General features: G+C 59.0%; 227 protein-coding genes and 3 tRNA genes (2 of these 230 only partly in view). 117 read left to right on the forward strand and 113 right to left on the reverse strand.

The features are described 5' to 3' along the window. Both ACIQWS_RS12575 and ACIQWS_RS12580 read right to left on the reverse strand, forming a co-directional pair. Positions 1 to 216, reverse strand: the beginning of a protein-coding gene (locus tag ACIQWS_RS12575) for an efflux RND transporter permease subunit (protein WP_403179469.1). The gene continues 2,922 nt to the left of window position 1, outside the view; only the first 216 of its 3,138 coding nucleotides appear in the window; its start codon is at positions 214 to 216; the stop codon falls past the left edge of the window. 8 nt (positions 217 to 224) lie between these two features. Then, positions 225 to 1,394, reverse strand: coding sequence for an efflux RND transporter periplasmic adaptor subunit (locus ACIQWS_RS12580; protein WP_403179474.1), 1,170 nt, complete (start codon positions 1,392 to 1,394; stop codon positions 225 to 227). Between the two features lie 279 nt (positions 1,395 to 1,673). On the opposite strand from ACIQWS_RS12580, the gene pncB reads away from it, so the two are divergent. Then, the gene (gene pncB / locus ACIQWS_RS12585) at positions 1,674 to 2,981 is read left to right on the forward strand and encodes a nicotinate phosphoribosyltransferase (protein WP_288193704.1); all 1,308 of its coding nucleotides are present in this window, start codon (positions 1,674 to 1,676) and stop codon (positions 2,979 to 2,981) included. Between the two features lie 206 nt (positions 2,982 to 3,187). On the opposite strand, the gene ACIQWS_RS12590 is transcribed toward pncB, so the two are convergent. Further along, the gene (locus ACIQWS_RS12590; protein WP_105734008.1) at positions 3,188 to 3,457 is read right to left on the reverse strand and encodes a DUF1150 family protein; all 270 of its coding nucleotides are present in this window, start codon (positions 3,455 to 3,457) and stop codon (positions 3,188 to 3,190) included. Positions 3,458 to 3,501: 44 nt separating this feature from the next. Then, positions 3,502 to 3,924, reverse strand: a complete 423-nt coding sequence (locus ACIQWS_RS12595) for an Hsp20 family protein (RefSeq protein ID WP_223614066.1) — start codon at positions 3,922 to 3,924, stop codon at positions 3,502 to 3,504. Positions 3,925 to 4,036: 112 nt separating this feature from the next. On the opposite strand from ACIQWS_RS12595, the gene ACIQWS_RS12600 reads away from it, so the two are divergent. Continuing rightward, the gene (locus ACIQWS_RS12600) at positions 4,037 to 4,975 is read left to right on the forward strand and encodes a nucleoside hydrolase (protein WP_346306162.1); all 939 of its coding nucleotides are present in this window, start codon (positions 4,037 to 4,039) and stop codon (positions 4,973 to 4,975) included. Positions 4,976 to 5,131: 156 nt separating this feature from the next. Then, positions 5,132 to 5,692, forward strand: a complete 561-nt coding sequence (locus ACIQWS_RS12605; RefSeq protein WP_403179482.1) for a L,D-transpeptidase — start codon at positions 5,132 to 5,134, stop codon at positions 5,690 to 5,692. Positions 5,693 to 5,695: 3 nt separating this feature from the next. Here ACIQWS_RS12605 and ACIQWS_RS12610 read toward each other — a convergent pair whose 3' ends face one another. From ACIQWS_RS12610 to ACIQWS_RS12640, 7 genes are all read right to left on the reverse strand, one after another. Next, on the reverse strand, positions 5,696 to 6,229 hold the full coding sequence (locus ACIQWS_RS12610; RefSeq protein WP_403180966.1) for a DUF934 domain-containing protein: 534 nt from the start codon (positions 6,227 to 6,229) through the stop codon (positions 5,696 to 5,698). Between the two features lie 5 nt (positions 6,230 to 6,234). Then, positions 6,235 to 6,987: a phosphoadenylyl-sulfate reductase gene (locus tag ACIQWS_RS12615; protein ID WP_403180969.1), complete on the reverse strand. Its 753-nt coding sequence runs from the start codon at positions 6,985 to 6,987 to the stop codon at positions 6,235 to 6,237. Continuing rightward, on the reverse strand, positions 6,980 to 8,650 hold the full coding sequence (locus tag ACIQWS_RS12620; RefSeq protein WP_403179488.1) for a nitrite/sulfite reductase: 1,671 nt from the start codon (positions 8,648 to 8,650) through the stop codon (positions 6,980 to 6,982). Before ACIQWS_RS12620 ends, ACIQWS_RS12615 begins: the two co-directional genes overlap by 8 nt. Positions 8,651 to 8,673: 23 nt before the next feature. Beyond that, complete coding sequence (locus ACIQWS_RS12625; protein WP_223614062.1) at positions 8,674 to 8,988, reverse strand: DUF2849 domain-containing protein; 315 nt, start codon at positions 8,986 to 8,988, stop codon at positions 8,674 to 8,676. A gap of 18 nt (positions 8,989 to 9,006) precedes the next feature. Beyond that, a complete protein-coding gene (gene cysG, locus ACIQWS_RS12630; RefSeq protein ID WP_403179493.1) occupies positions 9,007 to 10,461 on the reverse strand; it encodes a siroheme synthase CysG in 1,455 nt (484 codons plus the stop codon). Positions 10,462 to 10,755: 294 nt separating this feature from the next. Beyond that, positions 10,756 to 11,451: a methyltransferase family protein gene (locus ACIQWS_RS12635; RefSeq protein WP_403179496.1), complete on the reverse strand. Its 696-nt coding sequence runs from the start codon at positions 11,449 to 11,451 to the stop codon at positions 10,756 to 10,758. Between the two features lie 122 nt (positions 11,452 to 11,573). Next, positions 11,574 to 11,972: a chlorophyllide reductase gene (locus ACIQWS_RS12640; protein ID WP_403179500.1), complete on the reverse strand. Its 399-nt coding sequence runs from the start codon at positions 11,970 to 11,972 to the stop codon at positions 11,574 to 11,576. Between the two features lie 105 nt (positions 11,973 to 12,077). On the opposite strand from ACIQWS_RS12640, the gene ACIQWS_RS12645 reads away from it, so the two are divergent. Together ACIQWS_RS12645 and ACIQWS_RS12650 are read left to right on the forward strand one after the other, a co-directional pair. Continuing rightward, positions 12,078 to 12,659, forward strand: coding sequence for a DUF2975 domain-containing protein (locus tag ACIQWS_RS12645; RefSeq protein ID WP_403179502.1), 582 nt, complete (start codon positions 12,078 to 12,080; stop codon positions 12,657 to 12,659). Between the two features lie 10 nt (positions 12,660 to 12,669). Next, a complete protein-coding gene (locus ACIQWS_RS12650) occupies positions 12,670 to 12,882 on the forward strand; it encodes a helix-turn-helix transcriptional regulator (RefSeq protein ID WP_105734015.1) in 213 nt (70 codons plus the stop codon). Here the strand turns inward: ACIQWS_RS12650 and ACIQWS_RS12655 are convergent. The 6 genes from ACIQWS_RS12655 to rph are packed head-to-tail and all read right to left on the reverse strand — an operon-like array spanning position 12,879 to position 17,099. After that, on the reverse strand, positions 12,879 to 13,244 hold the full coding sequence (locus ACIQWS_RS12655; protein ID WP_403179507.1) for a YraN family protein: 366 nt from the start codon (positions 13,242 to 13,244) through the stop codon (positions 12,879 to 12,881). The two genes, ACIQWS_RS12650 and ACIQWS_RS12655, sit on opposite strands and share 4 nt — an antisense overlap. Continuing rightward, entirely contained in the window at positions 13,241 to 14,140 is a 900-nt protein-coding gene (rsmI, locus tag ACIQWS_RS12660; RefSeq protein WP_346306154.1) for a 16S rRNA (cytidine(1402)-2'-O)-methyltransferase, read from the reverse strand. Before rsmI ends, ACIQWS_RS12655 begins: the two co-directional genes overlap by 4 nt. 9 nt (positions 14,141 to 14,149) lie before the next feature. Next, on the reverse strand, positions 14,150 to 15,322 hold the full coding sequence (gene hemW / locus ACIQWS_RS12665; protein WP_403179512.1) for a radical SAM family heme chaperone HemW: 1,173 nt from the start codon (positions 15,320 to 15,322) through the stop codon (positions 14,150 to 14,152). Continuing rightward, complete coding sequence (gene rdgB, locus ACIQWS_RS12670) at positions 15,322 to 15,966, reverse strand: RdgB/HAM1 family non-canonical purine NTP pyrophosphatase (RefSeq protein WP_346306152.1); 645 nt, start codon at positions 15,964 to 15,966, stop codon at positions 15,322 to 15,324. Before rdgB ends, hemW begins: the two co-directional genes overlap by 1 nt. Beyond that, entirely contained in the window at positions 15,963 to 16,370 is a 408-nt protein-coding gene (locus tag ACIQWS_RS12675; RefSeq protein WP_223614053.1) for a VOC family protein, read from the reverse strand. Before ACIQWS_RS12675 ends, rdgB begins: the two co-directional genes overlap by 4 nt. A 12-nt stretch (positions 16,371 to 16,382) precedes the next feature. Beyond that, positions 16,383 to 17,099 (reverse strand): ribonuclease PH, encoded by a 717-nt coding sequence (gene rph / locus ACIQWS_RS12680; RefSeq protein ID WP_223614052.1) that lies wholly within the window; start codon positions 17,097 to 17,099, stop codon positions 16,383 to 16,385. Between the two features lie 137 nt (positions 17,100 to 17,236). Here rph and hrcA point away from each other — a divergent pair, with 137 nt between their 5' ends. The 3 genes from hrcA to ACIQWS_RS12695 all read left to right on the forward strand — a co-directional run bounded on the left by hrcA (position 17,237) and on the right by ACIQWS_RS12695 (position 19,920). Beyond that, the gene (gene hrcA, locus ACIQWS_RS12685) at positions 17,237 to 18,307 is read left to right on the forward strand and encodes a heat-inducible transcriptional repressor HrcA (protein WP_403179521.1); all 1,071 of its coding nucleotides are present in this window, start codon (positions 17,237 to 17,239) and stop codon (positions 18,305 to 18,307) included. Between the two features lie 126 nt (positions 18,308 to 18,433). Next, positions 18,434 to 19,147, forward strand: a complete 714-nt coding sequence (gene grpE / locus ACIQWS_RS12690) for a nucleotide exchange factor GrpE (protein ID WP_223614050.1) — start codon at positions 18,434 to 18,436, stop codon at positions 19,145 to 19,147. A 119-nt stretch (positions 19,148 to 19,266) separates the two neighbouring features. Then, complete coding sequence (locus ACIQWS_RS12695) at positions 19,267 to 19,920, forward strand: trimeric intracellular cation channel family protein (protein WP_403179524.1); 654 nt, start codon at positions 19,267 to 19,269, stop codon at positions 19,918 to 19,920. Here the strand turns inward: ACIQWS_RS12695 and ACIQWS_RS12700 are convergent. Beyond that, positions 19,912 to 20,904 carry an adenosine kinase gene (locus tag ACIQWS_RS12700; RefSeq protein WP_346306149.1) on the reverse strand — a complete coding sequence of 331 codons (993 nt, stop codon included), beginning with the start codon at positions 20,902 to 20,904 and terminating at the stop codon, positions 19,912 to 19,914. The two genes, ACIQWS_RS12695 and ACIQWS_RS12700, sit on opposite strands and share 9 nt — an antisense overlap. Positions 20,905 to 21,069: 165 nt before the next feature. Between ACIQWS_RS12700 and ACIQWS_RS12705 the strand changes: the two genes are divergently transcribed. Beyond that, positions 21,070 to 21,786 carry a sulfate transporter family protein gene (locus ACIQWS_RS12705; protein ID WP_346306148.1) on the forward strand — a complete coding sequence of 239 codons (717 nt, stop codon included), beginning with the start codon at positions 21,070 to 21,072 and terminating at the stop codon, positions 21,784 to 21,786. On the opposite strand, the gene nth is transcribed toward ACIQWS_RS12705, so the two are convergent. Beyond that, complete coding sequence (gene nth, locus ACIQWS_RS12710; RefSeq protein ID WP_346306147.1) at positions 21,783 to 22,550, reverse strand: endonuclease III; 768 nt, start codon at positions 22,548 to 22,550, stop codon at positions 21,783 to 21,785. The two genes, ACIQWS_RS12705 and nth, sit on opposite strands and share 4 nt — an antisense overlap. Before the next feature lie 34 nt (positions 22,551 to 22,584). Between nth and ACIQWS_RS12715 the strand changes: the two genes are divergently transcribed. Both ACIQWS_RS12715 and ACIQWS_RS12720 read left to right on the forward strand, forming a co-directional pair. Beyond that, on the forward strand, positions 22,585 to 23,079 hold the full coding sequence (locus ACIQWS_RS12715) for a DUF2244 domain-containing protein (RefSeq protein ID WP_403179529.1): 495 nt from the start codon (positions 22,585 to 22,587) through the stop codon (positions 23,077 to 23,079). A gap of 131 nt (positions 23,080 to 23,210) precedes the next feature. Continuing rightward, entirely contained in the window at positions 23,211 to 24,116 is a 906-nt protein-coding gene (locus ACIQWS_RS12720) for a methylated-DNA--[protein]-cysteine S-methyltransferase (protein ID WP_403179532.1), read from the forward strand. Positions 24,117 to 24,168: 52 nt separating this feature from the next. Here ACIQWS_RS12720 and hisC read toward each other — a convergent pair whose 3' ends face one another. Further along, positions 24,169 to 25,239, reverse strand: coding sequence for a histidinol-phosphate transaminase (hisC, locus tag ACIQWS_RS12725; protein WP_403179534.1), 1,071 nt, complete (start codon positions 25,237 to 25,239; stop codon positions 24,169 to 24,171). Positions 25,240 to 25,452: 213 nt separating this feature from the next. Here hisC and ACIQWS_RS12730 point away from each other — a divergent pair, with 213 nt between their 5' ends. Together ACIQWS_RS12730 and cueR are read left to right on the forward strand one after the other, a co-directional pair. Continuing rightward, positions 25,453 to 27,963: a heavy metal translocating P-type ATPase gene (locus tag ACIQWS_RS12730; protein ID WP_403179537.1), complete on the forward strand. Its 2,511-nt coding sequence runs from the start codon at positions 25,453 to 25,455 to the stop codon at positions 27,961 to 27,963. A 7-nt stretch (positions 27,964 to 27,970) separates the two neighbouring features. Beyond that, positions 27,971 to 28,366: a Cu(I)-responsive transcriptional regulator gene (cueR, locus tag ACIQWS_RS12735; protein WP_223614041.1), complete on the forward strand. Its 396-nt coding sequence runs from the start codon at positions 27,971 to 27,973 to the stop codon at positions 28,364 to 28,366. Here the strand turns inward: cueR and ACIQWS_RS12740 are convergent. After that, complete coding sequence (locus ACIQWS_RS12740; RefSeq protein WP_223614040.1) at positions 28,363 to 28,656, reverse strand: Dabb family protein; 294 nt, start codon at positions 28,654 to 28,656, stop codon at positions 28,363 to 28,365. The genes cueR and ACIQWS_RS12740 overlap by 4 nt on opposite strands. 236 nt (positions 28,657 to 28,892) lie before the next feature. Between ACIQWS_RS12740 and ACIQWS_RS12745 the strand changes: the two genes are divergently transcribed. From ACIQWS_RS12745 to ACIQWS_RS12770, 6 genes are all read left to right on the forward strand, one after another. After that, entirely contained in the window at positions 28,893 to 31,589 is a 2,697-nt protein-coding gene (locus ACIQWS_RS12745; RefSeq protein ID WP_346306141.1) for a sensor histidine kinase KdpD, read from the forward strand. After that, positions 31,586 to 32,272, forward strand: a complete 687-nt coding sequence (locus tag ACIQWS_RS12750) for a response regulator transcription factor (RefSeq protein ID WP_346306140.1) — start codon at positions 31,586 to 31,588, stop codon at positions 32,270 to 32,272. The genes ACIQWS_RS12745 and ACIQWS_RS12750 overlap by 4 nt, the downstream gene beginning before the upstream one ends. Before the next feature lie 89 nt (positions 32,273 to 32,361). Then, complete coding sequence (locus tag ACIQWS_RS12755) at positions 32,362 to 32,823, forward strand: OsmC family protein (RefSeq protein WP_403179546.1); 462 nt, start codon at positions 32,362 to 32,364, stop codon at positions 32,821 to 32,823. A 12-nt stretch (positions 32,824 to 32,835) separates the two neighbouring features. After that, positions 32,836 to 33,042, forward strand: a complete 207-nt coding sequence (locus ACIQWS_RS12760) for a glutathione S-transferase (protein WP_346306138.1) — start codon at positions 32,836 to 32,838, stop codon at positions 33,040 to 33,042. Between the two features lie 4 nt (positions 33,043 to 33,046). Further along, positions 33,047 to 33,379 carry an ArsR/SmtB family transcription factor gene (locus ACIQWS_RS12765; protein ID WP_403179550.1) on the forward strand — a complete coding sequence of 111 codons (333 nt, stop codon included), beginning with the start codon at positions 33,047 to 33,049 and terminating at the stop codon, positions 33,377 to 33,379. A gap of 13 nt (positions 33,380 to 33,392) precedes the next feature. Then, positions 33,393 to 33,866, forward strand: coding sequence for an SRPBCC family protein (locus ACIQWS_RS12770; RefSeq protein WP_346306136.1), 474 nt, complete (start codon positions 33,393 to 33,395; stop codon positions 33,864 to 33,866). A gap of 16 nt (positions 33,867 to 33,882) precedes the next feature. Here ACIQWS_RS12770 and ACIQWS_RS12775 read toward each other — a convergent pair whose 3' ends face one another. Continuing rightward, on the reverse strand, positions 33,883 to 34,836 hold the full coding sequence (locus ACIQWS_RS12775) for a DMT family transporter (protein WP_346306135.1): 954 nt from the start codon (positions 34,834 to 34,836) through the stop codon (positions 33,883 to 33,885). A 216-nt stretch (positions 34,837 to 35,052) separates the two neighbouring features. On the opposite strand from ACIQWS_RS12775, the gene ACIQWS_RS12780 reads away from it, so the two are divergent. Next, entirely contained in the window at positions 35,053 to 35,424 is a 372-nt protein-coding gene (locus ACIQWS_RS12780) for a hypothetical protein (RefSeq protein ID WP_403179556.1), read from the forward strand. 22 nt (positions 35,425 to 35,446) lie between these two features. Here ACIQWS_RS12780 and ACIQWS_RS12785 read toward each other — a convergent pair whose 3' ends face one another. Continuing rightward, entirely contained in the window at positions 35,447 to 36,052 is a 606-nt protein-coding gene (locus ACIQWS_RS12785; protein WP_403179560.1) for a TetR/AcrR family transcriptional regulator, read from the reverse strand. A gap of 164 nt (positions 36,053 to 36,216) precedes the next feature. Between ACIQWS_RS12785 and ACIQWS_RS12790 the strand changes: the two genes are divergently transcribed. Beyond that, positions 36,217 to 36,933 carry an NIPSNAP family protein gene (locus tag ACIQWS_RS12790; protein ID WP_403179564.1) on the forward strand — a complete coding sequence of 239 codons (717 nt, stop codon included), beginning with the start codon at positions 36,217 to 36,219 and terminating at the stop codon, positions 36,931 to 36,933. Between the two features lie 47 nt (positions 36,934 to 36,980). Here the strand turns inward: ACIQWS_RS12790 and ACIQWS_RS12795 are convergent. Both ACIQWS_RS12795 and ACIQWS_RS12800 read right to left on the reverse strand, forming a co-directional pair. Beyond that, positions 36,981 to 37,056: transfer RNA gene (locus ACIQWS_RS12795), tRNA-Ala, on the reverse strand. 164 nt (positions 37,057 to 37,220) lie between these two features. Beyond that, complete coding sequence (locus ACIQWS_RS12800) at positions 37,221 to 37,610, reverse strand: TIGR02300 family protein (RefSeq protein ID WP_346306132.1); 390 nt, start codon at positions 37,608 to 37,610, stop codon at positions 37,221 to 37,223. Positions 37,611 to 37,862: 252 nt separating this feature from the next. Here ACIQWS_RS12800 and aroA point away from each other — a divergent pair, with 252 nt between their 5' ends. From aroA to rpsA, 4 genes are all read left to right on the forward strand, one after another. Further along, entirely contained in the window at positions 37,863 to 39,218 is a 1,356-nt protein-coding gene (gene aroA, locus ACIQWS_RS12805) for a 3-phosphoshikimate 1-carboxyvinyltransferase (RefSeq protein ID WP_403179569.1), read from the forward strand. Between the two features lie 5 nt (positions 39,219 to 39,223). Beyond that, entirely contained in the window at positions 39,224 to 39,580 is a 357-nt protein-coding gene (locus ACIQWS_RS12810; protein WP_346306130.1) for a hypothetical protein, read from the forward strand. A 385-nt stretch (positions 39,581 to 39,965) separates the two neighbouring features. Then, entirely contained in the window at positions 39,966 to 40,622 is a 657-nt protein-coding gene (gene cmk / locus ACIQWS_RS12815) for a (d)CMP kinase (RefSeq protein WP_346306167.1), read from the forward strand. Positions 40,623 to 40,748: 126 nt separating this feature from the next. After that, positions 40,749 to 42,449: a 30S ribosomal protein S1 gene (gene rpsA, locus ACIQWS_RS12820; RefSeq protein ID WP_091879198.1), complete on the forward strand. Its 1,701-nt coding sequence runs from the start codon at positions 40,749 to 40,751 to the stop codon at positions 42,447 to 42,449. A 70-nt stretch (positions 42,450 to 42,519) separates the two neighbouring features. Here the strand turns inward: rpsA and ACIQWS_RS12825 are convergent, their stop codons facing one another. From ACIQWS_RS12825 to ACIQWS_RS12835, 3 genes are all read right to left on the reverse strand, one after another. Continuing rightward, complete coding sequence (locus ACIQWS_RS12825) at positions 42,520 to 43,107, reverse strand: hypothetical protein (protein ID WP_346306129.1); 588 nt, start codon at positions 43,105 to 43,107, stop codon at positions 42,520 to 42,522. 85 nt (positions 43,108 to 43,192) lie between these two features. Then, positions 43,193 to 44,191, reverse strand: coding sequence for a zinc-dependent alcohol dehydrogenase family protein (locus ACIQWS_RS12830; protein WP_403179574.1), 999 nt, complete (start codon positions 44,189 to 44,191; stop codon positions 43,193 to 43,195). An 83-nt stretch (positions 44,192 to 44,274) separates the two neighbouring features. After that, positions 44,275 to 45,558 (reverse strand): sugar ABC transporter substrate-binding protein, encoded by a 1,284-nt coding sequence (locus tag ACIQWS_RS12835; RefSeq protein WP_346306166.1) that lies wholly within the window; start codon positions 45,556 to 45,558, stop codon positions 44,275 to 44,277. Between the two features lie 433 nt (positions 45,559 to 45,991). Here ACIQWS_RS12835 and ACIQWS_RS12840 point away from each other — a divergent pair, with 433 nt between their 5' ends. The 4 genes from ACIQWS_RS12840 (at position 45,992) to ACIQWS_RS12855 (ending at position 50,512) form a co-directional block, all read left to right on the forward strand. Beyond that, positions 45,992 to 47,038, forward strand: a complete 1,047-nt coding sequence (locus ACIQWS_RS12840) for a LacI family DNA-binding transcriptional regulator (RefSeq protein WP_403179576.1) — start codon at positions 45,992 to 45,994, stop codon at positions 47,036 to 47,038. A gap of 113 nt (positions 47,039 to 47,151) precedes the next feature. Beyond that, on the forward strand, positions 47,152 to 48,138 hold the full coding sequence (locus ACIQWS_RS12845) for a sugar kinase (protein WP_403179579.1): 987 nt from the start codon (positions 47,152 to 47,154) through the stop codon (positions 48,136 to 48,138). 1 nt (position 48,139) lies between these two features. After that, the gene (locus ACIQWS_RS12850) at positions 48,140 to 49,408 is read left to right on the forward strand and encodes a D-tagatose-bisphosphate aldolase, class II, non-catalytic subunit (RefSeq protein ID WP_403179582.1); all 1,269 of its coding nucleotides are present in this window, start codon (positions 48,140 to 48,142) and stop codon (positions 49,406 to 49,408) included. Between the two features lie 135 nt (positions 49,409 to 49,543). Then, positions 49,544 to 50,512, forward strand: coding sequence for a complex I NDUFA9 subunit family protein (locus ACIQWS_RS12855; protein ID WP_403179585.1), 969 nt, complete (start codon positions 49,544 to 49,546; stop codon positions 50,510 to 50,512). A 57-nt stretch (positions 50,513 to 50,569) separates the two neighbouring features. On the opposite strand, the gene ACIQWS_RS12860 is transcribed toward ACIQWS_RS12855, so the two are convergent. Then, the gene (locus ACIQWS_RS12860) at positions 50,570 to 51,376 is read right to left on the reverse strand and encodes an undecaprenyl-diphosphate phosphatase (protein WP_223614023.1); all 807 of its coding nucleotides are present in this window, start codon (positions 51,374 to 51,376) and stop codon (positions 50,570 to 50,572) included. 161 nt (positions 51,377 to 51,537) lie between these two features. On the opposite strand from ACIQWS_RS12860, the gene ACIQWS_RS12865 reads away from it, so the two are divergent. From ACIQWS_RS12865 to ACIQWS_RS12875, 3 genes are read left to right on the forward strand one after another with little or no spacing between them, the layout of a single operon-like run. Further along, positions 51,538 to 52,230: a glutathione S-transferase family protein gene (locus tag ACIQWS_RS12865; RefSeq protein ID WP_223614022.1), complete on the forward strand. Its 693-nt coding sequence runs from the start codon at positions 51,538 to 51,540 to the stop codon at positions 52,228 to 52,230. Next, positions 52,230 to 53,408: a tRNA epoxyqueuosine(34) reductase QueG gene (queG, locus tag ACIQWS_RS12870; RefSeq protein ID WP_346306123.1), complete on the forward strand. Its 1,179-nt coding sequence runs from the start codon at positions 52,230 to 52,232 to the stop codon at positions 53,406 to 53,408. Before ACIQWS_RS12865 ends, queG begins: the two co-directional genes overlap by 1 nt. Next, the gene (locus ACIQWS_RS12875) at positions 53,408 to 54,277 is read left to right on the forward strand and encodes an SDR family oxidoreductase (RefSeq protein WP_403180975.1); all 870 of its coding nucleotides are present in this window, start codon (positions 53,408 to 53,410) and stop codon (positions 54,275 to 54,277) included. The genes queG and ACIQWS_RS12875 overlap by 1 nt, the downstream gene beginning before the upstream one ends. A 7-nt stretch (positions 54,278 to 54,284) precedes the next feature. Here ACIQWS_RS12875 and ACIQWS_RS12880 read toward each other — a convergent pair whose 3' ends face one another. Continuing rightward, a complete protein-coding gene (locus tag ACIQWS_RS12880; RefSeq protein WP_346306122.1) occupies positions 54,285 to 55,325 on the reverse strand; it encodes a zinc-dependent alcohol dehydrogenase family protein in 1,041 nt (346 codons plus the stop codon). Between the two features lie 157 nt (positions 55,326 to 55,482). Here ACIQWS_RS12880 and mepA point away from each other — a divergent pair, with 157 nt between their 5' ends. The 7 genes from mepA to ACIQWS_RS12915 all read left to right on the forward strand — a co-directional run bounded on the left by mepA (position 55,483) and on the right by ACIQWS_RS12915 (position 62,104). Further along, positions 55,483 to 56,472, forward strand: coding sequence for a penicillin-insensitive murein endopeptidase (mepA, locus tag ACIQWS_RS12885; RefSeq protein WP_403180977.1), 990 nt, complete (start codon positions 55,483 to 55,485; stop codon positions 56,470 to 56,472). Positions 56,473 to 56,894: 422 nt separating this feature from the next. After that, the gene (locus ACIQWS_RS12890) at positions 56,895 to 57,287 is read left to right on the forward strand and encodes a methylglyoxal synthase (protein WP_223614019.1); all 393 of its coding nucleotides are present in this window, start codon (positions 56,895 to 56,897) and stop codon (positions 57,285 to 57,287) included. A gap of 44 nt (positions 57,288 to 57,331) precedes the next feature. After that, entirely contained in the window at positions 57,332 to 58,360 is a 1,029-nt protein-coding gene (locus ACIQWS_RS12895; protein WP_105734066.1) for a glucokinase, read from the forward strand. Positions 58,361 to 58,525: 165 nt separating this feature from the next. After that, on the forward strand, positions 58,526 to 60,358 hold the full coding sequence (locus tag ACIQWS_RS12900; protein ID WP_346307866.1) for an ABC transporter ATP-binding protein: 1,833 nt from the start codon (positions 58,526 to 58,528) through the stop codon (positions 60,356 to 60,358). After that, complete coding sequence (gene dapB, locus ACIQWS_RS12905; protein ID WP_346307867.1) at positions 60,355 to 61,179, forward strand: 4-hydroxy-tetrahydrodipicolinate reductase; 825 nt, start codon at positions 60,355 to 60,357, stop codon at positions 61,177 to 61,179. Before ACIQWS_RS12900 ends, dapB begins: the two co-directional genes overlap by 4 nt. A gap of 27 nt (positions 61,180 to 61,206) precedes the next feature. Beyond that, positions 61,207 to 61,827, forward strand: a complete 621-nt coding sequence (locus ACIQWS_RS12910; RefSeq protein ID WP_403179603.1) for a 2,3-bisphosphoglycerate-dependent phosphoglycerate mutase — start codon at positions 61,207 to 61,209, stop codon at positions 61,825 to 61,827. A 192-nt stretch (positions 61,828 to 62,019) separates the two neighbouring features. Then, positions 62,020 to 62,104 (forward strand) — tRNA-Leu (locus ACIQWS_RS12915). Between the two features lie 496 nt (positions 62,105 to 62,600). On the opposite strand, the gene ACIQWS_RS12920 is transcribed toward ACIQWS_RS12915, so the two are convergent. After that, positions 62,601 to 64,124, reverse strand: coding sequence for a P-loop ATPase, Sll1717 family (locus ACIQWS_RS12920; RefSeq protein ID WP_403179605.1), 1,524 nt, complete (start codon positions 64,122 to 64,124; stop codon positions 62,601 to 62,603). Between the two features lie 148 nt (positions 64,125 to 64,272). Here ACIQWS_RS12920 and ACIQWS_RS12925 point away from each other — a divergent pair, with 148 nt between their 5' ends. Together ACIQWS_RS12925 and ACIQWS_RS12930 are read left to right on the forward strand one after the other, a co-directional pair. Then, on the forward strand, positions 64,273 to 64,452 hold the full coding sequence (locus tag ACIQWS_RS12925; RefSeq protein WP_288191847.1) for a hypothetical protein: 180 nt from the start codon (positions 64,273 to 64,275) through the stop codon (positions 64,450 to 64,452). An 82-nt stretch (positions 64,453 to 64,534) separates the two neighbouring features. Continuing rightward, a complete protein-coding gene (locus ACIQWS_RS12930; protein WP_346307869.1) occupies positions 64,535 to 66,061 on the forward strand; it encodes an altronate dehydratase family protein in 1,527 nt (508 codons plus the stop codon). Between the two features lie 46 nt (positions 66,062 to 66,107). On the opposite strand, the gene ACIQWS_RS12935 is transcribed toward ACIQWS_RS12930, so the two are convergent. From ACIQWS_RS12935 to uxaC, 6 genes are all read right to left on the reverse strand, one after another. Next, on the reverse strand, positions 66,108 to 66,953 hold the full coding sequence (locus tag ACIQWS_RS12935; RefSeq protein WP_223614012.1) for an ABC transporter permease: 846 nt from the start codon (positions 66,951 to 66,953) through the stop codon (positions 66,108 to 66,110). 2 nt (positions 66,954 to 66,955) lie between these two features. Continuing rightward, positions 66,956 to 67,858 carry an ABC transporter permease gene (locus ACIQWS_RS12940; protein ID WP_403179612.1) on the reverse strand — a complete coding sequence of 301 codons (903 nt, stop codon included), beginning with the start codon at positions 67,856 to 67,858 and terminating at the stop codon, positions 66,956 to 66,958. A gap of 8 nt (positions 67,859 to 67,866) precedes the next feature. Beyond that, positions 67,867 to 68,934, reverse strand: a complete 1,068-nt coding sequence (locus ACIQWS_RS12945) for an ABC transporter ATP-binding protein (protein ID WP_403179615.1) — start codon at positions 68,932 to 68,934, stop codon at positions 67,867 to 67,869. A gap of 61 nt (positions 68,935 to 68,995) precedes the next feature. Next, the gene (locus ACIQWS_RS12950; protein WP_403180980.1) at positions 68,996 to 70,174 is read right to left on the reverse strand and encodes an ABC transporter substrate-binding protein; all 1,179 of its coding nucleotides are present in this window, start codon (positions 70,172 to 70,174) and stop codon (positions 68,996 to 68,998) included. 91 nt (positions 70,175 to 70,265) lie between these two features. After that, a complete protein-coding gene (locus tag ACIQWS_RS12955) occupies positions 70,266 to 71,774 on the reverse strand; it encodes a mannitol dehydrogenase family protein (protein WP_403179618.1) in 1,509 nt (502 codons plus the stop codon). Positions 71,775 to 71,797: 23 nt separating this feature from the next. After that, positions 71,798 to 73,198 (reverse strand): glucuronate isomerase, encoded by a 1,401-nt coding sequence (uxaC, locus tag ACIQWS_RS12960; protein WP_403179623.1) that lies wholly within the window; start codon positions 73,196 to 73,198, stop codon positions 71,798 to 71,800. Positions 73,199 to 73,499: 301 nt separating this feature from the next. Here uxaC and ACIQWS_RS12965 point away from each other — a divergent pair, with 301 nt between their 5' ends. The 4 genes from ACIQWS_RS12965 (at position 73,500) to gshB (ending at position 77,386) form a co-directional block, all read left to right on the forward strand. Continuing rightward, positions 73,500 to 74,276, forward strand: coding sequence for a GntR family transcriptional regulator (locus tag ACIQWS_RS12965; protein ID WP_403179627.1), 777 nt, complete (start codon positions 73,500 to 73,502; stop codon positions 74,274 to 74,276). Positions 74,277 to 74,309: 33 nt separating this feature from the next. Continuing rightward, on the forward strand, positions 74,310 to 75,500 hold the full coding sequence (gene uxuA, locus ACIQWS_RS12970) for a mannonate dehydratase (RefSeq protein WP_403179630.1): 1,191 nt from the start codon (positions 74,310 to 74,312) through the stop codon (positions 75,498 to 75,500). 473 nt (positions 75,501 to 75,973) lie between these two features. Beyond that, a complete protein-coding gene (locus tag ACIQWS_RS12975) occupies positions 75,974 to 76,291 on the forward strand; it encodes a septal ring lytic transglycosylase RlpA family protein (protein WP_199537995.1) in 318 nt (105 codons plus the stop codon). 153 nt (positions 76,292 to 76,444) lie between these two features. Then, complete coding sequence (gene gshB / locus ACIQWS_RS12980) at positions 76,445 to 77,386, forward strand: glutathione synthase (protein ID WP_403179635.1); 942 nt, start codon at positions 76,445 to 76,447, stop codon at positions 77,384 to 77,386. Here the strand turns inward: gshB and ACIQWS_RS12985 are convergent. Further along, complete coding sequence (locus tag ACIQWS_RS12985) at positions 77,383 to 78,282, reverse strand: LysR family transcriptional regulator (protein WP_403179639.1); 900 nt, start codon at positions 78,280 to 78,282, stop codon at positions 77,383 to 77,385. The genes gshB and ACIQWS_RS12985 overlap by 4 nt on opposite strands. A gap of 146 nt (positions 78,283 to 78,428) precedes the next feature. On the opposite strand from ACIQWS_RS12985, the gene ACIQWS_RS12990 reads away from it, so the two are divergent. Together ACIQWS_RS12990 and ACIQWS_RS12995 are read left to right on the forward strand one after the other, a co-directional pair. Then, positions 78,429 to 79,310 carry an MBL fold metallo-hydrolase gene (locus ACIQWS_RS12990; protein WP_403180984.1) on the forward strand — a complete coding sequence of 294 codons (882 nt, stop codon included), beginning with the start codon at positions 78,429 to 78,431 and terminating at the stop codon, positions 79,308 to 79,310. Between the two features lie 150 nt (positions 79,311 to 79,460). Next, complete coding sequence (locus ACIQWS_RS12995) at positions 79,461 to 80,993, forward strand: YifB family Mg chelatase-like AAA ATPase (protein WP_403179641.1); 1,533 nt, start codon at positions 79,461 to 79,463, stop codon at positions 80,991 to 80,993. Between the two features lie 65 nt (positions 80,994 to 81,058). Here the strand turns inward: ACIQWS_RS12995 and ACIQWS_RS13000 are convergent, their stop codons facing one another. The 8 genes from ACIQWS_RS13000 to dnaK form a co-directional block, all read right to left on the reverse strand. Next, on the reverse strand, positions 81,059 to 81,682 hold the full coding sequence (locus tag ACIQWS_RS13000) for a transglutaminase-like cysteine peptidase (RefSeq protein WP_346307878.1): 624 nt from the start codon (positions 81,680 to 81,682) through the stop codon (positions 81,059 to 81,061). A 322-nt stretch (positions 81,683 to 82,004) separates the two neighbouring features. Continuing rightward, a complete protein-coding gene (locus ACIQWS_RS13005; protein WP_346307879.1) occupies positions 82,005 to 83,282 on the reverse strand; it encodes a polyhydroxyalkanoate depolymerase in 1,278 nt (425 codons plus the stop codon). Between the two features lie 193 nt (positions 83,283 to 83,475). Continuing rightward, entirely contained in the window at positions 83,476 to 83,763 is a 288-nt protein-coding gene (locus tag ACIQWS_RS13010; RefSeq protein ID WP_223614001.1) for a DUF1330 domain-containing protein, read from the reverse strand. 55 nt (positions 83,764 to 83,818) lie between these two features. Then, complete coding sequence (gene pyrF / locus ACIQWS_RS13015; RefSeq protein WP_403180988.1) at positions 83,819 to 84,514, reverse strand: orotidine-5'-phosphate decarboxylase; 696 nt, start codon at positions 84,512 to 84,514, stop codon at positions 83,819 to 83,821. A 97-nt stretch (positions 84,515 to 84,611) separates the two neighbouring features. Then, the gene (locus tag ACIQWS_RS13020) at positions 84,612 to 85,193 is read right to left on the reverse strand and encodes an NADPH-dependent FMN reductase (RefSeq protein WP_403179646.1); all 582 of its coding nucleotides are present in this window, start codon (positions 85,191 to 85,193) and stop codon (positions 84,612 to 84,614) included. Positions 85,194 to 85,229: 36 nt separating this feature from the next. Further along, a complete protein-coding gene (gene pmtA / locus ACIQWS_RS13025; protein WP_288191858.1) occupies positions 85,230 to 85,823 on the reverse strand; it encodes a phospholipid N-methyltransferase PmtA in 594 nt (197 codons plus the stop codon). 84 nt (positions 85,824 to 85,907) lie between these two features. After that, entirely contained in the window at positions 85,908 to 87,038 is a 1,131-nt protein-coding gene (dnaJ, locus tag ACIQWS_RS13030) for a molecular chaperone DnaJ (RefSeq protein WP_223613999.1), read from the reverse strand. A gap of 666 nt (positions 87,039 to 87,704) precedes the next feature. Then, positions 87,705 to 89,621: a molecular chaperone DnaK gene (gene dnaK, locus ACIQWS_RS13035; protein WP_403179652.1), complete on the reverse strand. Its 1,917-nt coding sequence runs from the start codon at positions 89,619 to 89,621 to the stop codon at positions 87,705 to 87,707. Between the two features lie 226 nt (positions 89,622 to 89,847). On the opposite strand from dnaK, the gene ACIQWS_RS13040 reads away from it, so the two are divergent. Continuing rightward, positions 89,848 to 91,008, forward strand: a complete 1,161-nt coding sequence (locus ACIQWS_RS13040) for a zinc metalloprotease HtpX (RefSeq protein ID WP_403179654.1) — start codon at positions 89,848 to 89,850, stop codon at positions 91,006 to 91,008. Between the two features lies 1 nt (position 91,009). Here ACIQWS_RS13040 and ACIQWS_RS13045 read toward each other — a convergent pair whose 3' ends face one another. Next, on the reverse strand, positions 91,010 to 91,999 hold the full coding sequence (locus tag ACIQWS_RS13045) for a Gfo/Idh/MocA family oxidoreductase (RefSeq protein WP_403179657.1): 990 nt from the start codon (positions 91,997 to 91,999) through the stop codon (positions 91,010 to 91,012). A 68-nt stretch (positions 92,000 to 92,067) separates the two neighbouring features. Further along, entirely contained in the window at positions 92,068 to 92,952 is an 885-nt protein-coding gene (locus ACIQWS_RS13050; protein WP_403179661.1) for a LysR family transcriptional regulator, read from the reverse strand. Positions 92,953 to 93,050: 98 nt separating this feature from the next. On the opposite strand from ACIQWS_RS13050, the gene ACIQWS_RS13055 reads away from it, so the two are divergent. Then, a complete protein-coding gene (locus ACIQWS_RS13055; protein ID WP_403179665.1) occupies positions 93,051 to 94,043 on the forward strand; it encodes an aldo/keto reductase in 993 nt (330 codons plus the stop codon). Between the two features lie 24 nt (positions 94,044 to 94,067). On the opposite strand, the gene ACIQWS_RS13060 is transcribed toward ACIQWS_RS13055, so the two are convergent. After that, positions 94,068 to 94,853 carry a helix-turn-helix domain-containing protein gene (locus ACIQWS_RS13060; protein ID WP_403179671.1) on the reverse strand — a complete coding sequence of 262 codons (786 nt, stop codon included), beginning with the start codon at positions 94,851 to 94,853 and terminating at the stop codon, positions 94,068 to 94,070. Positions 94,854 to 94,976: 123 nt separating this feature from the next. Between ACIQWS_RS13060 and ACIQWS_RS13065 the strand changes: the two genes are divergently transcribed. Then, positions 94,977 to 95,375, forward strand: coding sequence for a hypothetical protein (locus ACIQWS_RS13065; RefSeq protein ID WP_403179677.1), 399 nt, complete (start codon positions 94,977 to 94,979; stop codon positions 95,373 to 95,375). 203 nt (positions 95,376 to 95,578) lie between these two features. Beyond that, complete coding sequence (locus ACIQWS_RS13070) at positions 95,579 to 96,391, forward strand: aspartyl/asparaginyl beta-hydroxylase domain-containing protein (protein WP_223613991.1); 813 nt, start codon at positions 95,579 to 95,581, stop codon at positions 96,389 to 96,391. Positions 96,392 to 96,612: 221 nt separating this feature from the next. Here the strand turns inward: ACIQWS_RS13070 and pheT are convergent, their stop codons facing one another. The 6 genes from pheT to infC all read right to left on the reverse strand — a co-directional run bounded on the left by pheT (position 96,613) and on the right by infC (position 102,403). Beyond that, the gene (pheT, locus tag ACIQWS_RS13075) at positions 96,613 to 99,027 is read right to left on the reverse strand and encodes a phenylalanine--tRNA ligase subunit beta (protein ID WP_403179681.1); all 2,415 of its coding nucleotides are present in this window, start codon (positions 99,025 to 99,027) and stop codon (positions 96,613 to 96,615) included. Between the two features lie 95 nt (positions 99,028 to 99,122). Beyond that, entirely contained in the window at positions 99,123 to 100,205 is a 1,083-nt protein-coding gene (gene pheS / locus ACIQWS_RS13080; protein ID WP_403179687.1) for a phenylalanine--tRNA ligase subunit alpha, read from the reverse strand. Between the two features lie 135 nt (positions 100,206 to 100,340). Further along, the gene (gene rplT / locus ACIQWS_RS13085; RefSeq protein ID WP_091879294.1) at positions 100,341 to 100,742 is read right to left on the reverse strand and encodes a 50S ribosomal protein L20; all 402 of its coding nucleotides are present in this window, start codon (positions 100,740 to 100,742) and stop codon (positions 100,341 to 100,343) included. 31 nt (positions 100,743 to 100,773) lie between these two features. Continuing rightward, positions 100,774 to 100,974: a 50S ribosomal protein L35 gene (gene rpmI / locus ACIQWS_RS13090; protein WP_008127399.1), complete on the reverse strand. Its 201-nt coding sequence runs from the start codon at positions 100,972 to 100,974 to the stop codon at positions 100,774 to 100,776. A gap of 193 nt (positions 100,975 to 101,167) precedes the next feature. Beyond that, the gene (locus ACIQWS_RS13095) at positions 101,168 to 101,791 is read right to left on the reverse strand and encodes an isoprenylcysteine carboxylmethyltransferase family protein (protein WP_346306571.1); all 624 of its coding nucleotides are present in this window, start codon (positions 101,789 to 101,791) and stop codon (positions 101,168 to 101,170) included. A 75-nt stretch (positions 101,792 to 101,866) separates the two neighbouring features. Next, complete coding sequence (gene infC, locus ACIQWS_RS13100) at positions 101,867 to 102,403, reverse strand: translation initiation factor IF-3 (RefSeq protein ID WP_105734100.1); 537 nt, start codon at positions 102,401 to 102,403, stop codon at positions 101,867 to 101,869. Between the two features lie 225 nt (positions 102,404 to 102,628). Here infC and ACIQWS_RS13105 point away from each other — a divergent pair, with 225 nt between their 5' ends. The 10 genes from ACIQWS_RS13105 (at position 102,629) to ACIQWS_RS13150 (ending at position 111,834) form a co-directional block, all read left to right on the forward strand. After that, positions 102,629 to 103,420, forward strand: coding sequence for an alpha/beta hydrolase (locus tag ACIQWS_RS13105; RefSeq protein WP_403179697.1), 792 nt, complete (start codon positions 102,629 to 102,631; stop codon positions 103,418 to 103,420). 23 nt (positions 103,421 to 103,443) lie between these two features. Next, entirely contained in the window at positions 103,444 to 104,589 is a 1,146-nt protein-coding gene (locus ACIQWS_RS13110; protein WP_403179701.1) for a benzoate/H(+) symporter BenE family transporter, read from the forward strand. Between the two features lie 115 nt (positions 104,590 to 104,704). Beyond that, positions 104,705 to 105,145, forward strand: coding sequence for a DUF2852 domain-containing protein (locus ACIQWS_RS13115; RefSeq protein ID WP_403179704.1), 441 nt, complete (start codon positions 104,705 to 104,707; stop codon positions 105,143 to 105,145). 125 nt (positions 105,146 to 105,270) lie between these two features. Beyond that, positions 105,271 to 106,029, forward strand: coding sequence for a M48 family metallopeptidase (locus tag ACIQWS_RS13120; protein ID WP_403179707.1), 759 nt, complete (start codon positions 105,271 to 105,273; stop codon positions 106,027 to 106,029). Continuing rightward, entirely contained in the window at positions 106,029 to 106,670 is a 642-nt protein-coding gene (locus ACIQWS_RS13125; protein WP_403179711.1) for a YdcF family protein, read from the forward strand. Before ACIQWS_RS13120 ends, ACIQWS_RS13125 begins: the two co-directional genes overlap by 1 nt. A gap of 64 nt (positions 106,671 to 106,734) precedes the next feature. Continuing rightward, on the forward strand, positions 106,735 to 107,394 hold the full coding sequence (locus tag ACIQWS_RS13130) for a phosphoribosylanthranilate isomerase (RefSeq protein ID WP_403179713.1): 660 nt from the start codon (positions 106,735 to 106,737) through the stop codon (positions 107,392 to 107,394). Between the two features lie 17 nt (positions 107,395 to 107,411). Continuing rightward, entirely contained in the window at positions 107,412 to 108,662 is a 1,251-nt protein-coding gene (gene trpB, locus ACIQWS_RS13135; RefSeq protein ID WP_346306565.1) for a tryptophan synthase subunit beta, read from the forward strand. A 2-nt stretch (positions 108,663 to 108,664) separates the two neighbouring features. Next, positions 108,665 to 109,504: a tryptophan synthase subunit alpha gene (gene trpA, locus ACIQWS_RS13140; RefSeq protein WP_223613980.1), complete on the forward strand. Its 840-nt coding sequence runs from the start codon at positions 108,665 to 108,667 to the stop codon at positions 109,502 to 109,504. 41 nt (positions 109,505 to 109,545) lie between these two features. Next, the gene (gene accD, locus ACIQWS_RS13145) at positions 109,546 to 110,463 is read left to right on the forward strand and encodes an acetyl-CoA carboxylase, carboxyltransferase subunit beta (RefSeq protein WP_403179719.1); all 918 of its coding nucleotides are present in this window, start codon (positions 109,546 to 109,548) and stop codon (positions 110,461 to 110,463) included. A gap of 42 nt (positions 110,464 to 110,505) precedes the next feature. After that, positions 110,506 to 111,834 carry a bifunctional folylpolyglutamate synthase/dihydrofolate synthase gene (locus ACIQWS_RS13150; RefSeq protein WP_403180990.1) on the forward strand — a complete coding sequence of 443 codons (1,329 nt, stop codon included), beginning with the start codon at positions 110,506 to 110,508 and terminating at the stop codon, positions 111,832 to 111,834. Positions 111,835 to 111,881: 47 nt separating this feature from the next. Here the strand turns inward: ACIQWS_RS13150 and trxA (ACIQWS_RS13155) are convergent, their stop codons facing one another. The 13 genes from trxA (ACIQWS_RS13155) to ACIQWS_RS13215 form a co-directional block, all read right to left on the reverse strand. Then, positions 111,882 to 112,205, reverse strand: coding sequence for a thioredoxin (gene trxA / locus ACIQWS_RS13155; protein ID WP_105734109.1), 324 nt, complete (start codon positions 112,203 to 112,205; stop codon positions 111,882 to 111,884). A gap of 75 nt (positions 112,206 to 112,280) precedes the next feature. Continuing rightward, positions 112,281 to 115,784, reverse strand: coding sequence for a double-strand break repair helicase AddA (addA, locus tag ACIQWS_RS13160; protein WP_403179729.1), 3,504 nt, complete (start codon positions 115,782 to 115,784; stop codon positions 112,281 to 112,283). Next, complete coding sequence (gene addB / locus ACIQWS_RS13165; RefSeq protein ID WP_403179734.1) at positions 115,781 to 118,924, reverse strand: double-strand break repair protein AddB; 3,144 nt, start codon at positions 118,922 to 118,924, stop codon at positions 115,781 to 115,783. The genes addA and addB overlap by 4 nt, the downstream gene beginning before the upstream one ends. Next, positions 118,917 to 119,648 (reverse strand): nucleotidyltransferase family protein, encoded by a 732-nt coding sequence (locus ACIQWS_RS13170; protein ID WP_403179737.1) that lies wholly within the window; start codon positions 119,646 to 119,648, stop codon positions 118,917 to 118,919. The genes addB and ACIQWS_RS13170 overlap by 8 nt, the downstream gene beginning before the upstream one ends. Beyond that, positions 119,649 to 121,160: a tRNA (adenosine(37)-N6)-threonylcarbamoyltransferase complex ATPase subunit type 1 TsaE gene (gene tsaE / locus ACIQWS_RS13175; RefSeq protein ID WP_403179739.1), complete on the reverse strand. Its 1,512-nt coding sequence runs from the start codon at positions 121,158 to 121,160 to the stop codon at positions 119,649 to 119,651. A 7-nt stretch (positions 121,161 to 121,167) separates the two neighbouring features. Then, the gene (locus ACIQWS_RS13180) at positions 121,168 to 123,699 is read right to left on the reverse strand and encodes an ATP-binding protein (protein ID WP_403179744.1); all 2,532 of its coding nucleotides are present in this window, start codon (positions 123,697 to 123,699) and stop codon (positions 121,168 to 121,170) included. Positions 123,700 to 123,906: 207 nt separating this feature from the next. Continuing rightward, positions 123,907 to 125,307 (reverse strand): adenosylhomocysteinase, encoded by a 1,401-nt coding sequence (gene ahcY, locus ACIQWS_RS13185; RefSeq protein WP_223613974.1) that lies wholly within the window; start codon positions 125,305 to 125,307, stop codon positions 123,907 to 123,909. A 142-nt stretch (positions 125,308 to 125,449) separates the two neighbouring features. Next, positions 125,450 to 126,247, reverse strand: a complete 798-nt coding sequence (locus ACIQWS_RS13190; RefSeq protein ID WP_403179750.1) for a glutamate racemase — start codon at positions 126,245 to 126,247, stop codon at positions 125,450 to 125,452. 1 nt (position 126,248) lies between these two features. Further along, positions 126,249 to 126,563 (reverse strand): HPr family phosphocarrier protein, encoded by a 315-nt coding sequence (locus ACIQWS_RS13195; RefSeq protein ID WP_403179753.1) that lies wholly within the window; start codon positions 126,561 to 126,563, stop codon positions 126,249 to 126,251. A 13-nt stretch (positions 126,564 to 126,576) separates the two neighbouring features. Next, positions 126,577 to 126,978: a PTS sugar transporter subunit IIA gene (locus ACIQWS_RS13200; RefSeq protein ID WP_091879322.1), complete on the reverse strand. Its 402-nt coding sequence runs from the start codon at positions 126,976 to 126,978 to the stop codon at positions 126,577 to 126,579. A 184-nt stretch (positions 126,979 to 127,162) separates the two neighbouring features. Continuing rightward, a complete protein-coding gene (locus ACIQWS_RS13205) occupies positions 127,163 to 127,621 on the reverse strand; it encodes an HPr kinase/phosphatase C-terminal domain-containing protein (RefSeq protein WP_346306557.1) in 459 nt (152 codons plus the stop codon). Beyond that, positions 127,621 to 129,408 carry a stimulus-sensing domain-containing protein gene (locus ACIQWS_RS13210; protein ID WP_403179758.1) on the reverse strand — a complete coding sequence of 596 codons (1,788 nt, stop codon included), beginning with the start codon at positions 129,406 to 129,408 and terminating at the stop codon, positions 127,621 to 127,623. The genes ACIQWS_RS13205 and ACIQWS_RS13210 overlap by 1 nt, the downstream gene beginning before the upstream one ends. 147 nt (positions 129,409 to 129,555) lie before the next feature. After that, positions 129,556 to 130,275, reverse strand: a complete 720-nt coding sequence (locus ACIQWS_RS13215; protein WP_288191879.1) for a response regulator transcription factor — start codon at positions 130,273 to 130,275, stop codon at positions 129,556 to 129,558. A gap of 232 nt (positions 130,276 to 130,507) precedes the next feature. Here ACIQWS_RS13215 and ACIQWS_RS13220 point away from each other — a divergent pair, with 232 nt between their 5' ends. The 5 genes from ACIQWS_RS13220 to ACIQWS_RS13240 all read left to right on the forward strand — a co-directional run bounded on the left by ACIQWS_RS13220 (position 130,508) and on the right by ACIQWS_RS13240 (position 134,543). Next, on the forward strand, positions 130,508 to 130,900 hold the full coding sequence (locus tag ACIQWS_RS13220; protein WP_403179763.1) for a GFA family protein: 393 nt from the start codon (positions 130,508 to 130,510) through the stop codon (positions 130,898 to 130,900). Between the two features lie 223 nt (positions 130,901 to 131,123). Beyond that, the gene (locus tag ACIQWS_RS13225; RefSeq protein WP_403179766.1) at positions 131,124 to 132,737 is read left to right on the forward strand and encodes a phosphoenolpyruvate carboxykinase; all 1,614 of its coding nucleotides are present in this window, start codon (positions 131,124 to 131,126) and stop codon (positions 132,735 to 132,737) included. A gap of 111 nt (positions 132,738 to 132,848) precedes the next feature. Continuing rightward, on the forward strand, positions 132,849 to 133,286 hold the full coding sequence (gene arfB, locus ACIQWS_RS13230) for an alternative ribosome rescue aminoacyl-tRNA hydrolase ArfB (protein WP_392082891.1): 438 nt from the start codon (positions 132,849 to 132,851) through the stop codon (positions 133,284 to 133,286). A 109-nt stretch (positions 133,287 to 133,395) separates the two neighbouring features. Then, positions 133,396 to 133,854, forward strand: a complete 459-nt coding sequence (gene lysM, locus ACIQWS_RS13235; protein WP_346305553.1) for a peptidoglycan-binding protein LysM — start codon at positions 133,396 to 133,398, stop codon at positions 133,852 to 133,854. A gap of 74 nt (positions 133,855 to 133,928) precedes the next feature. Next, on the forward strand, positions 133,929 to 134,543 hold the full coding sequence (locus ACIQWS_RS13240; RefSeq protein ID WP_403179772.1) for an alpha-ketoglutarate-dependent dioxygenase AlkB family protein: 615 nt from the start codon (positions 133,929 to 133,931) through the stop codon (positions 134,541 to 134,543). Here ACIQWS_RS13240 and coaA read toward each other — a convergent pair. The 7 genes from coaA to hisB are packed head-to-tail and all read right to left on the reverse strand — an operon-like array spanning position 134,530 to position 139,175. After that, positions 134,530 to 135,486, reverse strand: a complete 957-nt coding sequence (gene coaA / locus ACIQWS_RS13245) for a type I pantothenate kinase (protein WP_105734125.1) — start codon at positions 135,484 to 135,486, stop codon at positions 134,530 to 134,532. The two genes, ACIQWS_RS13240 and coaA, sit on opposite strands and share 14 nt — an antisense overlap. Before the next feature lie 53 nt (positions 135,487 to 135,539). Beyond that, positions 135,540 to 135,863 carry a phosphoribosyl-ATP diphosphatase gene (locus ACIQWS_RS13250; RefSeq protein ID WP_223613964.1) on the reverse strand — a complete coding sequence of 108 codons (324 nt, stop codon included), beginning with the start codon at positions 135,861 to 135,863 and terminating at the stop codon, positions 135,540 to 135,542. Then, positions 135,863 to 136,666 carry an imidazole glycerol phosphate synthase subunit HisF gene (gene hisF / locus ACIQWS_RS13255; protein ID WP_346305555.1) on the reverse strand — a complete coding sequence of 268 codons (804 nt, stop codon included), beginning with the start codon at positions 136,664 to 136,666 and terminating at the stop codon, positions 135,863 to 135,865. The genes ACIQWS_RS13250 and hisF overlap by 1 nt, the downstream gene beginning before the upstream one ends. Further along, the gene (hisA, locus tag ACIQWS_RS13260; RefSeq protein ID WP_403179779.1) at positions 136,663 to 137,406 is read right to left on the reverse strand and encodes a 1-(5-phosphoribosyl)-5-[(5-phosphoribosylamino)methylideneamino]imidazole-4-carboxamide isomerase; all 744 of its coding nucleotides are present in this window, start codon (positions 137,404 to 137,406) and stop codon (positions 136,663 to 136,665) included. The genes hisF and hisA overlap by 4 nt, the downstream gene beginning before the upstream one ends. Continuing rightward, positions 137,403 to 138,053, reverse strand: a complete 651-nt coding sequence (hisH, locus tag ACIQWS_RS13265) for an imidazole glycerol phosphate synthase subunit HisH (protein WP_346305557.1) — start codon at positions 138,051 to 138,053, stop codon at positions 137,403 to 137,405. Before hisH ends, hisA begins: the two co-directional genes overlap by 4 nt. A 2-nt stretch (positions 138,054 to 138,055) precedes the next feature. Next, complete coding sequence (locus tag ACIQWS_RS13270; protein ID WP_403179785.1) at positions 138,056 to 138,550, reverse strand: DUF2628 domain-containing protein; 495 nt, start codon at positions 138,548 to 138,550, stop codon at positions 138,056 to 138,058. Between the two features lie 16 nt (positions 138,551 to 138,566). Beyond that, complete coding sequence (hisB, locus tag ACIQWS_RS13275; RefSeq protein ID WP_403179788.1) at positions 138,567 to 139,175, reverse strand: imidazoleglycerol-phosphate dehydratase HisB; 609 nt, start codon at positions 139,173 to 139,175, stop codon at positions 138,567 to 138,569. A 204-nt stretch (positions 139,176 to 139,379) separates the two neighbouring features. On the opposite strand from hisB, the gene hslV reads away from it, so the two are divergent. The 4 genes from hslV (at position 139,380) to ACIQWS_RS13295 (ending at position 142,890) form a co-directional block, all read left to right on the forward strand. Beyond that, positions 139,380 to 139,934 (forward strand): ATP-dependent protease subunit HslV, encoded by a 555-nt coding sequence (gene hslV, locus ACIQWS_RS13280; RefSeq protein WP_105734132.1) that lies wholly within the window; start codon positions 139,380 to 139,382, stop codon positions 139,932 to 139,934. Beyond that, positions 139,924 to 140,439: a GNAT family N-acetyltransferase gene (locus ACIQWS_RS13285; protein WP_403179794.1), complete on the forward strand. Its 516-nt coding sequence runs from the start codon at positions 139,924 to 139,926 to the stop codon at positions 140,437 to 140,439. Before hslV ends, ACIQWS_RS13285 begins: the two co-directional genes overlap by 11 nt. Beyond that, complete coding sequence (hslU, locus tag ACIQWS_RS13290) at positions 140,439 to 141,746, forward strand: ATP-dependent protease ATPase subunit HslU (RefSeq protein ID WP_403179798.1); 1,308 nt, start codon at positions 140,439 to 140,441, stop codon at positions 141,744 to 141,746. The genes ACIQWS_RS13285 and hslU overlap by 1 nt, the downstream gene beginning before the upstream one ends. A gap of 175 nt (positions 141,747 to 141,921) precedes the next feature. Further along, entirely contained in the window at positions 141,922 to 142,890 is a 969-nt protein-coding gene (locus ACIQWS_RS13295) for a DUF1402 family protein (RefSeq protein ID WP_346305562.1), read from the forward strand. 3 nt (positions 142,891 to 142,893) lie between these two features. Here ACIQWS_RS13295 and ACIQWS_RS13300 read toward each other — a convergent pair whose 3' ends face one another. Genes ACIQWS_RS13300 through ACIQWS_RS13315 form a run of 4 tightly spaced genes read right to left on the reverse strand, consistent with a single transcriptional unit; the run spans position 142,894 to position 145,642 of the window. Then, complete coding sequence (locus ACIQWS_RS13300) at positions 142,894 to 143,265, reverse strand: helix-turn-helix domain-containing protein (protein ID WP_288191891.1); 372 nt, start codon at positions 143,263 to 143,265, stop codon at positions 142,894 to 142,896. Then, the gene (locus ACIQWS_RS13305; RefSeq protein ID WP_403179803.1) at positions 143,262 to 143,819 is read right to left on the reverse strand and encodes a Smr/MutS family protein; all 558 of its coding nucleotides are present in this window, start codon (positions 143,817 to 143,819) and stop codon (positions 143,262 to 143,264) included. Before ACIQWS_RS13305 ends, ACIQWS_RS13300 begins: the two co-directional genes overlap by 4 nt. Beyond that, positions 143,816 to 144,916 carry a murein transglycosylase A gene (locus tag ACIQWS_RS13310; RefSeq protein WP_403179808.1) on the reverse strand — a complete coding sequence of 367 codons (1,101 nt, stop codon included), beginning with the start codon at positions 144,914 to 144,916 and terminating at the stop codon, positions 143,816 to 143,818. The genes ACIQWS_RS13305 and ACIQWS_RS13310 overlap by 4 nt, the downstream gene beginning before the upstream one ends. Before the next feature lie 24 nt (positions 144,917 to 144,940). Then, a complete protein-coding gene (locus ACIQWS_RS13315) occupies positions 144,941 to 145,642 on the reverse strand; it encodes a Tim44/TimA family putative adaptor protein (RefSeq protein ID WP_288191894.1) in 702 nt (233 codons plus the stop codon). A 188-nt stretch (positions 145,643 to 145,830) separates the two neighbouring features. Here ACIQWS_RS13315 and ACIQWS_RS13320 point away from each other — a divergent pair, with 188 nt between their 5' ends. Further along, on the forward strand, positions 145,831 to 146,310 hold the full coding sequence (locus ACIQWS_RS13320; RefSeq protein WP_403179812.1) for an FxsA family protein: 480 nt from the start codon (positions 145,831 to 145,833) through the stop codon (positions 146,308 to 146,310). 116 nt (positions 146,311 to 146,426) lie between these two features. Next, the gene (gene secB / locus ACIQWS_RS13325) at positions 146,427 to 146,933 is read left to right on the forward strand and encodes a protein-export chaperone SecB (RefSeq protein WP_223613951.1); all 507 of its coding nucleotides are present in this window, start codon (positions 146,427 to 146,429) and stop codon (positions 146,931 to 146,933) included. Positions 146,934 to 146,997: 64 nt separating this feature from the next. Here the strand turns inward: secB and dnaQ are convergent, their stop codons facing one another. The 5 genes from dnaQ to ACIQWS_RS13350 all read right to left on the reverse strand — a co-directional run bounded on the left by dnaQ (position 146,998) and on the right by ACIQWS_RS13350 (position 150,648). Continuing rightward, positions 146,998 to 147,705 (reverse strand): DNA polymerase III subunit epsilon, encoded by a 708-nt coding sequence (dnaQ, locus tag ACIQWS_RS13330; protein WP_403179816.1) that lies wholly within the window; start codon positions 147,703 to 147,705, stop codon positions 146,998 to 147,000. Between the two features lie 80 nt (positions 147,706 to 147,785). After that, positions 147,786 to 148,370: a dephospho-CoA kinase gene (gene coaE / locus ACIQWS_RS13335; RefSeq protein WP_403179819.1), complete on the reverse strand. Its 585-nt coding sequence runs from the start codon at positions 148,368 to 148,370 to the stop codon at positions 147,786 to 147,788. Then, positions 148,367 to 149,212 (reverse strand): shikimate dehydrogenase, encoded by an 846-nt coding sequence (locus ACIQWS_RS13340; protein WP_403179822.1) that lies wholly within the window; start codon positions 149,210 to 149,212, stop codon positions 148,367 to 148,369. Before ACIQWS_RS13340 ends, coaE begins: the two co-directional genes overlap by 4 nt. Then, entirely contained in the window at positions 149,205 to 149,798 is a 594-nt protein-coding gene (locus ACIQWS_RS13345) for a Maf-like protein (RefSeq protein ID WP_403179827.1), read from the reverse strand. The genes ACIQWS_RS13340 and ACIQWS_RS13345 overlap by 8 nt, the downstream gene beginning before the upstream one ends. A 28-nt stretch (positions 149,799 to 149,826) precedes the next feature. Continuing rightward, positions 149,827 to 150,648, reverse strand: a complete 822-nt coding sequence (locus ACIQWS_RS13350) for a pyruvate, water dikinase regulatory protein (RefSeq protein WP_223613946.1) — start codon at positions 150,646 to 150,648, stop codon at positions 149,827 to 149,829. A gap of 413 nt (positions 150,649 to 151,061) precedes the next feature. Here ACIQWS_RS13350 and hemE point away from each other — a divergent pair, with 413 nt between their 5' ends. The 3 genes from hemE (at position 151,062) to rho (ending at position 154,120) form a co-directional block, all read left to right on the forward strand. Further along, on the forward strand, positions 151,062 to 152,093 hold the full coding sequence (hemE, locus tag ACIQWS_RS13355) for a uroporphyrinogen decarboxylase (protein WP_346305571.1): 1,032 nt from the start codon (positions 151,062 to 151,064) through the stop codon (positions 152,091 to 152,093). A 72-nt stretch (positions 152,094 to 152,165) separates the two neighbouring features. After that, positions 152,166 to 152,657 (forward strand): protoporphyrinogen oxidase HemJ, encoded by a 492-nt coding sequence (hemJ, locus tag ACIQWS_RS13360; protein ID WP_403179832.1) that lies wholly within the window; start codon positions 152,166 to 152,168, stop codon positions 152,655 to 152,657. Positions 152,658 to 152,854: 197 nt separating this feature from the next. Beyond that, on the forward strand, positions 152,855 to 154,120 hold the full coding sequence (gene rho / locus ACIQWS_RS13365) for a transcription termination factor Rho (protein WP_091879370.1): 1,266 nt from the start codon (positions 152,855 to 152,857) through the stop codon (positions 154,118 to 154,120). 5 nt (positions 154,121 to 154,125) lie between these two features. Here rho and ACIQWS_RS13370 read toward each other — a convergent pair whose 3' ends face one another. Then, complete coding sequence (locus tag ACIQWS_RS13370) at positions 154,126 to 156,135, reverse strand: thioredoxin domain-containing protein (protein ID WP_403179834.1); 2,010 nt, start codon at positions 156,133 to 156,135, stop codon at positions 154,126 to 154,128. Positions 156,136 to 156,209: 74 nt separating this feature from the next. Here ACIQWS_RS13370 and mnmE point away from each other — a divergent pair, with 74 nt between their 5' ends. From mnmE to ACIQWS_RS13395, 5 genes are all read left to right on the forward strand, one after another. Continuing rightward, positions 156,210 to 157,544 (forward strand): tRNA uridine-5-carboxymethylaminomethyl(34) synthesis GTPase MnmE, encoded by a 1,335-nt coding sequence (mnmE, locus tag ACIQWS_RS13375; RefSeq protein WP_403179837.1) that lies wholly within the window; start codon positions 156,210 to 156,212, stop codon positions 157,542 to 157,544. 142 nt (positions 157,545 to 157,686) lie between these two features. After that, positions 157,687 to 159,555 carry a tRNA uridine-5-carboxymethylaminomethyl(34) synthesis enzyme MnmG gene (mnmG, locus tag ACIQWS_RS13380; RefSeq protein ID WP_403179842.1) on the forward strand — a complete coding sequence of 623 codons (1,869 nt, stop codon included), beginning with the start codon at positions 157,687 to 157,689 and terminating at the stop codon, positions 159,553 to 159,555. Continuing rightward, positions 159,552 to 160,196, forward strand: a complete 645-nt coding sequence (gene rsmG, locus ACIQWS_RS13385) for a 16S rRNA (guanine(527)-N(7))-methyltransferase RsmG (protein ID WP_403179846.1) — start codon at positions 159,552 to 159,554, stop codon at positions 160,194 to 160,196. Before mnmG ends, rsmG begins: the two co-directional genes overlap by 4 nt. Positions 160,197 to 160,247: 51 nt before the next feature. Continuing rightward, a complete protein-coding gene (locus ACIQWS_RS13390; protein ID WP_403179850.1) occupies positions 160,248 to 161,042 on the forward strand; it encodes a ParA family protein in 795 nt (264 codons plus the stop codon). Between the two features lie 38 nt (positions 161,043 to 161,080). Next, on the forward strand, positions 161,081 to 161,965 hold the full coding sequence (locus tag ACIQWS_RS13395; protein ID WP_346306704.1) for a ParB/RepB/Spo0J family partition protein: 885 nt from the start codon (positions 161,081 to 161,083) through the stop codon (positions 161,963 to 161,965). A gap of 78 nt (positions 161,966 to 162,043) precedes the next feature. Here ACIQWS_RS13395 and holA read toward each other — a convergent pair whose 3' ends face one another. Both holA and ACIQWS_RS13405 read right to left on the reverse strand, forming a co-directional pair. Further along, the gene (gene holA, locus ACIQWS_RS13400) at positions 162,044 to 163,093 is read right to left on the reverse strand and encodes a DNA polymerase III subunit delta (RefSeq protein WP_403179853.1); all 1,050 of its coding nucleotides are present in this window, start codon (positions 163,091 to 163,093) and stop codon (positions 162,044 to 162,046) included. A gap of 199 nt (positions 163,094 to 163,292) precedes the next feature. After that, positions 163,293 to 163,367 (reverse strand) — tRNA-Gly (locus ACIQWS_RS13405). Positions 163,368 to 163,602: 235 nt separating this feature from the next. Between ACIQWS_RS13405 and ACIQWS_RS13410 the strand changes: the two genes are divergently transcribed. The 6 genes from ACIQWS_RS13410 (at position 163,603) to ACIQWS_RS13435 (ending at position 167,237) form a co-directional block, all read left to right on the forward strand. Continuing rightward, a complete protein-coding gene (locus tag ACIQWS_RS13410; RefSeq protein ID WP_403180995.1) occupies positions 163,603 to 164,112 on the forward strand; it encodes a prolyl-tRNA synthetase associated domain-containing protein in 510 nt (169 codons plus the stop codon). A gap of 67 nt (positions 164,113 to 164,179) precedes the next feature. After that, a complete protein-coding gene (gene trxA, locus ACIQWS_RS13415; protein ID WP_403179858.1) occupies positions 164,180 to 165,160 on the forward strand; it encodes a thioredoxin in 981 nt (326 codons plus the stop codon). 61 nt (positions 165,161 to 165,221) lie between these two features. Then, positions 165,222 to 165,884 (forward strand): LON peptidase substrate-binding domain-containing protein, encoded by a 663-nt coding sequence (locus ACIQWS_RS13420; RefSeq protein ID WP_223613936.1) that lies wholly within the window; start codon positions 165,222 to 165,224, stop codon positions 165,882 to 165,884. An 18-nt stretch (positions 165,885 to 165,902) separates the two neighbouring features. Then, positions 165,903 to 166,097: a Trm112 family protein gene (locus tag ACIQWS_RS13425; protein ID WP_264481810.1), complete on the forward strand. Its 195-nt coding sequence runs from the start codon at positions 165,903 to 165,905 to the stop codon at positions 166,095 to 166,097. 76 nt (positions 166,098 to 166,173) lie between these two features. After that, entirely contained in the window at positions 166,174 to 166,746 is a 573-nt protein-coding gene (locus tag ACIQWS_RS13430) for a TetR/AcrR family transcriptional regulator (RefSeq protein ID WP_346306700.1), read from the forward strand. Between the two features lie 68 nt (positions 166,747 to 166,814). Further along, positions 166,815 to 167,237, forward strand: coding sequence for a metallopeptidase family protein (locus tag ACIQWS_RS13435; protein WP_223614138.1), 423 nt, complete (start codon positions 166,815 to 166,817; stop codon positions 167,235 to 167,237). Positions 167,238 to 167,387: 150 nt separating this feature from the next. Here ACIQWS_RS13435 and ACIQWS_RS13440 read toward each other — a convergent pair whose 3' ends face one another. Continuing rightward, positions 167,388 to 167,594 (reverse strand): DUF1737 domain-containing protein, encoded by a 207-nt coding sequence (locus tag ACIQWS_RS13440; RefSeq protein WP_403179866.1) that lies wholly within the window; start codon positions 167,592 to 167,594, stop codon positions 167,388 to 167,390. After that, positions 167,591 to 168,475 carry an HpcH/HpaI aldolase/citrate lyase family protein gene (locus tag ACIQWS_RS13445; RefSeq protein ID WP_403179869.1) on the reverse strand — a complete coding sequence of 295 codons (885 nt, stop codon included), beginning with the start codon at positions 168,473 to 168,475 and terminating at the stop codon, positions 167,591 to 167,593. Before ACIQWS_RS13445 ends, ACIQWS_RS13440 begins: the two co-directional genes overlap by 4 nt. 151 nt (positions 168,476 to 168,626) lie before the next feature. On the opposite strand from ACIQWS_RS13445, the gene leuD reads away from it, so the two are divergent. Then, positions 168,627 to 169,232 (forward strand): 3-isopropylmalate dehydratase small subunit, encoded by a 606-nt coding sequence (gene leuD / locus ACIQWS_RS13450; protein ID WP_105734158.1) that lies wholly within the window; start codon positions 168,627 to 168,629, stop codon positions 169,230 to 169,232. A gap of 77 nt (positions 169,233 to 169,309) precedes the next feature. Here the strand turns inward: leuD and ACIQWS_RS13455 are convergent, their stop codons facing one another. Then, the gene (locus ACIQWS_RS13455; protein ID WP_403179878.1) at positions 169,310 to 170,344 is read right to left on the reverse strand and encodes an aspartate-semialdehyde dehydrogenase; all 1,035 of its coding nucleotides are present in this window, start codon (positions 170,342 to 170,344) and stop codon (positions 169,310 to 169,312) included. A 562-nt stretch (positions 170,345 to 170,906) separates the two neighbouring features. Here ACIQWS_RS13455 and ACIQWS_RS13460 point away from each other — a divergent pair. After that, entirely contained in the window at positions 170,907 to 172,790 is a 1,884-nt protein-coding gene (locus ACIQWS_RS13460; protein WP_346306698.1) for an MFS transporter, read from the forward strand. Between the two features lie 68 nt (positions 172,791 to 172,858). Here the strand turns inward: ACIQWS_RS13460 and leuB are convergent, their stop codons facing one another. Next, the gene (gene leuB / locus ACIQWS_RS13465) at positions 172,859 to 173,971 is read right to left on the reverse strand and encodes a 3-isopropylmalate dehydrogenase (RefSeq protein ID WP_223613930.1); all 1,113 of its coding nucleotides are present in this window, start codon (positions 173,969 to 173,971) and stop codon (positions 172,859 to 172,861) included. Positions 173,972 to 174,185: 214 nt separating this feature from the next. Between leuB and ACIQWS_RS13470 the strand changes: the two genes are divergently transcribed. The 3 genes from ACIQWS_RS13470 (at position 174,186) to ACIQWS_RS13480 (ending at position 176,803) form a co-directional block, all read left to right on the forward strand. Beyond that, positions 174,186 to 174,578 (forward strand): hypothetical protein, encoded by a 393-nt coding sequence (locus tag ACIQWS_RS13470; RefSeq protein ID WP_346306697.1) that lies wholly within the window; start codon positions 174,186 to 174,188, stop codon positions 174,576 to 174,578. Between the two features lie 117 nt (positions 174,579 to 174,695). Continuing rightward, positions 174,696 to 175,370, forward strand: a complete 675-nt coding sequence (locus ACIQWS_RS13475; RefSeq protein ID WP_403179889.1) for a response regulator — start codon at positions 174,696 to 174,698, stop codon at positions 175,368 to 175,370. Beyond that, on the forward strand, positions 175,367 to 176,803 hold the full coding sequence (locus ACIQWS_RS13480) for a HAMP domain-containing sensor histidine kinase (protein WP_346306695.1): 1,437 nt from the start codon (positions 175,367 to 175,369) through the stop codon (positions 176,801 to 176,803). The genes ACIQWS_RS13475 and ACIQWS_RS13480 overlap by 4 nt, the downstream gene beginning before the upstream one ends. 16 nt (positions 176,804 to 176,819) lie before the next feature. Here the strand turns inward: ACIQWS_RS13480 and ACIQWS_RS13485 are convergent, their stop codons facing one another. Further along, a complete protein-coding gene (locus ACIQWS_RS13485; RefSeq protein WP_403179894.1) occupies positions 176,820 to 177,290 on the reverse strand; it encodes a MarR family winged helix-turn-helix transcriptional regulator in 471 nt (156 codons plus the stop codon). 160 nt (positions 177,291 to 177,450) lie between these two features. Here ACIQWS_RS13485 and ACIQWS_RS13490 point away from each other — a divergent pair, with 160 nt between their 5' ends. Further along, positions 177,451 to 177,873 (forward strand): organic hydroperoxide resistance protein, encoded by a 423-nt coding sequence (locus tag ACIQWS_RS13490; RefSeq protein WP_403179898.1) that lies wholly within the window; start codon positions 177,451 to 177,453, stop codon positions 177,871 to 177,873. Positions 177,874 to 178,055: 182 nt separating this feature from the next. After that, positions 178,056 to 178,877: an alpha/beta fold hydrolase gene (locus ACIQWS_RS13495; protein ID WP_403180998.1), complete on the forward strand. Its 822-nt coding sequence runs from the start codon at positions 178,056 to 178,058 to the stop codon at positions 178,875 to 178,877. A 54-nt stretch (positions 178,878 to 178,931) separates the two neighbouring features. Here the strand turns inward: ACIQWS_RS13495 and ACIQWS_RS13500 are convergent, their stop codons facing one another. From ACIQWS_RS13500 to tam, 5 genes are all read right to left on the reverse strand, one after another. After that, a complete protein-coding gene (locus tag ACIQWS_RS13500; protein WP_403179901.1) occupies positions 178,932 to 180,983 on the reverse strand; it encodes a M3 family metallopeptidase in 2,052 nt (683 codons plus the stop codon). A gap of 163 nt (positions 180,984 to 181,146) precedes the next feature. Next, a complete protein-coding gene (locus ACIQWS_RS13505) occupies positions 181,147 to 182,370 on the reverse strand; it encodes an argininosuccinate synthase (RefSeq protein WP_403179905.1) in 1,224 nt (407 codons plus the stop codon). Between the two features lie 118 nt (positions 182,371 to 182,488). Then, positions 182,489 to 184,189, reverse strand: coding sequence for an ArnT family glycosyltransferase (locus ACIQWS_RS13510; protein WP_403179910.1), 1,701 nt, complete (start codon positions 184,187 to 184,189; stop codon positions 182,489 to 182,491). 111 nt (positions 184,190 to 184,300) lie between these two features. Further along, positions 184,301 to 185,092 (reverse strand): phosphatase PAP2 family protein, encoded by a 792-nt coding sequence (locus ACIQWS_RS13515; protein WP_403179916.1) that lies wholly within the window; start codon positions 185,090 to 185,092, stop codon positions 184,301 to 184,303. Between the two features lie 206 nt (positions 185,093 to 185,298). Then, a complete protein-coding gene (gene tam, locus ACIQWS_RS13520; RefSeq protein ID WP_403179921.1) occupies positions 185,299 to 186,132 on the reverse strand; it encodes a trans-aconitate 2-methyltransferase in 834 nt (277 codons plus the stop codon). Between the two features lie 97 nt (positions 186,133 to 186,229). Between tam and ACIQWS_RS13525 the strand changes: the two genes are divergently transcribed. Together ACIQWS_RS13525 and ACIQWS_RS13530 are read left to right on the forward strand one after the other, a co-directional pair. Beyond that, positions 186,230 to 187,180 (forward strand): LysR family transcriptional regulator, encoded by a 951-nt coding sequence (locus tag ACIQWS_RS13525; protein ID WP_403179923.1) that lies wholly within the window; start codon positions 186,230 to 186,232, stop codon positions 187,178 to 187,180. 71 nt (positions 187,181 to 187,251) lie between these two features. Next, positions 187,252 to 187,893 (forward strand): LysE family translocator, encoded by a 642-nt coding sequence (locus tag ACIQWS_RS13530; RefSeq protein WP_346306687.1) that lies wholly within the window; start codon positions 187,252 to 187,254, stop codon positions 187,891 to 187,893. Positions 187,894 to 187,899: 6 nt separating this feature from the next. On the opposite strand, the gene ACIQWS_RS13535 is transcribed toward ACIQWS_RS13530, so the two are convergent. The 5 genes from ACIQWS_RS13535 to ACIQWS_RS13555 form a co-directional block, all read right to left on the reverse strand. Further along, complete coding sequence (locus ACIQWS_RS13535) at positions 187,900 to 188,337, reverse strand: hypothetical protein (protein ID WP_403179928.1); 438 nt, start codon at positions 188,335 to 188,337, stop codon at positions 187,900 to 187,902. After that, positions 188,334 to 189,515, reverse strand: a complete 1,182-nt coding sequence (gene rlmN, locus ACIQWS_RS13540; RefSeq protein WP_403181001.1) for a 23S rRNA (adenine(2503)-C(2))-methyltransferase RlmN — start codon at positions 189,513 to 189,515, stop codon at positions 188,334 to 188,336. Before rlmN ends, ACIQWS_RS13535 begins: the two co-directional genes overlap by 4 nt. Before the next feature lie 180 nt (positions 189,516 to 189,695). Then, positions 189,696 to 190,199 (reverse strand): invasion associated locus B family protein, encoded by a 504-nt coding sequence (locus tag ACIQWS_RS13545; RefSeq protein WP_223613917.1) that lies wholly within the window; start codon positions 190,197 to 190,199, stop codon positions 189,696 to 189,698. A 296-nt stretch (positions 190,200 to 190,495) separates the two neighbouring features. Next, positions 190,496 to 190,876 carry a YkvA family protein gene (locus tag ACIQWS_RS13550; RefSeq protein ID WP_346306686.1) on the reverse strand — a complete coding sequence of 127 codons (381 nt, stop codon included), beginning with the start codon at positions 190,874 to 190,876 and terminating at the stop codon, positions 190,496 to 190,498. A 78-nt stretch (positions 190,877 to 190,954) separates the two neighbouring features. After that, positions 190,955 to 191,251 carry a 4a-hydroxytetrahydrobiopterin dehydratase gene (locus tag ACIQWS_RS13555; RefSeq protein ID WP_346306685.1) on the reverse strand — a complete coding sequence of 99 codons (297 nt, stop codon included), beginning with the start codon at positions 191,249 to 191,251 and terminating at the stop codon, positions 190,955 to 190,957. 56 nt (positions 191,252 to 191,307) lie between these two features. Here ACIQWS_RS13555 and ACIQWS_RS13560 point away from each other — a divergent pair, with 56 nt between their 5' ends. Further along, complete coding sequence (locus tag ACIQWS_RS13560) at positions 191,308 to 191,778, forward strand: low molecular weight protein-tyrosine-phosphatase (RefSeq protein WP_403179935.1); 471 nt, start codon at positions 191,308 to 191,310, stop codon at positions 191,776 to 191,778. Here the strand turns inward: ACIQWS_RS13560 and thpR are convergent. Further along, positions 191,730 to 192,323 (reverse strand): RNA 2',3'-cyclic phosphodiesterase, encoded by a 594-nt coding sequence (gene thpR / locus ACIQWS_RS13565; RefSeq protein ID WP_105734179.1) that lies wholly within the window; start codon positions 192,321 to 192,323, stop codon positions 191,730 to 191,732. The genes ACIQWS_RS13560 and thpR overlap by 49 nt on opposite strands. Positions 192,324 to 192,543: 220 nt before the next feature. Next, complete coding sequence (locus ACIQWS_RS13570; protein WP_288191924.1) at positions 192,544 to 193,224, reverse strand: arylesterase; 681 nt, start codon at positions 193,222 to 193,224, stop codon at positions 192,544 to 192,546. A gap of 70 nt (positions 193,225 to 193,294) precedes the next feature. On the opposite strand from ACIQWS_RS13570, the gene ACIQWS_RS13575 reads away from it, so the two are divergent. From ACIQWS_RS13575 to ACIQWS_RS13590, 4 genes are all read left to right on the forward strand, one after another. After that, on the forward strand, positions 193,295 to 193,999 hold the full coding sequence (locus tag ACIQWS_RS13575) for an ABC transporter ATP-binding protein (RefSeq protein WP_403179944.1): 705 nt from the start codon (positions 193,295 to 193,297) through the stop codon (positions 193,997 to 193,999). Continuing rightward, positions 193,996 to 196,560 (forward strand): ABC transporter permease, encoded by a 2,565-nt coding sequence (locus ACIQWS_RS13580; protein WP_403179947.1) that lies wholly within the window; start codon positions 193,996 to 193,998, stop codon positions 196,558 to 196,560. Before ACIQWS_RS13575 ends, ACIQWS_RS13580 begins: the two co-directional genes overlap by 4 nt. A 191-nt stretch (positions 196,561 to 196,751) precedes the next feature. Next, on the forward strand, positions 196,752 to 197,528 hold the full coding sequence (locus ACIQWS_RS13585; RefSeq protein ID WP_403179952.1) for a Bax inhibitor-1/YccA family protein: 777 nt from the start codon (positions 196,752 to 196,754) through the stop codon (positions 197,526 to 197,528). A gap of 99 nt (positions 197,529 to 197,627) precedes the next feature. Continuing rightward, positions 197,628 to 198,176, forward strand: a complete 549-nt coding sequence (locus ACIQWS_RS13590; protein ID WP_403179957.1) for a GNAT family N-acetyltransferase — start codon at positions 197,628 to 197,630, stop codon at positions 198,174 to 198,176. A gap of 6 nt (positions 198,177 to 198,182) precedes the next feature. Here ACIQWS_RS13590 and ACIQWS_RS13595 read toward each other — a convergent pair whose 3' ends face one another. The 3 genes from ACIQWS_RS13595 to acnA form a co-directional block, all read right to left on the reverse strand. Then, the gene (locus tag ACIQWS_RS13595) at positions 198,183 to 198,554 is read right to left on the reverse strand and encodes a DUF2794 domain-containing protein (RefSeq protein ID WP_346307062.1); all 372 of its coding nucleotides are present in this window, start codon (positions 198,552 to 198,554) and stop codon (positions 198,183 to 198,185) included. 395 nt (positions 198,555 to 198,949) lie between these two features. Next, positions 198,950 to 199,720 (reverse strand): DUF1223 domain-containing protein, encoded by a 771-nt coding sequence (locus ACIQWS_RS13600; RefSeq protein WP_403179960.1) that lies wholly within the window; start codon positions 199,718 to 199,720, stop codon positions 198,950 to 198,952. Between the two features lie 207 nt (positions 199,721 to 199,927). Further along, positions 199,928 to 202,615, reverse strand: a complete 2,688-nt coding sequence (gene acnA / locus ACIQWS_RS13605) for an aconitate hydratase AcnA (protein ID WP_403179963.1) — start codon at positions 202,613 to 202,615, stop codon at positions 199,928 to 199,930. Positions 202,616 to 202,915: 300 nt separating this feature from the next. On the opposite strand from acnA, the gene ccmA reads away from it, so the two are divergent. From ccmA to ACIQWS_RS13630, 5 genes are all read left to right on the forward strand, one after another. After that, complete coding sequence (ccmA, locus tag ACIQWS_RS13610; protein ID WP_403179967.1) at positions 202,916 to 203,527, forward strand: heme ABC exporter ATP-binding protein CcmA; 612 nt, start codon at positions 202,916 to 202,918, stop codon at positions 203,525 to 203,527. Beyond that, on the forward strand, positions 203,527 to 204,192 hold the full coding sequence (ccmB, locus tag ACIQWS_RS13615; protein ID WP_346307066.1) for a heme exporter protein CcmB: 666 nt from the start codon (positions 203,527 to 203,529) through the stop codon (positions 204,190 to 204,192). Before ccmA ends, ccmB begins: the two co-directional genes overlap by 1 nt. A 91-nt stretch (positions 204,193 to 204,283) precedes the next feature. Further along, a complete protein-coding gene (locus ACIQWS_RS13620; protein WP_403179973.1) occupies positions 204,284 to 205,054 on the forward strand; it encodes a heme ABC transporter permease in 771 nt (256 codons plus the stop codon). Continuing rightward, positions 205,051 to 205,221, forward strand: coding sequence for a heme exporter protein CcmD (ccmD, locus tag ACIQWS_RS13625; RefSeq protein ID WP_130271284.1), 171 nt, complete (start codon positions 205,051 to 205,053; stop codon positions 205,219 to 205,221). The genes ACIQWS_RS13620 and ccmD overlap by 4 nt, the downstream gene beginning before the upstream one ends. Beyond that, positions 205,218 to 205,814 carry a DsbE family thiol:disulfide interchange protein gene (locus ACIQWS_RS13630; protein ID WP_403179978.1) on the forward strand — a complete coding sequence of 199 codons (597 nt, stop codon included), beginning with the start codon at positions 205,218 to 205,220 and terminating at the stop codon, positions 205,812 to 205,814. The genes ccmD and ACIQWS_RS13630 overlap by 4 nt, the downstream gene beginning before the upstream one ends. Positions 205,815 to 205,819: 5 nt before the next feature. On the opposite strand, the gene ACIQWS_RS13635 is transcribed toward ACIQWS_RS13630, so the two are convergent. The 6 genes from ACIQWS_RS13635 to ACIQWS_RS13660 all read right to left on the reverse strand — a co-directional run bounded on the left by ACIQWS_RS13635 (position 205,820) and on the right by ACIQWS_RS13660 (position 212,155). Continuing rightward, positions 205,820 to 206,488: a septation protein A gene (locus ACIQWS_RS13635; protein ID WP_346307069.1), complete on the reverse strand. Its 669-nt coding sequence runs from the start codon at positions 206,486 to 206,488 to the stop codon at positions 205,820 to 205,822. Beyond that, a complete protein-coding gene (gene ftsY / locus ACIQWS_RS13640) occupies positions 206,488 to 207,939 on the reverse strand; it encodes a signal recognition particle-docking protein FtsY (protein WP_403179983.1) in 1,452 nt (483 codons plus the stop codon). The genes ACIQWS_RS13635 and ftsY overlap by 1 nt, the downstream gene beginning before the upstream one ends. Positions 207,940 to 207,962: 23 nt before the next feature. Further along, positions 207,963 to 209,246: a tRNA (N(6)-L-threonylcarbamoyladenosine(37)-C(2))-methylthiotransferase MtaB gene (mtaB, locus tag ACIQWS_RS13645; RefSeq protein WP_403179986.1), complete on the reverse strand. Its 1,284-nt coding sequence runs from the start codon at positions 209,244 to 209,246 to the stop codon at positions 207,963 to 207,965. After that, a complete protein-coding gene (dapF, locus tag ACIQWS_RS13650) occupies positions 209,246 to 210,139 on the reverse strand; it encodes a diaminopimelate epimerase (protein ID WP_403181005.1) in 894 nt (297 codons plus the stop codon). Before dapF ends, mtaB begins: the two co-directional genes overlap by 1 nt. A 122-nt stretch (positions 210,140 to 210,261) precedes the next feature. Beyond that, the gene (locus ACIQWS_RS13655) at positions 210,262 to 211,278 is read right to left on the reverse strand and encodes an NADP-dependent oxidoreductase (RefSeq protein WP_403179989.1); all 1,017 of its coding nucleotides are present in this window, start codon (positions 211,276 to 211,278) and stop codon (positions 210,262 to 210,264) included. A 70-nt stretch (positions 211,279 to 211,348) separates the two neighbouring features. Beyond that, positions 211,349 to 212,155, reverse strand: coding sequence for a siderophore-interacting protein (locus ACIQWS_RS13660; protein ID WP_403179994.1), 807 nt, complete (start codon positions 212,153 to 212,155; stop codon positions 211,349 to 211,351). A gap of 336 nt (positions 212,156 to 212,491) precedes the next feature. Here ACIQWS_RS13660 and ACIQWS_RS13665 point away from each other — a divergent pair, with 336 nt between their 5' ends. From ACIQWS_RS13665 to lpdA, 12 genes are all read left to right on the forward strand, one after another. Further along, a complete protein-coding gene (locus ACIQWS_RS13665; protein ID WP_346307077.1) occupies positions 212,492 to 213,043 on the forward strand; it encodes a protease inhibitor Inh/omp19 family protein in 552 nt (183 codons plus the stop codon). 63 nt (positions 213,044 to 213,106) lie between these two features. After that, on the forward strand, positions 213,107 to 214,288 hold the full coding sequence (gene zapE / locus ACIQWS_RS13670) for a cell division protein ZapE (RefSeq protein ID WP_403179998.1): 1,182 nt from the start codon (positions 213,107 to 213,109) through the stop codon (positions 214,286 to 214,288). A 292-nt stretch (positions 214,289 to 214,580) separates the two neighbouring features. Continuing rightward, on the forward strand, positions 214,581 to 215,543 hold the full coding sequence (gene mdh / locus ACIQWS_RS13675) for a malate dehydrogenase (RefSeq protein WP_130271272.1): 963 nt from the start codon (positions 214,581 to 214,583) through the stop codon (positions 215,541 to 215,543). Positions 215,544 to 215,608: 65 nt separating this feature from the next. Further along, positions 215,609 to 216,802: an ADP-forming succinate--CoA ligase subunit beta gene (gene sucC, locus ACIQWS_RS13680; protein WP_223613895.1), complete on the forward strand. Its 1,194-nt coding sequence runs from the start codon at positions 215,609 to 215,611 to the stop codon at positions 216,800 to 216,802. Positions 216,803 to 216,813: 11 nt separating this feature from the next. Further along, entirely contained in the window at positions 216,814 to 217,299 is a 486-nt protein-coding gene (locus tag ACIQWS_RS13685) for a DUF1579 family protein (RefSeq protein ID WP_403180004.1), read from the forward strand. Positions 217,300 to 217,311: 12 nt separating this feature from the next. Continuing rightward, positions 217,312 to 218,226 carry a succinate--CoA ligase subunit alpha gene (gene sucD, locus ACIQWS_RS13690; protein ID WP_105734202.1) on the forward strand — a complete coding sequence of 305 codons (915 nt, stop codon included), beginning with the start codon at positions 217,312 to 217,314 and terminating at the stop codon, positions 218,224 to 218,226. A gap of 182 nt (positions 218,227 to 218,408) precedes the next feature. Further along, a complete protein-coding gene (locus ACIQWS_RS13695; RefSeq protein ID WP_403180008.1) occupies positions 218,409 to 221,411 on the forward strand; it encodes a 2-oxoglutarate dehydrogenase E1 component in 3,003 nt (1,000 codons plus the stop codon). A 47-nt stretch (positions 221,412 to 221,458) separates the two neighbouring features. Further along, positions 221,459 to 222,739, forward strand: coding sequence for a 2-oxoglutarate dehydrogenase complex dihydrolipoyllysine-residue succinyltransferase (odhB, locus tag ACIQWS_RS13700; RefSeq protein WP_346306098.1), 1,281 nt, complete (start codon positions 221,459 to 221,461; stop codon positions 222,737 to 222,739). Between the two features lie 119 nt (positions 222,740 to 222,858). After that, on the forward strand, positions 222,859 to 223,308 hold the full coding sequence (locus ACIQWS_RS13705; RefSeq protein ID WP_403180011.1) for a VOC family protein: 450 nt from the start codon (positions 222,859 to 222,861) through the stop codon (positions 223,306 to 223,308). A 2-nt stretch (positions 223,309 to 223,310) separates the two neighbouring features. Then, a complete protein-coding gene (locus tag ACIQWS_RS13710; protein WP_403180014.1) occupies positions 223,311 to 223,973 on the forward strand; it encodes a LysE family translocator in 663 nt (220 codons plus the stop codon). Between the two features lie 8 nt (positions 223,974 to 223,981). Then, positions 223,982 to 224,512, forward strand: coding sequence for a hypothetical protein (locus ACIQWS_RS13715; RefSeq protein WP_346306095.1), 531 nt, complete (start codon positions 223,982 to 223,984; stop codon positions 224,510 to 224,512). Between the two features lie 33 nt (positions 224,513 to 224,545). Further along, positions 224,546 to 224,803: the start of a dihydrolipoyl dehydrogenase gene (gene lpdA, locus ACIQWS_RS13720; RefSeq protein WP_403180017.1), read on the forward strand. The gene runs 1,149 nt beyond the window's last position; only the first 258 of its 1,407 coding nucleotides appear in the window; the start codon lies at positions 224,546 to 224,548; its stop codon lies off the right edge, out of view.

Consider the following 224,803-nt stretch of genomic DNA (forward strand, 5'->3'; position numbering starts at 1 on the left):
CAGCTCGCGGTCAACCGTCTCGGCGGCGGCGGCCTGGAATGTCGTCGTTACCGTCACCACGGGCCGGTCGACATCCGGCAGTTCGCGCACGTCGACACCATAGAAGGCGGCAAGCCCGGCGACGACGATCAGGGCGTTGAGCACCAGCGCCAGCACCGGGCGGCGGATGAAAAGGGCGGTGAAAGTGGAGCCGGACTGTCCGTGTGAATTGCTCACGCCGCACCTCAGCCCTTTTCGCCGACGGAAGCCAGCGGTCGTGCGCCGGAATCGGTCTGGTTGGCAGGCTGGCCCTTGATCTGGACGGCACCGCCCTGGCGAACGGCCTGCACCCCTTCCGCGACAATAAGGTCACCCGGTTTGATCTCGGCATTGACGAGAACATAGGCTGCATTGCGCTGCATGATGCGGACGGGCACACGCTGCGCCTTGTTGTCCGCAATCTTCCAGATATAGGCGCCGTCCGTGCCCCACTGGATCGCCAGCGGATCGACCGTCGGATAGGTCTCTCCGGCAAATCCCATGTTCACCTGAAAGGCCATGCCTTCGCGCAGGGCATCATTCGGATTGGTGATCCTCGCCTGCACCTGCAGGGTGCGGCTGTCCGGATCGATGCGATTGTCGATGGCGTTGATGGTGCCCTTGAACGTCTCGCCCGGGCGGGCAACGGAGGTGGCGGTGACGGCGGCGCCGACCTTGATGGCCGGGGCAAAGCGTTCCGGCACCCAGAAGTCTACCAGCACTTCGCTGCGATCGGCGATCGTCGCGATCTGCGTCGTCGTGGTGATGTAGTTGCCGGCACTCACGGGAAGAATGCCGACGATGCCGCCAATCGGCGCCTTGACCGCGCGGCGGTCCAGCGCGAGTTCGGCCTCGCGCACATCGAGACCGGCATTGTCGACCGCCAGTCCGGCATCGGAGACCTGCACGGCGGAAACGGTGTTGGTCGTGCTGAGGTTTTCCGCGCGCTTCAGCTTGGTCTGGGCGTCCTTCAGCATGGTGCGCGCCTTGTCGGCGGCGATGCTTTCCGCCTCGGAATCAAGCCGGGCAATCACGTCGCCGGCTTCAACCCTGGTGCCTGAGGTGACGAGGATTTCCGTCATGCGTCCGGCGGCGAACGGTGTGACGGAAACGGAGCTCTTTGCCTTGCCGGTGCCAATGGCCGACAGCTTGTCATTGATCTTGGCCGCATCGGCGGCCCGCACAACCACGATCGGAACGGCCTGTCCGCTCCGTCCCTGGCCGTTGGGCGCCGCTGGTTCCTTTGCTGTGGTCAGAACCTTGTCGACACCGGCTTTTTTCAGGAGATTGGACGCGCCCGGAAAGAAATACAGCCATCCCGCGCCGGCAACGGCGAGGATAACGACAACCAGTACAAGTTGTTTCCAGACTTTCATACGTCACTCCAAAAAGGCCGGTTCCGCTATCCGCGGAGCCAGCACCACCGTATTTTTGATTGTATCCCAATGCGCATCCCGGCGCGAAAGGTTGTTTACCGACAAGAATAAAGCGCTTTGATGTCGCCGTTAATGACAAAACTGTGAGGTTACAAAGATTTAATACAAATGCCCGCCTCCGTTTGACTGCAGAATTTAGCCGGTTATGCCCGGTTCTGCTTGATGGGCGGTTGCTGCCGTGCAACATGGCGGGCGGAAATTCCGGAAGGAGAGCATTCAATGGCGACGAAGACCGACATTGCACGCCGCGTGTTCAATCACACGTGGAAACTCGACCCCATTGTCCGCAGCCTGCTGGATACGGATTTTTATAAGTTGCTGATGCTGCAGATGATCTGGGGGGTCTATCCCAAGGTCGATGCAACCTTCACGCTGATCAACCGAACCACGCGTGTGCGGCTGGGCGACGAGATCGACGAGGAAGAGCTGCGCGCGCAATTGGACCATGCCCGCACCATCCGTTTTTCCAAGAAGGAAATGATCTGGCTTGGCGGTAACACCTTCTACGGCAAGAAGCAGATCTTTGAGCCGGACTTCCTCGAATGGCTGACGCATTTCCAGCTGCCGGAATACGAGCTGACCAAGCGCGACGGCCAGTACGAGCTGAATTTCCATGGCCCGTGGATGTACACGACCATGTGGGAAATCCCCGCGCTCGCCATCATCAATGAACTGCGCTCGCGGGCGGCGATGAAGAAGATGGGGCGTTTCGAACTCGACGTGCTCTATGCCCGTGCCAAGGCCAAGATGTGGACGAAGGTGGAGCGCCTGCGCTCCCTGCCCGATATCCGGATTTCCGATTTCGGCACGCGCCGCCGCCATTCGTTCCTGTGGCAGCGCTGGTGTGTGGAGGCCCTGAAGGAAGGCATCGGTGAAGCCTTTACCGGCACGAGCAATGTGCTGCTCGCCATGGACAATGATCTGGAAGCACTCGGCACCAATGCGCATGAGCTGCCGATGGTTCTGGCCGCTCTCAGCCGCACGGATGACGAACTGCTGAAATCACCCTACAAGGTGCTGCAGGACTGGAACCGCTACTACGGCGGCAATCTTCTTATCGTGCTGCCGGACGCTTTCGGCACCGCCGCCTTTCTGCGCGACGCACCCGACTGGGTTGCCGACTGGACAGGTTTCCGCCCGGACAGTGCACCGCCGATCGAGGGCGGGGAAAAAATCCTGTCCTGGTGGCGTTCCAGGGGCAAGGACCCGCGCGGCAAACTCCTGGTGTTTTCCGACGGGCTTGATGTCGAGACGATCGAAGAGGCCTATCATCACTTCAAGGGCAAGGTGCGCATGAGTTTTGGTTGGGGGACCAACCTGACCAATGATTTTGAGGATTGCGCGCCGCGTTTCAACGATCAGCTCAATGCCATTTCGCTGGTCTGCAAGGTCAGCGAAGCCAATGGCCGCCCGGCAGTCAAGCTTTCGGACAACCCGAAGAAGGCAACCGGCGACAAGGCCGAAATCAAGCGCTATCTGGATTTGTTCGGCGCGGAAGACCGGGTGGAACAGGCCGTGAAGGTTTAAGCAGAAGAAGCTGCATTGCCATCCCGCGTGGTTCGACAAGCTCACCATGAGGAGGGTGGTCTGGCTGCAATCCTCAACTCCCCTCATGGTGAGCTTGTCGAACCACGCACATTGCGGCTGCGATCTGTTTGAATCTGTTTGAAATGAACAAAACCCCGCCGGCAAGCCTGCGGGGTTTTGGAAATTCAGCGTCAACCGGACGGCTGTTACTGCAGCATGACTGTCTGCAGCTCGTGTTCCTGCGCGCCGACAAGGATATTGTCGCGTTCATCGGAAAGCACGATGGGATCGCCATTGGCCGCAAAGAGCGCCCAGAGTTCGACACCCGGCGTCATCGGCGGCAATGCTGGGAAACTGGTGGCGAGATCGTCGGTCTTCACCTTGCGCATATAGGCGACCTGTCCGGCGCCAAGACGCGAGAATTCCAGTTCACTCAAGAAATTCTTCGAAACAGTGTTTTGCATATCAGCCTCCATATTCGGACAGTCCTTCCAAAGGCCCTGTCCTGTTAGAGCCACGATCAGTCCTGAACTGCAATATTGATGCGTTTGACCAATCGTTCGGGTTCCGGACGGTCGAGATCGATCGACAGAAGCCCATTCTTCAATGTGGCAGCACTCACGCGCATTCCATCGGCAAGAACGAAAATGCGCTGGAACTGGCGCGCGGCAATGCCACGATGCAGATATTCCCGTTCGCTTTCATCGGCCTGCCTGCCGCGGATGACCAACTGATTGTCCTCAGTTGTCACTTCCAGATCGTCATTGGAAAAGCCGGCGACCGCGAGGGTGATACGAAGCTGTTCCCGGCCGTTATCGCCATGGATACGTTCGATATTGTAGGGCGGGTAGCCGTCACCGGATTTGGCGATACGCTCCAGCGTCTTTTCCATCGTGTCGAAACCAAGCAGCAAAGGGCTTGAAAACGGTGTCATTCGTGTCATCTGTGCAGTCCTCAGAAAAGCGACCGAAAAGAGAAACCCGGAGATGGCATTTCCCTTCTGTCCTTTGATATGGTCGATCCCGATGCAGACTTCAAGAGAATGAAAGCAAGAGATGACGCGGAAAATCATAATTGACACGGATCCGGGCCAGGACGATGCGCTGGCAATCCTTCTGGCATTGGCAAGCCCGGAACTGGATGTTCTGGGAATCACGGCGGTTGCCGGCAATGTTCCCCTGGACCTGACCAAAACCAATGCCCGAAAGATCTGCGAACTGGCTGGACGACCGGATGTGAAGGTCTTTGCCGGCGCAGACCGGCCCCTGATGCGGGCACTCGTCACCGCTGAAAACGTCCATGGCAAGACCGGCCTCGATGGTCCTGACCTGCCTGAACCCGCCATGCCCCTGCAGGAGCAGCATGCGGTCGATTTCATCATCGAAACCTTGCTGACGCAGGAAAGCGGCACTGTGACGCTGTGCCCGCTCGGCCCCCTCACCAATATTGCGCAGGCCCTGATCCGTGCCCCGCAGATCGCCACGCGCATCCGCGAAATCGTACTGATGGGCGGCGGCTTTTTCGAAGGCGGCAATATCACCCCGACCGCGGAATTCAACATCTATGTCGATCCGCAGGCGGCACACATCGTGCTGACATCGGGTGTGCCGATTGTGATGCTGCCGCTTGACGTGACACACAAGGCGCTGACGAGTGCCCGGCGGATCGAACGCTTCCGGGCCATGGGAACCCGATCCGGCGCTGCGTCCGCAGAGCTGCTCGAATTCTTCGAGCGGTTCGATGAAGAGAAGTATGGCAGCGATGGCGGCCCGCTGCATGATCCGAACGTCATTGCCTATCTCCTGAAGCCGGACCTTTACAAGGGGCGGCATTGCAATGTCGTCGTGGAAACGGCGTCGGACCTTACCCTCGGCATGACCGTCGTCGACTGGTGGGGCGTGACCGACAGGCCGAAAAACGCCTTTTATATACGCGATGTGAACGATGAGGGTTTCTTCGACCTGCTGATTGAACGCATCGCCCGCCTTCCCTGAGCCGAAACAGGTCCGGCAGCCCCACTGCCGGACCTATCTCCTTGTTTCATCACAAAAAGTTGAGTCGACGTAAACCTTCAGTCAGCAATTTCCGCGCATAATCCTCCCGTGACCGGAAGGCCCGCAAGGGCTGCGCTCAAGCCTATTGGAATCGATATGCTGACACGACGGACGTTCTTCTACGGATTGATGGTGACCGTTGCCGCGCCTCAGGCAGCTTCGGCAAAACCCAGAAAACCCTTTGTCCTCAATCCCGAATACATGCCGCAGATCGTTGACTACCCGACCTATGAAGAGGCCGGAACCGTCATCATCGATCCGCGCAACCGCTTTCTCTACCTCGTCGAGGATGAATATTCAGCCATCCGTTACGGCATCGGTGTCGGGCGGGCCGGACGGGCCTTCTCGGGAACGGCGGAAGTCGGCCGCAAAGCCAAATGGCCGCGCTGGCAGCCGACAGACAACATGATCAAACGCCAGCCGGAAAAATATGCCCGCTATGCGGACGGGGTTGCCGGCGGCGGGAGCAATCCGCTCGGGGCCCGCGCCCTCTACCTCTACCGCAATGGCCGCGACACCTATTACCGCATCCATGGCACCACCGAACCCTCGTCGATCGGCAAGGCCGTCTCCAACGGTTGCATCCGCATGATCAATGACCATGTGGTCGACCTTTACGACCGCGTTCCCCTGGGAACGCCCGTGATCGTCCTCTGATGCTCAGGAGCGCGTGTCGGGCACGCGGCGCCAGCTGTAGGTGCCCGCCTTGGTGTGGGAGCCGCGGCCAGGCTGATAATAAACCGGCGTATCGTGCAGGTTGTGGCCGGCGAGGCGTGTCAGCGTCACCGCGTGGGTGACCTTCAGCGTATCAAAGCCGGTGCGCAGCATGTAGGCAACCTGATCGATCAGCACATCGCCGACCGCACGCAGCTCGCCCTGAAACTGATGGCGATCCTTCAGAACCTCGGCCTTCGAATAGGAACGGCCATCATTGAAGGCCGGAAACTGCAGCGCAATCACCGGGATTGAACCGAGCAACGGCAGGAGCGGATCGATGCTTTCGCCGGGCGCGACGGAAACACCGATCCGCCGGTTGGTCGCATTGCGCACCCCCTCATCAAGCCCAAGCCAGGCGGCCAGCGGCAGGATGACCGCCGGGGCATCGCCTGCCTCCTCCAGCGTTTCAGCCGTGATATAGGGGTCCTCGCGGAAACCTTCGCGGCCCCACAGCTGGCTCTCGGGCTTTTCAGACATGTCATTCATAGATTCGAATCCGTCAGGGAAATATTGCTCAGCTGGTCGGTGAGGCCAGTCAGGTGGATACCGCATTCGGTTTTATCGGTGCCTGCCCAGCGGCCGGCGCGGTCATCTTCGCCTTCCTTCACCGGCGACGTGCAGGGCATGCAGCCGATGGAGCGGTAGCCTTCAGCGACGAGCGGGTGCGGCGGCAATTGGTTGGCGGCCATATAGGCCTTCAGGTCGGCAGACGTCCAGCGTGCCAGCGGATTGATGCGCACGCGCGCACCGACGGATTCGAACACCGGCAGCGCCGTGCGCGTCGAAGCCTGAAACTGCTTGCGGCCGGTCATCCAGGCGCGATAGGGCGCAACGGCCCTCGCCATCGGCTCCACCTTGCGGATGTAGCAGCAGCGGTCCTTGTTGGTCATGGACAGCGCCCCGAAAGGATCCTCGTCCTTCAGGCTCTGCTTGAGCGGGTGAATGTCCTGCACATCGGTCAGACCGAGATCGTGCACAAGCTGGTCGCGGTAGCGCAGCGTTGCCGGAAAATGCTTGCCTGTCTCGAGAAACAGCACCGGCAGGGTGCGATCCACCTGCGCGATCAGGTGCAGAAGCACCGAGGACTCCGCCCCGAACGAGGAAACCACGGCGATGTCCTGTTTGAAGAGCTGGCCGATCGCCAGTTCGATGATCTGCGCCGGGTCGAGATTGCCATAGCGGGCTTCAAGCGCCCGCGCTTCGTCCGCCACGGTGATCTCGTTGGTTTCAAGCAGCATTGGCAGCCTCGCCATAGAGCGCCTCCTTGAAGGGAGCAGCGCCCAGACGCCGGTAAGCCGCAAGGAAGGTTTCTTCCTTGTCCGTCCGGACTTCGAGATAGCGGTCGACAATGGTCTCGATCGCGTCGACGATTTCTTCGGAGGAGAAGCCGCGCCCGGTGATATCGCCGATGGTGCAGACCTCGTCGCCGGAGCCGCCGAGGGAAATCTGGTAGAGTTCCTCGCCCTTCTTCTCGACGCCGAGAATGCCGATATGACCGACATGATGATGCCCGCAGGCATTGATGCAGCCCGATATCTTCAGCTTGAGCTCGCCGATATCGGCCTGGCGCGCCGGATCGGCAAAGCGTTCCGATATGCGCTGGGCAACCGGGATCGAGCGGGCTGTCGCCAGTGCGCAATAATCCAGACCCGGGCAGGAGATGATATCGGTGATCAGCCCGGCATTGGCCGTGGCGAGACTGTCGGTCAAGAGCAGATCGTAAACGATGCGCAGATCGGCAATCGCCACATGCGGCAGAATGAGATTCTGCTCGTGGCTGACGCGGATTTCGTCCTGGGAGAACTGTTCGGCAATATCGGCAACCAGATCCATCTGGGCATCGGTGGCATCGCCCGGAATGCCGCCGATCGGCTTCAGGGAAATGGTCACGACGCCGTAATCCGGGTTCTTGTGCGGTGTCACGTTCTGGTCGACCCAGGCGGCAAAGGCATGATCCGCCTTGCGGGCACCGGCCAGTGCCGACCAGCCTTCCGGCCGCTGCGGCAGATGCGGCGGACGGAAGTAACTGTCGATGGCATCGACATCCGTCTGCGGCAGCTTCAGGTCGCTGTTCTTCAGCGCCAGCCATTCGGTTTCCACCTGGCGGGTCAGCTCTTCCGTCCCGGTTTCGTGCACGAGAATCTTGATGCGCGCCTTGTACTTGTTGTCACGGCGACCGTTCAGATTGTACACGCGCATGATCGCGGTCGTATAGGTCAGCAGATCCTCGACGGGCAGGAAGTCGCGGATCTTCTTGGCAACCATCGGCGTGCGGCCCTGACCGCCGCCGACATAAACGGCAAAACCGATCTCACCCGCTTCGTTCTTTTTCAGGTGCAGGCCGATATCGTGCACCTGGATCGCAGCGCGGTCCCGTTCGGCGCCGGTAACGGCGATCTTGAACTTGCGCGGCAGGTAGGAGAACTCCGGATGCATCGACGACCACTGGCGCAGGATTTCCGCGTAGGGGCGCGGGTCTGCAACCTCGTCGGCGGCTGCGCCGGCAAAGTGGTCGGCGGTCACATTGCGGATGCAGTTGCCTGAGGTCTGCATCGCATGCATTTCGACTTCGGCAAGTTCGTCGAGAACCTTCGGCATGTCCTTCAGCGCGGGCCAGTTGTACTGGAGGTTCTGGCGCGTGGTGAAGTGACCATAGCCACGGTCATAGGTGCGGGCGATGTGGGCAAGCTTGCGCATCTGGCGCGACGACAATGTGCCGTAGGGGATGGCAACGCGCAGCATATAGGCATGCAATTGCAGATAGACGCCGTTCATCAGCCGCAGCGGACGGAACTGGTCCTCGGTCAGTTCGCCAGCCAAACGGCGCTCGACCTGATCCTTGAACTGCTCAACGCGGGCGGAAACAAACGCGTGATCAAACTCATCGTAACGATACATTCTGCTGGGCCTTCGATTATCAGTTAAGCAGCGTTTGCCGCAGGTTTTTCCGCCTGCTTGCCAAGGTCGAGACGGACGGTCGGGCCGAGCTGGCGAATGCGCTCGCGCAGGCGGACCGGATAAAGATGCTCACCGCGCTCTTCCACGTCGATGACATTGACGTCGATGACAAGGTTGGACTTGATCGCCGCCTTGCCCGCTTCCTCCAGTGCCGCCGCCGCTTCGGCGTGGCGGGCCACGAGGGCGCCGTCAATGTGATCGAGCCATTCGCCATTGGCGCCAAGCCATACGGCTTCGCCATCGGTCAGACGGTTTGCAGTGAGAACTTTAACACTCATGATCATCATCCTTCGCAATCAAGCGGCATTGGATTGGAGATGGCGCGCAGCCACCGAAGAGGTTGGGGTACGGATAGCCAGCGGCTCGGCCTTGTCGATCGCAGCACCGGCCACGGCATCGCCGATGACCACCATGACGGGACCGTCAAGGTCGGGGCGCTGTTCCAACGCCGGCAAATCCTGCAGCGTGCCATGGAACATGCGGCGATCCGCACGTCCGGCATTTTCGATCACGGCCACGCCGGTATCGGCATGCAGGCCGGCGCTCATCAGCCGCTCGGCGACGGAGGCTGCCACGCTGCGGCCCATATAGACGGCGATTGTCGCCCCTGAAATGGCGAGGCGTGCCCAGTCGGGCAGCACTTCGCCAGCCATGTCATGACCCGTGGTGAACACAAGGGAGGATGCGACACCACGCAGGGTCAGAGGCAATTGCATATCGGCAGCCGCGGCAAAGGCCGAGGTGATGCCGGGGACGATCTCGAAAGGGATACCGGCAGACCGCAGCGCGGCCATTTCCTCACCGGCGCGGCCGTAAACCAGCGGATCACCGGATTTGAGGCGCACGACGCGCTTGCCTTCACGGCCGAGCGAAACCAGCAGGTCGTTGATTTCGCTCTGGCTTTTCGAATGGCAGCCCTTGCGCTTGCCGACGGAAAGCCGGGCTGCATCGCGGCGGCCCATGGAGACGACAGCCTCAGGCACCAGCGCGTCATAGACGATGACATCCGCTTCCATGAGAACGCGGTGCGCGCGCAGGGTCAGCAAGTCCTCGGCGCCAGGACCCGCACCGACCAGCCAGACATAACCTTTCGGCTCGTCCTGATTGTCGAGGAGCAGCCCGGCAGCCTGGCGGGCACCGTCGAGATCATTGTTGTAGACCTTGCCGGCCACATCGCCCGAGAAGAACGAGCGCCAGAACAGACGGCGCGGCAGGCCTTTCTTCACCAGCTTTTCGACAGCGGGACGATAGGCATTGGCGAGACGGGCAAGATCGCCCAGGCGCGGCGAGAACGCCGCATCGATACGGGCGCGAATGATCTGGCTGAGCACGGGACCCGTGCCTTCCGAACCAATGGCAATGGCAATCGGCGCACGGTTGACGATGGCGGGGGTGAAGAAATCGCAGAGTTCCGGACGGTCGACCACATTGACCGGGACATGCTGGCGGCGCGCTTCGGCGGCAATGGCGCTATCCTGTGCTTCATCGCCCGTGGCAACAAAAGCCAGCTTTGCGCCCGAGAGGTGCTTTGGAGAAAAGACTTCCGCGACATGCTCGTGACGGCCAGCGCGGATGAAATCAGCAAGTTCCTGTTCGGGGTCTGCAGCAACAACGCGGATCAGCGCATTCGTCTGCGCCAGAAGACGGGCCTTGTTCAATGCTTCTTCGCCTTCGCCGACAACCACAACCACTTCATTCCGCACGCGGAAGAAGGCAGGAAAGACAGAAAGCTGATTGGCATGGATAGACATGAGCAAGACAATCCCGGTGAATGCTGGGATTATCGTTGATCGGACCGCTCTTTATAAGGAACAGAAATGCGCCGAATCGAACGGCGGAGCATAGAATTTCTGAAAATCGCGGAACAAGCGGATTCCCTTTCCATGCATCACAAGAAAATGCCGCCCAGCCTTTGCCGGAAACGGCAAGACGGGACAGGCAACAGCAAACGGCACCGGTTCAAGGAACACCGATCCAATACACGACTACTTTTATCGTGTTAACGTGGAAATGCAAGCCCTTTCTGCATGTCGCGCAAAAGGCCATCACCACAGCGTCGGAATAAGACGGTAACGCACCTGCTGGCAATAGGCGGCGTAACCCGGCAAATTCGCCTTGAGATATTTTTCCTCATCGAGCAGACGGGCAACGATGACCAGGCTGAGCGCGATGGCAAAGGGCAGAGACCACAGTGACCCGAGCGCGAGGGATGACGCGACGAAGGCCAGCACGCAGCCGGAATACATGGGATGCCGTACGATGCCATAGGGTCCGGTTGCGATGACCCGCTGCCCCGATTTGACCTCGATAATGCTGGAGGCATGGCTGTTTTCCCGGAATGCCAGGAAGACAATCCAGGCCCCGGCGAGAAAAGCGGCATTGCCAAGGATGACCACCCAGACGGGCAAGGGCAGCCCGGTAAAGTGACGCTCGATCCCCGGCATGATGTAGGTCAGGAGGCCGACCACGGCCGCTACGGTCTGGATACGCTTCTGCGCCGGTTCACGCTCGGCGCCCGCCCCGGCCCTCAACCGGCTTGCGACAAGAGCGGGATCGTGTTTGAGAAAATAATAGGAAATGAAACTCGTGCTGACGCTGAAGACCAGCCAGAAAAGCCAGCCCTGCCAGAACGACAATGACCAGGCAGGCAGCATGAGCAGCACCAGAAGGATGACGATGCCCTTCGCCTGCCCCTCCCACGCCTTCCTGTGCAGGTCATGCGGCGAGAGATGCATGGACATGGTCAACCCTCCTTCGGTTAAGGCGCGAGACCGGGGATATCGGACACCTCGTCTGTTTTCGCCTTATCCGGTAGAATAGAGCCGAAACCCGATTGCCGGCAACCATAGGGGTGCCTGCCGTTTCAGTCGGCGAGCGCGCACCCCGCACGCTTGATCATATCACGCACGATCAGCGGTGTGGCTGCTATCTGCTGCCACCGGCCCTTTGGCTGCGCCTCCAGCGCGCGCCGCACCGCCTTGTCATCGAGAGCGATGCGGGTTTTGCAGGCCGCTAGCGGCGAGCCGTCCGCCTTTGCCGCAAGGTCGATGATGATGGCCGCGGTCTCGCCCACGCCAGCGAGATAGGCGGTCAGAACCTGGCCCGCCGTCGGATTGGACGACGCCTGGTCGAGCATTGCCATGACCTGCGTGACCGAAATCTGCCCCTTGGCGGTGGACGCCGCCGCCATTGAGGCGGTTGCCAATCCAAGGGCGAAAGCTATGGAAATGAAAGATGCGCTGGCCGTTCTAAGAAGGGGCATACCAAAATCTCCTGTGTTGGTTCGAAATTCGTATCTCGAAAATTTATTATTGTAAAACGATAATTTCTTGCTATTATTCTGGAAGAAAACTCACAGAGGTGCCCCATGAGCAATCTTTCTTCGCTTGATATGCCTACGACAGGAAACATGCCGGCTCACCGCGCGGAGCGTATCCGGCGTCTCAGTAAAATCATGTCGGGTCTGTATCTCGCCACATCGGTGATCTTGACCGCAGGAACGCTCTACTACTGGTTTGCGACGCCGCCGGCCGATATCCTGACAGCGGCCAAGCTACCGGTTACCGGGGTGGAAAATCTTGGTTTCCCGACCCGTCTTCTTGCTTTTCTCGTTTCGATGCTGCCACTGGCAGCGTTGATCTGGGGATTGAGGCAGGCCCAACGGTGCTTCAACGGCTTTGCCAAACAGCAGTTTTTCACGGCCGAAACCGTCGGCAGCCTGCGCGCTTTCGCAATGGCGGTCTTTGTATCGACGCTCCTTCAGCCCTTCGCCTATGCAGCCCTCTCGCTCATCCTAAGCTGGACCAACCCGGCCGGGCAACGCGCACTGTCCATCGGCATCAGTTCGGACATGTGGCTCGGATTGCTGTTTGCCGGAACCATCATCGTCATTGCCTGGGTGATGCGGGAAGCCATCGCGATAGCCGATGAAAATGCTCAATTCGTCTGAGGATAAGCCCATGCCCATCAAAGTCAGGCTCAATGTCATGCTGGCCGAACGCAACGTGAAATCCAAGGACCTGGCGGAGCATGTCGGAATAACGGAAGCCAATCTGTCCCTGCTGAAACAGGGCAAGGTGAAAGGCATCCGCTTCGAAACCCTGGAGCGCATCTGCGACTATCTCGACTGCCAGCCCGGCGACCTCATGCGCTACGACAAGGAGGAGAGCTAGGCGGTGAAAATGGCCGGCACGTGCACTGGCCAGCGCCATGGCACAATCGCCACGAGATCATAGCGCAATGACAGGTTCGCATAATCGGGCTGACGCACGAGCCAGAGATCGGCGGCCGCCTCAATGCGCCGCATGGCTGTCCAAGTCACCGCATCCATCGCCTGTTCAAGTGTCCGGCGTGCTTTCACTTCAACGATGAGAACAAGATCGCCGCGCCGGGCAATGAGGTCAATCTCCCCCTGTTTGGTGCGGTGGCGCCGCGCGACAATGCGAAAGCCTTTCAGCATCAGGGCAAGCGCAGCGAAATACTCGGCGGAGTGGCCGCGCCGGTAAGCCCTGTGTCGCTCGCCCGCGCCTGTCATTTCATTGCAAGCAACCGTTGGTAGAGTTCACCCTTCGGCCGGCCCGTCATGCGCGATGCTTCGCCCGCCGCCTTGGCCGGCGACATTTCAAGGACAAGTGCACGCAGCAATGCATCGACATCATCGTCGGTACGGGCAATGTTCTGATCGCCCTCGGGCGGCCCGACAACAAGAACCACCTCGCCGCGGATGCGGTCCTCGCCATCGAATTCCGCCGCCAGTTCCGCCAGCGGCAGGGTGACCACGGTCTCGTAGGTCTTGGTCAGTTCGCGGCACAGCGATGCCTGCCGTTTCGGGCCGAACACCTCGACCATGTCCATAAGCGTGGCGGCGGCACGATTGGGCGATTCAAAAAACACCAGCGCGGCATCCAGCGTCTTCAGCGATTCAAGTTTCGACCGGCGCTGCCCCTGTTTCGACGACAGAAATCCGGCGAAGTAAAAGCTGTCAGTAAACAGACCCGAGGCCGTCAGTGCCGCCAGAACCGACGACGCTCCAGGAATCGGCACCACGCGGATACCGGCGGCCTTGGCCTCCGGCACGAGGCGCCCGCCCGGGTCGGAGACCAGCGGGGTTCCTGCGTCGGAGACCAGTGCCACACTTTTCCCGGCAAGCAGGGCTTCGATCAGTTTGGGCCCGGCTTCGCCGGCATTGTGTTCATGATAGGCATAGGGACGGCGGGAAATACCGTATCTGTCGAGAAGAACACGGCTGACGCGTGTATCCTCGCAGGCGATCACATCGGCTGCCGCGAGCGTTTCGATGCCGCGCAGCGTCATATCGCCAAGATTACCGATGGGTGTGGCGACGATGTAAAGCGCCGGCTCAAGCGGCCGGGCGCGAAACGCCGTGTTGCCGATCTGGTAGTCCCGTTCCCTGGCTTCCCCGTCAGACACGTCGCACCCTCACGCTGCCAGATCGGCAATGACCGCATTCAGAACGATCGCGCCTTCGGGCGTCGTGCGGATGCGGCTGTTGCCGATATATTCGATCAGGCCCTGTTCGGCCAAGGAAATCACGCGCTTTTCCTTGACGCCATGGCCGGTCAACCGTTCATAGCGCGCAAGATCGATGCCTTCGACGAGCCGCAGGCCCATCAGCAGGAATTCATCGCCTTCCTGTTCCCCGCTCAGCAACTCTTCCTCGACAACGCCATGGCCATCGCTCTCGACCTTGCTGACCCAGGTTTCCGGGTGACGTTCCGTTATCGTGACCGCACGCTTGCCGTTCTCGATAAAGCGGCCGTGGGCGCCGGGTCCGACGCCAACATACTCGCCATACCGCCAGTAGACGAGATTATGCTGGGATTCGGCGCCGGGCGCCGCGTGGTTGGAAATCTCATAGGCCGGCAGACCGCGCCGGGTCGTGACATCCTGCGTTTCCGCATAAAGCGCTGCCGCGTGATCGCCATCGGGCGTTATCAGTTTGCCGGCTTTCCACAACTGGTAGAAGGGCGTGCCTTCCTCAATCGTCAATTGATAGAGCGACAGGTGATCGGCGGCGTAGGAGATGGCGCGGTTGAGCTCTTCACGCCATGCTTCGATGGTCTGGTCAGGCCGGGCATAGATCAGATCGAAGGACAGGCGCGGAAAAATATCGCGCGCCAGACCGATTGCCACCAGGGCTTCCTCGACATTGTGCATGCGCCCGAGCCGCCGCAGGTCAGGATCGTTCAATGCCTGCACACCCAGCGAGACGCGATTGACACCTGCCGCCCGGTAGCCGCGAAAACGGTTGGCTTCGACGCTGGTCGGATTGGCTTCCAGCGTGATCTCGATATTGTCAGGCACGGACCAGTTCCTGGCGATCTCATTGAGCACCGACCCGACAGTCTCCGGCTCCATCAAAGACGGCGTACCGCCGCCGAGAAAGATACTGGAAATCGTGCGCGAACCGGTGCGCTCGCGCATGGTCGCCATTTCACGGGCGAAGGCCGCGGTAAACCTCGGCTGGTCCACCGGCTGGTGACGGACATGCGAATTGAAATCACAATAGGGGCACTTGGCCATGCAGAAGGGCCAGTGGACGTAAACGCCAAAGCCCCCTTCGTTCTCCTGGCCGCGCAACAATGGGGTCATCAGGCCCCCAGACAATCGCGGGCAAAATGCTGGAAAGCCCGCGCACGGTGCGACAGCGCGTCGGCTTCGCCGGGCTTCCAGCCATGTTTCTGCTCGGCGGTCATCTCCCCGAATGTTGCGTCATAGCCCTGCGGCTTGAACACGGGGTCGAAGCCGAAACCGGCAGTGCCGCGCGGCGGCCAGACGATCTCGCCTTCCACTTCGCCGCGATAATAGTTGGCTTCACCGTCAGGCCAGGCGAGGCAGATTACCGAAACGAAACGTCCGCCGCGATCCCTAGCGTCAGTGATGCCCCGTTCCTGCAGCGCGGTTTCAACCTTTTGCATCCCATGGGCGAAATCCCGCTTGCCATCCGGCAGCTCCGCCCAGTTGGCGGTGTAAACGCCGGGGTCACCATCCAGCGCATCGACGCAAAGGCCGGAATCATCAGACAGCGCGACAAGGCCGGTCGCCTTGGCCGCCGCGAAAGCCTTGATGTAGGCGTTTTCTTCGAATGTGGTGCCGGTTTCATCCGGTTCCGGCAGACCGAGGTCGCCCGCCGACACCACTTCGAAACCGAAGGGGCCGAGCAGATCGATCATTTCCTGGATCTTGCCCTTGTTGTGACTGGCAACGAGCAGTTTGCCTTTTTCGAGTGTTCTCATGTCAGGTTCCATAAAGCCGGTTCGGCAAATTCAATCGAGTTTCCGGACGGATCGCGGAAATACAGGGAGCGGGCACCATTGGGCCAGTCAAATTCACTTTCGATGGCAATGCCATTGGCCTCAAGATGGGACTTCCAGCCGGAAATTTCATCCCGTGTTGCGCGAAAACAGACGTGGCCCGGCCCCTTGGCACCATGGGCCGGGATGGGAAGACCGCCCTTGGGCCTTTCCCTCAGCTTTTCCGCGTCGAACAGGATCAGGACACCCGCCCCACAACGGAAGAACACGGATTCATTGCCCGCCCGCAGGATGACGTCCAGTCCGAGTATATCGGCATAGAACCGTGCAGCCACGTCGATATCGGTCACATAGAGTGCTGTTTCCAGAATACCCGATGGCTGCATGGTGTTTTCCGCTTACGAGACCGCCATTTTCTGCAGCGAAACCAGCCGGGTGATGCCGTTGCGGGCAAGCCCCATCAAGGCCAGCAGCTCGTCCTGCGAGAATGGCTCGCCTTCCGCCGTTCCCTGCACTTCCACGATACCACCTTTGCCGGTCATGACGAAGTTGGCATCGGTCTGTGCCGTTGAATCCTCGGCATAATCGAGATCAATCACGGGCGTGCCGTCGGAGATGCCGCAGGAAATCGCCGCAACATGGTCCTTCAACACCTTTTCGACCTTGAGCATCTGGCGTGTTTCCATCCAGCGCAGGCATTCGTGCAAGGCGACCCAGCCGCCGGTGATGGCTGCCGTCCGGGTGCCGCCATCCGCCTGAATGACATCGCAGTCCACGGTGATCTGCACTTCGCCCAGCGCCTGCAGGTCCACGACGGCGCGCAGCGAACGGGCGATCAGCCGCTGGATTTCCAAAGTGCGGCCGCCCTGCTTGCCGGATGAAGCCTCGCGGCGCATGCGGTCGCCGGTCGAACGCGGCAGCATGCCGTATTCCGCCGTTACCCAGCCCTTGCCGGTATTGCGCATCCAGCCCGGCACCTTTTCCTCAAGGCTGGCGGTGCACAGGACGTGTGTATCGCCAAACTTGACCAGGCACGAGCCTTCAGCATGTTTGGAAACGCCGCGCTCGAAGGAAATGGCGCGCATTTCGTCTGGGGCTCGTTTGGAAGGACGCATGGAATGACCTCTTGAAAAATATGGTTGTCCGGCCTTTTAGAGCAACGGACGCTTAAATGGAACCATGAAGCAAAAGCTTTGATGATTGGACCGACAACGCCTATATTCCCTGGCAGAGAACAAGGGCGTCACACAGAATGAACAAGGCAGTTACTCCCGAACCATTGCAATCCCTCGACCAGCGGTCACGGGATATTTTCCGGCGCATCGTCGAGAGCTATCTCGGTGACGGCGAACCGGTGGGATCGCGCAACCTGTCGCGCATCCTGCCCGTGACGCTTTCCCCGGCGACCATCCGCAATGTCATGAGTGATCTCGAGCATCTCGGCCTTGTTTACGCGCCGCACGTGTCGGCGGGACGGCTGCCGACACAATTGGGCCTGCGGTTCTTTGTCGATGCCTTCATGGAGGTGGGCGACCTTTCCTCCGACGAGCGCAATTCCATCGAGGCGCAGGTGCGGGCGGGCGGCGACGCCCAGTCGAGCGAGAACATGCTGACGCAGGCCAGCCAGATCCTGTCGGGCATGTCGCGCGGCGCCGGACTTGTGCTTGCAACCAAAGCGGAAGGCGCACTCAAGCACATCGAGTTTGTGCGGCTGGAACCCACCAAGGCGCTGGCGGTGCTGGTGACCCAGAGCGGCGACATTGAAAACCGGGTGATCGACCTGCCGCCCGGCGTGACGCCATCGCAATTGATCGAAGCATCGAATTTCCTCAATGCGCATATTCAGGGCCGCACCATCACCGAAGCACGCGTGGAAATTGCCCGCTTGAAGGACGAAACCCAGCAGGCGCTCGATGTCCTGTCGCAACACCTGGTCGAGCAGGGACTTGCGGTCTGGGGCGGCACGGGTGGCGGCCAACCGCCGCGGCTCATCGTGCGGGGACGCGGGAACCTTCTGGATTCCATCAACGCCGAAGCGGATCTCGACCGGCTGCGCCATCTGTTCGATGATCTCGAGACCAAGGAAGGCACGATACAACTGCTCGATCTGGCGGAAGCCGGATCGGGCGTGCGCATTTTCATCGGCTCCGAGAACAAGCTGTTTTCACTTTCCGGCTCATCTCTGGTCATCGCGCCCTATCGCGATTCGGAACAGCGGGTCATCGGCGCCCTCGGCGTTATCGGCCCCACCCGGCTGAACTATGCGCGCATTGTTCCGATGGTGGACTATACGGCGCAGCTGGTCTCACGACTGTTGCGATAGAGCGCGGATACTGCACTGGCGCTGTGCCGCCACGCGAACTTCCCCCGCTTCGGGCATTTGCACTTGATTTTCATGGCCTAAACCTCGATATCCAGCGCACATTCGATTTATGAACGGACAGGATAGATGACTGAAGAAAAGAAACATCATGACGCACCCGATCTCGATCAGCGCGATCTGAAGAATCCGCGCGACCGTGATGCGCTGAAGCGTGCCGCCGATGATTTTCTGAAATCGCGCAAGGCAGAGGAATATGCCATGGCGCAGGAAGAGGAAGAACAGGCGGAAGCAGCCAACAGTGTTGAACTGGATGCATTGCGCGGCGAAAACGGCGATCTGCGCGATCAGCTGCTGCGTCTGGCCGCCGATATGGAAAACCTGCGCAAGCGCACCGCCCGTGACGTTCACGATGCGCGTTCCTATTCGGTCGCCAATTTCGCCCGCGACATGCTTTCGGTTTCCGACAATCTGAAGCGCGCGCTCGAAGCCATTCCGGCCGATGCCCTCGCCAATGGCGATGCAGGTTTCAAGGCACTGGCCGAAGGCGTGGAAATGACCGAGCGCTCGATGATGTCGGCGCTGGAACGCCACGGCGTCAAGAAGATCGAACCGCAGGGCCAGCGTTTCGACCCGAATTTCCATCAGGCCATGTACGAAATTCCCAACGCCGACGTGCCGCACAACACCGTGCTGCAGGTGGCGCAGGCCGGTTTCGTCATCGGCGACCGCATGCTGCGCCCGGCACTCGTCGGCGTTTCCAAGGGCGGTCCGAAGCAGGCTGCCGGCGAAGGCCAGGCAGAGCCGGGTCCGATCAACCCGCAGGCGGAAAAAGACGCATAACGATAGCGTCATCTCAACGACGAAGGCCAGATTCCGGCGACGGGATCTGGCCTTTTCAATTTAGCTGTTTACGCTCCGTATTGGCCATGTTCTACCTTTTATATGGAGGGGAACAGCCGATGACATCGATCCAGATATTCAATTATGCGGGCGTTTTCGTTTTCGCCGCGACAGGCGGCCTCGCCGCCTCGCGCCGCCAGCTTGATATTATCGCTTTCGTTTTTCTGGCTGCGGTAACGGGCATCGGCGGCGGCACCCTGCGCGACCTCATCCTCGGCGTTCCCGTCTTCTGGGTCCGCGAGCCCGGCTATATCCTCGTCTGTGCTGCTGCGGCAATCATCGTCTATTTCTCCGCCAATCTCCTGGAATCGCGCTACCGGCTTCTGCTGTGGCTCGATGCGCTGGGGCTTTCGGCCTACAGCGTCATGGGCGCTGCAAAGGCGCTGGCGCTCGGTTTCAGCCCGACCATTGCCGTTGTGACAGGCATTTTGACGGCAACATTCGGCGGCGTGCTGCGCGATATCGTTTCCGCGGAACCGTCGGTGCTGATGCGGCGCGAGATCTACGTCACCGCGGCGCTTGCCGGCTCGGTCGCCTACACGCTGCTGCGGGGGCTTTCGGCGGGGCCGGAGGTTTCGGCCCTGTTCGCCGCGCTGACCGCCTTTGCGGTTCGCGGCGGCGCGCTTTATTTCGGCTGGACCCTGCCGAACTACCACAAGGTGGGCCGCACGCCTGAAGAGCTCAAGCGTGACGGCATCGTTCGATCAGAGTAAACCGGCCTGCTGGGCAGCCACTTTCAGATTTTGCGCCGGACGCGGGCCGATCTGCTGGATCACGAGCCCGGCGGTCAACGAGCCGAGCCGCGCGCAATCGGTCAACGAGCGGCCATTGGTATAGCCGAACAGGAAGCCCGACGCATAGAGATCACCCGCACCCGTCGTATCGACAAGCTCGGCGATCTCGATCGCCGGAACGGCAACGGTTTCGTCCTTCGAGACAACCACCGAGCCCTTTTCCGAGCGGGTGATGGCGGCGAGCTTGCAATCCTTGCGGATGGCATCAAGTCCCTTCTCAAAGTCGTCGGTCTGGTACAGAGACTTCAGTTCCGCCTCGTTGGCGAAAACAATATCAACGGTGCCGGAACGCATCAGCTCAAGGAATTCCTCGCGATAGCGATCCACGCAGAACGGATCCGACAGCGTCATCGACACTTCGCGCTTGTGCTCATGCGCGATTTTCGCCGACAGGCGGATGGCTTCCTTCGCCCGGGGCGGGTCCCAGAGATAGCCTTCGAAATAGGTGACCTTGGCTTCCGATACCTTGGAGCTTTCCACGTCTTCCGGTCCAAGCTCGACGCAGGCCCCGAGATAGGTGTTCATGGAGCGCTCGCCATCGGGCGTAACGAAAATCATCGAGCGGGCCGTGGGCGGCGGCGCTTTCAACACGCGCGTATCGAAGGCAACGCCCTGCGCGCGGATATCATGGGTAAAGATGTGGCCGAGCGGATCGTCGGCAACCTTGCCGAAATAGGCGGCGCGGCCGCCAAGGCTGGCAACGCCAGCCGCCGTATTGCCAGCACTTCCGCCAGAAGCTTCGATGGCCGGTCCCATGCGCTCATACAGAAATTCCGCACGGTCGGCATCGATCAGGTTCATCGCATTCTTGATGATACCGTTCTTGACGATAAAATCGTCATCCGTGCGGGCGATGATATCGACAATGGCATTGCCGATGCAAAGCACGTCATAACTCGACATGAAAACTCCAGGATTGATTCAATTGCAGTTCTTGGCCTCTGGTTCGCCAAGTCCTAGCCGGAACAGCGGGCCTTGACTACCCCTAATGCGCGGGGCGCCTTGTCTGCACCGGACGCGCTCCTTATGTCCCAAACATTGGAAAGACCGGAAAGGAAGAACGGTACCATGATTTTTGACAGCGCCCAGGCCGCAGCAAGTCACCTGTTCCGGCCGGAATTCCGTTCTGTCCTGTGGAAGTCTCTCGGAATGACCGTGCTTCTGCTGATCGGTGCCTGGTTCGGGCTGCGGGAACTCTTTGCCTTGCTGGCATTGCCCTTTTTCGATCAATGGATGCCGGACCTGCCATCCTGGGCCGGGTGGCTTGGCTTTATCGCCGGTGTATTCGCCAGTATCGCCCTGGCGCTGGGGCTGGCACTGCTGATCGCGCCGGTTTCGGCCATCGTCGCCGGATTGTTTCTCGACGATGTGGCTGAAGTTGTGGAAAAGTCGGATTACCCGCTCGATCCGAAGGGCCGCCCGCTCCCGGTGCTGCGCTCCTTCGTGCTTTCGCTGAGATTCCTCGGCGTCGTTATCCTCGGCAATATCATCGCACTGCTGATGCTTCTCATTCCCGGCGTCAACATCATCGCGTTCTTCGTGGTCAACGGTTATCTGCTCGGTCGGGAATTCTTCGAATTCGCCGCCATGCGGTTCCGCCCGGAAATGGAAGCCAAGGCGCTGCGGTCGAAACATGCAACGACGGTTTTCCTGGCCGGTCTCGTCATTGCGGCCTTCATGGCCATTCCGATCCTCAACCTTTTGACCCCGCTGTTTGCGGCCGCCATGATGGTGCATCTGCACAAGGCTGTGGCTCAATCGGAACCACCCGCAGGGCTGCGCTAGAAAACCTGTGGGGGCAACGGCACCAGCGGCGCCGGCAGTTCCGATGTCTTTTCCGCCGCCTTGCAGATATCGGCAATGACGCAGGCCGTGCATTCGGGCTTGCGGGCCTTGCAGACATAGCGGCCGTGCAGGATCAGCCAGTGATGGGCGTGATAGAGATATTCCGCCGGAATGATCTTCATCAATTTGGCTTCCACCTGATCCGGTGTCTTGCCCGGCGCGAGACCCAGCCGGTTGCCGATCCGGAATATATGCGTGTCGACAGCCATCGTCGCTTGCCCGAACGCCATGCTGAGCACCACATTGGCGGTCTTGCGGCCGACACCGGGAAGCTTGACCAGCTCGTTGCGATCATCCGGCACCTCGCTGCCATAGTCGCGGATCAGGGCTTCCGACAGGGCAATGACGTTTTTGGCCTTATTGCGCCAGAGGCCGATGGTTCGGATGTATTCGCCGACAGCTGCCTCGCCGAGATCCCGCATCTTTTCTGGCGTATCGGCAACCTTGAATAGAGCGCGGGTTGCCTTGTTGACGCCGACATCCGTCGCTTGGGCCGAAAGCGCAACCGCGACCAAAAGGGTAAAAGCATTGACATGCTCGAGCTCGCCCTTGGGTTCCGGCCGCTGGATCGAGAACCGGCGAAAAATCTCGTGGATTTCAGCGGCGGTATAGCGCGTACCGGCGACAAGGCGCGGCCGCTTCACCGGCTTTTCGGCGATGTCACTCACGTCAATCTGATCAAATTTGCTCTTGGGATTTTCCATGACCCTTCTATACTCAAGCGTCATGAGCCAAACAATGAACCCAATTGACGCTGCTGCGCACAATGAGGAGGAAATTTTCCGTGCCCTTCTGGTGCCGCACCGGTCGCTTGGCCGCAAAGGCTTTCTCATTGTCATGGCCGCGATCGGCGGGAGCAGTTTTCTGACCGGTCTGTTCTTCCTGTCGCTGGGAGCATGGCCGGTGTTCGGCTTTTTCGGCCTTGATGTCCTCCTGATCTATCTTGCCTTCCGGATGAACTACACCGCAGCAAAAGCGCATGAGGAGGTCAGCGTTTCAAGGATCGCGCTGCAGATCAGGCAGGTGGCGCCGTCAGGCCGGACCAACTTGCACGAATTCAACCCGTTCTGGACCCGGTTCAATGTCGCGCGGCACGCGGAAATCGGCATCACCTCCATGCGCGTGGAGGGACAGGGCAAGGCGGTGACGATCGGCTCGTTTCTCAATCCCGATGACCGGGAAAGCTTTGCCATGGCATTCACCCGGGCCCTGGCCGCGGCCAAGGGCCGGTAGTTTTCATATCACGCAAGAATCGGGTGGCAGATCAGGCCCCTGCATGGTCATATGACACTCAACATGAATTGAAAGCCTGATCTGTCTTTGCGACGCAACGCATCGGATCATGCCGGAATGAGGTAACGACCATGAAACCGCATGCCATTCTTCAGAACGATATTACGCCTTCGGGCAATGACTACGCCATTGTCAGCCATATCATCGAGCGGATCAGTGAGGATTATCGCGACCAGCCATCGCTCGAGGTCCTGGCCAAGGAGGCAGGGCTTTCACCCACGGCCCTGCAGAAGCTTTTCACCCGCTGGGCAGGCCTGTCGCCCAAGGGCTTTCTGCAGGCCGTGACCATCGACCACGCCCGCCGCCTGCTCGACGAGGGCATGCCGCTGCTGGAGACGGCCCTGGAAACCGGCCTGTCCGGGCCAAGCCGCCTGCACGACCTGTTCGTCACCCATGAAGGCATGTCGCCGGGCGACTACAAGACCCGCGGCGCGGGCCTCGTCATCCGTTACGGCTTCCATATCTCGCCCTTCGGGCGTGCCCTGGTGATGGTGACGGATCGCGGGCTGGCGGGTCTTGCCTTTGCCGATCAGGGGCATGAACGCGAAACCATGGAAGACATGACATCCCGCTGGCCCAATGCCACCTATGTCGAAGACCTTGGCGCCACGTCGCCCTATGCGGCACGGGTGTTCAACCCGGCTGAATGGCGTTCGGACCGGCCGCTGAAAGTGGTGATGATCGGCACGGACTTCCAGCTGCGTGTCTGGGAAGCCCTGTTGAAGGTGCCGATGGGCAAGGCCTGCGCCTATTCGGACATCGCCCAGGAAATCGGCTCGCCCAAAGCCTCCCGCGCTGTCGGTGCTGCGGTGGGCGCCAACCCGATTTCCTTCGTGGTTCCCTGCCATCGCGCCGTCGGCAAATCCGGCGCCCTCACAGGCTATCACTGGGGTCTGACCCGCAAGCGCGCCATTCTCGGCTGGGAAGCCGGGCAGATGGGCGACGGCACGCAACTCGACATGGCCCGTTCCGGCTGATCGCCGCATCTTCCCGAGACACCCATCAAGGCCCGGCAGCAATGCCGGGCTTTTATCCTTTCAACGATGCGATCACATCGGCCAAGCCGGACAGAAGCGTCTCGCACTCTTCGTCCGTACCGATGCTGATGCGCAGATAGTCGTCTATGCGCGGTTTCGGGAAATGCCTGACCAGAATGGCCCTGTTTCTAAGCTCAGCAGCGACCTGCGCGCCGGGCAGCACGGCATGGCGTGCAAACAGAAAATTGGCCGCCGAGGGAAGAACCTCAAACTGCAGCGCGCGCAAGGCAGCGGACAGACTTTCCCTTGTGGCGATGACGCGGTCGCGCTTGTCCTCGAACCATTTCCTATCTTCCCAAGCGGCAACTGCTCCCGCGATGGCGAGACGGTCGAGGGGATAGGAGTTGAAGCTGTCCTTCACCCGTTGCAGCGCTTCAATCAGCGCAGGCTGCCCGACGGCAAAGCCAACGCGCAGGCCGGCCAGCCCGCGCGACTTTGAAAAGGTCTGTGTCACGAGCAGATTGGGGAAGCGTGCGACCAGGGGGATTGCACTCTGTGCACCAAAGTCCACATAGGCTTCATCGATCACCACGACCTGATTGGGGTGATCGGCAAGCAATACCTCGATTTCCGCCAGGGGCAAGGCCGTGCCGGTGGGGGCATTCGGATTGGGCAGGATGATTGCGCCGCATGCCTGCCGGTAGTCGGCAATGCGGACCGCCATCGTGTCATCGAGCGGAACAGCCCGAAAGTCTATTGCATAGAGACGGCAATAGGTCGGAAAGAAACTGTAGGTGACATCGGGAAACAGCAAGGGCTTGTCGTGTTTCAGCAATGCCTGGAACACGTGCGCCAGCACTTCGTCAGATCCGTTGCCGACAAAAACGTGATTGGCGTCAAGCCCATGGCTTTTGGCGATGGCTTCTCTCAGCCTGTACGCCGTTGGATCGGGATAAAGCCGCAACGCTTCCGTCGTCTCGGCTGCTATGGCCGCCAATGCGCGCGGTGACGGACCATATGGGTTTTCGTTGGTGTTCAACTTGATCAGATCGGGTAGCACCGGTTGCTCTCCCGCGACATACGGGGTCAATGTGTGCACGAGAGAACTCCAAAAACGGCTCATCTAAATGTCCAGTACTGCGTTGGCCGGGTGATCGCGATTCAAGCGAACAGTGCGTGTCGATTCCCGTACCATGGCAAAAACAGGCTTTTGCAACAATCGAAATCCCAGCCATTGCGCTGCATTGAAGAAACTTTCGGGCAGGCCTTGACCTTCCAGTTACTGGAAGAATTACCTTTGCATCACTATCTTCCCGTACATGTCGAAAGTTCCATCATGAAACATGACCATCACGACCACGATCACGCTCATAGCACCCATGGCCACAGCTGTTGCAGTACGCACGCGGCGCAGGCTGAGGTCGTGCGCGATCCGGTCTGCGGCATGCTGGTTGACCCTACGGCCGGCAAGCCGACGGCGGAGCATGCGGGCCGGGTGTTTCACTTCTGCTCGGCGGGCTGCCACAAGAAATTCACGGCCGACCCGGAGCCCTACCTGACGGCGATCGATCCGGTCTGCGGCATGACCGTCGACCGGGCAACGGCAAAACACTTCCTGCGGCACGACAATGAGAAATATTATTTCTGCTCGGCCAGCTGCATGGCGAAATTCGAAAAGGCGCCGCAGGATTATCTCGGCGACAGGCCGGCACCCAAGCCGATGCCGGCGGGAACCCAATATACCTGTCCGATGCATCCGGAAATCGTCAAGGACGGCCCGGGGTCATGCCCGCTGTGCGGCATGGCGCTCGAACCCATGGGCATTCCCACCGGGGATGAGGGCCCGAACCCTGAGCTTGTGGATTTCACCCGCCGGTTCTGGATCAGCGCGCTCTGTTCCATACCGCTGCTCTTCATCACCATGGGGCCCATGCTTGGCCTGCCTTTCCGCGACTGGATCGGGGAAAGCCGTGCGATCTGGCTGGAACTGGTCCTCGCCACCCCGGTTGTCCTCTGGGCGGCCATCCCCTTCTTCGAACGCGCCTGGGCATCCCTCGTCAACCGCAGCCCGAACATGTGGACGCTCATCGCCATCGGCGTCGGTGCGGCCTATGCCTTCAGTGTCGTGGCAACACTCGTCCCCGACATTTTCCCGCATGCCTTCCGCATGCATGGCGGCAGCGTGCCGGTTTATTTCGAGGCGGCGGCCGTTATCGTCACGCTTGTCTTCCTCGGACAGATTCTGGAGCTGAAGGCGCGCGAACGTACCGGATCCGCCATTCGCGCCCTGCTTGACCTTGCACCCAAAACCGCGCGCCGCGTGGCAGCGGACGGGACGGAAAACGATATCCCGCTGGACGAGGTCGTGGCCGGTGATCGGCTGCGGGTCCGTCCGGGTGACAGCGTGCCGGTGGATGGCATCGTGCTGGAAGGCCGCTCGTCGATCGACGAATCCATGCTGACTGGCGAACCGCTGCCGGTTGAAAAGACCGAGAATGATGCGGTGACCGGCGGTACGCTCAACCGCAACGGCACGCTGCTGATCAAGGCGGAAAAAGTGGGCGCCGATACGGTGCTGTCGCAGATTGTCGGCATGGTCGCGACGGCCCAACGCTCGCGCGCGCCGATTCAGGGTCTGGCGGACCGCGTCGCCAGCTATTTCGTGCCCGCGGTGGTTCTCGTCGCCATCGTCGCGTTCATCGCCTGGGCCTGGTTCGGACCGGAACCCGGCATGATCTACGGCCTTGTCGCCGCCGTTTCGGTGCTGATTATCGCCTGTCCCTGTGCGCTTGGTCTCGCAACGCCCATGTCGATCATGACGGCAACAGGGCGCGGCGCGCAAGCGGGTGTGCTGATCAAGGATGCGGAAGCGCTGGAACGTTTTGCCGGTGTCGATACTCTGATCGTGGACAAGACGGGCACTCTCACCGAGGGCAAGCCGAAACTCACCGATATCGTGACTGCTGGTGTGCTGACCGACGACCAGTTGCTGATTCTTGCCGCCAGCCTCGAAAAAGGTTCCGAGCACCCGCTTGCCGAAGCCATTGTCGAAGGTGCGAAAGCCCGCACTCTCACCCTGCTCAAGGCCGAAACGTTCGAAGCGGTCACCGGCAAGGGCGTTTCCGGCGGCATCGGCGGGCAGTCCGTTGCGCTCGGCAACAAAGCCATGATGCAGGACGTTGGTGCCGACATATCCGCCCTGAGCGAGAAGGCCGATGCACTGCGGACTGGCGGCAAGAGTGTCCTGTTCATGGCCGTCGACGGCAAGGCCGCCGGCATCATCGCGGTCGCCGACCCGATCAAGGCCACGACGGCCGAGGCAATCCGCCTGCTGCACAAGGCCGGCCTCACCATCATCATGGCGACCGGCGACAACAAGATCACCGCCCAGGCGGTCGCCGCCCGGCTCGGCATCGATGAAGTGCGCGCCGACATGATGCCCGAGAGCAAGAAGCGGCTGGTCGATGAGCTCCGGGCCAAGGGCGCAAAGATCGCCATGGCCGGTGACGGCGTCAACGATGCCCCGGCGCTTGCCGCGGCCGATGTCGGCATTGCCATGGGCACGGGTGCCGATGTCGCGATGGAAAGCGCGGGCATTACTCTGGTGAAGGGCGACCTCAACGGCATTGTCCGTGCCCGTCATCTTGCTGATGCAACCATCCGCAACATCAAGCAGAACCTGTTCTTCGCTTTTGTCTATAATGTGCTGGGCGTGCCGGTTGCGGCGGGCGTGCTCTATCCCGTCTTCGGCGCCATGCTTTCGCCCATGCTGGCGGCAGCGGCAATGAGCCTTTCCTCCGTATCGGTCATTGCCAATGCATTGCGGCTGCGGACACTGAAACTGTGAGGTTCCCATGAATATCGGCCATGCATCGGAAAAATCGGGCCTCCCGGCCAAGACCATCCGCTATTACGAGGATATCGGGCTGTTGAAGCCCGACCGGTCCGACAACGGCTATCGGGATTATTCGATGTCGGATGTGCACAAGCTGCGCTTCCTGCAACGCTCGCGCGGGCTTGGATTTTCAGTGGAGGAATGCCGCCAGCTCCTGGCGCTCTACGAAGACAAGGAGCGTGCGAGCTCCGATGTCAAAAGCATCGCCCGGACGAAACTGAAGGAAATCGAGCGCAAGATCACCGAACTGCGCGAACTGCAGCACACGTTGCAGCACCTGGTCGCCCATTGCCATGGCGACCAGCGGCCGGACTGCCCGATTCTGGAAAGTATTTCCGGTACGGCTGACGCTTAAGCCAGAGTAGAGACCACATCGGCCGAAATGCGCAATTCGCGCAAGGGGCGAACCACCGCTGTGGTTTCACTGTAGATCGGGTGCGCCTTGTAGGCGGCCAGCGCCTCGGCGCTGGCGAACTCGCCATAAACGACAATATCGATTTCACCCGAGATCGGATCGGTCTTGGTGTTCTTCATGACCTCGAACACGAGGGAGTGCGGAATTTCTCCAAGCCGCTTGAGACGCGTATGGATCGTGTCGACATCATCCGGATTGCGGGCGCTGAAGAATACAATATGGCGGATCACGGTCTTGTTCCTGCTTGATCGAACTGGCGCGGACTTTTAAAGCACCCGCCTTCGACGTCAATAGGTGTGCTGTCGCAGGCGGCCTCCATGACCGGCATTTTGCCGGTCCGGCACACAGTCTGCCCTGGTCGCTGCGAACACGCGGCATCCTGCCCTTGGCATTTCCACCAAGGGTGGGGTAAAGGTTCTGGCGCTCAACCGGCGCAAGCGACCTGAAAAAGCAAACTGAGGCGTATATGGCCGACCACGGTCAACAGACACGACCCGATCCTGACAAGCTGCTGGAGCTGGCCACACGCGAATCGCGCGGCAAGCTGACCGTTTTCCTCGGCGCTGCCCCCGGCGTGGGTAAAACCTATGCCATGCTGGTGCGGGCGCAACGTCTGAAGGAAGACGGCACCGACATCGTCATCGGCCTTGCCGAGACGCATGGGCGGGCGGAAACCGCCGAACTTCTTGACGGGCTGGACGTGCTGCCGCGCAAGCAGATCGGTTACAGGGGCCGCACGCTGGAAGAATTCGACCTGGACGCGGCCCTGGCACGCAAGCCGAAAGTGCTGGTCCTTGACGAGCTCGCCCATACCAACGCGCCCGGCAGCCGGCATCCCAAACGTCATCAGGACATTGAAGAGCTGATCTGGCAGGGCATCGATGTCTGGACCGCGATGAATGTCCAGCATCTGGAAAGCCTGTCCGACCTGGTGACAAAGATCACCGGAGTGACCGTTCGCGAGACCGTACCGGATGTGGTCCTCAAGCGCGCCGACGAGGTGCTGCTGGTCGATCTGCCGCCGGCGGAACTGATTGCACGACTGAAGGAGGGCAAGGTCTACCTGCCCGGCAATGCCGAACGGGCAGCGCGGGGTTTCTTCAAACCGGCCAACCTCACCGCCTTGCGCGAGCTTGCGCTGCGCCGTACCGCCGATCGCGTCGACGACCAGATGATCGACCTCTTGCGGCAAAACGCGATCGAGGGCCCGTGGGCCACCGGCGAGCGGCTTCTGGTCTGCGTCGGACCGGACAGCCTGTCCGAGAAGGTTGTCCGCACCGCAAGCCGCCTCGCCTCCGGCCTCAACGCCCGGTGGCTGGTGGTTTCACTGACCAAGACCAGCGATGCGGGCATGGACACGGCGGCAAACCAGCGGCTCGATGAAATCCTTGACCTGGCGGAAAGGCTCGGCGCGGAAACACGGCGCGTGATCGCCCGGGACTTTGTCGACGAGATTTTCCGCATTGCGCGGCGCGAGAATGTGACACAGGTCGTGCTCGGCCGCCCGAAAGGCAAGCGTTTCTCCAATCCGTTCCGGCGGTCGCTTCCCGACGAGATCGTCAAACGCTTCACCGATGTCGGCGTGCACATTGTTACCGGCGACGAGCAGGACAAGCCCTATGTGCCGCCGGCGCCGCAAAAGCGCTCGGCACGCGAACTCGCGATATCCATCGCCATTCCGATAGCGGCAACAGCCGTGACGACGCTTCTGGGGCTTGGCGCCAGTGAGATCGTCCACCCGCAGAACCTTTCCATGCTCTATCTCGTTGCCGTCATCCTGTCGGCGATGTCGAGCGGGCGTTTTGCCGCCATCATTGCCGCCGGCCTGTCGTTTGTTCTCTACAACTACTTTTTCATCGAGCCGGTCCACAACTTAAGCATAGCCAAGCCGCATCAGCTGTTTTCGCTGATCATCTTTCTTGGCGTGGCCCTGATGATCGGCGATCTCGCCGGGCGTTTGCGCGACCAGGTGGCGCGATCGCGCAATCAGGCAAAGAATACACAGGCGCTCTACGAATTCTCGCGCAAGCTATCGGGCACCGCCCGGCTGGACGATGTGCTTGTGGCTGCGGCCATGCACCTGCATTCAACGCTTGGAACGGGTGTGGTGATCCTGCTGCCGGAAGACGGCGACCTGTCGCTGCAGACCGCATGGCCGCCTGACATGACGCTCGACAATACGGACATGACCGCGGTGCGTTGGGCATTCGAGAAGAACGAACGGTCCGGGCATGACACGGGCACGCTGCCGCAGATCAGCTGGCAGTTTCTGCCGATCATGACATCGCATGGCGTTGCCGGCGTGCTCGGCCTTTCCATGACCGAGCACCCCGCCTCGCTGACGGAAAGCGAAGACCGCATGCTGGTCGCCATTCTTGATCAGACGGCGATCGCCATCGACCGCGCTCAGCTGGTGCGGGAAAATGCCAAGACGGCAGCATTGCAGGAAAGCGAAAAACTGCATGCAGCGCTGTTCTCCTCCCTGTCCCATGACCTGAAGACACCGCTGGCCTCGATCACGGGCGCCGTCACCACGCTGCGCGAGCTTGGCGGCCGCATCAAGCCGGAAAGCCACGACGATCTGCTGCTTTCCATCGAGGAGGAATCGGGGCGCCTGACCCGTTTTGTCTCCAATCTTTTCGACATGACCCGGATCGAAGCCGGCACACTGAAGGTCAAGCACAGCCCTGTCGATGCGGCGGATATTATCATTTCATCGGTCGAGCGCATGAAGCGGCTCAAACCGGGCGTCGCCATCGAGATCAGCATCGCTCCGGACCTTGCCACCGTCAGCGGGGATTCGTCCCTGCTCGGACAGGTGCTCTTCAACCTGCTCGACAATGCAGCGAAATATGGCGGCGACAGCCCGATCACCATCTACGCAAAGCAGGATGCGACGGAGGTGGCAATCAGCGTCACCGATCAGGGCAAGGGCATTCCGGCAAGGGACATCGACCGCATCTTCGAAAAGTTCTACCGGCGCGTCAAAGGCGATGGCCGGGCGGCGGGAACCGGCCTCGGCCTGTCGATCTGCCGTGGCTTTGTTGAGGCCATGGGCGGGACGATCAAGGCGGAAAGCCCGGCAATCCGCAAACGCGGCACGCGCTTTATTATCCGGCTACCTATTTTCGATGCAACCGACAGCGGAGATGCGACACCATGAACGAGAACCGCATTCTGGTTGTCGACGACGAGCCGCAGATCCAGCGTTTCCTGCATCCGGCATTGACGGCATCGGGCTATGACGTCATCTCCGCCGCCACGGGTGCGGATGCGGAACGGCTGATCGCCACCAGCGCGCCCGACCTTGTCATTCTCGACCTTGGCCTTCCCGACAAGGACGGCAAGGAGGTCATCAAGACCGTGCGCGCCTTTTCCGAAGTGCCCATCATCGTCCTGTCGGCGCGCGACCGGGAAGTCGAAAAGATCGCCGCGCTCGATCTCGGCGCCAATGATTACGTGGAAAAGCCCTTTGGCATCGGCGAACTGCTGGCGCGCGTGCGCACGGCGCTGCGTCAGAAAGTGGCGGGAACCAGCGTTCCCTCGCGCTTTGAAAGCAACGGCCTTGTGGTCGACATGGTCAAGCGGGCGGTGACGCTCAGGGGCGAAGCGGTGCATCTGACCCGCAAGGAATACCAACTGCTGGTCCACCTTGTCCTGCATCCCGGACTTGTCGTCACCCATCGCCATCTCCTGGCTTCGATCTGGGGAGCGGCCCACGTGGAAGACCTGCATTATCTCAGGGTTTTTGTCGGACAGTTGCGCGCCAAGATCGAGGAAGATCCCAACCATCCGCACTTCATCCGCACCGAGCCGGGGGTCGGTTACCGGTTCATCGCGGAATAGGGTTCGGCCGCGCCCCGAAGTCCCTATCGACAACGGTGCCAAGCTTTGACAAGCTTCGGTCAATTCAGCAACAGATTCGGGAAACGCCCATGACCTCCTTCAGCGCGACGGTTCTATGGAACCGTGCTCCAGATGCCGCATTTACCGACAACAAATACAGCCGCGCCCATGTCTGGCAGTTCGACGGCGGCGCTGAGGTGCCCGCTTCGTCATCGCCGCACATTGTCCGGCTGCCCTATTCCGCCGCGGAGAATGTCGATCCCGAGGAAGCATTCGTCGCCTCGCTTTCCAGTTGCCACATGCTGTTCTTCCTGGCGGGCGCGGCCAAGGGCGGCTTCGTCGTCGATGAATATCGCGACGCGGCAAGCGGAGAACTCGGCAAGAACGAACAGGGCAAGCTGTTTGTCAGCAAGGTCGTGCTGAAGCCGCATGTCCGCTATGCCGGCGCGGCGCCGGACCGGGCAACGGAAGAACACCTGCACTACGAGGCGCATGAGCAATGCTTTATCGCCAATTCCGTCCGCACCGATATCAGCGTCGACCTGGGTTAAGGGGAAAACATCATGTCAGACCTGAAAATCAGCGACGCTGTCAACACCACCTGCCCCTGGTCGGGCGATCCGATCAGCGAAGACAGCCTCACACTTTACAAGGGCGCGGTTGTCGGCTTCTGCAACCCCGGCTGCCGCGACAAGTTCGAGAAAGCCGTCAATCACTTCGAGGAAGCCCTGGCGCGCACGTTGACAAATCCGGCCATCGGTATTACTTAAGCATATGCTTAACCAACAAACCTCACTCGATCTTATGTTTCAGGCGCTGGCGGACCCGTCCCGGCGCGTCATGGTGGAACGGTTGAGTCGCGGCCCGGCCTCGGTCAGTGAACTGGCGAAGCCTCTGACCATGTCCCTGCCCGCCGTGGTGCAGCATCTGCAGGTTCTCGAGAACAGCGGCCTGATCCGCACGGAAAAGGTCGGCCGCGTGCGCACATGCCACATCGAATGGACCGCCATGCGAACGGCCGAACAATGGATGGATGAACGGCGCAAGTCATGGGAGCGCCGGCTCGACCGGCTGGGCGAGTTTCTCGCCGAAGACGGCAATCAATGACCGGAGCGAAAGCATGACGAAGAGATCTGTCAAACACGATACGTTCACCATCGAGCGCAGCTATGCGGCCGCCCCGGCACGCGTCTTCTTTGCGCTCAGCGACAAGACCGCCAAGAGCAAATGGTTTGCCGGCCCCGATGACTGGGGCGTCGCCCGGTTCGAGATGGATTTCCGGATCGGCGGCCGCGAGACCAACAGCGGCGGACCGAAAGGCGGACCGGTGCATAGGTTCGAGGCCATCTATCAGGACATCGTCCCGGACCAGCGCATCATTTACAGCTATGACATGTATCTCGATGACAAGCGTATTTCCGTCTCGCTGGCGACGATGGAGCTCAAGCCGGAGGGCACCGGGACAAAACTGATCTTCACCGAGCAGGGCGCCTTTCTCGACGGATATGACGAGCCGGGACAACGCCAGCGTGGCACGGAAGAGCTGCTCGACGCTCTCGGCGCATCGCTGAAAGGCGCGCCTGTCAACGCCTGACGGGGCGTCTCCGGCCTCAGACCGGATCGCCGGAACCGGTAACGATGGCTTCGGCCGGTTCCGCATTCATCCGCCCCTGCCGCTTCAGCTGCTGTTCGCGGAAGAAGATGAACAGGCCTGACGCCACGATAAAGCCTGAACCGATCAGCATGGGCAGGCGCGGCACGTCACCAAACACCAGCCAGCCGAACACGATGGCCCAGAACAGAAGCGTGTATTGCAGCGGCGCAACGGTTGCCGCATCGGCCATCTTGAGCGCACGGTTGACGAGCATGTGCGCCAGCATGGCGACAACACCGAGCACGGCGAGCATAACCAGATCTCTGGGGCTGACCGGCTTCCAGTCAAAATAAAGCGAGGCGGCGCCCGCAAGGCCGGCACCGACGATCTGCCAGAACACCAGCGTCGTATCGGGCGTGCCGCGCAGCGAACGGCCGAGCAGCAGCATGAGGGCGAAGGTCATGCTGCCCAGAATCGAAATGATGGCCTGTGGCGTGAGAGCCTGCGACGACGGCTCCAGGGCAATGACGACGCCGATGAAACCGACGATGATGGCGCTCCAGCGGCGCCAGCCGACGGGCTCCTTCAGCACGAACGGCGAGATCGCGGCGACATAGATCGGGGCGGCCAGCCAATAGGTCATGACATCGGCCAGCGGCAGATAGACGACGGCAAAGTAGAAGGCGAAAATCTCCGCGGTCGACGCGGCAACACGGGCAAGCTGCAGGACCGGGCGGTCCACCTGCAGGATTTTCTTCGGTCCCGAATACCAGAGGAATGGCGCGAGAATGATCAGGGCGGCGACACTGCGGACAAAGACGACCTGACCGACGGAATAGGTCGATACCAGCCATTTGCCCATCACATCGTTCAGGGCGAACATCAGCATGCCCAGCAGCATCAACAGGATGCCGGTGCGCGCGAGGGATGATTCGGGCGTTCCGGAAAGGGCAACCGGGCGGGCAGACATGGGAGCTTCCTCGATTCTGATCTTTTTCAGAATGGTTTGATCGATTTTCTCGCGCTAATCCAGTCGAAAACAGCAAACGCCGCGTCCGCTCGTGAAATAGTCTCCGGCGAGGACAACCTACCTATTTTTGCCAGGGGCGGTGCTCTGGCACAAATCCGAATTCGGGACTATAGATTTGCACAGACTGTCATGTCTGTTCAGAGAAAGAATGCGCTCATGCCACAGGTTTCGCAGCTGTTCTTCAAATCCGCGACGATCTTGTTTCTACTGGGTATCATCATGGGGCTGCAAATGGGGCTATCGGGCGATCATACCGCCTTTCCCGCCCACGCCCATCTCAATCTTCTCGGTTGGGTCAGCAGCGCGATATTCGGCACCTACTACGCGCTCAACCCGGCAAAGGCCGCCGGACGCCTGCCAATGCTTCAGTTCATCGTCTACACCGTAGGTATCGTTGTGATGATACCGCCGCTGTATTTCCTGTCACTTGGCAATGCCGCGATGGAACCGCTGGTCGGCATCGGCTCGATGATCGTGTTCGCCGGCGTGCTTTTGTTCACGGCGGTGGTTTTCTCACGGCAGACCTGACAAGCAGCCCAGGGTCTGGACCCTAAGGCAAAAGCTTTTCCAGCTGCACCGCGCAGTCACGAAGGGGCAGCGCGCTCTGGCTGGCCTTGGCCATCGCCATGGCGCCGGAATAGGCGGCAATCACCAGTGTGGCCAGCGCCCCGGCCTGTCGGGGTGCGAGTGCCGGATCGTCATCCTGGAATCTCTGTGCAAGCACCCCAACCCAACGCTCAAAGATGGCGTTGGACGCATGGCGAAAATCAGGATCAGCCAGCGAAAGCTCCATGGCGAGATTGTTGAGCGGGCATCCCGTCACCGCCTGATTACGCTCCAGTTCGCCTGCTACCGCGGAAAAAAACGCCAGGACGCCAGTCTTCGGCCGGTCTGCCCGCAGCACGGGCTCGATCGCGGTTGCGTTGACCTCGCGCGCCACCCGTTCTTCTATGACGGCCAGCCCCAGGGCCTTCTTGGTGGAGAAATGATGATGCAGGGCACCGCCCGTCGCCCCGGCCGCCTGAACGACATCCTGAACGCTCGTCGAATGATAGCCACGCCTTTGGAAAAGATCCGCTGCCACATCGAGGATGCGTGAACGCATTCCCTGCGGATCATTGACCCTCTTCGGCTTTCCGATCGAATCCTGTGCCATCTCAGCCCCTTCATGCCGCCGCAGACTAACAAGTTGACAAAAACAGGACAACCGGTTTTATTAAAAACAGGATGACCGGTCTGTTTTATGGGGAAGGATTGAACGAAATGCTCGAATTGGAGCAACCAAAGGCTGTTCGGCGGACCGAGACGGCGGGGAGGCATTTGAGTTCCATCGTCGAGCTCAGGCGCTATACGCTGCATCCCGGCCGCCGTGACGACCTCATCGACCTGTTCGACACCCATTTTCTGGAAAGCCAGGAAGCCTGCGGCATGACCGTCATCGGCCAGTTCCGCGATCCCGATGATCCCAACGCCTTTGTCTGGCTACGTGGCTTTGAGGACATGGCAACCCGGCACGGGGCGTTGACCGCGTTCTATGACGGTCCGGTCTGGAGCGCGCATCGCGACAGGGCAAACGGCACCATGATCGATTCCGACAATGTACTGCTGCTTCACCCCGCCGAATCAGCCAGCGGGTTTACACTTCCCGCCGCCCGGCCGGCATCCCCGACGGAAGCCGCTTCACCGGCGGTGTTTCAAGTGGTCACCTATCAACTCAAGCGGCCTGCGGACCAGGGCTTCCACAGCTATTACAGCATGTCCGTCGCGCCGCTCCTGCAGGGACGAGGCGACAATCCGGTTGCCGTCTTCACATCCGAGTACGGCGAGAACACGTTCACCCGGCTCCCCGTGCGGCAAAATGAAAATGTCCTGACGGTCTTTTCCCGGTTTGACGATGAGTCCGCACACAAAACCCACAGGGCGGCACTGGAGAACGACGCAGCATGGTTGTCGGAGCAGACACGGCTTGCAGCCTATCTCACCGGCAAGCCAGTGGTGACACGCCTGCTGCCGACTGCGCGCTCGCGGCTGCGCTGAAGCGGCAACCATGCGCTGTGGACAAAATTCTGAAATCACTGAAGATTTGGTGGAGCCAAGCGGGATCGAACCGCTGACCTCTTGCATGCCATGCAAGCGCTCTCCCAGCTGAGCTATGGCCCCATTCCATTAGCCGGTTTCGGCTAAGCCGGATAAATCCGGCTGGACAGTCGAACGGTTGGGAACCGTTCCGAGGCGGGTACATATCGCCCGCCGCAGAGAAGATCAAGGTCTATTCGCCGGATATTTCCGTTATTTTTCGGAAGAGCGAAAGACCTTGTTCAAAATCAGTTTTCGTCGTCTTCGCCGATGCCGCCGCCGAGGATATCGGTAACGTCGTCATCTTCGTCTTCCTCGTCTTCGGCAAGGAACGTGTCGTCATCATCGGCATCGTCGACGTCCACATCGACGTCATCGCCCAGATCCGGCACGTCGCCATCGACATCGCCATCGGCTTCTTCGAGCGAAACGAATTCCGGCTTTTCCAGAACGACATCGAGTTCTTCGGTCTCGACCTCTTCCTCTTCCTCACGCACGGAAGGAACAGTCGAATCAAAATAGCTGAGCGGATAGCTCTTGCCCGTATAAGGGGAGACGATCGGATCGCGGTTCAGATCGTAGAATTTCTGACCTGTTTCAGGGTCGACTCGCTTGGTACCAAGTTTTGGATTTACCACGTTATGCCTCGTCTTCTGGCTGCGCCTGCATCCGGTATGCCATCGTCCAACCGTTTATGCCAGCGCTCATCAAATGGATTTCTGGTCCCATAAACGCAATTCAGCGCATTTGTCAAAGCCAAAACGACGCGAGATTGCCGTTCGGCCGAACTATGCATTTGCGAGATGACCGGACGAACAAGCTGTGTTAGGAACGCCGACGCCTACAGGCTCGAGATGAAACACCAATTTTCCTTGTGATTGATCGTACTCATGTCCCATTCCGCATTGCCCAAGCCCGCCACCGCCCGCCGTTCCAAGGCCCTGTCCGGAGATATCCGGATTCCCGGAGACAAATCGATATCGCATCGCTCCTTCATGTTTGGCGGCCTTGCCTCGGGCGAGACCCGCATCACCGGACTGCTGGAAGGCGAGGACGTGATCAACACCGGCCGCGCCATGCAGGCCATGGGTGCGAAAATCGCGCGGGAAGGCGATGTGTGGATCATTCAGGGCACCGGCAATGGCTGCCTGCTGCAGCCGGACGCGCCGCTCGATTTCGGCAATGCCGGCACGGGTGCCCGCCTCACCATGGGCCTTGTCGGCGTCTACGCGATGGAAACCACTTTCATTGGCGACGCCTCCCTGTCCAAGCGCCCCATGGGCCGCGTGCTCAATCCCCTGCGGGAAATGGGCGTTCAGGTGACCGCATCAGACGGTGACCGCATGCCGCTGACACTGCGCGGCCCCAAGGTTGCCGCCCCCATCACCTACCGGGTTCCGATGGCTTCGGCACAGGTCAAATCAGCCGTGCTGCTGGCGGGCCTCAACACACCGGGCATAACGACGGTCATCGAACCGGTCATGACGCGTGACCACACAGAAAAGATGCTGCAGGGGTTTGGCGCCAATCTTTCCGTCGAAACCGACAAGGACAATGTCCGGCACATCCGCATCGAGGGCCAGGGCAAGCTCACCGGCCAGATCATCGACGTGCCCGGCGATCCGTCGTCGACGGCGTTTCCGCTGGTGGCGGCACTGCTCGTGCCCGGCTCCGATATCACCATCCGCAATGTGCTGATGAACCCGACCCGTACGGGCCTCATTCTGACCTTGCAGGACATGGGCGCCAGCATTGAGATCCTCAATGCCCGCCTTGCCGGCGGCGAGGATGTCGCCGACCTGCGCGTGCGCGCCTCCGAGCTGAAAGGCGTGATCGTCCCGGCTGACCGGGCGCCCTCGATGATCGACGAATATCCCGTGCTCGCCGTCGCGGCGGCCTTCGCCACCGGCGAGACCGTGATGAACGGCCTCGAGGAATTGCGGGTCAAGGAATCGGACCGCCTGTCAGCCGTTGCCAACGGCCTCAAGGCCAATGGCGTCGATTGCACGGAAGGCCCGGAAACCCTGAGCGTGCGCGGTCGTCCGGATGGCAAGAACCTCGGCGGCGGCACGGTCGAGACCTATCTCGATCATCGCATTGCCATGAGCTTCCTCGTCATGGGCCTCGTCGCGGAAAAACCCGTTACCGTCGATGACTCCACCATGATTGCCACGAGCTTTCCGGAATTCATGGACATGATGCGCGGCATGGGTGCCGAGATTTCCGTGCAGGAAACACCAGCCTGATACCGATGAGCGCGCTTTTTTCCGCCCTGACGGTTTACGCCCTTTACATGATGTCGAGCGTTCCGTTTGTCGTCTGGGCGGGACGAAGCGCCTATCGCGGCACAATTTCCAGTGGATCATCGCAGCCATGGCCCGGCATTTTGAGTTCGATCATGCGGGTCGTTCTTCCTTTGCTCCTGATCTTCCTCTATGCGTGGAATGTCTCCGATGGTTCCCGGCCGGATGTGTCCGTGCCTGCGGCTGCGGGAACAAGCGATTGGATGCCCTATCAGTTTCTGCTTCTGCCGCCCGCGTTCGGATCAATCGTCGGTTATGGCATAGGCTTCCTCATGGGCGCAAAGGCAAGAAACAGAGAGCGATGATCGAACCTGCTGTCCATTTGCAGACTGCGTTGACAACGGCTCCCCTGCAGGCAGGGAGTGCCTGATGTTTTTCCTGCTCACCTCCCTGGTCATTGTTGGCGTTGCCTACGCCATTGAACGGTTTGCGCTGAAAATTCGCTTCGGGCTCTTCGCCCTGCTGTTCTGGCTGTTCATCTTCCAGTTTGCCCTGATATTCGCCATCGATGCGCTGCTGCAGAACATGTCCGCCTCTCTGCCGGCATGGCTTTCCGCACTGGCGACCACGGTAGGCGGGTTCGCGTTCGTCACGATCGGCATCACGCCGCTGATCACCCTCGTCCTTGCCGCGGCCTATCTGCTGTTTGCCCTTGGCAACTGGCTGTTTGACCGCGATGAAAAGGACGATATCCACGCGCCGGCGCCGTCTTTCACCATCGCCATCGACGGACCGGCTGCATCGGGAAAAGGCACGCTGGCCCGGCGGATTGCCGATTATTACGGCTATCATCATCTTGATACCGGGCTGACATACCGCGCGGTTGCCAAGGCGCTGCTCGACCAGAACATGGCGCTCGACGACGAATTTCTGGCGGAAAAGGCGGCACGCGGCATCGATCTGTCCAAACTCGACCGGGCTGCCCTGTCCACGCATGATGTGGGCGAAGCGGCTTCCAAGGTTGCCGTCATGCCGGCGGTCCGGCGGGCGCTGGTTGCCGCCCAGCAGGCGTTTGCCCAGCGCTCCCCCGGTACGGTCCTTGACGGGCGCGACATCGGAACGGTGGTCTGCCCGGACGCGCCGGTCAAACTTTACATCACCGCCTCGCCGCAAGCACGGGCGAAGCGGCGGTTTGACGAAATCAAATCGACGGACGGCAGCGTCCAGTATGAGGAGATTCTGGCTGATCTGACCCGCCGCGACGCCCGCGATATGGGCCGCACGGACTCGCCGTTGAAGCCCGCTGCCGACGCGCACTTGCTAGATACGACGGAAATGGATATAGAGACCGCGTTTCTTGCTGCCAAAAAACTGATTGACCAGGCTTTGGTGGGAAACAGGCATTAAACCAGCATCTGCTACCAGTCCATGCACCGGATTGCCCGCATAGGGCGGATTGGCCCGCAGATGAACCGTAACACGAACCACCGGTGCTGTGTCCGATGACGATGTCCGGACACACCAGGAGTATTTATGTCTCAAGCCAATCCAACGCGCGAAGATTTCGAAGCTCTTCTCGCCGAGTCCTTTGCCACCAATGACCTTGCTGAAGGTTATGTCGTCAAGGGCCGTATTGTCGCCATCGAAAAAGACATGGCGATCATTGACGCCGGCCTCAAGGTTGAAGGCCGCGTACCGCTCAAGGAATTCGGCGCGAAAGCCAAAGACGGCTCGCTGAAGCCAGGCGATATCGTTGAAGTCTACGTCGAGCGTATCGAAAACGCCCTCGGCGAAGCTGTTCTGTCGCGTGAAAAAGCACGCCGCGAAGAGAGCTGGGTCCGTCTTGAAGAGAAGTTCAACCGCGGCGAGCGCGTCGATGGTGTCATCTTCAATCAGGTCAAGGGTGGTTTCACCGTCGATCTCGACGGCGCCGTCGCCTTCCTGCCGCGTTCGCAGGTCGACATCCGTCCGATCCGCGACGTTACCCCGCTGATGCACAACCCGCAGCCCTTCGAAATCCTCAAGATGGACAAGCGTCGCGGCAACATCGTTGTTTCGCGTCGTACCGTTCTTGAAGAGAGCCGTGCTGAACAGCGCTCTGAAATCGTCCAGAACCTTGAAGAAGGTCAGGTCGTTGAAGGCGTCGTCAAGAACATCACCGATTACGGTGCGTTCGTTGACCTCGGCGGTATCGATGGTCTGCTGCACGTGACCGACATGGCATGGCGCCGCGTCAACCATCCGTCGGAAATCCTGAACATCGGCCAGACGGTCAAGGTTCAGATCATCCGCATCAACCAGGAAACACATCGTATTTCGCTCGGCATGAAGCAGCTCGAAAGCGATCCTTGGGATGGTATCGGTGCGAAGTACCCGATCGGCAAAAAGATCACCGGTACGGTTACGAACATCACCGACTACGGTGCATTCGTCGAAATCGAGCCAGGCATCGAAGGCCTTATCCACGTTTCCGAAATGTCCTGGACAAAGAAGAACGTGCATCCGGGCAAGCTGCTCTCGACCACGCAGGAAGTCGAAGTCGTTGTTCTCGAAGTGGATCCGGTCAAGCGCCGCATCTCGCTGGGCCTCAAGCAGACCCTCGACAACCCATGGACGACTTTCGCAGACAAGTTCCCTGTCGGCACGATCGTCGAAGGCGAAGTCAAGAACAAGACCGAATTCGGCCTGTTCATTGGCCTCGACGGCGATGTGGACGGCATGGTTCACCTCTCCGACCTCGACTGGAACCGTCCGGGCGAACAGGTCATCGAAGAGTACAACAAGGGTGACGTCGTCAAGGCGCAGGTTCTCGATGTTGACGTCGAGAAGGAACGCATCTCGCTCGGCATCAAGCAGCTCACAGGCGACAAGGTCGGTGAAGCAGCAACCTCGGGTGAACTGCGCAAGAACGCCGTTGTAACTGTTGAAGTCACCGGCATCACCGATGGCGGCCTCGAAGTCCGTCTGGTTGACCACGATCTCGACTCGTTCATCCGTCGTGCGGATCTTTCCCGCGATCGTGACGAACAGCGTCCGGAACGCTTCACGGTTGGCCAGAAGGTCGACGCCCGCGTCATCGCCTTCGACAAGAAGACCCGCAAGCTGCAGGTCTCCATCAAGGCGCTGGAAATCGCTGAAGAGAAGGAAGCCGTTGCACAGTACGGTTCGTCCGACTCCGGCGCTTCGCTGGGCGACATCCTCGGTGCCGCTCTGAAGAAGCAGGAAAAGAACTAAGCTTCTCCTGACGTTCTGATTGAAACGAAACCCGCCGGTCCCAGGACCGGCGGGTTTTTCTTTGCCGTTTTCAGATCGTGTCGAACTGGATCAGGATGAAGACGAGCTGACAGACAAGCGCCAGGCTGAGGAACAGCCACTGCATCCTCTGCTCGCGCAGATAGGCAGCAGCGCCGCAGACACTGATCAGGAAAAGATTGCGCAGGGGATAGACAGGCCCGAGCGAATGAAAATGCTCCCGGCCCTTCATCGCCGTGTCGGCGAAATCGACCAGGAAGATCGCCATCAACAGGCCGAAGAACCAGGCACGCCGCGACATGAAGTAGTTTTCGTAGCCGGAATACCCGTCCATACTGTCGGGAAAGAGCATGCCGCAGGCCAGAAAGTGCAGGCTGGCGTAAAAAATGACGAAGAGGTAGGCCTCGAACTTCCACACCAAAGTCTGGTGCAGGTAAAATTCAAACCACCAGAAATGCACCACGGTCAGAAAGGTGAAGAATACCCAGCCAAGATGAATCGGATAAATATTCTTGCGCAGCGGATGCTGAATGATGCGGGCGACACCGGTGAGAAGCCGGGAAATACTCAGACCCAAAATGATACCGATGATCACACGCACATGGGTAAAGACTTCCGGGCTCGGAATATTGCCGTCCATTGTATGCTCCCCCGCAATTGACCGATTCTGACCGGTCCTGGGGCATGCTACCCAAGTCTTAACCCGAAGCAAACCTCGGGAAGATTTATTCGGCCGAGAATTGTACTTTCATGGTCTGCGGCGTTGCTGCGCCTTTCGCGAGATAGGGAAGAATGTCATCCAGCGGCAGGCGATGGGAGACAAGCCTTGCCATGGTTCCGTTGTCGCGCTGCAATATGGCCAAGGCATCGGGAATATTGCGGTTGAGCGAATGGGAGCCGACGAGACTGATCTGGCGGCGGAATATTTCGAACGGGGCGATCTGAATGCGTGCGTCCGGCGCGCTGACCCCAAAAACCAGCGCCGTTCCGCCATCGGCCGTGTAGGCGATCATCTCTTCCACCACCCTGGCGATACCCGTTGCATCGGCGACAAAATCAAACGCCTTGGCCTGTTTCCCAAGCGCAGCCGAGCCGGATATCATCGGCTTGAGGCCGAGCGATTGGGCAAAGCTCAACCGGTCCTCATTGATGTCGGCAACGCTGACATCCTCGATGCCCTCCGCTTGTAGCGACAGGGCCATCAGCAAGCCGATCGGGCCCGCGCCGAAGACAAGGGCGTTTTTGGCACGTACGGCATTGGCATTGCCGAGCCCGTTGAGCACGCAGGCCAGCGGTTCGGCAAGCGCTGCAATGTGAAAAGGCAGATCGCCGATGCCATGCAGGTGCGCGGTGTTGACCGTACTGTACTGCGCGAAGCCGCCGTTGCGCGAGACGCCATAGGCTTCAAGGCTGTCGCACAGATTGGTCAATCCCTTGCGGCAGGACCGGCAGGTGCCGCAGGGAATGTTGGGATCGATGGCCACGCGGTCGCCGGGACGCACATCCGTGACATCGTCCGCGACCATTTCGACGATACCGGCATATTCGTGGCCGGGAACAAGCGGAAAGGCGCCGTTGCCGTATCGCCCATGCAGCACGTCGATATCTGTATGGCACAGACCGGATGCCATCACCCGGACCAGCGCATGGCCGGGCGCAAGTTCCGGCTCTTCGAGATCGGCGAGACCGGCAATGCCCAGGCCAGTGAATTGAATGGCTTTCATGGCAAATCCATCCTGTTGTTGCAGGGAGCGCTGGCTTGCGGTGTGCCGTGGCCCGCACATCCCATGCGGGCCACGGCGGGAGGCTATTTGATGTAGCCGGCGCGGGTCATGATCTGCTCCACCTGCCGCTGCCCGGAATCCAGCGCCTGGTCGACGGTTTGCGTGCCCGCGAGTGCCGACGATATCAGCTGGCCGACCGTCGTACCGAACGCCTGGAACTCGGGAATGGCCACGAACTGCACACCGGTATAGGGCACAGGGTCTTTCGTCGGCTTTGTCGGGTCGGCCGCCATGATGGATTTCAGGACCGTTGCGGCAAACGGCGCGGCCGTCTGATAGTCCGGATTGTCATAGGTGGATTTGCGCGTTCCCGGCGGAACCGCAACCCAGCCTTCACTGGCGGCAACCCGCTTGACGTACTCCTTCGACGTCGCCCATTTCAGGAAGGATTTCGCCGCGTCGACTTTCTTCGACGTGGCGGGAATGGCCAGGGTCCAGGCCCAGGACCAGCCGGCGCCATTGGGTGTCACCTGAACGGGTGCCCGCGTGAACGCCACCTTGTCCGCCACCTTGCTTTGCTTGGGATCGAAAACACGGCCGGCCGCCGATGTCGCATCGATCCACATGGCGCAGTGGCCTGTGGCAAACAGCGCCTGGTTTTCATTGAAGCCGTTCGAGGTCGCACCGGGCGGGCCGTACTTCTTCATCAGGTCGACATAGGTCGCAATGGCTTCTTTCCACGGCGCCGAGTTGATCTGCGGTTTCCAGTCCATGTCGAACCAGCGCCCGCCATAGGTGTTTATCATGGTTCCGAGGAACGCCATGTTCTCGCCCCAGCCGGCCTTGCCGCGCAGGCAGATGCCATACTGCTCCTTCGACGTGTCGGTCAGCTTGGCGGCAAACTGCTTGATCTGGTCATAGGTGGGCTGATCCGGCATGGTCAGGCCCGCCGCATCGAAGAGATCCTTGCGGTAGAGCGTGAACGAGCTTTCCGTATAGAACGGGACCGCATAGAGCTTGCCGTCGACGGTGAGGCCCTTTTTGATCGGATCGAGCAGATCGGCATAATCATAATCGTCGCCGAGGTCATCCACCGATGCCAGCCATCCGGACTTGCCCCAGATCGGCTCCTCATAGCCGCCGATGGTCAGGATATCGAACTGGCCGCTTTTGGTGGCAATATCTGTGGTCACACGCTGACGCAGCACGTTTTCTTCCAGGACCACCCAGTTGAGCTTGTTGCCGGTCGCCTTCTCCCATTCGGGCGACAATTTCTGCATCACGATCATATCGGCATTGTTGACGGTCGCGATGGTCAATTCTTCTGCAGACGCAGTGCTGGCAAGAGCGCCGGTGGCGGCGGTCATGAGCAGCAGGTGCGTTGCCCTCCTCAAGGTAACGCTCATTCTCTCCTCCTCCAAGGTTAAGCCTACGAACTTTACGCACGTAAACTTAAAATAAGTCATACCAAAATATTCGCAGGTCTGTATACAAGAATCTGCAGGACGGATTTCTGCCGAAGCAGTGACCTTCCCCATGGCTGGCGTGCTTCCACGATCGCCGGCTGGGAACATTGCCGGGTGCCGAACGTTACAGGAGCGAAAGTTTGACATGATCCAGAATTGTTGTGGTTCAATCAAAAACTTGACGCATGTGATCGGCTCTGTAAATTTTTGATTGGCCTCGCGGGTTGCGGGTGCCAGGCATGCAAACGGAAAGACCGATGAAATTGTCTCAGGACATTTTCTTCACAAGCACGGCGATGTCTCCTAAAACAGGCGAATCGGTCGTGAAAAGGGAATGCGCGCGGTGAAAAAGACGATCAGAACAATGGAAGACTTTTCCGCGTTTGTCGGCCTGTCGCGGCCCACCGTGTCGAAATACTTCAACGACCCCAACTCCGTGCGCAAGAAGACCCGCGACATCATCGAGGCCGCCGTCAAGCAGTCCGGCTTCCGCCCGAATATTTTCGCGGTCAATCTCAATCGCCGCCGCACCAATATTCTCGGCATCATCATCCCGAATTCAACCGATCCGTTCTACACGGCCCTGACCCGCCGGATCGAAGGCATCGCCGAACAGGCGGGTTATCTCGCCTTCGTTCTCAGCTCCGACGGCAAGCCGGAACTGGAAGAGCGCGCCATCGAAACCTTCAAGTCGATGAATGTCGCCGGGTCGATCATCGCGCCGCTCGGCGTGCAGTCGCACCAGGAAAAACTGCTGAAACTGGGCGAGTCCATTCCCATGATCTATGTGGACTCACCGCTCGATACGGTTTCGCCCTTCGTCGGCACCAACAACCGGCAGAGCTTTCAGCTTATTGTCGACTATCTCACCCGTTCCGGCGATGCGCCGTGCTATTTCGGCATGCCGCCGGTCAATAGCAACGCATTTGAACGGCGCGAGGCCTATTGCGAGGCGATGGACAGCCTGAAGCTCGAGCCGCGCGTCATCGAAGTGGAACAGGCCGCCGACTGGGATTTCGAGAAATCCGCGTTCGATGCCACGACCCAGATCCTGCGCGATGGCGGCTTTCCCACCAGAACCGTGCTCTGCGCCAATGACCGTGTGGCTTTCGGCGTGATTGCCGCCGCCTTCCAGGCCGGCGTGAAGGTCGGGCGCGGGGAGGACTGCGATCTGCGCGTTGCCGGCCATGACGATCAGCCCCTGTCGCGCTATATGTGCCCACCCCTGACGACGGTCGCCCAGAACTACAACGAGATCGGCAGGCTGGCGGCGGCCCTGCTGTTCCATAAGCTCGGCGAGCATCAGGACTCGAAATTCGAACTGCCTGCCAATGAACGGATATTGCTGAACGCCGAGATCATGCTGCGCATGTCAGCCTGATGCAAAACTTGTCGCGCGTAAAGATTTATTTGTTGACACGGAAATAATAGGGCTTATCTGTTTGTGCCGAGCGCATTGACGATTCAAGCGCGAGACAACAGGCAGACAGCGACATGACGGTTGACGTGACCCCTTCCTCCCTGGCCCCGGAGAGCCTTGGCCCGACGATCACTGTTGGCGAAATCCTCGTCGAGATCATGGCCACGACGATCGGCAAGGGATTCCTCGACGCTCAGCCGCTGATCGGACCTTTTCCAAGTGGTGCGCCGGCTATCTTTATCGACCAGGTGGCCAAACTCGGCGGACAGGCCGGCATCATTGCCACGGTTGGCAATGACGATTTCGGGCGCCTGAATGTCGAACGGCTGCGCCGGGACGGTGCCGATGTCTCGGCCATCGCCGTCAGCCCCGATTATCCGACGGGCAGCGCCTTTGTCCGCTATGCCGATGATGGCACGCGGGATTTCGTCTACAACATCGCCCGCAGTGCCGCAGGCAATATCGACCTGAACGACAGCGCCAGAGCCCTGATTGGGCGGGCCGGACATTTGCATGTCATGGGATCCGCCCTGTCGATCCCGGCGGTTTGGCCGATCATCGACTATGCCCTCCGGGAGATCAAGCAACGCGGCGGCACGCTTTCGCTCGATCCCAATATGCGCAAGGAACTGGCCGCCGGTGACGAGACCGGACGCCAGTTCAAGACGCTCGTGGCGGCGTGCGACCTGCTCCTGCCATCGGGCGACGAGCTTTTCGTAGCCTGCCCGGCGGCCACCGAAGACGAAGCGATCAAGGAGCTCATCGCCTCCGGCATTGCGGAAATCGTGGTGAAGCGCGGCCAGCATGGCTCGGCGCTGTACACCAAGGCGGACAGTGTCAGCCGCCCGGCATTCCTCGTTGATGAAATCGACCCGACGGGCGCCGGCGACTGCTTCGGCGCCACCTATCTCACCTGCCGCCGTCTCGGCCATGCAGCGGCGCAGGCGCTCGATTACGCCAATGCCGCCGGCGCCCGCAACGTGACCCACCGCGGCCCCATGGAAGGCACGTCGACCTTCCCGGAACTCGACCAGTTCATCGCTGCGACACCAAGGAAGTAAGATGTTCAAGTCCCTCGCCCAGTTGGCCACGGCGCACCGCAATGGTGACAATGCCGGCATCACATCCGTCTGCTCCGCCCATCCGCTTGTCATCAGGGCGGCCCTGCGGCGCGGCAAAAAGCACGGACAGATCGTCCTCATCGAGGCAACGTGCAACCAGGTCAACCAATATGGCGGCTACACCGGCATGACGCCGGTCGATTTCGTCGTCTTCGTCGAAGCGATTGCCCGCGAAGAAGGCTTTGACCGCACCAATCTCATCTTCGGTGGCGATCATCTTGGCCCCAATCCATGGCGCAAGCTGCCGGCGGAAGAGGCCATGGCCAAGGCGGAAGCCATGGTCGTCGATTATATCCAGGCCGGCTTCACCAAGATCCATCTGGACGCCAGCATGGGCTGCGCCGGGGAGCCGCCGGCGCTCGATGACGAGGTCACAGCCCAGCGCGCCGCACGGCTCGCCAAGGCCGCCGAACAGGCGGCAGCGGCAAGCGGCTTCGCCCTGCCCAATTACATCATCGGCACGGAAGTCCCGGTTCCGGGCGGTGCGGACCATGAACTCACCGAGGTCACGCCCACCAGCCCGGATGCGGCGCGCCACACCATTGCGGTTCACCGCGCACGCTTTGCCAGCGAAGGACTTCAGGCTGCCTTTGACCGCGTCATCGGTATTGTCGTGCAGCCCGGTGTCGAATTCGGCAATGAGAATGTCGTCGAATACAGGCCGGATCAGGCCGTGGCGCTGACGAAACTCTTGGCGCATGAACCGCAATTCGTGTTCGAAGCCCATTCCACCGACTACCAGACGGTGCAGTCGCTTTCCGCGCTCGTGCGCGACGGATTTCCAATTCTCAAAGTCGGCCCCGGCCTGACCTTTGCACTGCGCGAAGCCCTCTACGGGCTCGACCTGATCGCCTCGGAACTCGACACATCCTATGGCGAACGCTCACTCGCCCGCGCCATGGAACGCCTCATGCTGGAAAAGCCGGGGCATTGGGCGTCGCACTATCATGGAGCGGACGATGCCCTGCATGTTCAGCGCCACTACAGCTACAGCGACCGCATCCGCTATTACTGGACCGAGCCGGAAGCCATGCAGGCCGTCAACGCGCTCATGGCTGCTCTTGCGGGGCGTGACATCCCGGAAACGCTGCTGCGGCAGTTTTTGCCCGATCTTGCTGTTCATCCCGCGGACCGCAGCAATCCGGAAGCCATCCTGATTGCCGCCGTCGACCGGGTGCTTGCGGAATATTCCGCTGCCTGCGGCTGGTAACGGGCACCCGGCACACTTCCGTCCGGCCAAGCGCGGCAACGCGCCGCGAGACCTGCTGTCGATCCACCCTTTGCCTTCGCGGCAAAAGGCTTTAAACAGCAGGAGAATATTGGACGATTTCCATAGGAGTGCCAGATGACAATCACGAAGCCAAAACTTGTCACGATTTTCGGGGGTTCGGGTTTTGTCGGTCGTCACGTCGTGCGGGCCCTGACCAAGCGTGGCTATCGTGTTCGCGTCGCCGTGCGCCGACCCGACCTCGCTTTCCATTTGCAACCCCTCGGCGGCGTCGGCCAGATCCAGGCCGTTCAGGCTAATCTGCGTTACCGCTGGTCGATCGACCGCGCCGTTGCCGGATCCGATCACGTCATCAATCTCGTCGGCATTGCCTATGAAAGCGGCGCCCAGCGCTTCAGCACCGTGCATGAATTCGGCGCGCGCGCCGTGGCCGAGGCTGCGCGCGCTGCCGGCGTTCCGCTGACCCACATGTCTGCGCTCGGTGCGGATGCGCACTCGTCCTCGCTTTATGCCAGCACCAAGGGCCGCGCCGAAGCGGCCGTGCACGAGACATTGCCCGATGCGGTGATCATCCGCCCGTCCATCGTGTTCGGACCGGAAGATGATTTCTTCAACCGCTTTGCGGGCATGGCTCGCATCTCGCCCTTCCTGCCGCTGATCGGTGGCGGCAAGACCCGGTTCCAGCCGGTTTATGTCGGCGATCTCGCAGAGGTGTTTGCCCGCTCCGTCGATGGCTCACTCAATGCCGGACAGGTCTATGAACTCGGCGGTGCCGAAGTGCTGACATTCCGCCAGTGCCTGCAGGAAACCCTGCGCATCATTGGACGCAAGCGCATCCTGGTCTCCATTCCATGGTGGGTTGCCAAGCTTCAGGGCTCTGTTCTCGGCCTGCTGCCGAAACCGCTTCTGACCAAGGATCAGGTGGTGCTGCTGCACAAGGACTCCGTTGTGTCCGAAGCGGCAAAGAGGGACAATCGCACGCTGGAAGGCCTCGGCATCCAACCGCAGACGATCGAGACGATCCTGCCGTCCTATCTCTGGCGCTTCCGTGCGCAGGGGCAGTATTCGAGCCAGAAACCCGCCTGATTCCGGCGGTACAGTTCCAAACAAAAACCCCGGCTTCGACCGGGGTTTTTTGTCTTCCTACTTCGCCAGGATAAGCGCGATCAGGCCGACCGTGCCGACGATCACCCGCCAGTAGGCAAACAGCGCAAAACCATGCCGCGAGACATAGTCCAGAAGATACCGCACGACGAAGACGCCCGATATGAAGGCTGCGACAAAGCCGATGGCGATCAGCGATGCATCGTTGAGTGTCAGCACATCGCGGTTCTTGAAGAGGTCGTAGGCAAAGGCGCCCGCCATGGTCGGCATCGCCAGGAAGAACGAGAACTCGGCCGCCGAGCGCTTGTCTGCGCCGAGCAGGAGCGCACCGACGATGGTCGAGCCGGACCGCGAGGTTCCGGGGATCATGGCGAGGCACTGAATGAAACCGATCTTCAGGCAGAGCGACAACGGATAGTCCATGACATTGGTGTAGCGCGGCTTCAGGTCCAGCCGGTCCACCCAGAGCAGAATGATGCCGCCGACAATCAGCATGATGCAGATCAGCATCGGCGATTCAAACAGCACCGCCTTGATGAACCCATGCGCCAGCACGCCGATGACGACGGCCGGCAGGAACGCGACGAGAATGCCGGCGACGAAACGCCGGGTGCCCGCATCGCCAGGAAGGTCCCGGGCAATTTTCAGCAGGCGGCCGAAATAGACGGTGAGAATGGCCAGGATCGCCCCCAGCTGGATCAGAACCTCGAATGTCTTGCCGTTTGATTCAAAGCCGAGGAAGCGTCCGGCCAGCAGCAGATGCCCTGTGGAGGAGACCGGTATAAACTCTGTTAACCCTTCCAGCAATCCGAGAAAAAGGGCTTCGACAATTGTCTGCGATTCCATGATTATGACTTCCGATGGTGATCCCGGTCAGGATGATCACATGCTGTTTGCTTGTCTCACGCCGCAGTTGCGCCTATAGGTTCGCATAGACTCAAGGGCGGCCGAGCAATACGCTGCCCCCCGATAAAATGCCAGTTCGAAAGATTTATGAAACACCTGCCATGTTGACGCTTTTCCATCATCCGATGTCCACCGGTTCGCGCTATGCCCGGCTTATCCTCAACGAATACGATATTGAAGTTGAGCTGATCGAGGAAAACAGCTGGTCGAGACGCAAGGAGTTTCTGGCGCTCAACCCTGCCGGGACGCTGCCTGTGCTGCTGGCGGAAGGCGATGTTCCCGTTGCCGGCGCCACGGTGATTTCCGAGTATATCGATGAGACGCGCGGCGCCCTGAAGCGCAGCCGCCGCCTGTTTCCCGAGGATTCGCTCAACCGCGCCGAAGTGCGCCGTCTCGTCGACTGGTTTCTGATCAAGTTCGAAAACGAAGTGACGCGGCACATGGCGCGCGAGCGCATTTTCAAGCTGCACATGACCGCCGAACAGGGCGGCGGCGCACCGGATTCGACTGCCATCCGGGCCGCCCGCGCCAATATCACCCAGCACATGAAATATATCGACTGGCTGACCGCGACGCGCAACTGGCTGGCCGGCCCGACGCCGAGCTATGCCGACATGGCCGCGGCCGCGTCGATTTCCATTCTCGACTATCTCGGCGAAATCAAATGGTCTGAATACAAGGCCGCCCGGGACTGGTACACGCGCATGAAATCGCGCCCGTCCTTCCGCCCGTTGCTATCGGACCGCGTGCGCGGCCTGCCGCCGTCATCGCATTACGGCGATCTGGATTTCTGATGCTGCCCGCGGATGCAAAAGCCGCGACACGTTCAGGGCCAAAGGCGCAGCCGCAGCGGCTGAAACAATTCATCATTGAGGAGGCGCGGGCCGCAGGCTTCGACCTTGTCGCGATTACACGGCCGGATGCCATTCCTCTCGCCGAAGAGCGCCTGCGCCACTATCTGGAAAAAGGCCGCCACGCCAGCATGGCCTGGATGGCGGAAACCGCCGAGCGCCGCGCCGACCCCCGGACGCTGTGGCCCGACGTGCGCTCGATCATCGTGCTGGCGATGAACTACGGCCCGGACAGCAATCCCCTGGACATCCTCGCGCGGAAGGACAAGGCGGCCATCTCCGTCTATGCGCAGAACCGTGACTATCACGATATCATCAAAGGCAAGCTGAAGGGCGTCGCCAGCCGGTTTGCTTCGCGGGCCACGGGCGAAAACGTCAAGGTGTTCGTCGACACGGCGCCGGTGATGGAAAAGCCGCTTGCCGAGGCGGCCGGTCTGGGCTGGCAGGGAAAACACACCAATCTCGTCAGCCGCAGCCATGGTTCCTGGCTGTTCCTGGGCACGATCTTCACAACGGCGGAACTCGAGCCGGACGGACGGGAAACCGATCATTGCGGCACCTGTCATGCCTGTCTCGACATCTGCCCGACCAATGCCTTCCCGGCGCCCTATCAGCTGGATGCCCGGCGCTGCATTTCGTATCTGACCATCGAACACAAGGAGCCCATTGCACCGGAATTCCGCAAGGCCATGGGCAACCGCATCTACGGCTGCGACGATTGCCTCGCGGTCTGCCCTTGGAACAAATTTGCCGGGATGGCGCGGGAAGCCAAGCTGCAGGCGCGCGACGATCTGAAAGCCCCGGACCTGGCAACCTTCCTCGCGCTTGATGACGCCGCGTTCCGCACGCTCTTCTCCGGCTCGCCGGTCAAGCGCATCGGCCGGGACCGCTTCCTGCGCAACGTGCTCATCGCCAGCGGCAATTCCGGACAACCCGATCTGGTTGCGTTGGTCGAGCGGCATCTTGACGATCCCGCGCCCATCGTGCGTGGTGCCGCCGTCTGGGCGCTCGGGGAGCTTGTCGATGCGGCACATTTTGCTACGCTGCAAATACGCTATGCTGTGCAGGAGGGCGATGCCAGCGTACTGACCGAATGGCGCAATGCAGGAAAGAAACAATGATGCGGATTTTTCTCTTCGGGGCCGGTTATTCCGCCCGGGCTTTTGCCCGGATCATGGCCGACACAACGGATTTCATCGGCGGGACGACACGCGACAACGACAAATTCGCAGCACTCAAACAGGATGGCATCACGCCGTTCCTGTTTCAGGGCACCCATGCATCGCAGGAAATCGTCGGCGCCCTGGAACAGGTGACCCACATCGTCATTTCGACGTCGCCGGGGCAGACCGGCGATCCCGTTCATGCGCAGTTCGGCGAAACGATCCGCTCCGGCATGCCGAAACTCCAATGGATCGGCTATCTCTCCACCGTCGGCGTCTATGGTGATTATGGCGGTGCCTGGGTCGATGAAACCACGCCGTGCCATCCGGTGTCGACGCGCTCCGTCGAACGGGTCGATGCGGAAAATGACTGGCAGAAACTGGCCGATGAACACAAGGTACCGCTGGCGATCCTGCGGCTCGGCGGCATTTACGGGCCGGGACGCAATGCGTTCGTCAATCTTGCCAATGGCACGGCGCGCCGCCTCAACAAGACGGGACAGGTGTTCAACCGCATCCATGTGGACGATATCGCCAGGGCCCTGCGCTTTCTCGCCGAGCGCAACGAGGGCGGCGTCTTCAACATCACCGATGACGAACCCGCACCGCCACAGGATGTGGTCGCCTACGCCGCCGAGCTGATGGGCATCGAACCGCCGGCCGAAACCCATTTCGAGACCGCGGAACTGACCCCCATGGCGCGCTCCTTTTACGGCGAGAACAAGCGCGTCTCCAATGCACGCATCAAGAAACTGGGTTTTGCCTTCCGCTATCCCGACTATGGCACGGCTTTTTCGATGATGTGGCGCGACGGAAGCTGGCGCTAGCCACGCTCTAAAATTTCGTAACCACGCTGATGCCGGTTCCCTCGAACCGGTCCATCGCCATCAGGGCCGCCGGCGCTTCATCGAGGGCGATCCGCTTGCCGATCAGCTTTTGCGGGGCAAGTTTTCCCTGCTCCAGCATGTCCATGAGCGCCTTGTAGCGAAAGGCCTGCATGCCATGGCTGCCAAGGATTTCCAGCTCATAGGCGATGACCTTGTCCATTGGGATCGGCGCGCGGGCGTGATCGCCCAGCATCAGGCCGACCTGCACGTGACGGCCGCGGCGGCGCAGATTGGCGATGGAATTGAAACAGGTCGAGGGATGGCCAAGCGCATCGATGGAGACGTGAGCCCCGCCCTTGGTGATCTCCTTGACGGCCCCGACGATATCCCGCTGCTGCGACCCGTTCACCGTGGCGACAGCGCCCAGTTCACGGGCGAAGGCAAGTTTTTCCTCGGTCAGGTCGACCGCGATCACATTGGCGCCCATGGCCGTCGCGATCATGATCGCCGACAGGCCGACACCGCCGCAACCGTGAACAACAACCCATTCGCCGGGCTTCACCCTGGCCTGATCGACCACCGCCCGGAATGAGGTCACGAACCGGCAGCCGAGGCTCGCCGCCGTGGCGAAATCGAGCGTATCGGGCAGGCTGACCAGATTGGTATCGGCAAAATCCACCGCGACATATTCGGCAAAGGAACCCCAGGCGGTGAAGCCGGGCTGGAACTGATGTTCGCACACCTGATGATTGCCGGAGTTGCACTCGAAACAATGGCCGCATCCGCCGACAAACGGCACGGTGACCCGGTCGCCGATCTTCCACTGGGTGACATGGCTGCCGAGAGCCTGAACCGTTCCGGCAAGTTCATGGCCGGGCACGTGCGGCAACTGGATATCGGGATCGTGACCCATCCAGCCATGCCAGTCGCTGCGGCACAGTCCCGTTGCTTCGACCTTGATGACAACGCCCGTCGCGGCCGGGACCGGATCGGCCACCGTGCGGATTGACGGGGCTTGGCCGAATTGCTCGAAGACGACTGCTTTCATGACATGGCTTCCATTCGAATCAGATCGAGGCACGCACCTCGTTGCCATATTGCGACTTTCGCGCGAATCTGGCCATCATAAAGCCCGGATTCCCGCCGCAAATTTGCGGGAATTACCTCTCGTTTGGTGGACAGTGGTCATGAAATCAAGAACCCTGATGCGTCTTGCACTAACGGCGCTCCTGTCTTTTTCCGCAGCGACGACCGTTTTTGCCGAGGACGGTCCGGCCAAACAGCTCTTCGGCGCGGTCAGGCTGCCGACGCTCGGCACCGCGCAATCGACGGGATTTTACGCCAAGGGCTGCCTTGCCGGCGGCGTAGCGCTGCCGGTCAACGGCCCGACCTGGCAGGTCATGCGCCTGTCGCGCAACCGCAATTGGGGGCATCCCCGCATGATCGCCCTGCTGGAGCGGCTGTCGCATGACGCCGCCGCCAAGGACGGCTGGCCGGGTCTGCTGGTCGGCGACATCTCGCAGCCGCGCGGCGGCCCGATGCTGACAGGCCACGCCTCGCATCAGGTCGGTCTCGATGCGGATATCTGGCTCACGCCCATGCCCAATTACCGCTTCACCAACGACCAGCGCGAAAAGGTGGAAGCGAGGTCCATGCTGAAGGGCGACACGCTCTATGTCGACCCGGACAGATGGACGCCCGCCCATGCGGCGCTTTTGAAACGGGCCGCGAGCTATGACGAGGTCGAGCGCATCTTCGTTCATCCGGGCATCAAGAAAAAACTCTGCGAGACCGTGCAGGGGGACCGCAGCTGGATGGCCAAGATCCGCCCCTATTGGGGACACTTCTATCACTTCCATGTCCGCATCAAATGTCAGCCAGGCTCGCCCAACTGCAAGCCGCAGGAGCCCATCGGCACATCCGACGGTTGTGACAAGTCCTTGGCCTGGTGGTTCACCGACGAACCATGGCGCAAGGCGCCCGAACCGGAGAAGCCGGTCAAGCCCAAGATCATGATGCTGTCGGATCTGCCGAAGGCCTGCGCGCAGATCCTGGATGCGCCGGGACCGCAATCGGTGGATCAGGTCACCTATGGGCTCGGGGCAAAGGCCGCGGCGGGCAGCGATGTCCCGGCGGTCGTGCCGGACCAGCCATCGGCCGTACCCCTGCCCAAGCAGCGGATAAAGACGAAATAGACAACCGGACCGCCGCCGGCCGGCATGCAGGCCGGGCGGCGATAGTGGCAAGGCGGCACCGGTTCAGGTCTTTTTTGTCTGCGGTCTTTTCAGGCGGGCACGAATTGAGTATAGGGTTTCAATCGATTTAGGGTCAGGACCTATTAATCTGGTCGAAATGGTACGCGGCCATTTGTTTGGATACAAGGAGCAAAGGCGATGGGAATGTTTATCCATTCTCAAGTCCTTTGCGACGATGTAGCCGGGCAAATGGACCGTATCCTACGGACTCCGAAACGGCTGCAAGCTGCAGTGTCGAGCTGCTCGGTCGGGGGGAAGACCCCGCCCTTCGCATCTCTCCTCGCATCTTCTTGCCGTTTCAGGCGCCATTTCGGTCATATTAATGGGTCCTGACCCTAAGACCAGGACCAGAGCAGTTCTTGATGCAGCAGCCTTTTCGCCTCGCGCTGATCGCCCATGACCAGAAAAAGGATGACATGGTGGCTTTCGCGCGCGCCTATGAGAGCCTGCTCGCGCCCTGCACCATCGTCGCCACCGGAACCACCGGCGGACTGATCATGGAGGCCTGCCCGTCATTGCAGATCACGCGGGTCAAAAGCGGCCCGCTCGGCGGTGACCAGCAGATCGGAGCACTCATTGCCGAAGGCCTGATCGACGGTCTGATTTTCTTTGTCGACCCGCTGTCGCCCATGCCGCACGACGTGGACGTGAAGGCGCTGATGCGGCTCGGCATCGTCTATGACATTCCTATGGCCTTGAACCGGGCAACCGCCGAGGTTCTTGTACAAAAGAAGGGTTTGCTGCGCGCCGATTGACGGTTAAGCATGACGCAGCACGATTGAGATTGGGGACGGAATTTATGGTTACTTCTGCAGACACCGATTGCATCATGAAATTTCCAATCCTGGTTGGAGATATCGGTGGCACCAATGCGCGTTTCGCCATTCTTGTCGATGCCTATGCGGAACCGAAAGAGTTCCCCATCATCCAGACGGCTGATTTCGAGACCATCGACGAGGCCATCCAGAACGCCATCCTCGACCATACATCGATCCAGCCGCGCTCGGCGGTCCTGGCCATTGCCGGGCCGGTGGAAGGCGACGAGATCGACCTGACCAACTGCGCCTGGGTGGTCAAGCCGCGCCAGATGATGGAAACGCTCGGTCTTTCCGACATCACCGTGCTTAACGATTTCGAGGCGCAGGCGCTGGCCGTCGTCTCGCTGGAACCCAAGCATCTGGAAAAACTGGGCGGCGGCGCCGGAGACCCGCATGGCAGCCGCGCGGTCCTCGGACCCGGCACCGGCCTTGGCGTTGCCGGCATGGTGCGCTCGCGCAACAGCTGGGTTCCCGTACCGGGTGAAGGTGGCCATGTGGACATCGGTCCGCGCACGGCGCGCGATCTCGAGCTCTTCCCGCACATCGAACATATCGAGGGACGCATTTCCGGCGAACAGCTGTTGTGCGGCCGCGGCCTGCAGAACATTTACCGCGCGATCTGCAAGGTCGCCGGGACGCCGGCCACGCTGCAAAGCCCTGCCGACATCACCGCGGCCGGCCTTTCCGGCGAATCCGCCGAGGCAAAGGAAACCCTGTCGCTGTTCGTCACCTATCTTGGCCGTCTTGCCGGTGACTTTGCGCTGACCTTCATGGCGCGCGGCGGTGTCTATCTCGCGGGTGGCATCGTCCAGAAAATCGTAGAGCCGCTCAAACACCCGTCTTTCCGTGAAGCCTTCGAAGACAAGGCACCGCATCGCCAGATCCTGACCGAGACGCCGGTCTATATCATCACACATCCGCTTGCGGCACTCAGCGGGCTGTCCGCCTTCTCGCGCACGCCGACCCGCTTCGGCGTGGCAACCGAGGGCCGCCGCTGGCGCAAGGATTAGACTTTTCGCGGAGACAGAAGGGCAACACCTGCCCTGTCCGTTCACGACGATGGCCAAAACCGATAGGCAAGGCGGATCAATAAGGTTATAGGGTCAGCCTGAAGAAGGGCGCGACCACTCGAAACCGTTGCCTGAACGCTTGATACGAACGAGTTGCCGTCCGTCATGAATGATCAGACCAAGAAGAAGAAAATCGATCCGAACGAAGCACGCCGTGTCATCGGGCGTGTTTTGAGCGAAAATCTTCGGGACCACAGATCATCCTATGCCATCGCCCTTGCCGCGATGCTGGCCGTTGCACTCACCACGGCGTTCGTGGCCTATATCTTCAAGGACGTGATCAACAAGATCTACTACGAGAGGCGCGAGGATCTGATCCTCCCGATCAGCTTCGGCATTCTGGCCGCCTTCGTCATCCGCGGTGTGGCGACCTACACCCAGTCGGTCGTCATGGCGAAGATCGGCAACAATATCATCGCGCGCTACCAGCATCGCATTTTCGATCACCTGATGAAGCTCGGCCTCGATTTCTATCACGATACGCGGTCGGCCCAGCTTGCCGCACGGATCAACCAGAACGTCGCCGGGGTTCGCGAGCTCATGGACATCACCGTGACGACGGTGGGCAAGGACATTCCAACGCTGATTGCCCTGGTGAGCACCATGGTCATCCTTGATCCGCTCCTGTCGCTGTTTGCATTGCTGATCGGACCGCCGGTGATTTTGACCGTGCGCTATCTGGCCAAGCGGCTGCGCAGCATCCATCGTGAATCCGTGCAGGTGAATTCGCATCTCCTCGGCGCCATGCAGGAGGCGACACAGGGCATCGCCATTGTGAAGGCATTCACGATGGAAGACCAGTTGCGCAACAAGATCAGTCACCTGATCACCCGCGCCGAAGAGCGGGCGAACAAGATTGCGCGCGTTTCCGAGCGCACGACGCCGATCACCGAGCTGATTGCCGGCATCGCCATCGGATCGATGATCATCTACACCGGCTACCGCGCCGTCATCAACATGGAGCCGCCCGGCGCCATGTTCGGTTTCATGACCGCCGTGCTATTGGCCTACGACCCCGTTCGGCGCTTGGCGCGGGTCCAGGTAGGCCTGGAGCGATCCCTGGTCAATGCGCGCATGTTCTTCGAGATTCTCGATGTGGAGCCGCGTCAGGCGGACAGCATCGGCGCCGTCCCCATTACCGTCCCGACAGGCGAAGTCCAGTTCGACAATGTGGGCTTCAGCTACGGCAACGACGTGCCCGTGCTGCACGGCATCAGCTTTACCGCCGAAGCCGGCAAGACCACGGCCATCATCGGCGCGTCCGGGGCGGGCAAATCGACACTGATCGGCCTCATCCAGCGCTTCTACGATATCGACAGCGGCCGCATTCTCATCGACGGGCAGGACATTGCCTATGTCAGCAAGAAATCCCTGCGCCAGTCGATCGCCTATGTCTCGCAGCAGCCCTATCTGTTCGAGGGCACCATTGCCGACAACATCCGCTATGGGCGTCCCGATGCCACCGATGAAGAGGTGATCGAGGCGGCGAAGCTGGCCAATGCCGACGAATTCATCCGCCTGCAGCCGCAGAGCTACGGCACCGAGGTCGGCGAAAACGGCGCGACCCTTTCCGGCGGCCAGCGCCAGCGCCTGTCCATTGCCCGCGCCCTTGTCCGCAATGCGTCCATTCTCCTGCTCGACGAGGCCACCTCGGCCCTCGACAATGAATCGGAAAAGCGCGTGCAGCAGGCGCTGGAACACGTGATGCAGGGCCGCACGACCATCGTCATCGCCCATCGCCTGTCGACCATCGTCAATGCCGACCATATCGTCGTCATGGAAGCGGGGCGCATCGTCGAGGAAGGCGTGCACGAAACCCTGCTCGGGGTACCGAACGGCATCTATGCGCGCTTCTATCAGTTGCAGGGCAAGGAAGAGTCGACCATCATCGACGACAATGACATGCAGCCAGCACCAGTGACAGGAACAGCCGAATGAGCGGGACATCGGAAATGAAGCTTGCAGTTGTCGGCGCCGGCGGCCGCATGGGCCAGACGCTGATCCGCGCGATCCAGGCCATCGACGGGGCCGTGCTTGCCGGTGCGATCGAGCGCCCCGGTTCACCGCATATCGGTCTCGATGCGGGCGAACTCGCCGGGGTCGGCCATCTCGGCATCCCCGTCACCGACGACGCCCTGTCGGTCTTTATCGGCGTTGAAGGCGTGCTTGATTTCACCGCTCCGGCCGCGACGGTCGCCTTTGCCGAACTCGCCGCCCAGGCGCGCATCGTGCACGTGATCGGCACAACAGGCTGTTCGCCTGACGATGATGCCAAGATCCGTGCGGCGGCACGGCATGCGGCCGTGATCAAATCGGGCAATATGAGCCTCGGCGTCAATCTTCTCGGCGTGCTGGTCAAGCAGGCCGCCAGGGCGCTGGGTGCGGATGATTTCGATATCGAAATTCTGGAAATGCACCACAAGCACAAGGTCGATGCCCCGTCCGGCACGGCATTGCTTTTGGGCGAGGCGGCCGTCGCAGGCCGCAATGTTTCGCTGGCCGACCACAGCGTGCGCGTGCGGGACGGGCATACCGGCCCGCGCGAAGACGGCACGATCGGCTTTGCCTCGCTGCGCGGCGGTTCCGTCGTCGGGGATCATTCGGTCATCCTGGCCGGACCGGGCGAGCGGATCACCCTGTCCCACCACGCGGAAGACCGCACGATTTTTGCCCGCGGCGCCGTCAAGGCGGCGCTCTGGGGCAAGGGCCGCAAGCCGGGCCTCTATTCCATGCTCGACGTGCTTGGCCTCAACACCTGACTTTTCCCGTTCAACAGGAGTATTGCAATGTCCGGAACCCTCGTCCTTGTCCGTCATGGCCAGAGCGAATGGAATTTGAAGAATCTGTTTACCGGCTGGCGCGATCCAGGCCTGACCGAGCTTGGCCACAGCGAAGCCAAGGCCGCAGGCCAGCGGCTGAAGGCGAAGGGCCTGCATTTCGACATCGCGTACACATCGGTGCTGTCGCGCGCCCAGGTGACCCTGCAGCACATCCTTGACGAGGTTGGTCAGCCGGCGCTCGAGACGATCCGCGACCAGGCGCTGAACGAACGCGACTATGGCGACCTTTCCGGCCTCAACAAGGACGATGCGCGCGCCAAGTGGGGCGAGGACCAGGTGCATATCTGGCGCCGCTCCTACGACGTGCCGCCGCCCGGCGGCGAAAGCCTGCGCGATACGGGCGCCCGCGTCTGGCCCTACTACCTGCACGATGTGCAGCCGCATGTGCTGCGCGGCGAGACGGTTCTGGTGGCAGCGCACGGCAATTCGCTGCGTGCCCTCATCATGGCGCTGGAAGGCCTGACCAGCGAAGAGATCATCGCGCAGGAGCTGGCGACGGGCGTTCCGATCATCTACACGCTCAACGCTGATTCGACGGTTGCATCCAAGGAAATCCTGACCGCCTGATCGGCCGGTGTTTTCCTGTGATTCGCATGAACCCGCGCCGGAACACCGGTGCGGGTTTGTTGTTTGTGCTGGTCTTTTCACCCTTATTTGCTGGTCTTTGCCGCAACAAGCGCAACGGAATGAGAATAGGTCGATAAATACCCGACAAATGGATTGACAGAGTTCCGCCCGCCCCTTACATGAGACCCCGCTGCCCAGATGGCGGAATTGGTAGACGCGCACGGTTCAGGTCCGTGTGCCGCAAGGCGTGGAGGTTCGAGTCCTCTTCTGGGCACCATTCCCATTCGTCCGACGTATACCAACGTCCATGGATGATCAGAAAAGCCCCGGTTTTCCGGGGTTTTTTCTTGTCTAGTGTTCATGAGTGTTTGTTGGCACCTATATATTGTTGGTATATTCGAGGAGCTTGCCTGAAAAAACCGACATCGGAAGAACGGAATACCAACATGCGCCTTTGACCGAGCACCAAATTAAGGCTGTAAAGCCAGGTGAGAAGCCCACCAAATTTAACGATAGTTGAGACCTCTACGTATATTGGCACCATTTCTCTTTTCAACATCTTGGTGTTGTTGAATGAGCTTAATCTTGCTCCGATTGGTGCACAAGTTGCGCCAGCTCTCAGCTACATGTGGAATTCAGTAGGCGGAAAGGTTAAAACTTACGTCAAACACGCGAGGAATAGGACGCCTCTACTACTTACAGCCTCAGCCAAACCGATTTGGATTGCGCACAATGTATGTTTGCGTCCGTTTGTTTCAAACAATTGTGGGCTTCTAGACGGAGGTAGGTACCTCTTCGTCTTGGCTTTCAACCGCGCCTTGAACAAGATCAAGTGCTGATCGGTACAAAAACGGCACGCGCCACATTTTGCCGAATTTTTCCAAGAAACCAGCTTCCTCAAGATCGGCAACTATCGTGGACGTCTCGGCCTCGCTGATATCCCACAACTCTGAAAGGCTTTGTAGGCTTTGTGTTGCCCTTTTCTCTCGTAGTTTTTCTACATAAGGCTTCAAACGAGCATACTCAGCATAGAACGTTTGTTCTAAACGAGTTTGAGAAACCATAGGAAGAGCGTCTTTGAATGAAGTCTGCTCAAAGAGTTGCTGTTCAGGAGGCACCTTGTCGCCCCTTTCAAGCTTCTTTATCTGCTCGTTTCGCAGTTCGTTTAGCATGTGGATCAATTCGCGAGGGGCGGCGGCCTTGGATGCGTCGCTCGTACGTGTAATGAGCCATTTTAACGTGTCCGGCTTATTTGGCCCGGAATCCACTTGTCGTGGCGACACTCGATAGAACAGATCGATTTGCTTATCAGCTCTCGCCAAAACCGCATCTTTGTCGACCTCATAGTATTGAACTATTGCTGAGTTGGACAGGAGCCGCTTAACGACAAGATTCAGTATATCCTCGCTCCGCCAGGTGATGGTTAGAGTGCGCTCCAAATGACTAGCTTCTCGAAATCCGTTCTTTACGATGTCTCGCCAAATATCAGTCCTTAGAAAAATTTTGGGCCTGATAGAGCTCAATTGTTTCGTGTCGAGATAATACTTAAAAAGTGCCCGTAGCGCACTTGCCTCCAGCTCTGGCATATTTGAGAATGCGACGTCGAGCCTATCCAGCAAAATCCATACAGTTAGATTCTGTTCTCGGAGAGCGCTATTTGCCGTTTGTAGTAGCTCGTCTATCGAGACAGCGCCCAGCTTTGCCGCCGCCGCCGAAGGCTCGCGTAGTGAAATCTTACCGGTTACGCCAGGTATCATCGTTGCTGGATCAACATTCAATCCACCTTCCACGGACTCAACTCTGCGCCCGAGATTCTTGACATAATCGAGGGCGTATTTAAGGGCCTTAGAAAGTGTAAACGACTTTGGAAGGAGGTCAGCTTGCTCTAATGCATCAACAACTTTCTGACAATTCTCGCTTCGAAGGTCGTAATCTTTGAAGGCCTTGCCGCAAAGTGTAAGGATATATACTTTCCAAAGGCTGATGAATTCGAACTCATCCCTCGGCGGATCGTCTCTGAGTGACTGGAATGCGACGGCTCCCTGAGGATTCTCACCGGGAATCGCAAGGATATTCCTGTCAAACAGGACGCTTTCGTTCTTCACTACTAAGCTATAGATCGCGCTTTTACCACTACCTTTGGGTCCATAGACTATATCCACGGCGCCATCAAAAACACGCCGCCAGTGTTCTGTTTCGACGAAGTACCGGGAGAGGTGCTCAAGCTCTTCTTCAGCTGTGCGCTGACCAAAAGTCGACTGCCGCAAAACTTCGATGGCTGTCAGCTGTGTGCTCATTTAGTCATACCTCTGGTAACACTAGTCCTTACACCTGCACGAACTCTACTCGATGTTGAGTTAATACTTCTCTGCCTCCAAATCTGTTTTCGCAAGATCGCCGGCATGCGGTACACTGGCCGCAAAGGTTTCAGCGGAGTATCAACGCATGATCCGGCTTGTCATCATTCTCGCACTGCTCATTCTCGTCCTGTTCCTGATCTACAGCATCGTCAACAGCATCCGCACCAAGCACATCGACTGGACCGGCATCGGCGTCACGCTCGCCTTGATCATGCTTGCCCTCTATCTGCGCGGCGTGACGGGTATCGGCGGCGTCGGTTTCTGAAAATCGGGTGTTTGTGGTCACCTTGACACATTGCAACCTCTCGTCCGGCGAATTAATATATCAGTCCACTCAGGAGACTTTTATGGACACGCTTACATCCCCACGCCATCTGCGCCTGCACACCTCCGACAATGTGGTGGTGGCGGTGGATGCCTTTCAGGCCGGCCAGCATGTGGAGGACGTGACTGTCAAAGACCGTGTGCCGCGCGGCCATAAACTTGCATCAAAGCCCATTGCGCTGGGGGAACCTGTGCGCAAATTCGGCCAGATCATCGGCTCGGCGTCGAAACCCATTGCCCCGGGCGAATGGGTGCACGAACACAATCTCGATTTCAGCAGCTTTGCCCGCCAGCCCGACAGCAGCCACGAAACCCATGCGGGCGGCATTCTGCCGATTGAGCAGCAGGCGACATTCCAGGGATTCCGCCGGGCCAATGGCCGCGCGGGCACCCGCAACTACATCGGCGTGCTGACCTCGGTCAATTGCTCGGCATCGGTCGCCCGCTTCATCGCCGAAGCGGTGCAACGCTCGGGGATACTCGATGAATACCCGACGATCGACGGCATCATTCCACTGGTGCATGGCGGCGGCTGCGCGCTCGACGTCAAGGGCGAAGGCTACGAGGTGCTCAAGCGCACCCAGTGGGGCTATGCCACCAACCCGAACATCGCCGCCGTGCTGATGGTCGGCCTTGGCTGCGAAGGGTTCCAGATCGGCCGCTGGAAGGAAGCCTACAACATCGTCGAAAGCGATACGTTCCGCAGCCTGACCATTCAGGAAGTGGGCGGCACGCGCAAGACCATGGAAGCGGGCATTGCCGCCGTGCGCGATATGCTGCCGACCGCGGCCAATGTGAAACGCGAGACCATCCCGGCATCGGAACTGATGCTTGCGCTGCAGTGCGGCGGGTCGGACGGCTATTCCGGCATCACCGCCAATCCGGCGCTGGGCGCGGCGGTCGATCTTCTCGTCAAGCAGGGCGGCACCGCCATCCTGTCGGAAACGCCGGAGATTTACGGGGCCGAGCATCTTTTGATCGAACGCGCCTCCAACCCGGAAGCGGTGACGCGGCTGCAATCCATCATTGCCTGGTGGGAGGATTACACCGCCCGCAACAGGATGGAGATGAACAACAATCCCTCCCCCGGCAACAAGGCGGGCGGACTGACCACCATCCTGGAAAAATCGCTGGGCGCGGTGGCGAAATCCGGCACCACGCCGCTGGAGGCGGTCTATGGCTATGCCGAACCGGTGACGGCGCGCGGCCTCGTGTTCATGGACACACCCGGCTACGATCCCGTCTCGGCCACGGGACAGGTGGCGGGCGGCGCCAATATCCTCTGCTTCACCACCGGGCGCGGTTCGGCCTATGGCTGCAAGCCGACGCCATCGATCAAGCTTGCCACCAACACCCCGATGTATACCCAGATGATCGAGGACATGGACATCAATTGCGGCGATGTGCTCGACGGCGTGTCGATCGAGGACAAGGGCCGCGAAATCTTCGAGCAGGTGCTGCGGGTGGCCTCGGGCGAGCGCAGCAAGTCCGAACTGCTTGGCTATGGCGATGCGGAATTCGTGCCGTGGCAGATCGGCGCGACCATGTAATCCGAAACGGGAGCCGATGGCTCCCGTTTTCATATTCAGACCATGATCAGGCCGCCGATTGCTGCTGCTTGGCCCGGGCGACGATCTGCGTCGGATTGACGAAGCGCAGCGCGATGAGCAGCCAGACCAGTGTCGTCACCATATAGACCACCGCCATGGCATCAATCGACTGCACGGCGCGCACGCCGGATGCGAAGACCGAATAGTACAGCGCAACCACCAGCGTCTGGCTTGTCGGACCTGCCGTAAGAAAGGTCAGCTCGAACATCGCCACCGTGCGCACGAGAACCAGCAGCAGCGCGGCGAGAATTCCCGGCAGCAGCATCGGCATGAGCACGTGCAGGAACAGACGGAACGTGCCGGCGCCGAAGACGCGTGCGGCCGCCTCCACCTTGGGATCGATCTGCTCGATGAACGGAATCATCACAAGGATCACAAAGGGAACCGTCGGCACCAGATTGGCGAGAACCACGCCCCAGAATGTTCCGCCGACCCCCGCCTGATAGAGAACCGTGGCCAGCGGAATGCCGAAGGTGATCGGCGGCACCAGCAGGGGCAGGAGGAACAGCAGCATGATGAGCTTCTTGCCCGGAAATTCGCGCCGCGCCAGCGCATAGGCCGCCGTGACCCCGAGCAGGCCGGAGAGGGCGACGACCGTGAAGACGATCTGGAACGTCACGATCAGGACGTCGCTGAGCTGGAATTCGGCCCAGGCGGTAAAATACCATTTCGTCGTCCAGCCGGCCGGCAGCCATGTGCCGAGCCAGCGGGTTCCGAAGGAGGAGATGATCACGGTTGCGATCATCGCCAAGAGGTTGACGATGAAGAAGCCGACCACCACCCAGACGGCGGTGATCCAAAGCTTGGCGCCAATGGTTGTATCGCGGATCATGGTCAGCCCTTTCCGCCGGCGGTCGAGCCGCGATAGAAGAGATTGCGAATGGCAAGGATCGCCACGACGATGGTGAGCTGTACGGTTGCCATGATCATGGCGATGGCCGAGGCCATGGAATAATCATACTGCTCGAAGGCCGCCTGATAGGCGGCGATGGAGATGACGCGGGTCGGTCCCGCCGGAGCACCGAGCAGAACCGCCGACGGGAACACGGCAAAGGCCTGCACAAAGGACAGGCAGAACGCGATGGCCAATCCCGGTATCAGCAGCGGCAGCAGGACAAAACGGAAGCGCTGCCAGCTCTTTGCGCCGTGCGTTGCGGCCGCCTGTTCCAGCGCCGGATCGATGCCGGTGACGTAGGACAGGGTCAGGAGAAACGTGAAGGGAAAGCCGGTGATGATCAGCGAGGAAAACACACCCCAGTAATTGTTGGTGAGCTTCAAGGGCCGGTCGATCATCCCCAGCAGCATCAGTGTCCGGCTGAACCAGCCCTGCGGTCCGAGATAGTTCAAAAGCCCTTCGGCAACGAGCACTGTGCCAAGCGTCACGGGAAGAACCAGAATGGTCGTCAGCAGCCGCTGGCGGGTCATCAGGCGCACGCGGAAGGCTATGGGCAGCGCCAGGGCGATGCTGATGACCGTCACGGGAACGGCGAGCCAGAGCGTGGTCAGGATGGTGTCATAAAGGAAGGGATCGGAGAAGAACTTCTGGTAGTTGGCAAACATCCCGCCTTCCTTCGGCGTGAAGGACAGGACCAGCCCGTAAATGAACGGATAGACGAATACGGCCAGCAGGAACAGCACGGCCGGGAGAACGAGGATCGTCACGCCGTCAATGCCGCGCAGGGCGAGGCGCTGGCGCAGCGACAACCGGTTATAGACGGGGGGAGCGGAGACAGCCATGCCGGGCCTCACGCGGCGAAGGCCAGCGCACGCGCCGGATCGATTGCGAGCCAGATGGAACTGCCGAGCGCTGCCGTCTGCGGCGCGTGGAACACCAGTTCCAGCCCTTCGGCGGTGCGGGCCGTGCCGACGAATTCGCGGCCGCGGTATTCGATGGTCTCGACCACGGCTTCCACCGTGTGTTCCGAGCGCTGGCCTGCTTCCACATCGTCGGCGCGGGCAGCGACGACAGCCGCGTCGCCGATTTTCAGACTGTCGCGCGCGGTGCCGCTGAGCTTGGCTTTGCCCACGGAAACGCTGACGCGCGCGCCGTCGACAGAAACAACCTTTCCGGTCAGCCGGTTGCGGTAGCCCATGAACTCGGCAACATCGAGATGATCCGGCCGCTCATAGAGATCGCTCGGCGCGCCCACCTGCCGGATTTCACCATCGCGCAGGACAACGATACGGTCGGCCAGCGACAGGGCCTCATCCTGATCGTGGGTGACATAGATCGTCGTTGCCCCAAGCTGGTTGTGGATGCGGCGGATTTCGGCGCGCATCTCCAGCCGCAGTTTGGCATCGAGATTGGACAGCGGCTCATCCATCAGCACCAACGGCGGCTCGATGACGATGGCGCGGGCGATGGCCACGCGCTGCTGCTGGCCGCCGGAAAGCTGGCCCGGCAGTTTATGTCCCTGACCCTGCAGGCGCACCAGATTGAGCGCTTCCTCTACCCGCTGGTCGGCTTCAGCCTTGGCGACATTGCGCATCTTCAGGCCGAAGCCGATGTTCTGGCGCACCGTCATGTGCGGAAACAGCGCATAGTTCTGGAACACCATGCCGAAACCGCGATCCTCGGGCTTCAGCGTGTCGATGCGCTTGTCATCGATGAATATGCCGCCGCCCGTCGTGGCAAGCAGACCGGCGATGCAATTGAGCGCGGTGGATTTGCCGCAGCCGGACGGGCCGAGCAAAGCGATGAATTCGCCCTTGCGGATGGAAAGCGACACGTCCTTCAACGCATTGTGCGAACCGAAGGCGCGGCTCATGCGGTCAAGACGGATTTCCTGGAATGGCGATGACGCCAGCAGCATTGGATACCTCATAATTGCGCGCCATCCGGGTTCCCCCGGATGGCGCTATTGTATGGATCGATCAGGACTTCTTGCCGGCGACATCTTCGTCCCAGCGGCGGAAGGCGACAACCATGGCGGCGGGATCGAGCGGAACCTCGATCGGGTTGTTGGCAATCCAGTCGGCATATTCCTTGCGGCCGAATTCGGCCAAGGCATCCTGGCTTTCCTTCGGCGCCATGGAAAGCGGCACATCCTTGACTGCGGGTCCCGGGTAGAAATAACCCTGATCGTAGGTATAGGCCTGCTGTTCCGGCGTGAGCAGGAAGCTCATGAGGTCGAGCAGCACGGCGAGCTTTTCCTCGGCAATGCCCTTCGGTACGCACATGTAGTGCGCATCGGCAACCCAATGGAAACCCTTCAGCGGTGCCACGGCAGCTTCCTTCGGCACCACGCCAAGCACGCGCGGATTGATATCCCAGCCGGTGGTGGAGACCGTCATGTCACGCGTGCCTTCGCCGAGCTCCTTCATCAGCGCGCCGGTGCCGGTCGGGTAATACTCGATATATTTGTGCAGCTCCTTCAGATAGGCCCAGGTCTTGTCCCAGCCCTTGACCGGGTCGTGCGGATTGCTGTCACCGAGCAGATAGGGCAGCCCCATCAGGAAAGTCCGTCCCGGACCGGAATTGGCCGGACGGGCATAGAGGAACTTGTTCGGATTTTCCTTGGCCCAGGCCAGAAGCTCCTCGACGGTCGTTGGGACCTTCTTCACCCGGTCCGGCATGTATTCAAGCAACGGTCCGGAGGGATAATAGGTTACGACAACGCCGTGATCCTTGCCCAGCGCCAGCATACGGTGCGCCGGCTCCTGGTAGATGGCCTTCAGATCGGGCAGCGATGCGGAATGATCCGGCAGCAGCTTGACCCACAGATCCTGCTCCAGTCCGGCGGACAGGGCGTCGGTTCCGGTCAGCACCAGATCGATATCGAGCCGGTTGGCCGCCTGCTGCGCCTTCAGCTTCCCCGGAAGTTCCGGCGCAGGCGCCTTGGTGAAGGTGATCTTGGAAACGAGGTTGGGCTTGGCAGCCGCATAGTTCTCGATGGCCTTCTGCGTCAGGGCGAGATTGCCCGCGACGTCGGCAACATTGAGCGTCACCGGGGATGTCGGCAATGCCAGTTTCCCCTGTGCAAAGAGACGTGTTGCCGGTAGCGTTGCCAGAACGGCCAAACCGCCAATGGCTTGCCTGCGCGTGATGCGGATCATTGTCTTCCTCCCAATTGTTCCCGGTTTAGCGATCGGTGGCCATCCTCCAGCCACTCATTTTGTTACTTGATATATTAATCTATCAGTTTCAGATAGCAAGCGCTTTCGCCCCGCCGCCAAACCCGGCCACCGTCCGGGCTGCGCCCTCATCCATCAATACCGTCAAAGCCTTGCCGACAGCTTGGCAAAACGCCGTGCTTTCGGGCAGATCGCTGCCGAAAATCTGCTCCATGCCGAGATAGGCCTGCAAAAGAGCCGGTGCCGATGTCTTGCCCGTGGTACGGGCCCTGAATTCACCGGCCAGCGGGTCGCGCACATCAATCGGATTGCCCCGTTCATCGGTTCCGGTCGCATAGCGCATCCAGCCGGCAACACCCAGCGCCAGCCGGTCAAAGGGGGCATTCTCCCGCAGCCGTACGCGAATGGTGTTGAGCAGCCGCTGCGGCAGCTTTTGCGACCCGTCCATGGCGATCTGCCATGTGCGGTGCCGCAGCGCCGGGTTACGGAAGCGCTGGCGCAGTTGCTTCTTGTAGGCGTCAAGATCGAAGCCAGGCAGCCCCGGCAGCGTCGGGGTGATCTCCTCATCCATCATTTGTTCGATCAGCGCGGCAAAACCTTCTCCCGCCATGGCATCGGATACGGTTTCATGGCCGGCGAGATAACCGAGATAGGCCAGCGTCGAATGGCTGCCATTGAGCAGGCGCAGTTTCATCAGTTCGAACGCGTCGACATCGGTAACGAAGGTAACACCCGCCTTTTCCCAGGCCGGGCGCCCGGATGGAAAATGATCCTCTACCACCCATTGGCTGAACGGTTCCGTCATGATCGGCCAGCGGTCGGCAAGCCCGGTATCCCGGGCGACAGTGTCGCGGTCCGCATCGGTCGTGGCGGGCACGATCCGGTCGACCATCGTCGAGGGAAAGGCCACGCTATCCCCAATGAAGGCGCCGAGCTCCGCGTCCCGCAATGCGGCGAAGCGTGTGACCACCCGCTTCAGCGTCTGCCCGTTGGCCGGAAGGTTGTCGCAGGACAGGAGCGTGAAAGGTGCGGTGCCGCTGGCGCGGCGCCGGGCCAGGGCCTCGACGATAAAGCCGATGGCCGAGCGCGGTCTCTCGGGATGGGCAAGGTCATGGACGATATCCGGATGATTTTCATCGAGCGAGGCGGAGGCGGGGGAATAGCAATAGCCCTTTTCCGTGATCGTCAGCGAGACGATCTGCACCGACGGACTGCTCATGGCGTCCAGCAGGGCCTGTGGATTTTCCGGCGCGACCAGCACATCCCCGATGCTGCCGATCACACGATAGCTGCTGCCGCCGCCATCGCGCACGGCCACCGTATAGAGCCCGCCCTGGGGCTGCAGTGCGTCGCGCGTATCGGCGCTGCGCAGCGATGCACCCAGAATGCCCCACCGGGTATCGCCCGATGCAAGCACACTGTCCGTATAGACGGCCTGATGGGCGCGGTGAAAGGCACCGATGCCCAGATGCACAATACCGGTTTCAACCGCGCTGCGATCATAGGCCGGAGTTGCAACACCGCCGGCAAGCTGCGGCAGGCTGGCGGGGGAAAGATAGGTCTGGTCGGCGTGAGCCATCGGGCGATCTCGTCTGTTCTGTTTCAAAGACGGTAGGCTTGTTTGGCCAACCGGCAGCTCAGGTCGTGGGCAATCGTGTGCGCCTCATCCTCGTCCAGCCGGTGATCGGCGACAAGCCGTGCGAGATAAGCGCAATCCACCCGGCGGGCCATGTCATGCCGGGCGGGAATGGAAAGGTAAGCCCGCGTGTCATCGTTGAACCCGACGGTGTTGTAGAACCCGGCCGTCTCGGTGGTCAGTTCGCGGAAGCGGCGCATGCCTTCGGGACTGTCATGGAACCACCATGCAGGTCCGAGCCGCAGAGCGGGATAGTGCCCGGCAAGCGGCGCCAGTTCGCGGCTGTAGCTGGTCTCATCCAGCGTGAAGAGAATGAGGGTCAATTGCGGATTGTTGCCGAACGCGTCGAGCAGTGGTTTCAGCTCTTCGACATATCCGGTGGAGCGCGGAATGTCCGCCCCCTTGTCAGGACCGAAACCGGCGAAAACCCTGGCATTGTGGTTGCGGAAGGAGCCCGGATGCAGCTGCATGACCAGCCCGTCATCAATACTCATGCGCGCCATTTCGGTCAGCATCTGCGCGCGGAACAGATCGGCATCCGCATTGGAAACATCGGGCCGCAGGACCCGCTCGAACAGCGCCGCGGCGTCAGCGACGGGCAGATCGGCGGTGCGCGCGCTGGGATGGCCGTGATCGCTTGAGGTGGCGCCCCGCGCCTTGAAATAGGCACGCCGGTTGCGGTGCGCTTCGAGATACCCCTTGTAGTTCAGCGACGTGCCGGCAAGAGCGATGAGCCTTTCCACATTCGTGCGGAAATCTGGGCGCGCCGCATCGATCACCGCATCGGGCCGGTAGGCGGGAATGACACGCCCGTCCCAGCCCGACTTTCGGATGATGTCGTGGGCCGCGAGGTCATCCGTCGCCGCATCGGTTGTCGAAATCACCTCGATGCCGAACTGCTTGTAGAGTGCGCGCGGGCGCATCGTCGGATCGCCGAGCTTGTCGGCAATACGGTCATAGAGCAGGTCGGCATTGCTTTCGTTCAATCGCTCCGTGATGCCGAAAACCGTTTCCATGGCATGTTCAAACCACAGGCGCGACGGCGTGCCGCGAAACAGGTACCAGTGTTTGGCAAACAGGCGCCAGATCGTGCGGCCGTCGGTTTCGACAGGCCCGCCATCGTGACGCGGCACGCCCAGATCCTCAAGCTTGACGCCTTGAGAATACAGCATGCGGAAAATATAATGGTCGGGCTTGACGAAGAGACTCGCCGGATCGGGAAAGGCCTCGTCATGGGCGTACCACAGCGGGTCCGTGTGGCCATGCGGCGAGATGATGGGCAGGCGCTCGACGTCCGAAAAAAGCCGCCGCGCGATGGAACGGGCATCGGCTTCGATGGGGAAAAGTCGATCTGGGTGGAGAGGCATCGTCGATCCTTGCTGTCATCTTCCACGCCGGCCGATACACCATACGCTGCGTGTACCGGAGCCGAGCCGTGAAATTGCCCCTGTTGAGGCGCTTTTCGCACCGCGCGAGCCGCCTTGGGTGTCTTGTGAACATTCGGCTTTTGCGATCTTGGCGAAGAGTAAATAATAATATATTAGTATGTCAACTGGATCGATGTGCCCTGAAATCGTTTCATTCGCGGCTTTGGCACTATGATTTCGCGCGGAATTCTACCATTCATGACGGTGGATTCATCCGCGACACAGGAAATGGAGCGCTGGAATGGCAGCACAGAACCGGGGAGAAAAAAGTTTGGCCGTGGCGACACCGGCTGAACCCATCGCCTCAGCACGAGACAATGCGGCGCGTTTCGCCAAATCCGGCACACGCGGCGCCCCAGCCGGACGCATGACGACAGCCACGGCGATCTACCGCGAACTGCATGCTGCCATCGTTTCCATGCAGATGACCCCCGGCACCGCCCTCAACGAAAAAGTTTTGACGGAACGCTTTGGCGTCAGCCGCACCCCGGTTCGCGAAGCGCTGATCCGGCTGGTGGAAGACGGGCTGGTCGATGTCTTTCCGCAGTCGGGCACCTTTGTTGCCCGCATCCCGGTTGCGCTGATCCCGGAGGCCGTGGTCATCCGGCAGGCGCTGGAAGGCGCGACCGTCGAGCGCGCTGCGGCGGTTGCCACCGCCAAGGATGTGGAATGGCTGGACGAGATTCTGGCGCGCCAGCAGTTTTTTGCTGACCGGCAGAACATGAGTGCCTTCCACGAAGCCGACGAGGCCTTTCACGAGGCGATTGCCGGCATCGCCGGCCATCCCGGCATCTGGCACTATCTGAAGCCGGTGAAAGTGCAGATCGACCGTGCCCGCCGCATGACGCTGCCAGCCCTCGGCCGCATGGAGCACGTGCTTGCCGAGCACAGGATCATCCGCAATGCCATCGAAATTCATGACGTACCGGCCGCCTGCGCGGCAATGAAGCAGCATTTGAATGCCGTCATTCCCGATATTGATGAACTGAGAAAAAGCCACCCGGGCTCATTCGTCTGAACCCGGCGATTACACGAAATGACGGAGGACTGAATGCGTCAGGCATGGAGATGGTTTGGGCCAAAAGCCGGTGTTACGCTGGACAATGTGCGCCAGGCCGGGGCGACCGATATCGTATCGGCGCTGCACGAGGTACCGATCGGTCAGACCTGGACCGAAAAACAGGTACATGAACGCAAGTCGCTCATCGAAACCACCCCCGCCGGGCGTATTCCCCTGACCTGGTCGGTGGTCGAGAGCATTCCGATCCCCGATGCGGTTAAACGCCTCGGCGGTGCGGCGAAGCACGAAATCGCCGCCTGGATTGCCAGCATGGAAGCGCTCGCAGCCAATGACATCCGTGTCATCTGTTACAATTTCATGCCCGTTGTCGACTGGTGCCGCACCGACCTCGATTATGTCACGCCGACCGGTTCGACCGCGATGCGCTTCGACCACAACACCTTTGCGGTGTTCGACCTGCACATCCTGCAGCGCACGAATGCGGAAGCGGCCTATTCGCAGGAGGACCGCGCTATCGCGGCGGCGCTCTACGCCGGGATGAGCGGACAGGAAATCGCCGACCTCACCCGCAATATCGCCAGCGCGCTGCCCGGCTCGACAACCGAGCCGCTGACCATCCCCGCCTTCCGCGACAAGCTCGAAGCCTATTCCGGCATCGACGCCGGCAGACTGCGCCAGCATCTGATCGAATTCCTCGAAGCCGTCACGCCCGTGGCTGACGATCTCGGCGTCAAGCTGACACTGCATCCGGATGATCCGCCCCGTCCGCTTTTCGGCCTGCCGCGCATTGCCTCGACGGAGGCCGATTATGCCGCCCTGTTCGACGCCGTTCCATCCCCAGCCAACGGCATGTGCTTCTGCACGGGAAGCCTTGGCGTTCGGGCCGACAATGATCTGCCTGCAATCGCCCGCCGCTTTGCCTCGCGCATCCACTTCTCCCACCTGCGCGCCACCACCCGGGAAGGCGACGGCCGCAGCTTCCATGAGGCAGCGCATCTGGAAGGCGATGTGAACATGGTCGCCGTGCTGAAGGAATTGCTGGCCGAAGACCGCAAACGCGACCGGTCCGGCAGCATCATCTTCCGCTCCGATCACGGTCACCGCATGCTGGACGACCTGACGAAAGAGGTCACGCCGGGTTATCCCGCCATCGGCCGCCTGCGCGGCCTGGCCGAACTGCGCGGTATCATCCACGCGCTGGATGCCGGGGCCCTCGCCTGAATTCCAATCAAGCGCCAATATCGAGGCAAACCCCGGCATGCATGTGCCGGGGTTTTTCATTTTCAATCGTTAATTCCGCTTAACACATTTGGCCCGAAACTGGGGATTTCAGAGTCTTCGTTTAGGCTTTCGTTCAGTATTGATCACATTACCGCCATATTTCAAAGGGAACGGCGGCAATAGTTCCACGGATGCAAGCATCCTTGATCACGTTTTGAGTCATAATAAGACAAATTTTTTGAATGACTTGGCTGATCTTGCGGGATTTGCTCACCGATATTTCCCTTTCGGGCCACCTCGAGGACACATTTACCCAAAATAGAATGGATCACTCACTCACGTGATGATCTACTTGCCCATGATCATTCTTATGCGTGCGTCTTCAGTCTGGCAGTACCTGCCGCGGGCCGTTTTAAAGTGCGAATTTCAATATGGTCTCCATTGCAAGTATCCGTAAGGTACTTACTGCAACCATGCTTCTTCTGATGTTTGGTATCGTTTCGGCGAACGCCGGTTCTGCCTGTGGCGGTGCCTCCTGGTACGCGCTTCATTCCAAGACGGCTTCCGGCGAGCGCATGAACCCCTCCGCTCTTACCGCCGCGCACCGCACCCTGCCTTTCGGTTCCAAGGTGAAGGTTACCAACCAGCGCAACGGCAAGTCGATCGTCGTGCGCATCAACGACCGCGGCCCGTTCATCAAGGGCCGTGTGCTCGATCTTTCCAAGGGCGCTGCAAACCGTCTGGGTTTCGTTGGCGCGGGCCATACCAATATCTGCATGGCCAAGCTCTGATAGACCTTCCCGCATCCCCGCCGGAAGGCAGGGATGCGGCCTCTTCGCGCTATCCTGCCCTCTACAATATCTTGATCGCGGTGCAGGATTGACCTTGACCATTGAACGTGACATCGCCATGTCAGCACTCCTAATCCTGTCGGGGGACGTTCCATGGCATTGAAAGTCGCGGTCCAGATGGACCATATCAATTCGATCCGCATTGCAGGCGATACGAGCTTTGCCCTGTGCCTCGAGGCGCAAGCCCGCGGCCACGCGCTCTATCACTACACGCCGGACCGGCTCAGCATGCGCGACGGCATCGTTCGCGCGCGGGTGGAAGACCTGCAGGTCCGCGATGTGGAAGGCGACCACTTCACCCTGGGTGAACCGGTTTCCCGCGACCTGTCCGAGATGGATGTGGTGCTGCTCCGGCAGGACCCGCCCTTTGACATGAACTACATCACGACGACGCATCTGCTCGAGCGCATCCATCCGAAAACGCTTGTCGTCAACGATCCGGCCTGGGTGCGCAACAGCCCGGAAAAAATCTTCGTCACCGAATTCCCCGACCTCATGCCCGATACGCTGATCACCAAGGATCCGCAGGAGATCGTGGCCTTCCGCAAGGAGTTCGGCGACATCATCCTCAAGCCACTCTACGGCAATGGCGGCGCCGGCGTGTTCCATCTTGCCGATGGCGACCGCAACCTGACCTCGCTGCTGGAAATGTTCGGCCAGATGTTCCGCGAGCCGATCATTGCACAGCGCTATCTCAAGGATGTGCGGGCCGGTGACAAGCGCATCATCCTGATCGACGGCGAGCCGGTCGGTGCGATCAACCGTGTGCCATCGGAAAGCGATGCACGCTCCAACATGCATGTGGGCGGGCGGGCCGAGAAGACCGAACTGACGGAACGCGAGCGCGAGATCTGCGCGCGCATCGGCCCTTCCCTGCGGGAGCGCGGCTTCATTCTCGTCGGCATCGATGTCATCGGCGACTACATGACCGAAATCAATGTGACCTCACCGACGGGCATACGCGAAGTCAAACGCTTCGGCGGCGCCGATATCGCCGCGCTGTTCTGGGACGCTGTCGAGGCCAAGCGGCGCTAACTCCTCCGTTCCCGCTCCATCGCCTCAAGGATATCGACAAAGGCGCGCACGCGCGCCGGCCTGTATTTGGCCGGCGGATAGACCGCGTGAATGCCGCCCGCCGGCAATGACCAGCCGGGCAGCAGGCGCACGAGCCGGCCGGCCGCAATATCCTGCACCACCTGGTAGTCCGGCATGACGGCGAGCCCGATACCGGCGAGGACGCAGACATAGCTTGCCTCGGTGCCATTGGCGCTGACAACGGACCTGCCCGTCACAACCACCTTTTCATCGCCTTTTGCAAACAGCCAGCGCAACGGTTCCTTCAGCGCCCCGTTGGCGATCCATTTCGCCGCTTCGAGCGCGCCGGGATGCGCAACGCGACCGATCTGTCCGGCATAGGCGGGCGAACAGACGAGATGCTGCTCGAACGTGCCGATCCGCCGGGCCTGCGCGCTGGAATCCTCCAGCCAGCCGACACGGATGGAGAGATCAAGCTCATTGTCGACCAGATCGAATTTGACATCGGTGAAGGTGAGATCGGCCTGCATCTGCGGATGGCGCTGAAGATAAAGCGCCAGTGCCGGCGCTACGACTTTTGCGCCATAATCCAGCGGCGCTGTCAGCATCAGGGTCCCGACAGGTGTTCCGGTCTCGGACGACACCTCCTCGATCGCGTTTTCAGCCTCGCGCAGGACGACGATGCAACGTTCGTAGAAGCGCCGCCCCGCCTCCGTCGTCCGCAGCCGCCGTGTCGTGCGGATCAGGAGCGCCGTGCCAAGTTCCTCCTCCAGCTTCGACACCTGATGGCTGACGACGGCCTTGGCGACACCCAGCCGGTCGGCGGCGGCGGTGAACGATCCCATATCCACCACGGTGACGAAATAGATGAACCTGTTGAAACTGACCGCGGGCATGACACGCCTTATTATACGAAATAATCATACAGTCTGTCATTTTGATCGGGATTTTTCAAGAAACTCGTCCATGTCACTATACGCCCCACAGTGAGAAACCGAGCGAGGACCGAGACGTGCGAACCCTTCTGACACGACGCGATACGATGAAATCCCTCCTGGCAGCCGGTGCCGTGGCGGCCCTGCAGCCGCTGGGCGCCATTGCGGCCAGGGCCGCTTCCACGCTGGCATGGACCTATTTCCAGGCGGATGAGAACGGTTTCCGCCGCACCCCGGTGCTCCTGACCGGCGAGAAGGAAGCGATCCTGCTCGATGGCGGGTTCACACTCTCCGATGGACACATGGTTGCCGATGCGATCAAGGCGACCGGCAAGACCCTGACAACGATTTACATCAGTTGCAGCGACCCCGATTACTATTTTGGCCTGCGTCCCATCGTCGATGCCTTCCCCAAGGCAAAAGTCCTTGCGGCGCACGCCACCGTGGACGCCATCAAGGGCAACGTGCAGGGCAAGCTCGACGTCTGGGGGCCGCAGCTCAAGGACAATGGACCGAAGGTGCTGGCGGATGTCGTCATTCCGGAAGCCTCAGACCTGTCCTCGCTCGACCTGGAGGGAAACAGGATCGAGATCGTCACCATCAAGGATATGAAGGATCGCCGCTATCTCTGGGTGCCCGGGCTTGAAGCGGTTTTCGGCGGTGTGCTGGTTTCCTCAGGCGTCCATGTCTGGGTTGCGGACGAGCCGGCCGTGGAAGACCGGAAGAAGTGGATTGCCGTGCTTGATGAAATGGCGGCGCGCAATCCCCGGATCGTCGTGCCGTCGCATCAGGTTGCCGGTGCCCCGCAGGGACTTCAGGCGGTAAAATTCACCCGGAACTATCTCGAGACGTTCAACACGGAAGCCGGGAAAGCCAAGACCAGCGGCGAACTGATCTCCGCCATGAAGGCGCATTACCCCGACCTGCTCGATGTCTCATCGCTTGAGCTGGGCGCCAAGGTCGCCAAGGGCGAGATGAAATGGGGCTGATGGTCCCCGGCTGAACCGCATCGCGCCGAATTCCATCCCCGGTGCGGGCCGGTTGTTCTCCTAACGTTCTTGTCATGCCACGCAAATTGTGATGAGGTGCCGTTATTGGCATTGTTCATTTTCTGACGTGATATTTTCAAGGAACGATTGATGGTCACCCGCGTGCGTACCGTCGCATTTCAGGGCATTGAGGCCCAACCTGTCGATGTGCAGGTGATGATCGCCCCCGGCAAGATGGGAATCCATATTGTGGGCCTGCCCGACAAGGCCGTGGCTGAAAGCCGCGAACGCGTGCAGGCGGCGCTGCATGCCTCCGGCCTGTCCCTGCCGCCCAAGAAGGTCACCGTCAACCTCGCGCCGGCGGACCTGCCCAAGGAAGGCAGCCATTACGACCTGCCGATCGCCATGGGCCTGATGGCGGGGCTCGGCGCCATTCCCGCCGATGTGCTGGACGCCTATGTCGTTCTCGGCGAACTATCGCTCGATGGCACGATCACCCATGTGGCCGGGGTTCTTCCTGCCGCGATCTCCGCCAACCGGCAGGAGCGCGGCCTGATCTGCCCCGCCCCCTGCGGACCCGAGGCTGCCTGGGCGGGCGCGCAGATCGATATTCTGGCGCCGCGCAGCCTGATCAGTCTCGCCAATCATTTTCGCGGCCATCAGGTGCTGTCGCGCCCTGAACCGTGCCTGCAGACCAATGCAGCCGATCTGCCCGATCTGAGCGATATCAGAGGACAGGAAGGCGCCCGGCGCGCGCTGGAGATTGCCGCTGCCGGCGGCCATAACCTCCTCATGATCGGACCGCCCGGCGCGGGAAAGTCCATGCTCGCGCAGCGGCTTCCGTCCATCCTGCCGCCGCTGCTGCCGCACGAATTGCTCGAGGTGTCGATGATTGCTTCGGTCGCTGGCGAATTGCCGGGCGGCAGGCTCACCGACCGGCGGCCGTTCCGGGCACCGCACCATTCCGCCTCCATGGCGGCGATGGTCGGCGGCGGCATACGTGCCCGCCCCGGTGAAGTCTCCCTCGCCCATCGCGGCGTGCTGTTTCTGGATGAATTTCCCGAATTCGCGCCCCAGGTGCTCGATTCCCTGCGCCAGCCGCTGGAAAGCGGAGAATGCATGATCGCCCGCGCCAATCACCGTATTTCCTATCCGGCGCAAATCCAGCTCGTGGCCGCCATGAACCCCTGCCGCTGCGGCATGGCCGGAGAACCGGGACACCGCTGCGCCCGGGGGCCACGCTGCCGCCAGGATTACCAGGCCCGCATTTCGGGTCCGCTGCTTGACCGCATCGACCTTCGCATCGACGTTCCCGCCGTCAGTGCCGCGGATCTCATCCGCCGCCCCATTGCCGAAAGCAGCGCATCGGTCGCACTGCGCGTTGCCCGCGCCCGGGACCTGCAAAGACGCCGCTACGAACAAATGGGATCGCCCGCCGTGACAGTGAACGCCCATTGCCCCGCGGCGTTGATCGAGGAGGTTTCCCGGCCAGACAAGCCCGGCCAGGCACTCCTGCAGCAGGCTGCCGAACAGATGCGCTTTTCCGCACGCGGCTATCACCGGATTCTCAAGGTGGCGCGGACATTGGCCGACCTTGACGGGGCCGAAGCCGTCGGGCGCATTCACGTGGCTGAGGCTATTTCCTACCGGATGGCACAGGACGCAGCCAACGAGGCGGCGTGAAATGTACAAAAGCAAATGCCGGACCTTGACGGTCCGGCATATCTTGATTGCCTTTTGGTGGTGGTTTAGTGAACCGAACCGACCAGAATATTGCTTGGGGCTTCGATGCTGACCCAGCGGCCGGTATTGTTGGTGGCCTGGCGCTTCAGGTAGGTATATTCGGTTTCCGACCAGTTCTTGACGCTGTCGGCAAGGTTGTCGAGGATGAAATCGCCGGTGTCGGTGCGCACCGTCAGAACCGCATGGCCTTCGCCATCGGGCTTGCGCACAACGGTGATCAGCAGATCAGCCGGGGAAACGCCTGCCTGCATCAGTTCACGGCGCTTTTCCAGGACATAGTCTTCGCAATCGCCGACATTGCCGACCTTGTCGGGATAGCCCCAATATTCCTCGACGCCGTAAATTTCCATGTCCGTCAATGGCTTGACCGTCTGGTTCACGTGGCTGTTGACGTTGACGATCAGCTCCCAGAAATCACGCGTCATCTTGGCCGGCGCAACATTGCGGCTGCGGATCGAGCACTCATCCGGCAGGCGCTTGCAGAATTCGTAATGGCCGATCGGCTGGGATGTCAGACCGCCGGTCTGCATGAAAGCTTCGGCTGCGGAGGCGGAATTTGCGATGAGTGCGCCAGCGAAAAGTGCCGCCGCGACCCCCATCGACCTCAAAATCTTTACCGCTCCGAACATGCTTTACTCCGAACCCAACCAGCCTTCGTTAACAAAACGTTAATGGCCGGGAGGGATATGAGTCAATCACAATGGCGCCACGATCCCGCCATTGTTAATATATGGTTAAAATTTGAACTTCCTCGATTTTGACGAAAATTTGAAGGTTGTACGCGGCGGCAGCTCACAACCGCAGGACGATAAAGCCCTTGCTGACCGCCTGCGGAAGGAACACGGCTATGTCAGTAACGATCTGAATTCATTGTGTTTTATTGAAGCGCGAAAGAAAACTGCCGGAAGATTCAGTCTTCCGGCATGGCGGTCCGATAATCGGACGGCGTGTTCAGCTGCGTGCGCGTTTACCGATCGGGGTGACATTGCTCTTGCGGTTGGCCTGCGCATGGTCGTTAACGAATTGGACGATACGTGGTGCAATTTCAGCACGGAAACGCGATCCGTTGAACACGCCGTAATGGCCGACCTTGGCCTGCAGATGATGCATGCGCATGGCGTCAGGGATGTTCACACACAGCGTTTGGGCGGCCTTGGTCTGCCCGACACCAGAGATGTCATCGTTCTCGCCCTCGACCGTCAGCAGCGCAACGGTGCGGATCGAGGCGGGATCGACCAGCTTGCCCCGGTGGGTCATCTCACCCTTGGGCAGGGCGTGGCGGACAAAAACCGTATCGACCGTCTGCAGGTAGAATTCCGCAGTCAGATCCATCACCGCCAGATACTCGTCGTAGAACTCGCGGTGCTTGTCGGCGGAATCGCCATCTTCCTTGACCAGATGCATGAAGAATTCCTTGTGCGCCGTGATGTGGCGATCAAGATTCATGCTCATGAAGCCGGAAAGCTGCAGGAAGCCCGGATAGACGTCGCGCATGAAGCCGGCATGCGGCCATGGCACCGACATGATGACATTGTCGCGGAACCAGTCGATGCCCTTCTCCTCGGCCAGGATATTGACCGCGGTCGGGTTCTTGCGTGTATCGATCGGTCCGCCCATCAGCGTCATGCTGGACGGCGCAAACCGGTCGCCATTGGCTTCCATGACCGACACGGCGGCAAGAACCGGAACCGATGGCTGGCAGACCGCCACCACATGGGTGTCTTCGCCCAGCGCGTGGAACATGTCGATGACATAATCGATGTAATCATCCAGATCGAAACGGCCGGCGGTCAGCGGCACGGTGCGTGCGTCGACCCAGTCGGTGATGTAGACGTCCGCATGGGGCAGCAAGGCTTCAACGGTGCCGCGCAGCAGCGTGGCATAGTGGCCGGACATGGGCGCAACCACCAGAATCTTCGGGTCCGCAGCACGCTTTGACGACAGCGCGCGCTTGAAGTGGATCACGTTGCAGAACGGCTTTGACCAGACGATCTTTTCGCGGATTTCCACTTCCTCGCCGTCCACGACGGTCGTTGGAAGATTGAAAACCGGCTTGCCGTAGGTGCGCGTGGTTCGTTCGAACAGCTCGCAGCCCGCCGTAATGGACCGGCCGATGATCGTCTGCGAAAAGGGATTGAGCGGATTGTCGTAGAACAGCTTGGTTGCATCCGCCAGGGCCCGGTAGGGCTGGAGAGCGGCATGATTGAGTTCATAAAGCTGGTAAAACATTCCACTGTCCGATCATATCAACACAACGGCGATCTCACAAACATGATCATCAAAGATGAAAATGTTCTTGATGGGAGAATGACCCTAGCCGGTTTGATCGATATTGCAATGCAACAAACGGATTAGTGAAAAGAAAGATGTTCACAATTTCCTGTGCAGGCGCAACATGAATTGCGCACTGCACAGGTAAAGATCAAGCGCCTTCGACAATGACCATTTCGCCGTCGGCATATTGCTGCCGGATGAGCTTGGCCGCCTGGTATTCCGCAGAGTTGTAGCAATCGAGGGCATGCTGCACCGATGGAAACTCGATCACCACATTGCGGCCGCGCGCCGTGCCTTCCAGTTCATGAAACGTGCCGCCCCGCGCCAGGAAATGTGCGCCGAACCGTTCGAAGGCCGGCTTTGCCGTCGTTATGTAACCCTTGTAGCCCTCCGCATCGCGAACATCGATGCGCGCTATCCAATATCCCTTGGCCATAGATCCTCCACATCACGCATTGTCCGGTGACTCACCCGGACCGCAGCGGATTTGATCAGACGCCCGCCATTTCGGCAAGGATCGCTTCTGCCGCAGCCCTAGGATCGCCGGCGGCAACGATCGGCCGGGCAACCACGAGATGGCTCGCGCCGGCGCGCAGCGCATCGGCAGGCGTCATCACCCGCTTCTGGTCACCCACGTCGGCCCCCTTCGGTCGGATACCCGGCGTGACGACAGCAAGATCCGGCCCGACAATCTTGCGCACGGCGGAGGCTTCGGCTGCCGAGCAGACGATGCCGCCCATTCCCGCATGCAGCGCCTGTTCGGCACGGATCAGCACCAGCGTGTGTGGATCGTGCTCATAACCGGCATCGATCATGTCCTGCTGGTCCATGGAGGTGAGGACCGTGACGCCGAGCAGGCACAGGTCCGAACCGCGCGCAGCCGCCACGGCCGCCTGCATGGCCTTGGGGTAGGCATGCAGCGTCAGCATGGAAACGCCCATCTTGACGATATTCTCGACGCCCTTGGCAACGGTATTGTCGATATCGAGGAGCTTCATGTCCAGAAAGACTTTTTTGCCGGATTGGACAAGTTCCGAGGCAAATCCAAGGCCGCCGGCAAAGGCCAGCTGATAGCCGATTTTGTAGAAGGATACCGTATCCCCGAGCGTACCGACGATATCGCCCGCCGCCTTCAGGTCAGGCACATCGAGGCCTACGATGAGGCGATCGCGCAAAGCCGCTTCCATCATGACAAACCACCTTTTCCGTTGATCGCCATCCCATGGCATACCAGCGCCCGATAGGAAAGATCACAACGGCAAAAGGACGGGTAAAAACCGCCTGTCAGCGCGATTTTGCCAGCCGTGCATGGTCGATCAGCGATTGGCAGACCCGTTCCATGGACCGTGCGGTCCGTTCATCGTGAAACGAGCCATCGCTGGCGAAGGCCTCATGGGCATGGGCCACAGAACATTGTTCGCTGATGATCAGCGTTCCAACATTCATCAGCACGGAGCGCAGGTGGTAGAGCCCGCGGACACCGGCAAAATTGCCGTCGGAGGATGAACAAAGCGCAACGATCTTGCCGGCATAGGGCCGCAAAGGCTTTTCGCCATCACGCGAAATCCGGCTGACCCAGTCGATGGTGTTCTTCAAGAGCGGCGGGATCGACGAATTGTATTCGGGCGACGCAATGAGAATGCCGTCATGGGCGGCAAACAGCCGCCCAAGCTTCATGGCATTCTCCGGTATGCCTTTTTCCTCCTCCAGATCCTGATCCATGATCGGCAGCGGGTAGTCGATGAGGGCTATGCGTGTCACGTCGGCGCCCAGCGCTGCCAATGTCCGGGTGGCGACATCGGCGACCTGGCCGCTGAAAGCACCGGTACGGTTCGAACCTGCGAAAACGAGGATCTTCGGCAGCATGGGGTTCCTTCTGTGGGTCAGGCAATGAAAGGCAAATCAGGCGCGGCGGTAAATCCACAGGCGGGCGGGCGGGACATTGCGGATGATGAAATCGAGGTGTTCGATCTTGTAATTGCCGCGGCCGGCGGGAACCGGCGACATCGGACCATAGGTGATCTGGACGATCGGGCGGCCATGCGGCACGCGGCGCAGCAGGTCCTCGATGATCTTCACCCGGTCGCCGACCGGAAAATTCAGCAGCGGCACCGCCGAAACGACCGAATCAAACATCTGGTCCTTGTGACCGCCGAGCGTCTTGTCGAGGTTGAACGCGTCGCCCTCGATAATGTTCACGCCGGGGAAATCCGCGCGCAGATGCGCGGCGAAATCCGAAGAATATTCGACGCAGAACAGATTGTCAGGCGTAACGCCGCGATTGAGAATCGCCCGCGTGATCACGCCGGTGCCGGGTCCAAGTTCGAGTACCGGCAATCCGGAATGCGGATTGACGACGCTGGCCATCCGGCGCGCGGTGATGGAGCTGGTTGGCAGAATCGAGCCCACGGCCTTCGGTCCATGCATCCAGCCTTTAAAAAACCGGATCTCCTCGCCGAATTTTTCAGCGAGTTTTTTTCCCAGTGGTCGTGTCATTCCCATCCTCCCGTCGCAGGTAGACAAATTTATGACGCAACTCGTGGCGGAAGCAAGGCCAGTTGTCTTAAATCCGTAACAAATTTACTCGCTGAGTCCCTCGAAGAATTCCTTCATGCGGGCAAAAAAGCCTGACGATTGCGGGCTGTTGTCCTGGGACGACACGCGCTCGAACTCTTCCAGCAACTCGCGCTGGCGCTTGTTGAGATTCTGCGGCGTCTCGATGGCAATCTGGATATAGAGATCGCCCATGGCGGGCTGTCGCAAAACCGGCATGCCCTTGCCCTTGAGGCGGAATTGCTTGGCGTTCTGCGTGCCTTCGGGGATCTTGACCCGTGTCTGCGTGCCGTCAAGCGTGGCCACCTCGAACTGGCCGCCCAGTGCCGCTGTGGTCATGGAAATCGGCACCTTGCAGTAAAGGTCCGATCCGTCGCGCTGGAAGAATTCATGTGGTTTCAGCGACAGGAAAATATAGAGATCGCCGGATGGCCCGCCGCGCACGCCCGCTTCGCCTTCCCCGGTCAGCCGGATGCGGGTGCCGTCTTCGATACCAGCGGGAATGTTGACCGAGAGGGAACGCTCCTCGGTGATTCGGCCCTGGCCGGAGCACTTCGTGCAGGGATCCTTGATGGTCTGGCCGCGGCCATGGCACGTCGGGCAGGTCCGCTCGATGGAAAAGAACCCCTGCGCCGCCCGGACACGGCCGGAACCGCCGCAGGTGTTGCAGGTGACGGGGGATGTGCCTGGCTTGGCGCCGCTGCCGGAACATTCATCGCAGGTGATGGATGTCGGCACGCGAATCTGCGCCGTCTTGCCCGCATAGGCCTCTTCCAGCGTGATTTCCATGTTGTAGCGAAGATCGGCACCGCGCTCGCGTCCGCCGGAGCGGCGCTGGCGCCCGCCACCCATCATCTCGCCAAAAATATCCTCGAAAATATCGGCAAAGCCACCGGCGCCGCCAAAACCGCCACCGCCTCCGCCCATGCCGCCATTTTCAAACGCCGCGTGACCGAACCGGTCATAGGCCGCGCGCTTGTTGGGGTCTTTCAAGGTTTCATAGGCTTCGCCGATTTCCTTGAATTTGTGCTCGGCGTTCTCATCGCCCGGATTCTTGTCGGGGTGATATTGCATCGCCAATTTACGGAAAGCGCTTTTCAGCTCTTTCTCATCAGCGCCTCTCGCTACGCCGAGGGTTTCGTAATAGTCAGCCTTCATCCAAACACTCGTTCCATGAAATCAGAGAGCCTCACGCAGAGGCTCGTTTTAGACCGGTATTTAGGTGTTCAGCGCCCCGAATGCCATAGTCTACTTGGATTGATTCGTTCCACTTGGCGCATATTTGCGCATTATTGCGTTTGTGTGGCAATCCTTCCACGGTTTTATACACCTGTGAAAACCAAAATGCTTTAATCCGCCGCCTGCTGAAAGGCTGCTGTGCCCAGTTTCTCCCCTTGCCACGCCCGCTTTTGCGTCTGACCATTGAAAGAAGAGAATGACGGGCGGTCCTTGGAACGCGGGTCTTGGGGTAGTCCGTATGCGATGCTTGCGATCCAAGGACCACCCGCCCCGGCGATTTGTGTTTTCACCCTGTCCTGCCGCCTCACCGGACCTTTCGGGCCCCGTGAAACTCTGGCAGAGAGGCGAAACCTCCTCGACCCGACAGGTTTTCCTCCCCGCGAGGCCGAAGCGCCGATCCTTTCCCGACTTTCGAAGGTTTCCGGAAGCATTCCCGCCGGAAAGGACACGAGAAGAATAAGCGAGGATGCGAGGTGTTGGATAAGTTGGCATGTTTTTTTCTGATGAGGGCAAGACATTGCGCGCTAGCACAAACAAAAAGCCCGGCATTTCTGCCGGGCTTTTCATCACATTGTGTGCTGCGGATTATGCAGACTTCTTCTTGCCGTTTTCGTCGATTTCTTCGAAATCGGCGTCGACGACATCTTCATGACCCTTGGCCGTGGCTTCGGTCTTGTCGCCTTCACCTTCAGCAGCCTGGGCTGCCTCATACATGGCCTGCCCGAGCTTCATCGAAACTTCGGCGAGGGTCTGCGTCTTGGCCTTGATGGCTTCGGCGTCATCGCCTTCGGCCGCAGTCTTCAATTCGGCCAGAGCCGTTTCGATTGCCTGCTTGTCCTCGGCCGAAACCTTGTCGCCGTAATCCTTCAGCGACTTTTCCGTCGAATGGATCAGGGCTTCCGCCTGGTTCTTCGACTCGACTGCCTCGCGGCGCTTCTTGTCGGCCTCGGCATTGGCTTCGGCATCCTTGACCATCTTTTCGATGTCGGCATCGGAAAGACCACCGGATGCCTGGATGCGGATCTGGTGTTCCTTGCCCGTGCCCTTGTCCTTGGCCGAAACGTTGACGATACCGTTGGCATCGATGTCGAAACCGACTTCGATCTGCGGAACGCCGCGCGGTGCGGGCGGAATGCCCACGAGGTCGAACTGGCCAAGTGCCTTGTTGTCGGCAGCCATTTCGCGCTCACCCTGGAAGACGCGGATCGTCACGGCGGACTGGTTGTCCTCGGCCGTGGAGAAGGTCTGCGACTTCTTCGTCGGGATCGTCGTGTTGCGGTCGATCAGACGGGTGAACACGCCGCCGAGCGTTTCGATGCCGAGAGACAAAGGCGTCACGTCGAGCAGGAGAACGTCCTTGACGTCGCCCTGCAGAACGCCTGCCTGAATGGCTGCGCCCATGGCGACAACTTCATCAGGGTTCACGCCCTTGTGGGGTTCCTTGCCGAAAAAGGCCTTCACGACTTCCTGGATCTTCGGCATGCGGGTCATGCCGCCGACCAGAACCACTTCGTCGATTTCACCGGCCTTCAGGCCCGCATCCTTGAGCGCTGCCTTGCAGGGCTCGACGGTGCGCTGGACCAGATCATCGACCAGGCTCTCGAACTTGGCGCGCGACAGCTTCATGGTCAGGTGCTTCGGACCGGAGGCATCGGCCGTGATGAACGGCAGGTTGATTTCGGTCTGCTGGGCCGACGACAGTTCGATCTTGGCCTTTTCCGCTGCTTCCTTGAGGCGCTGCAGAGCAAGCTTGTCGTTCTTCAGGTCGATGCCCTGTTCCTTCTTGAACTCGGCTGCAAAATACTCGACCAGACGCATGTCGAAGTCTTCACCGCCAAGGAACGTATCGCCATTGGTCGACTTTACTTCGAAAACGCCGTCGCCGATTTCCAGAACGGAAACGTCGAACGTGCCGCCGCCCAGATCGTAGACGGCAATGGTCTTGCCTTCCTTCTTGTCGAGGCCATAGGCAAGGGCAGCTGCGGTCGGCTCGTTGATGATACGCAGGACTTCCAGACCGGCGATCTTGCCGGCATCCTTGGTGGCCTGACGCTGGGCATCGTTGAAGTAGGCAGGAACGGTGATGACGGCCTTCTCGACCTTTTCACCGAGATAGGCTTCCGCCGTTTCCTTCATCTTCTGCAGAATCATCGCGGAAATCTGCGAAGGCGAATATTTCTGGTTGTGAACTTCCACCCATGCGTCGCCATTGTCGCCTTTGACAATGTGGTAGGGCACAAGCTTCTTGTCCTTTTCAACGGTCGGATCGTCAAAACGGCGTCCGATCAGACGCTTGACCGCAAAGACAGTTCCTTCCGGATTGGTGACAGCCTGGCGCTTGGCCGGCTGGCCAGCAAGGCGCTCATCGCTATCCGTGAAAGCGATGATCGAAGGCGTCGTGCGCGCACCTTCCGCATTTTCAATGACCTTCGCGTTCTTTCCGTCCATGACGGAGACGCAGGAATTGGTCGTACCCAAATCGATACCGATAACTTTAGCCATTATACTTCTCTCCATTCAGCAGGCTGCCGGGACCTCTGCCGAGCATTCCATTCAGCAGCCCCTAGGGGGGTTAAACAATACAAGACGACCACAGCGAGCCGAACTTGCGTGTTGTGGGCTATATAAGAAGGCTGAAATTACCATGCAAGTCAGAAGCTGCGGCATTTACACGCCTAATTGCCTTAAAAGACTCGGCAAACCGGCTTTTTAGCGCCATATATCGCCTATGACCGATGATGCACTCCACTTCAACCTTCCCGAACACCGGCGCAGCCAGCTGATCAATACGCTGCATACATGGCTGCTTCTTGCCGGAAGCCTGGCATTGCTCGTCGTCTGCGCTTTTACGCTGGCGGGGCCCGTCGGCATTATCTACGCCTTTGTTTTCGGCGCAATAAGCCTTGTCGCCATACGGCGCATCAGTCCTCAGATGGTACTCAAAATGTATAAAGCAAGGGCTGTAACGCAGGCAGAGTTCCCGCAGGGGCTTGCCATTGTCGAGGAATTATCCCGCCGGGCCGGCCTGCCGCGCCCGCCCGAACTCCACGTCATCCCCTCCCGGATGATGAATGCCTTTGCGGTCGGCCGGAAAGACAATTCCGTCGTCGCGGTGACGGACCAGCTGATTCGGGTGCTGACGGCGCGCGAACTCACCGGCGTGCTGGCGCATGAAATCAGCCATATCCGCAATGAGGACCTGAAGGTCATGGCACTGGCCGACACGGTGTCGCGCTTCACCTCGCTGATGTCGACGATCGGCATGGTATCCCTGCTCTTCAACATCACATTCCTGGCCAGTGGCGCGCATGCGCAGGTGCCGTGGCTGGGTGTCCTCGTGCTTTTGGTTGCACCGACCATCGGCGGCCTGCTGCAGATGGCGTTGTCGCGCACCCGGGAGTTCGATGCCGATCTGGGTGCATCCCTGCTGACGGGCGACCCGGACGGGCTGGCCCAGGCCCTGACGAAACTGGAAAAGGCCCAAGGCAGGCTGTGGGAAAATCTCATTCTGCCGGGCGGACGCATCCCCGATCCGTCGATCCTGCGCACGCATCCGCTGACGGAGACCCGCGTGGCGCGACTGAAGGCCCTGAAGGATGCATCGGGTGTGGTTGCCCGCGGCGAAGCACTGCCGGACGACATCCTCGCGACGCTCATGGTCAAGCCGCAGGACCGGATCCGCACCCGCCCTTCACCGGTTCCGCAGATCGGCCGCCAGCATGGGCGCTGGAATTCCAGCAATCTGGAAATCCTGTCGCTGCTCAACACCCAGTCCGGCAGGCCGGTGGTATCCGGCCCGGAAGCCGAGTGCGAAGCCTGCCCGAGAAGCCTCAACACCCCGGATGGCGACCCGCACGTGCATGTGGCACGCGGCGGCGTGTATTGGTGAGCTAGGAAACTGCTTCCCAATTACCGGTTTCCCCGGCGCGATAGATCGCATCGATGAGTTTCTGGTTGAGCACCGAGCTTTCCAACGAAAACACGGCCGCGTCTTCGCCCTTCGCCGCGCGGGCAAAGGCCTCGATCTGCAGGCGATAATGGTTCACGTCGCCGAAACTCCATTCGGTGGCACCCGTGTGGGTCTTGTCATGCAGCGTGACGCGGGCATGGTCATATTTGCCGGTGTTGAACGGTCCATGCACCTCGATAAACCCTTCATCGCCGTGGAAGACCATGGACTGGCGCGCAGCCAGCTGTGTGGCAACATAGAAGGACAGCTCGAAACCATCGAAATCGGCGCGCACGCTGGCATAGCAGTCGGTGCCGAAATCCGCATCGCGCTCGACATTGGCCGAAACCCTGACCGGCTCCTTGCCGGTGACGAAACGGGTGACAACCGTTGGATAAACACCGATATCCGGCAGCGCGCCACCGCCGAGCGACAGCTGGTTGCGCATATTGCCCGCATCCTTGTTGAAATAGCTGAAGGCACCCTGCACGTGGCGCAGCCGGCCGATGGCACCGCCGGCGATCAGATCACGCACTTTCAGCCATTGCGGATGATAGGTCACCATGAATGCCTCGGCGATGAGAACGCCGTGGGTATCGCGGGCACGCTGCAAGGCTGCGATTTCGCTGGCATGCAGCGAAATCGGCTTTTCGCACAGCACGTGCTTGCCCGCTTCGGCGGCTTTCAACGACCACTCCACATGCTGCGAGGTGGGAAGCGGTATGTAGACGCCGTCAATATCGGCTGATGCCAGCATGGCCTCATAGGAGCCGAAAGCATGCGGCGCGCCGAATCGCCCGGCGACGGCCCGCGCTTTCAAGAGGTCGCGGCTGGCGATACCCGACAGGACGGAGTTCTCCGCATCGCATATGGCGGGGATGACCGCCGTAACCCCGATTTTCGCTGTCGACAGAACACCCCAACGGAACATGATGACTTCTCCTTTTTGTCGGCGTGCAACCTAGACAAGACGGCGCTGAATGGGAAGAAGCCGCGGGTTCAGACTTTGAAAAAATCGATGAAGGCACGCAGGGCCGGGCGCATCTGGCGGCGGCTGGGATAATAGAGATAGACACCCGGAAATGGTGCGCACCAATCATCGAGCACGCGCAGCAAGCGTCCATCGGCTATGGCTTCCGGCGCCATGTGCTCCAAGAGGAAGGCCATGCCGGCGCCGTCCAGCGCGGCCTGGATGACCAGCCGGTCGTCGCCGAGAATCAGCGGGCCGTTCACGTCGATCACGATTTCCTCGCCGTCTTTCTCGAACTCCCAGCGATAGACCTGCCCGCTGGCAAAACGGCGGCGGATACAGAGATGACCGGCAAGATCATGCGGGTGCAGCGGTATCGGGTGCCTGTCAAAATAGTCCGGCGCCGCAACAATGTTCGCCCGGATCGGATCGCTCATGCGCACAGCAATCATATCCGGTTCCAGACTCTCACCCAGCCGCATGCCCGCGTCAACGCCAGCCGCAACGATATCATTGAACGGCTCTTCGACGCGCAGCTCAAGCGTGACACCGGGATAGGCCGCGGCGAATGCAGCGATGCGCGGGGCCAGCAGCCTGTGGGCGGCAAAGGGCGGAACACTCAGCCGCAGGGTTCCCGCGATGCGGTTGTTGGCTTCCTTGGCCGCATCGAGCGCCAGGTCGATTTCCGCCAAGGCCGGACGCAGCCGCTTGAGCAGCAGCGCACCTTCTTCGGTCACCGCCACGCTGCGCGTGGTGCGGGCGAGAAGACGGACACCAAGGTTCTGTTCCAGGGTTGAAATGGCGTGGCTGACGGCTGACGGCGCAATGCCCAGTTCCCTGGCGGCATCCCGAAAGCCGCCACAGGCTGCAACAGTGGCAAAAACGGACAGTTGAGGCAGGTATGATCGATCCATTGATCTATTATACAGAACAACCTGTGAAATAATAAGGGAATTATCGAACACTGATCCGCAATCTAGGCTTCCGTCATCACAGCAAAAGGAGATCGGTGATGGAAAAGCGCAAACTCGGGGAACTCGATGTATCGGCCGTGGGTCTCGGCTGCATGGGCATGACCTTTGCCTATGGTGGACAGGACGAGGCCGACGCGATCCGCACGCTGCATCGCGCCGTGGATATCGGCGTGACCTTTTTCGATACGGCGGAAGTCTATGGCCCGTTCGACAATGAGATTCTTGTCGGCAAGGCCCTGAAAGACCGGCGCGACAAGGTGGTGATTGCCACGAAATTCGGCTTCAAGATTTCCGACGAGGGCGTGGGCCCCTCGCGTATGGTCGGCGTCAACAGCCATCCGGAACATGTGAAAGCCGTTGCGGAAGCGTCGCTCGGGCGGCTCGGCATCGAGCAGATCGACCTGTTCTACCAGCACCGGGTTGACCCGACTGTTCCCATCGAGGACACGGTTGGCGCCATGGCGGAGCTGGTCCAGCAGGGCAAGGTAAAGGCGCTCGGCCTGTCCGAAGCCAGCGCCGCCACGATCCGCCGCGCCCACAAGGTGCATCCGATTGCCGCCGTGCAGAGTGAATACTCGCTGTGGAGCCGCGAGCCGGAAGACGAGGTCTTTGCCGTCTGCCGCGAGCTTGGCATCGGCTTTGTCCCCTACAGCCCGCTCGGCCGCGGTCTCCTGACCGGCACGATCAGCAAGCCGGATGAATTGGGTGCTGACGACTGGCGCAAGACCCTGCCACGTTTCCAGGCTGACAATATGGACGCCAATGCAGCACTGATCGCCACATTGAAGGGCCTGGCCGCGGACAAAGGCATCACACCGGCACAGCTGGCGCTTGCCTGGGTGCTGCACCAGGGTGATTTCATCGTGCCGATTCCGGGTGCCCGCAAGATCAAGCACCTGGAGGAAAATGCGGCGGCAGCCGACGTCTCTCTCTCGCCGGCGGACCTGAGAACGATTGGCGATGCGCTTTCACCCACACGGGTGGCGGGCAACCGCTACACGGATGCCGCACTGGCTCTCGTCAACGGCTGATACCGGCAATGGGGCGCTGCGCAATCAGCGCCCCGCACTTTCCGCAATGGCCCGCGTTGCGTCATCCGCCGGAAAATACTGCTCGATGAATATGCCCTCCGTCAGCACCTCCTGCGCCGAGCCGAATGCCGTCAGGGTGGTGATCCAGCTGGTAACGGCATCGCCAAGATGCAGCTGCACGGTTATAACCGGCGGCGGGTTGCGCTCGCTCTGATCATTGCGCAACAGCGCTGATATTTCCGGATCGGTTTCATATTGTGCGATGCGCCGCGCCAGCGCGCTGCGTGGACCGTAAAGCCTGGCTTCATTGCGGGCACGCTTCAGGAACAGCACGGCGACATCCGGCCAGTTGGCGATGGAATGGCGCACGGGGCCCGGCTCAAGCACCAGCGCCAGAATATTGACACCCGGCGCAATCGGAATGCCCAGCGCTTCGGCCAAGCCCATGAAGCCAACATTGGCAACGAGAACGTCGTGATCCGCATTGAAGGCCACCGCCGGCCACGGCGCATGCCGCTCGAGGATCATGTGGAGCGTGTCGCGGATCAGTGGCGGCAGGCCGGCCATGCCTTCGCGTTCTGCCGAGAGGTAGCGCGGCGCAAAACCGGCCGCACCGAACAGCTCATTCTGAATCTTGAACGGCAGCTCCAGCGCTTCGCAGATGCGGATGATCATGCCCTCCGACGGCCTTGCCCGTCCGGTTTCGAGAAACGACAGATGTCGCGACGAGATACCAGCCTCCAGCGCCAGATCCATCTGGCTCATGTGCCGGTGCGAACGCCATTGTTTCAGATGATCGCCGAATTCCATCACCGCTCCTGATTCCCGCCAGACTGGCGTGGATGTTTTGCAATATCCATTACTCCAGAGGTAATTGTTTCGATTACCTTATGCCGGCATTCTCCGTTCATCAACACAACGAAGGAGAATGACATGACCAAAATCACCTTGAAAGACGGGTTGACGATCAACGCAGTACTCACCGGCATCACCGGGCTCGGCCTTGCACTGTTTGCCGAACTGGCGGCAGAATATCTCATCCCCGGCGCGCCGGTCTGGCTGATCGCGGCACTGGGTATCGCGCTCGTGCTGTTTGCCGCCGATGTCGCCCTGATCGCCCGATGGAAAGCCCAATCGAAACCATTGGTCGGTTTCGTTTTCATCGCCGACCTCGCATGGGTCATCGGCGTTCCGGCGATTCTAGTGGGGATGCCAACCGCCTTTACCGCCCTCGGCATCGCCGCCAGTCTGATCGTCACGGCCGTGGTTGCCTGCTTTGCCCTGATCGAATGGCGGGGGCTCAAAACGATGGGAGCAGCAAAAGTGATCTAGCGCCCGGCTTTTGTTGACACCAGAATTCAGATTATAGAGCCTCGCGCTTGACAGACGGTACGGTGTGAGGCCTATTTCACGCCGTTGCCGGGGCCGAACACCGCCGGGGCAACGCTGCAATGTGCATGCAATTTATTTGTTCTAACACGCCAAACCACCCCTGTTCGCTCATCGATGGTCAGGCCTTCTGAAGCTGGAATACAATGGAAAAAGCAACAAAAAAGTCGATCAGACGCTGGGCTGTCGGTTTGGTTCTCCTGGCAATTCTTGCCTATTTCGTTCCCTATCTCGTGATCTTCTACCTTATCTGCGGCATCTATGACCTGTCGCGCAACAAGAATATCGACCTGCAGATGGTCGAACAGTATTTCTGGGGCAACGGCCTGTTTACCTGGATCCTGTCACCGCTGAACATCGTTCTCGATATCCTGTCGCTGCCCTATATCAACAAGGGCGTCTACAAGCTGGAAGACCTGCCATCCGACTATCAGGCGGAGGTCAAGCGCCTGATCACCGCGACGCAGAAGGAAGATCTGGTCGGCAAATTGCAGTCCCGCGCGGAACAGCAGGCCCGCAGCATGTTCTTCTTCAAATGGTATGGCAAAGACCAGCCCAGCTTCGTCAGCGTGCCGTCCTTCTACGAAAAATATAATTTCGTGAAGACCATCGGCGTGTCGGTGTTCAACAAGAAGAACTCGACGTCAAAACATTTTGGCCCGATCCGCGCCACCATCCGCGTCCTCTACAACATCAACGACATGAATGACCGCACGGCCTATATCTGGTGCGGCGATACGACGAGCTACTGGAAGGACGACAAGCTGTTCATTTTCGACGACACGCTGATGCACCAGTCCGTCAACCAGACCGACCAGACGCGCTATTGCCTGTTCGTCGACATTCTCCGCCCGTCCCATCTGCCGGGCCTCTATGCTGCCATCGTCTCGTTCATGGGCCTGATCCTCAAGGGCAGCAATTCGATTTTCTACAAGAACTGGAAAGTCATCCAGAAATAGGTTCTGGTTTCAGACCGAATGAAAAGGGGCGCCGTGCGCCCCTTTTTATTTGATGGGTTTTTGGTTGCATGACCATTGTGCGTGGTTCGACAAGCTCACCATGAGGGAGAGTGCGGATTGCAGGGAGCCACTCTCCCAACGTCTCCATTGGCTAGCAGCCCGTCCAACTCCCTCATGGTGAGCTTGTCGAACCACGCACAATAGCTCTGCAGTCTCTAATCCTACCCGCGCAGCACCGCGCCGGTCTGCTTGCCAACACTCTCAACAATGCGTTTTGTCAGCGCATCGAGATCCTCGTCATTGAGCGTGCGCTCCTGCGGCTGAATCGCAACTTCGATGGCAACGGATTTCTTGTCGGCGCCCAGCGAAGGGCCTTCGAACAGATCGAACACCTGAACGCCCGTGATCAGCTTCTTGTCGCCGGCCAGCGCCGCGCGAACGATCGAAGCCGCGTCCACCGCCTTGTCGACGACGAATGCAAAATCACGCCGTACGGTCTGGAAATCCGACAGTGTCAGCGGCGGCTTGGTGCGTGTCGCCTTCTGCTTCGGCTCGGGGATCGCATCGATGTAGATTTCGAACCCGCACAGCGCCCCCGATACATCGAGCGTTTCCAGCGTCTTCGGGTGGAACTCGCCGAATGTGCCCAGAATGACCTTCGGGCCGAGCTTGATCGTGCCGGAACGGCCGGGATGATACCAGGCCGGACCGCCGGTCTCGATCTGCAGCTTGTCGACGGGCGCACCGCAGGCTTCAAGCACGGCAAGGGCATCAGCCTTGGCATCGAACACGCCGACCGGCGCGGCATTTCCGGCCCAATGGCGGCCGGAACCGTCCAGTTTGGCCGTACCGCGGCGCACGCCGGCAGCAACGCGGCGCTGGGTTTCCGGCGTATTGCCTTCATAGGTGCCCGACACCTCGAACAGGGCAAGATCATTGAAGCCGCGATCCGCATTGCGCTGTGCCGCAGCCAGCAGGCTTGGCAAGAGCGAAGGGCGCATATCCGACATATCGGCGGCAATCGGATTGGCAAGCTTCAGCGACGGCTGGCCGCCGCCGAACAGCTTTGCCTGTTCTTCCGAAATGAACGACCAGGTGACGGCTTCCATCATCCCGCGCGAGGCCAGCGCCCGCTTGGCGTTGCGGGTGCGGATCTGCAGTGTGGTCAGGATCTTGCCGTTGACAGCCGCATGGCTTTGCAGCGGCTGCGGATCGATACGGTTGACGCCATGGATACGCATGACTTCTTCCACCAGATCGGCCTTGCCGTCGACATCCGGGCGCCAGGACGGAACCAGCACATCCACCACGTTGCCCGTGCCTTGCGGCTGGAAGCCGAGACGGCTGAGAATGTCGAGGCTTGTCTTGACCGGCACATCGATACCGGTAAGGCGTTTGACCTCCGCTGCCGGGAATGTCACCGACTTCGGCGTGTGGCCCTTATAGCCGACAAGCTGGGTTTGCGAAGGCGCCCCCCCGCACAGGTCGAGGATCATATGGGTGGCAAGCTCGAGGCCCGGCACCATGAACTCCGGATCGACACCGCGCTCGAACCGGTAACGCGCATCGGTGATAATACCGAGATTGCGACCGGTGCGGGCAATGGTCATGGCATCCCAGAGGGCGGACTCAACCACGACATTCGTCGTGTTCTCATCGCAACCCGAATGTTCGCCGCCAAGGACGCCAGCAAGCGACTCGACGCCTTCCGCATCGGCAATCACACCGATTTCAGGGTTCAGCGTGTATTCCTTGCCGTTGAGACCAAGGATCGTTTCGCCTTCCCGCGCCCAGCGCACGGTGAGATTGCCCTTGACCTTGTCGGCATCGAACACATGCAGCGGACGGCCGCGATCGAACGTCACGTAGTTGGTGATATCGACCAGCGTATTGATCGGACGCAGGCCGATGGCCATCAGGCGCTGCTGCAGCCATTTCGGGCTCGGTCCGTTCTTCACGCCCTTGACAGTGCGCAGAGCGAAACCTTCGCACATCGGCGCGCGGTCGCCGAAATCCAGCGATACGCTGACGGATGGGCTGCCCGCGCCTTTCACCGGCTCGACGGCATTGCTTTTCAGCGTGCCGATCCCGGCAGCGGCCAGATCCCGGGCAACGCCGTAAATGCTGGTGCAGTCGGGACGGTTCGGTGTCAGGTTGATCTCGATGACAGGGTCATCCAGCCCGGCATAGGCCGCAAAACTGGTACCGACAGGGGCGTCAGCCGGCAGATCGATAATGCCGTTGTGCTCGTCCGACATCTGCAGCTCGCGCTCGGAGCACATCATGCCGTGGCTTTCGACGCCGCGAATCTTGCCGACCGAAAGGGTAACATCAATACCGGGGACGTAAGCACCCGGCGCTGCGAACGCGCCGATCAGGCCGGCACGGGCATTGGGGGCGCCGCAGACGACCTGCAACGGCTTGCCGTCGCCGGTATCCACGGTGAGCACCTGCAGCTTGTCCGCATCCGGATGGCGGGCAGCAGTGAGCACCCTGGCGATGACAAAGGGCTTCAGTGCCGCCTTGTCATCCAGCGATTCCACTTCAAGACCGATCATGGTCAAGGCATCGACGATCTCGCCGAGCGAAGCCTCGGTCTCGAGATGATCTTTGAGCCAGGAGAGGGTGAATTTCATGATTTCACTCGTTTCTCGATTTCAGCGTTTGAGGGTTTCGACAAGGCGAAACCGCTCGCATAAAAGTTCCATGTCAGGCGAATAGCAGCACCCGATCAAGCGCTCAGGCCGCCGAACAGGGTCGGCATGTCGAGCGGGCGGAAGCCGTAATGCTGCAACCAGCGCACATCGGCATCGAAGAAATCGCGCAGGTCCGGCATGCCATATTTGAGCATGGCGATGCGATCGATGCCCATGCCCCAGGCAAAGCCCTGATACTCGTCCGGATCAAGCCCGCCATGGCGCAGGACATTCGGATGAACCATGCCGCAGCCGAGGATTTCCATCCAGTCCGTGCCCTGGCCGAACTTGACCTCATTGCCCGACCGGTCGCACTGGATATCGACTTCCAGCGACGGCTCGGTGAACGGGAAGAAGGACGGGCGGAAGCGCATCTGCAGGGATGGTACCTCGAAGAAAGCCTTGCAGAATTCTTCCAGCACCCACTTCATGTTGGCGACATTGGCCGTCTTGTCGATAACCAGCCCCTCGACCTGATGGAACATCGGCGAGTGCGTGGCATCGGAATCCATACGGTAGGTCTTGCCGGGGATGACGATGCGGATCGGCGGCTTCTGCTTTTCCATGGTGCGGATCTGCACCGGGCTCGTATGGGTGCGCAGGAGCTTGCGCTCGCCATTCTCATCCGGATTGAAGAAAAACGTGTCGTGCATCTCCCGCGCCGGGTGGCCTTCGGGAAAATTCAGCGCCGTGAAATTGTAATAATCGGTCTCGACATCCGGGCCTTCGGCAATTGAAAAACCCATATCGGCAAAGATCGCCGTGATTTCATCAACGACCTGACTGATCGGATGGATGCGCCCGCGCTCGGCCGGTGCGGTGCGCACGGGCAAAGTGACATCCAGCTTTTCCTTTTCGAGGCGCTCGGCAATCGCCGCATCCTTGAGCGTGCTTTTGCGGCTGGCCAGCGCATCGGTGACGCGGTTCTTCAGACCGTTGATGGCCGGTCCCTGCGTCAGGCGTTCTTCCGGCGACATGGACCCCAGCGATTTCAGCTTTTCCGAAATCGAGCCCTTTTTGCCAAGCGCAGCAACACGGACAGCCTCGATGGCCGCTTCGTCATTCGCTGCCTCAATCTGCGCGACCAGCGCGCTTTCCAGTTGTACCAGATCGTCCATGCTTCTCACCTGTTTCGCGTCTTGAGCGATTATGCGATCAATTCAATGCAGAAAATTGAAAAACCCGCGCCAGCCGAGCCAGCGCGGGTTTCCCAAGTCTATAATTCCGAATGTGCTTTGGGAGCGGCGGCTGGCTTAGTGGACAGCGCCTTCAAAAGCATTCGGTGTGGTGTTCTTCAGGTATTCCAGTGCCTTCTTGGCGGAAGCCACGAGTGCACCGAATGCTGCTGGCTCGTGGATCGCGAGATCCGACAGAACCTTGCGGTCAACCTCGATACCGGACTTGCTCAGACCGTCGATGAAACGGCTGTATGTCAGGCCATGCTCACGCACGGCAGCATTGATACGCTGGGTCCAGAGCGCGCGGAACGTGCGCTTCTTGTTCTTGCGGTCGCGGTAGGCGTACTGCTTCGAACGATCGACGGCAGCCTTTGCAGTCTTGATGGTATTCTTGCGGCGGCCGCGGAAACCCTCAGCCTGCTTCAGAACTTTTTTATGCTTGGCGTGGGACGTAACGCCCCGTTTGACACGTGCCATGATATGATCTCCTTAAAACGTCGCTGTCGGCTTAAAGGCCGTTGGGCAAGAACTTCTTCACGATTTTCGCATCGGCATCGGCGAGAACCATTGTGCCACGTGCGTCACGAATGAATTTGTTCGAACGTTTGATCATGCCATGGCGTTTGCCAGCGGCGGCGGCTTTAATCTTGCCAGTCCCAGTGATTTTGAACCGTTTCTTGGCGGCCGATTTGGTCTTCATTTTGGGCATTTTGCTACTCCTATTTCTAGGGTTCCCGTCACTCCGATGGAGCCTGAACCCTTCTGATTTCACTTCAGACCGACCAAAGTCTGAAAGCATGCAAAACCGCCACGGCATGCCCTGCCGGGCGGTTTGAACGCGGCCTTATACCCAGAAGCCAGAAAAAGCGCAACTGCTGAATCGTCCTCGATTCCGCAAAAAATCAGTAAAACCGAAAGAAGACGGGCAGAATATTGACCGATTGCAGATATTCGGCGAACTCAAGCAGGGGATAGGAAATGAAAAAGACCAGCCCGTCCGCCAGCGTCTTGTACAGCATCGAAGACTTGACGCTCAGAACATCTGATTCCCGGTACAGCCTGAGATTGGGGAAGAACCGCGGTACGTCGCGCTTATAGGCAAGGTATGTCTCGCCGAAAACGGTCTCCAGATAACCTTCCTCGGCGATGATGACAAAATGGAAGGCGATATAGCAAAGCACCGCCAGGATCAGGGCGACGGTCAGGCTGCCCGTCATCATGCCAATACCGAAAGCCCCCACAGTGCTGAACACGTAAAGCGGGTTGCGGCTCATCGAATAAGGCCCCAGACGGACGATCTCGGAACTCTTGCGCCCGCCGATGTAGAGCGTGCACCACATGCGGCCCAGGATTGCCAGAACAATCACACCGATGCCGAAATCCTCGATATATTCGTGGGTCCAGTTATCGGCCCAGGCGGAGCGAACAGTCAACAAAGCGCCGAGAATCAGAAAAATGACGACTGCCAGCACAATTCGGCGGCGCCGCTGAAACCGGGCCATGTCCTTTGGAGATGTGAGCGCCATGTCAGCCCTTAAATCCGGATCGTTCAAGACAAAAGCCGCCCGAAGGCGGCCTTTGTCTCAAACTGTCGTTCAGCTTCAGCGTGGCGCCAGCACCATCATCATCTGGCGGCCTTCCAATCTTGGCTCGGCCTCAACTTTGGAAATATCGACCGTATCTTCCTTGACCCGGTCAAGCAGCCGCATTCCGAGTTCCTGGTGCGCCATTTCGCGACCACGGAAACGCAATGTCACCTTGACCTTGTCACCTTCGTCGAAGAATCGCTTGATAGCCTTCATCTTCACATCATAATCATGCGTGTCGATGTTCGGTCGCATCTTGATTTCTTTGATTTCGACTGTTTTCTGCTTCTTGCGCGCCTCGGCAGCCTTCTTCTGTCCCTGGTATTTCAGTTTCCCGAGGTCAACAATCTTGCACACCGGCGGCTCGGCATTCGGCACGATCTCGACGAGATCGAGTCCGGCCTCATCGGCCATGGCCAGCGCGGCCTGAATCGTGACGATACCGTGGTTTTCACCTTCGGCATCGATGAGCTGTACCTGGGGTACCCGGATATCGCGGTTGGAACGCGGTCCATCTTTCTGGACCACCTGTGCTCTAAAGGGTCGGCGAATGGCAGTAGTCTCCTTGAATTATTTCGGTCCCGCAAATAGCACCGTCGGGGCCCGCCTGCAATGCTTTGTCTGCAGCGGTTAGCTCAATAACATCTTTTCACGGATAAATCATCTGGTTCAGATATAGGAATATTCGCATTCTATACAATGTGGTTTCCAGTTGAATGGGTTTCATCATCGAATTTTGCATGGCAAAAGCAAGCGGCACATCCTGGAGACTGACACATGACGGCTCACCCGCCGGTATTCCTCACCCTCAACGACATCGAGATCGCTGTGCGCTACCGCGAGGGCGCTGAGCCCGGCATCGTCTGGCTCGGCGGATACCGTTCGGACATGCTCGGCAGCAAGGCGGAATGGCTGGATCGATGGTCAGAAGCCAACGGCCATGCATTCCTGCGCCACGATTACTCCGGCCATGGCGAGTCGGGCGGTGCGTTTCGCGACGGCACGATTTCGCTCTGGCTCGAACAGAGCCTTGCGGTCTTCAAAAAGTTTTCGTCGGGACCGCAAATCCTCGTCGGTTCATCCATGGGCGGCTGGATCGCCCTGCGCATGATCGAAGAACTGCAAAAGGCCGGTGCACACGGCCGTGTTGCCGGGCTGGTTCTGATTGCTCCCGCACCGGACTTCACCTCCGAACTGGTCGAACCCCAATTGACGCCGGACCAGCGCCGCCAGCTTGCCGAACGGGGCTATATGGAAGAACCATCCGAATACGCTCCCGAGCCCTATATCTACACCAAGGCCCTCCTGGACGATGGCAGAGCCAATCAGGTGCTCAAGGGTGTGATCCGGACCGGCTGCCCCGTGCACATCCTGCAGGGGATGGAGGACAGGGATGTTCCCTACACCCATGCCCTGCGGCTGGTTGATCACTTGCCGGTTGACGACGTGACGATTACGTTGGTGCGCGACGGTGATCATCGCCTGTCACGCCCGCAGGATCTGGAGCTTCTCACCCGCACCGTGGCTTCGATGATTGACCGCTCTAAAACCCGCCTGCCCATTCTATAAATCCTTCCAACAGGTTTCATCCCATGCGCTCCTCCGTGATTGCTTCTGCCGTCGTCGCCGCCATTGTCGGGTTTGGCGGCACGCTCGCACTGATCATCGCGGCGGCACAGGCCCTTGGCGCGACACAGGCGCAGACGGCAAGCTGGGTGACGGCGCTTTGCCTTGCCATGTTTATCTCCACGGGTTTTCTCAGCTGGCGTTACAAGATGCCGATCATCACGGCATGGTCGACGCCGGGACTGGCCCTGATCGGCGCCAGCACGGGCTTTACCATGCAGCAGGGTGTCGGCGCCTTCATCGTCACAGCCATCGCCATCATCATCACGGGACTGGTCAAGCCGGTTTCCGGCCTGGTTTCCAAAATCCCGGCATCGATTGCCTCCGGCATGCTGGCTGGCGTCCTGTTCGCCTTCCTTATCGGCGCGGCGCGAACAATCCCCGTCGATCCGATCTTCGTCCTGCCATTGGTGCTTCTCTTCTTCGTCATCCGCCTGTTCAATCCGGCCATGGCAGTCCTCGCCGTGCTGTTCGGCGGCATTCTCTTCGCCTTCCTCAGCGGCCGTGTTGCCAGTGTACCGGATATCAGCCTCTCGACACTCACCCTCATCATGCCGGTCTTCGACACACGGGCGATCATCGGCATTGCCGTGCCGCTTTATCTCGTCACCATGGCGTCGCAGAATCTGCCCGGTTTTGCCGTGCTTCGTGCCGCCGGTTACGAGCCGCCGACGGCGGCGGCATTGCAGGTAACAGGGCTCCTTTCATTGCTGACGGCCCCCTTTGGTGCACATACGAGCAACATGGCGGCCATCTCAGCGGCGATCTGCACCGGGCCGGATGCCCATCCGGACCCGGCACAGCGCTGGCTGACCGGCCCGTTCTACGCGCTGTCCTACCTGATACTGGCCATCTTCGGGGCTTCGCTGGTGGCGCTGTTTGCCGTCCTGCCGGCACCCCTGATCGCGCTGGTCGCCGGTCTCGCCCTGATCGGCGCCTTTGCCAATGCGCTAACGATCGCACTGAAAAACGAGACCGAGCGGCTTGCCGCCGTCGTCACCTTTGCCGTGACCGCATCGGGCATTTCCATTGCCGGAATCGGCGCTGCCTTCTGGGCGCTGGTGGCGGGCCTGCTTGTGGTTGCCTTCGATCACGCAAAGAAACATATCTGATTCCAAGCCCTTACCGCATTCGAGCCCGGCATTTCTTGAAAAGCCGCAATCCGCCTCCCATGTCGTAATCAATCGACCAATTGGGGTCGGGCTTTCGTGAGAAGGAAGGGCTTTTATGAACAATGCTGCTTTGATCCGGCCAGGCTGGACCCCAGCAACCATCGCCCTGATGGTTATTGGTTTCATGCTGTTCTGGCCGCTTGGTTTCGCCATGCTCGCTTACATCCTTTGGGGTAACCGGCTGGATGGTTTCAAGCGCGACGTCGGCCGCGCTACCGATGGCTTCTGCGGCGCATTCCGTCGCGGCAAGGGTCCGTCCTTCGGACGCGGTTCGTTCGGCACAGGCAATGTCGCCTTCGACGAATGGCGCGAAAAGGAACTGGAGCGCCTGGCCGAGGAACGCCGCAAGCTCGAAGAGATGCGCGCCGCGTTCGAGGACTATGCGCATGAACTGCGCCGTGCCAAGGACCGGGAAGAGTTTGACCGCTTCATGGCTGAACGCAATGCCGCGGCAAAGAAGCCGTCTTCGGGCGTCAACGACGCCGAAGAGGAATAACACCATCCTGCGGACGGTTCCCTCCAGTCCTGTCCGCATTTCCCCAGCGAAGCGGCGCCGGAGCGATCCGGCGCCGCCTCTGTTTTGTCTCACTGCTTTCACCCGAATCAATTAAAGTCCCGCCCATGATCCTTTCGCTGTTCCGAAGCCCGCCGAAAAAATCCGCGACGCTGAAAGCCGAGCGGAGCTACGAGGTTGCAGGCCGTGTCCTGCCGTTGCGCGTGATGGAAAACCCGCGCGCGACGCGTCTCACCCTGCGCATCGATGCGGGCGGCAAGGGCTTGCGGATCACCGTGCCACCAGGGATGCCGACGCGCGAAGTCGACAAATTCCTGGCGCGTCACGAGGGCTGGATCGAGACCCGCATTGCCAGGATGCCGGACCAGCCCAAAGTGCGGCCGGGGGTCAAGATTCCGATCCGCGGCATCCCGCATCTCATCGTGCATGAACCGGACAAGCGCGGAACCGTGCGACAGGAGAACGGCGCGGAGGGTCCGCGACTGATCGTCCATGGCGACAGGCCGCATCTGGCGCGCCGGGTCGGTGACTTCCTCAAACGGGAGGCACGGCACGATCTCGACATGCTGGTGGCGCGGCACACCGCAACGGTCGGACGACGGGCCAAGATTATCCGCCTCAAGGATACCAAAAGCCGCTGGGGCTCCTGCACCTCGGACGGCACCCTCTCCTTTTCCTGGCGCATCATGATGGCGCCGCCACCGATCATCGACTATCTCGTGGCGCATGAAGTTGCCCATCTGAAAGAGATGAACCACGGACCAAAATTCTGGAAGCTTTGTGGCGAGCTCTGCCCCGACACGGAACGCTGCAAGGCCTGGTTGAAACGCAACGGCAGCGCCCTTCAGGCGATTGATTTCAGCTGATGCCGGAACCAGTCACGCCTGCCATAGAAGCGGCCGCCCGAATCCTCTGGAATTTCCATCTCGTCTATGACTCGCTTGGCCCGGCCGACCTAATTGTCGGCCTCGGCAGCTACGACCTGCGCGTGGCCGACCGCTGCGCCGACCTGTGGCATCAGGGGCTGGCCGCCAAAATCCTGTTTACCGGCAAGACTGGCAACTGGACCAACCATCTCTACACAACGAGCGAGGCGGAAGCATTTGCCGCGCGCGCCATCGGCGCTGGCGTCCCGGCCGACGCGATTCTGATTGAACCGAACGCGACCAATATCGGCGAGAATATCCGGTTTGCGCGGGAAATGGCTGGTGATACCGTCAAGCGCGTCATCATCGTCACCAAACCGCAGACGCAGCGCCGGGCCTTCGCGACGGTGCGCGCGCAATGGCCCGAGATAAACGCCTTGGTGACAGCGCCCTTGCACGATTTTGAGGATCAACCGCTCACGACCTACCCGCTCGACCGGCTGATCCATGAGATGGTTGGCGACGTCAAGCGCATTGTCGACTATCCGGCCAAAGGCTTTCAGATTGCGCAATCGGTTCCTCCGGCCGTCGCAGATGCGTTCGATTTCCTTGTCAAAGCGGGCTATGACCACCACCTTTAGTATCGAAGGATAAACCGCGCAAAATCCTCGACTCTTGCGCGTTTTCGTGGCACTGGCACCGGTTATGAGCCTTGATATCAAAATATGCGGATTAAAGACCGACGAAGCCGTTGCGGCGGCGCTGGATGAAGGCGCGTCGCATATCGGTTTCATCTTTTTCCCCAAAAGCCCGCGCAATGTCGATGCGCAGACCGCCGGCCGCCTGCGCCGCGCCGCAGTCGGGCGGGCGAAGGCCGTTGCCGTCACCGTAAATGCAGACGACGCAACGCTTGATGCGATTGTTGCCGAGATGCAGCCCGACATGCTGCAGCTGCATGGCGACGAAAGTCCGGCCCGTGTCAGCGCCGTGAAGCAGCGCTACGGATTGCCTGTCATCAAGGCCCTAGCGCTGCGCGAACGCCGCGATCTTGACGCGATTAGCCCCTATATCGGCATTGCCGACGGCTTTCTCTTCGATGCCAAACCACCCAAGGGATCGGACCTTCCGGGAGGAAATGGCGTGTCTTTCGACTGGCAAATCCTCGGCGGCCTTGACGCCTCGGTCAATTACATGCTTTCCGGGGGCCTCAACGCCGGTAATATTGCCGAGGCGCTGGAAGCGACGAATGCGCGCGGTATTGATATTTCGTCCGGCGTCGAGTCCGCGCCGGGTGTAAAAGATGTTAGCCTGATCAGAGAATTTTTCCGGGTTGCGCGCGCCGCCAAAAGCGCCGACGTGGCCTGAACAAACGGAGCGGAACGGTGGACAAGGCGGTTGAACCCAATTCATTCAAGACAGGTCCTGACGAAGAGGGCATGTTCGGTATTTTCGGCGGGCGTTTCGTTGCTGAAACGCTGATGCCGCTGATCCTTGAATTGCAGCAGGCCTATGACGACGCCAAGAATGATCCGGCCTTCAAGGCCGAGCTGCGTGAATTGTCCACCAATTACGCCGGGCGCCCGTCAAAACTCTATTATGCCGAAGGTTTGACCAGGCATGTCCGTCAGTTGGCCAAGGACAAGGGTCTTGATGGCGGCGCGAAAATCTACTTCAAGCGCGAAGATCTCAACCATACCGGCAGCCACAAGATCAACAATTGCCTTGGGCAGATCCTGCTGGCCAAGCGCATGGGCAAGACCCGCATCATCGCGGAAACCGGTGCCGGCCAGCACGGCGTTGCCTCAGCGACGGTCTCGGCGCGGTTCGGCCTGCCCTGTGTTGTCTATATGGGCGCAACCGACGTCGAACGGCAGGCACCCAATGTTTTCCGCATGAAGCTGCTGGGCGCTGAAGTGAAGCCCGTCGCCTCCGGCCACGGTACGTTGAAGGATGCGATGAACGAGGCGCTGCGCGACTGGGTCTCGAATGTCGATGACACCTACTACCTCATCGGCACCGCTGCAGGCCCGCATCCCTATCCGGAACTGGTGCGCGATTTCCAGTCGGTGATCGGCGAGGAAGCACGCGCGCAGATTCTCGAGCGTGAAGGCCGCCTGCCCGATACGATCATTGCGGCCGTCGGCGGCGGTTCCAACGCCATCGGCCTGTTCCACCCCTTCCTTGACGACAAGAGCGTCGAAATCATCGGCGTTGAAGCTGGCGGCCGCGGCCTCGACGGTGAAGAGCATTGCGCCTCCATGAGTGCCGGCAGCCCGGGCGTGCTGCATGGAAACCGCACCTATCTGCTGCAGAACAAGGACGGCCAGATTCTCGATGGCCATTCGGTTTCCGCCGGTCTCGATTATCCGGGCGTCGGGCCGGAGCATTCCTGGCTGCGCGATACCGGCCGGGTTTCCTATGTGCCGATCCTCGATGACGAGGCGCTCGATGCGTTCCAGCTGACGACTCGCGTCGAAGGCATCATTCCCGCGCTTGAATCGGCCCACGCCATTGCCCAGGCGGTGAAAATCGCGCCTGAAATGGCACAGGACAAGATCATGATCGTCAACCTGTCGGGTCGCGGCGACAAGGATGTGCATACGGTCGGCAAACTCATGGGCATGGAGATTTAAGCATGGCGACCCGCATCGACAGAAAATTTGCCGCGTTGAAGGCGGAGGGTCGTCCGGCACTCGTGACCTATTTCATGGGCGGCGATCCGGATTATGAGACCTCGCTGAAGATCATGAAGGCGCTGCCCGGTTCCGGTTCGGATATCATCGAGCTCGGCGTTCCCTTTTCCGATCCGATGGCCGACGGTCCGGCAATTCAGGCAGCTGGCCTGCGTGCCCTGAAAAAGGGCATGTCGCTGACAAAGACGCTCGCGCTTGCCGCGAGCTTCCGCGAAAGCGACAACACCACGCCGATCGTTCTGATGGGGTATTACAATCCGATCTATATCTATGGTGTCGACCGTTTCCTCAGGGATGCCGTGGCCTCTGGCATCGATGGCCTGATCATCGTCGACCTGCCGCCGGAAATGGATGCGGAACTGTGCATTCCCGCCATCAAGGCCGGCATCAACTTCATCCGGCTGGCCACGCCGACGACGGATGAGAAGCGTCTTCCCAAGGTGCTGCAGAACACATCCGGCTTTGTCTACTACGTTTCGATGAACGGCATCACCGGTTCTGCCCTGCCCGATACGAGCAGGGTGGCGGATGCGGTCAAGCGCATCAAGCAGCATACGGACCTGCCGGTTGTGGTCGGGTTCGGCGTCAAGACCGCCGAGCAGGCCAAGGTGATCGGCACAGCGGCGGATGGCGTTGTCGTCGGCACCGCAATCGTCAATGCCGTTGCCAATACAATCCGTCCGGATGGCTCGCTTGTGGCCGATCCGGCCGAAGCCGTCGCCACGATGGTGCAGGGACTTTCCAGCGGTGTGCGCGCCGTGCGCCTTGCAGCGGCGGAATAGAAGCCCTAAATCACAATACCGACGAGAGAACAGGACCGATCATGAACTGGATCACAAATTACGTCCGGCCGAAGATCAATTCGATGCTTGGTCGCCGCGAAATGCCCGAAAATCTTTGGATCAAGGATCCGGTTTCGGGCGAGATGGTCTTCCATACGGATCTGGAAAAGAACCAGTGGGTCGTGCCGTCGTCCGGCCACCACATGCGCATTCGTGCCAAGGACCGCCTGCGCTACTTTTTCGATGATGGCACCTACGAATTGCTGGAACAGCCGAAAGTGGCCACCGATCCGCTCAAGTTCCGTGACGAAAAGCGCTATATCGACCGCCTGAAGGAACATCGCGCCAAGTCCGGCGTCGAAGACACGATCATCAACGCGCTGGGTACCATCGAAGGTCTGCCGATTGTGGCAACGGTTCAGGATTTCAGCTTCATCGGCGGATCGCTGGGCATGGCGGCAGGCGAAGCCATCATCAAGGCGTTTGAAACGGCAATCGCCCAGAAGCGGCCGCTCGTTCTGTTCGCTGCCTCGGGCGGTGCCCGCATGCAGGAAGGCATTCTTTCGCTGATGCAGCTGCCGCGCACCACCGTTGCGGTGGAAATGCTGAAGGAAGCGGGCCTGCCCTACATCGTGGTCCTCACCAACCCGACCACGGGCGGCGTCACCGCCTCCTACGCGATGCTGGGCGACATCCATATTGCCGAGCCGGGTGCGCTGATCGGCTTTGCCGGACAACGCGTCATCGAGCAGACCATCCGGGAAAAGCTGCCGGAAGGCTTCCAGACCGCCGAATACCTGAAAGCCCATGGCATGGTCGATATGGTCGTGCCGCGCACCGAACTCAAAGCCACCATTGCGCGTCTTTTGAAGATGCTCATGGGCGAAAAGGCAACGGAGGTTCCCGTTGCCAAACCGAATGGTGCGGCGCTGCCGGCAACGATTGAAGCCGAAGCTTGATTCAATTGATGGTTCTGGAGGCCTTTGCCGTTGGCTTTGTCTGTGTCGTCGAAGGCTGAGGCGATTATCGAGCGCTTGCTCGGGCTTCACCCGAAGGGTTTTGACCTGTCGCTAGGGCGCGTTACGCGTCTTCTCGATGCCTTGGGCAATCCGCACCTGAAAATGCCTCCCGTCATCCACGTGGCGGGCACCAACGGCAAGGGGTCATGCGTTGCTTTCTCCAGGGCGCTTTTGGAAGCTGCCGGTTATACCGTGCACGTGCACACCTCGCCGCATCTCGTTCACTGGCATGAACGCTACAGACTGGGTGCACCGGGCGGCGGCAAGCTGGTCGATGATGAAACCTTTGCCGATGCCCTCACCCGGGTCGAGGAAGCCAATGCCGGTCAGGCCATCACCGTTTTCGAGATACTGACCGCCGTCACCTTCGTGCTGTTTGCCGAACACCCGGCCGATGCCGTGATCCTTGAAGTCGGGCTTGGCGGCCGTTTCGACGCCACGAACGTCATTCCGGAGCCTGCGGTCAGCGTCATCATGCCGATCTCGCTCGATCACCAGCCCTACCTCGGCGACCGCGTCGAGCTGATCGCAGCGGAGAAAGCCGGCATCATCAAGCCGGGCTGCCCGGTTGTCATCGGTGCGCAGGAAGAAGAAGCGGCACGCATGGTGCTGATCGAAACGGCCGAGCGGCGGGATTGCCCCTTTGCCGTCTACGGCCAGGACTTTCTTGCCTTCGAAGAACGCGGCCGGATGATCTATCAGGACAATACGGGCCTGCTCGACCTGCCCTTGCCGGCCTTGCTCGGCCGGCATCAATTGTCCAACGCCGCAGCCGCCATCCAGGCGGTGAAGACGGCGGGTTTCACGCTGCCGGATTATGCCATCGAAACGGCCATGACAATCGTCGAATGGCCCGCCCGCATGCAGCGCCTGATCAAGGGCAAGCTGGTCGAGCTGGCAGTACCCGGTTCGGAAATATGGCTCGATGGCGGTCACAATCCCGGTGCAGGCCTGGTGATCGCCGAAGCGATCGCTTCGCTGGAAGACCGCAGCCCGCGGCCGCTTTTCCTGATCACCGGAATGATCAACACGAAAGACCCCATCGGCTATTTCGAAGCCTTCACCGGCATGGCGCGGCATGTCTATACGGTGCCGATCCGCTCCAGCGATTCCGGTATTCCGCATGAACAGCTGGCGATCGCCGCCGGCGATGCCGGCCTTTCCGCCGAGCCGGTGCATTCCGTCGAGAATGCGCTGAAAATATTGCGGGACAGCTGGGACAAGTCCGAACCGGCTCCGCGCATTCTCATCGGCGGCTCGCTGTATCTCGCCGGCGATGTTCTGGCCGAAAACGGCACCCCACCGCAATAAAAAACCCGGCACAAATGCCGGGTTTGATCAATGTCTATGACTTCAGCTTATGCGGCTGAATTACGGATCCAGTCGCTGAGCTTGCTCTTGGGAGCAGCGCCAACCAGATTGGCAGCCAGTTCGCCATCCTTGAACATCAGCAATGTCGGAATGGAACGCACGCCGAACTGGGCTGCAAGTTCCGGATTCTCGTCGATGTTGACTTTGGCAATCGTGACCTTACCAGCCATTTCCGAAGCGATTTCTTCAAGGGCAGGGGCGATCATCTTGCAGGGGCCGCACCACTCGGCCCAGAAATCAACAACAACAGGCTGACCTGCCTGAAGTACATCGGACTGGAAATTGCTGGTGTCGATCTTGACGGTAGCCATCGGCTTTTCCTTATCGGTTATTGAATGTTGCCCATCATGTGGTGAGTCTACCCACCCGCGTCAAGCTCGGTCATCTCACGATGCGGTGAGACGGGCAAGGGCAGCCTGCATCTCATTCACCGGAATATCGATGAGATGCGGGCCTTCGGTGAACAGCAGAGCAGCCTCCACGCTCTTTCCAGGATAAAGCGGCTCCAGCAATTGCCGGTAGAGTGCCAGCTGCGCCACATAGGCGTCGGGCACTTCTTTCAGGTTGCGCGGCGCCGGGCGGTTGGTCTTGTAATCGACGATCAGCACACGGCTTTCGCTCACTGCAAGCCGGTCAATGACACCGGATACGGCATGATCCTTGCCGCGCAGATGCAACGTGCCCATGACTGCGATTTCGGCGAGGGAACCGGGCGCGAAGACTGGCGCGAAACGCGGATCGTCCATGACGGCGAATGCCGATTGCAGGGCGCTTTCGATTTCTTCCGGCTTCCAGTCAAAGGCAGCGCGGGAGAGATACCGGTCGGCGGCAGCGCGGCGCTGGGCGACGGGCAGATTGGGCAATGTCTGTAGCAGCGCATGGATGACCGTACCGCGCCGGATCGCGAAGGCGGGATCGGTGCCCTCCGCGCCGAGAACCGGCGAGCCGGTGACCAGTGGCTCTTCCTCTTCGGGCTCGATCAGAAGAGACACGCCGGACGGCGCCAGCGGGCGCGGCAACCCGGCCTCCCTTGCCATGGGCGCACGATACCGGGACGGGAAAGGCATTACCGATGCCACCGGCACCAACTCCGGCTCCTGCACCGGACCACCGGTCCGCGCGGTCTCGCGGTAACGTTTTGCGACGACACCCTCCACCGGATGATCGAACGGTTCGCTCACATCCGTCAGCGCCGCATCGACAAGACCGTGCCAGGTATCCGGAGACTGGCGGGCACCGCGGTAACCGCAAACGATCAGACGATCCTCCGCACGGGTCATGCCGACATAGAGCAGGCGGCGATACTCCTCTTCCGACCGTACTTTCAGACTATCGACGATGGAGCCGGTAAAGGCGGTAGCATAGGATTTGGACGGCACGAAAAGGAAGCCCTTGCCCTGCCATCCCTCTTCTTCTTTCATCGGGAACGACAGAAGATTGGGCGTTCGCCCGCCCGACGAAGCGGAACTGCCGGAATCAACCAGGAATACCACCGCAGCTTCAAGCCCTTTGGCCGCATGCACGGTCATGATGCGCACTTCATCGCGGCTCTGGTCGAGTTCGCGCTTGATCTCGGGCGTGGCGGCCTCGAGCGTTTCCAGAAAGGCCTGCAGTCCGGGAAGACCGGTCTTCTCCGTGGCAATGGCATAGTTCTGGAATTCGTCGATGACGTCGCCAGCCTCGTGCCCCAGCCGCGCCAGAAGCTCGCGCCGCGCACCGCCACTGCCAAGAATATCCGCGTAGAATTCGAACACCGGCACCGTATCGGCGCGGTTGCGCCACTCCTGCAGGCGCTTGGCGACGGCCGCCAGCGCAGGATCGCTCTTGGCCCGGATCGTCAGGCGCTGATGCAGGGTTTCGTTTTCCGCCCGCCCGTGTGCCAGATGGAAAAGCTGGTCATCGTCCCATTTGAAGATCGGGCTCTTGAGCAATGCCGCCAGCGACAGATCATCGGAGGGCAAGAGCATGAAACGGCCAAGTGCCATCAAATCCTTGACGGCGATGTGGTCCGTCAGTTTGAGCCGGTCAGCACCGGCCACCGGCACATGGCGCTTCTTCAACTCACGCGACAGGGCGGGCATGAACTGATCGCGCTTGCGCACAAGAACCATGATATCGCGCGCCTGCAGACGCCGGTTCTTGCCTTCGATGACCTCACCGTTCTTCAACCAGAGATCGATGGTCCTGGCGATCTGTTCGGCAAGACGAACCGGCGGCGCGGGAAGGCTGTCGACCGGCGTGCGCCAATCCTCCTCCTGTTCCGTGGTTTCAGGGGTCAGCATATCCCAGATCTGCACTTCACCGGGATCGCCGGACCGGATCGCCGTGTGGACAGTCGCGCCGTGATCGGCACCAAAGCCGCGATTGGCTTCAGGCCGCTTGAACACGGCATCCACCGCGGACAGCACGTCGGGCACGGAGCGGAAGGAGAAGTTCAGATTGACCCTGGAGAAACTCAGCTCGGCATTTTCGGCGTTTTTCTCGGTTGCCTTGCCATGGCGGGCGAAATCTTCCGGTATGGCGCCCTGAAACGAATAGATGGACTGCTTTTCATCACCCACGGCGAACAGGGTACGCCGGACATTGCGGGCGGTGCTGCCGGAGAAAAACTCCTCGCTGAGCAGGCGGATGACCCGCCACTGGTTGGGGCTGGTATCCTGCGCCTCATCGACCAGAATGTGATCAATGCCCTTGTCGAGCTTGTACTGCACCCATGGCCCGGCATCCTGCCGCGCCAGCAGCGCCACCGTGCGCACGATCAGATCATCGAAGTCGAGGAGGCCCCGCGCCCTTTTCATCTGCTGGTAACGGCCGATCAGATCGTCGATCAGCACGAGTGCCGACAGGGTGAGCCGGATCTGCCGCAGCTGCTTCAGGCGGTCCAGGCCGTTGAAAACCCTGTCCGCTGCCCGGTCATAGCGTTCGATGAAATCAGGAATGCGGTCGGTCACGCCCTTCGACGCGACATAGCTGCCGCTCTTGGGATCGCCTGTCGCTTTCAGAAACGCTGCCCGCAGCACCTCTTCACGCTGATCGATTTGATCATTCACCTTGGCAAACCGCAGCAGGAGCGCAAATTCCTGCGCCCGCGAAGCGCCCTTCGGCACCGCCATGATATCGTCCAGCACGCCCTGCGGGAATTCCGGAACCGGCCAGAGGGTGGACAGGATATCGTCTTCCGTCTCCGCGCCGGTAAAGCCAAACTGGGCAAAGAAGAGGGGACGCCGCAGCGCATCATGACCCACGTCACGAATGAACTGCGTCAGGTCATGGCGCTTGTTGACGGCTTCATCGAGCAGTTCCTGCAACCCGAATTCGCCGGCCGCGTCGAGGACATCGTTGAAGGCGGCCGCAAGCTCGACATTGCCGTCAAGCCGCGCTGTCTGGAGCAGCTGGCGGCGTGCTTCCCCCACCAGCGCCACCTGCATCATGTCGTCCATCAGTTCGAAATGACCGGCAATATTCGCTTCCAGCGGAAACTGATGCAGAATCGCCTCGCAGAAGGCGTGGATCGTCTGGATCTTCAGTCCCCCCGGCGTTTCCAATGCCCGGGCAAACAGGCGGCGTGCCTGCGCCAGCCGCGCGGGTCCGGGACGCTTGCCATCGATTTTCTCGATCGTCTGCGCCAGGGCCTCCTCATCCATGGTTGCCCAATCGGAAAGCCGGGCAAAGACACGGTTCTGCATGACGGCTGCTGCTGCCTTGGTATAGGTCAGACACAGTATTTTCGACGGATCGGTGCCGTCGAGCAGAAGGCGGATGACGCGCTCAGTCAGAACGTGTGTCTTGCCTGACCCAGCATTGGCGGACACCCAGACCGAATCCACCGGATTGGCGGCACTGTTCTGGTCGGCAATGGTTTCCCTGGGGATGTTGAGCGGCTTTTTCATTCCCCGCCCTCCCCGCCATCGTCAGCGCCGCCCGCCGACCATTCCAGCACCCGCGCGAGGTGATCGTAATCGCCAGTCAGATCGCTTTCCTTGAATGGCAGGGCGCGCGACAGATAACCCTTTTGCGGGTCATGATAGGCAACAAGCAGTTCATTCAAACGAAGCCATGCAAGCACACCCAGCTCAGGCGCAGTCTTTTCGCTCTTGCTGGCCGCTGTTCCCACCTTGAGGATCGATTCGGGATCCACCCTACCGTTTGGCCGCAAGCGCACATAGAGCAGATCCGAGGCCTGACGTGCACCAACTTCGTGAAAGGCACCGCGGGCGAGAAGCGCCGCTTCCAGTGCCAGCTGCGGCGAGAGCAGCACGTGGGCCTGTTTGCGCGAGGGGGTGGAACCCGTCTTGTAGTCAATGATTTCAACCGTGCCATCCCGCATCAGATCGACACGGTCGGCGCGGCCGGAAAGCGTAACGCCCGAGGCTTCGACCGGGATTTTCTTCGATGCGATTTCCGGATGGCGCTCGGCCAGCAACGGCGCCCGTTCGCGCTCCCATTGCAGGAACTCGGGCACGAGATTCAGGAAACGTGGCCACCACACCGCGTCGATTTCCTCTGGCAAGGCGATGTCATCGAAATAGCGCCGGCCAATCTCCGAAAGCCGGGCTGCCGCATCGGCACGAACCGGATCGATACCCTGTTCGGTAAAATGCGCCAGAATGTCGTGAAACAGCGAGCCCCGCTCCGCCGCATCGGGATCGCGGATCAGCGGCTCGATGGGACGCAGGCGCAGGATGCGCCGGGCGAAGATCGCGTAGGGATCGCGCCGCAGGGTTTCGATTTCCGTGACGGAAAAATGCTTTGGCCGCGCCTCGAGCGGCGGCTTTGGCTCCGGCCGTTTGACAAAGTCCTCATCCGGCGCATCGTCGATATCCCGGGCCCAATGCAGATATTGCGCACCTCGTGCGCGCAATTCATCACCGGCCTTCTTGCCAAGCACCGTTTCCAGCCGCTGCAGCCAGCGCGATGCAACGGTTGGCGCATTGGCCGAGCGCTGCGCCCGGCTGAGAATGACCCGCTCCATGCCGAGCGCCATCTGGAAATCATGCGCCGCAAGGCCGGTGCGCCGTTCCGGCGGTTCCAGGTTAATGACCGCTTTCATCGGCCGGGACATGAAGGGGTCGTTGCGGGTCTTGCCGGGCCAGGATCCCTCATTCAACCCGCCGATGATGACGGTATCGACGGTCTGCAGGCGCGCTTCCAGCGCCCCCCAGATGAACAGGCGCGGATGAGCGCCGGCCTTGGGTTTCACCACTTCACCCGCCATCAGGGCTTCAATCATTGCCGGCCATTCAACCGGCGTGAAATCGAGACCGGAATCGGCGGACACGAGATTGCGCAGAAAGGCGGCGAACTGTTCGCCGGCGGCTCCGGAATACAGTCCTGATATATCGCTCCTGTCATCGCGGACCAGATTTTCGAGGCTGGCAATCGTCGCCCGGACGATATCCGATATTTCCACGGATTCGACGACCTGCGTGAAGGCACTGAGCTCAAGCATACATTGCCCGAGCGCCGCGCAGACGGTCCGCGCGGCCTCAATCCGCTGCGCGGAAATCTGGCGCAGCCAGGCAGGCTCGAATGGAGCCGTACTGCCTTCGGCAAGACGCCGCTCGAAGAATTCAGCCAGTCCTGCCAGGGTCGCGCGTCCGGTGCCGCCGCGCAGGGCAATGACTTCAATGGTTTCTGCCGCCTGCCGGACGGCGTTGCGGTCCATGCCGAGCCGCGTCAGCGGATGTTTGAGCAAGGCCAGCAGCACGACAGGGTCACCCGGATTGAACACCGTTTCCAGGGTGAGGCGCAAGAGCGTTGCCGGCTGGGTTTCGCGCAGGGCATGACCGCCGGAATCATCGGCGGCAATGTTGAAACGCGCGAGTTCACTGGCCACACGTCGGGCGAGGTCCCGATCTGCCGTAATGAGTGCCGCCGTCTTGTCAGGCGCTTCGATGGCATCGCGCAGAGCGATCGCCACTGCGAGCGCTTCCTCACGCTCATTGGCTGCCTCGATCAGGGCGACGGGCGCGACCGCCGCAGAAAACGCGTTGCTTTCCCGGTTGATCGCACTCCACGCCTCGCTTGTTTCGGCAGGGCGCATGGCTTCCGCCAGCAGATGCTCGCGCGCGCGCTTCTGCGGGCTGACCGTGCCGAGACGGACAACGTCCTGGCGCAGGACGCCAAGCTCGGCCAGAAGCTTCCTCAGGCCGAATTGCGGATGTCCAAAGATGGACGGATTGTCCTGTGTGTTGGCCAGCACCTGCCAGCTCGGCTCATCCATGTCGCGATCAAGTCCCGGCAGGACCACCGCACCTTGCGGCAGGGCGGCGATTGCGCTGAGAAGATGTGCCGTGGCTGGGATCGAGCCGGTGGAACCCGCGGCGATGACCGGGCCATCGGGCGGGCTGCGCAGAAGCCGCTCTGCTTCCAGTTCAATCAGTTGATTGCGGTGGGCGGCGGGATTGGAGCGGTGCCGCTCATTGAGAATATCCGGCCAGAGACTGGTGACGATGTTGAGGAAATCCAATGTTACCTGCCACCACTCCGGCAGTTCCTCCGAAACAATGTTCGACAGCGTGCTCCAGCCACTTGCCTCGGTCTCCACCTGATCCATGAGCCCGGCCAGATCGCGCGCCAGCCAGATGGCATCCGCCGTGGTCGCCGGAATGGCGATATCCTCATTGCCGAACAGGGCGCGGACATGCTCCGGCAGGCGCTCCCGCCACGGCCGTACCAGCCGTGCAAGCAGAAGCAGCCGTTCTGTCGAACTGACCGGTGGCAGCAGATCGAAAAACGCGTCCGACCCCATATCGAACATCGCTGCATCTTCATCCACGTCACCGAGCGGGCGGATAACGGGGAGGATCGCGGATTTCACCGGACTCTTTTCGACAAGCAGCGAGCGCAGGGTCCGCGCCGCGCGGCGGGTCGGCACATAAATCGTCGCCCGGGCAAGCGCCAGCGGATCGGCAGGGTTGGCCGGAAAACCGGGAATGAGATTGCCGGACAGAACCGCGTCGACCAGAGCGGGAAGAAACGGATCTCCGGGAGCTATCGAGAAAATGCGTGGACTGTGGCGCTCAACCATGGGTCTCCTGCCCGAGGCCGGCAATCACGGCTTCCGCCTCTCCGATCGCCTCGGGCGTGCCGACAGTCAGCCAATGGCCCTGCATCGGCATCCCGAAGAGACGCCCGGCAGCGATGGCTTCATCGAAATAGCGATTGAGCGACGCGCGCGCCACCGGCTTTCCTTCAAAGAGACGCGGATGCGTGATCGCAGCCCCGGCATAAATATAGGGCGATGTGTCACCTTCGCGGAAGCGCTGCAGCCTTCCCTCGGCATCCAAGGTAAAATCGCCGCGGCCTTCATAGCCGGTCGCCTGATCCATGCGTGCCACCATCACTAGAATGTCCATTTTCGAAGCATCCCATGCTTCGGCGAGACGGACAAGATTGGGGCGGGGCCCGTCGATCCAGAATGTATCGGCGTTGAGAATGTAAAAGGCATCCTGACCTATCAGGGGCAGGGCTTTGACGATGCCGCCAGCCGAATCGAGCAGTTCAGTCCGCTCGTCCGATATGGCGATTGCCGGCGAGCGCCGCGATCCGAGATGCCGTTCCATCTGGTCGGCGAGATAATGAACATTGACCACCGCGCGGGCAACACCTGCCGCATTGAGAGCATCAAGTCCCCAATCGATCAATGATTTGCCGGCTATCCTTACCAATGGTTTTGGCATCGTATCGGTAATGGGACGCAAACGCTTTCCGAGGCCCGCAGCCAGAAGCATCGCCGTATCGGGTATCGTCATTCACTGCAGCTCCAGGGAAAGAAGGTCCATCTTTTCGCACCATTCGCGGACCGGCGCCAATGACGGATGGTCGAGAGCGCCGGCCAGATAAGCCTGGATGCGCGGAAGGTGCTTGAGATAATAGGGTTTGCCGTCGCGTTCATCCAGCCGCACAAAAATTCCCAGAATCTTGGCATTGCGCTGCGCCGCCATGATGGAAAAGGCCTCCAGGAAGGCGCTTTCATTGAAAGAACTGTCGCGGAACTGCCGTTCCTCGATATAAGCGGCCAGCAAATATTGCTGAAGTTCAGGCTCGACCGTTACGCGCGCATCGAGCACCAGAGACGCCACGTCATAGGCGGATGGGCCAATCATCGCATCCTGAAAATCGAGGAGCCCGACGCGGTCGATGCCGCTGGCCTCGCTGCGCCAGAGAATGTTGGGAGAATGGAAATCGCGCTGAACCAGGCTTTTTTCCGAAGACTGAAGCCGACTAAACACCTGATCCCAAGCGGCAACGTACGTTGCCTTCTGTTCCGGCGCCAGCCGGAAACCTGCCATCCGCGGAACATACCAATCCGACAGAAGTTCCACTTCGATCATCATGGCGTCGTGGTCGAAATCATGGATATGATGGGTATAGCCTTTGGCAATCTCGACGTCGCGCGCCCAGGAACGCTCATGCATGCGCGCCAGCAGCCGCACGGACGCCTCGTACCGTTCGACGATGGGGGCGCCATCCGCATCGAGTATGCCTTCATTTCCAAGATTCTCGAGCAACAGGAAGCCGTTGTCGAGATCGTCGGACATGATCTGCGGAACATAGAAGCCATTGGACCGCAAGAGATGATTGACGGCTACGAATGCCGTCACCGACTGGGAAAGATGGGCGATCTGCATATAGGTCTTGCCGTCGCGCAGGATCGGTCCGCCGGGATTATAGGGCGAGTTCATCAGGATCAGCGGACGTTCACAGCCGGTATCGATCGTCTCGTAGCCGCGTGCGGAGGCATCGCCAAGCAGATAGCGGCGGTCTGCATCGGTATATCCCGCGCGGCCAAGGAATGTGCGTATGGCGAGAGAGCGCTGCAGCCTTGCAAGGGCGGCGTCTTCCCCGTCAATCTCGACCGTGCGGCCATTGCCATCATGGAGCAGATTGATGCGGATTGCCGGCTTGGCCAGCACGTCATCGGCCCGCTCCGGCCACTCCACCAGAACTGCGCCGTCCTCCAGTGCTTCGTCCAGCCCAAGCTCGTCGATTTCTTCGCTGGAAGACAGCCGGTATAAATCCACGTGACTGATCGGCAAACGCAGTTCCGGATAGGATTGCACGATCGTGAAGGTGGGGCTTGGAACCTCATAGGCACTGTCGTTGGCTATAGTGCGGATCAGCCCGCGGGCCAGCGTCGATTTGCCGGCCCCCAGATCGCCGGACAGCGTGACAAGATCGCCCTTGACCAGAGCCAGCCCGATGTCCTGACCAAGCCGTTCCGTGTCTTCTGCCGTTGCAAGCTGGAGTGTCAGGGACGTCATGGGCGCCTTATTCAGCAGCGATGCTGAAGGTGCGTGCTTCCAGCGGGAACCGGCAGGTCACCAGCGTGCCCCTGCCCGCGGCGCTGCTGATATCGACCTTGCCGCCATGCAGCTCCACAAAGCCTTTGACGATGGAAAGACCAAGACCGGCACCGCGCTTGCGGCCACCGTTCGGATAGGGCTGGAACCGCTTGAAAATACTGTCGAGCACATAGTCCGGCATGCCGGGTCCGTTGTCCTGAACGCTGAAAACCATCTCATTGTGTTCCCGCCCGCAGGTCAGTGTGATCGTGCTGCCTTCGGGTGCATAATTGGCGGCATTGCTGAGCAGATTGGCGAGCACCTGCTTGACGCGGCTGGCATCGGCACGGAAAGAACCCGCGCCGGATGCAATGCGGGTGTCGAGCAGGATGTTATGCTCATTGAGGCGTTCGGCTACTTTTTCGGAGGCAGTGGCGACGGCATCGGCAACGGAGACGTCACTGATATCCAGCTCCATGATACCGGCATCGACCGTGGCAAGATCGAGAATATCATTGACGATGGTCAGCAGGACCGAGGACGATGTGCCGATATGGTCGAGATAATCGCGCTGACGCTCGTTGAGCGGGCCGGTCATCGGCGTCTGCAGCAGTTCGGTGAAGCCCATGATGTTGGTCAGCGGCGAACGCAGCTCGTAGGAGACATGCTGGACGAAATCGTTCTTCAGTTCATCCGTGCGCTCCAGCGCCTCGTTCTTTTCCTTCAGCGCCCGTTCAACCCGCACGGAATCCGTCACGTCGACGAAGGTCAGCATGGTCTGGCCGCTTGGCAGGGGCGCAGAGGCAAAATAAAGGATTTTTCCAGTCGTCAGCTCGACATGACCTGACAGGGACTCCCGTTTGTCGTCAAAGCCTGTGACGGTCGTCACAAAGCTTTCCCATTGGGTTGCATCGGAAACCGGCTCGCACAGGCGGCGGATGGCCGAGATATGCATGCCTTCGGCGACCTGTTCGGCTTTCAGTGACCAGAGCGATGCAAAGGCGGGATTGGACAGGCGAATCTTGCCATCGGAACCGAACACCGCCACACCTTCGGCCAGATGGTCCAGCGTCTGCCCCTGTACCTTGATCAGCGTGTTGTAGCGGCTTTCCAGCTGCAGCTTTTCCGTCAGGTTCTCGAAAACCCAGGTGACGCCGCCCTTGGGCTGCGGATTGACGATGACGCGCAAGGTGCGGCCGTCGGTCAGATGCCACAAATGTTCCTGTGATTCGACCGAATGATAGGCCGAAAGCATGGAATCCTTCCAGCGGCGCCAATCCGGCTGTTCCGGCAGCGTGCCATCGCTGCGGAAGCGGTCGAGCAGCATGGCATTGTCGGGCCGGCTTTCCAGCAGGGAGGTTTCCAGCCCCCACAGCTTGGCAAATGCCTGATTGAAGAATTGCAGCTTCCTGTTCGCATCGAACATGGCGACTGCCGAATTCAGCTGGTCCAGCGTGTCCGAGTGATTGAGGACGGTGCGCTTGAATTCCTCGCGCACCAGTTCAATGTCGCTGACATCATTGGCCAGACCGGCGGAACCGGCGCTGCTTGCGACATCCGTGACCCGGAACACGTGACGATCGCCGCCGACAACCGTCGACAGCTCATCATGGAAAGACCGGCTTGCCGCTTTCTCGCGCTCGATGCGCTCGCGTGCCTGCACCCCGAACAATTCGCGTGTCTCCGCCACGGCAACATGCACGTCACTGACATCAACCGCCTTGGCATAGGCCAAGTTGACCCAATTGAGCTTGCCGCTCCTGTCGCGGCTCCAGGCCGGCATTTCCAGTTGTTCCAACAGCCCCCGCAATGTGGTCAGGGCTTCGTTGAGCTGATAGTTTTCCGTCTTCAGCAGCGCCTGGGTGGCGCGCGCCTCGCCGAGGCTGATGAAACGAACAATGGCATAACCGCCGGACGTACGGCCCTGGACCTCCAGTGGCGTTCCCTTCGACGTCTCGACGACGATATCGAAGGCACGCGCCTTGCCGCGCAAAGCCTCGACAGAGCGATCCAGCAACGTTGCGGAATCAATGCGCAACCAGCGGCCAAAAGCCAGAAACAGCGAGCGGTCTTCGGGAACCCCGATTTCCTGCGGCAGGCTGCCGACGAGATTGGGCGTTGCAGAGTTGCCTTCCCATACAACCACCCGTTGATCCTTCAGATTGAGCAGCGCTTCGCCGCGCTGAACCGCGACATTGAGATCGGCGACCTTGTCGCGCAACTGGCGATTCTCGCTGGCAATGCGGCTGCGCTCGCGGATCAGCCAGCCCGCCGACAACAGGGCCGCGCCCATCGCGCCGAGGAACATGGCAAACTGGATGACTTCGAACGTGCCGAATGCAACCCCGAATGGGGTGTTGATCTTGCCAAGCGGATCATCGGCATGAGCAGCGGAAGACATGGCGCCAAGGATAGAAACACTCGAGCCGGCTCCCGCCAGCACAGTCCGCAGTTTCTTCAGCACCCGCTTTCCGCGTGTTGCCTCTTTCCCGCGAACATCCCCATCACCAATCTTCATATCAACCGTCGTCGCCCCATTCTGACAGATATCTCATGTTCCAACCCATCTGATTGATCCAACCATTTGGCCCATCTGGAAGAAAGCTATCCCGAATCACTACAATAAACCCTTGGCGAATCGACGGGAAGAACTCCGCGCAAAAAAGAAAGCCGAAGAATTTGTCAATCCTTCGGCTTCCATATATTGTGTGTACTGGTTAACAGATTAATATCTGTAGTGGTCCGACTTGAAAGGACCATTCGGTGTGACACCGATATAGGCAGCCTGTTCGTCCGAAAGGGTCGTCAATTTCGCACCAAGCTTATCGAGATGCAGGCGCGCGACCTTTTCGTCGAGATGCTTCGGCAGGACGTAGACCTCATTCTTGTACTGCTCGCCGCGGCTGTAGAGCTCGATCTGAGCCAGAACCTGGTTGGTGAACGATGCGGACATGACGAAGCTCGGATGTCCCGTTGCGTTGCCCAGATTGAGCAGACGACCTTCGGAGAGAAGCAGCATGCGCTTGCCGTCCGGGAACGAGATCATGTCGACCTGCGGCTTGATGTTGTTCCACTTGAGGTTGCGCAGTGCCGAGACCTGGATCTCGTTGTCGAAGTGACCGATGTTACCGACGATCACCATGTCCTTCATCTTGCGCATGTCATCGAGCTTGATGACATCCTTGTTGCCGGTCGTGGTGATGATGATGTCGGCGGTCGGTGCGGCATCTTCAAGCGTGACCACTTCGAAACCATCCATCGCAGCCTGCAGCGCGCAGATCGGATCAACTTCCGTGACCTTGACGCGTGCACCGGCACCGAGGAGCGACTGGGCCGAACCCTTGCCCACGTCACCGTAACCGCAAACCACGGCAACCTTGCCGGCCATCATGACGTCGGTAGCGCGGCGGATACCATCCACCAGCGATTCCTTGCAGCCATACTTGTTGTCGAACTTCGACTTGGTGACGCTGTCGTTGACGTTGATTGCCGGGAAAGGCAGGAGGCCCTTCTTCTGCAACTGGTACAGACGGTTCACACCGGTTGTCGTTTCTTCCGTGACACCCTTGATCGCATCGCGCTGCTTGGTGAAGAAACCAGGCGTTTCCTTCATACGCTTCTTGATCTGCGCAAAGAGGATCTCTTCTTCTTCGCTGCCCGGATTGGACAGAACGTCTTCACCGGCTTCGGCGCGCGCGCCGATCAGGATGTACATGGTGGCATCGCCGCCATCATCGAGGATCATGTTAGAAGGCTGGCCATCCGGCCACTGGAAAATCTTGTCGGTATAGGTCCAGTATTCTTCCAGCGTTTCGCCCTTGACGGCGAAAACCGGCGTTCCGGTGGCTGCGATTGCCGCTGCCGCGTGATCCTGGGTCGAGAAGATATTGCACGATGCCCAGCGCACGGTTGCGCCCAGGGCCTGCAGCGTTTCGATCAGGACCGCGGTCTGGATCGTCATATGAAGCGAACCGGTGATGCGCGCGCCCTTGAGCGGCTTGGACGTGCCAAACTCTTCGCGGCTGGCCATCAGGCCCGGCATTTCGGTTTCGGCGATTTCAATTTCCTTGCGGCCCCATGCGGCCAGCTCAAGGTCCTTGACTATAAAATCCTGTTTATCGGCCATCTGTTGTCAGCTCCGTCTTTGTTTTTCGGTCCAGCCGCCATTCCGAGGCGACCGGAGGTTGCTGTTGACTATCAGATTAGGGCGGAGCGCACAATGGGATATAAAGAAATCCTTATGCGTGCATATCCGAAGGGCGGTTGTTTTATTGCAATGGCAGCGAAACAGGACTGACAGGCAGGGCGATCCGCAGTTTTGCCAGCATCGCCCGGAATGCATCCAGCGTATATTCGGCGCTTTCGGTGGCAATGGCGATGGTGGTGCCGCTGCCCTGCGTCCCCACGCCGATGGTCTGCACGATCGCTTCGGCCGGATCCAGAAACCGGCAGGAAGGGCGGCTGGCCTCAAAATAGGAACGGAGCCACGGCAGGTGCGTGCTCGACAGCGTGAGCACGTCGATATCCGGATGGTTGCGAAAAACCGCGCCGAGGAAATCATCGACCTTTTGCCGGGTCGCGGCGGGATTGAACAGAAAGTCGCCATTCTCGACAAGGTCGACCATGGGCGAGGCATCGATCAGAGCGACGGCATCGGGATCACCGGTATGCCTGCCGACGAACTGCCGCAACTGCGGGCTTCCCGTCATCGACTGCACGCCCATGATGCCGACCTTGCCGGTTTGCGTCGCCGCAAGGGCTTCCGCCAGCGGCGGCACAACCCCAAAGAGGGGCACGTTCACCATGGATTTCAGGTCATCCATCACGGTTATCGACGGCACGTTCGACGCGACGACGATGGCCGAGGGCTCATGCGCCATCAAGAACCGCATCGTCCGGTCCATGACGGACAGCAACTCGCTGCGCGGTTTTCTCCCATAGGGAAAGCTGGCGCGATCGGCGAAATAGAGGATATCCTGCCTGGGAAGCCGCCGCCGGAGCAGATCGACAATGGCATAGCTGCCGATACCCGCATCAAAGACAGCAATCGGGCTGACGAGCGTCACATCAGGCTTCTTCGCCGAACTTATCGGCGATGAGTGCCCCGAGGGCTATCATCACATCGCTGGCCTGCCGGCCTGAAGCGCTGACCTTGATGCAGCAGCCCGGCGAGGCGGCGAGCATCATCAACCCCATGATGGAGGTTCCACCCACGGTCATGCCGTCCTTCTCGACGCGCACATGGGCGTCGTAACCATCGACGAGCTGGACGAACTTGGCGGAAGCACGCGCATGCAGCCCGCGTCGGTTGATGATCTCGAAAGATGCAACCAGCGCATTGTCCGGATCAAACGTGCCGGTCGTTTCTCCTGTCAGGCGCATGCGTGTTCAACCTCTATTTGGCTGTCAGCACCTGACTGGCCACATTGATGTATTTGCGTCCGGCATCCTGCCCCTCGCGCAGCGACGCCGCCATGTCATTGGTGACGCGTACACTCGACAGCTTGATCAGCATGGGCAGATTGACGCCGGCGATAACCTCGATTCGTCCTGATTCCATCACTGAAATGGCCAGATTGGAAGGAGTACCGCCAAACATATCTGTCAAAATGATGACGCCATTGCCGCTATCGGCACGCGCCACCGCATCGACAATGTCGCGCCTGCGTTGCTCCATATCATCATCGGCACCGATTGAGACGGTTTCCAAATATTCCTGCTGACCGACCACATGCTCAACAGCATGATGAAATTCCTCGGCCAGTCTTCCGTGCGTCACAAGCACGAGTCCGATCATTCTGAAACTGCTCCTGTTGCGCCAGCCCATTGGGTTTAGGCTTTTTTCTGCGCATTGAATGCCCCACTTGGCAGGTGTCGCATTTTGGCAGGACGAATCGCGAAGGCAAGCGGAAAAATGACTTGTGCGTGACTGTCAGTCATTTTATCGCAGGTCGTCGGTGCAACTTATTGAGTTACAACAATTATTTTTTCCATACCTGCTGAAACAGCCTGGCTTCGATGGCCCGGCAGGCGGCATCTATCTCCGATTTTGGCAGAATTAGATGCCCGATTGCGACGCCTTGCAGATGCGTTGCCGCATCTTCGCCAAACCGAACCGATTGGTTCGGTTCGACCAGATCAACCAGGAGATGGAGAATGGCACTTTCCTCGAAATCCGCCCGATGCAATCCAGAGCCGCGAACTTCCAATCCACCCCGCAAAATGCCGGGAGCCGTGCAGAGCAGACGCCCCGACTTAACCCGCACGGCGCATTGATCATCGCTGACCAGGGCGGCAAACATACCTCTGTAAGACGCGCGGTCCATCAGCGCCCGCACGATGGAGGATTTTCCCGAACCGGAGGCGCCACGGATGAGGACGCCATGCTCGCCCACAAGCACGGCACTCCCGTGGATCAATTCGCCTTCATCGTCTCGCATCAGATCTCGGCCGGGAGAACCGCGGTGAAGCGGGCACCGAGATAGTTGTCGGGATCATTGGGATCGATAATGTTCTCCGCGTTCAAGGTGCCGCCATGCGCCTCGATGATCTGGCGGCTGATGGAGAGTCCAAGGCCGGAGTTCTGGCCAAAAGCTTCGCCTGACGGGCGATCCGTGTAGAAACGCTCGAAAATGCGGTCGATCTGTTCGACGCGAATGCCCGGACCATTGTCTTCAACCAGAATGCGCACCCGGTCCCCCATATGCTGCAGCGAGACCGTGATAATGCCATGCTCTTCCGGCACGAACGAACGTGCATTCTCGATGAGATTGGAAACGACCTGGCCGAGACGCAGATCATGGCCAACCACGAAGAAGCCCTTCTTGTTGGTCGGCAGCTTGCCGACGACAAATTCGATCTGCGTATCCTTCTTGTTGCGCCGTACTTCGCGCGCAGCGGTCACGAGATTGCCCAGCAGGAACTTGAGATCGACATGTTCGGAATCTTCGCGTGCCAGCTCCGCATCGAGACGTGACGCATCGGAAATATCCGTGATCAAGCGATCCAGCCGACGCACATCGTGCTGGATCACATCCATCAGGCGCTTGCGCGAATCATCATTCCTGGCCAGCGGCAGCGTCTCCACGGCGCTTCGCAATGATGTCAGCGGGTTTTTCAATTCGTGGCTGACATCGGCGGCAAAGCTCTCGATCGATTCGATGCGGGCATAGAGCGCATTGGTCATGTCGCGGATGGAGGTGGAGAGATGGCCGATTTCGTCCTGGCGCTCGGAAAAATCCGGAATTTCCTCACGATTTTTCACGCCGTGACGCACGCGGTCCGCCGCCGCCGCAAGACGGCGCAGCGGATTGGCAATGGTCGATGCCAGAAACAATGAGAGAATGGCCATAACCAGCGCGGCGACGGTAAACACCCGGATAATGGCATAACGTTCGCCCTGCACGATCTTGTCGATATCGCCCCCCTCCGTGGAAAGCAGAAGCACCCCAAGAACAGCACGGAAGCGCTGGATCGGGACCGCAACCGAAACAATCTGCTCGCCCTTTTCCGTCATGCGCACGAAGGTGGCGGGCTGTCCCGTCAAGGCTTTCACAATTTCAGGAAAGGAAGCGCCATTGCCGCCGGGTTGTTCCTGATAGATCGGCAAATCGCTCCGGCGCAGCAGCCGGGTCATCCGGTTGGTCAACCGCTCGAGAAAACTGGGCTCATCGCCATCGATCGGCGGCAATTCGTATCGTAACACCTGCCCGCGGGAGTAGAGATGGCGTGAATCCAGCAAAAGATTCGAATCGCGGTCATAAATGCGTGCACGGGTGCGGGTTGGCTGGATCAGCTGGCGTAGGACAGGGGCCACGCGCTCGGGATTGATGGGAAAATCGAGATTATCCAGCACATCGGGCGACGGCGTTATGCTCTGTCCAGCCTGCAATTCCAGCAATTTTTCAGGGTCGACGGTGATGGAATTCGTATCGACCGTCGCTTCCGACGCGATGGCCGCCGCGATGATCTCGCCCTGCGTCATCAGGCTTTCAACGCGGGCATCGATCAGCCCGTCACGGAACTGATTGAGATACATGATGCCGGACAAAAGCACGGCAAGACCCGCAAGGTTGAGAAAGAGAATGCGGCGGGTCAGGCTGGAAAACAGGTAATTGCCGAAGAGCCGATTGAGCGGCTGCAGCAACCGCCTCAAGGCGAGCGAACGCTTCCGGCGCATGACGGCGCTCTTGCGCGTAACATTGCTGCCTTGGAGTCCGGCTACCATTTCTGCCTCAGAGTATCGTAAATTGGGCTGTCTCATCGCATTCAAAATGCGCTGAGACAATCTTATTGTACTGCGGATCACGCATGGTTGACATTCCTACGCGTGATCTCCGGCCCATTTATACGCAAACAACAGGAACAATCAGAATCAAGTTTCGCGGAAGCGATACCCGACACCATAGAGTGTTTCGATCATATCGAAGTCATCGTCGACGACCTTGAACTTCTTGCGCAGGCGCTTGATGTGGCTGTCGATGGTCCGGTCATCCACATAGACCTGTTCGTCATAGGCTGCATCCATCAGCGCATCACGGCTTTTGACGACGCCCGGGCGCTGCGCCAGGGAATGGAGGATAAGGAACTCGGTGACCGTCAGGGTCACCGGCTCGCCCATCCAGGTGCAGGTATGCCGTTCCTGGTCCATGACAAGCTGACCGCGCTCCAGCGACTTGGCCTGAGGGCTGCCAGGCTTTGCCACACCTTCGCGCGCAGCGACCCGGCGCAGCACCGCCTTGACGCGCTCGACCAGAAGCCGCTGCGAGAACGGCTTTGTAATGAAGTCATCGGCGCCCATCTTGAGGCCGAACAGCTCGTCGATCTCGTCATCCTTGGATGTCAGGAAGATCACCGGCAAATCGGATTTCTGGCGCAGGCGACGCAGGAGTTCCATACCGTCCATCCGCGGCATCTTGATATCGAAAATGGCCAGATTGGGCGGACGTGCCATCAACCCATCGAGTGCAGACGCGCCATCGGTGTAGGTCTCGACGCGGTAACCTTCCGATTCAAGCGCGATCGATACGGACGTCAGAATGTTGCGATCGTCATCAACGAGCGCAATGGTCTGCATTGCGGGTACTTCCCTCATGCCCTGCTTTTCCTTGTTTAAAAGGTTAAATCCGACCGTGCTTGTGCCGGACAAATTGGGTACAAAATGTGGCACAGATCAAAACTCGTGTCACCCTTTGTGATTTCCGCATGACGGCCGCAGGCAATTGCGCGCTTTGGATGCATTTGGTTTCTGGCCCTTGGCGATCAATTGCCATGACAGTGCTGTTCGTCGTAAACATTCCACCCGCTCGACTTCAAAGGAGGTGCGCATGGACCGATTCACCGGTGGTTGCCTGTGCGGCAACGTTCGGTTTGTAGCGTCAGGGCTCCCATACCGGGTTGGCCTTTGTCACTGTCTCGACTGCCGCAAACATCATGGAGCCCTTTTTCATGCGTCAGCGATTTTCCCCCGGGATGCGGTGATGATCGACGGTGAAACGCGCGACTACGCCGGGCGGTTTTTCTGTCCTCGCTGCGGCTCGTCCATATTTGCGTGCACCGCAGACGAAATCGAAGTGAACCTCGGCTCACTGGATGCCCCCGACCAACTGAAGCCTACCTATGAACTCTGGACCGTCCGTCGCGAGTCCTGGTTGCCGCCATTTCCGCTTGCGAAACGATACGACCGCGATCGTGACACAGCGAGCCGTTTCGAGGAATAGGTCGCACGACCGGTGCGCGGACGAAACCAGCGGCAGCGCTGACCTGTGGATTTTGTCGCTTTAAAACGATTTAAAAGAAATTTAAATTCTTTAAATCGATTAAACATTTGATACTGCTCATTTTTTCTGCTTTTGACCAGATGTAACCGCATTCATGCTGGAAGATGCATGAGGCGGCACATCTGAATTCGACCCCTGAACCTTCTTAAACAACGGCGGACACATGACTAGAGAGACCGGTATCCATAACGCGGCGATCGCGCTCGGCACCTCAGGCTTGAAGGAGCTTTCGGCGGTCTATTATAATTTCGGGGCCGCTGAGCTCTATGAGGAGACATTGCGGCGCGGCGAAGCGCAGCTGACAGCACAGGGAGCGCTAGTCGCAAGAACAGGCCAGCACACCGGCCGCTCGCCGAAGGACAAGTTTGTCGTGCGCGATGCATCGACGGAAAATCACGTCTGGTGGGACAACAACGCCCCGATGACCCCGGAAGCTTTCGCCCTGCTCTATGCGGATTTTGCCGAGCATGCCAAAGGCAAGGAAGTGTTCGTCCAGGACCTCATCGGCGGTGCGGACACTGATTACAGCCTGAACACGCGCGTTATCACCGAATTCGCCTGGCATTCGCTGTTCATCCGCAATCTTCTGATCCGGCCGGATCGCGATGCGCTGGCAAGTTTCGTACCCAAGATGACGATTATCGACCTGCCGTCGTTCCGCGCCGACCCCAAGCGGCATGGAACACGCACGGAAACGGTCATTGCCGTCGACCTGACGCGGATGATCGTTCTCATCGGCGGTTCGGCCTATGCCGGCGAAATGAAGAAATCGGTTTTCACCGCGCTGAACTATCTCCTGCCTGCAAAGGGCGTTATGCCCATGCACTGCTCGGCCAATGAAGGTCCGGCTGGCGATACAGCGGTCTTTTTCGGTCTTTCCGGCACCGGCAAAACAACACTTTCGGCTGATCCGTCGCGGACATTGATCGGCGATGACGAACACGGCTGGGGTGAGCACGGCGTTTTCAACTTCGAGGGCGGCTGCTATGCCAAGACAATCCGCCTTTCGGCCGAAGCCGAACCGGAAATCTACGCAACGACGCAGCGTTTCGGTACGGTGCTTGAAAATGTCGTGCTTGATGAAAACCGGGTTCCGGATTTCAACGATGGCTCCCTGACTGAAAACACCCGCTGCGCCTATCCCTTGGATTTCATTCCGAATGCATCCAAGACCGGCAAGGCAAGCCATCCGAAGAACATCATTATGCTGACGGCGGATGCTTTCGGCGTCATGCCGCCCATTGCCAAGCTGACCCCGGCACAGGCCATGTACCACTTCCTGTCCGGCTACACGGCAAAGGTCGCCGGTACGGAGCGCGGTGTAACGGAACCCGAAGCCACCTTCTCGACCTGCTTCGGTGCGCCGTTCATGCCGCGCCACCCCTCCGAATATGGCAATCTGCTGCGTCAGCTCATCGCCGAACATGGGGTGGACTGCTGGCTGGTGAACACCGGATGGACCGGCGGCGCCTATGGCACAGGCAAGCGCATGCCCATCAAGGCAACCCGCGCACTTCTGACCGCAGCACTCGACGGTTCGCTTAAAGGCGCCGAGTTCCGCACCGATCCGAACTTCGGTTTTGCCGTGCCTGTGGCGGTTCCAGGCGTGGACGAAGCCATTCTCGATCCGCGCTCGACCTGGGCAGACAAGCAGGCCTATGACTTGCAGGCCAAGAAACTGGTTGACATGTTCGTCATCAATTTCGGCAAATTTGAAAGCCACGTCGATAGCGATATCCGCGCTGCGGCGCCGCACACGCCGGTTGCTGCCGAATAATCCAACGCCCATTGCGCAATCTAGGCCCCGCTGTTTACCTGCGGGGCCTTTTGCTTTTCCATGTCTGGAAAGAACCTTTCCGCCCGGAAAAGATTAGGGTACCAATCCCCCATGGACGAGAACCGCAACCAAATCAAAATCACCAACCGGATCTTCATTCATGAGGATGATCTGGAGGAGAGTTTTATTCGTTCGGCAGGTCCCGGCGGCCAGAACGTCAACAAGGTCTCAACCGCCGTGCAGCTGCGTTTTTTTGCGGCACGGGCTGGATTGCCCGAGGATGTACTGGCGCGGCTGCTGAAACTGGCCGGGCAGAGAGGCACCAAGGACGGCGATGTGCTTATCGAGGCCAGCCGCTTTCGCACGCAGGAGCGCAACCGGGAAGATGCGCGCGAGCGCATGGTCGCATTGATCGCCAAAGCGGCAGAACCGCCACCGCCGCCACGCAAGAAAACCAGGCCGACAAAAGGATCCGTCGAGCGCCGTCTCAAAGTAAAAGCAGGACGATCCGATGTGAAAAAGATGCGCGGACGGGTCAAAGGAGATTAGGGTCAGGAACAGAACGTGAGCGACTGTCGTTATTCTTTGCTTTTCAAGATCGATGGGGAATGTAACAACGCTATTCGTCGGTTTGAACAATCAACAAGGAGAGCCAGACATGGGACTATTCGATTTTGTTAAATCAGTCGGCAAGAAAGTCGGCATCGGCAATGACGAGCCACAGGCGGGCGATTTAAAGAAAGAGCTCGATTCGCACAATCTTGGAACGGACAAAGTTGACGTCGTCATCGAAGGTGACAAGGCTATCCTCAAGGGCAGCGTTACCAACCAGGAAATTCTGGAGAAGGCCATCATTGCCGTTGGCAATTCGCTGGGCATTTCCAAAGTCGACACGGGTGCGTTGACCGTTGACAACACAACCACCGGTTCTGTGGCCAAGGATCCCGTCTTCTACACGGTCAAGAGCGGCGACAATTTGTGGAAGATCGCGGAAGCGGTCTATGGCAAAGGCAAGGGCGTGAAGAACACTGCGATCTTCGAAGCCAACAAACCCATGCTGACCAGCCCGGACAAGATTTATCCCGGCCAGGTTCTGCGTATTCCGTCCATCGACTGATCGCGCCGGTTTCATGCAAAGACCCGGCTTGTCCATAAGTCCGGGTCTTTGCCTCCCTCCTGTCAGGTAATGTCATGCTCCAGCTTGCGCCCGGCATTCGCTACTTCCCGGACTATCTCGACCTGACCGAACAGGCGGCCCTTGTGGACGAAATCAGGTCCATCGTTGCCGAGGCCCCGCTTTATATTCCTGCCATGCCGAAAACCGGCAAGGAAATGAGCGTGCGGATGACCAATTGCGGCGCGCTCGGTTGGGTAACGGACAAGGAACGGGGTTACCGCTATCAGGCCGTTCACCCTGTCACGCAAAAGCCCTGGCCCGCCATTCCGTCACGCCTGCTGACCCTCTGGGAGAAGGTCGGAAACTACCCGCTGGCTCCGGAAGCCTGCCTCGTGAATTTTTACGCCGAAACGGCGAAGATGGGATTGCATCAGGATCGCGATGAGCAGAATTTCTCCGCCCCGGTTGTCTCCATATCCCTTGGAGACAGCTGCCTCTTCCGCTTCGGCGGCGTGCAACGCAGCGAGAAGACCCAATCCATCCGCTTGAAAAGCGGCGATGTCATCGTGCTGGGAGATGAAGGCCGGCTGGCCTTCCACGGTGTTGACCGGATCTATCCCGGCACGTCGACGCTGCTGAAAGCCCCGGGCCGGATCAACCTGACATTGCGGCGGGTCACAGCTTCCTGAGCGCCACTTCCTCGATGAGGTGATTGCCACCCTTGCGCAAGATCAGGTCAGCGCGCGGCCGGGTCGGCAGGATGTTTTCCTTCAGGTTCTTCAGATTGATGCTGGTCCAAAGGTTTTCGGCAATGGCGAGAGCCGAATCATCCGAGATCGTGGAATAGCGATGGAAGAAGGAGCTGGGATCCTTGAACGCGGTTTCGCGCAACCGCATGAAACGGTTGATGTACCATTTGTGGATCTGATTTTCGTCCGCGTCGATATAGATCGAGAAGTCGAAGAAATCCGAAACGAACGGCACCATCTTGCCGTCTTCCGGCAGGTCGCGGACCTGCAGCACATTGATACCTTCGAAAATCAGGATGTCGGGAGCATCAACGGTTTGGTATTTACCCTGCAGCACATCATAGGTCAGATGTGAGTAGAGCGGCGCATTGACATTGCGCTGACCGGCCTTGATCTGCGACAGAAAGCGCAAAAGCATGCCGACATCATAGCTTTCGGGAAAACCCTTGCGCTCCATCAGGCCCTTTGAGCGCAAAACCTCGTTCGGGTAGAGAAACCCGTCCGTTGTCACCAGATCGACCTTGGGGCTCGAGGGCCAGCGGGCAAGCAGTTCCTTCAGAATGCGGGCCGTCGTCGATTTTCCCACGGCAACGGATCCGGCAATGCCGATGATGAACGGCGTCTTGAAAGCGTCACCGGTGTTGAGGAACTGCCGCCGCTGATAGAACAACAGCTGGCTTGCCTCCACATGGGCCGACAAAAGCCGCGACAGCGAGAGGTAAATCCGGTTCACCTCGTCAAGATCGATGGGGTCGCCGAGCGACCGCAGGCGCTTGACCTCGTCATAGGTCAGCGTCATCGGTGTGTCGGCACGAAACTCCGCCCAGCGCTCCGCGCTGAAAAACCGGTAGGGTGAAAATTCGCTGGGTGCCAACTGATCCATGACGTCCCCATCCCTTTGCCGTTCAAACGCCTGTGATTTAAACATGGATGCGCTCAACCATGGCCACGGGCGGCTTTTTCTTCAAGTCCGGTCTGTGCCGTACGCCGTTCGAGCTCCGCCAGGACGTCATCAAGCCTGACGCCGGAAAGTCCAAGAACAACAAGAAGATGATAGAGCAAATCGGCGCTTTCCGAAACAACACCTTGCGTGTCGCCGGATACGGCGGCGATAACGGTTTCAACCGCCTCTTCGCCCAGCTTCTGGCTCGCCTTCCCGATGCCCTTGGCATAGAGGCTGGCGGTATAGGACTTGGTATCCGACGAGGCCGCGCGTTGCGCGACGATCCGTTCCAGATCCGCAAGAGTGAAGCTTGTCATCACGCAACTCCGGTGAATGGGCGAATGGGGTCAAGCCGCATCGGGATGCCGGCCGCGGCCATATGGGCTTTCGCCTCGCCAATCGTGTAGGTACCAAAATGGAAGATGGATGCGGCGAGCACGGCGGTGGCATGGCCTTCGAGAATGCCTTCGACCATGTGATCGAGATTGCCGACACCTCCAGACGCGATTACGGGCACGCGCACCGCATCGGCGACAGCCCGGGTCACCGGAATGTCGTAGCCGATCTTGGAACCATCGCGATCCATCGATGTCAGAAGGATTTCGCCGGCACCGAGATCGACCACCTTGCGGGCAAACTCAATCGCGTCGATGCCTGTTGCCTGCCGGCCGCCATGGGTGAAAATCTCCCAGCGATCGGTCTCACCCGGCTTCGATACTTTCTTGGCGTCAATTGCCACGACAATGCACTGGTTGCCGAACTTGTCCGCAGCCTCGGCGATGAATTCAGGGTTCTTCACCGCTGCGGTATTGATCGAGACCTTGTCCGCACCGGCAAGCAGCAGCTTGCGGATGTCGGCAACCGTGCGCACACCGCCGCCGACGGTCAGCGGCATGAAGCACTGTTCGGCCGTGCGCGCGACAACGTCAAAGATGGTTTCGCGGTTGTCGGACGAGGCCGTGATGTCGAGGAAGCAAAGCTCATCGGCACCGGCGGCGTCATAGGCCCTGGCCGCTTCGACGGGATCGCCGGCATCGATAAGATCGACAAAGTTCACGCCTTTGACGACACGTCCGTCCTTCACGTCGAGACAGGGAATAACACGGGCTTTAAGGGTCATGCGGCGCGCTCCCTGGCTTCCCGCAACACCGCCAGGGCCTCATGCGGATCGATGCGCCCATCATACAGAGCCCGGCCGGAAATGGCCCCTTCCAGCTTGCGGGCATCCGGCATGGTCATGCGGACGATATCGGCGATGGAAGCAAGACCGCCTGACGCAATCACCGGTATCGACACCGCTTCGGCCAGTTGCAGCGTCGATTCCCAGTTTATTCCAGCCAGGACACCATCGCGGTCAATATCGGTGTAGATGATTGCCGCGACCCCTGCCCCTTCGAATTTCCGCGCCAACTCGACAACACCCAGGGTGGAGGCTTCAGCCCAGCCCTCAACTGCCACCTTGCCGCCCTTGGCATCGATACCAACGGCCACCTTTCCGGGAAACCTCTTGCACGCTTCGATCACGAGCGCCGGGTCGCGCACCGCGACCGTCCCGAGAATGACGCGGGAGAGCCCCTTGGCCAGCCAGTTTTCGATGTGGTCCAGGGTGCGGATGCCGCCGCCGAGCTGAACGGGATTTTTCGTTGCCTTGAGAATGGATTCGACTGCCGCACCATTGACGGACTGGCCGGCGAAAGCGCCATTCAGATCAACCACGTGCAGCCATTCAAACCCTTGATCTTCAAAGGATTTTGCCTGCGCGGCCGGATCTTCGTTGTAAACGGTCGCCTGCTCCATATCACCGAGCTTCAGCCGCACGCACTGGCCATCTTTCAGATCAATCGCGGGAAACAAAATCATGGCTGCCACCTCAGAAAATTGGCGATGAGAGCGAGCCCAAGAGCCTGGCTCTTTTCCGGATGAAACTGCGTGCCAGCCATATTGTCATTGGCAACGGCGGCCGTTACAGGCCCGCCGTAATCGGTCACTGCCAGTACATCATTCTCGATTTCAGCGTCGAGAAAATAGGAATGCACGAAATAGGCATGCAGCCCATCCGAGCCGGTCTTGATTCCGTCAAACAGCGGGTGCGGCCTGGTGAGCCGAAGGGTGTTCCAGCCGATCTGCGGAATTTTCAGCGTAGGATCGGACGGGACCATTTCGCGGACATCGCCCTTGATCCAGTCGAAACCGGTAGAGACGGTCTTTTCCAGCCCGCGCGACGACATGAGCTGCATGCCGACGCAAATGCCGAGAAACGGTCGTGCCTTCTCCACCGCAACCTCATGGATCGCTTCAGGCATGCCCGGCACCGCATGCAGCCCGCGGCGGCAATCCGCATAGGCGCCAACCCCCGGTAAGACAATGCGATCGGCGGTACGGACCCGTTCGGCGTCGGCGGTCAAATCGATGGTGGCAGCGATACCGCTTTCCCGCGCCGCCCGTTCAAACGCTTTCGTGGCAGAGCGGAGATTGCCCGACCCGTAATCTATGATGGCAACACGCATGGTCAACGATCTCCCCGGTAGCCGACAAGCCCAAGCATGCCACCGACAACCGGCTTTCCCGGCGCGGGGGCGGGTGAAGACACAGCTAGATCGATTGCCGGCAGAACCGGCTCAGGGTCTGCCGCGAACGCCTCTCCATGGAAATAGGCCGTCTCGGCATCGGCAGCAGAGCGCGCATCGACGATCGCAGCCTGATCAAAACCGCGCCGTTCAAGGGCCTTTATCCGCCAATTGCTGGCTTCGAATGCCACCAGCAAGGCAAGCAGCGCTGCGACGATTTCCGCCAGGTTGCCGTGCCCCGTATAGGAACCGACAATGGAGATGGCTGCAACAGCCGCAAACACCAGCGCAGCTTCGAACCACAGGCGATTGAACAACAGCCAGGGGACCGGTAGAAAGAAAGCAACTATCGAAAAACCATCCCGGATGAAGACGGTCTTGTCATCTTGCCGCTGGTTGTCCTGCAACGGCGGTACCAAAGCAATGTAACTGGTCATATCCCAGCCCTTCTTCTCAGCCGTTCAACGAACCCTTGGTTGAAGGGATGACGCCCTTCTGGCGCGGGTCCGCCTCGATAGCCGTGCGCAGGGTGCGCGCGACCGCCTTGAAACAGGTTTCGGCGATATGGTGGTTGTTGGCACCATAGAGATTGGACACATGCAATGTGATACCCGCGTTCTGCGCCAGCGCCTGGAAAAATTCGCGCACCAGCTCCGTATCGAATGTGCCGATCTTCGGAGCGGAAAACTGCACCTGCCAGACCAGGAAAGGGCGGCCGGAGACGTCTAATGCCGCGCGCGTCAGTGTTTCGTCCATGGCAAGGTCGAGCGAAGCATAGCGATTGATACCGCGCCGGTCGCCAAGCGCCCTGGCAATCGCCTGGCCGATGGCAATGCCAGTATCTTCAACCGTGTGGTGATCATCGATATGCAGATCGCCCTTGGCCTTGATGTCCATGTCGATCAGCGAATGGCGGGACAGCTGTTCCAGCATATGGTCGAAAAAACCCACTCCGGTGGAAATGTCAAACGAGCCCGTTCCATCCAGATCGACCGAAACGGCAATACTGGTTTCCTTGGTGGTCCGCTCTACTTTTGCAGTCCGCATGCTGGCACTGGTCATCCCTGTTTCCCGTCGTCTGGGTTTCGCAAAAACGGCATTAATGCTGGCCTTCTAGATCAGGATTGACGAATCTCCAAATGCTTTGATGGCGCAGGTTCAACTCCAGATTTGCAATTCCAGAGCGGCATCATACATAAGTTGCACAGAAGGGGTTCGATCTGCTGCCATTTGGGGCATAGTCGGACCTGCTTGAAGGAGAATCGAATGCAAGAACACAACCCCTCCACCATGTATGGCACCACGATCGTCACGGTCCGCAAGGGCGGCAAAGTGGTCATCGCAGGCGACGGCCAGGTCAGCCTTGGCAATACGGTCATGAAAGGCAATGCGCGCAAAGTGCGCCGTATCGGCAAAGGCAATGTCATTGCCGGATTTGCCGGCGCCACCGCCGATGCCTTCACCCTGCTCGAACGGCTTGAAAGCAAGCTGGAACAGTATCCCGACCAGCTGATGCGCGCCTGCGTCGAGCTTGCCAAGGACTGGCGCACCGATCGTTATCTGCGCCGCCTCGAAGCGATGATGCTGGTGGCCGACAAATCCATCACGCTTGCGCTGACCGGCAATGGCGACGTGCTTGAACCGGAGCACGGTATCATGGCCATCGGCTCGGGCGGCAACTATGCCCTGGCAGCCGCGCGTGCGCTTGTCGACACCGACAAGACCGCCGAAGAGATTGCCCGTAAGGCCATGGAGATAGCCGCCGATATCTGCATCTTCACCAATACGAGTGTAACGCTCGAGACGATCGATGCCGAGTGAGCCATCCTACCGCTTCAGGCCGTTGGAGCCGGCCGATCTGGATCTGATTTCAGGTTGGCTGGCTGAGCCGCACGTGGCGCAATGGTGGGGCAATGATCCCAAGGAAGAGTTCAACGCCATTGCGGCGCATATGGACAGCATATCCGTCGAGCCGTTCATCATCATGCTGGATGAACGGCCTATCGGCTACCTGCAAACCTACGATCCGCATTTGGAAGATGATCATCCCTATCAGGATCAGCCAACAGGCACGCTGGGCCTTGATCAGTTCATCGGCGAACCGGATCTGCTCAATGCAGGACATGGGTCGCGCCTGATCGACGAGTTTGTTTCCCTGCTCTTCGAAGAAGGTGTGCCGCGCGTGATCCTCGATCCGGACCCGGCCAATGCGCGCGCGATCAAAGCCTATACCAAGGCGGGTTTTATCCCTTTCGATACCCGCACATCCATTTACGGCCCTGCCCTGATGATGGCACGGGACAATCCAGATGAAATGAGACCATGATGACAACCTTTTCTCCCCGCGAAATCGTCTCTGAACTCGACCGGTTCATTATCGGCCAGAAGGACGCAAAACGTGCCGTCGCCATTGCCCTGCGCAACCGCTGGCGCCGCCAGCAGCTTGAAGGGCAGATGCGCGAAGAAGTCATGCCCAAGAACATTCTGATGATCGGACCCACCGGCGTCGGCAAGACGGAAATCTCCCGTCGCCTCGCCCGTCTGGCCGGGGCGCCGTTCATTAAGGTGGAAGCCACCAAATTCACCGAGGTCGGTTATGTCGGCCGCGACGTTGAACAGATCATCCGCGATCTCGTTGAGGTTGCCATTGGCCTCGTTCGCGAAAAGAAGCGCGAAGATGTCAAGGCGAAAGCCCACCTCAATGCGGAAGAACGTGTTCTCGATGCCCTCGTCGGCAAGACGGCCAGCCCGGCAACCCGGGATTCGTTCCGCAAGAAACTGCGCGATGGTCTGATCGATGACAAGGAAATCGAAGTCGAAGTGGCTGACACCGGTTCGGGCATGCCCAATTTCGAACTGCCGGGCATGCCAGGCGCCAATATCGGCGTGCTCAATTTGAGCGACATGCTGGGCAAGGCCATGGGCGGACGCACCAAGACCATCAAGACAACGGTCAAGGAATCCTACGGCGTTCTGATCAATGACGAGTCCGACAAGCTGCTTGATCAGGATCAGATCACGCAGGAAGCACTGCGTTCGGCGGAAAATGACGGCATCGTCTTCCTCGACGAGATCGACAAGATCGCCGCCCGTGATGGCGGCATGGGTGCCGGCGTGTCGCGCGAAGGCGTGCAGCGCGATCTGCTGCCGCTCGTCGAAGGCACAACCGTTGCAACAAAATACGGTCCGATCAAAACCGACCATATCTTGTTCATCGCATCCGGCGCCTTCCACGTGTCCAAGCCATCCGACCTTCTGCCGGAATTACAGGGCCGCCTGCCGATCCGCGTGGAACTGAGCGCCCTGACACGCGATGACATGCGCCGGATCCTCACCGAGCCGGAAGCCAGTCTGCTCAAGCAGTACATCGCCCTTCTGGCAACGGAAGAGGTGAAGCTTGATATCACCGACGATGCGATCGACGCACTGGCCGATATCGCCGTTGATCTCAATTCAACGGTCGAGAACATCGGCGCACGCCGCCTGCAGACGGTCATGGAGCGCGTGCTCGACGACATCTCGTTCAACGCCCCTGATAAGGCTGGCGCCGAATATACCATCGACGCCAAGTATGTACGTGAAACGGTCGGCGATCTCGCCAAGAACAGCGACCTGTCGCGGTTCATCCTCTGACCGTGTGACAGATAAGCATCGCTCCGGGCTTATTTACCGATGCCCCCTCGACTTCCGAGGGGGCATTTTTTATTTTCGCGCACCTCCGGCTGGAACCTGTTAAGGGAGGTTGTGCTTAAGCATCTCCCCGGGCGGGCCACCGTTCATCTGACTCGATCGAAATTCTGGGCTGACAATGAAACGACATCTGATCCTTTTCGCGACCACCTGCCTTCTTTCACTGTCCGCCGCCCTTCACCCAGCCTCGGCGGTAACCGTCGTGCCTGAAGGCAATCGCAATGCGACCCAGCCCAATATTCCCGTCGCCTCGATCAAGCGGACGGGCGAGCTGAATACAACGCATGAAGCGAAGTATCAGAAAATCTACAACCTGCTGAAATCGGACCCGAAGCTGCGTTCGAAGATATCGAGCGTTGCCAGGACCTATGGCATCGATCCGGTTCATATCGTTGGCGCCCTTGTCGGCGAACACACCTATAATGTCGATGCTTACGACCGTCTCCAGACCTACTACGTCAAGGCTATTTCCTATGTAAAGCAAGGGCTTAGCTTTGATTATCAGGGTGAAAGCATTGGCGACTTCATCAAGCGCCCGCAATTTTCCTCCTGCGCGCAGTACAAGGACAGCCTGCGTCTGTGGACCTGCCGCGAAGGTGTGTGGGAAGCGGACTTCCGTGGCAAGACGGTGGGCGGCAAACGCTTTCCCGACAACCGGTTCGCTGCGGTGTTCTTCCAGCCCTTCTATGCCGGCCAGACCTTTGGCCTTGGCCAGCTTAGCCCATTGACGGCACTGCAGATGACGGACATGGTCAATCGCTATTCGGGTTTGCCGAAGCTGGATGCGGACCGTGCCACGGATGTCTACAAGACAATCATGGACCCGGACTTCACCCTTCCCTACATGGCGGCGACCATCAGGGAATCCATCGATGTCTACCGGCGGGTGGCGGATTTCGATATTTCAAAAAATCCGGGAATCACCGCGACGCTCTACAATACGGGCGGCGCCGATGCGCGCGCGCGGGCTCTGGCCAAGACCAATGCAGGCCGTGCCGCGGCCGGACAGCCGCCGCAACTTCCCGAAGAAAACTACTATGGCTGGCTCGTCAACAACAAGCTCGATCAGTTGAAAGCCCTGTTTTAAGGGTCAACGCCGCCGCTTGCCGGCGGATCGCTTTATCTCGCCAATCAGGGATTGAACGACATCCGCCTTGAGGTCGCGAATATGCGCCGCAACCAGGTTGGCCAATTCCGTCGATGCTGGCGGCAGGCCGGCGGTGTCAATCGTGATGCGCGGATGCGAGATCATGGCCAGCCGCTGCAATTCCTCGGCCTCGTCCCAGATGATGTTGAAATACTGGATGATGCGCTGCAGCTTGTCCCATGTCGGCTGTCCGCGCCTTCCGTGCTCCAGCGCCGAGAGATAGGCAGCCGAAACCCCGATGGCCTTCGCCATTTCTTTCTGGGAGATGCCGCGCTCATCCCTAAGCTGGCGCAGCTTTTCACCGAACGGCGTCATGGCACCTCCGGCAACCGGCGCATGCGGACATAGATGGCGCCCGTCCCGCCATGATTGCGGGCCGCATCTTCATAGCCATTGACCAGCACGCGGAACGGCGGCGTGGTGAACCAGAGCGGAACCGCCTGACGCAGGACCCCATCGCTTCCCATGGACGATCCCTTGCCGGTGATGACAAGCACGTGGCGCAGCTCGCGCTGGTGTGCGCGGCGGAGGAAGCCGAGAAGCAGGCCATAGGCCTCGCTTTGCGTCAATCCGTGCAAATCGATCCGGCCTTCGATGACCACCCGTCCGCGCGATATCTTCTTGTGGGTCGGACGGTCGATCGGATGCAGCCGATGCGCAGGTATCGCCGGTTTTGCCGGAGCCGGCGCTGGCATTGCCTTCGATTTGATCTTTTCGGGTGCCGATGGCGTAACTGCTGGCTGATCCTGCACCGCATCGAGCAGAAATTCCATCTTGTCCTTCCCCTTCAGGGGTCGGGTGGATTTTGCGACTTTCTCCCAGAGAATCCGGTCTTCAATGTTGGTGAACTCGTCCCTGGACCGCTTCATGCCCGATCCGCCAACAATGACCGGGGTACAAGCGCATAAAAAATGGCGTCATGGCGAATGCCGCCCGCAATGTCGCCTGCCGCGTCGCCGGACCCGGCAAAAAGGTCACCGCGCGCCGGCCCTACGATGGCGGACCCGGTATCCTGCGCAATCATCAGCCGCGCAAACCCCTCTCCCCCGAAGGCCTGCAAGGCAGGTACCGAGATATAGAAGGGCGTACCGAAGGTATGCAGCAGCCGGTCGACAGCAAGGGAACGTCCGCCCGTCAGCGGCACCTTGGCAGCCGCAATCGGCCCCAGCGCGGCATCGTCGACCGCCGCTTCGCGAAAGAAAATATAGGATTGGTTGTTCCACAACAGGCTTTGAACCTGATCAGGATTGTCGGCGAGCCATGCGCGAATAGCCTGCATCGACATTTTATCCAGCGGGATTTCACCGCGATCCAAGAGGATTTTTCCGACGCCGGTAAATCGGTGGCCGGTCTTCGCCGCGTAGGTGATGCGGCGCAGGCGACCGTCGGTCATCTTCAACCTGGCGGCGCCCTGAACATGAATGAAGAAGGCATCGACCGGACTTTCGACAAAGGCTATTTCCAGATTTTGCCCGTCGAGTGCGCCGCTCTCAATGGCAGCACGGTCAAAATACTCGGCAAGCCCTATCGGGGTTTGCCGTGCGAAAGCGAAATAGGGATCAAAACCCGCAGGCCGATTGCTGTCGTCCACATCCACCAGATCATTCGGGCGGCTGAGAAAGGGAACCGTGTAGCGTTCCGTTCGAACCGGAGAAGCAACCACCTCGGGTTCATAGAAACCCGTGACAAAACCATGTCCCGTCTCGGGATTTTCCAGGCGTGCCGGCCGGAACCATTTTTCAAAAAACCGCCGTGCCTCTTCGTCACTTTCGACCAATGTTTCACGTGAATCAGCGAAAACAGGCGCGAGGGCCTCAAAAGTGATGCCCAGAGATCCGCTTTTATAGGGCTTTTCCAGAACCCTGCGGGCAGAACGCACAAAAGCTTGAAACGCTTCAAGCTGGTTGTCGTTCTCCCAACCGGGGCAATCGGTGAATGCCACCGGTTTGAAGAGAGGGGAAAGCATGGTCTGGCGCTCGCGACAGGAGAATCAATCTTCGGCTTCGGTCGCGACGAGTTTCCAGTTCGGATCCTTCGAGCGGGTATCCCGCGCATAGGTCCAGACATCCTTGACTTCAGCCACCGCTTCCTTGTCGCCGTCGATCACGTTGCCGTCCTTGTCCAGGGTTGCCGAAATCAGCTCGCTGACGACGCGCACTGTCACGTGCGCTTCCGTGCCCTTCATTTCAGCGCCGGTAATGTCGGCCTTGTTGATGCCGACGAACGAGGATTGCACCTTTTCGCCGCGCGATTCACGATCGGCGATGGCTGAAACGAAACCATCAAATACTTCGCGGGACAGGAGCGATTTGAGCGTCTTGCGATCACCATCGGCAAAGGACATGACGATCATCTCATAGGCCATCTTCGAGCCTTCAAGAAACTTCGCCGGATCGAATGCCGGATCGGCGTTCTGGATGGTGCGAAGGCCTTCGTTCAGCGGCGTACCGGGTTTCGCCAGCGCATCCACCTTTTCAAACTGGTTTTCCTTCGGCTCGCCGCGCCGCGGCAGCGACACGACATTATCGCCGGGTTTGGCCTTGTCTTCGACCTCGGCTGTGCGCGATGATGCATACGGATTGAATGGCGGACGCTCGTTGCCGGTGCGGCGACCAAGGACCTTGCGCAGCTGCAAAAAGATCACCACTGCTGCCACGAAGAAGAAAATCGTTCCGAAGTCCAGATATTCCATGTCGCCTGCCATTCATCCCTAAATTCAGTCGGCCGTTCATTGTACAGCCATTGCGCTTTTGTCGAATTACCAAAACATATAGATTGCTGAAGGCAATCATACAAATGCTCATGTTCATACCTATATAGGCATGAAATTGACGCCGGGTATGGATTATAACCGGATATGTCCTTCGAAAGGTAAATTAGTTGCGATCCTCTCTTGTGCCCCTGTTCCTGCTTGCACTGCCATTTCTTGAAATTGCCGGCTTCATTGTGGTTGGCAGCAAGATCGGTGTTCTGGCAACGCTCGGCCTGATCATCCTGTCGATGTTCCTCGGTGTTTTTCTGTTGCGCCTGCAGGGATTTGGCATCCTGCAGAAAATCCGTTCGGAAACCGCCGCCGGCCGGACGCCGAGCCGCGAACTTGTGCACGGCGTCATGCTGTTCTTTGCCGCGTTCCTGTTGATCGTTCCTGGCTTCATCACGAACATTATCGGCCTGCTTTTGTTCATACCCGCCGTCCGCGATATTGGCTGGCGTTTTGTCCGGAGCCGCGTGGTCGTGGTCAATCCTGCAGCAACGGGCCATTCCCGGCCCGTTCGCTCCGCTGATCGTGTCATTGAACTTGACCCGGAAGATTATTCCAGGAAATCCGACCCCCACTCGCCATGGAGCCCGAAAGAATAGCGTGCGTGCATGAGGATGGTTCGTCCCGGCTTGCCTCGCTGGGGCTCTCATGCTAGCCAGCCATCATTCATTCGATAACCGCCGAAGCGGACGCAACGAGAGAAGGTTTCCAGACAATGGCTCAAAAGCCTGATGAAAATGCCGAAAACGGCAATGAAGCGACCAATGGCAATGGGAGCGTCCAGCAGCAGACACTGAACATTCTTGCTCAGTACGTGAAGGATTTGTCCTTCGAAAGCCCAGGCGCGCCTCTGTCGCTGCGCCCGCGGGACAAGGCTCCCGGCATCAGCATCAATGTGAATGTCAACGCCAATCCGATTGCCGAGAACGATTTCGATGTCGTTCTGACCCTCACGGCCCGTGCCGGTGAAGGCAAGGAAGTCCTGTTCAACGCGGAACTCGTCTATGGCGGCGTTTTCCGTCTGGAAGGCTTCCCGCAGGAACATCTCCTGCCGCTGCTTTTCATCGAATGCCCGCGCCTGCTCTTCCCGTTCGCACGTCAGATCATTGCGGAAGCAACCCGCAATGGCGGTTTCCCGCCGCTGATGATCGACCCGATCGACTTTGCGCAGATGTTCCAGCAGCGCATGGCTGAAGAACAAGCCAAGTCGATGGTCAGCTAAGCCAACGGTTCTACAAGATAACAAAAACCCGGGTTCGACCCGGGTTTTTTTGTTGCCGCGATTTTTACCGTGCTGCTATCCGTTCGTTCCAGATCGCTTTCTCGCCAATCTTCTCGACCAGCTTGTCGTGCGCCTGCTTTTCCGAATCGGTGAGGCGGGATGGCAGCGGTACCGCGCGGCGCGCAATGACAACAACCGTTTCCGTATCGGCGGATTGCTTGTTGTCGGACTGTTCGGCAACGGTCAGGCCGAGGGCCGCCTGTTTTCCGCCGATCAGTTCGATATATACTTCTGCCAGCAACTGCGAATCGAGCAACGCGCCGTGCATCGTGCGGTGACTGTTGTCGATGCCGTAACGACGGCACAGGGCATCCAGGGAATTTGGGCCCATCGGATGTTTGCGGCGCGCGAGTGCCAGCGTATCGATAACCCGGTCATTGCTGATGGGGGGGTGCCCCAGGCGGTTCAGCTCGGCATTGATGAAGCCCATATCGAATGTGGCGTTGTGGGCGATCAGCTTCGCCCCGTCGATGAATTCGAGAAAACCGTCGACGATGCCGGCAAAGACCGGCTCATCCTTCAGGCGGTCATTGCTGATGCCGTGAACGGCCAGCGCATCCGGGTGGACCTGTTTGCCATCCGGATTGATGAAAACATGAAATGTGTTGCCAGTCGGGAAACGATTGACCAGTTCCACACCGCCAATTTCGATGATGCGATCATCCAGCCGGTCGAGCCCTGTTGTTTCCGTATCGAATATGATCTCGCGCATGGAATCGTCCTTTGACCCAAATTTCATGAATTGACCGGCCAGCGCAAGGCCGGAGCAGCGGTTTCCCCGCTTTCCGCCTGTCAGGAATCCGTGAGAATCCGGATTATCTCGTTGATCTCGGCCCGCGTCGCATCGAATGTCTGGTCCGTGTTGACGATAAAATCGGCACGGGCGCGTTTCTCGGCGTCGGGAGTCTGGCGCTCAAGAATTGCTTCGAGTTTTTCGGGAGTCATGTCGGCCCTGGCCAATACCCGCCTTTTCTGCACCTCTGCCGGTGCGCTGACAACAAGGATCTTATCCACCCGCTTATCGCCACCGGTCTCGAACAGCAGCGGAATATCGATCACGGCAAGCTTCGCACCTTGGGATTGAGCGCTATCGCGGAAAGCGTTCTCTTCGGAACGAACCATGGGGTGGATAATCGATTCAAGCTTCCGAAGTGCCTTGGGATTGCCAATGACCGCCGCCGAGAGCCTGGCGCGATCCACCACGCCGTTTTCCGTCGTTCCGGGAAAAGCTGCTTCAATCAAAGGAGCTGCCGCGCCGGAATATAGTCGGTGAACCGTTTCATCGGCGGAATAGACCGGAACGCCCGCATCCATGAACATTTGCGCGGCTGTCGATTTACCCATGCCGATCGATCCGGTGAGACCCAGCACGATCATTTTGCTTTCCCTGCCGCCATATCGGCCAGAATGAGGTTTCGCAGCTCTGCCGTTACATCCGGCCGTTTGCCGAACCAGTGCTCAAAGCCCGGTACGGCCTGGTGCAGCAACATGCCCAGTCCATCGGCGGTTTCGAGACCGCGCAAGCGCGCTGCGCGCAAAAGCGGCGTTTCCAACGGCACATAGACAATGTCGGTCACCAGCGCATCCGAATCAGCCTCGGTCAGGTCTATCACCATCTCGTCTTTACCCGACATGCCGAGCGATGTGGTGTTTACAACCAGTGACGCGCCCTTCAGCAATTCCGGCACGGCGTCCCACCCATGGGCACCCCCGGAAATTCCAAACCGGTCTGCCAGTTCCTGGGCCCGCTCCATGGTTCGATTGACGATCCTGATGTCGGTGAAACCGCGCTGCTTCAACGCAAAGATCACCGCCCGGCTTGCCCCGCCCGCACCCAGCACCAAAGCGTTCTTGCGCTCACTCCAGCCGGGGCTTAGCGAATCCAGATTTGCCAAGAACCCGTAAGCATCCGTATTGCCACCATGCAGAATGCTATTTTCGAACCAGAGCGTGTTCACCGCTCCGATTTCTTCGGCGGCAGAATCGCGCTTCCCGCACAGGGAAAAAGCCACTTCCTTATGCGGGATGGTGACGTTGCCGCCGACAAACCCATTGTCATGCAATGTGCTGATAAAGGCCGCAAACGCGTCTGGTGCAACCTCGACCGCCCGATAGGAGCCGTCCAATCCGAATTGCCTGAGCCAGTAACCGTGGATGAGCGGCGAGCGTGAATGACGGATTGGATAACCCGTTACGAAAGCGCTGGGATGATCAGCCATCGATCGCACCCTCCCGGCGCAGTTCATTCAGCAACGGCAACAGTGGGAGGCCGACAATGGTAAAATAATCCCCATCCACCTTCTCGAACAGCTGCACGCCTTCGCCTTCATACTGGTAGGCGCCAACACTTTGCAGCGCGACGGTTCCAACCCGTGCCAGGTGCCGTCCAATGAAAGCCGGATCGAGATCGCGCAATGTCATGCGCGCCACCGAAACGTGCCGCCACAGCGTCTGCCCGCTCTTGACCAGAACAATCGCGCTGTTCAGGTGATGAGTCCTACCGGAAAGCCTGAGCAGTTGCCTGCGCGCGGCCTCCATATCGGCAGGCTTGTGCAAAACCTCGTCGCCCAAGGACAGGGTTTGATCCGAACCGATCACCAATGCGTCCGGGTTACGCTCACTGACATCAAGCGCCTTTGCTTCAGCCAGAACAAGCGCGATGTCCTCCGTCGTTGCTCCGCTCTTATAGAGAGGCGCTTCCACCGCCCGCTCATCGATATTGGCCGACTGTGCGGTAAAAGCGATGCCGGCGTTTTTCAGGAGCGTCGCGCGGAATGGACTTTTGGAAGCAAGAATAATCTGCATTTGTCTTCTTCTCTGATTAATAATGCGGCTATCGCCCTTGGGAACGCAGGGCGAGAACCGCCGCCGCCGTTTCTTCAATAGAGCGGCGTGAGACGTCTATCATAGGCCAATTATAGCGATGGCAAATCTGCCGCGCATAGGAAAGCTCTTCAATAATATTGGCCCGGTCAAGATAGTGATCCGTGTCAAAGCCCGGGGTTGCCCCGAGAATGCGATGCTGGCGCACCTGTGAGATCCGCTCTGCCGAGGCAATCAGGCCAACAATCAGCGGCCGTTCTGCATTGATAATCACATCGGCAATGGGCACACCGGGAACGATGGGCACATTGGCGGTCTTGATGCCGCGATTGGCGAGATAAATGCTTGTCGGGGTTTTCGACGTCCGTGAAATGCCGATCAGAATGACATCGGCTTCTTCGATGTCGAGCGGCAGCTGGCCGTCATCATGCTCCATGGTAAAATTCAGCGCATCGATGCGGCGGAAATATTCCGCATTGAGCACATGCTGCGCCCCAACCCGCCTTCCCGCCGGAGCACCGAGATAGGACTGGAATATGCTGAGGACCGGTTCAAGAACGGACACGCAGGGAACGCCAATCGTCGCGCAGCTTTCATCGATCATTGCCGCCAGCCGTTTATCCACGATGGTGTAAAGGACAATGCCAGGTTCTGCATCGATACCTTCAAGCACCTTTTTGATCTGCTTTTCCGTGCGAATGAGCGGATAGACGTGTTCAATGGCGCGCGCATGCACATATTGCGCCGCGGCTGCGCGACCCGCCGCCAGGAGAGTCTCTCCGGTCGCATCAGAAATCATGTGAAGATGGAAGTAGTTGACTGGCTTTGTCACAGAAAACTCGACTCCCTGTTGATGACTGGGGAGAATTCTCCCGGTTTTGAACAAGCAATGGCAGCCATGTGAATCATTGGCAAGTCATCCACAGCGAGCCCACTTGTGGATGACTCTTCCGGGCATAGCTGCGATCTGGGGATTGTTGCGACTCTTCGTCCGTTGTTCCCCGCACTCCCACATGGATATCCACAGATTGATATTATTCAACACACTGATAATGAACGGTATTTTACTTTATTACCGTTTTTTCTGAAATTTGCTTTATGGTTTTCCCTGTTTCGCATTGCTCCAGTTGCCTGTGGGAAAAAGTTGGCAATCTGGTAATTCCCGATACAAACAGACTCTAAGAATCAGAAAATCAGAAAATATCCAATTTTCTTTTTTGTAAGACAAAGCTGGAGAGAGACGGAATGGTCCGCAAAGTGATGAAAGTCCTTAGAGGCGAGACAGTTTTTCCGCCTCCCATCTGGATGATGCGCCAGGCTGGACGCTATCTTCCTGAATACCGGGAGGTCAGGAAGAACGCCGGAAGTTTTCTGGATCTCTGCTATTCGCCCGATCTCGCCGTCGAAGTGACGCTGCAGCCGATCCGCCGTTTCGGATTTGATGCGGCAATCCTGTTTTCGGACATTCTTGTCGTGCCGCATGCGCTTGGCCGTGATCTGCGCTTTGAAGAGGGCAGAGGCCCTTTGATGACGCCGATTGATGCGGATGGCATTTTCTGGCTTGAACCCAATGGGGCTGTGGAACGCCTGGAGCCCGTCTACGAGACTGTTCGGCTGCTTCGGCATCAACTGCCACAGGAAACCACCCTGCTTGGCTTCTGTGGCGCTCCATGGACTGTGGCGACCTATATGATAGCCGGTCATGGAACACCGGACCAGGCGCCGGCCCGCCTCTTCGCCTACCGCTATCCGGATGCCTTCCAGAAACTGCTGGACGAACTCGCCGATGTCTCAGCGGAGTATCTGATCCGCCAGATCGATGCCGGTGCTGATGCGGTACAGATTTTTGATTCCTGGTCTGGTGTTCTCGATGAAGCCTGCTTCGAGCAGTTCTGTATCGCTCCCGTGGCCAGGATCGTTAAAAAGGTGCGTGCATCCCACCCGGATGTCCCGATCATCGGTTTTCCCAAGGGTGCTGGTGCGCTTTATGTGAACTATCGCGAGCGCACCGGGGTGACAGCCTTGGGCCTCGACTGGACGGTGCCGCTGTCGCTGGCGTCTTCACTTCAAGGAGGCGGGGCAATTCAGGGCAATCTTGATCCCTTGCGTGTTGTAGCCGGCGGCCGGGCGCTGGATGAAGGCGTGGATGCCATTCTTGACGGTCTGGGTCATGGCCCGCTGATCTTCAATCTTGGCCATGGCATCACCCCCGATGCCCCCGTCTCCCATGTGGAACAGATGGTTGCACGCGTCCGGCAGGCAAGAGCCAGGAACTGATGCACTGAAAACCGGGGATTTATTATGAGCAGCAACGAGATGCCGGTCCAAAATTCAAACAAGACAGCATCGATGGCAAAGGCAATCGGTGTCGTTTTTGCGTTGGTTGTTGTGACGCTGGTTTATCTCTATCCCGACAATGCCTATCTCTGGGTGAAGGCATTGCATGTGATTGCCGTCATTTCCTGGATGGCCGGAATGCTCTATCTACCGCGGCTGTTCATCTATCATTGTGCCGCCGAAAAAGGGTCCGTCCAATCGGAAACGTTCAAGGTGATGGAGCGCCGGTTGCTCAAGGCCATCATCAATCCGGCTATGATGGTGACATGGGCCGCCGGGCTTTGGCTCGCGTGGCGAACGGTTGCCTATATGGACGGTTGGTTTCATGTGAAATTCCTGGCCGTCCTGATCCTTTCCGGCATTCACGGTTACTTTTCCAAGGCTGTCCGCATGTTCGCCGAGGATAGAAACGCAAAGCCTGCCCGTTTCTGGCGGATGATGAATGAAGTGCCGACGGTTCTGATGATCATTATCGTGATCATGGTCATCATAAAGCCATTTTGACTCATCATTTTATTTTCTGCCTGATATCAATACCACTCATGAAACCCCTTGCCCTTGCAGTCATGATTGGCTAGATAGGGGCTCTTCTCTGGAAATACCGCCATAGCGATCTTCAGCCATTCATACATGGCACTGCATTCCGGCATCGTCATTTCCCTTCCCCATTTCAAACCTATAAGATTAAGAGTTCCGCACACATGCAGGAAATGAAACTACAAGAACTCAAGAACAAGACGCCGGTTGATCTTCTGGCGTTTGCTGAAACACTGGAAGTCGAAAACGCCAGTGTCATGCGCAAACAGGAACTGATGTTTGCGATCTTGAAGAAACTGGCCTCCCAGGATGTCGAAATTATCGGCGAAGGCGTGGTCGAGATATTGCAGGATGGCTTCGGCTTCATGCGTTCTGCCAATGCAAACTATCTCCCAGGCCCCGACGACATCTATATCTCCCCATCGCAGATCCGGCGGTTTTCGCTGAAAACCGGTGATACCGTCGAAGGTCCGATCCGTGGGCCCAAGGAAGGTGAGCGCTATTTCGCCCTTCTCAAGGTCAACACCATCAACTTCGAAGACCCGGAAAAAATCCGTCACAAGATCCACTTCGACAATCTGACACCGCTCTATCCGAATGAGCGTTTCAAGATGGAGCTGGAAAATCCAACCACCAAGGATTTGTCGGCCCGCGTTATCGATCTGGTGGCACCCCTCGGTAAAGGCCAGCGCGGTCTCATCGTCGCTCCGCCCCGTACCGGTAAAACCGTTCTCCTCCAGAACATTGCCCATTCCATCACTGCCAATCATCCCGAATGCTATCTGATCGTTCTTCTGATCGATGAACGTCCGGAAGAAGTCACGGATATGCAGCGTTCCGTGAAGGGCGAAGTGGTCTCTTCCACGTTTGACGAACCGGCGTCCCGCCACGTTCAGGTGGCTGAAATGGTCATCGAGAAGGCGAAGCGCCTGGTTGAACATGGCCGCGATGTGGTCATCCTGCTCGATTCCATTACGCGCCTTGGCCGCGCCTACAACACCGTGGTGCCATCATCCGGCAAGGTTCTGACCGGTGGTGTCGACGCCAACGCGCTTCAGCGCCCCAAGCGTTTCTTCGGTGCGGCACGTAATATCGAGGAAGGCGGATCACTGACGATCATTGCGACGGCGCTTATCGATACGGGCAGCCGCATGGACGAAGTTATCTTTGAAGAATTCAAGGGTACGGGCAATTCGGAAATCGTGCTCGACCGTAAGGTTGCCGACAAGCGCATCTTCCCGTCCATGGATATTCTGAAATCCGGCACGCGCAAGGAAGACCTGCTGGTCCCGCGTCAGGATCTGCAGAAGATCTTTGTCCTGCGCCGTATTCTGGCCCCGATGGGCACGACAGATGCGATCGAGTTCCTCATCGACAAGCTGAAGCAGACCAAGACCAATGGCGAATTCTTCGATTCGATGAATACGTAACAGTCCTAGGATTGCGGTTTGAGTAGCGCTGCCAGCGCCTCGGCCGTTTCCACAGGCGCCAGACACACCAACCCGCGGCAGAGATAGGCCGCGGGTTTTTTTATAGTGATTGCTCCGCTGCCGGGCACCAGTTCGATTGTGGTGTTTTCTCCAAAATCCATCCAGATATCGGTACGGCGCGGGTCTGGATAATCGTTTGCAAGCTGCAGGAGCGGATGGCCTTTGTCCGCAGTGACCAGGACGAGCTTCATCGGTTCCAGCAGCAGGCTGGCGCTATTGAGAACACCAGCCTGGCCATAGCGCTGTTCAAGCACACGACCGAGCGCGTTTTCAGCAAGTTCCTCGACCCGCCGCTGCAATGCGTAGTCCGATGTTGCTGTCGCCAGACGCGAAATGGCTTCGATGATCTGCCCGGTGGCACTCGGTATGGCCTCATCCTGATCACCGCGCACGCGGATGATGACATCGGTGCTGTCGATCGCGCTGAGGGCATGATTGCCACCTTCCGTGAGATGCCAGCGATCAAGAGACTGGAGCCAAAGAGCCGCGTCATCGAGAAACGCTTTGTCCTGCGTCACTTCATAGAGGGAAATGGCGGCATTGATCATCGATGCATAATCCGATGACAGACCGGGAAAGAGGCGCGACTGTTCCAGAACGGAATGCGGCAGACGCCCATCAACCATCGATTCGGATATGGAACGATAAGCGCCCAATGCCAGATCCAGCCAATCCTTGCGCTGGAATAACCGCGCCGCCTCCGCGAGCGCACGGATCATCAGCCCGTTCCAGTCAGTGAGCGATTTGTCGTCGCGATGGGGGTGGACCCGGCCTTCGCGGCGGTTGAAAAGTATCTGTCTGGCCTTTGCCAAATGTGCCTCGGTGTCCGCATCTGATGAGCCGGGCGAGGTCAGGCGATTGAGAATGGTTTTGCCTTCCCAGTTTCCCTCTGGGCGGACATCGTAAACCGTGCGAAAGATATCGAAATCCGGCGTCGCCGGAATTTCATCATCAGACCAAACGTAGAACCGGCCCTCTTCACCCTCGCTGTCGGCATCCAAGCTCGAGGCAAAGCGTTGGCCGTTCGCCAGCATTTCGCGCTCTAGCCAACCGACAGTTTCTTCGATTCGCAGGCGGAACAATTCATCTTTGGTTTCTGCATAGGCATAAGTGGCGTGACGGATGAACTGGGCATTGTCGTAAAGCATCTTTTCAAAGTGCGGAACAAGCCAGCGATCATCGACGGAATACCGGGACAGTCCGCCGCCGAGATGATCGTAGATGCCGCCTTGCAGCATCATTTGCAGGCTCCTGAGAAAGGCATCCCTGTGCTGGGTATTGCCGGTGCGCAGCCAGGAAAGCCAGAGTGCATCCATGAAAGGCGCATTCGGGAATTTCGGAGCGCCGGTCAAGCCGCCTTTCTGCATGTCGATCATGCCGGATATATTGGCGGAAAACTGATCAAATATATGTTTGTCCAGCGCTGCCGGACCCGCCTGGGCGTCAAGACGGGCGCTGATGTGGCTGGTCAAGGCATCGACGTTCTGGACGACGCGCGCGCGGTCTTCGCGCCATACCCTGTCGATCGACTGCAACACGTCGACAAAACCAGGCCGGCCATAGCGTGAGTTTTTGGGAAAATAGGTTCCTCCCCAAAACGGCTTTGCCTCCGGTGTGAGAAACATCGTCAGCGGCCAGCCCCCCTGCTCTCCCATCGCGCCAAGAGCTGCCATGTATATCTGATCGATATCCGGCCGTTCTTCCCTGTCCACCTTGATATTGACGTAGTGGGCATTCATCAGGTCAGCAACGTCGCCATCTTCAAAGCATTCGTGCGCCATGACATGACACCAGTGACAGGCAGCGTAACCAACGGACAGCAGAATGGGCTTGCCCGTTTCCTGTGCCTCCGCAAGCGCAAGCTTTCCCCATGGCCGCCAATGCACCGGGTTGCCGGCATGCTGACGAAGATACGGGCTGGACTCGTTCCCGAGCAGATTGGCTTGCTGATACATTGGATTACTCCGCTCTTCCCGAATGCCGGCTTGAGGGTTATCAAGACATCCAGTGTAGCCGTGGATAAATGCAAATGAAACAGAACCAGAATTTCAGCGAGACTATTTTTGCCCTGTCCAGTGGGCGGCTCCCATCTGGTGTCGCCGTGATCCGCATGTCCGGATCGAAGACTCGATTCGTTATCGAAACAATCTGCGGTAACCTTCCTAAGCCACGTCAGGCCGAGCTGCGTACGTTTCGCGATGCGCTAAGTAGTCCCGTTGATCGGGGGCTCGTGTTGTTTTTCTCCAATCCCCATAGCTTTACCGGCGAAGATTGCGGCGAGTTTCACCTGCACGGCGGCCGTGCTGTTGTCGATGCAATGATTTCGCTTCTCTATACCTTTGACAATTGCCGCTTGGCCGAACCCGGTGAGTTCACGCGGCGCGCCTTTGCCAACGGAAAATTCGATCTGACGGTGGCTGAAGGACTCGCGGATCTGATCGCCGCTGAGACCGATGCTCAGCGTCGCCTGGCATTGCAGATCGCATCGGGTTCGCAAGTTCAGCTCTACTCATCCTGGCGAACCGAGATGATCCGCGCGCGCGCCTTGATTGAAGCGGAACTCGATTTTGCCGACGAATCCGACGTCCCCGGTTCCGTATCGGATCAAGTCTGGGTATCGATGCGCGATCTCGCGGAGAAGATTGAGCAACATGTGGCGGATGGAAAACGCGGCGCAATCGTGCGCGATGGCTTCCGTGTGGTGATTGTTGGTGCGCCGAACGCCGGCAAATCGAGCCTGCTGAATGCCTTGGCGGGAACCGATGTGGCGATTGTCTCCGATGAACCGGGAACGACACGCGACCTGATTGAAATCAAACTTGATCTGGGAGGCTTGCCCGTCCTTATCACCGATACGGCGGGTCTCAGGGAAACCGAGGGTAAGGTGGAACAGATCGGCATCGAACGGGCACTTGACCGCGCGCACACGGCAGATTTGGTACTGTTGCTGACGGATATGGCGAGCCCGCTACCAGCACCATTTGTCGAGCTGGATGCTATCGATACGCTGCGAATTGGAACGAAGCTGGACGTTGCCGAGAGAACGAAATCCGAAAGCAATGATCTGAACGTTTCGATCCGGTCGGGCGAGGGCTTGAATGATCTGATAGCAGCTTTGAGATCCAGGGCCGAATCTGCAGCTGGGAATCTCTCGGATCCGCTTCCGACTCGCCGCCGTCATATGGAGTTGCTCACCCAAACGAGCCGTGAAATCAATCACGCTGTGGCTGACGTAGCCGCGCCGCTGGAAGTTCGGGCTGAGTATCTACGTCGGGCCTCCCATGCATTGGGCCGGATTACTGGAGACGTGGATGTCGAGGATATTCTCGATGTGGTATTCTCACAGTTCTGTATAGGCAAATGATTCACGTGAAACATTGAAACTATAACGGCAATTTGCGCGCGCGAATTGTTTCACGTGAAACATTGTTCTTTGACTCACACTTGACTCAGGACGTTGATTTGCTCATCAAGACACTGAATTCGAATCTCGGAAAGTTTGGCTCGTGGAAGACAATTTTGATGTCATTGTCATTGGTGGAGGGCACGCCGGCTGTGAAGCCGCAGCCGCCTCCGCCCGCTATGGCGCGCGCACGGCGCTCGTGACGCACAAAGCGGACACGATTGGTGTCATGTCCTGCAATCCCGCCATCGGTGGTCTTGGCAAGGGGCATCTGGTCCGGGAGATCGATGCGCTCGATGGTCTGATGGGTCGCGTTGCCGATGCCGCTGGTATTCAGTTCCGACTTCTCAACCGGCGCAAAGGCCCTGCTGTTCGCGGCCCGCGCACGCAGGCGGACCGGAAGCTCTATAGGCTGGCGATGCAAGCGGCGATTGCGGAACAGCAGAATTTAACTGTTGTTGAAGGTGGCGCCAACGATCTGGTCATTCACGGCGGAAAGGTTGCAGGCGTCCAATTGATGGATGGCCGCGTTATCTCTTGCGGTGCTGTTGTCCTGACAACGGGAACATTTCTTCGCGGCTTGATCCATATCGGTGAAAAGAAGATACCAGCAGGGCGAATGGGCGAGGCCCCTGCCCTCGGTTTGTCGGATACCCTGACGAGGCATGCATTCGCTTTGGGCCGATTGAAGACAGGCACACCGCCGCGGCTGGATGGTCGCACGATCGATTGGTCGGGGCTTGACGTTCAATCTGCGGACGAGGACCCGCTGCCGTTCTCGCTGATGACGGATGTCATCACCAACCCCCAGATTGACTGCGGGATTACGCGCACGACGCCCGAATCGCATGCCATTATCCGCGCGAATCTGCATCGCTCCGCGATGTATTCCGGGTCGATTGAAGGCATTGGCCCGCGCTATTGTCCGTCTGTGGAAGACAAGATCGTCAAATTTGGCGACCGGGATGGCCATCAGATATTCCTGGAGCCCGAGGGTTTGGACGATCATACGGTCTATCCCAATGGGATATCAACATCCCTGCCTGAGGACGTACAGTTGGAAATTCTCAAGACCATACCGGGTCTCGAGCGTGCAACCATGCTGCAACCGGGGTACGCCATTGAGTATGACTATATTGATCCGCGTGAGTTGGATCGAAGCCTGCAGGCGCGGCGCATAGGCGGCCTGTTTCTCGCCGGGCAGATCAATGGAACAACGGGATATGAGGAGGCGGCGGCGCAGGGTTTGCTGGCGGGACTGAATGCGGCGCGGCTATCTGGCGGCGGCGTGCCGGTGATCATTCATCGGACCGAAGCCTATATCGGGGTGATGATCGATGATTTGACATCGCGCGGCGTGAGCGAACCCTATCGCATGTTTACGTCGCGTGCGGAATTTCGGCTTTCCCTGCGGGCAGACAATGCCGACGAACGTCTGACACCGATGGCGGACCGATTGGGGATATTGGGTTCTGGTCGCCGGGATCGCTTTGCTGCGCGTACCAAACAGTTGGACACGGCGCGTGATCTGGCAAAGCGCTTGACTATTACACCAAATACGGCAGCGGCCATGAATTTGCATCTCAATCAGGACGGTGTTCGCCGTTCCGCCTATGAACTGCTTGCCTTTCCTGAGATAGACCTGGCGCGTTTGCGGTTGATCTGGCCGGAACTGGCTGACATTAACGGTCGTGTGGTGGAAGCCCTGGAGATCGAAGCGCAGTACGCGGTTTATCTCGAACGCCAGAAGGCGGACGTTGCCGCGATGGAACGCGAAGAAGCTTTGCTCATACCGCAGGGTATTGATTTTTCGATGGTTTCCGGCCTGTCCAATGAGCTGAAGCAGAAGCTGAAGCAACGCGAGCCGCGATCAATAGCGGAGGCCCAGCGCATCGATGGCATGACGCCGGCTGCACTTGCCCTCATTATCACCCAAATCCGTCGCAACACTGTCGCAAGAGACGTGGCGTGAGCGATTGGCGGGAGAAGAAGCTGCGTGGGGTTATCCCCAATGTTTCACGTGAAACAGTCAAGGACCTTATTGACTTCGAAGATCTGTTTCGAAAGTGGTCAAAGGCGATCAATCTCGCCTCCCCTGCCACGCTGGACGAGTTGTGGGAACGGCATATTATCGACAGCGTACAGCTCCGCCCGCTTATGCCTGCGGCCAAGCGCTGGCTTGATCTTGGTTCGGGGGGCGGTTTTCCGGGTGTTGTTCTCGCTATTCTCCTGAAGGAAACGGCGGGTGCGGCGATTGACCTTGTCGAGAGCAATGGCAAGAAAGCTGCCTTTTTACGGACTGCTCTGGGCCAGTTTCAAACTCCTGGAACAGTGCATGCGGCGCGAATTGATGCGGTTTGGTCGAAAATCGCCACACCTGACGTTATTACGGCCCGTGCACTTGCGCCGTTAAGGGAACTTTTTGCGCTGACAGAGCCCTGGTTGACGAATGGCGCAACGGCACTTTTTCAAAAAGGCCGGGATTATCGCCGCGAGATCGAGGAAAGCCGTGACGGCTGGTCATTTGATCTGGTACAACATGCCAGTGTGGTCGATGTTGAGTCGGTGGTGTTGCAAATCAGCAATGTGCGGCGCAACCAGGCGGCGAAATAGGCCATTTTTCGATTTTATCGCCGATAATAATGGTTTGCTCGGGAAACAGTGATGAACAGTCAGACTCGTATCATTACCATAGCCAATCAGAAGGGCGGTGTGGGGAAGACCACAACTGCCATCAACCTGGCTACGGCGCTTGCAGCCATCGGCGAGAACGTCCTGATTGTCGATCTCGATCCCCAGGGCAATGCCAGTACCGGGCTGGGCATTGATCGCAAGAACCGTGAGTTGTCGTCCTACGATGTCCTGATGCAGACTGCGTCGGTCGGCGAGGCAGCCATTGCCACGGCCGTTCCCAACCTGTCGCTCATTCCGTCTACGCTCGACCTTCTAGGAGTTGAGATGGAGATTGCCGGTTCTGCCGACCGTGCCACGCGTTTGCGCAAGGCATTTCGTGGTGATAATGCGGCCTCGCCCTTTACCTATATTCTGATCGATTGCCCACCATCGCTCAATCTCCTGACCATGAACGCCATGGCGGCGGCCGATTCCGTCCTTGTGCCGTTACAATGTGAGTTCTTCGCATTGGAGGGGTTGAGCCAATTGCTCGAAACCGTCAACCAGGTACGGACGGCGCTTAATCCGACCCTGAACATTCAGGGTATTGTACTGACCATGTTTGACGGTCGAAACAATCTGGCGACACAGGTTGTTGACGATGTCCGTTCGTTTATGGGCGACAAAGTCTACCGCACAGTCATTCCGCGCAATGTGCGTGTCTCGGAAGCACCCTCCTACGGTACGCCCGCCATTCTGTACGACCTGAAGTGTGCGGGCAGCCAGGCTTATCTGCAGCTGGCGTCGGAAGTTATTCAAAGGGAGCGGCATTTGCGTGCTGCTTGATCGATTCGAATACGAAACATTTATGAGAGCCTATGACAATGAATGAAGATCCGTCAAAAAAGCGCCTCGGTCGAGGTCTTGCTGCGCTCATTGGAGAGATGGACCGTCTGCCGGAAGAAAATGTTCCTCCGCGCATCGCCACTTTGGATCGTCAGGTTCCCATTGAATTTGTCACGCGCAATCCGCGCAATCCGCGGCGTTTGTTCACGGAAGCCGATCTGGAGGATTTGACCCAGTCGATCCGCGAACATGGTATTGTTCAGCCTGTCGTGGTTAGACCCGTCAAGGATTCCGCGGATCGCTATGAGCTGATCGCCGGCGAGCGGCGTTGGCGCGCGGCGCAACGTGCCGGTCTGACCACCGTTCCCGTCATCATTCGCGAAGTCGATGACCGGGTCGCGCTTGAACTGGCGATCATCGAGAACGTTCAGCGCGCCGACCTCAATCCGATTGAAGAAGGCATGGGCTATCAGCAGCTGATTGATGATCATGACTATACACAGGCGGATCTGGCGCAGGTTATCGGCAAGAGCCGAAGCCACGTAGCCAATACATTGCGTTTGCTGAAACTGCCGGAAACGGTTCGCGACCACATCACGAATGGTGCTCTGTCGGCTGGACATGCACGTACGCTGATCACCGCGGAACATCCGGATGTCCTGGCCGAGCGGATCATTCGCGACGGCCTGTCTGTTCGTCAAGCGGAAGCACTGGCTCAAGGTGGCGGCAAACCGGCGGCTCCGAAAGTCAAAGCGGACAATGATGAAAACAAGGACGCGGATACGCGGGCACTGGAAAAACTGCTGTCGGACGTAACTGGCATGCGTGTAACGGTCAATCATCAGGCCAAGGGCGGAGACGTGCGTATTCATTACGCAACGCTGGAACAACTGGATGAGATCTGCCGCCGTCTGCAAAGCTGAGTTGGAAGCAGTAAATCCTTTGAATTCAATCTGTTAGAGAATTTTATGTCTCGTAACGGCGGTCGTTGCGAGCATTACCTAACGGCCATTCCGCCCTGCCCGCGCGGCTTCAGCAGCCAGAGCGATCAGTGACTGACGAATGATCGGTATGGAAAGTGTCGCGTTGCGGCGGCTTTCCAGCACGGTTTTCTGCAACCGTTCGATGGCGCGGGCGCAGCTTTGTGTTGTCCAGCGCTGCAATGCCATTTCCACCAGCCGCCGCCGCGAGAAAAACACCGGCGGACGCGCGGATGCCACAGCCGAACCGGCATTCTTGCCCTCCGTTTCCATGCCGTAACGCAGGCTTTGCAACGTCTGGAACTGGCGTATGGCGGAACTCAGGATCAGAAAGCTTGAAGACCCGGAACCGATAACACGATCGAATGCATGGGTAAAATCCGTCAGGTTGCCCGTCATCATGGCATCGACAATTGTCTCGTAGGAAGTGGCGCTGACATCGCCGATGATATCGCGGACATCCTCAATGGTTACCCGTTCGCGGCCATGGGCATAAAGACAGATTTTCTCAAGCTCGGCACGCGTGGCCAGCCGGTCTCCCCCAAGGCTTTCTTTCAGCAGGTTGCGGGCATCCAGCGTGATCTGCAGCTTGTTGCGGGCAAGCATGTCATCAATGGTTGCGTCTACGCCCTTCGCATCATCGCTGTAGCAAGGCAAAGCCATGGCGCTTGCGCTCTGCTCGACAATGCCGCGCAGACCCGCACCCTTCTTGAGGTCGCCCGCCTCGATCAGGATGAATGTGTCAACGGGTGGTGTTTTGGTCAGATGCGTTACGGCATCAGCCAATCCCTTCTGTCCGCCGGCGTTACGGACCCAGATCAGGCGCTCGCCGCCAAACATGGAAATGGTGTTGGCCTCGTCGGACAGCCGTCCGGGTTCCGCCTGAACATCATCGGCATCGAGGCGTATGACGGCAAAGGGATCGTCCTGGGCAAGTCCGGTCAGCTTGATAAAGACGCTGGCCCGTTCGCTCGCCAGGCCCTTGTCGGGGCCGTAGAGCAGTACGATGGGATAAGCCCTGTCGAGCCTCTTCAGGAAGGAATCAACCTCGTGTGCTTTCTTCTGTGCCATGTCGAAGGGTTTAGCGCATTGAACGCGGATTGCAATTGCGGGCCCTTTACCGGGTGAGACAAACAGCCATCAACGAGTGGGCATCGTTGCCAGCCGCCGTGAATATCGGGCAATCAAAGGGTTTTGACGACAACGGTGCAAGCCTAGCCAAAAAGCAAAAAGGCCCAGGTAAACCTGAGCCTTTTGATCTTCGAACAACTGGAGCGGGAGAAGGGATTCGAACCCTCGACCCCAACCTTGGCAAGGTTGTGCTCTACCCCTGAGCTACTCCCGCATGTGCCAGTTTGTCTTGCGAAGCGGGGCCTATATGACCCAAGGACAGACCAATTGCAACAGTGAATTTTTGACTTTGTGACGATATTCGAAAAAAAATTCAACAGGTGGATCGGCCCGGCAATGAAATGTCCGATTAAACCAAGGTACGGCTGGGTTTTCGCTTGAGAGCGTGCGGTGAAGCGATTAGGACAACAAAAGCATATTTTCCGATTGCCGGTGCCGCGAGAGCCAGAATGCCCAAGACATACGCAGAACTGATGCAGAAATTCGATGATCTCGGAATCAAAGTGTCAACGATTCGGCATGCTCCGGTGTTTACGGTTGCCGAAGCGCAGGATTTGCGCGGGCAGGTTCCAGGTGCCCACACCAAAAACCTGTTCCTGAAGGACAAGAAAGACAAGTTCTTTCTCGTCACTGTGGACGAAGAGGCGCAGGTCGATCTTAAAACAATCCATACCAAGATTGGTGCATCGAGCCGCGTTTCATTCGGCAAACCGGAAAAGCTGATGGAGTATCTTGGGCTTGTTCCGGGTTCGGTCAGTGTGCTTGGCATTATCAATGACGAGGAGCATCAGGTGAAGGTCGTGCTTGATGAGGGGCTCATGCACAATGAGATCATCAATGCGCACCCGCTGAGCAACGATGCCACCACATCCATTCGGCGAGACGATCTCTTGCGGTTTCTCGCATCTACCGATCACGAACCCCTGATCTTGAAAATTGATGAATCCAACCCAACCTGAGTGCAGGCTGTAAACAGGTCCAAGCGGATCTGGAAAACATGTAACCAGCGGATACGGGAGAATTTTGATGAGCAATACTGATAACCCGTTCGGCGGCGGCTACAGCAGCGCAGCTGCGACAACGACGGTATCTTACGGCGGCGCGGCTCCCGCGGCCGCCTCAACCGCGGCTGGTGCCTTGATCAAGGATACCACCACGGCGGGATTTGCCGCGGATGTGATCGCCGAATCGAAGAGCCAACCGGTTCTGGTCGATTTCTGGGCCCCCTGGTGCGGGCCCTGCAAGCAATTGACACCGATCATTGAAAAGGTGGTCAATGCCGCCGGCGGGCGGGTAAAGCTGGTTAAAATGAATATTGACGAGCACCCTGCCATCGCAGGGCAACTCGGTATTCAATCAATTCCGGCGGTGATTGCCTTTGCTGATGGCAAGCCGGTCGATGGTTTCATGGGCGCATTGCCGGAATCAAAGGTCAAGGAATTCATTGATCGCATTGCGTCACCGGATGGCGGCAGGGATGCAGCCATTCAATCGGCGCTGGATGCGGCTACCCAGGCTGCAGCAGCGGGAGATATGGAGCAGGCGGCCCAGATCTATTCGGCCGTTCTGGCGGAAGTGCCCGATCATGTGGCGGCGCTTGCCGGACTTGCCAATTGCCTGATCGATCTGGGTGATCTTGACCAGGCCAAGGCCGTTCTGGAGCAGGTTCCCGCGAACAAGAAAGACGATGCCAGTGTGCGTGCGGCGGAAGCAAAAGTTGCCCTGGCTGATCAAGCGGCGAAGCTGGGTGACCCTGTTGCGCTGGAAGCAAAACTTGCGGCGAATCCCGGGGATCATCAGGCGCGGTTCGACCTTGCCATGTTCCTGAATGCCACCGGACAGCGGGATGAGGCGGCCGATCATCTTCTCGCCATCATGAAGGCCGATCGTACCTGGAATGATGACGGAGCCCGCAAACAGCTGCTGCAGTTTTTCGACGCATGGGGTCCAGCTGATCAGGCTTCCCTGACCGCGCGCCGGAAACTGTCTTCCCTGCTGTTTTCCTGAGTAAAATAGGGCACAATAGCGATTGATCCCTGATGCTGCGGATCAATCACTGGAGCTGGTGATGCAAGCAGGCAATGTTCGTTATCGGACGCTGGACAATATTCCGGAAAGCGTGCCGATTTTCCCCCTTTCGGGAGCCCTCTTGCTTCCGGGTGGTCAGTTGCCGTTGAATATATTCGAACTGCGTTATCTGGCCATGGTGGACGCGGCTTTGAGTGGAAAGCGCGTCATCGGCATGATTCAGCCACGCTTCGACGAGGGCGATACGGACGCGGATGAACTGTGTGAAGTGGGATGCCTTGGCCGCATCACGTCGTTCGCCGAGACCGGTGACGGGCGCCTTCTCATCACATTGCAGGGCATTTGCCGCTTTCGGATTGTCAAGGAACTCTCCACCCGGACACCGTTCCGTCAGTGCAAGATTGCGCCGCTTCTGGCGGATCTGGACGAGGCAGACGACTCGGAAGTCGACCGGCCGGCGCTGCTGCGCGTCTTCCGGGATTATCTCGATGCCAACAACCTCGAAGCGGATTGGGACGGTATTTCCCGCGCGGGCAACGAAACACTGGTCAATGCCCTCGCCATGATGTCGCCTTTCGGTGCCGCTGAAAAGCAGGCTCTGCTGGAGGCCGCCGATCTGAAAACGCGGGCCGAGACTTTGATCGCGATCACCGAAATCATGCTGGCGAAAGACCAGGATGGTTACGAGTCGAACCTGCAGTAATCCCCGAGGAAGCGAGCCATGATCGAACAAAAACGCGACCCCGCCATTGATCGCAAGCTGCTTGAACTTCTGGTTTGCCCGCTGACCAAGGGGCCGCTTGTCTACGATCAGGAGAGATCCGAGCTGATCTCGAAGTCGGCTCATCTCGCCTATCCGATCCGGGACGGGATACCGATCATGCTGCCATCGGAAGCGCGAACCATCGAAGATTAGTTTATTTTTACTGCAATCATTGCCGAACCTGCCAAAATACGAGTCAGTTGAACAACTGATAATCGAAGGCGGTGCGATGGCCAGGCGGAACGACAAACGCGATATCCTTGTTGCCACAGCTGCCGGCTTGTTCTGGCGACGGGGCTTCGCCGTGACAAGCCTTGCCCACATCGCTGCGGAATCGGGAATTCCGCTTGGAAACATCTATTATTATTTCAAGACAAAGGCCGACCTGGCGCGCGGTGTTGCCGATATTTTCGTTGCTGAAACCGAGGATATGCTGACGGCCATTGTCGAAGCGGATCAGGATCCGCGCAAGCGTCTGCTGCTGCTGATTGAAAAGCTGTCGCATTCGCTTAAAAGCCGTGTCGAGAACGGCTGTCCGATCGCCTTGGGAATACGGGATTTTCGCCATGAATCGCCGGAAGCCGCCGAACGGGCGGCCGAAGTTTTCAGCCTCCTGATTGGATTCATTGGAAGAGAGCTGGGGCGAACCGGCGTGCGCCCGTCTGCGGCACTTGGAACCGCCCGCAATGCCCTGGCCGAATGGCAGGGCGGTATCATGCTCGCGCATGGTCTCAAAGACGCGACAGTGCTTGCTGAAAGCTTCCGGCGCATGGAGCGGCTTCTGGTGCCAATGCGCGGTTAGTCTGCAGGCCACTCGCATCCTTGCTGCAAAGGCACTATATGAGGCCAGAAAGTGCTCCAGGAGTTTTAATGGCCAGAAGTAATCAAACCGCCGATTGGGGCAATCGCTTGTCGCCAGCCCTGAGCGAGATCGAATCACTCGCGATAGAGGCCTATGCGCATCTGCCCGACGATTTCCGCAGTTTGTGCGGCGATATCACCATTCAGGTGTCGGAATTCCCCGATGATCAGATTGTCGAGGACATGGGGCTGGAATCGCCGTTTGATTTGCTTGGATTGTTTGAAGGGCGGGGTATCGGAGAACGGTTCTCGCTTCAAACCGGGGAAAGACCCAATATCATCACGATTTATCGCCGCGCCGTGCTGGATTACTGGGCGGAGTACGAGGAGGCCTTGGGGGATATCGTGACCCATGTCCTCATCCATGAAATCGGCCATCACTTCGGCCTCTCGGACGAGGATATGGAGCGCATTGAGGCAAGCGTGGAATAATCGACCGATGATACCCTGCCATCAGCCGGTTTGACCGGCCTATTCCTTTTGAGGACAGGCCGGCCTCGCGCGAAGATGCCATGGCGCGTACATCACAGAGCAACGATATCACGCGCTCAAACGGCATCCCGTGTGGAATGCCGCTATTAGTCAGTAGTCGCCGAGCTTGATACCTGGCTCATAATCGACGCCATCGACATCCTTTACAACAGCCTGACCACACTGCATCACCCCGGTAACGGTGTTGAACGCATAGGTGGGGGAACCATAGATATGCCAGCCCTTGTTGATGGCCGACGTCACCTTGTGGCAGAAGCTGGCATCATCCGGTCCGGTCAAAAAGCGATAAAGTTTCATGCTTTGTCTCCTGTCATTTGCGCTTTGGCCATCATCTTCTCCGCGTTGGCAAGATGCAGGCGTTCTATCATTCTTCCGTTCAGGGCAATTGCGCCCTTGTCAGCATTTTCCGGAAGGGAAAATGCCTCGACGATCGATCGTGCGGCGGCAAGGGCCGCCTCATCCGGTGAAAAGGCGTGATTTGCAGCACCGATCTGTGCGGGATAAATGAGCGTTTTGCCGTCAAAACCCATCTTTGCACCCTGGTCGCATTCAAGCGTGAAACCCGCCGCATCGGCAAAGTCATTATAGACGCCATCGATCACATCAAGCTTTCCGGCTTTGGCACAAAGCACGATCTGCATCAGCCACGGGACGAGATAGGCGCGATTGCCCTCCGTGCTCACACCGGTTTCCTTGGCGATATCGTTTGTCCCGACGACAAAGCAATCCAGACGCCCGGTGGATCGCAGACCCAGCTCGGCGATCTCGTCCGCATTGAGGATACCACGCGGTGTCTCGATCATCGCCCACAGCCGAATGTTTTCGGACGCGTCGGTCTCCTCGAGTATTTCAGTCACGCCAGTCACGTCTTGCGGTGTTTCCACCTTGGGGAGAAGGATGGCGTCAGGCTTGCAGGCGCGCGCGGCGAGAAGATCCTCGGCGCCCCATTCGCTTGCAAGGGCATTGATGCGGATGATCCGTTCGGCCTTGCTTGCCGGATTGGCGCGAAAATAATCGCGCAATGCTTCGCGGGCATCGTCCTTGGCCTGCGGAGCGACGGCATCCTCCAGATCAAAAATGACCGCATCCGCATCAAGGCTCGCAATCTTGGCAAGAGCCTTGGCGTTCGAGGCGGGAACATAGAGAACCGAGCGGCGAGGGCGAAATGTTTTGCGCATGGCACTTTTTTGCATTGATCGACGGGCCAAGACAAGCGCAATCATGCGGCGTGGCCTGCCCCAATCTGCCACAGGGGGAAAGTCTTTGATTCGCCGTCAAGCTGGTGTAAAGCGAAGATACTCGTATTACCGAACACTACAGGCAGAGATCATGGACAAGTTTACCAAGCTCACCGGCGTTGCCGCACCGTTGCCGATCATCAATATCGACACGGATATGATCATTCCGAAGGACTACCTGAAGACGATCAAGCGCACCGGTCTTGGCACAGGGCTCTTTGCCGAAATGCGTTACAATGAAGACGGTTCGGAAAATCCGGATTTCGTCCTCAACAAGCCGGCCTATCGCAAGGCTCAGATTCTGGTGGCCGGCGACAATTTCGGCTGCGGCTCCAGCCGTGAGCATGCGCCGTGGGCATTGCTCGATTTCGGCATCCGCTGCGTCATCTCGACCAGCTTCGCCGATATTTTCTACAACAACTGCTTCAAGAACGGCATCCTGCCGATCCGCGTCAGCCATGAGGACCTGGACAAGTTGATGGATGACGCGCAGCGCGGCGCCAATGCAACGCTGACGATCGATCTGGAAGAGAAGACGATCAAGGGGCCGGATGGCGGCCAGATCAGTTTCGATCTTGATGAATTCCGCCGCTACTGCATGCTGAACGGTCTTGATGACATTGGCCTGACCATGGAAAAGGCGGCGAAGATTGACAGCTTCGAGGCTGCCAACGCCCAAAGGCATCCCTGGGCCTGAGCTCAGGCGCGGCAATTGCTGCAACAAAAAAGGGCGCAGAAACTGCGCCCTTTTCTATTTTGACGGCATGCCGGGTTTCAGGCTGCGAGCTGCTTCGGCTGAATCAGCCCGCGCGCGACGAGAAGCTCGGCGATCTGGATGGTGTTGAGGGCCGCACCCTTGCGCAGATTGTCCGAAACAATCCAAAGCGACAGGCCATTCTCAACAGTGATGTCCTCGCGGATACGCGAAATATAGGTGGCGTCTTCGCCCGCTGCTTCATAGGGGGTGATGTAGCCGCCATCCTCATGCCGGTCGACAACGAGGCAGCCCGGTGCATCCGATAGGATCTCGCGGGCTTCTTCAGCGCTCATCGGGCTTTCGAATTCGATATTCACGGCTTCGGAATGGCCAATGAAGACGGGTACACGGACACACGTCGCCGTGAGCTTGATCTTGGGATCGAGCATCTTCTTGGTCTCGGCGACCATCTTCCACTCTTCCTTGGTGTAGCCGTCTTCCATGAAGACGTCGATGTGCGGGATCACGTTGAAGGCGATGCGCTTGGTGAACTTCTTGGCTTCCACCGGATCGGCAACGAACACCGCCCGTGACTGCTGGAACAGCTCATCCATGCCATCCTTGCCGGCGCCGGAAACCGACTGGTAGGTGGCAATCACAAGACGCTTGATCCTGGCCTTGTCATGCAGCGGCTTCAACGCCACCACAAGCTGTGCCGTGGAGCAGTTCGGGTTGGCAATGATGTTCTTCTTGGAGAAACCGACAATCGCGTCCGGATTTACTTCCGGCACGATCAGCGGCACGTTGGAATCGTAGCGCCAGGCGGAGGAATTGTCGATGACGACACAGCCCTGCGCCCCGATCTTCGGCGACCACTCCTTGGATATATTGCCGCCAGCCGACATCAGGCAGATATCGGTATCGGAAAAATCATAGGTATCGAGGGCTTTGACCTTCAGCGTGCGGTCGCCAAAGGAGACTTCGGTGCCCTGAGACCGGCGTGAGGCGAGCGCCACGACTTCACTGACCGGAAAGCCGCGCTCTTCCAGTATTGTCAACATTTCGCGGCCCACATTACCTGTGGCGCCTACAACCGCAACCTTGAAACTCATCTGTGTTATCTCCTGTCCCTCACAGCTCTTTGCGAAAAACCCGCTGGCCATTGCGGGTCTTTTCCCCCGGGCCGGACCCGGGAGGGGGCGAGCAGGCCAAGGGAAATCAGACCGTTTTGGTGGTCGTTTTGGCCGGCATTTTGGTGGAAAGAACAGACGCGCCTGCGCATCCGGCACGAATGCCGGAACCGCTCGTCAAAAAGTGTGCAGTTGATTCGCTGCTCACGGGGCGTCTCCTTAACCTGACATGCTTGTATCCGCTTTCCAAAAAGAGTCAATTGTCCATTCAAAAGAGAAGAATATGTCGCGTTACGCACAATTTTGAACTTTTGCCGTAAAATGCGGTCTTTGCTTTCGCGAATATTTGTTCAACACTTGAGCAGTGCATGGGGTGCATGACCTTTGGGGGGAGAGTTCCGGAGGACATTCACCGGCGTAAGGTCAGTCGAAGTCCCGCAGGACTTTGCCGTTGGTTCATACGCAGTGACAAATCCGAGGGACGTGAGCGGCTGCTGAGCCGATCGGGTCCCGGCGTAAATGCTGTTTTCTGGGAGGAATACAAATGGCGACCACTTCTGTGGCTGGTACTGCCAGCCGGGGTATGACGAGAGAGGAGAAGAAAGTTATCTTCGCTTCCTCACTCGGAACTGTTTTCGAATGGTATGATTTCTACTTGTACGGCTCATTGGCTGCCTTCATTGGCGCAGCGTTTTTCAGTGAATACCCTGAAGCGACGCGCAACATATTTGCGCTTCTGGCGTTTGCCGCGGGCTTTCTCGTTCGTCCCTTCGGCGCCCTGGTCTTCGGACGGATTGGCGATCTCGTCGGCCGCAAATATACCTTCCTGGTGACTATTCTGATCATGGGCCTGTCGACGTTTCTGGTCGGTATTCTTCCAGGATCAGGCAGCTGGGGCATCGCTGCACCGATCATCCTGATTGCGCTGCGCATGTTGCAGGGCTTGGCTCTCGGCGGCGAATATGGCGGTGCCGCAACCTATGTGGCTGAACACGCGCCGAACAATCGTCGCGGTTATTACACATCATGGATCCAGACGACCGCAACGCTCGGTCTGTTCCTGTCGCTGGTGGTTATCCTTATCGTCCAGAATTGGCTTGGCAAGGACGCATTCGCTGCCTGGGGCTGGCGCGTACCTTTCATTCTCTCATTTGTTCTTCTGGGTATATCGGTGTGGATTCGGCTCTCGTTGAGTGAATCACCGGCTTTCAAGAAGATGAAAGAAGAAGGCAAGGGCTCCAAGGCACCGCTGTCGGAGGCTTTCGGCCAGTGGAAAAATGCCCGGATTGCGCTGCTCGCCTTGTTCGGCCTCACCGCTGGTCAGGCTGTTGTCTGGTATTCCGGCCAGTTCTATGCCCTGTTCTTCCTGCAGAACGTGCTGAAAGTGGATGGGCAGTCCGTCAATATCATGATTGCAATCGCGCTCCTGCTTGGCACAGGCTTTTTTGTGTTCTTTGGCTGGCTCTCCGACAAGATCGGCCGCAAGCCGATCATCATGGCAGGCCTTGCTCTGGCAATCCTGACCTACTTCCCGCTGTTCAAGGCACTCACGCACGCTGCAAATCCGGCGCTGGCCCAGGCGGAGGCAACGGTCCGCGCCACAGTAACCGCCGCACCGGGCGACTGTACCTTCCAGTTCAACCCGGTTGGTACAGCCAAGTTCAACAATTCATGTGACATTGCGACAGCGTTCCTGTCCCGCAGTTCGGTGCCCTATGAAGTGGTTGCCGGTCCCGCCGGTCAGCCAGCCACCGTCAAAATCGGCGATACGGTCATTCCATCCTATGATGCCGTGGCCGCTGGTCCCGATGCTGCTGCCAAAAGCGCCGTGCTTACCCATGACCTGAACCTGGCGTTGCAGAAGGCCGGTTTCCCGCTTGTGCGGGCGCCTGCCAAGGTTGCCGATGTCAAACTTGACGGCTTCATCAAGGCTAATCCCGAATTGAACATTGATGCTGCCGCGGTTCGTGCCGGCGAAAAGGCGGTCACCCCGGTCGCTGATCTCGTCAAAGCAAAGCTGATCACCACGGAGCAGGCAGCCGGTGCTACGGAGATGGCGGTTTATACCATTCCCAATGGCGGTCTCTTCACCATGGTCGCTGACCCCAAGGCCGTTAACTGGCCGATGACCATCGCCATCCTGTTCGTTCTGGTGCTCTATGTGACGATGGTTTATGGCCCGATTGCCGCGATTCTGGTCGAGATGTTCCCGACCCGCATCCGGTATACCGGCATGTCATTGCCTTATCACATTGGCAATGGCTGGTTCGGCGGCCTGCTTCCGGCAACGGTCTTTGCGATGAGCGCCGCCAAGGGCGATATCTATTATGGCCTTTGGTACCCGATCGTCATTGCAGCCATGACGTTGGTGATCGGCCTGATCTTCGTTCGTGAAACCAAAAACGAGGATCTGCACGACATCAAGTAGTCGACGGCTCAATAAAAAGCCCGGCGCGAGGAATCGCGCCGGGCTTTTCTTTGTCCGGATGAGTGTGATCAGGCAGCGAGCGCCTTGAATTTTGCAAGGATGGCATCACCCATCTGGGTGGTACCAACCTTGGTGCTGCCTTCCGACATGATGTCGGCGGTGCGGATGCCGTCGCCAAGCACACCGGCAATCGCCGCTTCCAGCCGGTCCGCTTCTTCCACCATGTTGAATGAGTAGCGCAGGCACATGGCAAAGGAGGCGATCATGGCAATCGGATTGGCGGCGCCTGTTCCGGCGATATCGGGAGCCGACCCATGCACGGGTTCGTAGAGCGCCTTGCGGCTGCCGGTCTTGCCATCTGGCGCACCGAGTGAGGCTGAGGGCAGCATGCCGAGAGAACCGGTCAGCATGGCGGCAATATCGGAAAGCATGTCACCGAAGAGATTGTCCGTGACAATCACGTCGAACTGCTTGGGCCAGCGCACGAGTTGCATGCCACCGGCATCGGCCAGCATGTGCTCGAGCTGAACGTCGGAATAGCGGGCTTTATGGGTCGCTGTAACGACCTCGTTCCACAACACGCCCGATTTCATGACGTTGCGCTTTTCCATCGATGTAACCTTGTTCCGGCGCGTGCGGGCCAATTCAAAGGCGACGCCCGAAATACGCTCGATCTCATAGGTATCGTAGACCTGCGTATCGATGCCGCGCTTCTGGCCGTTGCCGAGGTCAATGATTTCCTTCGGTTCACCGAAATAGACACCGCCGGTCAATTCCCGCACGATCAGGATATCGAGACCTTCAACCACATCTTTTTTGAGGGACGAGGAATCGGCCAGCGCAGGATAGCAGATGGCAGGGCGCAGATTTGCAAACAGTTCCATGTCCTTGCGCAGGCGCAGAAGGCCAGCCTCCGGGCGAACATCATAGGGAACGCTGTCCCACTTCGGTCCGCCGACGGCACCGAAGAGAACCGCGTCCGCGGCCATGGCCTTGGCCATGTCGGCATCCGAGATCGCCTTGCCATGGGCATCGTAAGCAGAACCGCCGACAAGGCCTTCCTCAAGTTCAAAGCCACTTTTCAGTTCGGCATTCATATAGGCGATAATCTTGCGAACTTCGGCCATTGCTTCGGGTCCGATGCCGTCGCCGGGAAGAAGAAGGAGCTTTTTCGATGCCATTTCGGGGAAACCTCTAGGAGTGTTTGAAAGGGATGGCGGTTCCTTAGCGCAAGTTCAGCAAAGAAGGAAAGCTTTCTGCGAAATTTTCCGATAGCTGATACGCCCTGCAATGAATTGTGAAGCAGCGGTCAGCCCCCGCAACCCTCCGGTAATGTCGGTGCAATCTTCGCAGCCTAGTTGCCGCTCATGAATATTTTTGATGGGAATCTTCCACATGTCGACACGCAATGCTCGTAATTGCAAGCGGGCAATCGGAGCCGGTTTCGTACTGGCTGCAGCGGTTCTGACCGGGTGTGCGTCTGATATCATGAAGAATTATATCGGGCAGCCGCTGGAGTCCGTGGTTATCGACTACGGGCCACCGACCGAAGTCCTCGATCTGGGGCCAGGCGAGCGCGCGTACCAGTGGCGCAAGATATCGACCAATGCCGTATCCGGCACATCCACTGGTGAAGTTCGCGATACAAGGCATGGCAGGCGATATATCGAAACGGAAACGCCAAGCTATGTCGAGCAGAAGGAGTGCTTCTATACGTTCTATGCGCGGTCGTCGGGCGGCCGCTGGTACATCACCAACTTCCGTAAGCCAAAACTGGAGTGTGAGTAAGCATCCTCGCCGGCGGCCGTGCGGAGTGAGCGACACTGCTTTTACTTGCGAGGCATGGTAGAGATTTGACCGCCACAATCGGCATTGCTGCCGACTTTCTACGAACGGAGAATTCAAATGCGCATCTTGCTGCTTGAGGACGAGCCGGAAATGGCTTCGGTCCTGAAGGCCGCGCTGGAGCGTCGCGATGTGGTCGTCGATCATGTATCGACATTGGCCGACGCCGAGGCCATGGCAAAATTTGGCCCTTATGATGCTGTCGTGCTGGACCGGAGATTGCCTGATGGCGAAGGCCTCAGTCTGATCCCACGACTGCGAGCGCTGCATGTCGATGCCCCGGTCATCGTGCTGACCGCCATGAGCAGCCTGAATGATCGTGTTGCCGGGCTTGATGCTGGGGCCGATGATTACATGGTGAAGCCCTTCGCAACGGAAGAGCTGATGGCCCGGTTGCGGGCGTTGCATCGGCGTCCGTTCACGCTGCGCGCGGAACAAGCGGTTGTCGGGCGCCTTACCTATGATTTTCGCCACCGGGAGGCGCTGATAGAAGATCAGCCGCTGGAGTTGCCGCGGCGCGAACGATTGGTGCTTGAGACGCTGATCCGCCGCCCCGGCCGGACAGTCCTGCGTGCGACACTTGAGGAATCCGTCTATGCCATGGACGATGAAATCGGGTCTAACGCGCTTGATGCACATGTATCGCGGCTGAGACGCAAACTGGAAGATGTGTCGGCAGGTGTCGAGATACGGGCTATACGCAATCTCGGCTATCTGTTACGGGCAATTGTATGAAGAAAATCCGCCCGCGCTCGTTGCAATGGGTTCTGGTACGCAGGCTCATTTTGCTGCAGGCGGCGACATTGCTCATCTTTATCGGCCTGTTCACATTGGTGTTGTGGGTGGCCAATCCGCGGCTGCTCATCGACAATGAGGCGGCGGTTGCTATTCTGAAGAGCGCAATCGACAGGGATGCCGATGGCAAACTGATCGTCCATGAGACGGAAGAGCTGAAGACCTTTCTGCAGGAATTTCCCAAACTTTGGTACATAGCACGCGACGCGAATGGTCAGGCTGTCCAACGCGGTGACGTTCCCGTCGGTTATGGCAATGATACCAGTGACCTCCTGAAAGCCGTGGATCATGCGACGCTCGGTTTTCGAGAGGGTGATCTTCGGCCCGAAGCGGTGGTTTCGAAGATTGATACCAAGGCGGGACCGATACAGGTCATTACCTCAACCCGTGCATCGCGGGATGAGAACGAGGGGCTGGAAGTCAATATCGACATGCAGGTCGATATGGCGCGCAATCCGGATGGAACCACAGCCTGGATCAGGGTTATTCCTGTTCTCATCATCGTCATCATCGCATTGCTTCTGCCCATCATCATTGTCATGGGCGTGACGACGCTGGTGACAACGCCGGCGGTGGTGCGCCGCTCTCTGGCCGGTCTGGTTGCCATCGCCAGCCAGGCCGGACGTATCGACATCAACAACCGCGCCATGCAACTGCCGATCGAACAGGTTCCGTCGGAAATCACACCGCTGGTCCAAGCCTTCAACCACGCGCTCGCACGCCTTGGCCAGGGTTATGATCAGCACAATCGCTTCCTGACGGACGCAGCGCATGAGTTGCGGACTCCTATTGCGATTCTGCGTACACGCGCCGAGCTGCTGACAGAGGATCCGCAAAGCGCCCGTTTGCTGCAGGACATTGAGCGTCTCTCTCATCTGGCGCAGCAATTGCTCGACCGGCAATTGCTCGACCAGCCGGTGGGGCCGGGTGAAGTTGTCGATCTGGTCGAATTGACGGGGCAGATCGTGGCTGACTTCGCGCCATTGGCGATTGCCGCCGGTTACGATCTTTCATTCGAACCGGCACCCAAAAGCGTCCGCGCACAGGTCAATGCCCTGCAAATCGAACAAGCCGTGGCCAACCTTATCCGCAATGCCATCGAACATAGCGACGGGACGGGAACAATCACCGTACTCGTGGACCAAGCGGGTGGCATTGAGGTTCGCGATGAAGGACCGGGTATTCCCGAGGAAGAGCATGAACACGTGTTCGAACCGTTTTATCGCTTGCGGCCGCGTTCCAGCGGCGCCGGTCTTGGTCTTAACCTGACGCGGCAGATTGCGCGGCTGCACGGCGGTCGCGTTGACATACTGACCGGGCCATGGCGCGGAGCCCGAATCCGCCTGCAATTGCCCCTCTACAAGTCGGCCTGAGACAATAGCCGGATGGCTACTTCACCTCTTCAATGCTTTCAATCAGATTGTCCCGCATGACGATCAGTTCCGATCGCAGCGACTTTGCTTCGTCCATGGTACAGCCGAAAGCCTTGCCCATGGCGACCGGTACTGCCTCAGCGCGTGCGCGCATTGCGCGCCCGTCTGCGGTCAAGCCAATCAAGACCTGCCTTTCGTCCACCGTGTCACGGCGGCGTGTGATCAGACCAGCCGTTTCCAGGCGCTTAAGCAACGGCGTGAGCGTGCCCGAGTCCAGGCTGAGCTTCTCGCCGATTGCCTTGACGGTCTGGTTTTCCTCTTCCCAGAGGACAACCATGACAAGATATTGCGGATAAGTCAGGCCCAGCGCCGCGAGACGGGGCTGATAGGCCCGCGTCACCGCATTGGCCGTGGAATAGATGGCAAAGCACAGGAAGTTCTCCAAGCTAAGGAGGGATTCCTGATCGTTTGCGCCTGTCTTCTCCATCGTCATCACTCCATTTTTATTCCTGCATACAATACACAAGGCAATTAAATTGCGCATCATTTAATTTTTCGTAATCATATGCAATTTCATATTGCGTACAATTTAATTGTGTGCAATTTAATATGCATCGAACAACCCAACTCAACCAAAGGAGCCTATGATGAGCATTCTTTACACAACCAAAGCGACAGCAACAGGCGGACGTGACGGCACTGCATCGAGTGAAGATGGCCGCCTTAAGGTGACGCTATCGACGCCGAAGGAACTGGGCGGCAACGGCGCCGAAGGCACCAATCCGGAGCAGCTCTTTGCTGCGGGCTATTCCGCCTGCTTTATCGGCGCAATGAAGTTTGTTGCCGCGCAGAAGAAGATCAAGCTCGCCGATGATACATCGGTCACGGCAACCGTAGGTATCGGTCCGCGCGACGATGGCAAGGGTTTTGGCCTTGATGTGGCTCTGGCCGTATCGCTGCCGGGAATCGAGGCCGCCACCGCCCGTGAGATCGTTGATGGTGCCCACATCGTTTGTCCCTATTCTGAAGCCACCCGCAGCAATCTGAACGTTCGTATCTCGATCAACTGAGACGCTCCGGCGTTGCAACAGAGATGAAGACCATGAGCAAGACCGGACTGACATCACGCCGTTCCTTCCTGACAGCGACGGCGGCACTCGTCGCGGCTGTCAGCCTCAAGGTCGGCGACGCAGACGCAGCAAACCAGATCAGCAAAACCAAATCCAAGGAAGCCGCGAAAGGGCACAAGACCATGAGCACGTTTATCACCGAGGATGGAACCGAGATTTATTTCAAGGACTGGGGCAAGGGACAGCCTGTCGTATTCAGTCATGGCTGGCCGCTCAATGCCGATGCATGGGAAGACCAGATGGTCTTCCTCGCCTCCAATGGCTACCGCGCCATTGCCCATGACCGTCGCGGTCATGGTCGGTCCAGTCAGCCCTGGAATGGCAACGACATGGACACCTATGCGGACGATCTGGCTGAACTCTTCGAGAAGCTTGATCTGAAGGACGCCATCATGGTCGGTCATTCCACGGGCGGTGGTGAAGTCGCCCGCTATATCGGCCGCCACGGCACCAAGCGTGTTGCCAAGGCCGTACTGGTTGGGGCCGTTCCGCCGTTGATGCTGAAGACCGCCGCCAATCCCGGGGGCCTGCCGATGGAAGTGTTCGATGGCATTCGCGCCGGTGTGACTGCGGACCGCTCGCAGTTCTTCAAGGATTTGACAGCGCCGTTTTACGGAGCCAATCGTCCCGGCGCCAAGGTCTCGCAGGGTGTACGCGATGCCTTCTGGGCTCAGGGTATGCAGGGTGGTTTGAAGAACGAACTCGATTGCATCAAGGCATTTTCGGAGACTGATTTCACCGAAGATCTGAAGAAGTTCGACGTTCCGACCCTGTTCGTCCACGGCGACGATGATCAGATTGTGCCGATCGATGACTCGGCCAAAATCGCCACGACACTGGTCAAGGGTTCGAAGCTTACGATTTATCCGGGCGCTCCGCACGGTCTGGCAACGACCCACAAGGATCAGCTCAACAAGGACCTGTTGGCTTTCGCCAAGGCATGATCCGCTGATGTGAAAAACCCGCCGTGTTTTCAGCGCGGCGGGCTTTTACTTGGATCAGGCAAGACCGCGCTTCTCGATCATCGCATCGGGTGTTGGCATCTTGCCGCGGAAAGCCTTGTAGAGCTCTTCCGGGTCGCGGCTGCCGCCAGCCGAATAGATATATTGCTTGAGCTTCTTGGCGAGGTCGGTATTGAACACGTCGCCGGTTTCCTCGAATGCCTTGAACGCATCGGCATCCAGCACTTCCGACCACATGTAGGAATAATACCCGGCGGAATAGCCGTCGCCGGAGAAGACGTGCGTAAAGTGCGGCGTGCGATGACGCATGATGATCGCGTCGGGCATGGACAAACTTTTCAGCGTGTCAGCCTCGAACTGGATCGGGTCGGTGGGTGGTGTGCCGTCCGCATGGAAAGCCATGTCGACCAGCGCCGACGAGGTGAATTCTACCGTGTTGAACCCTGCATTGAAGGTGTTGGCAGCCAGCACCTTGTCGAGGAGTGCCTTGGGCATCGCCTCGCCAGTGCGGTAGTGGATCGCATATTTTTCCAGAACTGCGGGCACAGTCAGCCAATGTTCGTAAAGCTGCGAAGGCAGTTCAACAAAGTCACGCGAAACCGATGTGCCCGACACGGCCGGCCACGTCACGTCGGACAATAGGCCGTGCAAAGCATGGCCGAACTCGTGGAAGAGAGTGCGTGCCCCGTCCAATGAAAGGAGTGCGGGCTCACCCTTCGGCGGTTTGGCGAAATTCATCACGTTGTAGATGATCGGCGTCTGGCCGCCGTCGAGCTTGTGCTGCGATTGCAATGCGCTCATCCAGGCGCCGGAACGTTTGGATTGACGGTTGAAATAATCCCCCAGAAAAACGCCGCGGCGGCTACCATCCGGATTCTGGACCTCCCACACCCGCACATCGGGATGCCAGGTCGCAATGCCGGCCTTCTCTTCAAAGCGGATGCCAAAGAGCCGCGTTGCCACGTCGAAACAAGCCTCGATGATCTTTTCCAGCTGCAGGTATGGTTTCAGTTCCGCCTCGTCGAACGCAAAGCGCTCATTGCGCAGCTTCTCCGCGTAGAACCGCCAATCCCATGGAGCAACCTTGTGGTTGCGCCCCTCGGCGGCGATCAGGCGTTCCAGATCAATCTCTTCTTCGGCAGCGCGGTTGCGCGCCTTGTCCCACACCGGTTCGAGCAGGTCCATGACGGCCTTCGGTGTCTTGGCCATGGTGTCGTCCAGCTTGTAGGCGGCAAAACTGTGATATCCGAGCAGCTTGGCCTTTTCTGCACGCAGCGCCACCATCTCGGCGACGATTGCGCGGTTGTCGCTTGCTCCGCCGTTCTCGCCGCGCGCGGCCCAGGCGCGAAACGCCTTTTCCCGCAGGCTGCGGTCTTCAGAGAAGGACAGGAAAGGCTCGATGATCGAACGCGAAAGGGTGACAGCCCAGGCGTCCGGCCGATCGCGCTCCTCGGCAGCACCGCGCATGGCAGCACGCACGAAGTCCGGCAGGCCTTTCATCTGCGCTTCATCGGTGATGAAAAGCGCCCAGTCGGCTTCATCCTTCAGGACATTCTGACCAAACTGTGCGCCAAATCCCGCAAGTTTCTCATTGATGTCTGCAAGACGTGCTTTGCCTTGCTCATCCAGCCGCGCGCCGCTGCGTACGAAGCCTTTCCATGTCTTCTCAAGAACCCGATCCGTTTCTGCGTCAAGGCCGAGGAAATCGCGTTGTTCATAGAGCGAGTCGATGCGGGCAAACAGCTGCGGGTTCATCATGATGGACGAATAGTGGCGGGACATCTTGGGCGCGATGACGCGCTCCAACGCCTGAATAGTGTCGTTGGTATTGGCCCCGGCCCGCATCCAGAAAATGGAAGAGACGCGGTTGAGACCTTCGCCGGATAGCTGCAAGGCCTTCAGCGTATTGTCGATGGTCGGTGCCTCGTGATGGTTGATGATCGCGTCAACATCGGCAAGATCGGCCGCAAGTGCCGCCTCGAAGGCCGGGGCAAAATCGTCGTCGGTGAAAGCAGTGAAGTCGGGAAGTCCGAGCGGTCCGGTCCAGTCCGTCAGTGCGGGATTGATGGCTGGTTTCTGTGAGGACATGGGAAGGCTCCGTCATGGCTGATGAACTCTGGCTTTAACATCTAAGCGCGCAACCGAGTGATCACAAGTCGGCAGACCCAGAAAGCGCGGCACGAATGTATATCCAATGGTCAGCCAACAAAAAACGGAGCTTGCGCCCCGTTCTCAGTCGATATTTGCAGGATCAGCTGTTGCGCTTGCGGGCAGCCAGCGTGCGCAGGCGCAGGGCGTTGAGGCGGATAAAGCCCGCCGCGTCCTTCTGATCATAGGCGCCGCGATCATCCTCGAAAGTCACGAGCGCATCGGAATAAAGTGACTTTTTCGACTTGCGACCGGATATCATGACATTGCCCTTGTACAGCTTCAGGCGGACGACGCCCTCCACATCTTCCTGGCTCTTGTCAATCATGGCCTGCAGCATTTCGCGTTCCGGCGAATACCAGAAGCCATTATAGATCAGCTCCGCATAGCGTGGCATGAACTCATCCTTGAGGTGCGCCGCACCGCGATCCAGCGTGATCGACTCCATGGCGCGATGGGCAGCGAGAAGGATCGTGCCGCCGGGGGTTTCGTAAACGCCGCGCGATTTCATGCCAACGAAACGGTTCTCGACCAGATCAAGGCGACCGATACCGTTGTCGCGGCCGAGATCGTTGAGCGTTTTCAGCAATGTTGCCGGCGAAAGCGGTTTGCCATCGATAGCGACGGCGTCGCCCTTTTCGAAAGCGATCTCGATTTCTGTGACTTTGTCGGGTGCATCCATCGGCGAAATGGTGCGCTGGTGCACATATTCGGGGGCTTCCTGCCACGGATCTTCCAGAACCTTGCCCTCGGACGAGGAGTGCAGAAGGTTGGCATCGACGGAGAAGGGGGCTTCGCCGAGCTTGTCCTTGGCGATCGGAATCTGATGTTCGCGGGCGAATTCCAGGAGGTCTGTGCGTGACTTGAAAGTCCAGTCACGCCATGGTGCGATCACCTTGATGTCAGGGTTCAGCGCATAGGCGGAAAGCTCGAAACGAACCTGGTCATTGCCCTTGCCGGTTGCACCATGGGCGATGGCATCGGCTCCGGTGCGGGCGGCAATCTCAACAAGATGCTTCGAAATCAGCGGCCGCGCAATGGACGTGCCGAGCAAATAGACGCCTTCATAGACGGCATTGGCACGGAACATCGGGAACACGAAGTCGCGCACGAATTCTTCACGCACATCTTCGATATAAATTTCCTTGATGCCAAGCATTTCGGCTTTCTTACGCGCTGGTTCCAGCTCTTCGCCCTGGCCGAGATCGGCAGTGAAGGTAACGACTTCCGCGCCCAGTTCCGTTTGCAACCATTTGAGGATAATCGATGTATCGAGACCGCCGGAATAGGCCAGCACGACTTTCTTGACGTCTTTCCACTTGTTCATTCTGTTTCCCTGACCGCTGTGCAGTCTCGCTGTCGTTTGGTGAAGATGGAGGTTCTTTTATCAGGTGAGGGGATGTTGGCAAGATCGGCGTTGGCTGCAGCGGACCTGCACGGGGAAATCAGCTGCGGATAGCCACGTAACCGCGCTCGCCATATCGCTCACGGGCCTCCTGCAACGTGCCTGTTTTCAGCGCGGAAATGAAATCCTGCATGTGAATGCGCCGCCAGCCGGCTGTAACCTCTTCCACGGCAAAACCTCGTTGTGCCAATGCATCTGCAATGTGCTTGTCGGTCGAAAGAACGACTTTCACGCCTGGATCAATCTCTGCAGGTGGAAACACGGTCGTTTGCCTGAATTGTGCATCAAAATTGGCGTGAAGCCGGATTTTCGCAGCGTCCAGCACGGGTCCGACGAAGAGGACTTGGTTCTCCGGGAGATGCAATGTGTTGATCCTGGCCGCGAGCGGCTTGCCGATATCAGGCACGAGAAGGGCCTTTGCAACGGGGGTAACGGCTAATGTGCTGGCCATGGCAAGCACGGCGGCGGAGGCCGCCAGACCATGCATTTTCAGGCGGGCGTTAACGACCCACAGCGTCGTCATGACGCCTGCGATCCCGGCTGCCAATCCTGCCACATATAGCAGCGGCAGCAATTGCATCCCCACTAGGAATACGCCGGCGATAGGGATGGCTGCAAACAGGATGATGATGCGCAAGACCTGCCGGACCAATTTTTCGAAGCGGGGATCTGTCACTTCCTGGAACCCGCAGGCAAGAAGCACGCAAAGCAGCGGTATAACGGGAATGACGTAACGGTGAGAGGGAAGGCTATTGAGGGAAAAAATAATCGAGACGGCAATGATCCAGCCGAGGAAAAAGGGGGCTATGCCGTTGAGTGAATCCCTCTCCAGTCTCAGTCCCGCTTTCCGCGCGCCATAGAAAAGCAACCCCAGCCAGACAAATGTCGGACCGATGAGGCCGGCGAAGCTGTGGATCAATCCCATGGCGATGATATCCGGATTGACATTGATCTTGTCTGAAATCTGGTCGGCAACGAAATCGGCCGAAAGCATGCTTGGTGTGTGCAGAGACTGATAGATGAACCAGATGCCGACGATGCCGAGGCACGCGGCGATTGTCAGGGGCTGCCACAGGCGACGGCTGCGCTGCCGCAGCGCCGGCACGGCCATGCAATAGATAAGGATGTAGCCGAGCATTGCCACGGGAAGGAGGCCCTTGGCCAGAATAGCCAATCCCGTACCCGCATAGGCAAGAATGCCATAGACGTGGTGATGGTCATCACGGAAGAGAAGGCCGACAAAGCCGAGCATGCCGATGAGCATGAACATGGTCAGAGGCATGTCAGGAATGGCGTTGACACAGGCGCGCAGGAAGACGGCATTTGTTGCCAGAAGCGAAGCTGCAAGCAATGCCGTCCGGTCATTGCGCGTGATAGTGCGGGCCAGGCAGAACGTGATCAGCAGCGTGGCCGCCCCGGCGATCAGCCACAGGAAGCGCGATCCGAGCACGGAGATCCCGAAGACTTTCATGCCAGCTGCGCTCATCCAGTATGTGAGCGGCGGCTTTTTCAGCCGGACATCGCCCTCGGCCGTATGCGGTGTCAGGTAATCGCCGGTGTGCAGCATGATGACAGCACCATTGGAGTAATGGCGTTCGTCGGGAAAGTGCGTGATGAGGTTGCTGGCAAGCGGGAGAAGGCTGACGATCAGGGCCAAGGCCAACATGAGCACAATGCGCCGGCTTGCAGCCGAATCCACCGCATCGTCCGAAATGCTCAGGCTTGGATTCTTCTGAAGCATCGTCTGATTGTCGCGCTTGTTGTTGTCCCCTCAGTTTTAATAACCCGAACGAACAGTAGCGCCAATAAAAATTTATGTCTTCAACAGGGACGTACTATGCGGTTTCAGCGGTTACTTGATTCTCTGTTTGGATGTGCCACGCCAATGCGCCGTCCATGACTCGCAAATCGTGGTCAGCACGCAGAAGACAATCACGGTTGAAAGAGATCCGAGGACGACGTCGGAGAGATAGTGCCGGCCAAAAGCAACGCGAAGGAAATCGGTGGTTATGATGATAGCAGCGATGGGCCACACGAGCTTTTTCCTTGTCTGATGGGGCCACAAGGGCAAAAGGCAGACAAGCCATGCTATCCCGGCAGCTTCCCCGGAAATAAAGGAGCAATTGTGCTGGCAGACGTGCGACCATTCAGCCGCCGCCACGAAGGGCTGCTCCCCGCCGAAAAGCCATGTGTTGGCGGGCCGTGGACGTCCGATGAACTCCTTCATGAATGCGTTGACCAACAGACCGGGGCCAATGGCCAGCGTAAGAAGCGATACGATTGATATGCGAATGCGCTCGTGATTCCAGCGGAGACCGGAGGCAACATCGCGCAGCGCGATGGTGACGACCACCGAAGCGGCCACGATGGGCAGGGCATAGAAGACACGCCGCAGCGTCTTGAAAAGCGGAACCGATGCAGCAGGAAAATCCCCGCAAATTTTTGCGGTCGCAGTGGCGATGCAGTCAGAACTCAGGAAGAAAAACGACGAAACGGCCTTGTCGATCTCAGGTGCGCGGTTAAACAGGATGGCCAGGGCCGCCCACACGAGGATAAGGCTGATCGCAAGAGCCGGCTGGCTCCAAACGCCGAAGCCATAGAGCGCTTTACCGCATGAAGCAGATGTTGTTCGGTAATAGACCATGCGGCTCTCAAAGGCTGAAAAACTTGCCTGTTCTGGCTTGCGATGATTGCAGTGTCATTACAGAGCATATTTTTCCAGTGACTGCAGAAAAGTATTTAATTAAGGCCGCGCAATGTCAGTATTTTGATGTCCTAAATGCAAATAGCGGCCATTGGGCCGCCATGAGTATGGAAAATCCGTGCCTCAGATAGGGCGTGAATGCCGCCTTAGCGGGTAGCTACTATGAAAAGCCGCGGGAAAGGCAGCAAAACCGTGCCGTCAGGCAGCGCCGGATAAGCTTCCGCAACCGCGTCCGTATACCGTTTGAGATAGGACGCCCGTTCGGTTTCATTGAGCGGGTCCAGATATGGCCGCAGGCCCGTTCCTTTGAACCATTCGACCACGGCTGCAGCTCCTCCGGCAAGCGGGTGGTGGTAAGTGGTTTGCCAGATATCAACCCTGGACGCGATCGGCCGCAGGATTCGGTAATACCACTCTGCGCTCTGCCGCGGTGACCTTTGCCCCGCCGATTCTGCCAGTTTGGCAGCCCATGGGCCGTCAGCGGCTATTTCCCGCATCAGACGGTGTGTGGGTTCATCAAGATTATTCGGAATCTGGATTGCGAGGCTGCCGTCTACGGCCAGTTTGCTGACAAGGGCCGGCAACAGGGCGGCGTGGTCCGGAAGCCATTGCAGCACCGCATTGGCAAGAATGACATCATAGGGTCCCTCTGCATCCCATCGTGCGATATCGGCAACGTCGAAGCGGATTTCAGGAAGCCGTTTGCGGGCTGCTTTGACCATATCCTCGGAGCTGTCCATTCCGGTTGCGACTGCCCTGGGAAAACGGGCAATGAGGACTTCTGTGGAATTGCCGGGGCCGCAACCAATATCAATCACGGATCTGGCGTATACGCCGGGTACCGCTGCCAGGAGATCGCGGACTGGACGTGTCCGCTCATCTTCAAATTTCACATATTGTTCGGCTGACCAGCTCACAACGGGTTTCCTTTTTGTTGCCCGCCGGATAGGCGGGGACGATAGGGGCAAGTCATGGTGCATCGCTTGGCCCCAAAGCGGTGCATTGGCAGAATAGGCTTTCTGCCTTATGATTTCCAATGCATGCTTTTTACAATTTCAATACTTTTAAGGTATGGTGATGATCGATCTGCGGCGTCTTCGCGCTTTTGTTGTCTTGGCAGAGGAAGGCCATGTGACGCGGGCTGCCGAGCGGTTGGGCATCCAGCAGCCGCCCTTGACGCGGCTCCTGCAGGGGCTGGAGACGGAACTGGGTGTACTCCTGATGCACCGCATGCCGCGCGGCGTTCGTCCCACCGAGGCCGGAAAAGTGCTGCTCGATGAAGCCAAGATCATTCTGGAGCGTGCCAATGGCGTTGCCGATATGGTTCACCGGGCGGCACGCGGCGAACAGGGCCGTCTGGCCATCGGCTTCACAAGCTCTGCTGCCCTGCATCCTTTCGTGCCGAAAGCGTTGCGGGCTTTTCATGAGAGCCTGCCGAAACTTTCCGTCGTGCTGGAAGAAGCCGGCACGGCAGAACTGGTGGACGCGCTCATGCATGAACGGCTCGACGCAGCCTTCATTCGCTCTCCCGTCGGACGGACGCCGGGCCTGCGGATCGATGCCGTGCTGGAGGAACCGATGCTCGTCGCGCTGCCGGTGGGGCATAGGCTGGCGCGGGATACTGCCTCGCGGCTGCTGCTGACAGAATTGGCCACCGAACCCTTCATTCTCTATCGCCGCACCGCGGGGCCGGGCCTTTATGACACCATTCTGACCGCATGCCGGGAGGCTGGGTTCAGTCCGGTTGTGGCGCAGGAGGCACCGCGCTTGACCGCAACACTGAGCCTGGTGGCTGCAGGATTCGGTATTTCCCTCGTGCCCGCATCGATGCGGCGCCTTGGCGGCGACGATATCGCCTATCGGGCGGTTGCGGGCAGTTCCAAACTGATGGCCCCGTTGCTTCTGGCCATGCGGCAGACGCATCCGGCGCCGGCGCTCGCGCAATTTCGCGGTCTCGTGCAGCGCATGACAGCAGAAATGCGCGCGGCGAATCTGGCTGATGCCGCGGCGGATCGGGGAAATCGCTAGGCCCCTCAGAATCGGGTGGCCAAAAGGACGGTTCCGCGTTAGCTTCCCCCAGTTTTTCGACGGAGCCTCCCATGACCTTCATTCCCGAATGGCCGATTATCCTGCAGTTCGCGATTGCAACCTTTGTTCTTTCGATCACCCCGGGTCCCGATATGACGCTTTTCGTGGGGCGGGCTCTTTCCGAGGGAAAGGCGGCCGGGTTTGCCTGTCTGTCCGGTGCCAATTGCGGGATTGTGGTGCATACAACAATGGTTGCACTGGGCCTTTCCGCGTTGATTATCGCATCGCCATCCGCATTCCTTGCGCTGAAAGTCGTTGGCGCGGGTTATCTCGTGTGGCTCGCCTTTCAGGCTATCCGCAAGGGATCAGCCTTTTCTCCGGAAAAGAAGAGCGGCCAGTCGCACACATTGTTCCAGAACTGGCTGACCGGGATAGGCATCAACTTGCTCAATCCTAAGATCATCCTGTTCTTCATGACTTTTCTGCCGCAGTTCGTGTCAGCGAGCGATCCGCATGCGCCGGGCAAGCTTTTCTTCCTCGGCCTGCTGTTCATCCCGCTGTCTTTGCCGGTGGTAACGCCGATGATTCTTGCGGCTGACCGGTTTGCGGGTCTTCTCAAGAAGAACCCGACGGTTACGCGGGTGACCGATTGGCTGTTTGCCGGGGTGTTTTCGGCCTTTGCGACAAAAATCCTGATGGCTCAGGCGAAGTAGGCGCCTCTATACGGTGGGGCCACCGGAGCGCGGGGGCATCACCAGCCCGGCGCTTCGCCCGGAAACAAGCCAGTAGACAAAGCCCCCGACAACGCCGGTGGCGAGGATGGCCGCGAATGTGTCGATGTCTTCGGTCTGTGGCCGCCACTTCCAGACGATGATGACAACGGCGGTCGCTGCGCCGCCAAGGGCGTAGAACAACAGGTCCCGCCACGCGGTCAGTTCAGCAAACAAGATGAGGATGCAGGCGGGAATGAAGACGCTGTAGCCAATCATCGTGGCAAAGATCGGAACCGTGGAATACAGGAATGGGCCTTCGCTTCCGATGGCTTCCGTGCTGCCGAGCCAGAGAAGGTTGAGAAACAACGATGCGGCGAAGGTCGCGCAAACGAAACCGAAAACGATCAGGGCAAAGCGGAAGATATAGAAGGCGATCTGGCTCAATCTTCACCGTGCCCGGCGATCATGGCAGCCTCAAATGCCAAACGCTCTGTCTTCTTCATTCGTTCCGATTCCGACTTCAGCTGACCGCATGCCGCCAGAATATCGCGGCCTCGTGGGGTGCGGATGGGTGAAGCATAACCGGCATTGTTGACGTAATCAGCGAATTTCTCGATCTGCTCCCATTCCGAGCACTGGTAATTGACGCCAGGCCAGGGGTTGAAAGGAATGAGATTGATCTTGGCGGGAATGCCTTTCAGCATGCGCACCAATTCCTTGGCATCAGCCAGCGAGTCGTTCACGCCCCTGAGCATCACATATTCGAAAGTAATGCGCTTGGAGTTGGACAGGCTTGGATAGGCCCGGCAGGCATCCAACAGTTCCTTGAGCGGATACTTCTTGTTGATCGGCACCAGCATATCGCGCAGGTCATCGTTCACCGCATGCAGGGAAATGGCAAGCATGACGCCGATTTCCTCACCGGTGCGGTAAATCTCCGGCACGACGCCCGATGTCGACAGCGTGATGCGCCGCTTCGACAGAGACAGGCCGTCACCGTCGGAGGCAATCAGCAGTGCCTTCTTGACGTTCTCGAAATTGTAGAGCGGTTCGCCCATGCCCATCATGACGATATTGGAGACCTTGCGGCCTTCGGCGGGAACAATGGCACCGTCCGGTGTGTTCCGGTCCGGAAAATCGCCGAGCCGGTCACGGGCAATCAGCAACTGCGAGAGAATTTCTTCCGCCGTCAGGTTGCGTACCAGTTTCTGTGTGCCCGTATGGCAGAAGGAGCATGTGAGCGTGCAGCCGACCTGGCTGGAAATGCACAGCGTGCCACGGCCTTCCTCGGGAATATAAACGGTTTCGATCTCGACCGGCCGGCCGGCACCGCGCGGCGGAAAGCGAAACAGCCATTTGCGCGTGCCGTCAGTGGAGATTTGTTCCTCGACGATTTCAGGCCGGGCAATGGTGAAATGCCGGTCGAGGAGCTCGCGCATATCGCGGGAAATGTTGAGCATATCGGCAAAATCCGACACACCGCGGACATAGAGCCAGTGCCAGAGCTGGGCGACGCGCATCTTGACCTGACGCTCGGCCACGCCGATTTCGGCCAAAGCCTCGCCCATCTCGGTGCGGGACAGGCCGATCAGTGTCGGCTTGCCATTCATGGCGGCAAGCATGGCATCACGGGATTTCTCCCGGGCGAAGGATTGTGTCTCAGGCAAAACGGACATTGGGTTTTCTAACGTTCTCTAGTGAAGCGCGGCTCATATCATGTTCTGGCCGTTCCGTCACCTCCACAAGCAAAAAGGCCGGACACATGCTGTCCGGCCTCTGCAAAAGGAGAAGATTGAGGCGGTTTACTTGCAGGTGGCGATGGCTTTGAGCGCCGCCGATACGCCCTTGAGCGAATAGGTGTAGCTGGTCTTTGTCCCGCGCTTGGAGACCGCGGCGATGGACATGGTATGGCCGGTACGCAGCGCCGCCACAAGCTGGGGTTCTTCCGCTGCGTTTTCCATCCAGCCATGGCTGCCATTGGTGAACATGGAGAAGCTGCGTGAATCGATGGTGACCGTCACCTTCGAATTGACCTGGAGGTCGTACCCGGCCTTGAATTGCGGTTCGAAGCTGACGTTCTGGCCGGGCTTCTGGCTGACCATGAAGAAATTGTCGCCGTGATCAATCTTTGCGGGCTGCTTGTCGACCGGTACGGACAGGACATAGCAAACCTTGCCCTTGCCCTGCTGGTAGCTATAGGCGCCCCATGCGTTGAACTGGCTGATCTGACTTGGGGTCTGGGCAAGAGCCGTCCCTGTCAGCCCAAGCATGAGCACAGAGGTCGCTGCGATTGATTTTCCAAACATGTTACCTACCAGTTTTTATCGTTCATTTCATAACTGACGAACCGGCAAGAGCCGCCAGGCCCCACTGTCCAGTTCGCTTTCTCTTAATTTGACTTAATCTGGGTTACCAAACGGTGAAGACGGGGTCAAAAAAGCGATTTTGTCAGCGAGAAGATCACGTTGTCCGTGCAAAATCCCACGGTTGCACTCCAGCGGAATAAAAGCGGCGACACTTTGACAATTCATCCCATCACGCGGATGTGATGCAAAAACGGCTGGTAACGGTTCCAGATTCTCCAGACTTGCCGCCCGATATCCTAGTTGTCCTTGTCCAGATCCTCGATTGCTTTCTTTGCCGCCTCACGATGCGCTGGTGTCACATGGTTGCGAATGGCATTCAGTGCAGCCATCAGCACCGCTGCGTCGTCGGTAAAGCCAAGGCCAACAATAAAATCGGGAATAATGTCGAACGGCATGACAAAGTAGGCAAGCGCAGCAAGAAGCGTACCGCGAACCCATGTCGGAGTTGCGGGATCCAAGGCACAGTAATACCCGGCAATCACCTCGTCGAGAAAGGGGATGGACTTGGCGGCCTTGCGTGCAGTTTTCCAGAACCGGGCGCGCACGGTTTCCTCGCGGGCACGCTGTTCATACGTGCTGCCCGGCTGCAGAATTTCACCAATCTTGACGTTATCCATTCCTCTTCCTTCAGGTCTGTTCAGGAGACAACATGGGAAGACACGCCTGTTGCTGCAAGAGTTTCGTCGATATTATCGTCAAAGGGCGGCGAAACGGTCCATCGCCCGGGCCATTGTAATATCAAGTTCGGTGATGCCATCGGCGTCGTGGGTGGCAAGAGTGACGTCAACGCGATTGTAGACGTTGAACCATTCGGGATGATGGTCCATCTTTTCGGCAATGAGAGCGACACGGGCCATAAAGCCGAATGCCGCGTTGAAATCCTTGAATTTGAATGATTTGCTGATTGCCTCGCGGTCACCGGTCCTGGACCAGCCGGTCAGTTCCTGCAATGCCTTGTCGAGTTCGCTGAGATTTAACCGGTTGCGCGCCATGCTGTGTTTCCTCATATACGGTCATTGCTTTGCTTCCAACTATAGTGCAACGGCCCATGAAAACCCATCCACTTCGCTCTGTCCTTTTTGTTTGTCTGGGCAATATCTGCCGGTCGCCGCTGGCGGAAGGTGTGTTCCGGTCCGTACTTGCAGAAGAAGGAAAAGACCGGGGCATCCATATCGATTCCGCCGGAACCAATGGCTATCACACGGGCGAGGCGCCCGATGAGCGTTCCATCCTGGCGGCCAGGCAACACGGGATCGATATCTCAGACCAGCGTTGCCGGCAGCTAAAGGCCGAGGATTTCGTGAGTTTTGATCTGATCCTTGGCATGGACCGCGCCAACGTCGCAGCCATCCAAGCCCGGCAGCCCGCCAATGCGACCGCCGAGACCGGGCTCTTCAGTGAAATCGCACTTGGCGAAGCCAGTCAGATACCCGATCCCTACTACGGCACCCAGGCTGATTTCGAACGGGTTTATCGGATGGTTCTCAAGGCCTCCAAAGGCCTCTCGAAGCGTTTCTGATAGGTGCGTGCCGATTCCAGCGGCCATGCTTCCTCGACGATATAGGGGCCGCCGCCGACGGAATCGCGTGATGACATCAGGACAAAGCGCCCGATGGTGAAGGGCATGGTGGAAAAGTTGCCGCGCGAGGCGAGATAGTGCGCCACTTCTTCGTTGCGGGCATTGCGCAAGCGCGCCAGCGTGACATGCGGCGTGAATTTCCGCGGATCGGCCGGCAGCATCAACCGCTGGCAAATGCGCTCGATTTCCGCATGCAACGCCTGAATATCGGGGGAGGGCGAAACGGCGGCAAATACGCTGTGGGGTTTCTTGGACCCGAATGCGTTGACGCCCGAAAGCTGCAGGGTGAATTCCGGCCGCCTTATCCGATCAAGCGCGTTGGCGACCTCGTCGGCCACGTGGCCTTCGACATCACCGATGAAGCGCAGCGTGATGTGATAGTTTTCAACATCGATCCATCGGGCGCCTGGTAAACCACCGCGCAGGAGCGACAGTGAGAGAGCGGCGTCCCTCGGGATCTCGAGGGCAGTAAAGAGACGCGGCATAAGGCATCCTCCCCGAATCGAGTTGTAACCTCAGGGAATCATTGAATGAGTCCAAGAGCAAGGCACAATTTCACATTCTTTTGCGCCGCGACAAATAAGACACGCAAGATGTGGTGTGAAGATGACAACAATGTGGATAGCTTGCCCTTGAGGTTAAGGGCATCGGGATGATCAAATAGGCCCTGGGCCTGTCTTGCCCAAGGGCTCTACAGAGAAAGCCTCACTGCTCGGTGTCGGATGTATCCGAGGTAACCGTTGGCTGTTTGATGGTCTTCTGCATGATGGGAAGGAACCCCTTCACCATGACCGCAACGCCTTGGGTGGTCGGGTGCATTCCATCTGCCTGCAGCAGCGAGGCCTGTGTCGCAATACCCTCCATGAAGAACGGATAAAGCGGAACATCGTATTTCTTGGCGAGATCAGGGAAGATCGCGTTGAATTTCTCTTCGTAGTCGCCGCCCATGTTCGGCGGAGCAAGCATCCCGGCGAGTATCACCTGAATTTTGCGCTTCTGCAGCTTCTCGATCATCTCGGCCAGATTCTTTTCGCTGATCTCCGGCGAGATGCCGCGCAAGGCGTCATTGGCACCCAGCTCGAGGATGACGAGATCGGTGCCATCCGGGACGGACCAATCAAGGCGTGCAAGGCCACCGGTTGTGGTATCTCCGGCGACACCGGCATTGGCGATCGAAATCTCGACGCCCTTGTCTTTCAAGGACTTTTCCAGCTGCGCGGTGAAGGAATCCTGCACGGGAAGTTCGAAGCCGGACATCAGGCTGTCGCCGAACCCGACAACGGAGAGAGCGTGGCCGGACACGGGATTTTGATTGGCCAAGGTCAGAGAGGGCAGGGCAACAAGGCCGAGCGACACAACGATCTTTATCAATGGTTTGAATATCATGTTCGGGTACCCATATCTGACCGGATGCGACTTAAGTCAGTGTCGACCATAGCGTAAAGGATCTGCATTCGTGACTAAATCTGTCATCACACTCGATCACATTGAGTTGACTCTTGGGACGGGTGCTTCCTCGGTGCATGTGCTCAAGGGCATATCCCTTGCCATCGTCGGCGGGCAATCGGTGGGCATCGTCGGGCCTTCGGGCTCAGGAAAGTCGACCTTGCTGATGGTGCTGGCCGGACTTGAGCGGATCGATTCCGGCTCCGTCGAGATTGCCGGGCAAAAGCTGGAGACGATGAGCGAGGATGCAACGGCAGCCTTTCGCGGCAAGAACATAGGGATCGTTTTTCAGTCCTTCCACCTCATTCCCAACATGACTGCGCTGGAAAATGTTGCTGTTCCGCTGGAGTTGGCGGGGCATCCCGACGCTTTTGAGATCGCTCGGCGTGAGCTGGCCGCGGTCGGCCTGGCGGACCGGGTCACCCACTATCCCGGCGAACTGTCCGGCGGTGAACAGCAGCGCGTGGCCATCGCCCGTGCCCTTGCGCCTTCACCGAAAATCCTTATCGCCGATGAGCCAACCGGTAATCTTGATACGACGACTGGCCGGCAGATCGCCGATCTGCTCTTCCAGAAGCAGAAGGATCTCGGTCTCACCCTGGTGCTTGTGACCCATGATCCGGCGCTTTCGGCCCGCTGCGATCGCGAGATCAAAGTCCGTTCAGGGCTGATCGAGGCGGATGCAGATGCCCCGCAACTGAAGAAAACCGCATGAGTGTCAACGGTTCTACTGCATCGCCGTCGCTCAAGCTGGCCCTGCGTTTCGCATTGCGCGAAATGCGCAATGGTCTATCGGGATTCTATATTTTTCTTGCCTGCATTGCGCTGGGCGTAGCTGCAATTGGCGGCGTCAATTCGGTGGCCAATTCGGTCACGTCGGGCATTTCCACGCAAGGGCAGGGCATACTTGGCGGAGATATCCGCTTTCAGCTCAATCAGCGCGAGGTCAATGCGGAAGAACGTGCCTTTGTTGAAAGCAAGGGCCGTGTCGCGGTCGCTGCCAACATGCGTTCCATGGCCCGGCTGGCCGATGGTTCCGATCAGTCTCTGGTGGAGGTGAAAGCCGTCGACAATGCCTATCCGCTTTACGGATCGCTGGATACCGCGCCGAAGCTGGATAAAGGTGCTCTCTTTGCCGAAAAGGATGGTGCATTTGGCGCTGCCGTTGCCCAGATTTTTCTCGACCGGCTCAATCTGAAGCTCGGTGACCGGGTCTTGCTTGGCTCCGCCACATTCGAATTGCGGGCGGTAATCGACAACGAGCCGGATGTATTGTCGGACGGTTTTGGGTTTGCACCGCGTTTTCTTGTCTCGCTTGAGGGGTTGCGCGCCGCGGGCCTGGTTCAACCGGGCAGTCTGGTCGAACACAGCTACAAGATTGCCCTGCCGGCAGGTGCCGGCGAGGCAGACATTGCAAGCATTCGCAATGAAGCGCAGGAAAAATTCCCACAGGCCGGCTGGACCATCCGCAGCCGCTCCAATGCCGCTCCGTCGCTGAGTGCCAATGTCGAGCGGTTCTCGCAGTTTCTGACATTGGTCGGGTTGACGGCACTGATCGTTGGCGGTGTCGGCGTGGCCAATGCGGTCCGGGCTTATCTCGACGCAAAACGCGGTGTCATTGCCACGTTCAAGTCGCTGGGTGCGCCGGGCTGGTTTGTTATCGCCGTTTATCTCATTCAGATCGTGCTGATTGCCCTGCTCGGTATCGCTGCCGGCTTGATCCTGGCTGCAATCATTCCCTATGTCGCAGGGTACGCCCTGCAGAGCGTGCTGCCCATTGCGGCCAAGGGCGGCTTTTATCCGGGTGCACTGGCCTGGGCCGCACTGTTCGGCCTGTTGACCACATTGGCGTTTGCCATCCTGCCCCTGGGCCGGGCACGCGATATTCCGGCGACGGCCTTGTTCCGCGAACAGGGTTTCGATCAGCGTGGTTGGCCAAAACCTGTCTATATCGCGGTGGCGGCTGTTCTTGTCGCCACGCTTTGCGTCCTGGCGGTGGTGTTCGCCTATGACCGGCGTATTGCCGTCACATTCATCGGAGCGGTCGCTTTTTCGTTCCTTGTGCTACGCGCTGTCTCCAGTCTCGTGCAGTGGCTGGCGCGCCGTGCGCCGCGGGTTCGCTCCACGGCGCTTCGCCTTGCCATCGGCAATATTCATCGGCCCGGCGCGTTGACGCCGTCGGTCGTCCTGTCGCTCGGATTGGGGCTGACACTGCTGGTGACGCTGGCGCTGATCGATGGCAGCTTGCGCCAGCAGCTCGCCGGCAACCTGCCGGAACGGGCACCGAACTTTTTCTTTGTCGATATCCAGAGCACGCAGGTCGACCAGTTCACCAGCCTTCTGCAGAAGGCTGCGCCGCAGGGCAAGATTGTCAGCGCGCCAATGCTGCGCGGCCGCATCGTTGCGTTCAACGGCACGGATGTCGGCAAGCTGACCATACCGCCGGAAGGGGCATGGGTGTTGCGTGGGGATCGCGGTATTACCTACGCCAAGAAAATACCGGAAAACTCGGTGCTGACGGCGGGTGCCTGGTGGCCGGAGGGTTACACCGGCGAGCCGCTCGTGTCCTTCTCGGCCGAGGAGGCGCGTAACCTTGGCCTCAAGCTTGGCGATACGGTCACCGTCAATGCGCTCGGCCGCAATATCACGGCGCGCATTGCCAATTTCCGGCAAGTGGAGTGGGAATCGCTTGCGATCAATTTCGTCATGGTGTTCTCGCCCAATGCTTTTGCCGGTGCCCCGCATGCCTGGCTTGCCACGCTCACCGATCCCTCTGCGACAACACAGGAAGAGGCCACGGTCATGCGTGATGTGACCCGGGCTTTTCCTGCCGTCACGTCCGTGCGGGTGAAGGATGCCATTAGCATTGCCAATGAGCTGGTCGGACAGCTTGCGGTTGCAATTCGCGCCGCGGCGTCGGTGGCTCTGATCGCCTCCATCCTTGTGCTCGGCGGTGCGCTTGCGGCCGGCAACCGCGCCCGCGTGCATGATGCGGTGGTGCTGAAAACCCTTGGCGCCACGCGGCGCACTCTGATCAAGGCGTTCAGCTACGAATATGTCATCCTGGGGCTGGCGACAGCGACTTTCGCGCTCCTGGCGGGCGGATTGGCGGCCTGGTATGTGGTTGTGCGGGTGATGAAGCTGCCTGCATCATTCCAGCCGGAAGTGGCGGTTTCCACGCTGGTCCTGGCGCTGGTTCTCACCGTCGGATTTGGCCTTGCGGGAACCTGGAGAATCCTTGGTCAAAAGGCGGCTCCGATCCTGCGAAACCTCTGAAATCGTTAAAAAAGCGTAATATGCGAGCGTTTTGCCCGCATTTGCCCGCCAAACACGCGATCTTGAGTAAAACAGGTCTTGTTATCGCCCTGCTGAATCCCCATAATTCACCGCAAGGCATGCTGGGGTCCCGCCAGCGGCGCCTGGGAATAACCCCCGACACCCGACGGGACGAAGCAATGAGGAAAACCATGGCTGACTATCGCAACATCCAGGCCCGTACATCGGCCGGAGTGCGTGTGGACGCGGGGATCGATCAAGGTCTACGCAGCTACATGCTGAAGGTCTACAATCTGATGGGGATCGGTCTCGCAGTGACCGGTCTTGCCGCGCTTGCAATTGTTTATCTCGCAACCACCAATGATGCATCGCTCGCGGTCGCTCAATTGCCGAATGGCAAGATGCTGACCAGCCTTGGCGTGGCGCTTTACGGCTCGCCCCTGCGTTGGGTTGTTATGCTCGCACCGCTCGCCGCAGTGTTCTTTTTGAGCTTCCGCATTGAGAAAATGAGCGTTTCGGCGGCCCAGACAACCTTCTGGGTTTATGCAGCGCTCGTCGGTGTTTCTCTGTCGTCGATCTTCCTTGTCTATACGTCGGGAAGCATCGTGCAGACATTCTTCATCACCGCCGCATCCTTTGGTGCGCTGTCACTCTACGGCTACACGACGAAGCGCGATCTCTCCGGAATGGGTTCGTTCCTGTTCATGGGTCTGATCGGCATTCTCCTTGCCGGTTTGGTCAACATCTTCCTGCAGTCCAGTGCTTTGCAGTTTGCAATCTCTGCGATCGGCGTTCTGGTCTTTGCAGGTCTGACGGCCTATGACACCCAGAGCATCAAGGAAATGTACTATGAAGGCGACAGCTCGGACACCTATGGCCGCAAGGCGATCATGGGTGCGTTGCGCCTCTATCTCGACTTCATCAACATGTTCATGTTCCTGTTGCAGTTCCTCGGCAACCGCAACTGATCCTGGACGTTATGAACGAGTGAAAAAGGGCAGCGGAAACGCTGCCCTTTTTCTTGGTGGCATTGCATTCATCCGGTATTTTTGCGATCGATTGCGGTCATGACCAGCATTCATATCCGCCCGGCACAGCCCGCTGACCTGCCCGCTATCACCGCAATCTATCGCGATGCGGTTCTGCATGGTACGGCCACCTACGAGATCGAGCCGCCCGCGCTGGCGGAGATGACCAAGCGGTTCCATACGATCACCAGTGATGGTTTCCCCTACAGCGTGGCAGAGATGGACGGCATCGTGAGCGGCTACGCCTATGCCAGTTATTTCCGTACCCGCCCGGCCTATTGGTGGAGTGTCGAGGATTCGATCTACATTGCGCCGCAAGCCAAGGGCAAAGGCATGGGCAAAGCCCTGCTTCAACGCTTGATCGTCGATTGCGCAGCGCTTGGATTTCGCCAGTTCATCGCTGTTATCGGCGATGGTCACGCTGCGTCAGCGTCGGTGCGCCTGCATGCCAGTTGCGGTTTCAGGCATTGCGGCACCATTGAAGGATCGGGTTTCAAGCATGGCCGCTGGCTGGATACGGTCCTCATGCAGCTTGACATGAATGGCGGGACCACGACCCTTCCGGGGCCGGCCCCCTTGAGAGGCTGAGCAGCTTTAGCTCCGCACAACCTGCAGCGATTTGTCGAAGATCCTGAGTACCCTGTCGAGTTCCGTGCCGCGCTTGAGAATAAGACCGCTCGCGGCAATCACGCTATAGGCGCCTTGCTTGCGGGCCAGCCGCGGATTTTTCTCGATCCGGAACATCGGCACTTCACTGGTCCGGCGAAACACTGAAAACACAGCCCGGTCATTCAGATGATCAATGGCATAATCGCGCCATTCGCCTGCTGAAACCATGAAGCCGTATATTCTGAGGATTTGATCAAGTTCCCGCCGATTGAATGTAACGGGGAGATCACGTGCGCCGGAGAGTGAAATGAGTTTCGCCTGCTGTTGCGATTCGTCGCCACCTGCATTGCTGTCCATCAATCAATCCGCCCTTAGATTTGCCGTATGACAACTGGATGACAGAAGGGTGACTTGTTCCGCCCGCATTTACAAGCCTGTAAGTGTCAGGGCACGCGCAATTGAACGCAAAAATGTCGCTGCTGCTGTGCCTTTCACAAAGGAATACGCCCTGTTTCCATTGGTGATGTCTGGCCACAGTTTCGCCATGTTACACTCGCATTGCCGCCGGATTTCAGACCCACCTTCAGTCCGTTGTCTGAGACGGTTCGGTCTTGAGCGGCCCGATACCCCAAGCCCCCCGCCCAGACGGGCTGTTCTGGCCGAACCATTCAGTCTCTCAATGGCAACAAGCCCCAAGACTTCAGGCTGGTTTTACCAGCCTTTTTTCTTGTCTGCAGAAATGCTCTTTAAAATCAGGGCTTTGTCATGATCGAGGCGCCAATGATAGGCCCCGGTTTGCCTTCACCAAGCATTTCCTGCAACAGGACAGCGCAGCCGGAAGCCTTCTTGCTGGCAATCTCGGTCAGCGGAATTTCGATCTTCTGCGATTTGCCATCCCACATGCCAACCGTTTCCATTGCGCGGACGCTGTTGGCGTAGCTGACATTGCGCCCGCCGTTCTCGCCATCGGGTATGGAAACAATGGTTTCCTTGTTGAAATAGGCAAGAAGAACGCGCACAGGATTTTTTGCGGCGGCCCCCTCACCAATATTGATGACCAGGCGATCCGGAGAGGTCTTTTCGATCGATACGGGAATTGTCAGGCCAGAATCACCATTGCGCATCTCATCGATTCGGCGCCGGATTTTAGCGCCGTCCTGACCATTTACATGCTCGCGGCCATTGAGGATTGCCTGCGGTGTGTAAACACCTGTCAGTCCAAGTGCCTTGCGATAGGCATTCTGCCGCGCGGTATTTTCGGGCAGCGCAAGATTGTCCACCCACCCGCGATAATCCCAATAGTCAACATGGAAGGCGAGTGCGACGACTTTCCCTTCCGCGGCCAGCTGCTTGAGGACGGCGTCGGCAGGTGGGCATGAGCCGCAGCCCTGCGAGGTATAAAGCTCAACCACGCCATCCGGTTTCGTGCCGATGCTCCCGGCATAAACCGGCCACGTGAACCCCGCCGCTGCAAGGAGCGGGCAGGCGATCAGAATGGCTTTGAGCAGGGTGCGCAGGGTCAAGGGTACGAGCTTTCTTCCCGAATTTTTCTTTGATCTTGTATGAGAGCGATTGCCAGACAATTGATAGGGATGCGTTTTATCAAGAGGAAGTCACTTTGAGGTGAATTCGATCACGTTTACAGGCAAAACCATATAATTATTGGCGAAATCGCGAAAAAAAGACCGCCGGTTGCCCGGCGGTCTCCGATTTCAGAGCTTTTCGCCGCTTTAAGCGGCGAGATCGCGCAGCACGTACTGCAGGATGCCGCCGTTCTTGAGGTACTCCAGCTCATCGATTGTATCGATACGGCAGATCAGCGGTACCTGCTTGACCGTGCCATCGGCGAACGTCACCGTGGCATGGGTCTTCTGGCGCGGCTGGATCGTGGCAAGACCTTCGATGGAAACTGTCTCATCGCCCTTCAGGCCAAGCGACTGCCAGCTCGTACCCTCTTCCAGCACGAAGGGGACGATGCCCATTCCGACGAGATTCGAACGATGGATGCGCTCGAAGGACTGGGAAATCACAGCGCGAACGCCGAGAAGGTTCGTGCCCTTGGCCGCCCAGTCACGTGATGAACCATTGCCGTATTCGATACCGGCAAAGATGACCAGCGGGACATTCTCGCTGCGGTACTGCATGGCGGCATCATAGATCGGCATTTCCTCTTTCGAGGGGTAATGGATCGTGTAACCGCCTTCGCGGCCATTTTCGCCAAGCATGTGGTTGCGGATGCGGATGTTGGCGAAGGTGCCACGCATCATCACTTCATGGTTGCCGCGACGCGTGCCGTACTGGTTGAAGTCCAGGGGTGCCACACCATGATCGGTCAGGTACTTGCCGGCAGGCGAGGCTGCCTTGATCGAGCCGGCCGGAGAGATGTGGTCGGTGGTGATCTTGTCGCCGAAGAGACCAAGGATACGTGCACCCTTGATATCGTTGACGATGCCGGGTGTCTTGCCCATGCCGACAAAGTAGGGCGGGTTCTGCACATAGGTCGAGTTGTCGTCCCATGCGTAGGTCTGGCCAGCCGGCACCTTGACGTCCTGCCAGTTCTGGTCACCCTTGAACACATCCGCATATTTGGATGCGAACAGCTTGCGGGTGACGTTCTTGGTGATGAACTCCTGGATCTCATGCGAAGACGGCCAGATATCCTTGAGGAACACCGGATTGCCGTCCTGATCTTCACCAAGCGGCTCCGTTGTCAGGTCCTTGGTGACCGAACCGGCCAGGGCATAGGCAACAACCAGCGGCGGAGAAGCCAGGTAGTTCGCCTGGACGTCCGGTGAAACGCGGCCTTCGAAGTTGCGGTTGCCGGAAAGCACGGCTGCAGCAATCAGACCCTTGTCATTGATGGTCTTGGAGATCGGTGCAGGCAGCGGGCCGGAATTGCCGATGCAGGTGGTGCAGCCGAAACCGACCAGATTGAAGCCGAGCTTGTCGAGCTCAACCTGCAGGCCGGCATTTTCAAGATAGGCGGCAACAACCTGCGAGCCGGGCGCCAGCGACGTCTTCACCCAGGGCTTGGACTTCAAACCCTTGGCAGCTGCATTGCGGGCGAGAAGGCCGGCTGCAATCAGCACGCTCGGGTTCGAGGTGTTGGTGCAGGAGGTGATCGCCGCAATGGCAACATCGCCATGCCCGAGATCATAGTCTTCGCCTTCAACCGGATAACGGGCATCAAGCTGCGTGGTCTTCTTGTATTCCTTCTGCAGCGATTCGTGGAAACCGGAGGCGATGCCCTCGAGGGCGATACGGCCTTCCGGACGCTTCGGGCCTGCCATGGACGGAACGACGGTGCCGAGATCGAGTTCCAGCGTGTCGGTGAAAACAGGATCGGCCGAGCCGGGTTCGCGCCACATGCCCTGCGCCTTCGAATAGGCTTCGACCAGTGCCAGACGCTCTTCGTCGCGGCCGGACATATGCATGTAGTTGATGGTTTCGCGATCAATCGGGAAGAAGCCGCAGGTGGCGCCATATTCCGGACCCATATTGCCGATGGTTGCTCGATCAGCCAGCGTCATGCTCTCGAGGCCAGGGCCGAAGAACTCGACGAACTTGCCGACGACGCCCTTCTTGCGCAGCATCTGAACCACGGTAAGCACGAGATCGGTCGCCGTTACGCCTTCCTTGACCTTGCCGGTCAGGCGGAAGCCGATGACCTCAGGCAAAAGCATGGAAACCGGCTGGCCCAACATGGACGCTTCCGCTTCGATGCCGCCAACGCCCCAGCCCAAAACGCCAAGGCCGTTGACCATGGTCGTGTGCGAATCAGTGCCAACGCAGGTATCGGGATAGGCGACGGTGACGCCGTCTTCTTCCTTGGTCCAGACTGCCTGGGCCAGATATTCAAGGTTGACCTGATGGCAGATGCCCGTGCCCGGAGGAACGACGCGGAAATTCTTGAACGCCTGCTGGCCCCACTTCAAGAAGCGGTAACGTTCGCCATTGCGCTCATATTCGAGATCGACATTGCGCTTGAAAGCCTGCGGATTGCCGAACTCGTCAACGATCACCGAGTGATCGATAACCAGATCAACCGGGACGAGCGGATTGATCTTTTCCGGGTCGCCGCCAAGGTTGACCATGGCATCGCGCATTGCTGCAAGGTCCACGACCGCAGGAACGCCAGTAAAGTCCTGCATGAGGACACGGGCCGGGCGATAGGCAATTTCAGCGCCGGCACTGCCGCGATCGACAAGCCATTTGGCGACGTTTTCGATGTCCTTCTTGAAAACCGAGCGATTGTCTTCAAAGCGAAGCAGGTTTTCGAGGAGGACTTTCATGGAGAAGGGGAGCTTGGAAATGCCTTCCAGGCCGTTTTTCTCAGCTTCGGTCAAGCTGTAATAGACATATTCCTTATCCCCTACGGATAGGGTTTTACGGCATTTGAAACTGTCGATTTGAGACATGTTGCGTCGTCCTTATGCTACTGGCCTCACCCGGGACGAACGCCTTTGCCGCGTTTCAAGGACGCGCTAAGGTGCGGGTGCAGTCATTTCCGCTGTCCGTCCCGCTACAGGTCCGAAAAGGCACCCGTATTGAAGATCGGCCAAAAATGGTTTCCATGCCGACCGCTGGCATGGTTGACTGCTATATAGAGATTTTCATCGATCTGTGCCAGACCGACATTCGTCAAAATTTGAGACTGCGTCGAAATGCACATGGGTCATTCCGGGCGGCACGTCGGGGTTAACAAGAGCGGGAACTTCATGCGGTTAGTCGCCGAAAATCTGGCAGGGGAGCGGGGCGGGGAGATTTTGTTTTCCAGGCTGAACTTTGCCGTCACGGGTGGAGAGGCGCTGATGATTACGGGGCCGAACGGGGCCGGGAAATCAACGCTCCTGCGAATCATCGCCGGACTTCTGGACAAAGCCGAAGGCCGCATCCGGCTTGATGCCGCACCAGCCGGTTTCGACGGGCTTGTTTCGGCCAGCCATTATCTCGGTCACCTCAATGCCATGAAACCCGTCCTGAGCATCGAAGAGAATCTGCGCTTCTGGCAGTCGTTCAACGGCATCGGGAACCATACGATTGGTGAAGCGCTGGACCGCGTGCAGCTCGGCGATATCGGCCATCTGCCATTCGGCTATCTCTCCACTGGGCAAAAACGGCGTGCCAGTATCGCGCGGCTCCTGATCAGCCATCGCCCGGTCTGGCTTCTGGATGAACCGACGGCGGGCCTCGACAAAGGATCGGAGGATCAGTTTGCCGGCGTCATGCGTGCACATCTTTCCAGTGGGGGCATTGTCGTCGCCGCAACCCATCTGCCGTTGGGATTGGACGGGGCTCAGGAACTTGTGATGGGAAGGGGCGGTTTCTGATGCTTTCGCTGTTTCTCCGCGACACCCGATTGGGTCTGCGTGCCGGTGGAGGTGTGCTGATCGGGATACTGTTCTTCCTCGCCGTTATCGCCGTCGTGCCGTTCGGCGTCGGGCCGGATTTGAAGCTCCTTGCGCGAATCGGACCCGCGATGCTGTGGATCGGCGCCCTTCTGGCGACGCTGCTCGGTCTCGACCGGCTGTTTCAGGCTGACCGCGACGACGGGTCTCTCGATCTGCTGATCATGGCTTCGGACCGGCACATATTGGCATTGACCGTACTGGTGAAATGTCTGGCACATTGGAGCACATGTGTGCTGCCGCTGGTCATAGCTTCCCCTTTGCTCGGCCTGTTCATGAACATGGAGCCCGCCGCCATCGGCGCTACAACGCTGACCCTGCTCGTCGGCACACCGGCCATCACGCTGATCGGCGCCGTCGGCGCTGCGGTTGCCGTCGCACTGCCGCGCGGCGGCCTGCTCGTGTCGGTGATCATCCTGCCTTTGACCATTCCCGTGCTCATCTTCGGCGTGTCGGCAGCCTACGGGGCAGTGCAAGACCCCGCGCCTTTTGTCGCGCCCTTTCTTATTCTCGTTGCAATTACACTGTTCTTTGCGGTCATTGGACCGCTGGCAGCCGCCGCAGCGTTGAAATCGTCGGCTGATTGACATGCGCTGCGCGACGCACGATCCTTTCGGGCTTGGGAGGATCATGTGATGGTGAATTGCGAAACTGAGCCCGGGAAGCTAAGAAATCGCCATGACTGAAGCTGTTTCAAAAGCCGGACGCTGGATCGATCTGGCCAACCCAACCCGGTTCATCAACTTTGCCGGGATCGTGCTGCCATGGCTTGTCGGGATCACATTGCTGGTTCTGGCTGCCGGATTGTGGATGTCATTTCAGGCGCCCGACGATTACCAGCAGGGCTCGACCGTCAAGATCATGTTCATCCACGTGCCTTTCGCATGGCTGTCGATGATGTGCTACACGGTCATGAGCATTTCAGCCATCGGAACGTTGGTCTGGCGCCACCCGCTGGCCGATGTCTCCGCCAAGGCAGCCGCACCCATTGGCGCTGCTTTCACGGCTCTTGCGCTCATTACCGGCTCGTTGTGGGGCAAACCCATGTGGGGCACCTGGTGGGTGTGGGACGCACGGCTGACTTCGGTTTTCGTGCTGTTCCTGATGTATCTCGGCATCATTGCACTGACCCGGGCGATGGACGATCCGGCAAAATCCTCCAAGGCGACGGCTATCCTGACGCTGGTCGGTTTTATCAACATTCCGATCATCAAGTTCTCCGTCGACTGGTGGAACACATTGCATCAGCCCGCGTCGGTTATCCGCATGGGAGGACCCACCATTCATCCTTCATTGCTCTGGCCGCTTCTGGTGATGGCCGTTGGCTTCACGCTGCTGTTCTTTACCCTGCACATCATGGCCATGTGCAATGAGATCTGGCGCAGGCGGGTTGTCGCCATGCGCCGTATCGCGGCACGCAGTGCGGAACGGAGGGGAGTGCAATCATGACCCATACGGCTTTTGTCCTCGCATCCTACGGCGTGTCCATAGCGGTCCTCGTGGCGCTCGTCGGCTGGATACTGATCGATCAGCGCACGCAGCGCCTCGCGCTGCAGGAGCTGGAAACCCGCGGCGTACGCCGCCGCTCCGAGGCGCGAACGGATAACGCATCGTGAGCGGACCGGATATCAAAGGACAGGCCCCACACCGGCGCTTCTCGCTGTTTGCGTTTCTGCCCCTGCTGCTCTTTGTGGTTCTGGCCGGTATCTTTGCCTTTCAACTGGCGCTCGGGCGGGACGAAAGCGTCATCCCCTCGGCATTGATCGGTAAACCGGCCCCGAACCTGTCCCTTCCGCCTCTGGCGGGATTGACCAAGGGCGGTCAGCCGGTTCCGGGTATGGAACCCACCGCCTTCAAGGGCCAGCTGACGCTGGTCAACGTCTTCGGCTCGTGGTGTGTACCGTGCCGTGCGGAGCATCCGCTGCTGATGCAGCTCGCCAAGGACAAGCGGTTTCGCATCGCCGGTCTCAACTACAAGGACAAGGACGAAAACGCGCTGAAATTCCTGGGTGAACTTGGCAATCCGTTCGACATGATCGGTGTTGACGCAAGCGGCCGGGCAGGGATCGAATGGGGCGTCTATGGCGTGCCGGAAACTTTCCTTGTCGGTCGCGACGGCACCATTCTCTACAAGCACGTCGGACCTTTCAGCGAGGCAGCGATCCGCGATGATCTGATGCCTGCTGTCGAAAAGGCGCTGAAGCCTTAGAGCAACTATTTTTCCTTGCCTTGCGTACCTTTGCCGGCCAAGGGTTCAAGCGAGTGCTTCATCACCAGCGGCATTTGCGCGAAGGTGAAAAGCAAGGTGATGGGCATGGTGCCCCAGACCTTGAAAGCAACCCAGAAATCAGTCGAGAAGCTGCGCCAGACCACCTCGTTCAATACGGCGAGAAACAGGAAGAATATGCCCCAGCGCAGGGTGAGTTTGCGCCAGCCTTCGGCATTGAGCTTGAAAGCGCTGTCGAAAACATAGCCGAGAAGCGATTTGCCGAAGTAGAGGCCGCCCAGCAGGATCACCCCGAACAGGGCATTGATGATGGTCGGCTTTATCTTGATGAAATTTTCGTCGTGCAGCCAAAGTGTCAGCGAACCAAACACCAGAACCACGATGCCTGAAACCAGCGGCATGATCGGCAGGCTGCGGATCAATATCCACGACACGGCCAGCGCCAGTACGGTTGCGACCATGAACAGCGCGGTGGCGATGAAAATCGGCCCGCCAATGTTCGCCAGCACGGGAAAGCGCTCGATCAGCCATTCGCCGCGGGAATTGGCGAAGAAGAAGACCATCAACGGTCCAAGTTCCAGCACCAGCTTCAGAAGCGGTGTAACTTCCTTGCGCTTGGGATCGGATGGATCCCGTTCAAATACGGATTGTTCCATCATGCAACTCCCGCGATGGCTTTGGCAAAATCTTTGGCGGCAAAGGGCTCGAGATCATCGATCTGCTCGCCCACGCCGATGAAATATACCGGCAATTTGTGCCTGGCTGAAATGGCAACGAGGATGCCGCCGCGTGCCGTGCCGTCGAGCTTGGTCATGACGAGACCGTTGACGCCGGCGACATTCTTGAAAATCTCGACCTGATTGAGGGCATTCTGGCCGGTGGTGGCATCGAGTGTCTGCAGCACGGTATGCGGTGCATCGGGATCGTTCTTGCCGAGGACGCGGACAATCTTGGCAAGCTCGTCCATCAGTTCGGTCCGGTTCTGCAGGCGTCCGGCCGTATCGATGATCAGGACGTCGCTTCCGGCCTCCTTTGCCTGTTTCCAGGCATCATAGGCAAGCCCGGCCGCATCGGCACCGAGCTTCGACGAAACCACCGGTGCGCCGGTGCGCTTGCCCCAGATATGCAATTGCTCGATCGCCGCAGCGCGGAATGTATCGCCGGCCGCCAGCATGACGCTGAGACCACCCGCAGTGAGTTTGGCTGCGAGTTTGCCGATGGTCGTGGTCTTGCCGGTGCCGTTGACGCCGACAACCAGAATGACATGCGGCTTGTGCGAAAGGTCGAGTTCCAGCGGCTTGGCAACCGGCCCGAGCACCTTTTCGATCTCAGTCGCCATGATGGTACGGACTTCTTCCGAACTGATATCCTTGCCGTAACGCGTGGCGCTCAGGGAACCGGTAATGCGGATGGCGGTTTCCATGCCGAGATCGGCTTGAATCAGCACGTCCTCCAGATCCTGCAGCGTGTCTTCATCGAGCTTGCGGCGGGTAAAGATGCCGCCGATGGAATCGCCCAGCTGCTGGGATGAGCGGGCCAGGCCCTTGCGCAGCCGCTCGAACCAGGTAAGGCGTTTCTCCGGCTCGGCGGTAACCTGCTCTTCGGCCTTCTTTTCCTCGACGGTCCTGGTAACCGTTACCTTTGACGAGGCCGGCTTGGGCACCACAACCGGCTCCACCGATGCAGGCACGTCGATGATGGGTTCCGGCACATGCACGGGCGGTGTCAGCGCTTCTGCCAGCGTCTGTTCAAACGGCTCTTCCGCGGCATTGAACGGAATGGGCAGCTCTTCCTCGACCAGCGGAACAACCGGTTCGGGCTCGGCCAACGCTGTTTCCGATACAACTGGCGCCAAGACCGGTTCGGGCTCCGGCTCGATCGCAACCGGCGCTGGTTCTGCAACGGGCACCGGCTCAACCAGCTCGGCCTCGACAGGTTCCGCCTCGGCGGGAACGGGCAGGGCTTCCTGTGCCGTCGTGTCCTCATAAACCTGTTCGGTAGTTGGTTGAACGGGCGCCTCGAGCGCGGGAACAGGTGCTTCGGCCGGAACCTCGTCGACTTCCTTCTTGCCGAATGAAAATATCTTTTTGATAAAACCCAGAGCCATGAATGCTGCTTTGCTCGTTGTGATTACGCTGCGTGCCGGTCGCTGTCTGCGGCCAGCAGCCTGTCGCCATCATGCCCGCTGATCGACCGTTCAATGATTTCGCCGGGTGCCCCGCCATTCAGACCGACGAGGGTAAACCCTTCGGTGCGGCCAAGGCCCTCGCGTTCGATGAGTATGCGCTGGTTCGTGCCGACAAGACCGTCGAGATGGGAACGGTAAGCCGCGTTACCCGCCGCCCGCAGCCGGGCAGCGCGGGCTTTGACGATCTGCCGGTTCACCTGCGGCATGCGCGCTGCCGGCGTGCCTTCGCGCGGGCTGAACGGGAAGACATGCAGATGGGTCAGCCCGCATTCCTCGACTATCCCGATGGAGTTTTCAAACATCTCATCGGTCTCGGTGGGAAAACCGGCAATGATATCAGCGCCGAACACGATATCGGGGCGGATCTTGCGGACGTTTTCGCAGAACTCGATGGAGTTTTCGCGCAGATGGCGGCGTTTCATCCGCTTCAGGATCATGTTGTCGCCCGATTGCAGCGACAGATGCAGGTGCGGCATCAGACGGCTTTCCGTCGCCAGTGCCTCCATCAGATCATCATCCGCTTCGATGGAATCAATGGAGGAGAGGCGCAGACGTTTCAGATCAGGCACTTGTCCGAGGACAGTTTTGACGAGCTTGCCGAGGCGCAGGGAACCCGGCAAATCGGGTCCATAGCTGGTCATGTCGACGCCGGTGAGGACCACTTCGTTATAGCCGTTGCCGACGAGCCGTTTGACCTGTTCGATCACGCCGCCCATCGGTACGGAGCGGGAATTGCCGCGGCCATAGGGGATGATGCAGAACGTGCAGCGATGATCGCAGCCGTTCTGCACCTGTACAAAGGCCCGTGCCCGGCCCTCGATGGCATCGACCATGTGGGATGCGGTTTCACGCACCTCCATGATGTCGTTGACGCGCACCTTCTCGAACTGGTTGACACCGAAATCGGGTAGCATGCGGTACGAATTGGATTTCAGTTTTTCCTCGTTGCCGAGAACGAGATCAACCTCGTCCATGGCGGCAAATTCGTCAGCTCCGGTCTGGGCGGCGCAGCCGGTGACAATGATGCGCGCCTGCGGATTGTCGCGGCGTGCTTTGCGGATTGCCTGCCGCGCCTGCCGTACGGCTTCGCTGGTCACGGCACAGGTGTTGAAGATGATCGCACCATTTTCCAGCGCGCCAAGCCCGGCGGCGTCGGCCTCGCGCTTCATCACCTCGGATTCGTAGGTGTTGAGGCGGCAGCCAAATGTGACGACATCCACAGCCATCAGGCGGCTCCCTGCGATGGCGCTGTTTCGTCCCGTTGCCATTGACCGGTCTGTGGATCAAACGAGCCAGAAAATTCCCATTCGGCGGGTCCGGTCATCATGACATGATCATTGTCCAGCCATTCAATCACCAGGGGACCACCGGGCACTGTGACTGTCACGGCTCGCTCGGTGCGGCCCGTGCGGGCACCGGACACGGCAGCAGCACAGGCGGCCGAACCGCAGGCCCGCGTCAGCCCGGCGCCGCGCTCCCAGGTGCGCAGGGTCATGGCATTGCGGCTCGTTACATGGGCAATCGAGATATTGGCGCGTTCGGGGAAAATCGGGTGATTTTCGAGCAGCGGGCCAAAACGTTCGAGATCATAGGTCCAGACATCCTGATCGACCCAGAAGATCGCGTGCGGGTTGCCCATGCTCGCGACGGAGGGGGAGTGCAGGACAGGCGCATCAATCGGTCCGATCTGCAATTCGATCTGGCGTGTGTCGTGGAAGGCTTCAGCCAGCGGGATTTCCTGCCAGCCGAAACGCGGCTTGCCCATGTCGACGGAAATCATGCCGCCGGCATGTTCATGAGCGGTCAATATTCCAGCGATGGTTTCGAAGGTGAATTCCCGTTTGCCGGTTTCGGCGGCAAGAGCCTGCACGACACAGCGCATGCCGTTGCCGCAGGCCTGTGCCTGAGTGCCGTCGGAATTGATAATCTCGATATAGGCTTCCGTACCCTGGGTGCGCGGCGCATGGATTGCCATGATCTGATCGAACTTGGTGGCTGGATCGCCATTGAGCGCAATGGCCGCCCCCGGCGCAACGTGATCCGCACGGCCACGCATGTCGGCAACGATTATCTCGTTGCCAAGCCCGTTCATCTTTGCAAATTGCGCGCGCACTGCCATGCTTCTGTCAGCCTGTATAGTCATTCCGATGTCGATAGAGGGCTTATATGGCGGAAAAGGTGAAGAATTGCCAGTGCCAGCCGTATCAAAGCTGTGTCACCGGCATTCAACCTTGTCCGGCGTCAGGCGACCCGGATCACCAGCTTGCCGAAATTATGCCCTTTCAACAGCCCCATGAAAGCTTCCGGAGCGTTGGCGAGCCCATCGACAATGTCCTCGCGGTACTTGATTTCGCCGCTGCGCAACCAGCCGCTCATGGTTTCAAGGAAGACCGGACGCTGATCGATGAGTTCACGCTGGATGAAGCCGCGCACGGTCAGGCTCTTCTTCAGGATATCGCGCATGAGCGCCGGCAGGCGATCCTTGCCGGAAAGATCGAGGCCGTCATATTGCGCGATCAGGCCGCAGACCGGCACGCGCGCGAAAGTGTTGAGCAGCGGGAAAACCGCGTCCCAGACCGCACCGCCGACATTTTCAAAGTAAACGTCGATACCAGACGGGCAGGCCTGTTGCAGCTGTTCGGCAAAATCGGGCGCGCGGTGGTCAATCGCGACATCGAACCTCAACTCGTCGCGGACGAATGCACATTTGTCTGCGCCGCCGGCAATGCCGACAGCCCGTGCACCCTTGATTCGGGCGATTTGGCCGACCGTCGATCCCACCGGCCCACTGGCAGCGGCAACAACGACGGTTTCGCCCGGCTTGGGCTGGCCGATGGTCAGGAGTCCCGCATAGGCGGTAAAACCCGGCATGCCGAGAATGCCGACAGCCGTTGACAGCGGCGCGGCATTCGGATCGAGCTTGCGCAGACCGGCACCATCGGAGAGGGCATAGCTCTGCCAGCCGGAATGGGAGAGGACGATATCACCGGGCTTGTAGCCGGGATGTTTGCTCTCGATCACCTCCGCAACGGTTCCGCCTTCCATGACCGCGTCAACGGCAACCGGGGCAGCATAGGACTCAGCATCGTCCATGCGGCCGCGCATATAGGGATCAAGCGACAGAAACAGAATTTTGAGCAGGATCTCTCCGTCGCCAGGTACGGAAACCGGTACGGCTTCGATGCGGAAATTGTCCGGCTTTACCGGTCCTTGCGGCCTGGATGCGAGGACGATTCGCGTGTTTTGCGGCTGAGACATGTTGTTGATCCTTATGGGGAGGGCGTAAACCCTACCCCAGCGCCGTCAGCCCGGCAACGCAAAGATGATGTCAATGGGGCTCGTGCGCGTCCGCCACGCCGCGCAACCAGTAACCGGCGGCTTTCACCCATTCGCCATTGAAACCGCGCTGCTCGACCAGATGGGTGCGGATGGATTTGGATATACTGCTTTCGCAAGCGATGAAAGCGTAGCAATCACCCTCTGGCAACGCCAGGCTCTCAATCGTTCGCAGCAACAGGTCATTGTTGCCGGCTTCCGCACCATTGCGGTGAACCCAGACAATCCCGGCCTTGGCGCTGGTCTTGAGTTCCTGTTCTTCGGCTTTGTCCTCAACCTCGATTACCGCGACGACGCGGGCCGTGGCCGGCAGTTCTTCGAGGCGGCGCCCGATAGCGGGAAGGGCCGTTTCATCGCCAGCCAGAAAATACCAGTCATAGGCATCGGGAATGATCATCGAGCCGCGTGGTCCGCCAATGACAATCTGCTGACCGGGCTTAGCCTGTGCTGCCCACGTGGATGCGGGGCCATCGCCATGCAGCACGAAATCGACATCAAGGGTTTTGGACGCTGCATGATAGTTGCGCGGTGTGTAGTCCCGCATTTCCGGACGGGGCGTGTCTTCCGGAAAACTGATGCCATCGGGGCCGAGAACGGGAACAATCGGCCCGCTTCCGGCAGGCGGAAAGAAAATCTTGATGTGATCGCCATAACCGGCGCTGACAAAACCTTCCAACTGGTCGCCGGCAAGGGTGACGCGTACCATGCGCGGTGTCAGATGTTTGACGTCCTTCACATCGAGGAGGCGCAGGCGGGTTTCGTGGCGAATTCGCTGAGGTGTTTTATTTATGAGTGTCATGCTCAAGAAATATCCTTGCCGTTGACGGGTTTCAATGGGGTGCCTCACACATTTCCGTCATTACCGCATATCGCCATCATAAGACTTTATTCACCTTAAAATGGTTGACTTGCTCAAGGTTATGGCTTCCAGCCAAACGGGAACGGCTCTGGATAGTGTGGCGATATTGCCAGTTCAGGCAGTTTTCGATGCTTCTGCCGCGGCGGCAGGCCGGAAACAGGCTTGTTTTGCCGCCTGGCGGGTTGAAATTTCGCCGCGATATCCTTTGTATCGTGGGTAACAATGCCAAGTCGAATCGCATTTTTTCTGTTGGATGCGTAGATGGAGAGTAAGACTATGGGGACTTTGAACGTCAATTTGCTGGCCGTTGCCGCTGTCGGCATGGTTCTGGCAGGCTGCCAGAGTACGCGCTTTGACAATGATGGTATGGACCGTGTTACGCCCCGGCCTGCACCCTTGCAGTCTGCGCCGTCCGGATCCGTGACCCAGAGCCAATTGCCGCCACCCGGCGGAGCCAATCAGTTTCCGACCGCACCAACCACCGGTAGCGGTGCTGCACCTGCTTCCCAAGGCACGCAGGTCGCGTCGCTTCCGCCGGCAAACGCTCCTGACATTACCGCTGGCAGTGTTGCCGGTGTCTGGAACGCCTCACTGGCCGGACAGTCCTGCAAGATCGCAACGCCGCAGACCAAATTCGGTCAGGGTTATCGCGCCGGTCCATTGCGTTGCCCGGGTGAACTGGCAAATCTTTCGTCCTGGGCCGTGAGCGGCAAGCAGCTCACCCTTTACGATGCAGCAGGCGGCACGGTTGCCCGGCTTTACTCCTCAGGGTCTTCGCGCTTTGATGGCCAGACCTCCGGCGGGCAGAATCTGAGCCTGTCACGTTAAGCCTGAAATGGGAGTGTGCAGCGCGAACTCAGCTGCTGCACACGTCCGGAGACTGCAGTCCGCATGTCGCACGATAATCTGAAAGTGTTTCCCTCCGTGCGCGAGCGCTACGATTCGCTGGTGCAGGCGGGGGATATTGCTGTCGATCCGGCACAGGAGCAGCTGGCGGATCGTTTCGACCGGCTGATACGCGAGCTTGCCACAAAGCGGCTTGCCACCAAGTCCAGTGCGCTGGGCTGGCTGTTCAGCCGCCGCTCGCCGCGACATGAAGTGATCAAAGGTCTCTATATCTTTGGCGAGGTCGGGCGCGGCAAGACCATGTTGATGGACATGTTTCATCAGCTTGTCCCGGCCAAGCGCAAGCGCCGGGCACATTTTCTCGATTTCATGGCCGATGTGCACGAGCGCATCAATGCGCATCGCAAAGCGCACAAGAACGGTGAGACGAAGCAGGACGATCCGATCCCGCCCGTTGCCGATGCCCTGGCGGAACAGGCATGGGTTCTGTGTTTCGATGAGTTCACCGTCACAGACATTGCCGATGCGATGATCCTGTCACGCTTGTTCAGGGCGCTGTTCGAGCGCGGTGTCGTTCTCATTGCCACATCCAACGTGGAGCCGGACAATCTCTATCGGGATGGTCTCAACCGCCAGCTGTTCCTGCCGTTCATCGACCTGCTCAAGACCCATGTCGATGTGGTCAATCTGGATGCCCGCACGGATTACCGGCTGGAAAAGCTCAACCGCATGCCGGTTTACCTCTCGCCTTTGTCCGACGATACAAAGCAGAAAATGGATGAAGCCTGGCATACGGCAACCGAAGGTGCCGCCGTTTCAGAAGACCATTTCAAAGTCAAAGGTCACAATGTGGTGGTGCCGCGGGCGGCACGGCATGCCGCGCGTTTCGGCTTTGCCGATCTCTGCTCGAAGCCTTTGGGCGCGCTGGACTATGCGGCCATCATTTCGCGCTACCAGACCATCTTCATCGATGATGTGCCGATTCTCGACTATGCCAGACGCAACGAGGCGAAGCGTTTCATTATCCTGATCGATATTTTGTACGATCATCATGTGCATGTGGTGATTTCTGCGGCAGCATCACCGGACAAGCTTTATGAAGCCAAGCGGGGTACCGAAGCTTTCGAATTTGACCGCACCGCATCCCGGCTTTTTGAAATGCAGAGCGAGGAGTACCTGGCTGAAGCCGCGCAGGCACACGAAATGCCGATATCCTCGGAAGCCTGAATGGCTATCAAATGACTGTGATACGGGTCGCCCTTATTTCATCATTTTGATATGTTGCCTATGTTAGACAATGCCAGAAAAACCTTCCCCAAGCTAAATTCAATTGACGTTTACGTAAATCCCATCAAATCTAAACGATTGAATTTATTGAGGGGAAAATTTTTGGTTGAGTTATTTTTGAAAGAGGAATATTCGAACGTCCCAACGCAAAGGCGCATGATCGCGGGCTCTGCCCGATGTCGTCGATGTCCTTTGGCGTCCGTCCAGACTTCAGATCAGGGAAGTAACCAGCATGGCACGTAACAAAATCGCCCTCATCGGTTCAGGCATGATCGGTGGCACATTGGCACATTTGATCGGGCTCAAGGAGCTCGGTGACATCGTGCTCTTCGACATCGCAGAAGGCATTCCTCAGGGCAAAGGGCTCGATATTGCCCAGTCGTCACCGGTTGACGATTTTGACGCCAAGCTCGTCGGCGCCAATGATTATTCGGCGATCGAGGGTTCGGATGTGGTCATCGTCACCGCCGGCGTACCGCGCAAGCCCGGCATGAGCCGTGACGATCTGCTCGGCATCAACCTCAAGGTCATGGAACAGGTTGGCGCGGGCATCAAGAAGTATGCGCCCAACGCCTTCGTTATCTGCATCACCAACCCGCTCGACGCGATGGTCTGGGCATTGCAGAAATTCTCCGGCCTGCCGAAGAACATGGTCGTCGGCATGGCCGGCGTTCTCGACAGCGCCCGCTTCCGCTATTTCCTCGCTGACGAGTTCAAGGTTTCGGTGGAAGATGTCACCGCCTTCGTTCTCGGCGGCCATGGCGATTCGATGGTGCCGCTTGCCCGTTACTCCACCGTTGCCGGCATTCCGCTGCCGGACCTCGTCAAGATGGGTTGGACAAGCCAGGAAAAGCTCGACCAGATCATTCAGCGCACCCGTGATGGCGGCGCGGAGATCGTTGGCCTGCTGAAGACCGGTTCGGCCTTCTATGCCCCGGCGTCTTCGGCGATCCAGATGGCTGAAGCCTTCCTCAAGGACAAGAAGCGCGTCCTGCCTGTTGCAGCGCACCTCTCCGGCCAGTACGGCGTCAAGGACATGTATGTCGGCGTGCCTGTCATTATCGGTGCTGGCGGCGTGGAACGCATCATCGAAATCGATCTCAACAAAACCGAAGAAAAGGCGTTCGAAAACTCGGTGGCCTCTGTCGCCGGTCTTTGCGAAGCCTGCATCGCCATCGCGCCGAACCTCAAGTAATTCGGCCTGAACGTTCTGAAACGATCCCGTGCACGCACCGGATTTTTCGTAGAGGAAGTTAACTGATGAATATTCACGAATATCAGGCCAAGCGCCTGCTCCACTCCTTCGGTGCGCCGATTGCCAATGGCGTTGCCGTCTATTCCGTCGAGCAGGCGGAAGAGTGGGCGAAGACGCTGCCCGGTCCGCTTTATGTGGTGAAAAGCCAGATTCATGCGGGCGGCCGCGGCAAGGGCAAGTTCAAGGAACTCGGCCCCGATGCGAAGGGCGGCGTTCGACTTTCCAGGTCGGTCGAGGAAGTTGTTGCCAATGCCAAGGAAATGCTCGGCAACACGCTCGTGACCAAGCAGACCGGCCCGGCCGGCAAGCAGGTCAACCGTCTCTACATCGAGGACGGCGCGGACATCGATCGCGAGCTCTATCTGTCGATCCTCGTTGACCGGACGGTTGGCCGTCCGGCTTTCGTGGTATCCACGGAAGGCGGTATGGACATTGAAGCTGTCGCGCACGACACACCGGAAAAGATCATCACCGTGGCGATCGATCCCGAAAAGGGCGTGACCGCAGATGATGTGAAGAAGATCAACGATGCTTACGGCCTGACCGGCGAAGCCCGGACGGACGGTGAATCGCTGTTCCCGATCCTGTACAAGGCTTTCACCGAGAAGGACATGAGCCTGCTCGAAGTCAACCCGCTGATTGTCATGACCAATGGTCGTCTGCGTGTTCTCGACGCCAAGGTTTCCTTCGACGGCAATGCCCTGTTCCGTCATCCTGATGTGGTTGAACTGCGTGACACCACGGAAGAGGATGCCAAGGAAATCGAGGCCTCCAAGTATGATCTTGCCTATGTTGCTCTCGACGGCAACATTGGCTGCATGGTCAATGGTGCCGGTCTTGCCATGGCAACGATGGATATCATCAAGCTCTATGGTGCAGAGCCTGCGAACTTCCTCGACGTTGGCGGCGGCGCCAGCAAGGAGAAGGTAACGGCTGCGTTCAAGATCATCACTGCCGATCCGGCAGTTGAAGGCATCCTGATCAACATTTTCGGCGGCATCATGAAATGCGATGTGATCGCCGAAGGTGTGATTGCCGCGGTCAAGGAAGTGGGCCTGAAGGTTCCGCTGGTTGTCCGTCTCGAAGGCACCAATGCCGAGCTCGGCAAGAAGATCATCAATGAAAGCGGCCTCAACGTCGTTTCCGCCGATGATCTCGATGACGCCGCTCAGAAGATCGTCAAGGCAGTCAAGGGCTAAAGAGAGCGCCGATGACCACCCCATCGCCCCTTCGACCGGAGCATCAACGCCTTCAGGCCCTTCGGGGTTCGTTTGAAGGCGAAGAGCAGGTTTCGGCAACGCCCTGGACACGTGCCGGGGCGGCCAAGGGATATCTTTCCGCCGAGACCGATCTCGGCGGATTGTTTCTGAACCAGACCTATCGTCAGGTTCGCGATGGCCAGACGACATTTGAAGCCCGGAACATTTTCGGCTTCGATGTCAATGACGGCACCTACAAGCTGTATCAGTTCGATACCGTCGGCTTTGTCCCGCCCGCTCCGGCGACGGGGACGTGGTCCGGAGACGAACTGGTTCTGGAAAAGTCGTCACCGCGCGGCAGGGCCCGCAGCCGCTATCAATTCGAAGATCAAGACCGGTTCCGGTTGCGTGTGGAATTTGCACCGGCCGGAAGCGACATCTGGCAGGACGTTGTCAGCGGTGTTTACCGCCGCACCGTGCCTGTCGATCACCAATAGAAAAGGTCTCGTATGTCCATTCTCGTCAACAAAGACACCAAGGTTCTCGTGCAGGGCCTGACCGGCAAGACCGGAACATTCCACACCGAACAGGCTCTGGCCTATTACGGTACTCAGATGGTTGGTGGTATCCACCCGAAAAAGGGCGGCGAGACCTGGGAAGGCAAGTTGCCGACCGGTGCCGGTGCCCAACTGCCGATCTTTGCGTCGGTTGCAGAAGGCAAGGATCGCACCGGTGCCAACGCTTCGGTCATCTACGTGCCGCCGGCAGGTGCTGCCGAAGCCATCATCGAAGCGATCGATGCGGAAATCCCGCTGATCATCTGCATCACCGAAGGCATTCCGGTCATCGACATGGTGCGCGTCAAGGCCCGCCTCGAGCGTTCCGCCTCGCGCCTGATCGGCCCGAACTGCCCCGGCGTCCTGACGCCGGAAGAATGCAAGATCGGCATCATGCCGGGCAATATCTTCCAGAAGGGTTCGGTGGGTGTTGTATCCCGCTCCGGCACACTTACCTATGAGGCAGTGTTCCAGACAACGAATGAAGGCCTTGGCCAGACAACCGCAGTCGGTATCGGCGGCGATCCTGTAAAGGGCACCGAGTTCATCGATATCCTGGAAATGTTCCTGGCTGACGAAGCCACCAAGTCGATCATCATGATCGGCGAAATTGGCGGCTCGGCCGAGGAAGATGCAGCCCAGTTCATCGCGGATGAAGCCAAGCGCGGCCGCAAGAAGCCGATGGCCGGTTTCATCGCCGGACGTACGGCTCCTCCCGGACGCACCATGGGCCATGCCGGCGCGGTTATCTCCGGCGGCAAGGGCGGCGCGGAAGACAAGATCGCTGCCATGGAAGCAGCTGGCATCCGTGTGTCGCCATCACCGGCGCAGCTCGGCAAGACATTGGTTGAAGTCCTCAAGGGCTAAAACCCAAGCGGGCGGATTTCCGCCTGCAGCAAAGACCAAGATGGATCGGGGCGGCTGTTCGCCCTGATCAATTCAGGGGGATTTCCCGGCAAGGGCCGGAAACCTCAACCCAGAGTGTTCCGGGGCACGATGTCCTGGACGCTCTCATCAAGGGAGACGGAGCGGGTGCTCCGGTCACACACATGGCACGTCAAGAACAGGCCAACGACATTTTCGCGCTCACGTCATTTCTCTATGGTGGCAATGCTCACTATATCGAGGAACTGCATGCGCAGTATGAGCAGGATCCGAATTCGGTCGGTCCCGAATGGCAGGAATTTTTCGCCAATCTCAACGACAGCAAGGCTGATGTCATCAAGAACGCGCAGGGCGCGTCCTGGGAGAAGCCGAACTGGCCGATTGCCGGCAACGGCGAACTGGTTTCGGCGCTCGACGGCAACTGGGGTGAGGTCGAAAAGCACATCACCGACAAGTTGAAGGCAAAGTCGGCCAACGGCGCGGCTGCGCCCGTTGCCAAGGCTGCTTCCGATGCGGATATCATCCACGCTGCCCGCGACTCGGTCCGCGCCATCATGATGATCCGCGCCTACCGCATGCGCGGCCACCTGCATGCCAAGCTTGATCCGTTGGGTCTGGCCGAGGTCAAGGAAGATTACAACGAGCTGTCGCCCGAGAGCTACGGTTTCTCGCCCGCCGACTATGACCGCAAGATCTTCATCGACAATGTGCTGGGTCTCGAATATGCGACGATCCCGCAGATGCTCGACATCCTGCAGCGCACCTATTGCTCGACCATCGGCGTCGAGTTCATGCACATTTCCGATCCCGTGGAAAAGTCATGGATCCAGGAACGCATCGAAGGCCCGGACAAGGGCGTCGCATTCACGCCTGAAGGCAAGAAGGCCATCCTTTCCAAGCTGGTCGAAGCTGAAGGTTTCGAACAGTTCATCGACGTCAAGTACAAGGGCACGAAGCGTTTCGGCCTTGATGGCGGCGAATCGCTGATTCCGGCCCTCGAACAGATCGTCAAGCGTGGCGGATCGATGGGCCTCAAGGAAATCGTTCTCGGCATGGCACATCGTGGCCGCCTGAATGTGCTCAGCCAGTTCATGGCCAAGCCGCATCGCGCCATTTTCCATGAATTCAAGGGCGGCTCCTATACGCCTGACGATGTCGAAGGTTCGGGCGACGTGAAGTACCATCTGGGTGCGTCGTCGGACCGCGAATTCGATGGCAACAAGGTGCATTTGTCGCTGACCGCCAATCCCTCGCACCTCGAAATCGTCAATCCGGTTGTCATGGGCAAGGCGCGTGCCAAGCAGGATCTGCTTGCCGGCCGCGAACGTGATGACATGGTGCCTTTGTCCGAGCGCGCCAAGATCATGCCGCTGCTGCTGCATGGCGATGCTGCCTTTGCCGGCCAGGGCGTGGTTGCGGAATGTCTTGGCCTTTCCGGCCTGCGCGGGCACCGCGTTGCCGGCACGGTGCATTTCATCATCAACAACCAGATTGGCTTCACCACCAATCCGCGCCTGTCGCGTTCCTCGCCCTATCCGTCCGATGTCGCGAAGATGATCGAGGCGCCGATTTTCCACGTGAATGGCGACGACCCGGAAGCGGTGGTCTACGTGGCAAAGATTGCCACGGAGTACCGCATGACGTTCCACAAGCCCGTGGTCATCGACATGTTCTGCTACCGCCGCTTCGGCCACAATGAAGGTGACGAGCCTGCGTTCACGCAGCCGCTGATGTACAAGACGATCCGCGGCCAGAAGACCACCGTACAGCTCTATTCGCAGAAGCTGATCGATGAAGGTCTGGTCAATCCGGCGGAAGTCGATGCCATGCGTTCCGCCTGGCGCGAAAAGCTCGAACAGGAATTCGAAGCCGGACAACATTACAAACCCAACAAGGCCGACTGGCTGGATGGCGCCTGGAGCGGTCTGCGTACGGCCGACAATGCCGACGAGCAACGTCGCGGCAAGACCGGACTCCCGTTGAAGACAGTCAAGGAAATCGGCAAGAAATTGTCCGAGGTTCCCGGCGGCTTCAATGTGCACCGGACGATCCAGCGTTTCCAGGACAACCGTGCCAAGATGATCGAGTCGGGCGAAGGGTTCGACTGGGCGATGGCCGAGGCCCTTGCCTTTGGTTCGCTGGTTATCGAAGGCCACCCGATCCGTCTTTCCGGCCAGGATGTGGAACGCGGTACGTTCAGCCAGCGTCATTCGGTTCTCTACGATCAGGAAACCGAGCAGCGCTACATCCCGCTCAACAACCTGCAGAAGGGCCAGGCCATCTACGAAGTCATCAACTCGATGCTTTCGGAAGAAGCCGTGCTTGGTTTCGAATACGGCTATTCGCTGTCCGATCCGCGCGCGCTGACCCTGTGGGAAGCCCAGTTCGGCGATTTCGCCAACGGTGCCCAGGTGGTGTTCGATCAGTTCATCTCCTCGGGTGAACGCAAGTGGCTGCGCATGTCCGGTCTTGTCTGCCTGCTGCCGCATGGCTACGAAGGCCAGGGTCCGGAACATTCCTCTGCGCGTCTTGAGCGTTATCTGCAGCTCTGTGCGGAAGACAATATGCAGGTGGCGAACTGCACCACGCCTGCCAATTACTTCCATATCCTGCGCCGCCAGATGAAGCGTGACTTCCGCAAGCCGCTGATCCTGATGACGCCGAAGTCGCTGCTGCGCCACAAGCGTGCCGTGTCTTCCATCAGCGATTTCACTGGCGATTCCTCGTTCCACCGTCTGCTGTGGGACGATGCGCAGCTGCTGAAAGATCAGCCGATCAAACTGCAGAAGGACTCCAAGATCCGTCGTGTCGTGCTCTGCTCCGGCAAGGTCTACTACGACCTCTACGAAGAGCGCGAAAAGCGCGGCATCGATGATGTCTACCTGCTGCGCGTGGAACAGCTGTATCCGTTCCCGGCCAAGGCGCTGATCACGGAACTGTCCCGCTTCCGCAATGCGGAGATGGTCTGGTGTCAGGAAGAACCCAAGAACATGGGTGCCTGGGCCTTCATCGACCCCTATCTGGAATGGGTTCTGGCGCATATCGATGCCAAGCATCAGCGTGTCCGCTATACCGGACGTCCTGCCGCTGCATCGCCTGCAACGGGCCTCATGTCCAAACACCTTGCACAGCTCGAAGCATTCCTTGAAGATGCCCTCGGCGCCTAAACCACAACAAACAGAAGTCATCTGAAGATCAACGGAAGAGCAAGATCATGGCAACCGAAATCCGCGTCCCAACGCTGGGCGAATCCGTTTCCGAAGCGACCATTGGCAAATGGTTCAAGAAAGTCGGCGATGCGATTGCCGTCGACGAGCCTTTGGTGGAACTCGAGACCGATAAGGTAACAATCGAGGTTCCGGCCTCCGCTGCCGGTTCCCTTGAGGAAATCACCGCCAAGGAAGGCGATACGGTCGAGGTTGGTGCCTTGCTCGGCATGATTGGCGGCGCCGGTGCCGCTTCTGCGAAAAAGGAAGAGGCCAAGCCCGAAGCCATCGCCCAGGCATCGGGTGCCGCCGGTGCGTCGTCAACGGCAGAAGCCGAGGACAAGGCTGCTCAGGTTGCCGGCAACACGCCGATCACGGAACGCAAGGAGAGCGAGATGCCCGCTTCGCCTGCAGCATCAAAGCTGCTGGCGGAAAAGGGCGTTTCGGTCTCGCAGGTCGAGGGTTCGGGCAAGCGCGGCCAGGTTCTCAAGGGCGATGTCCTTGATGCTGTCGCCAAGGGCATTGCCGCACAGCCTGCCGCTGCTCCGGCCCCGCAGGCAGCGCGTCCCGCCTCTTCGGCTGATGACGCATCGCGCGAAGAACGCGTGAAAATGACCCGCCTGCGCCAGACCATCGCCCGCCGCCTCAAGGATGCCCAGAGCACGGCTGCGATGCTGACCACTTACAATGAAGTGGACATGTCGGCGGTGATGGACCTGCGCAACCGCTACAAGGAAATCTTCGAGAAGAAGCACGGCGTCAAGCTCGGCTTCATGGGTTTCTTCACCAAGGCGGTTACCCACGCACTGAAGGAAATCCCGGCGGTCAATGCCGAGATCGATGGCACTGACATCATCTACAAGAACTTTGCCCATGTCGGCGTGGCCGTCGGTACGGACAAGGGCCTCGTCGTGCCGGTCGTGCGCAATGCCGACCAGATGTCGATTGCGGAAATCGAGAAGGACATCGGCCGTCTCGGCAGAGCTGCCCGCGATGGCGCGCTGTCCATGGCCGATATGCAGGGCGGTACGTTCACCATTTCCAATGGCGGTGTCTACGGTTCGCTGATGTCTTCGCCGATCCTCAATGCGCCGCAGTCCGGTATTCTTGGCATGCACAAGATCCAGGATCGTCCGGTTGTCGTCGGCGGCCAGATCGTTATCCGTCCGATGATGTATCTTGCCCTCAGCTATGATCATCGCATCGTTGACGGCAAGGAAGCCGTCACCTTCCTCGTGCGCGTCAAGGAAAGCCTGGAAGATCCGGAACGTCTGGTTCTCGACCTGTAAGATTGCGAAGAACGGCCTTGCCGGCAAGGCGGGGCCGTTTTTGCAGTGTGGTGAATTGCACCGGATTGACTTAGTCTTGCGGCCCAATCACAAAATGACGTGATGAAAGGCGATTCAAAATGGCTTTTGCACCGAATTTCCCACCTGTCGAACCTCATATCTGCGTGAAAGGCGGCCTCGAAGCGATCGCCTTCTACGAAAAGGCCTTTGGTGCCGAAAATACCTTCAAGCAACTGGCCGAGGATGGCAAACGCGTGTTGCATGCCAATCTGTCGCTGTTTGGCGGCTCGATCATGCTGCACGACGAATTCCCCGAGTACAAAAACCCGGACGGTGAGAACGATGTCATGTCGCCCATCACCCGCGGCGGGGCGAGCATTGCGCTGAACATCAATCTCGCAAGGCCTGCCGATGTTGATGCGGCGGTGAACCGTGCGGTGGCGGCTGGTGCGACACTGATCATGCCTGTCGAGGATACGTTCTGGAATGCCCGCTATGGCCGTATTCGTGATCCCTTCGGTCATGTCTGGGCCTTCAACGCCGCGCTTGAAGCGCCTGCCGGAGAATAGGCATGTCACACTACATGTATGAGTTCCTCGGCCTGATGGCCGTCTTCTCGATCATGATCGTCTCGCCGGGCGCTGATTTTGCCATTGTTGTGCGGCAGAGCATCGTGCATGGCCGCCGCAGCGCCATCATGACCAGCTTCGGCATCGGCGCCTCTTTGCTCTTCCATATCAGCTATACCATTCTTGGCCTTGGCCTTCTGGTGTCCAAATCACTGTTTCTCTTCGGCATGCTGAAATGGGCCGGCGCTGCCTATCTCTTCTATCTGGGCATCAAGGCCCTGCGCGCTCCCGGCATGGAAGCATCTGGGGAAGCATCTGGGGAAGCACCTGGAGATACCGTCGATGACACCGTGGAAAAGAATATTTCCGACTGGCGTTGCTTTCTCATGGGATTTGTCACCAATGCGCTCAATCCCAAGCCGGTTCTGTTCTTCCTGTCACTGTTTTCAGCGCTGGTCAGCCATGAGACCCCGGCGCTGGTGCAGGCAACCTATGGCCTGTTCATGGCAACCGCGCTGATTGCCTGGTTTGTTGCCGTATCGACGTTCTTCACCATGCAATCCGTACGGGATCGCTTTGTTGCGTGGGGACGCTGGTTCAACCGCGTGACCGGTCTGGTTTTCATCGGCCTTGGTATCAAGCTTGCTACCCAGCAGGCGAGTTAGGAATACCGATGACCGCATTGCTTCGCCCCCGTCCCGCAAAAAGTGTCGCCCTGCTTGCAGCCCTCGGCATGATCCTGTCGTCGCCAGCTTTCGCGGCGTGCCTGCAGGACCATGCGGTCTATACGGATCGGGACGATGATTACACGCTGACCTTCAAAAGCGTTCCCGACGATGGCGCGGCGGTCACATCCGATGAATTCACGATCAAGATGAATGACAGCGATCTGAAGATGGATGGTGTTGTCATGTGGGATAAGGATGGCGGCAGGCCCAATGCAACCATCAGATACAAATGCCCGGCGGGCGATGCGACAGGTGCAGAGCTGCAACAATGCACGGTCTGGAAAGGCGTGGTTTATGCCTTGAAGGAAGGTGCCGATGCCGAGCTCCTGCCAAAGGCCAAGGAGCCTTCGGCCCAGGCATTGCTCTTGCCGGATTTTTCCGGCGCCATGAGCAGCTTCAATTTCAAGCTTGAAAAACCCTTGGAGGCTTTCCCGTGGGAAGTCTTCCGTTTCAAAGAATGCGTGCCCGAACAATAGTTTCGCGTTGCGTCAGAACAGAAGGATTGAAACATGTCATATGACGTCGTCATCATCGGAACAGGCCCTGGCGGCTATGTCTGTGCGATCAAGGCTGCACAGCTCGGCCTGAAGACTGCGGTGATCGAAAAGCGCGATACATTTGGCGGCACCTGCCTCAATATCGGTTGCATTCCCTCCAAGGCACTGTTGCATGCTTCGGAAGTCTTCCATGAGGCTGGCCACACCCATGCAAAACTGGGCGTCGAGGTTGGCACGCCAAAGCTCAACCTGAAGGCGATGCTTGCCCAT

The sequence above is a fragment of the Phyllobacterium sp. NPDC097923 genome (assembly GCF_044760925.1).
GTDB lineage: Bacteria > Pseudomonadota > Alphaproteobacteria > Rhizobiales > Rhizobiaceae > Phyllobacterium > Phyllobacterium calauticae.

Bases quoted from the DNA above. Each gene is read 5' to 3' on its own strand.
- ACIQWS_RS12580 (WP_403179474.1), bottom strand. From the start codon at position 1,394: ATGAAAGTCTGGAAACAACTTGTACTGGTTGTCGTTATCCTCGCCGTT.
- pncB (WP_288193704.1), top strand. From the start codon at position 1,674: ATGGCGACGAAGACCGACATTGCACGCCGCGTGTTCAATCACACGTGG.
- ACIQWS_RS12590 (WP_105734008.1), bottom strand. From the start codon at position 3,457: ATGGAGGCTGATATGCAAAACACTGTTTCGAAGAATTTCTTGAGTGAA.
- ACIQWS_RS12595 (WP_223614066.1), bottom strand. From the start codon at position 3,924: ATGACACGAATGACACCGTTTTCAAGCCCTTTGCTGCTTGGTTTCGAC.
- ACIQWS_RS12600 (WP_346306162.1), top strand. From the start codon at position 4,037: ATGACGCGGAAAATCATAATTGACACGGATCCGGGCCAGGACGATGCG.
- ACIQWS_RS12605 (WP_403179482.1), top strand. From the start codon at position 5,132: ATGCTGACACGACGGACGTTCTTCTACGGATTGATGGTGACCGTTGCC.
- ACIQWS_RS12610 (WP_403180966.1), bottom strand. From the start codon at position 6,229: ATGTCTGAAAAGCCCGAGAGCCAGCTGTGGGGCCGCGAAGGTTTCCGC.
- ACIQWS_RS12620 (WP_403179488.1), bottom strand. From the start codon at position 8,650: ATGTATCGTTACGATGAGTTTGATCACGCGTTTGTTTCCGCCCGCGTT.
- ACIQWS_RS12625 (WP_223614062.1), bottom strand. From the start codon at position 8,988: ATGAGTGTTAAAGTTCTCACTGCAAACCGTCTGACCGATGGCGAAGCC.
- cysG (WP_403179493.1), bottom strand. From the start codon at position 10,461: ATGTCTATCCATGCCAATCAGCTTTCTGTCTTTCCTGCCTTCTTCCGC.
- ACIQWS_RS12635 (WP_403179496.1), bottom strand. From the start codon at position 11,451: ATGTCCATGCATCTCTCGCCGCATGACCTGCACAGGAAGGCGTGGGAG.
- ACIQWS_RS12640 (WP_403179500.1), bottom strand. From the start codon at position 11,972: ATGCCCCTTCTTAGAACGGCCAGCGCATCTTTCATTTCCATAGCTTTC.
- ACIQWS_RS12645 (WP_403179502.1), top strand. From the start codon at position 12,078: ATGAGCAATCTTTCTTCGCTTGATATGCCTACGACAGGAAACATGCCG.
- ACIQWS_RS12650 (WP_105734015.1), top strand. From the start codon at position 12,670: ATGCCCATCAAAGTCAGGCTCAATGTCATGCTGGCCGAACGCAACGTG.
- ACIQWS_RS12655 (WP_403179507.1), bottom strand. From the start codon at position 13,244: ATGACAGGCGCGGGCGAGCGACACAGGGCTTACCGGCGCGGCCACTCC.
- hemW (WP_403179512.1), bottom strand. From the start codon at position 15,322: ATGACCCCATTGTTGCGCGGCCAGGAGAACGAAGGGGGCTTTGGCGTT.
- rdgB (WP_346306152.1), bottom strand. From the start codon at position 15,966: ATGAGAACACTCGAAAAAGGCAAACTGCTCGTTGCCAGTCACAACAAG.
- ACIQWS_RS12675 (WP_223614053.1), bottom strand. From the start codon at position 16,370: ATGCAGCCATCGGGTATTCTGGAAACAGCACTCTATGTGACCGATATC.
- rph (WP_223614052.1), bottom strand. From the start codon at position 17,099: ATGCGTCCTTCCAAACGAGCCCCAGACGAAATGCGCGCCATTTCCTTC.
- hrcA (WP_403179521.1), top strand. From the start codon at position 17,237: ATGAACAAGGCAGTTACTCCCGAACCATTGCAATCCCTCGACCAGCGG.
- grpE (WP_223614050.1), top strand. From the start codon at position 18,434: ATGACTGAAGAAAAGAAACATCATGACGCACCCGATCTCGATCAGCGC.
- ACIQWS_RS12695 (WP_403179524.1), top strand. From the start codon at position 19,267: ATGACATCGATCCAGATATTCAATTATGCGGGCGTTTTCGTTTTCGCC.
- ACIQWS_RS12700 (WP_346306149.1), bottom strand. From the start codon at position 20,904: ATGTCGAGTTATGACGTGCTTTGCATCGGCAATGCCATTGTCGATATC.
- ACIQWS_RS12705 (WP_346306148.1), top strand. From the start codon at position 21,070: ATGATTTTTGACAGCGCCCAGGCCGCAGCAAGTCACCTGTTCCGGCCG.
- nth (WP_346306147.1), bottom strand. From the start codon at position 22,550: ATGGAAAATCCCAAGAGCAAATTTGATCAGATTGACGTGAGTGACATC.
- ACIQWS_RS12715 (WP_403179529.1), top strand. From the start codon at position 22,585: ATGAACCCAATTGACGCTGCTGCGCACAATGAGGAGGAAATTTTCCGT.
- ACIQWS_RS12720 (WP_403179532.1), top strand. From the start codon at position 23,211: ATGAAACCGCATGCCATTCTTCAGAACGATATTACGCCTTCGGGCAAT.
- hisC (WP_403179534.1), bottom strand. From the start codon at position 25,239: ATGAGCCGTTTTTGGAGTTCTCTCGTGCACACATTGACCCCGTATGTC.
- ACIQWS_RS12730 (WP_403179537.1), top strand. From the start codon at position 25,453: ATGAAACATGACCATCACGACCACGATCACGCTCATAGCACCCATGGC.
- cueR (WP_223614041.1), top strand. From the start codon at position 27,971: ATGAATATCGGCCATGCATCGGAAAAATCGGGCCTCCCGGCCAAGACC.
- ACIQWS_RS12745 (WP_346306141.1), top strand. From the start codon at position 28,893: ATGGCCGACCACGGTCAACAGACACGACCCGATCCTGACAAGCTGCTG.
- ACIQWS_RS12750 (WP_346306140.1), top strand. From the start codon at position 31,586: ATGAACGAGAACCGCATTCTGGTTGTCGACGACGAGCCGCAGATCCAG.
- ACIQWS_RS12755 (WP_403179546.1), top strand. From the start codon at position 32,362: ATGACCTCCTTCAGCGCGACGGTTCTATGGAACCGTGCTCCAGATGCC.
- ACIQWS_RS12760 (WP_346306138.1), top strand. From the start codon at position 32,836: ATGTCAGACCTGAAAATCAGCGACGCTGTCAACACCACCTGCCCCTGG.
- ACIQWS_RS12765 (WP_403179550.1), top strand. From the start codon at position 33,047: ATGCTTAACCAACAAACCTCACTCGATCTTATGTTTCAGGCGCTGGCG.
- ACIQWS_RS12770 (WP_346306136.1), top strand. From the start codon at position 33,393: ATGACGAAGAGATCTGTCAAACACGATACGTTCACCATCGAGCGCAGC.
- ACIQWS_RS12775 (WP_346306135.1), bottom strand. From the start codon at position 34,836: ATGTCTGCCCGCCCGGTTGCCCTTTCCGGAACGCCCGAATCATCCCTC.
- ACIQWS_RS12780 (WP_403179556.1), top strand. From the start codon at position 35,053: ATGCCACAGGTTTCGCAGCTGTTCTTCAAATCCGCGACGATCTTGTTT.
- ACIQWS_RS12785 (WP_403179560.1), bottom strand. From the start codon at position 36,052: ATGGCACAGGATTCGATCGGAAAGCCGAAGAGGGTCAATGATCCGCAG.
- aroA (WP_403179569.1), top strand. From the start codon at position 37,863: ATGTCCCATTCCGCATTGCCCAAGCCCGCCACCGCCCGCCGTTCCAAG.
- ACIQWS_RS12810 (WP_346306130.1), top strand. From the start codon at position 39,224: ATGAGCGCGCTTTTTTCCGCCCTGACGGTTTACGCCCTTTACATGATG.
- rpsA (WP_091879198.1), top strand. From the start codon at position 40,749: ATGTCTCAAGCCAATCCAACGCGCGAAGATTTCGAAGCTCTTCTCGCC.
- ACIQWS_RS12825 (WP_346306129.1), bottom strand. From the start codon at position 43,107: ATGGACGGCAATATTCCGAGCCCGGAAGTCTTTACCCATGTGCGTGTG.
- ACIQWS_RS12830 (WP_403179574.1), bottom strand. From the start codon at position 44,191: ATGAAAGCCATTCAATTCACTGGCCTGGGCATTGCCGGTCTCGCCGAT.
- ACIQWS_RS12835 (WP_346306166.1), bottom strand. From the start codon at position 45,558: ATGACCGCCGCCACCGGCGCTCTTGCCAGCACTGCGTCTGCAGAAGAA.
- ACIQWS_RS12840 (WP_403179576.1), top strand. From the start codon at position 45,992: ATGCGCGCGGTGAAAAAGACGATCAGAACAATGGAAGACTTTTCCGCG.
- ACIQWS_RS12845 (WP_403179579.1), top strand. From the start codon at position 47,152: ATGACGGTTGACGTGACCCCTTCCTCCCTGGCCCCGGAGAGCCTTGGC.
- ACIQWS_RS12850 (WP_403179582.1), top strand. From the start codon at position 48,140: ATGTTCAAGTCCCTCGCCCAGTTGGCCACGGCGCACCGCAATGGTGAC.
- ACIQWS_RS12855 (WP_403179585.1), top strand. From the start codon at position 49,544: ATGACAATCACGAAGCCAAAACTTGTCACGATTTTCGGGGGTTCGGGT.
- ACIQWS_RS12860 (WP_223614023.1), bottom strand. From the start codon at position 51,376: ATGGAATCGCAGACAATTGTCGAAGCCCTTTTTCTCGGATTGCTGGAA.
- ACIQWS_RS12865 (WP_223614022.1), top strand. From the start codon at position 51,538: ATGTTGACGCTTTTCCATCATCCGATGTCCACCGGTTCGCGCTATGCC.
- queG (WP_346306123.1), top strand. From the start codon at position 52,230: ATGCTGCCCGCGGATGCAAAAGCCGCGACACGTTCAGGGCCAAAGGCG.
- ACIQWS_RS12875 (WP_403180975.1), top strand. From the start codon at position 53,408: ATGCGGATTTTTCTCTTCGGGGCCGGTTATTCCGCCCGGGCTTTTGCC.
- ACIQWS_RS12880 (WP_346306122.1), bottom strand. From the start codon at position 55,325: ATGAAAGCAGTCGTCTTCGAGCAATTCGGCCAAGCCCCGTCAATCCGC.
- mepA (WP_403180977.1), top strand. From the start codon at position 55,483: ATGCGTCTTGCACTAACGGCGCTCCTGTCTTTTTCCGCAGCGACGACC.
- ACIQWS_RS12890 (WP_223614019.1), top strand. From the start codon at position 56,895: ATGCAGCAGCCTTTTCGCCTCGCGCTGATCGCCCATGACCAGAAAAAG.
- ACIQWS_RS12895 (WP_105734066.1), top strand. From the start codon at position 57,332: ATGGTTACTTCTGCAGACACCGATTGCATCATGAAATTTCCAATCCTG.
- ACIQWS_RS12900 (WP_346307866.1), top strand. From the start codon at position 58,526: ATGAATGATCAGACCAAGAAGAAGAAAATCGATCCGAACGAAGCACGC.
- dapB (WP_346307867.1), top strand. From the start codon at position 60,355: ATGAGCGGGACATCGGAAATGAAGCTTGCAGTTGTCGGCGCCGGCGGC.
- ACIQWS_RS12910 (WP_403179603.1), top strand. From the start codon at position 61,207: ATGTCCGGAACCCTCGTCCTTGTCCGTCATGGCCAGAGCGAATGGAAT.
- ACIQWS_RS12920 (WP_403179605.1), bottom strand. From the start codon at position 64,124: ATGAGCACACAGCTGACAGCCATCGAAGTTTTGCGGCAGTCGACTTTT.
- ACIQWS_RS12925 (WP_288191847.1), top strand. From the start codon at position 64,273: ATGATCCGGCTTGTCATCATTCTCGCACTGCTCATTCTCGTCCTGTTC.
- ACIQWS_RS12930 (WP_346307869.1), top strand. From the start codon at position 64,535: ATGGACACGCTTACATCCCCACGCCATCTGCGCCTGCACACCTCCGAC.
- ACIQWS_RS12935 (WP_223614012.1), bottom strand. From the start codon at position 66,953: ATGATCCGCGATACAACCATTGGCGCCAAGCTTTGGATCACCGCCGTC.
- ACIQWS_RS12940 (WP_403179612.1), bottom strand. From the start codon at position 67,858: ATGGCTGTCTCCGCTCCCCCCGTCTATAACCGGTTGTCGCTGCGCCAG.
- ACIQWS_RS12945 (WP_403179615.1), bottom strand. From the start codon at position 68,934: ATGCTGCTGGCGTCATCGCCATTCCAGGAAATCCGTCTTGACCGCATG.
- ACIQWS_RS12955 (WP_403179618.1), bottom strand. From the start codon at position 71,774: ATGGCTCACGCCGACCAGACCTATCTTTCCCCCGCCAGCCTGCCGCAG.
- uxaC (WP_403179623.1), bottom strand. From the start codon at position 73,198: ATGCCTCTCCACCCAGATCGACTTTTCCCCATCGAAGCCGATGCCCGT.
- ACIQWS_RS12965 (WP_403179627.1), top strand. From the start codon at position 73,500: ATGGCAGCACAGAACCGGGGAGAAAAAAGTTTGGCCGTGGCGACACCG.
- uxuA (WP_403179630.1), top strand. From the start codon at position 74,310: ATGCGTCAGGCATGGAGATGGTTTGGGCCAAAAGCCGGTGTTACGCTG.
- ACIQWS_RS12975 (WP_199537995.1), top strand. From the start codon at position 75,974: ATGCTTCTTCTGATGTTTGGTATCGTTTCGGCGAACGCCGGTTCTGCC.
- gshB (WP_403179635.1), top strand. From the start codon at position 76,445: ATGGCATTGAAAGTCGCGGTCCAGATGGACCATATCAATTCGATCCGC.
- ACIQWS_RS12985 (WP_403179639.1), bottom strand. From the start codon at position 78,282: ATGCCCGCGGTCAGTTTCAACAGGTTCATCTATTTCGTCACCGTGGTG.
- ACIQWS_RS12990 (WP_403180984.1), top strand. From the start codon at position 78,429: ATGAAATCCCTCCTGGCAGCCGGTGCCGTGGCGGCCCTGCAGCCGCTG.
- ACIQWS_RS12995 (WP_403179641.1), top strand. From the start codon at position 79,461: ATGGTCACCCGCGTGCGTACCGTCGCATTTCAGGGCATTGAGGCCCAA.
- ACIQWS_RS13000 (WP_346307878.1), bottom strand. From the start codon at position 81,682: ATGTTCGGAGCGGTAAAGATTTTGAGGTCGATGGGGGTCGCGGCGGCA.
- ACIQWS_RS13005 (WP_346307879.1), bottom strand. From the start codon at position 83,282: ATGTTTTACCAGCTTTATGAACTCAATCATGCCGCTCTCCAGCCCTAC.
- ACIQWS_RS13010 (WP_223614001.1), bottom strand. From the start codon at position 83,763: ATGGCCAAGGGATATTGGATAGCGCGCATCGATGTTCGCGATGCGGAG.
- pyrF (WP_403180988.1), bottom strand. From the start codon at position 84,514: ATGGAAGCGGCTTTGCGCGATCGCCTCATCGTAGGCCTCGATGTGCCT.
- ACIQWS_RS13020 (WP_403179646.1), bottom strand. From the start codon at position 85,193: ATGCTGCCGAAGATCCTCGTTTTCGCAGGTTCGAACCGTACCGGTGCT.
- pmtA (WP_288191858.1), bottom strand. From the start codon at position 85,823: ATGACACGACCACTGGGAAAAAAACTCGCTGAAAAATTCGGCGAGGAG.
- dnaJ (WP_223613999.1), bottom strand. From the start codon at position 87,038: ATGAAGGCTGACTATTACGAAACCCTCGGCGTAGCGAGAGGCGCTGAT.
- dnaK (WP_403179652.1), bottom strand. From the start codon at position 89,621: ATGGCTAAAGTTATCGGTATCGATTTGGGTACGACCAATTCCTGCGTC.
- ACIQWS_RS13040 (WP_403179654.1), top strand. From the start codon at position 89,848: ATGACCGATGATGCACTCCACTTCAACCTTCCCGAACACCGGCGCAGC.
- ACIQWS_RS13045 (WP_403179657.1), bottom strand. From the start codon at position 91,999: ATGTTCCGTTGGGGTGTTCTGTCGACAGCGAAAATCGGGGTTACGGCG.
- ACIQWS_RS13050 (WP_403179661.1), bottom strand. From the start codon at position 92,952: ATGGATCGATCATACCTGCCTCAACTGTCCGTTTTTGCCACTGTTGCA.
- ACIQWS_RS13055 (WP_403179665.1), top strand. From the start codon at position 93,051: ATGGAAAAGCGCAAACTCGGGGAACTCGATGTATCGGCCGTGGGTCTC.
- ACIQWS_RS13060 (WP_403179671.1), bottom strand. From the start codon at position 94,853: ATGGAATTCGGCGATCATCTGAAACAATGGCGTTCGCACCGGCACATG.
- ACIQWS_RS13065 (WP_403179677.1), top strand. From the start codon at position 94,977: ATGACCAAAATCACCTTGAAAGACGGGTTGACGATCAACGCAGTACTC.
- ACIQWS_RS13070 (WP_223613991.1), top strand. From the start codon at position 95,579: ATGGAAAAAGCAACAAAAAAGTCGATCAGACGCTGGGCTGTCGGTTTG.
- pheT (WP_403179681.1), bottom strand. From the start codon at position 99,027: ATGAAATTCACCCTCTCCTGGCTCAAAGATCATCTCGAGACCGAGGCT.
- pheS (WP_403179687.1), bottom strand. From the start codon at position 100,205: ATGGACGATCTGGTACAACTGGAAAGCGCGCTGGTCGCGCAGATTGAG.
- rplT (WP_091879294.1), bottom strand. From the start codon at position 100,742: ATGGCACGTGTCAAACGGGGCGTTACGTCCCACGCCAAGCATAAAAAA.
- rpmI (WP_008127399.1), bottom strand. From the start codon at position 100,974: ATGCCCAAAATGAAGACCAAATCGGCCGCCAAGAAACGGTTCAAAATC.
- ACIQWS_RS13095 (WP_346306571.1), bottom strand. From the start codon at position 101,791: ATGGCGCTCACATCTCCAAAGGACATGGCCCGGTTTCAGCGGCGCCGC.
- ACIQWS_RS13105 (WP_403179697.1), top strand. From the start codon at position 102,629: ATGACGGCTCACCCGCCGGTATTCCTCACCCTCAACGACATCGAGATC.
- ACIQWS_RS13110 (WP_403179701.1), top strand. From the start codon at position 103,444: ATGCGCTCCTCCGTGATTGCTTCTGCCGTCGTCGCCGCCATTGTCGGG.
- ACIQWS_RS13115 (WP_403179704.1), top strand. From the start codon at position 104,705: ATGAACAATGCTGCTTTGATCCGGCCAGGCTGGACCCCAGCAACCATC.
- ACIQWS_RS13120 (WP_403179707.1), top strand. From the start codon at position 105,271: ATGATCCTTTCGCTGTTCCGAAGCCCGCCGAAAAAATCCGCGACGCTG.
- ACIQWS_RS13125 (WP_403179711.1), top strand. From the start codon at position 106,029: ATGCCGGAACCAGTCACGCCTGCCATAGAAGCGGCCGCCCGAATCCTC.
- ACIQWS_RS13130 (WP_403179713.1), top strand. From the start codon at position 106,735: ATGAGCCTTGATATCAAAATATGCGGATTAAAGACCGACGAAGCCGTT.
- trpA (WP_223613980.1), top strand. From the start codon at position 108,665: ATGGCGACCCGCATCGACAGAAAATTTGCCGCGTTGAAGGCGGAGGGT.
- accD (WP_403179719.1), top strand. From the start codon at position 109,546: ATGAACTGGATCACAAATTACGTCCGGCCGAAGATCAATTCGATGCTT.
- trxA (WP_105734109.1), bottom strand. From the start codon at position 112,205: ATGGCTACCGTCAAGATCGACACCAGCAATTTCCAGTCCGATGTACTT.
- addA (WP_403179729.1), bottom strand. From the start codon at position 115,784: ATGAAAAAGCCGCTCAACATCCCCAGGGAAACCATTGCCGACCAGAAC.
- addB (WP_403179734.1), bottom strand. From the start codon at position 118,924: ATGGTTGAGCGCCACAGTCCACGCATTTTCTCGATAGCTCCCGGAGAT.
- ACIQWS_RS13170 (WP_403179737.1), bottom strand. From the start codon at position 119,648: ATGACGATACCCGATACGGCGATGCTTCTGGCTGCGGGCCTCGGAAAG.
- tsaE (WP_403179739.1), bottom strand. From the start codon at position 121,160: ATGACGTCCCTGACACTCCAGCTTGCAACGGCAGAAGACACGGAACGG.
- ACIQWS_RS13180 (WP_403179744.1), bottom strand. From the start codon at position 123,699: ATGAAGATTGGTGATGGGGATGTTCGCGGGAAAGAGGCAACACGCGGA.
- ahcY (WP_223613974.1), bottom strand. From the start codon at position 125,307: ATGGCCGATAAACAGGATTTTATAGTCAAGGACCTTGAGCTGGCCGCA.
- ACIQWS_RS13195 (WP_403179753.1), bottom strand. From the start codon at position 126,563: ATGCGCCTGACAGGAGAAACGACCGGCACGTTTGATCCGGACAATGCG.
- ACIQWS_RS13200 (WP_091879322.1), bottom strand. From the start codon at position 126,978: ATGATCGGACTCGTGCTTGTGACGCACGGAAGACTGGCCGAGGAATTT.
- ACIQWS_RS13205 (WP_346306557.1), bottom strand. From the start codon at position 127,621: ATGCGAGACGATGAAGGCGAATTGATCCACGGGAGTGCCGTGCTTGTG.
- ACIQWS_RS13210 (WP_403179758.1), bottom strand. From the start codon at position 129,408: ATGGTAGCCGGACTCCAAGGCAGCAATGTTACGCGCAAGAGCGCCGTC.
- ACIQWS_RS13215 (WP_288191879.1), bottom strand. From the start codon at position 130,275: ATGAGGGAAGTACCCGCAATGCAGACCATTGCGCTCGTTGATGACGAT.
- ACIQWS_RS13220 (WP_403179763.1), top strand. From the start codon at position 130,508: ATGGACCGATTCACCGGTGGTTGCCTGTGCGGCAACGTTCGGTTTGTA.
- ACIQWS_RS13225 (WP_403179766.1), top strand. From the start codon at position 131,124: ATGACTAGAGAGACCGGTATCCATAACGCGGCGATCGCGCTCGGCACC.
- arfB (WP_392082891.1), top strand. From the start codon at position 132,849: ATGGACGAGAACCGCAACCAAATCAAAATCACCAACCGGATCTTCATT.
- lysM (WP_346305553.1), top strand. From the start codon at position 133,396: ATGGGACTATTCGATTTTGTTAAATCAGTCGGCAAGAAAGTCGGCATC.
- ACIQWS_RS13240 (WP_403179772.1), top strand. From the start codon at position 133,929: ATGCTCCAGCTTGCGCCCGGCATTCGCTACTTCCCGGACTATCTCGAC.
- coaA (WP_105734125.1), bottom strand. From the start codon at position 135,486: ATGGATCAGTTGGCACCCAGCGAATTTTCACCCTACCGGTTTTTCAGC.
- ACIQWS_RS13250 (WP_223613964.1), bottom strand. From the start codon at position 135,863: ATGACAAGCTTCACTCTTGCGGATCTGGAACGGATCGTCGCGCAACGC.
- hisF (WP_346305555.1), bottom strand. From the start codon at position 136,666: ATGACCCTTAAAGCCCGTGTTATTCCCTGTCTCGACGTGAAGGACGGA.
- hisA (WP_403179779.1), bottom strand. From the start codon at position 137,406: ATGATTTTGTTTCCCGCGATTGATCTGAAAGATGGCCAGTGCGTGCGG.
- hisH (WP_346305557.1), bottom strand. From the start codon at position 138,053: ATGCGTGTTGCCATCATAGATTACGGGTCGGGCAATCTCCGCTCTGCC.
- ACIQWS_RS13270 (WP_403179785.1), bottom strand. From the start codon at position 138,550: ATGACCAGTTACATTGCTTTGGTACCGCCGTTGCAGGACAACCAGCGG.
- hisB (WP_403179788.1), bottom strand. From the start codon at position 139,175: ATGACCAGTGCCAGCATGCGGACTGCAAAAGTAGAGCGGACCACCAAG.
- hslV (WP_105734132.1), top strand. From the start codon at position 139,380: ATGCAAGAACACAACCCCTCCACCATGTATGGCACCACGATCGTCACG.
- ACIQWS_RS13285 (WP_403179794.1), top strand. From the start codon at position 139,924: ATGCCGAGTGAGCCATCCTACCGCTTCAGGCCGTTGGAGCCGGCCGAT.
- hslU (WP_403179798.1), top strand. From the start codon at position 140,439: ATGACAACCTTTTCTCCCCGCGAAATCGTCTCTGAACTCGACCGGTTC.
- ACIQWS_RS13295 (WP_346305562.1), top strand. From the start codon at position 141,922: ATGAAACGACATCTGATCCTTTTCGCGACCACCTGCCTTCTTTCACTG.
- ACIQWS_RS13300 (WP_288191891.1), bottom strand. From the start codon at position 143,265: ATGACGCCGTTCGGTGAAAAGCTGCGCCAGCTTAGGGATGAGCGCGGC.
- ACIQWS_RS13305 (WP_403179803.1), bottom strand. From the start codon at position 143,819: ATGAAGCGGTCCAGGGACGAGTTCACCAACATTGAAGACCGGATTCTC.
- ACIQWS_RS13310 (WP_403179808.1), bottom strand. From the start codon at position 144,916: ATGCTTTCCCCTCTCTTCAAACCGGTGGCATTCACCGATTGCCCCGGT.
- ACIQWS_RS13315 (WP_288191894.1), bottom strand. From the start codon at position 145,642: ATGGAATATCTGGACTTCGGAACGATTTTCTTCTTCGTGGCAGCAGTG.
- secB (WP_223613951.1), top strand. From the start codon at position 146,427: ATGGCTCAAAAGCCTGATGAAAATGCCGAAAACGGCAATGAAGCGACC.
- dnaQ (WP_403179816.1), bottom strand. From the start codon at position 147,705: ATGCGCGAGATCATATTCGATACGGAAACAACAGGGCTCGACCGGCTG.
- coaE (WP_403179819.1), bottom strand. From the start codon at position 148,370: ATGATCGTGCTGGGTCTCACCGGATCGATCGGCATGGGTAAATCGACA.
- ACIQWS_RS13340 (WP_403179822.1), bottom strand. From the start codon at position 149,212: ATGGCTGATCATCCCAGCGCTTTCGTAACGGGTTATCCAATCCGTCAT.
- ACIQWS_RS13345 (WP_403179827.1), bottom strand. From the start codon at position 149,798: ATGCAGATTATTCTTGCTTCCAAAAGTCCATTCCGCGCGACGCTCCTG.
- hemE (WP_346305571.1), top strand. From the start codon at position 151,062: ATGGTCCGCAAAGTGATGAAAGTCCTTAGAGGCGAGACAGTTTTTCCG.
- hemJ (WP_403179832.1), top strand. From the start codon at position 152,166: ATGGCAAAGGCAATCGGTGTCGTTTTTGCGTTGGTTGTTGTGACGCTG.
- rho (WP_091879370.1), top strand. From the start codon at position 152,855: ATGCAGGAAATGAAACTACAAGAACTCAAGAACAAGACGCCGGTTGAT.
- ACIQWS_RS13370 (WP_403179834.1), bottom strand. From the start codon at position 156,135: ATGTATCAGCAAGCCAATCTGCTCGGGAACGAGTCCAGCCCGTATCTT.
- mnmE (WP_403179837.1), top strand. From the start codon at position 156,210: ATGAAACAGAACCAGAATTTCAGCGAGACTATTTTTGCCCTGTCCAGT.
- ACIQWS_RS13390 (WP_403179850.1), top strand. From the start codon at position 160,248: ATGAACAGTCAGACTCGTATCATTACCATAGCCAATCAGAAGGGCGGT.
- ACIQWS_RS13395 (WP_346306704.1), top strand. From the start codon at position 161,081: ATGAATGAAGATCCGTCAAAAAAGCGCCTCGGTCGAGGTCTTGCTGCG.
- holA (WP_403179853.1), bottom strand. From the start codon at position 163,093: ATGGCACAGAAGAAAGCACACGAGGTTGATTCCTTCCTGAAGAGGCTC.
- ACIQWS_RS13410 (WP_403180995.1), top strand. From the start codon at position 163,603: ATGCCCAAGACATACGCAGAACTGATGCAGAAATTCGATGATCTCGGA.
- trxA (WP_403179858.1), top strand. From the start codon at position 164,180: ATGAGCAATACTGATAACCCGTTCGGCGGCGGCTACAGCAGCGCAGCT.
- ACIQWS_RS13420 (WP_223613936.1), top strand. From the start codon at position 165,222: ATGCAAGCAGGCAATGTTCGTTATCGGACGCTGGACAATATTCCGGAA.
- ACIQWS_RS13425 (WP_264481810.1), top strand. From the start codon at position 165,903: ATGATCGAACAAAAACGCGACCCCGCCATTGATCGCAAGCTGCTTGAA.
- ACIQWS_RS13430 (WP_346306700.1), top strand. From the start codon at position 166,174: ATGGCCAGGCGGAACGACAAACGCGATATCCTTGTTGCCACAGCTGCC.
- ACIQWS_RS13435 (WP_223614138.1), top strand. From the start codon at position 166,815: ATGGCCAGAAGTAATCAAACCGCCGATTGGGGCAATCGCTTGTCGCCA.
- ACIQWS_RS13440 (WP_403179866.1), bottom strand. From the start codon at position 167,594: ATGAAACTTTATCGCTTTTTGACCGGACCGGATGATGCCAGCTTCTGC.
- ACIQWS_RS13445 (WP_403179869.1), bottom strand. From the start codon at position 168,475: ATGCGCAAAACATTTCGCCCTCGCCGCTCGGTTCTCTATGTTCCCGCC.
- leuD (WP_105734158.1), top strand. From the start codon at position 168,627: ATGGACAAGTTTACCAAGCTCACCGGCGTTGCCGCACCGTTGCCGATC.
- ACIQWS_RS13455 (WP_403179878.1), bottom strand. From the start codon at position 170,344: ATGAGTTTCAAGGTTGCGGTTGTAGGCGCCACAGGTAATGTGGGCCGC.
- ACIQWS_RS13460 (WP_346306698.1), top strand. From the start codon at position 170,907: ATGGCGACCACTTCTGTGGCTGGTACTGCCAGCCGGGGTATGACGAGA.
- leuB (WP_223613930.1), bottom strand. From the start codon at position 173,971: ATGGCATCGAAAAAGCTCCTTCTTCTTCCCGGCGACGGCATCGGACCC.
- ACIQWS_RS13470 (WP_346306697.1), top strand. From the start codon at position 174,186: ATGTCGACACGCAATGCTCGTAATTGCAAGCGGGCAATCGGAGCCGGT.
- ACIQWS_RS13475 (WP_403179889.1), top strand. From the start codon at position 174,696: ATGCGCATCTTGCTGCTTGAGGACGAGCCGGAAATGGCTTCGGTCCTG.
- ACIQWS_RS13480 (WP_346306695.1), top strand. From the start codon at position 175,367: ATGAAGAAAATCCGCCCGCGCTCGTTGCAATGGGTTCTGGTACGCAGG.
- ACIQWS_RS13485 (WP_403179894.1), bottom strand. From the start codon at position 177,290: ATGGAGAAGACAGGCGCAAACGATCAGGAATCCCTCCTTAGCTTGGAG.
- ACIQWS_RS13490 (WP_403179898.1), top strand. From the start codon at position 177,451: ATGAGCATTCTTTACACAACCAAAGCGACAGCAACAGGCGGACGTGAC.
- ACIQWS_RS13495 (WP_403180998.1), top strand. From the start codon at position 178,056: ATGAGCACGTTTATCACCGAGGATGGAACCGAGATTTATTTCAAGGAC.
- ACIQWS_RS13500 (WP_403179901.1), bottom strand. From the start codon at position 180,983: ATGTCCTCACAGAAACCAGCCATCAATCCCGCACTGACGGACTGGACC.
- ACIQWS_RS13505 (WP_403179905.1), bottom strand. From the start codon at position 182,370: ATGAACAAGTGGAAAGACGTCAAGAAAGTCGTGCTGGCCTATTCCGGC.
- ACIQWS_RS13510 (WP_403179910.1), bottom strand. From the start codon at position 184,189: ATGCTTCAGAAGAATCCAAGCCTGAGCATTTCGGACGATGCGGTGGAT.
- ACIQWS_RS13515 (WP_403179916.1), bottom strand. From the start codon at position 185,092: ATGGTCTATTACCGAACAACATCTGCTTCATGCGGTAAAGCGCTCTAT.
- tam (WP_403179921.1), bottom strand. From the start codon at position 186,132: ATGCACCATGACTTGCCCCTATCGTCCCCGCCTATCCGGCGGGCAACA.
- ACIQWS_RS13525 (WP_403179923.1), top strand. From the start codon at position 186,230: ATGATCGATCTGCGGCGTCTTCGCGCTTTTGTTGTCTTGGCAGAGGAA.
- ACIQWS_RS13530 (WP_346306687.1), top strand. From the start codon at position 187,252: ATGACCTTCATTCCCGAATGGCCGATTATCCTGCAGTTCGCGATTGCA.
- rlmN (WP_403181001.1), bottom strand. From the start codon at position 189,515: ATGCTTGCCGCCATGAATGGCAAGCCGACACTGATCGGCCTGTCCCGC.
- ACIQWS_RS13545 (WP_223613917.1), bottom strand. From the start codon at position 190,199: ATGTTTGGAAAATCAATCGCAGCGACCTCTGTGCTCATGCTTGGGCTG.
- ACIQWS_RS13550 (WP_346306686.1), bottom strand. From the start codon at position 190,876: ATGGATAACGTCAAGATTGGTGAAATTCTGCAGCCGGGCAGCACGTAT.
- ACIQWS_RS13555 (WP_346306685.1), bottom strand. From the start codon at position 191,251: ATGGCGCGCAACCGGTTAAATCTCAGCGAACTCGACAAGGCATTGCAG.
- ACIQWS_RS13560 (WP_403179935.1), top strand. From the start codon at position 191,308: ATGAAAACCCATCCACTTCGCTCTGTCCTTTTTGTTTGTCTGGGCAAT.
- thpR (WP_105734179.1), bottom strand. From the start codon at position 192,323: ATGCCGCGTCTCTTTACTGCCCTCGAGATCCCGAGGGACGCCGCTCTC.
- ACIQWS_RS13570 (WP_288191924.1), bottom strand. From the start codon at position 193,224: ATGATATTCAAACCATTGATAAAGATCGTTGTGTCGCTCGGCCTTGTT.
- ACIQWS_RS13580 (WP_403179947.1), top strand. From the start codon at position 193,996: ATGAGTGTCAACGGTTCTACTGCATCGCCGTCGCTCAAGCTGGCCCTG.
- ACIQWS_RS13585 (WP_403179952.1), top strand. From the start codon at position 196,752: ATGGCTGACTATCGCAACATCCAGGCCCGTACATCGGCCGGAGTGCGT.
- ACIQWS_RS13590 (WP_403179957.1), top strand. From the start codon at position 197,628: ATGACCAGCATTCATATCCGCCCGGCACAGCCCGCTGACCTGCCCGCT.
- ACIQWS_RS13595 (WP_346307062.1), bottom strand. From the start codon at position 198,554: ATGGACAGCAATGCAGGTGGCGACGAATCGCAACAGCAGGCGAAACTC.
- acnA (WP_403179963.1), bottom strand. From the start codon at position 202,615: ATGTCTCAAATCGACAGTTTCAAATGCCGTAAAACCCTATCCGTAGGG.
- ccmA (WP_403179967.1), top strand. From the start codon at position 202,916: ATGCGGTTAGTCGCCGAAAATCTGGCAGGGGAGCGGGGCGGGGAGATT.
- ccmB (WP_346307066.1), top strand. From the start codon at position 203,527: ATGCTTTCGCTGTTTCTCCGCGACACCCGATTGGGTCTGCGTGCCGGT.
- ACIQWS_RS13620 (WP_403179973.1), top strand. From the start codon at position 204,284: ATGACTGAAGCTGTTTCAAAAGCCGGACGCTGGATCGATCTGGCCAAC.
- ccmD (WP_130271284.1), top strand. From the start codon at position 205,051: ATGACCCATACGGCTTTTGTCCTCGCATCCTACGGCGTGTCCATAGCG.
- ACIQWS_RS13635 (WP_346307069.1), bottom strand. From the start codon at position 206,488: ATGGAACAATCCGTATTTGAACGGGATCCATCCGATCCCAAGCGCAAG.
- ftsY (WP_403179983.1), bottom strand. From the start codon at position 207,939: ATGGCTCTGGGTTTTATCAAAAAGATATTTTCATTCGGCAAGAAGGAA.
- mtaB (WP_403179986.1), bottom strand. From the start codon at position 209,246: ATGGCTGTGGATGTCGTCACATTTGGCTGCCGCCTCAACACCTACGAA.
- dapF (WP_403181005.1), bottom strand. From the start codon at position 210,139: ATGGCAGTGCGCGCGCAATTTGCAAAGATGAACGGGCTTGGCAACGAG.
- ACIQWS_RS13655 (WP_403179989.1), bottom strand. From the start codon at position 211,278: ATGTCTCAGCCGCAAAACACGCGAATCGTCCTCGCATCCAGGCCGCAA.
- ACIQWS_RS13660 (WP_403179994.1), bottom strand. From the start codon at position 212,155: ATGACACTCATAAATAAAACACCTCAGCGAATTCGCCACGAAACCCGC.
- ACIQWS_RS13665 (WP_346307077.1), top strand. From the start codon at position 212,492: ATGGGGACTTTGAACGTCAATTTGCTGGCCGTTGCCGCTGTCGGCATG.
- zapE (WP_403179998.1), top strand. From the start codon at position 213,107: ATGTCGCACGATAATCTGAAAGTGTTTCCCTCCGTGCGCGAGCGCTAC.
- mdh (WP_130271272.1), top strand. From the start codon at position 214,581: ATGGCACGTAACAAAATCGCCCTCATCGGTTCAGGCATGATCGGTGGC.
- sucC (WP_223613895.1), top strand. From the start codon at position 215,609: ATGAATATTCACGAATATCAGGCCAAGCGCCTGCTCCACTCCTTCGGT.
- ACIQWS_RS13685 (WP_403180004.1), top strand. From the start codon at position 216,814: ATGACCACCCCATCGCCCCTTCGACCGGAGCATCAACGCCTTCAGGCC.
- sucD (WP_105734202.1), top strand. From the start codon at position 217,312: ATGTCCATTCTCGTCAACAAAGACACCAAGGTTCTCGTGCAGGGCCTG.
- ACIQWS_RS13695 (WP_403180008.1), top strand. From the start codon at position 218,409: ATGGCACGTCAAGAACAGGCCAACGACATTTTCGCGCTCACGTCATTT.
- odhB (WP_346306098.1), top strand. From the start codon at position 221,459: ATGGCAACCGAAATCCGCGTCCCAACGCTGGGCGAATCCGTTTCCGAA.
- ACIQWS_RS13705 (WP_403180011.1), top strand. From the start codon at position 222,859: ATGGCTTTTGCACCGAATTTCCCACCTGTCGAACCTCATATCTGCGTG.
- ACIQWS_RS13710 (WP_403180014.1), top strand. From the start codon at position 223,311: ATGTCACACTACATGTATGAGTTCCTCGGCCTGATGGCCGTCTTCTCG.
- ACIQWS_RS13715 (WP_346306095.1), top strand. From the start codon at position 223,982: ATGACCGCATTGCTTCGCCCCCGTCCCGCAAAAAGTGTCGCCCTGCTT.